Source organism: Dongshaea marina (assembly GCF_003072645.1).
In the GTDB taxonomy this organism is placed as follows: domain Bacteria; phylum Pseudomonadota; class Gammaproteobacteria; order Enterobacterales; family Aeromonadaceae; genus Dongshaea; species Dongshaea marina.
The window spans coordinates 3,700,493-3,931,178 of record NZ_CP028897.1; the positions used below are offsets into that span (position 1 = coordinate 3,700,493).

At 50.8% G+C, this 230,686-nt stretch carries 192 protein-coding genes, 1 tRNA gene, 3 rRNA genes and 12 pseudogenes (1 of these 208 only partly in view); 69 read left to right on the forward strand and 139 right to left on the reverse strand.

Annotated features, from left to right (window positions below; all coding sequences use genetic code 11):
- From DB847_RS17320 to DB847_RS17330, 3 genes are all read right to left on the reverse strand, one after another.
- A protein-coding gene (locus DB847_RS17320) for a glycoside hydrolase family 1 protein (protein ID WP_108651830.1) crosses the window boundary here: on the reverse strand, positions 1-138 show its beginning. It extends 1,248 nt beyond the left edge of the window; 138 of the gene's 1,386 nt are visible here — the first part of the coding sequence; it begins with the start codon at positions 136-138; its stop codon lies beyond the left edge, outside the window.
- 38 nt (positions 139-176) lie between these two features.
- Entirely contained in the window at positions 177-1,574 is a 1,398-nt protein-coding gene (locus tag DB847_RS17325; protein WP_234418423.1) for a PTS sugar transporter subunit IIC, read from the reverse strand.
- Between the two features lie 238 nt (positions 1,575-1,812).
- Positions 1,813-2,124, reverse strand: a complete 312-nt coding sequence (locus DB847_RS17330) for a PTS sugar transporter subunit IIB (RefSeq protein ID WP_108651832.1) — start codon at positions 2,122-2,124, stop codon at positions 1,813-1,815.
- A gap of 347 nt (positions 2,125-2,471) precedes the next feature.
- On the opposite strand from DB847_RS17330, the gene DB847_RS17335 reads away from it, so the two are divergent.
- The 8 genes from DB847_RS17335 to DB847_RS17370 all read left to right on the forward strand — a co-directional run bounded on the left by DB847_RS17335 (position 2,472) and on the right by DB847_RS17370 (position 13,817).
- Positions 2,472-3,455, forward strand: coding sequence for a LacI family DNA-binding transcriptional regulator (locus DB847_RS17335; protein WP_108651833.1), 984 nt, complete (start codon positions 2,472-2,474; stop codon positions 3,453-3,455).
- Positions 3,456-3,658: 203 nt separating this feature from the next.
- Positions 3,659-4,000, forward strand: coding sequence for a PTS lactose/cellobiose transporter subunit IIA (locus tag DB847_RS17340; protein ID WP_159084712.1), 342 nt, complete (start codon positions 3,659-3,661; stop codon positions 3,998-4,000).
- 165 nt (positions 4,001-4,165) lie between these two features.
- Positions 4,166-5,836 (forward strand): hydroxylamine reductase, encoded by a 1,671-nt coding sequence (gene hcp, locus DB847_RS17345; protein ID WP_108651835.1) that lies wholly within the window; start codon positions 4,166-4,168, stop codon positions 5,834-5,836.
- Positions 5,837-5,893: 57 nt separating this feature from the next.
- Positions 5,894-6,898, forward strand: coding sequence for an iron-sulfur cluster-binding domain-containing protein (locus tag DB847_RS17350; protein ID WP_108651836.1), 1,005 nt, complete (start codon positions 5,894-5,896; stop codon positions 6,896-6,898).
- A 126-nt stretch (positions 6,899-7,024) separates the two neighbouring features.
- Complete coding sequence (locus DB847_RS17355) at positions 7,025-9,859, forward strand: AMP-binding protein (protein ID WP_108651837.1); 2,835 nt, start codon at positions 7,025-7,027, stop codon at positions 9,857-9,859.
- Complete coding sequence (locus tag DB847_RS17360; RefSeq protein ID WP_108651838.1) at positions 9,856-11,175, forward strand: MFS transporter; 1,320 nt, start codon at positions 9,856-9,858, stop codon at positions 11,173-11,175. The genes DB847_RS17355 and DB847_RS17360 overlap by 4 nt, the downstream gene beginning before the upstream one ends.
- 544 nt (positions 11,176-11,719) lie before the next feature.
- Positions 11,720-13,105 (forward strand): tryptophanase, encoded by a 1,386-nt coding sequence (locus tag DB847_RS17365; RefSeq protein ID WP_108651839.1) that lies wholly within the window; start codon positions 11,720-11,722, stop codon positions 13,103-13,105.
- A 73-nt stretch (positions 13,106-13,178) separates the two neighbouring features.
- Positions 13,179-13,817, forward strand: coding sequence for a MarC family protein (locus DB847_RS17370; RefSeq protein WP_108651840.1), 639 nt, complete (start codon positions 13,179-13,181; stop codon positions 13,815-13,817).
- A gap of 31 nt (positions 13,818-13,848) precedes the next feature.
- On the opposite strand, the gene DB847_RS17375 is transcribed toward DB847_RS17370, so the two are convergent.
- Together DB847_RS17375 and DB847_RS17380 are read right to left on the reverse strand one after the other, a co-directional pair.
- Entirely contained in the window at positions 13,849-14,973 is a 1,125-nt protein-coding gene (locus DB847_RS17375) for a hypothetical protein (RefSeq protein WP_108651841.1), read from the reverse strand.
- A 550-nt stretch (positions 14,974-15,523) separates the two neighbouring features.
- Entirely contained in the window at positions 15,524-15,820 is a 297-nt protein-coding gene (locus tag DB847_RS17380; RefSeq protein ID WP_108651842.1) for a response regulator, read from the reverse strand.
- Positions 15,821-16,287: 467 nt separating this feature from the next.
- On the opposite strand from DB847_RS17380, the gene DB847_RS17385 reads away from it, so the two are divergent.
- Complete coding sequence (locus DB847_RS17385; protein ID WP_407644425.1) at positions 16,288-17,601, forward strand: HAAAP family serine/threonine permease; 1,314 nt, start codon at positions 16,288-16,290, stop codon at positions 17,599-17,601.
- Positions 17,602-17,696: 95 nt separating this feature from the next.
- On the opposite strand, the gene DB847_RS17390 is transcribed toward DB847_RS17385, so the two are convergent.
- The 3 genes from DB847_RS17390 to DB847_RS17400 all read right to left on the reverse strand — a co-directional run bounded on the left by DB847_RS17390 (position 17,697) and on the right by DB847_RS17400 (position 20,705).
- On the reverse strand, positions 17,697-18,359 hold the full coding sequence (locus DB847_RS17390) for a DUF1521 domain-containing protein (RefSeq protein ID WP_108651844.1): 663 nt from the start codon (positions 18,357-18,359) through the stop codon (positions 17,697-17,699).
- Positions 18,341-18,772: a hypothetical protein gene (locus tag DB847_RS17395; RefSeq protein WP_108651845.1), complete on the reverse strand. Its 432-nt coding sequence runs from the start codon at positions 18,770-18,772 to the stop codon at positions 18,341-18,343. Before DB847_RS17395 ends, DB847_RS17390 begins: the two co-directional genes overlap by 19 nt.
- A gap of 610 nt (positions 18,773-19,382) precedes the next feature.
- The gene (locus tag DB847_RS17400; RefSeq protein WP_108651846.1) at positions 19,383-20,705 is read right to left on the reverse strand and encodes a 6-phospho-alpha-glucosidase; all 1,323 of its coding nucleotides are present in this window, start codon (positions 20,703-20,705) and stop codon (positions 19,383-19,385) included.
- A 291-nt stretch (positions 20,706-20,996) separates the two neighbouring features.
- On the opposite strand from DB847_RS17400, the gene DB847_RS17405 reads away from it, so the two are divergent.
- Positions 20,997-21,716: a GntR family transcriptional regulator gene (locus DB847_RS17405; protein WP_108651847.1), complete on the forward strand. Its 720-nt coding sequence runs from the start codon at positions 20,997-20,999 to the stop codon at positions 21,714-21,716.
- 25 nt (positions 21,717-21,741) lie between these two features.
- Here the strand turns inward: DB847_RS17405 and DB847_RS17410 are convergent, their stop codons facing one another.
- Both DB847_RS17410 and DB847_RS17415 read right to left on the reverse strand, forming a co-directional pair.
- Positions 21,742-21,942, reverse strand: coding sequence for a hypothetical protein (locus DB847_RS17410; protein WP_108651848.1), 201 nt, complete (start codon positions 21,940-21,942; stop codon positions 21,742-21,744).
- Positions 21,943-22,085: 143 nt separating this feature from the next.
- Positions 22,086-22,409 carry a hypothetical protein gene (locus tag DB847_RS17415; protein ID WP_108651849.1) on the reverse strand — a complete coding sequence of 108 codons (324 nt, stop codon included), beginning with the start codon at positions 22,407-22,409 and terminating at the stop codon, positions 22,086-22,088.
- Between the two features lie 661 nt (positions 22,410-23,070).
- Between DB847_RS17415 and DB847_RS17420 the strand changes: the two genes are divergently transcribed.
- Entirely contained in the window at positions 23,071-23,877 is an 807-nt protein-coding gene (locus DB847_RS17420) for a TIGR03899 family protein (protein WP_108651850.1), read from the forward strand.
- 42 nt (positions 23,878-23,919) lie between these two features.
- On the opposite strand, the gene DB847_RS17425 is transcribed toward DB847_RS17420, so the two are convergent.
- On the reverse strand, positions 23,920-24,384 hold the full coding sequence (locus DB847_RS17425) for a hypothetical protein (protein WP_108651851.1): 465 nt from the start codon (positions 24,382-24,384) through the stop codon (positions 23,920-23,922).
- Between the two features lie 226 nt (positions 24,385-24,610).
- Here DB847_RS17425 and proB point away from each other — a divergent pair, with 226 nt between their 5' ends.
- The 5 genes from proB to DB847_RS17450 all read left to right on the forward strand — a co-directional run bounded on the left by proB (position 24,611) and on the right by DB847_RS17450 (position 30,322).
- A complete protein-coding gene (gene proB, locus DB847_RS17430; protein ID WP_108651852.1) occupies positions 24,611-25,714 on the forward strand; it encodes a glutamate 5-kinase in 1,104 nt (367 codons plus the stop codon).
- Between the two features lie 10 nt (positions 25,715-25,724).
- Positions 25,725-26,981 carry a glutamate-5-semialdehyde dehydrogenase gene (locus DB847_RS17435; RefSeq protein ID WP_108651853.1) on the forward strand — a complete coding sequence of 419 codons (1,257 nt, stop codon included), beginning with the start codon at positions 25,725-25,727 and terminating at the stop codon, positions 26,979-26,981.
- Between the two features lie 398 nt (positions 26,982-27,379).
- Complete coding sequence (locus tag DB847_RS17440) at positions 27,380-28,534, forward strand: ABC transporter substrate-binding protein (protein ID WP_108651854.1); 1,155 nt, start codon at positions 27,380-27,382, stop codon at positions 28,532-28,534.
- A complete protein-coding gene (locus DB847_RS17445) occupies positions 28,531-29,586 on the forward strand; it encodes a FecCD family ABC transporter permease (protein ID WP_108651855.1) in 1,056 nt (351 codons plus the stop codon). Before DB847_RS17440 ends, DB847_RS17445 begins: the two co-directional genes overlap by 4 nt.
- On the forward strand, positions 29,576-30,322 hold the full coding sequence (locus DB847_RS17450; RefSeq protein ID WP_108651856.1) for an ABC transporter ATP-binding protein: 747 nt from the start codon (positions 29,576-29,578) through the stop codon (positions 30,320-30,322). Before DB847_RS17445 ends, DB847_RS17450 begins: the two co-directional genes overlap by 11 nt.
- A 34-nt stretch (positions 30,323-30,356) precedes the next feature.
- Here the strand turns inward: DB847_RS17450 and DB847_RS17455 are convergent, their stop codons facing one another.
- On the reverse strand, positions 30,357-31,289 hold the full coding sequence (locus tag DB847_RS17455) for an AraC family transcriptional regulator (protein ID WP_108651857.1): 933 nt from the start codon (positions 31,287-31,289) through the stop codon (positions 30,357-30,359).
- A 195-nt stretch (positions 31,290-31,484) separates the two neighbouring features.
- On the opposite strand from DB847_RS17455, the gene DB847_RS17460 reads away from it, so the two are divergent.
- Together DB847_RS17460 and DB847_RS17465 are read left to right on the forward strand one after the other, a co-directional pair.
- On the forward strand, positions 31,485-32,633 hold the full coding sequence (locus DB847_RS17460) for an iron-containing alcohol dehydrogenase (RefSeq protein ID WP_108651858.1): 1,149 nt from the start codon (positions 31,485-31,487) through the stop codon (positions 32,631-32,633).
- A 115-nt stretch (positions 32,634-32,748) separates the two neighbouring features.
- A complete protein-coding gene (locus DB847_RS17465; RefSeq protein WP_159084713.1) occupies positions 32,749-33,975 on the forward strand; it encodes a multidrug effflux MFS transporter in 1,227 nt (408 codons plus the stop codon).
- 1,286 nt (positions 33,976-35,261) lie between these two features.
- Here DB847_RS17465 and DB847_RS17470 read toward each other — a convergent pair.
- From DB847_RS17470 to DB847_RS17495, 6 genes are all read right to left on the reverse strand, one after another.
- Positions 35,262-36,398: an ABC transporter permease gene (locus DB847_RS17470; protein ID WP_108651860.1), complete on the reverse strand. Its 1,137-nt coding sequence runs from the start codon at positions 36,396-36,398 to the stop codon at positions 35,262-35,264.
- On the reverse strand, positions 36,395-37,318 hold the full coding sequence (locus DB847_RS17475) for an ABC transporter ATP-binding protein (RefSeq protein WP_108651861.1): 924 nt from the start codon (positions 37,316-37,318) through the stop codon (positions 36,395-36,397). Before DB847_RS17475 ends, DB847_RS17470 begins: the two co-directional genes overlap by 4 nt.
- Positions 37,299-38,267, reverse strand: coding sequence for an HlyD family secretion protein (locus DB847_RS17480; RefSeq protein WP_108651862.1), 969 nt, complete (start codon positions 38,265-38,267; stop codon positions 37,299-37,301). Before DB847_RS17480 ends, DB847_RS17475 begins: the two co-directional genes overlap by 20 nt.
- 227 nt (positions 38,268-38,494) lie before the next feature.
- Positions 38,495-39,145: a cytochrome b/b6 domain-containing protein gene (locus DB847_RS17485; protein ID WP_108651863.1), complete on the reverse strand. Its 651-nt coding sequence runs from the start codon at positions 39,143-39,145 to the stop codon at positions 38,495-38,497.
- 76 nt (positions 39,146-39,221) lie between these two features.
- Complete coding sequence (locus DB847_RS17490; RefSeq protein ID WP_108651864.1) at positions 39,222-39,488, reverse strand: hypothetical protein; 267 nt, start codon at positions 39,486-39,488, stop codon at positions 39,222-39,224.
- 125 nt (positions 39,489-39,613) lie between these two features.
- A complete protein-coding gene (locus DB847_RS17495; RefSeq protein WP_108651865.1) occupies positions 39,614-40,195 on the reverse strand; it encodes a sugar O-acetyltransferase in 582 nt (193 codons plus the stop codon).
- A gap of 100 nt (positions 40,196-40,295) precedes the next feature.
- Here DB847_RS17495 and recN point away from each other — a divergent pair, with 100 nt between their 5' ends.
- The 3 genes from recN to DB847_RS17510 all read left to right on the forward strand — a co-directional run bounded on the left by recN (position 40,296) and on the right by DB847_RS17510 (position 44,985).
- Positions 40,296-41,969, forward strand: a complete 1,674-nt coding sequence (gene recN / locus DB847_RS17500; RefSeq protein WP_108651866.1) for a DNA repair protein RecN — start codon at positions 40,296-40,298, stop codon at positions 41,967-41,969.
- Positions 41,970-42,134: 165 nt separating this feature from the next.
- Positions 42,135-44,213 carry a S9 family peptidase gene (locus DB847_RS17505; protein ID WP_199911880.1) on the forward strand — a complete coding sequence of 693 codons (2,079 nt, stop codon included), beginning with the start codon at positions 42,135-42,137 and terminating at the stop codon, positions 44,211-44,213.
- Positions 44,214-44,265: 52 nt separating this feature from the next.
- Entirely contained in the window at positions 44,266-44,985 is a 720-nt protein-coding gene (locus tag DB847_RS17510) for an AraC family transcriptional regulator (RefSeq protein WP_108651868.1), read from the forward strand.
- On the opposite strand, the gene DB847_RS17515 is transcribed toward DB847_RS17510, so the two are convergent.
- The 4 genes from DB847_RS17515 to pomA all read right to left on the reverse strand — a co-directional run bounded on the left by DB847_RS17515 (position 44,982) and on the right by pomA (position 48,762).
- Entirely contained in the window at positions 44,982-45,374 is a 393-nt protein-coding gene (locus DB847_RS17515) for a nuclear transport factor 2 family protein (protein ID WP_108651869.1), read from the reverse strand. The genes DB847_RS17510 and DB847_RS17515 overlap by 4 nt on opposite strands.
- Before the next feature lie 172 nt (positions 45,375-45,546).
- A complete protein-coding gene (gene thiI, locus DB847_RS17520; RefSeq protein WP_108651870.1) occupies positions 45,547-47,001 on the reverse strand; it encodes a tRNA uracil 4-sulfurtransferase ThiI in 1,455 nt (484 codons plus the stop codon).
- A 102-nt stretch (positions 47,002-47,103) separates the two neighbouring features.
- Positions 47,104-47,991 carry a flagellar motor protein MotB gene (locus tag DB847_RS17525; RefSeq protein WP_108651871.1) on the reverse strand — a complete coding sequence of 296 codons (888 nt, stop codon included), beginning with the start codon at positions 47,989-47,991 and terminating at the stop codon, positions 47,104-47,106.
- 9 nt (positions 47,992-48,000) lie between these two features.
- Positions 48,001-48,762 carry a flagellar motor protein PomA gene (gene pomA, locus DB847_RS17530; protein ID WP_108651872.1) on the reverse strand — a complete coding sequence of 254 codons (762 nt, stop codon included), beginning with the start codon at positions 48,760-48,762 and terminating at the stop codon, positions 48,001-48,003.
- Positions 48,763-48,991: 229 nt separating this feature from the next.
- Between pomA and DB847_RS17535 the strand changes: the two genes are divergently transcribed.
- From DB847_RS17535 to dxs, 3 genes are read left to right on the forward strand one after another with little or no spacing between them, the layout of a single operon-like run.
- Positions 48,992-49,225, forward strand: a complete 234-nt coding sequence (locus DB847_RS17535) for an exodeoxyribonuclease VII small subunit (protein ID WP_108651873.1) — start codon at positions 48,992-48,994, stop codon at positions 49,223-49,225.
- A gap of 2 nt (positions 49,226-49,227) precedes the next feature.
- On the forward strand, positions 49,228-50,118 hold the full coding sequence (gene ispA, locus DB847_RS17540; protein ID WP_234418424.1) for a (2E,6E)-farnesyl diphosphate synthase: 891 nt from the start codon (positions 49,228-49,230) through the stop codon (positions 50,116-50,118).
- Between the two features lie 14 nt (positions 50,119-50,132).
- Complete coding sequence (gene dxs, locus DB847_RS17545; RefSeq protein ID WP_108651875.1) at positions 50,133-51,995, forward strand: 1-deoxy-D-xylulose-5-phosphate synthase; 1,863 nt, start codon at positions 50,133-50,135, stop codon at positions 51,993-51,995.
- Between the two features lie 67 nt (positions 51,996-52,062).
- On the opposite strand, the gene DB847_RS17550 is transcribed toward dxs, so the two are convergent.
- The 7 genes and pseudogenes from DB847_RS17550 to DB847_RS25145 all read right to left on the reverse strand — a co-directional run bounded on the left by DB847_RS17550 (position 52,063) and on the right by DB847_RS25145 (position 57,987).
- Complete coding sequence (locus DB847_RS17550; RefSeq protein ID WP_108651876.1) at positions 52,063-53,040, reverse strand: ABC transporter substrate-binding protein; 978 nt, start codon at positions 53,038-53,040, stop codon at positions 52,063-52,065.
- Between the two features lie 45 nt (positions 53,041-53,085).
- Entirely contained in the window at positions 53,086-53,337 is a 252-nt protein-coding gene (locus DB847_RS17555) for a hypothetical protein (protein ID WP_108651877.1), read from the reverse strand.
- A complete protein-coding gene (locus tag DB847_RS17560; protein WP_108651878.1) occupies positions 53,337-54,206 on the reverse strand; it encodes an ABC transporter substrate-binding protein in 870 nt (289 codons plus the stop codon). The genes DB847_RS17555 and DB847_RS17560 overlap by 1 nt, the downstream gene beginning before the upstream one ends.
- A gap of 515 nt (positions 54,207-54,721) precedes the next feature.
- Positions 54,722-55,494: pseudogene (locus DB847_RS17565) on the reverse strand (ABC transporter permease).
- A pseudogene (locus DB847_RS17570) lies at positions 55,495-56,411 on the reverse strand (ABC transporter ATP-binding protein).
- A gap of 114 nt (positions 56,412-56,525) precedes the next feature.
- Positions 56,526-57,536: a cobyric acid synthase gene (locus DB847_RS17575; protein ID WP_199911609.1), complete on the reverse strand. Its 1,011-nt coding sequence runs from the start codon at positions 57,534-57,536 to the stop codon at positions 56,526-56,528.
- Between the two features lie 229 nt (positions 57,537-57,765).
- Positions 57,766-57,987: a nucleotide-binding protein gene (locus DB847_RS25145; protein ID WP_199911610.1), complete on the reverse strand. Its 222-nt coding sequence runs from the start codon at positions 57,985-57,987 to the stop codon at positions 57,766-57,768.
- Positions 57,988-58,289: 302 nt separating this feature from the next.
- Between DB847_RS25145 and DB847_RS17580 the strand changes: the two genes are divergently transcribed.
- Entirely contained in the window at positions 58,290-59,108 is an 819-nt protein-coding gene (locus DB847_RS17580) for a substrate-binding periplasmic protein (protein WP_108651879.1), read from the forward strand.
- A 494-nt stretch (positions 59,109-59,602) separates the two neighbouring features.
- Here the strand turns inward: DB847_RS17580 and hpt are convergent, their stop codons facing one another.
- Together hpt and mpl are read right to left on the reverse strand one after the other, a co-directional pair.
- A complete protein-coding gene (gene hpt, locus DB847_RS17585) occupies positions 59,603-60,133 on the reverse strand; it encodes a hypoxanthine phosphoribosyltransferase (RefSeq protein WP_108651880.1) in 531 nt (176 codons plus the stop codon).
- 92 nt (positions 60,134-60,225) lie between these two features.
- A pseudogene (gene mpl, locus DB847_RS17590) lies at positions 60,226-61,574 on the reverse strand (UDP-N-acetylmuramate:L-alanyl-gamma-D-glutamyl-meso-diaminopimelate ligase).
- 162 nt (positions 61,575-61,736) lie between these two features.
- On the opposite strand from mpl, the pseudogene ppa reads away from it, so the two are divergent.
- Positions 61,737-62,254 (forward strand): annotated as a pseudogene (gene ppa, locus DB847_RS17595) (inorganic diphosphatase).
- A gap of 207 nt (positions 62,255-62,461) precedes the next feature.
- On the opposite strand, the gene lldD reads toward ppa, so the two are convergent.
- The 4 genes from lldD to DB847_RS17615 all read right to left on the reverse strand — a co-directional run bounded on the left by lldD (position 62,462) and on the right by DB847_RS17615 (position 68,176).
- Positions 62,462-63,619 carry an FMN-dependent L-lactate dehydrogenase LldD gene (lldD, locus tag DB847_RS17600; RefSeq protein WP_108653009.1) on the reverse strand — a complete coding sequence of 386 codons (1,158 nt, stop codon included), beginning with the start codon at positions 63,617-63,619 and terminating at the stop codon, positions 62,462-62,464.
- Between the two features lie 274 nt (positions 63,620-63,893).
- Positions 63,894-64,550, reverse strand: a complete 657-nt coding sequence (locus tag DB847_RS17605; RefSeq protein WP_108651881.1) for a GAF domain-containing protein — start codon at positions 64,548-64,550, stop codon at positions 63,894-63,896.
- A gap of 235 nt (positions 64,551-64,785) precedes the next feature.
- Positions 64,786-66,339: a carbohydrate porin gene (locus DB847_RS17610; protein ID WP_108651882.1), complete on the reverse strand. Its 1,554-nt coding sequence runs from the start codon at positions 66,337-66,339 to the stop codon at positions 64,786-64,788.
- 340 nt (positions 66,340-66,679) lie between these two features.
- On the reverse strand, positions 66,680-68,176 hold the full coding sequence (locus tag DB847_RS17615) for an MFS transporter (RefSeq protein WP_108651883.1): 1,497 nt from the start codon (positions 68,174-68,176) through the stop codon (positions 66,680-66,682).
- A gap of 1,020 nt (positions 68,177-69,196) precedes the next feature.
- Between DB847_RS17615 and DB847_RS17620 the strand changes: the two genes are divergently transcribed.
- Positions 69,197-71,041, forward strand: coding sequence for an alpha-amylase family glycosyl hydrolase (locus DB847_RS17620; protein ID WP_199911611.1), 1,845 nt, complete (start codon positions 69,197-69,199; stop codon positions 71,039-71,041).
- Positions 71,042-71,138: 97 nt separating this feature from the next.
- Here the strand turns inward: DB847_RS17620 and DB847_RS25735 are convergent, their stop codons facing one another.
- Both DB847_RS25735 and DB847_RS26730 read right to left on the reverse strand, forming a co-directional pair.
- Positions 71,139-71,825, reverse strand: a complete 687-nt coding sequence (locus DB847_RS25735; protein ID WP_108651884.1) for a substrate binding domain-containing protein — start codon at positions 71,823-71,825, stop codon at positions 71,139-71,141.
- Positions 71,826-71,911: 86 nt separating this feature from the next.
- A pseudogene (locus DB847_RS26730) lies at positions 71,912-72,040 on the reverse strand (helix-turn-helix domain-containing protein); the annotation flags it as partial.
- A gap of 114 nt (positions 72,041-72,154) precedes the next feature.
- Between DB847_RS26730 and DB847_RS17635 the strand changes: the two are divergent.
- Positions 72,155-73,024, forward strand: coding sequence for a fumarylacetoacetate hydrolase family protein (locus tag DB847_RS17635; RefSeq protein WP_159084716.1), 870 nt, complete (start codon positions 72,155-72,157; stop codon positions 73,022-73,024).
- A gap of 83 nt (positions 73,025-73,107) precedes the next feature.
- On the opposite strand, the gene DB847_RS17640 is transcribed toward DB847_RS17635, so the two are convergent.
- The 10 genes from DB847_RS17640 to DB847_RS17685 all read right to left on the reverse strand — a co-directional run bounded on the left by DB847_RS17640 (position 73,108) and on the right by DB847_RS17685 (position 81,343).
- Positions 73,108-73,518, reverse strand: a complete 411-nt coding sequence (locus DB847_RS17640) for a hypothetical protein (protein ID WP_108651886.1) — start codon at positions 73,516-73,518, stop codon at positions 73,108-73,110.
- Positions 73,519-73,528: 10 nt separating this feature from the next.
- A complete protein-coding gene (locus DB847_RS17645; RefSeq protein WP_108651887.1) occupies positions 73,529-75,364 on the reverse strand; it encodes a hypothetical protein in 1,836 nt (611 codons plus the stop codon).
- 325 nt (positions 75,365-75,689) lie between these two features.
- Positions 75,690-76,778, reverse strand: a complete 1,089-nt coding sequence (locus DB847_RS17650) for a hypothetical protein (RefSeq protein WP_108651888.1) — start codon at positions 76,776-76,778, stop codon at positions 75,690-75,692.
- 57 nt (positions 76,779-76,835) lie between these two features.
- Positions 76,836-77,279 (reverse strand): InvB/SpaK family type III secretion system chaperone, encoded by a 444-nt coding sequence (locus DB847_RS17655; protein ID WP_108651889.1) that lies wholly within the window; start codon positions 77,277-77,279, stop codon positions 76,836-76,838.
- A 16-nt stretch (positions 77,280-77,295) separates the two neighbouring features.
- Positions 77,296-77,742, reverse strand: a complete 447-nt coding sequence (locus tag DB847_RS17660) for a hypothetical protein (protein ID WP_108651890.1) — start codon at positions 77,740-77,742, stop codon at positions 77,296-77,298.
- Positions 77,743-77,782: 40 nt separating this feature from the next.
- Positions 77,783-78,445: a hypothetical protein gene (locus tag DB847_RS17665; RefSeq protein ID WP_108651891.1), complete on the reverse strand. Its 663-nt coding sequence runs from the start codon at positions 78,443-78,445 to the stop codon at positions 77,783-77,785.
- Positions 78,446-78,464: 19 nt separating this feature from the next.
- Positions 78,465-79,949, reverse strand: coding sequence for a type III secretion system translocon subunit SctE (gene sctE, locus DB847_RS17670; protein WP_108651892.1), 1,485 nt, complete (start codon positions 79,947-79,949; stop codon positions 78,465-78,467).
- Between the two features lies 1 nt (position 79,950).
- Entirely contained in the window at positions 79,951-80,409 is a 459-nt protein-coding gene (locus DB847_RS17675; RefSeq protein WP_108651893.1) for a SycD/LcrH family type III secretion system chaperone, read from the reverse strand.
- An 8-nt stretch (positions 80,410-80,417) separates the two neighbouring features.
- On the reverse strand, positions 80,418-80,981 hold the full coding sequence (locus DB847_RS17680; RefSeq protein WP_108651894.1) for a hypothetical protein: 564 nt from the start codon (positions 80,979-80,981) through the stop codon (positions 80,418-80,420).
- 50 nt (positions 80,982-81,031) lie between these two features.
- Complete coding sequence (locus tag DB847_RS17685) at positions 81,032-81,343, reverse strand: hypothetical protein (protein ID WP_108651895.1); 312 nt, start codon at positions 81,341-81,343, stop codon at positions 81,032-81,034.
- Between the two features lie 261 nt (positions 81,344-81,604).
- Here DB847_RS17685 and DB847_RS17690 point away from each other — a divergent pair, with 261 nt between their 5' ends.
- A complete protein-coding gene (locus DB847_RS17690) occupies positions 81,605-82,108 on the forward strand; it encodes a GNAT family N-acetyltransferase (RefSeq protein WP_108651896.1) in 504 nt (167 codons plus the stop codon).
- 3 nt (positions 82,109-82,111) lie between these two features.
- Here the strand turns inward: DB847_RS17690 and DB847_RS25740 are convergent.
- From DB847_RS25740 to DB847_RS24510, 22 genes and pseudogenes are all read right to left on the reverse strand, one after another.
- Positions 82,112-83,160 (reverse strand): annotated as a pseudogene (locus tag DB847_RS25740) (EscU/YscU/HrcU family type III secretion system export apparatus switch protein).
- A gap of 2 nt (positions 83,161-83,162) precedes the next feature.
- A complete protein-coding gene (gene sctT, locus DB847_RS17700; protein ID WP_108651897.1) occupies positions 83,163-83,945 on the reverse strand; it encodes a type III secretion system export apparatus subunit SctT in 783 nt (260 codons plus the stop codon).
- Positions 83,942-84,214, reverse strand: coding sequence for a type III secretion system export apparatus subunit SctS (gene sctS, locus DB847_RS17705; protein WP_108651898.1), 273 nt, complete (start codon positions 84,212-84,214; stop codon positions 83,942-83,944). Before sctS ends, sctT begins: the two co-directional genes overlap by 4 nt.
- Complete coding sequence (gene sctR, locus DB847_RS17710) at positions 84,211-84,861, reverse strand: type III secretion system export apparatus subunit SctR (protein ID WP_108651899.1); 651 nt, start codon at positions 84,859-84,861, stop codon at positions 84,211-84,213. The genes sctS and sctR overlap by 4 nt, the downstream gene beginning before the upstream one ends.
- A gap of 86 nt (positions 84,862-84,947) precedes the next feature.
- The gene (gene sctQ, locus DB847_RS17715) at positions 84,948-85,919 is read right to left on the reverse strand and encodes a type III secretion system cytoplasmic ring protein SctQ (RefSeq protein WP_159084719.1); all 972 of its coding nucleotides are present in this window, start codon (positions 85,917-85,919) and stop codon (positions 84,948-84,950) included.
- 52 nt (positions 85,920-85,971) lie between these two features.
- Positions 85,972-86,475 carry a hypothetical protein gene (locus DB847_RS17720; RefSeq protein ID WP_108651901.1) on the reverse strand — a complete coding sequence of 168 codons (504 nt, stop codon included), beginning with the start codon at positions 86,473-86,475 and terminating at the stop codon, positions 85,972-85,974.
- Complete coding sequence (locus DB847_RS17725) at positions 86,459-86,845, reverse strand: hypothetical protein (RefSeq protein ID WP_108651902.1); 387 nt, start codon at positions 86,843-86,845, stop codon at positions 86,459-86,461. Before DB847_RS17725 ends, DB847_RS17720 begins: the two co-directional genes overlap by 17 nt.
- Complete coding sequence (locus tag DB847_RS17730) at positions 86,820-88,172, reverse strand: EscN/YscN/HrcN family type III secretion system ATPase (RefSeq protein ID WP_108651903.1); 1,353 nt, start codon at positions 88,170-88,172, stop codon at positions 86,820-86,822. Before DB847_RS17730 ends, DB847_RS17725 begins: the two co-directional genes overlap by 26 nt.
- Positions 88,159-90,210, reverse strand: coding sequence for an EscV/YscV/HrcV family type III secretion system export apparatus protein (locus DB847_RS17735; protein WP_108651904.1), 2,052 nt, complete (start codon positions 90,208-90,210; stop codon positions 88,159-88,161). The genes DB847_RS17730 and DB847_RS17735 overlap by 14 nt, the downstream gene beginning before the upstream one ends.
- The gene (locus DB847_RS17740) at positions 90,207-90,578 is read right to left on the reverse strand and encodes a type III secretion system chaperone family protein (protein WP_108651905.1); all 372 of its coding nucleotides are present in this window, start codon (positions 90,576-90,578) and stop codon (positions 90,207-90,209) included. The genes DB847_RS17735 and DB847_RS17740 overlap by 4 nt, the downstream gene beginning before the upstream one ends.
- A 333-nt stretch (positions 90,579-90,911) precedes the next feature.
- Entirely contained in the window at positions 90,912-91,991 is a 1,080-nt protein-coding gene (locus tag DB847_RS17745) for a TyeA family type III secretion system gatekeeper subunit (protein ID WP_108651906.1), read from the reverse strand.
- A 33-nt stretch (positions 91,992-92,024) separates the two neighbouring features.
- Positions 92,025-92,687: a hypothetical protein gene (locus DB847_RS17750; RefSeq protein ID WP_159084720.1), complete on the reverse strand. Its 663-nt coding sequence runs from the start codon at positions 92,685-92,687 to the stop codon at positions 92,025-92,027.
- On the reverse strand, positions 92,684-93,286 hold the full coding sequence (locus tag DB847_RS17755) for a type III secretion system domain-containing protein (protein WP_108651908.1): 603 nt from the start codon (positions 93,284-93,286) through the stop codon (positions 92,684-92,686). The genes DB847_RS17750 and DB847_RS17755 overlap by 4 nt, the downstream gene beginning before the upstream one ends.
- Before the next feature lie 2 nt (positions 93,287-93,288).
- The gene (gene sctJ / locus DB847_RS17760; protein WP_199911613.1) at positions 93,289-94,011 is read right to left on the reverse strand and encodes a type III secretion system inner membrane ring lipoprotein SctJ; all 723 of its coding nucleotides are present in this window, start codon (positions 94,009-94,011) and stop codon (positions 93,289-93,291) included.
- A complete protein-coding gene (sctI, locus tag DB847_RS17765) occupies positions 94,008-94,349 on the reverse strand; it encodes a type III secretion system inner rod subunit SctI (protein ID WP_108651909.1) in 342 nt (113 codons plus the stop codon). Before sctI ends, sctJ begins: the two co-directional genes overlap by 4 nt.
- A gap of 10 nt (positions 94,350-94,359) precedes the next feature.
- Entirely contained in the window at positions 94,360-94,665 is a 306-nt protein-coding gene (locus DB847_RS17770) for a DUF1039 domain-containing protein (protein WP_159084721.1), read from the reverse strand.
- Positions 94,666-94,682: 17 nt separating this feature from the next.
- On the reverse strand, positions 94,683-94,898 hold the full coding sequence (sctF, locus tag DB847_RS17775; RefSeq protein ID WP_108651911.1) for a type III secretion system needle filament subunit SctF: 216 nt from the start codon (positions 94,896-94,898) through the stop codon (positions 94,683-94,685).
- 30 nt (positions 94,899-94,928) lie between these two features.
- Positions 94,929-95,633, reverse strand: a complete 705-nt coding sequence (locus tag DB847_RS17780) for a helix-turn-helix transcriptional regulator (protein WP_108651912.1) — start codon at positions 95,631-95,633, stop codon at positions 94,929-94,931.
- A 125-nt stretch (positions 95,634-95,758) separates the two neighbouring features.
- Positions 95,759-95,992, reverse strand: a complete 234-nt coding sequence (locus DB847_RS17785; RefSeq protein WP_108651913.1) for an EscE/YscE/SsaE family type III secretion system needle protein co-chaperone — start codon at positions 95,990-95,992, stop codon at positions 95,759-95,761.
- Positions 95,993-96,001: 9 nt separating this feature from the next.
- Entirely contained in the window at positions 96,002-97,228 is a 1,227-nt protein-coding gene (sctD, locus tag DB847_RS17790) for a type III secretion system inner membrane ring subunit SctD (protein ID WP_108651914.1), read from the reverse strand.
- 10 nt (positions 97,229-97,238) lie between these two features.
- Positions 97,239-98,714 (reverse strand): EscC/YscC/HrcC family type III secretion system outer membrane ring protein, encoded by a 1,476-nt coding sequence (locus tag DB847_RS17795; RefSeq protein WP_108651915.1) that lies wholly within the window; start codon positions 98,712-98,714, stop codon positions 97,239-97,241.
- Between the two features lie 11 nt (positions 98,715-98,725).
- Positions 98,726-98,917: a hypothetical protein gene (locus DB847_RS24510; RefSeq protein WP_159084722.1), complete on the reverse strand. Its 192-nt coding sequence runs from the start codon at positions 98,915-98,917 to the stop codon at positions 98,726-98,728.
- Between the two features lie 162 nt (positions 98,918-99,079).
- On the opposite strand from DB847_RS24510, the gene DB847_RS17805 reads away from it, so the two are divergent.
- A complete protein-coding gene (locus tag DB847_RS17805) occupies positions 99,080-101,167 on the forward strand; it encodes an ATP-binding protein (protein WP_159084723.1) in 2,088 nt (695 codons plus the stop codon).
- Between the two features lie 38 nt (positions 101,168-101,205).
- Here the strand turns inward: DB847_RS17805 and DB847_RS17810 are convergent, their stop codons facing one another.
- Complete coding sequence (locus DB847_RS17810) at positions 101,206-103,992, reverse strand: two component system sensor kinase (protein ID WP_159084724.1); 2,787 nt, start codon at positions 103,990-103,992, stop codon at positions 101,206-101,208.
- A gap of 385 nt (positions 103,993-104,377) precedes the next feature.
- Complete coding sequence (locus DB847_RS17815; RefSeq protein ID WP_108651919.1) at positions 104,378-105,022, reverse strand: two component system response regulator; 645 nt, start codon at positions 105,020-105,022, stop codon at positions 104,378-104,380.
- A gap of 915 nt (positions 105,023-105,937) precedes the next feature.
- On the opposite strand from DB847_RS17815, the gene leuA reads away from it, so the two are divergent.
- The 4 genes from leuA to leuD are packed head-to-tail and all read left to right on the forward strand — an operon-like array spanning position 105,938 to position 110,584.
- On the forward strand, positions 105,938-107,503 hold the full coding sequence (gene leuA, locus DB847_RS17820) for a 2-isopropylmalate synthase (protein ID WP_108651920.1): 1,566 nt from the start codon (positions 105,938-105,940) through the stop codon (positions 107,501-107,503).
- Positions 107,500-108,594 carry a 3-isopropylmalate dehydrogenase gene (leuB, locus tag DB847_RS17825; RefSeq protein ID WP_108651921.1) on the forward strand — a complete coding sequence of 365 codons (1,095 nt, stop codon included), beginning with the start codon at positions 107,500-107,502 and terminating at the stop codon, positions 108,592-108,594. Before leuA ends, leuB begins: the two co-directional genes overlap by 4 nt.
- Complete coding sequence (gene leuC, locus DB847_RS17830; RefSeq protein WP_108651922.1) at positions 108,585-109,994, forward strand: 3-isopropylmalate dehydratase large subunit; 1,410 nt, start codon at positions 108,585-108,587, stop codon at positions 109,992-109,994. The genes leuB and leuC overlap by 10 nt, the downstream gene beginning before the upstream one ends.
- Positions 109,991-110,584 (forward strand): 3-isopropylmalate dehydratase small subunit, encoded by a 594-nt coding sequence (leuD, locus tag DB847_RS17835; RefSeq protein ID WP_108651923.1) that lies wholly within the window; start codon positions 109,991-109,993, stop codon positions 110,582-110,584. Before leuC ends, leuD begins: the two co-directional genes overlap by 4 nt.
- Positions 110,585-110,660: 76 nt before the next feature.
- On the opposite strand, the gene tsgA (DB847_RS17840) is transcribed toward leuD, so the two are convergent.
- From tsgA (DB847_RS17840) to gmhB, 7 genes are all read right to left on the reverse strand, one after another.
- Positions 110,661-111,860, reverse strand: a complete 1,200-nt coding sequence (gene tsgA, locus DB847_RS17840; protein WP_108651924.1) for an MFS transporter TsgA — start codon at positions 111,858-111,860, stop codon at positions 110,661-110,663.
- A gap of 401 nt (positions 111,861-112,261) precedes the next feature.
- On the reverse strand, positions 112,262-113,458 hold the full coding sequence (gene tsgA / locus DB847_RS17845) for an MFS transporter TsgA (protein ID WP_108651925.1): 1,197 nt from the start codon (positions 113,456-113,458) through the stop codon (positions 112,262-112,264).
- Positions 113,459-113,919: 461 nt separating this feature from the next.
- Positions 113,920-114,034, reverse strand: a 5S ribosomal RNA gene (rrf, locus tag DB847_RS17850).
- Positions 114,035-114,106: 72 nt separating this feature from the next.
- A 23S ribosomal RNA gene (locus tag DB847_RS17855) occupies positions 114,107-116,998 on the reverse strand.
- 183 nt (positions 116,999-117,181) lie between these two features.
- Positions 117,182-117,257, reverse strand: a tRNA-Glu gene (locus DB847_RS17860).
- A 63-nt stretch (positions 117,258-117,320) separates the two neighbouring features.
- A 16S ribosomal RNA gene (locus DB847_RS17865) occupies positions 117,321-118,860 on the reverse strand.
- The 16S, 23S and 5S rRNA genes sit together here with 1 tRNA gene alongside, the layout of an rRNA operon.
- A 354-nt stretch (positions 118,861-119,214) precedes the next feature.
- Complete coding sequence (gene gmhB, locus DB847_RS17870; protein ID WP_108651926.1) at positions 119,215-119,775, reverse strand: D-glycero-beta-D-manno-heptose 1,7-bisphosphate 7-phosphatase; 561 nt, start codon at positions 119,773-119,775, stop codon at positions 119,215-119,217.
- A gap of 157 nt (positions 119,776-119,932) precedes the next feature.
- Between gmhB and rfaH the strand changes: the two genes are divergently transcribed.
- Positions 119,933-120,457 carry a transcription/translation regulatory transformer protein RfaH gene (gene rfaH, locus DB847_RS17875; protein WP_108653011.1) on the forward strand — a complete coding sequence of 175 codons (525 nt, stop codon included), beginning with the start codon at positions 119,933-119,935 and terminating at the stop codon, positions 120,455-120,457.
- Between the two features lie 2 nt (positions 120,458-120,459).
- Here rfaH and DB847_RS17880 read toward each other — a convergent pair whose 3' ends face one another.
- Positions 120,460-121,038, reverse strand: a complete 579-nt coding sequence (locus tag DB847_RS17880) for a UbiX family flavin prenyltransferase (RefSeq protein WP_108651927.1) — start codon at positions 121,036-121,038, stop codon at positions 120,460-120,462.
- Between the two features lie 106 nt (positions 121,039-121,144).
- Between DB847_RS17880 and DB847_RS17890 the strand changes: the two genes are divergently transcribed.
- Positions 121,145-121,633 carry a PNPOx family protein gene (locus tag DB847_RS17890; protein WP_159084725.1) on the forward strand — a complete coding sequence of 163 codons (489 nt, stop codon included), beginning with the start codon at positions 121,145-121,147 and terminating at the stop codon, positions 121,631-121,633.
- An 11-nt stretch (positions 121,634-121,644) separates the two neighbouring features.
- On the opposite strand, the gene DB847_RS17895 is transcribed toward DB847_RS17890, so the two are convergent.
- From DB847_RS17895 to DB847_RS17940, 10 genes and pseudogenes are all read right to left on the reverse strand, one after another.
- Positions 121,645-125,238, reverse strand: a complete 3,594-nt coding sequence (locus DB847_RS17895; protein ID WP_159084726.1) for an ATP-binding protein — start codon at positions 125,236-125,238, stop codon at positions 121,645-121,647.
- Between the two features lie 107 nt (positions 125,239-125,345).
- The gene (locus tag DB847_RS17900) at positions 125,346-125,558 is read right to left on the reverse strand and encodes a hypothetical protein (protein ID WP_108651931.1); all 213 of its coding nucleotides are present in this window, start codon (positions 125,556-125,558) and stop codon (positions 125,346-125,348) included.
- Between the two features lie 13 nt (positions 125,559-125,571).
- Positions 125,572-126,309: a hypothetical protein gene (locus tag DB847_RS25745; RefSeq protein WP_234418425.1), complete on the reverse strand. Its 738-nt coding sequence runs from the start codon at positions 126,307-126,309 to the stop codon at positions 125,572-125,574.
- A 2-nt stretch (positions 126,310-126,311) separates the two neighbouring features.
- The gene (dgt, locus tag DB847_RS25750) at positions 126,312-126,983 is read right to left on the reverse strand and encodes a dGTP triphosphohydrolase (protein WP_234418426.1); all 672 of its coding nucleotides are present in this window, start codon (positions 126,981-126,983) and stop codon (positions 126,312-126,314) included.
- A 512-nt stretch (positions 126,984-127,495) separates the two neighbouring features.
- Positions 127,496-127,828, reverse strand: coding sequence for an antibiotic biosynthesis monooxygenase family protein (locus DB847_RS17915; protein WP_108651933.1), 333 nt, complete (start codon positions 127,826-127,828; stop codon positions 127,496-127,498).
- A gap of 41 nt (positions 127,829-127,869) precedes the next feature.
- Positions 127,870-130,169: pseudogene (gene arcB / locus DB847_RS17920) on the reverse strand (aerobic respiration two-component sensor histidine kinase ArcB).
- Between the two features lie 121 nt (positions 130,170-130,290).
- Positions 130,291-131,229, reverse strand: a complete 939-nt coding sequence (locus tag DB847_RS17925; protein ID WP_108651934.1) for a TIGR01212 family radical SAM protein — start codon at positions 131,227-131,229, stop codon at positions 130,291-130,293.
- A 158-nt stretch (positions 131,230-131,387) separates the two neighbouring features.
- Positions 131,388-131,573 (reverse strand): type 2 periplasmic-binding domain-containing protein, encoded by a 186-nt coding sequence (locus DB847_RS17930; protein WP_108651935.1) that lies wholly within the window; start codon positions 131,571-131,573, stop codon positions 131,388-131,390.
- Positions 131,570-132,175: a substrate-binding periplasmic protein gene (locus DB847_RS17935; protein ID WP_108651936.1), complete on the reverse strand. Its 606-nt coding sequence runs from the start codon at positions 132,173-132,175 to the stop codon at positions 131,570-131,572. The genes DB847_RS17930 and DB847_RS17935 overlap by 4 nt, the downstream gene beginning before the upstream one ends.
- 46 nt (positions 132,176-132,221) lie before the next feature.
- On the reverse strand, positions 132,222-133,004 hold the full coding sequence (locus tag DB847_RS17940) for a substrate-binding periplasmic protein (protein WP_108651937.1): 783 nt from the start codon (positions 133,002-133,004) through the stop codon (positions 132,222-132,224).
- A 417-nt stretch (positions 133,005-133,421) separates the two neighbouring features.
- Between DB847_RS17940 and mtnN the strand changes: the two genes are divergently transcribed.
- The 6 genes from mtnN (at position 133,422) to DB847_RS17970 (ending at position 138,731) form a co-directional block, all read left to right on the forward strand.
- A complete protein-coding gene (gene mtnN / locus DB847_RS17945; RefSeq protein WP_108651938.1) occupies positions 133,422-134,123 on the forward strand; it encodes a 5'-methylthioadenosine/S-adenosylhomocysteine nucleosidase in 702 nt (233 codons plus the stop codon).
- Entirely contained in the window at positions 134,120-135,079 is a 960-nt protein-coding gene (locus DB847_RS17950; RefSeq protein ID WP_108651939.1) for a cobalamin biosynthesis protein CobD/CbiB, read from the forward strand. The genes mtnN and DB847_RS17950 overlap by 4 nt, the downstream gene beginning before the upstream one ends.
- Positions 135,080-135,116: 37 nt before the next feature.
- On the forward strand, positions 135,117-135,896 hold the full coding sequence (locus DB847_RS17955; protein WP_234418427.1) for a cobalamin-binding protein: 780 nt from the start codon (positions 135,117-135,119) through the stop codon (positions 135,894-135,896).
- A gap of 207 nt (positions 135,897-136,103) precedes the next feature.
- The gene (locus tag DB847_RS17960) at positions 136,104-136,724 is read left to right on the forward strand and encodes a trimeric intracellular cation channel family protein (RefSeq protein ID WP_108653013.1); all 621 of its coding nucleotides are present in this window, start codon (positions 136,104-136,106) and stop codon (positions 136,722-136,724) included.
- A 100-nt stretch (positions 136,725-136,824) separates the two neighbouring features.
- Positions 136,825-137,511, forward strand: coding sequence for a DUF2461 domain-containing protein (locus tag DB847_RS17965; RefSeq protein ID WP_108651940.1), 687 nt, complete (start codon positions 136,825-136,827; stop codon positions 137,509-137,511).
- A gap of 473 nt (positions 137,512-137,984) precedes the next feature.
- Positions 137,985-138,731, forward strand: coding sequence for a substrate-binding periplasmic protein (locus DB847_RS17970; protein ID WP_159084727.1), 747 nt, complete (start codon positions 137,985-137,987; stop codon positions 138,729-138,731).
- Positions 138,732-138,780: 49 nt separating this feature from the next.
- Here the strand turns inward: DB847_RS17970 and DB847_RS17975 are convergent, their stop codons facing one another.
- Positions 138,781-139,356: a nucleoside deaminase gene (locus tag DB847_RS17975; RefSeq protein WP_108651942.1), complete on the reverse strand. Its 576-nt coding sequence runs from the start codon at positions 139,354-139,356 to the stop codon at positions 138,781-138,783.
- 81 nt (positions 139,357-139,437) lie between these two features.
- Positions 139,438-140,643: a tyrosine--tRNA ligase gene (gene tyrS, locus DB847_RS17980; protein ID WP_108651943.1), complete on the reverse strand. Its 1,206-nt coding sequence runs from the start codon at positions 140,641-140,643 to the stop codon at positions 139,438-139,440.
- Between the two features lie 171 nt (positions 140,644-140,814).
- Between tyrS and DB847_RS17985 the strand changes: the two genes are divergently transcribed.
- Both DB847_RS17985 and DB847_RS17990 read left to right on the forward strand, forming a co-directional pair.
- Complete coding sequence (locus DB847_RS17985; protein WP_108653014.1) at positions 140,815-142,059, forward strand: peptidoglycan DD-metalloendopeptidase family protein; 1,245 nt, start codon at positions 140,815-140,817, stop codon at positions 142,057-142,059.
- A 371-nt stretch (positions 142,060-142,430) separates the two neighbouring features.
- The gene (locus DB847_RS17990) at positions 142,431-142,703 is read left to right on the forward strand and encodes a hypothetical protein (RefSeq protein WP_108651944.1); all 273 of its coding nucleotides are present in this window, start codon (positions 142,431-142,433) and stop codon (positions 142,701-142,703) included.
- Here DB847_RS17990 and DB847_RS17995 read toward each other — a convergent pair.
- From DB847_RS17995 to clcA, 13 genes and pseudogenes are all read right to left on the reverse strand, one after another.
- A complete protein-coding gene (locus DB847_RS17995; RefSeq protein ID WP_325049092.1) occupies positions 142,694-145,276 on the reverse strand; it encodes an efflux RND transporter permease subunit in 2,583 nt (860 codons plus the stop codon). The two genes, DB847_RS17990 and DB847_RS17995, sit on opposite strands and share 10 nt — an antisense overlap.
- Positions 145,186-145,806, reverse strand: a complete 621-nt coding sequence (locus DB847_RS26435) for an efflux RND transporter permease subunit (RefSeq protein WP_325049093.1) — start codon at positions 145,804-145,806, stop codon at positions 145,186-145,188. The genes DB847_RS17995 and DB847_RS26435 overlap by 91 nt, the downstream gene beginning before the upstream one ends.
- Positions 145,787-146,575 carry an efflux RND transporter periplasmic adaptor subunit gene (locus DB847_RS18000; protein WP_159084728.1) on the reverse strand — a complete coding sequence of 263 codons (789 nt, stop codon included), beginning with the start codon at positions 146,573-146,575 and terminating at the stop codon, positions 145,787-145,789. Before DB847_RS18000 ends, DB847_RS26435 begins: the two co-directional genes overlap by 20 nt.
- The gene (locus DB847_RS18005; RefSeq protein ID WP_108651946.1) at positions 146,563-146,892 is read right to left on the reverse strand and encodes a hypothetical protein; all 330 of its coding nucleotides are present in this window, start codon (positions 146,890-146,892) and stop codon (positions 146,563-146,565) included. The genes DB847_RS18000 and DB847_RS18005 overlap by 13 nt, the downstream gene beginning before the upstream one ends.
- Positions 146,893-147,695: 803 nt before the next feature.
- Entirely contained in the window at positions 147,696-149,156 is a 1,461-nt protein-coding gene (locus tag DB847_RS18010; protein WP_108651947.1) for a uracil-xanthine permease family protein, read from the reverse strand.
- A 351-nt stretch (positions 149,157-149,507) separates the two neighbouring features.
- Positions 149,508-150,536, reverse strand: a complete 1,029-nt coding sequence (locus DB847_RS18015) for a hypothetical protein (RefSeq protein WP_108651948.1) — start codon at positions 150,534-150,536, stop codon at positions 149,508-149,510.
- Positions 150,533-150,751 (reverse strand): hypothetical protein, encoded by a 219-nt coding sequence (locus DB847_RS18020; protein WP_159084729.1) that lies wholly within the window; start codon positions 150,749-150,751, stop codon positions 150,533-150,535. The genes DB847_RS18015 and DB847_RS18020 overlap by 4 nt, the downstream gene beginning before the upstream one ends.
- A 128-nt stretch (positions 150,752-150,879) precedes the next feature.
- Positions 150,880-152,157: a hypothetical protein gene (locus DB847_RS18025; protein WP_108651950.1), complete on the reverse strand. Its 1,278-nt coding sequence runs from the start codon at positions 152,155-152,157 to the stop codon at positions 150,880-150,882.
- Positions 152,158-152,312: 155 nt separating this feature from the next.
- On the reverse strand, positions 152,313-153,467 hold the full coding sequence (locus tag DB847_RS24515) for a COG1361 family protein (RefSeq protein ID WP_159084730.1): 1,155 nt from the start codon (positions 153,465-153,467) through the stop codon (positions 152,313-152,315).
- The gene (locus DB847_RS18035) at positions 153,461-155,050 is read right to left on the reverse strand and encodes a glycosyl hydrolase family 18 protein (RefSeq protein WP_108651952.1); all 1,590 of its coding nucleotides are present in this window, start codon (positions 155,048-155,050) and stop codon (positions 153,461-153,463) included. Before DB847_RS18035 ends, DB847_RS24515 begins: the two co-directional genes overlap by 7 nt.
- A gap of 631 nt (positions 155,051-155,681) precedes the next feature.
- A complete protein-coding gene (locus tag DB847_RS18040) occupies positions 155,682-156,071 on the reverse strand; it encodes a helix-turn-helix domain-containing protein (RefSeq protein ID WP_159084731.1) in 390 nt (129 codons plus the stop codon).
- A 666-nt stretch (positions 156,072-156,737) separates the two neighbouring features.
- Positions 156,738-157,088 (reverse strand): iron-sulfur cluster insertion protein ErpA, encoded by a 351-nt coding sequence (gene erpA / locus DB847_RS18045; protein ID WP_108651954.1) that lies wholly within the window; start codon positions 157,086-157,088, stop codon positions 156,738-156,740.
- A 55-nt stretch (positions 157,089-157,143) separates the two neighbouring features.
- Positions 157,144-158,575: pseudogene (clcA, locus tag DB847_RS18050) on the reverse strand (H(+)/Cl(-) exchange transporter ClcA).
- 189 nt (positions 158,576-158,764) lie between these two features.
- Between clcA and hemL the strand changes: the two are divergent.
- Together hemL and DB847_RS18060 are read left to right on the forward strand one after the other, a co-directional pair.
- The gene (hemL, locus tag DB847_RS18055) at positions 158,765-160,045 is read left to right on the forward strand and encodes a glutamate-1-semialdehyde 2,1-aminomutase (RefSeq protein WP_108651955.1); all 1,281 of its coding nucleotides are present in this window, start codon (positions 158,765-158,767) and stop codon (positions 160,043-160,045) included.
- Positions 160,046-160,178: 133 nt separating this feature from the next.
- Positions 160,179-162,098 carry a hybrid-cluster NAD(P)-dependent oxidoreductase gene (locus DB847_RS18060; RefSeq protein ID WP_108651956.1) on the forward strand — a complete coding sequence of 640 codons (1,920 nt, stop codon included), beginning with the start codon at positions 160,179-160,181 and terminating at the stop codon, positions 162,096-162,098.
- A 61-nt stretch (positions 162,099-162,159) separates the two neighbouring features.
- Here the strand turns inward: DB847_RS18060 and DB847_RS18065 are convergent, their stop codons facing one another.
- Entirely contained in the window at positions 162,160-162,579 is a 420-nt protein-coding gene (locus DB847_RS18065; protein ID WP_108651957.1) for a hypothetical protein, read from the reverse strand.
- 395 nt (positions 162,580-162,974) lie between these two features.
- Between DB847_RS18065 and istA (DB847_RS18070) the strand changes: the two genes are divergently transcribed.
- The gene (gene istA, locus DB847_RS18070) at positions 162,975-164,522 is read left to right on the forward strand and encodes an IS21 family transposase (RefSeq protein WP_108649425.1); all 1,548 of its coding nucleotides are present in this window, start codon (positions 162,975-162,977) and stop codon (positions 164,520-164,522) included.
- 9 nt (positions 164,523-164,531) lie between these two features.
- A complete protein-coding gene (gene istB, locus DB847_RS18075; RefSeq protein WP_108649424.1) occupies positions 164,532-165,287 on the forward strand; it encodes an IS21-like element helper ATPase IstB in 756 nt (251 codons plus the stop codon).
- Positions 165,288-166,215: 928 nt separating this feature from the next.
- On the opposite strand, the gene DB847_RS18085 is transcribed toward istB (DB847_RS18075), so the two are convergent.
- The 3 genes from DB847_RS18085 to DB847_RS18095 form a co-directional block, all read right to left on the reverse strand.
- Positions 166,216-166,641, reverse strand: coding sequence for a GFA family protein (locus DB847_RS18085; RefSeq protein WP_108651959.1), 426 nt, complete (start codon positions 166,639-166,641; stop codon positions 166,216-166,218).
- A gap of 26 nt (positions 166,642-166,667) precedes the next feature.
- Positions 166,668-167,315, reverse strand: coding sequence for a hypothetical protein (locus DB847_RS18090; RefSeq protein WP_199911615.1), 648 nt, complete (start codon positions 167,313-167,315; stop codon positions 166,668-166,670).
- Positions 167,316-167,577: 262 nt separating this feature from the next.
- Positions 167,578-168,234 (reverse strand): esterase/lipase family protein, encoded by a 657-nt coding sequence (locus DB847_RS18095; RefSeq protein WP_199911616.1) that lies wholly within the window; start codon positions 168,232-168,234, stop codon positions 167,578-167,580.
- A 50-nt stretch (positions 168,235-168,284) separates the two neighbouring features.
- Here DB847_RS18095 and DB847_RS18100 point away from each other — a divergent pair, with 50 nt between their 5' ends.
- Complete coding sequence (locus tag DB847_RS18100; protein ID WP_108651961.1) at positions 168,285-169,040, forward strand: substrate-binding periplasmic protein; 756 nt, start codon at positions 168,285-168,287, stop codon at positions 169,038-169,040.
- A gap of 81 nt (positions 169,041-169,121) precedes the next feature.
- Complete coding sequence (locus tag DB847_RS18105) at positions 169,122-169,877, forward strand: substrate-binding periplasmic protein (protein WP_108651962.1); 756 nt, start codon at positions 169,122-169,124, stop codon at positions 169,875-169,877.
- A gap of 759 nt (positions 169,878-170,636) precedes the next feature.
- Here DB847_RS18105 and DB847_RS18110 read toward each other — a convergent pair.
- Both DB847_RS18110 and DB847_RS18115 read right to left on the reverse strand, forming a co-directional pair.
- A complete protein-coding gene (locus DB847_RS18110) occupies positions 170,637-171,407 on the reverse strand; it encodes a substrate-binding periplasmic protein (RefSeq protein WP_159084732.1) in 771 nt (256 codons plus the stop codon).
- Between the two features lie 59 nt (positions 171,408-171,466).
- Positions 171,467-172,270: a substrate-binding periplasmic protein gene (locus DB847_RS18115; protein ID WP_108651964.1), complete on the reverse strand. Its 804-nt coding sequence runs from the start codon at positions 172,268-172,270 to the stop codon at positions 171,467-171,469.
- Between the two features lie 128 nt (positions 172,271-172,398).
- On the opposite strand from DB847_RS18115, the gene DB847_RS25755 reads away from it, so the two are divergent.
- From DB847_RS25755 to DB847_RS18130, 3 genes are all read left to right on the forward strand, one after another.
- Entirely contained in the window at positions 172,399-173,130 is a 732-nt protein-coding gene (locus DB847_RS25755) for a UPF0149 family protein (protein ID WP_108651965.1), read from the forward strand.
- Positions 173,127-174,101: a class I SAM-dependent methyltransferase gene (locus DB847_RS18125; protein WP_234418428.1), complete on the forward strand. Its 975-nt coding sequence runs from the start codon at positions 173,127-173,129 to the stop codon at positions 174,099-174,101. Before DB847_RS25755 ends, DB847_RS18125 begins: the two co-directional genes overlap by 4 nt.
- 653 nt (positions 174,102-174,754) lie before the next feature.
- On the forward strand, positions 174,755-176,485 hold the full coding sequence (locus DB847_RS18130) for an alpha/beta hydrolase (protein ID WP_108651966.1): 1,731 nt from the start codon (positions 174,755-174,757) through the stop codon (positions 176,483-176,485).
- Between the two features lie 55 nt (positions 176,486-176,540).
- On the opposite strand, the pseudogene emrD reads toward DB847_RS18130, so the two are convergent.
- The 3 genes and pseudogenes from emrD to istA (DB847_RS18145) form a co-directional block, all read right to left on the reverse strand.
- A pseudogene (gene emrD, locus DB847_RS18135) lies at positions 176,541-177,739 on the reverse strand (multidrug efflux MFS transporter EmrD).
- 753 nt (positions 177,740-178,492) lie between these two features.
- Positions 178,493-179,248, reverse strand: coding sequence for an IS21-like element helper ATPase IstB (gene istB / locus DB847_RS18140; protein WP_108649424.1), 756 nt, complete (start codon positions 179,246-179,248; stop codon positions 178,493-178,495).
- Between the two features lie 9 nt (positions 179,249-179,257).
- Entirely contained in the window at positions 179,258-180,805 is a 1,548-nt protein-coding gene (istA, locus tag DB847_RS18145; RefSeq protein WP_108649425.1) for an IS21 family transposase, read from the reverse strand.
- 709 nt (positions 180,806-181,514) lie between these two features.
- Here istA (DB847_RS18145) and DB847_RS18150 point away from each other — a divergent pair.
- Entirely contained in the window at positions 181,515-181,757 is a 243-nt protein-coding gene (locus DB847_RS18150) for a hypothetical protein (RefSeq protein ID WP_108651967.1), read from the forward strand.
- A gap of 8 nt (positions 181,758-181,765) precedes the next feature.
- Here the strand turns inward: DB847_RS18150 and DB847_RS18155 are convergent, their stop codons facing one another.
- The 5 genes from DB847_RS18155 to DB847_RS18180 all read right to left on the reverse strand — a co-directional run bounded on the left by DB847_RS18155 (position 181,766) and on the right by DB847_RS18180 (position 188,860).
- Entirely contained in the window at positions 181,766-184,723 is a 2,958-nt protein-coding gene (locus tag DB847_RS18155; protein WP_108651968.1) for a DUF2339 domain-containing protein, read from the reverse strand.
- A gap of 70 nt (positions 184,724-184,793) precedes the next feature.
- A complete protein-coding gene (locus DB847_RS18160) occupies positions 184,794-185,489 on the reverse strand; it encodes an SIR2 family NAD-dependent protein deacylase (RefSeq protein ID WP_108651969.1) in 696 nt (231 codons plus the stop codon).
- A gap of 849 nt (positions 185,490-186,338) precedes the next feature.
- Complete coding sequence (locus DB847_RS18170) at positions 186,339-186,686, reverse strand: hypothetical protein (RefSeq protein ID WP_108651971.1); 348 nt, start codon at positions 186,684-186,686, stop codon at positions 186,339-186,341.
- 126 nt (positions 186,687-186,812) lie between these two features.
- On the reverse strand, positions 186,813-187,697 hold the full coding sequence (locus tag DB847_RS18175) for an IS982 family transposase (protein WP_108649992.1): 885 nt from the start codon (positions 187,695-187,697) through the stop codon (positions 186,813-186,815).
- Between the two features lie 92 nt (positions 187,698-187,789).
- Complete coding sequence (locus DB847_RS18180; protein ID WP_159084733.1) at positions 187,790-188,860, reverse strand: TRAP transporter substrate-binding protein; 1,071 nt, start codon at positions 188,858-188,860, stop codon at positions 187,790-187,792.
- 291 nt (positions 188,861-189,151) lie between these two features.
- Here DB847_RS18180 and DB847_RS18185 point away from each other — a divergent pair, with 291 nt between their 5' ends.
- Complete coding sequence (locus tag DB847_RS18185) at positions 189,152-189,775, forward strand: DsbA family protein (protein WP_108651973.1); 624 nt, start codon at positions 189,152-189,154, stop codon at positions 189,773-189,775.
- Between the two features lie 8 nt (positions 189,776-189,783).
- Here the strand turns inward: DB847_RS18185 and DB847_RS18190 are convergent, their stop codons facing one another.
- Together DB847_RS18190 and DB847_RS18195 are read right to left on the reverse strand one after the other, a co-directional pair.
- Positions 189,784-191,862 carry an alpha-amylase family glycosyl hydrolase gene (locus tag DB847_RS18190; RefSeq protein ID WP_108651974.1) on the reverse strand — a complete coding sequence of 693 codons (2,079 nt, stop codon included), beginning with the start codon at positions 191,860-191,862 and terminating at the stop codon, positions 189,784-189,786.
- 951 nt (positions 191,863-192,813) lie between these two features.
- A complete protein-coding gene (locus tag DB847_RS18195; protein WP_108651975.1) occupies positions 192,814-193,608 on the reverse strand; it encodes a sulfite exporter TauE/SafE family protein in 795 nt (264 codons plus the stop codon).
- A gap of 363 nt (positions 193,609-193,971) precedes the next feature.
- Between DB847_RS18195 and DB847_RS18200 the strand changes: the two genes are divergently transcribed.
- From DB847_RS18200 to DB847_RS18215, 3 genes and pseudogenes are all read left to right on the forward strand, one after another.
- The gene (locus DB847_RS18200; RefSeq protein WP_108651976.1) at positions 193,972-194,298 is read left to right on the forward strand and encodes an AraC family ligand binding domain-containing protein; all 327 of its coding nucleotides are present in this window, start codon (positions 193,972-193,974) and stop codon (positions 194,296-194,298) included.
- Complete coding sequence (locus DB847_RS18205) at positions 194,298-194,768, forward strand: helix-turn-helix domain-containing protein (protein WP_159084734.1); 471 nt, start codon at positions 194,298-194,300, stop codon at positions 194,766-194,768. The genes DB847_RS18200 and DB847_RS18205 overlap by 1 nt, the downstream gene beginning before the upstream one ends.
- Before the next feature lie 1,043 nt (positions 194,769-195,811).
- A pseudogene (locus tag DB847_RS18215) lies at positions 195,812-197,127 on the forward strand (MFS transporter).
- A 580-nt stretch (positions 197,128-197,707) separates the two neighbouring features.
- Here DB847_RS18215 and DB847_RS18220 read toward each other — a convergent pair.
- The 5 genes and pseudogenes from DB847_RS18220 to DB847_RS18235 all read right to left on the reverse strand — a co-directional run bounded on the left by DB847_RS18220 (position 197,708) and on the right by DB847_RS18235 (position 202,326).
- Positions 197,708-197,989 (reverse strand): hypothetical protein, encoded by a 282-nt coding sequence (locus DB847_RS18220; RefSeq protein WP_159084735.1) that lies wholly within the window; start codon positions 197,987-197,989, stop codon positions 197,708-197,710.
- A 28-nt stretch (positions 197,990-198,017) separates the two neighbouring features.
- Positions 198,018-200,453 (reverse strand): TM0106 family RecB-like putative nuclease, encoded by a 2,436-nt coding sequence (locus tag DB847_RS26145; protein WP_325049176.1) that lies wholly within the window; start codon positions 200,451-200,453, stop codon positions 198,018-198,020.
- Between the two features lie 59 nt (positions 200,454-200,512).
- Positions 200,513-201,451 (reverse strand): annotated as a pseudogene (locus tag DB847_RS26150) (hypothetical protein); the annotation flags it as partial.
- Positions 201,452-201,454: 3 nt separating this feature from the next.
- Complete coding sequence (locus DB847_RS18230; protein WP_108651981.1) at positions 201,455-201,733, reverse strand: hypothetical protein; 279 nt, start codon at positions 201,731-201,733, stop codon at positions 201,455-201,457.
- Entirely contained in the window at positions 201,733-202,326 is a 594-nt protein-coding gene (locus DB847_RS18235; RefSeq protein ID WP_108651982.1) for a hypothetical protein, read from the reverse strand. The genes DB847_RS18230 and DB847_RS18235 overlap by 1 nt, the downstream gene beginning before the upstream one ends.
- Before the next feature lie 269 nt (positions 202,327-202,595).
- Between DB847_RS18235 and DB847_RS18240 the strand changes: the two genes are divergently transcribed.
- The 4 genes from DB847_RS18240 to DB847_RS25165 all read left to right on the forward strand — a co-directional run bounded on the left by DB847_RS18240 (position 202,596) and on the right by DB847_RS25165 (position 208,171).
- Complete coding sequence (locus tag DB847_RS18240; RefSeq protein ID WP_108651983.1) at positions 202,596-203,489, forward strand: WYL domain-containing protein; 894 nt, start codon at positions 202,596-202,598, stop codon at positions 203,487-203,489.
- Positions 203,490-203,728: 239 nt separating this feature from the next.
- Positions 203,729-206,110: an AAA family ATPase gene (locus tag DB847_RS18245; protein WP_108651984.1), complete on the forward strand. Its 2,382-nt coding sequence runs from the start codon at positions 203,729-203,731 to the stop codon at positions 206,108-206,110.
- The gene (locus DB847_RS18250) at positions 206,110-207,426 is read left to right on the forward strand and encodes an McrC family protein (RefSeq protein WP_199911619.1); all 1,317 of its coding nucleotides are present in this window, start codon (positions 206,110-206,112) and stop codon (positions 207,424-207,426) included. The genes DB847_RS18245 and DB847_RS18250 overlap by 1 nt, the downstream gene beginning before the upstream one ends.
- Positions 207,427-207,463: 37 nt before the next feature.
- A complete protein-coding gene (locus DB847_RS25165; protein WP_199911620.1) occupies positions 207,464-208,171 on the forward strand; it encodes a GIY-YIG nuclease family protein in 708 nt (235 codons plus the stop codon).
- A gap of 107 nt (positions 208,172-208,278) precedes the next feature.
- On the opposite strand, the gene DB847_RS18260 is transcribed toward DB847_RS25165, so the two are convergent.
- The 4 genes from DB847_RS18260 to DB847_RS18275 all read right to left on the reverse strand — a co-directional run bounded on the left by DB847_RS18260 (position 208,279) and on the right by DB847_RS18275 (position 211,068).
- Positions 208,279-208,995, reverse strand: a complete 717-nt coding sequence (locus DB847_RS18260; protein WP_108651985.1) for an outer membrane protein — start codon at positions 208,993-208,995, stop codon at positions 208,279-208,281.
- 128 nt (positions 208,996-209,123) lie between these two features.
- Positions 209,124-209,972: a hypothetical protein gene (locus tag DB847_RS18265; RefSeq protein WP_159084736.1), complete on the reverse strand. Its 849-nt coding sequence runs from the start codon at positions 209,970-209,972 to the stop codon at positions 209,124-209,126.
- Positions 209,973-210,240: 268 nt separating this feature from the next.
- Positions 210,241-210,726 (reverse strand): hypothetical protein, encoded by a 486-nt coding sequence (locus tag DB847_RS18270; protein WP_108651987.1) that lies wholly within the window; start codon positions 210,724-210,726, stop codon positions 210,241-210,243.
- Between the two features lie 72 nt (positions 210,727-210,798).
- Positions 210,799-211,068 (reverse strand): hypothetical protein, encoded by a 270-nt coding sequence (locus tag DB847_RS18275; protein ID WP_108651988.1) that lies wholly within the window; start codon positions 211,066-211,068, stop codon positions 210,799-210,801.
- A 424-nt stretch (positions 211,069-211,492) separates the two neighbouring features.
- On the opposite strand from DB847_RS18275, the gene DB847_RS18280 reads away from it, so the two are divergent.
- Positions 211,493-212,347: a helix-turn-helix transcriptional regulator gene (locus DB847_RS18280; RefSeq protein WP_108651989.1), complete on the forward strand. Its 855-nt coding sequence runs from the start codon at positions 211,493-211,495 to the stop codon at positions 212,345-212,347.
- A 76-nt stretch (positions 212,348-212,423) separates the two neighbouring features.
- Here the strand turns inward: DB847_RS18280 and DB847_RS18285 are convergent, their stop codons facing one another.
- Together DB847_RS18285 and DB847_RS18290 are read right to left on the reverse strand one after the other, a co-directional pair.
- Positions 212,424-212,837 carry a hypothetical protein gene (locus DB847_RS18285; protein ID WP_108651990.1) on the reverse strand — a complete coding sequence of 138 codons (414 nt, stop codon included), beginning with the start codon at positions 212,835-212,837 and terminating at the stop codon, positions 212,424-212,426.
- Positions 212,838-212,966: 129 nt separating this feature from the next.
- Positions 212,967-213,227 carry a hypothetical protein gene (locus DB847_RS18290; protein ID WP_108651991.1) on the reverse strand — a complete coding sequence of 87 codons (261 nt, stop codon included), beginning with the start codon at positions 213,225-213,227 and terminating at the stop codon, positions 212,967-212,969.
- Positions 213,228-213,839: 612 nt separating this feature from the next.
- Here DB847_RS18290 and DB847_RS18295 point away from each other — a divergent pair.
- From DB847_RS18295 to DB847_RS18305, 3 genes are all read left to right on the forward strand, one after another.
- Positions 213,840-214,667: a head GIN domain-containing protein gene (locus tag DB847_RS18295; protein ID WP_108651992.1), complete on the forward strand. Its 828-nt coding sequence runs from the start codon at positions 213,840-213,842 to the stop codon at positions 214,665-214,667.
- Positions 214,668-214,832: 165 nt separating this feature from the next.
- The gene (locus DB847_RS18300) at positions 214,833-216,071 is read left to right on the forward strand and encodes an MFS transporter (protein ID WP_108651993.1); all 1,239 of its coding nucleotides are present in this window, start codon (positions 214,833-214,835) and stop codon (positions 216,069-216,071) included.
- Between the two features lie 396 nt (positions 216,072-216,467).
- The gene (locus DB847_RS18305) at positions 216,468-217,937 is read left to right on the forward strand and encodes a peptide MFS transporter (RefSeq protein ID WP_108651994.1); all 1,470 of its coding nucleotides are present in this window, start codon (positions 216,468-216,470) and stop codon (positions 217,935-217,937) included.
- Positions 217,938-218,578: 641 nt separating this feature from the next.
- Here the strand turns inward: DB847_RS18305 and DB847_RS24520 are convergent.
- The gene (locus DB847_RS24520) at positions 218,579-218,731 is read right to left on the reverse strand and encodes a hypothetical protein (protein ID WP_159084737.1); all 153 of its coding nucleotides are present in this window, start codon (positions 218,729-218,731) and stop codon (positions 218,579-218,581) included.
- A gap of 458 nt (positions 218,732-219,189) precedes the next feature.
- On the opposite strand from DB847_RS24520, the gene DB847_RS18310 reads away from it, so the two are divergent.
- Complete coding sequence (locus tag DB847_RS18310; protein ID WP_108651995.1) at positions 219,190-219,894, forward strand: O-methyltransferase; 705 nt, start codon at positions 219,190-219,192, stop codon at positions 219,892-219,894.
- Between the two features lie 658 nt (positions 219,895-220,552).
- Here DB847_RS18310 and DB847_RS18315 read toward each other — a convergent pair.
- The 7 genes and pseudogenes from DB847_RS18315 to DB847_RS18345 form a co-directional block, all read right to left on the reverse strand.
- Positions 220,553-221,160: pseudogene (locus DB847_RS18315) on the reverse strand (ATP-binding cassette domain-containing protein).
- On the reverse strand, positions 221,154-221,948 hold the full coding sequence (locus DB847_RS18320) for an ATP-binding cassette domain-containing protein (protein WP_108653017.1): 795 nt from the start codon (positions 221,946-221,948) through the stop codon (positions 221,154-221,156). The pseudogene DB847_RS18315 and the gene DB847_RS18320 overlap by 7 nt, the downstream one beginning before the upstream one ends.
- Complete coding sequence (locus DB847_RS18325; protein WP_108651996.1) at positions 221,948-222,754, reverse strand: ABC transporter permease; 807 nt, start codon at positions 222,752-222,754, stop codon at positions 221,948-221,950. The genes DB847_RS18320 and DB847_RS18325 overlap by 1 nt, the downstream gene beginning before the upstream one ends.
- Positions 222,751-223,719, reverse strand: coding sequence for an ABC transporter permease (locus DB847_RS18330; RefSeq protein WP_108651997.1), 969 nt, complete (start codon positions 223,717-223,719; stop codon positions 222,751-222,753). The genes DB847_RS18325 and DB847_RS18330 overlap by 4 nt, the downstream gene beginning before the upstream one ends.
- Positions 223,719-225,311 carry an ABC transporter substrate-binding protein gene (locus DB847_RS18335; protein WP_199911622.1) on the reverse strand — a complete coding sequence of 531 codons (1,593 nt, stop codon included), beginning with the start codon at positions 225,309-225,311 and terminating at the stop codon, positions 223,719-223,721. Before DB847_RS18335 ends, DB847_RS18330 begins: the two co-directional genes overlap by 1 nt.
- 944 nt (positions 225,312-226,255) lie before the next feature.
- Positions 226,256-227,071, reverse strand: coding sequence for an alpha/beta fold hydrolase (locus DB847_RS18340; protein ID WP_108651998.1), 816 nt, complete (start codon positions 227,069-227,071; stop codon positions 226,256-226,258).
- 922 nt (positions 227,072-227,993) lie between these two features.
- Positions 227,994-228,515 (reverse strand): 2'-5' RNA ligase family protein, encoded by a 522-nt coding sequence (locus DB847_RS18345; RefSeq protein ID WP_108651999.1) that lies wholly within the window; start codon positions 228,513-228,515, stop codon positions 227,994-227,996.
- A 258-nt stretch (positions 228,516-228,773) separates the two neighbouring features.
- Here DB847_RS18345 and DB847_RS18350 point away from each other — a divergent pair, with 258 nt between their 5' ends.
- The gene (locus DB847_RS18350; protein ID WP_108652000.1) at positions 228,774-229,361 is read left to right on the forward strand and encodes a TetR/AcrR family transcriptional regulator; all 588 of its coding nucleotides are present in this window, start codon (positions 228,774-228,776) and stop codon (positions 229,359-229,361) included.
- Positions 229,362-229,462: 101 nt separating this feature from the next.
- Positions 229,463-230,512: an NADP-dependent oxidoreductase gene (locus tag DB847_RS18355; RefSeq protein WP_108652001.1), complete on the forward strand. Its 1,050-nt coding sequence runs from the start codon at positions 229,463-229,465 to the stop codon at positions 230,510-230,512.
- The last annotated feature ends 174 nt before the right edge of the window (positions 230,513-230,686 follow it).

The following is a 230,686-nucleotide window of genomic DNA, read 5'->3' on the forward strand; positions in this document are numbered from 1 at the left end:
AAAAAAGCGGTTGGGCTGCTGACTAAACCAGTGATCCCAGATATTAGGGCCTTTGCCGCCTTCGCTGGCAGCGCCTTCGAACTGGGTTGCAGACGCTGCACTGCCCCACCAGAACCCCTCAGGAAATTGATGTTTCATATAACTGCCTCATCAGGGCCGCGCACTGCGGCCGTACATTAACAACGCGACTCAGCCAGTTCAGCCACTTCTTCTACTGCTTCCCGCGCCTCACTCTTAACCAGGGTATGCTCGTAAGCTTTCACAAAGGGGTAATAAAGAATTGCCGAGATGCACAGACAAACCAGGCACAGGATCACCGGACTCAATGCCCAGTTCGCCGCCCAGGCTGCACCAATAGGGGCCGGTGCCGTCCAGGGCGTCAGAGAAACGACCCGGGCCACGATATCCAGTTTCAACATGAAATACGCCAGGGTTGCATTGAGCATGGGAACCAGCAAAAAGGGCAGGAAGAATACCGGATTCATGATGATCGGAGCACCAAACAGGATCGGCTCATTAATATTAAAAAATCCCGGAACCACCCCCATCTTACCGACGGCCCTTAGCTGCACCGACTTGGAGAACAACAGTAAAAATGCCAGGGGCAGGGTCGAACCTACTCCGCCAATCAGCAGGTAGTGATCCCAGAACCCCTGCAAAAAGATATGGGGCAAAGGCTCACCAAGGGCCAACGCGTGCTGATTCGCAGCCAGGTTGGTCAACCAGAAGGGGTAGAGAATTCCGGTGACAATCGAGGCACCGTGAATTCCGGCAAACCAAAGCACCTGACACAGCAGAACCGCAAGCAGAATTGCTGGTAGTGAGTCGGAGGCTGCAACCAGGGGCTTGAGGAGCTGCATGATGGCTCCGGGGATCGGAAGCCCACTGTAATGGATCACGATAAGATTGATGATCTCAAGACTGACCACTATCGCGATCACCGGGATCAGAGCCTCAAAAGAACGAGCAACTCCAACCGGAACCTCTTCAGGCATTCGGATGGTGATATTTTTTCGCTTAAGGAAGTAATAGAGCTCGGTGGAATAGATGGCAACAATCAGTGCAGTAAAGACTCCGGGACCACCGAAGTAGGTGGTTGAAATAGCGCCATCTTTAAAGGTCGCAGCCACAATCAAAAAACCGGCTAATGCCAGCAGCCCCGCTGTTACCGGCTCTAATCCATAACGGCGAGCCAAGCTTGCTGCCGTTCCAAAACAGACAAAGATACTCATGATCCCCATCGTCAGGTTATAGGGGAGCATCAGCTGGTCATGGTATCTATGGGCAAACTCAAGCCATAGCTGACCGAAATAAAACTTGGTCTTGGGATCAAAGGGAGGAAAGGCAAAGACCAGGGTGAAACTTCCGACAATGATAAAAGGCAGCGCAATGACGAATCCATCACGAATGCACTGGACATATTTCTGCTGGCCTATCTTACCTGCCAGCGGAGTGATCTGATTCTCAATCAACTCCAAAAACTTGGAAAACACAGAAGACATAATTCCTCCGAAATACTCGCGACGAGCCAGTACTACATAGCTCAAATACTTTGACCACTTATCTGTATCCATTAACTCCCTGAGCCATGGATGGCGAACCACCTAGCCCAATGGAGGGACTCATCGCGCGAAGTAAGGTCTTGCCTACTCTTGACGATCCAAAAGTAGGACGCAGTCGGCAACTAATGCCATCCATGACTATCTCTGCATTCGGGCATCCATGCTCATCGGCGCCCCCAACAGGATTTGCTGCGGTGCGGCAAACCAAAATCATCAGCATAAGCGGTAAGGATAATAGCGCTTGGCTGCGCTAGGCTGTTTCAAGCAGACTCAGAGCTTCCTTCAGGATCTTTTCACCCTTTTGCATGCCGTAATCCATCGGGTTGATCGCTGCCACCGCGATGCCAAGTGCCTCTCCCTTCTTCTGAAAATCTTTGAGCATATATTTGATTTGGGGTCCCAATAGCACCACATCATAATGAGGTGCGCGCTCATCAAACTCTGATGCGCCGAAGGCTTCTATCTCGGTTTCTATCCCCATTGCATCGGCGGCCTTTTTCATCTTTTTCATCACCAGACTGGTTGACATCCCTGCAGAGCAGCACAGCATGATCTTTTTCATGAAATCTCCTTGGCTAATTTCGATTAAAATCGCACCTACTATAGCGAGCCCCCCAAAATACGGAAACCGCTTTCCATTTTCAATTTTCTAAATCGCGATAGGGATCACGAAACACTTTCCCCCCGATGACGCGTTCAGGAATATACATGGACGAAATCAAGATAATAAACTGTTTATATTCAATGTGTTATGATTACACCGTGAGACTAAAAAGTCTGAATTACCCAGACTCAAGCACAGATGAAGTTAAAAATATTCCCTCCTGGATATGGATTAATTTGAAAACGGTTACCCTCTTTGACTTATAATGGCGCCATCATTGAAATGACTTTTCATCCCGGAGGAACATGGCAACCATTACCGAAGTATCCAGGCTTGCAAAGGTATCTAAAGCTTCGGTTTCCCGGGTACTCAGTGGCCGTCGCGGCGTCAAGGAGCAAACCCGTCAGGCTGTTCTCAGGGCCGTAGAGGAGCTGAACTACCGCCCCAATCAACTGGCTCAATCACTGGCAACAAGAGTTTCGAATGGCATTGGGATCTTCACCCTTGGAATGAATGATCTGCAGCTCGGACGTACCCTGCGCCAGTTAGAGGCGGCGCTGGCGCAGTATCACAGATACCCGATCCTGGCCATTGATGCTGACGACCAAAACACCTTTATCCATAAACTACAATCTCTGGCAGCACGCTCCTGTGATGCCATAGTGCTTATTGGCCAGGCAATCCCTCCTGAGTGGGCCAGGGCCCTGCGTGATCTTAACTTGCCCCCGATTATTGGCCTCAACCAACCCCTGGACGATCCGGCTCTTTGTGTCAACTTTGACTTTGAGGATGCCTGTGAGGTGCTGTGTAACTATCTTTTCAGCCAGGGACACACTCAGATCGCCTGCATCTATGAAGAGAATTTCCAGGGAAAAGCGCTGCTGGCCGGTTACCGCAGTGCCCTGGAGCTAAGAGCGCTTCCATTCAATCGTCAACTGTTGATCACACCGGAGCAACCGATCCGCATCATCACCCAGCTCCTCAAACTTCCTCACCCCTACACGGCTCTCATCTGCAGGGATCAGTTTGAAGCAGAGGCGATCAGAGAGGCTGCAAAGCAGTTCAACCTCAACATCCCGCAACAGCTGTCTCTGGTCAGTGCCTGTAGTTTTCAGCAGCCACCCCCCTCTTTCATCACAGGGATCACGCTTCCCGAGCAGGAGATTACCGCGGCTTTAATGGACAGGGTCGATGAGGCCGTGCTTTGCCAGAGCCATGAGCTCCAGGAGAGTCACCTGTTCCAGGGGACGCTGAGTCTCGCAGAGAGTGTCAGCTCCCCCAAGGGTTGACCCCTCCTCCCAAGCCAGGCAGCTCAAAGCGTGATTCACTTCATGCTTCTTAGGAAATAAAACGGAAACCGGTTGCCGTTATAATTCATGTTTCGCTAGATTAGTCCCATCAACACCGCCGTGGTTAGATCTCATATCAGTTGCCTGTATTCAAGATGTGAAACACCACCACAGCTTTACTCTCATCCAAGCGGAGAATGGATATGATCACAGATACCCCCACTTGCGAATTTGATCTCGAAGAGACAGTAATGGGCCTGATTGTAAATGCGGGAATTGCCCGCAGCCTGGCCTTTGAAGCCCTGCAAGCCGCAAAACAACAAAAGTGGCAACAGGCTGAACAAAAGATGGGTGAAGCAGATACGGCCTTCAGAGAGGCTCATCGGGTACAAACCCAGCTTATTGAGCAGGATGAGGGCACAGGTCAGATCCCTATGACTCTTATTCTGGTGCATGCCCAGGATCACTTGATGACTGGCATGCTCCTCAAGGAGATGGTCACCGAGATGATTGAGCTCCACCAAAAGATCGCACAACTTGGCTAAATTGATCCAGATCAATCAATTGTCATTTTGACAATCATCTCCTTGCGAGCGGGATCCTAAGTGCTAGAATAGCCCTCATTAAGCTGTGTCTATTTGACACCTTTACGATTCAGGCGTCAGAGCGACTTCGCCTGAGGACCGATTCCCAGCATAAAGGATAACGCTATGTTTTGTGTTCAGTGTGAGCAAACGATCCGTACCCCAAATGGAAATGGCTGTAGTTACGCCAAGGGGATGTGCGGTAAAACCGCCCAGACCTCAGATCTTCAGGATGTACTGGTCTATCTTCTCCAGGGTCTCAGTGCCACGGCTCATCAGGCCCGAGCCTACGAGATCGACTATCGGGAGCTTGCCGTTGACAACTTCGTCCCTAAGGCACTGTTTGCCACACTGACCAACGTCAATTTTGATGATGATCGCATTGTCGATTATGCCCGGACCACCGAGCAGCTTCGCCAGCAGCTCCTGCAAAAGATAACAGCCTATTGCGAGGCTCAGGGCCTTGAGCTCCCCCAGTTAGCCGCACCGGTAAACTATACGCTTGCTGAAAGCATCGAAGGGATCCTTGAGGCGGCAGCCCAGACACTTCCAAACCGCGGCAAAGAAACCCTTCACGAAGATATCATAGGTCTGCGTCTTCTGTGCCTGTATGGCCTCAAGGGAGTTGCAGCCTATATGGAGCATGCCCAGGTTCTGGAGCAGACTGATGATGAAGTGTATGCCGAGTTCCACCGGATCATGGCTGAACTTGGTAGCGATCCTGAGGATGCAAACCTGTTGTTGGGTGCGGCGATGGCGATCGGTCAGCTGAACTTCAAGGTGATGGCGATGCTCGATGAGGGAGCTACCTGCCACTTTGGCCACCCGGTACCCACCCAGGTCAACACCAAGGCTGTTGCCGGTAAATGTATTCTGGTTTCCGGCCACGACCTGATAGATCTCGAGGAGCTGTTAAAGCAGACCGAGGGAAGTGGGATCAAGGTGTATACCCATGGTGAGATGCTCCCGGCCCACGGCTATCCGGAGCTTAAAAAGTACTCCCACCTGGCGGGTAACTTCGGTACTGCCTGGCAAAATCAGCAAACCGAGTTTGCCAGATTCCCGGGACCTATCCTGATGACCTCGAACTGCATCATCGACCCTTCAATCGGCCAATACAGTGACAGGATCTTTACCCGCTCTATCGTCGGCTGGCCAGGTGTGACACACCTTGAGGGAATGGACTTTGCTCCTCTCATCAACAAGGCTCAGCAACTTGCAGGCTTCCCATACGATGAGATCCCTCATGAGATCACCGTAGGCTTTGGGCGTAACACCCTGATGGGAGCAGCTCCGGCAGTCATAGATGCAGTCAAGAGCGGTCAGGTTCGCCACTTTTTCCTGATTGGTGGCTGTGACGGTGATAAGGCAGAGCGCAGCTACTACACAGAGTTCGCTCAGAAGATGCCACAGGACTGTATCGCCCTCACCCTGGGCTGTGGTAAGTACAAGGTAAATCAGCTGGATCTGGGAACCGTTGCCGGTCTGCCACGCCTGTTGGATATCGGACAGTGTAACGATGCCTACTCAGCCATCCAGCTGGCCCTTGCCCTGGCCGAGGCCTTTGAGTGCGGCGTCAATGAGCTGCCATTAACCCTGGTACTGAGCTGGTTTGAGCAAAAAGCGATCGTGATCCTGCTGACCCTGCTCTCCCTTGGGGTTAAAAACATTATCGCAGGCCCAACGGCTCCGGCTTTCCTGACCGACAATCTGATCGCCACCTTGCAACAGGAGTTTGGACTGCAGATCCCCTCCACTGTTGACGCCGATATGCAGCGGGCACTCAACGCCGCATAATCTGTTTAATCTCTTCAAGAGCAGCTCATTGAGCTGCTCTTTTTGCAGGTATACCCCATGCAAAGGTTTGAACTCACTTGCCTGAACCGCACCCAGCTTACGCCAGATCTCTTTTCACTCGAATTTGAAAGCAATGCGCCTGTCTCTTTTGCTGCCGGCCAGGCCCTGATGCTTAAAGTCCCAACATCTCAGGGAGAGGCCATGCGCTGTTACAGTCCCTCCTGTGCAGCGGATAACGGCTCCAGGCTCAGCTTGACCATTAAAGCCATCGAAGGGGGACTGGTTTCCAACTGGTTAAGATCTGAGCTTGCCATCGGCCAAACTCTTGAGGCGCAGGGCCCTTTTGGAGACTTTATGCTTTCAGAGCCCCCGGGAGCAAAAGTACTGCTGCTATCCGCCGGTTCGGGGATTGCCCCGATTCACTCTATCTATCAAACCCTGATTAACAAATATCCCATGGTAGATATAGTGCTGTGCCATAGTGCGCGCCGAGCAGCAGAGCGCCCCTTTATTGAGGAGCTCGAACAGGCTTGTGAAGAGGGCCTGCTGACACTCTATTGGGCACTAAGCCAGGAAGCCCCAAGATTCCATCATTGGATCGAGGGACGCATTGATGCACCAAAGCTACATCAGCGGATCCCCGACCTGCTCACCCGTCAGATCTACCTGTGTGGACCGGATGGATACCTTGATGATCTCAGATCCGGATTATTGGCATCAGGGGTTCACCCGGATGCCATCTTTCTTGAGTCCTTCACCCCACAGCAAGCTCCTAAGCTCTTTGCAGAACAAAGTGAGACAGCCTTTGAGATAACTCTCAGCCCACAGGGGATCAAGTTGCCGATGGTTGCCGGGCAAACGGTACTGGAGGCGATGGAAGCTGCAGAGTACCCCATCATGGCAGCCTGTCGCAGCGGGGTTTGCGGTAGCTGTAAAATAAGCAGGAGTCAGGGAGAGATTGAGCAAAGCAGTACCTCCACCCTTACCGAGTCTGAATTAGCAGAGGGAGCACTCCTCGCCTGCAGCTGCAGGGTAAAGAGCGATCTTAAAATTGAGATCTAGCTGCTCCCGAACCGCCAAAGAGTGACTCATTCAGAGCTAAAGGTGTTTAATCCCTCTATACTTTAACTACACTGCTAACAGCACTTATAAAAGTTAAAATCGCCGTATGTTCAGGGAGACGAACTCATGCCGCTCGATGTCAGGAGGCCCTCCGAACTTGACCCCAAACAAAGCGCGCAAAGGCTGCTGAATACGGTCCAAAAGCTGATGCTCGATCTGCGACAGGGGCAGGTTCATCTGCCTCCTCCACAGCTTGACAGCGACTTTGACCGTGATCTTGGGCTGGATAGCCTTGCCCGTAGCGAGCTACTGCAGCGAGTTGAGCAAGAGTTCGGAATCACTCTTTCGGAGCAAATACTGGCGGATATGGAGACTCCAAGAGATCTATTGCGCCAGCTTCTGTGTGCCGGTGGACAAGACTCGGCTCAAGGCTCGGAGCAGGAGATACAACAGATCCAGCTGCCGCACACCGACGCCTCTCCCTCCCATGCCCAGACCCTGCAACAGGTGCTCGACTGGCACCTGGAGTCTCATCCACTGCGACCCCATCTCTATGTCTACGAAAGCGCCGGGCAGCTGCTGGAGGTCAGTCATCAATCCCTGAAACAGCAAGCCGAGCAGATAGCCGCCGGTCTTATTGAGCTTGGGCTGGAGCCGGGACAATCGGTTGCGATCATGCTACCGACCAGCTGTGATTACTTTTACAGCTTTTTCGCGGTTCTTCTTGCCCGGGGTATCCCGGTCCCCATCTACCCACCAGCCAGATTGTCACAGATTGAAGATCATATGCTGCGCCACGCAAAAATCCTGCAAAACTCCCAGGTGCGCATTCTTATCACAGTGCAAAAAGCGAAGGGGCTATGCCGGCTCCTTAAACTTCAGCTGCCTTTGCTAAAGAAGATCATGACAGCTTCTGAACTCAGATTAACCGGGCATCCAGTCTCGGCTGGCCCGGCCCAAAGTTCAGAAATAGCCCTTTTGCAATACACCTCGGGTAGCACGGGCAACCCCAAGGGAGTGATGCTGACCCATGCCAACCTTCTGGCCAACGTACGGGGCATAGGACGCTCTGTCCAGGCCAGCTCCGCTGATATCACGGTGAGCTGGTTGCCGGTTTATCACGATATGGGATTAATCGGAGCCTGGTTAGGCAGCCTCTACCATGGGATCCCCCTAGTGATCATGTCGCCGTTGCAGTTCCTGTCAAAGCCCCAAAGCTGGCTCTGGGCCATTCATCGACACCGGGGGACACTCTCCCCCGCCCCTAACTTTGCCTATGAGCTGTGTCTGAATAAAATCAATGACGCCGATCTACAGGGGCTGGATCTCAGTTGCTGGCGCCAGGCATGGAACGGAGCTGAACCGGTCGCCGCCAATACCATCCGCCGCTTTAGCGAGCGGTTCGCCCAGTACGGGTTTCGTCCCGAGGCAATGGCCCCCAGCTATGGCCTGGCAGAGTGTTCGGTGGGACTGACCTTCCCGCCACTGGGACGTTTGCCGCGGATTGAACGGATCCAGCGGGAACCACTGGAGCGCACCGGTAAAGCCTTACCTGCGGCGGGTGATGACAAAGATGTGATCCAAATGGTGGGGCTTGGCCAGCCTTTGCCCGGTCACCAGATCCGAATTATTGATAGCTTTGGCAGGGAGCTCCCTGAACGTGAAGAGGGAGTTCTGGAGTTCCAGGGCCCTTCGGCAACCTGTGGCTATTATCAGGATCCGGAGAAGACCCGGCAGCTGCTTCATGATCAATGGTTAGCAACCGGAGATCGGGGGTACCTGGCCGGCGGCGAGCTGTTTCTGACCGGTCGAGTCAAAGACATTATTATCCGCGCCGGACGAAATATATACCCCCATGAACTGGAAGAAGCGATCGCTACAGTCCCGGGGATCCGTAAGGGCTGTATCGCGGTCTTTGCCGCATCCGATCGTCGCAGTGCAACTGAAAAGTTGATCGTACTTGCAGAAACTCGTGAACAACTTGAAAGTCAGAAGCAGCAGCTTAAGCTCAGGATCATTAAGCTTGCCGTCGACCTGCTGGGGACGGCCCCCGACGAGATACTGCTGGCCCCACCCCATACGATCCCCAAAACCTCCAGCGGCAAGATCCGCAGAGCCGCGAGCCGGGAGCTCTATCAGCGCGGTGAACTGGCGACCCGGCAACGTGCGGTATGGTGGCAGCTATTACGGCTGTCACTGGCAGGTATCAAATCCTGGCTGAAAAACATTCGCCGCACGGCTTCGGACCTCCTGTATGCAGCTTATGTATGGCTGGTCACGGCGATTATCGCTCCACTGGTCTGGTGTCTGACCGCTTTACTGCCCAATCGACGCATCTGTCGGAGTATTGCCAGGGGCGGTGCCCGGTTACTAATGGCCCTGACAGGAACCTCCCTGACGATCAAAGGCAGAGAAAACCTGCCTCAAAAGACCCCCTGTATTCTGGTATCAAACCACACCAGTTATCTTGATGGCCTGCTGATGATCTGTGCAGTCCCCATCGATTATTGTTTCGTCGCCAAGGCGGAGCTTAAGCAAAATCTGTTTGCGCGTATTTTTCTTTCCAGGCTGGGCTGTGAGTTCGTCGAACGCTTCGACACCCGCAAGGGGCTCGCCGACGCCAGACGCATTACAGCTGATGCCAAAAATAGCCGCTCATTTTTCTTTTTCCCGGAGGGCACCCTGTATCGCATGCCAGGCCTGCATAAATTTCACCTGGGGGCTTTCATCGCTGCGGTTGATGCAAAGCTGCCGGTGATCCCGATTACCATCCACGGAGCCCGCTCAAAGCTTCGCGATATCTCCTGGTTTCCAAGGCGGGGGGGGCTCGAGGTCACCATAGATACGCCTCTGGAGCCACAGGGCACAGATTGGAGCGCGGCCCTGAAACTCAGAGATCGCGCAAGGGCGGTGATCCTGAGCCGATGCAAAGAACCGGATCTCACGGAGTCAATGCAATGATCAATCAACAGCAGCATGGAACACAACAGCGCAGTGCCCCGGCGGGTCGCCGGGAGCTGTTTTCCTGGGCGATGTTCGACTTCGCCAATTCGGGTTATACCACGGTCGTGATGACCGCCATCTTCAACGCCTATTTTGTCGGGGTGATCGCGGCCTCAACCCAGGGCGCCGCAACCTTTCTGTGGACCATAGCTGTGGGCCTGTCGAATTTGATCGTCCTCATCAGTGCACCGGCTCTGGGGGCGATCGCCGATCAGCTGGCGATTAAAAAAAGGCTGCTGCTGGCAACCGCCCTTGGCTGCATCCTGTTTACCGCCCTGCTCTTTTTTACCGGCCCGGGCGATGTTCTGCTGGCGATGACCCTGGTGATTTTAGCCAACGTTATGTTTGCCAGCGGGGAAAATCTGATTGCCGCTTTCCTGCCGGAGATCTGCGATAAGAAAATGATGGGCAAGGTCTCAGGCTATGGCTGGGGATTGGGCTATTTTGGGGGGCTACTGACCCTTGGGATCTGCCTGGGTTATATCGCCTGGGCCGAGCAGCATGGTCTGACGGCCGAGCAGTTCGTCCCGGGGTGCATGTTGATTGTTGCCCTGCTGTTTGCCCTATCGGTGATCCCAACCTTTTTATGGTTGCGCGAGCGCGCCCAGCCATCTCCGGGACATATCGGGGTTTCCCTGTTCATGGAAAGCCTGGGGCGGCTCAGGCAGACCCTGCATGAAGCGGCTCACTTCAAAGACTTGTTTCGCTTTCTGATCACCCTGGTTATCTACCAGTGCGGGATCAGCACGGTGATCGTATTGGCGGCCATCTATGCCCAGGAGGTGGTGGGGTTAAACTCACAGGAGATTATTATCCTGATCATGGTGGTGAATGTCACAGCCGCCATTGGCGCATTTTTCTTTGGCTTTATTCAGGATCGCCTGGGATCGGTTCGAACTCTATCCATCACTCTGCTGCTCTGGTGTCTGGCGGTGCTGATTATCTACCTTTCCAAACAAGCGATCGCCGTCTGGGTCGCGGGGAATTTGATTGGCCTGGCAATGGGAGCAAGCCAATCTGCCGGTCGTGCCCTGATTGGACTCTTTACCCCGGTCTCAAGAACCGCTGAGTTCTTCGGTCTCTGGGGAGCCTCCGCCAGGTTAGCTGCCATCATTGGCCCCCTGAGTTATGGCTTTATCAACTATATGACAGATGGCGATCATCAACTATCGATTCTCTCAACCCTGTTATTTTTTATGCTCGGCCTTGTCCTGCTATTCACGATCAATGAAAAGCGTGGGATGGAAGCCGCGAAATCAGCCGAAACAAAGTGAGCCCCGGAAGTTATGCTAAGCCTAGGGATAACTTGAGCGCCACTCCAGAGCGCCTATGGTGGGGTTGAGCCTGCACAGGATTTTTCTGGCAGGAGAGCTATCCGCATCTTTATTCAAATCAGCACAGATCGTCGCTGTTTAGTTCCCTCGGCGCACAAAATTCCCCCTCTGTGTTCGGATTGTGAAACCTCTCACACATCCAGACTCAAAAGAGCAGTATCCTCATCGGGTCTTTAGTTGAAACCTCTTTCGGAGATTCAATGATGTCCAAAGGACTTGGATTTTACTTCACCTGCCCCTTGATGGTGGCTTGCTGGTACAACATAGATTTTCGCCTGTCACACGACTTCCCTTCTGCCTGATTCCAGGACGTTTTTTCCTGCGCTGTTGATCCATTGAACCTCACTGCGAGGTGGCTTTTGCTGAGCGCTGATCAACCCGGGCAGTGAAAAGACTCCGCTCTATCCCTTTCATACAAATTTGTTAAATAGCCACGCCCGGAATTCACCGGGACAGGCAAGATCTATCTTTACGGAGAATGATTATGCAGCGTATACCTGAGCCTTTTCGCATCAAAATGGTTGAGCCCATCAAAATGATCAGTGCAGAGCAACGCCGGCAGGCACTTGAGCGCGCGGGTTACAACCCCTTTTTGCTTCGAAGTGACGAAGTGTTTATCGATCTTCTGACCGACTCAGGCACGGGCTCGATGAGTGATAAACAGTGGGCAGGACTCATGATGGGCGATGAGTCCTATGCAGGCAGTCGCAACTATTATCACCTGCAGGAGACGGTACAGGAGATCTTCAACTATCGTTATGTTCTGCCGACTCACCAGGGCCGTGGTGCAGAGCAGATCCTGTTTCCGGCGATCATAGAGCAACGGGGCTGCCAAAATCCGGTCTTTATCTCAAACTATCACTTCGATACCACTGCCGCTCATGTTGAGCTCAACGGTGCCCAGGCGATCAATGTTGCAACCCCTCAGGCCTATGACACCACCTCTCCCTATGACTGGAAGGGCAACTTCGATCTTGGCAAGCTGGAGGCAACCATCACTGAACATGGCGCCGCAAATGTCGCAGCCATCATCACCACAGTGACCTGTAACAGTACCGGGGGGCAACCTGTCTCGATGGAAAATATGCGCGCCGTTTACCAGATCGCACAGCGCCATGGGATCCCTGTGGTTATCGACTCCGCCCGTTACTGTGAAAACGCCTGGTTTATCAAGCAGCGTGAATCCGGCTATCAGGATCGGAGCGTGGCTGAGATTATCAGTGAGATGTACCAATATGGTGACATGCTCACCATGTCCGCTAAGAAAGATCCCATGGTCAATATCGGTGGCCTATGTTGTATCCGTAGCGATGAAGAGTTGTTCCGCCAGGTCCAGGTTCGCTGTATTCCTCAGGAGGGGTTTGTCACCTATGGCGGACTGGCAGGCCGGGATATGGAAGCTCTGGCGGTTGGGCTGCGAGAGGGAATGGATGAGGATCACCTGAGCTACCGGATCGGTCAGGTTAAATACCTGGGAGATCTACTGCTTGAGGCGGGAGTTCCCATCCAATATCCAACAGGTGGGCATGCGGTCTTCGTGGATGCCAGAATCTTGCTTGCGCATATCCCGGGCGATAAGTTCCCAGCCCAGGCACTAGCCAACGCGCTCTATCTGGAGGGTGGGATCCGTGGGGTTGAGATAGGCTCTTTGTTGCTCGGGCGCGACCCGGCGACCGGCCTGCAAAAGGAATCGCCTCTTGAGCTACTGCGTCTGACCATTCCACGCAGGGTCTACACCAACAACCATATGGAGTATGTCGCAAGCTGCCTGGCAGCCGTTAAACGCAGGGCTGAAAGTATCCGGGGCCTGAGTTTTAGCTATGAGCCACCACTACTTCGCCACTTTACCGCACGTTTTCATAGCTCCTAACCTCTGAAATCCTCGCAGAGGCTTCCGCAGCCTTTGCGAGGAGATTGCTCCAAGCCCAGATAGGAATGCTGCCATGCACCAGTTTCTGCTCATTACCCTCACCTCCTTTCTCAGCCTGTTTGCCATTGTGAACCCCTTGTCGACTCTGCCGCTGTTCGTCGGGTTGACCGCCGAGATGCCAGCCCGAGTACAGAAAAAGGTTGCCATTCAATCTGCCATCACCGGCTTTTTGATTGTTGCGACCTTCTGCATCCTGGGGAAACTGCTTTTTTTGGCCTTTGGCCTCTCCCTGCCGGCCCTTAGAATCGTTGGCGGTAGCCTCATCGCCTATTGTGGGCTGCAACTCCTCTATAGCAAAACCAGCAGCGACGAACTGCAGAGTAATCCGGAGCATGCGAGTAAAATCACTTTGTTTCCGCTGGCAACCCCTGCCATTGGCGGGCCAGGGGTGATTGCAGCCGCCATGAGTTATACCGCACAAGGATTCAGCGGGGTCAGTGCAGCCATCAGTGCCTTTGCCCTGGTCTGCATCATTACCGGATTGGTCTTTGTATTTAGCGGCCAGCTAATGAAACTGATCGGCCGTGATGCCATTCGATTTATCAGCCGGATCATGGGGCTGATTATGGCGGTGATGGGAGTCCAGATGCTGATCATCGGGATCAATGGGGCTATAAACCTGATGCAGTTTACCGGCGTGTGCCCCCGTTAACAGGAGCACACTGCGGCCAACTCAGCTCTGGCTATTGATATTGCGTAATTAGCTGATAGCGATCCAACTCAGCTCGGGTCATATAGTGCATGCCATCTGCTGGCGCTGCTTTTATGGTGAAGAGATAGAAAGGCACACCCTTATCACCCAGCATCCGCTTGAAGTAGGTCGCCTGAGGGCTATGGGCAGGATGGTTTAACGGATAATCTGTTGCCTGTTTTTTATCATCCTCATCGTCCCAGGAGTGAACTCCAAATCGTTGATTGTCAGCGATCGAAAAACCATTCTTCTTTAGAGTTACACTGCGCTCCACTCCGGCAGAGAAGAGATCAACCCCTCCGGAAGCCACTGATCCTTTGGCTGATAGACGGGTCTTCACCTCATATTCACGCAGCATCAGGCCGGTGTACATATTGATATCATCATCAACTGAGCCACCAACAAAGTTATCAAATTCCAAAGTAATATTTTGGTTTATCCCTTTGCTTTCCAGGATCTGCGCAATATCAAGGTAGGAGCTAACCCCAAGAGTCGTAAACTCCACGTTTTGCTTAGCAAAAGGATTGCTAGAGCGGATCAAATAAACACCTGTACTATCACCTGTTACAGTGAAACGAGCTGAGCCAATTCCAGTCAGATCCTTGTGAAAAGGTAAACTTATCGCATAACCCAAACCGCCAGAGTCTGGAACATTGATAAAATCTATGGATTCACCATCCATAGATGAGGTGCGCTCTATCGAACAATCAAACACCCGGCGCTGATCGTCTGAATCTCCCTCATTCCATAAGTAACATTCACTTTTTTCATCTGGCTGCATCGGAACTTGCATGACAAGAGCCGAGGCCTCTGGATCCTGCTCCTGCTTAAACATGAGTAGGGCCTGCCCTTTCCAAGCCTCCATCCCATATTTGATCTGATATTTTTTAATGCTCTTCCCAGGTACCTTATAATCCAAGGTCGCACTATTGAGAAACTCTCTCCTTTCCCTGAGTAAATCATCCAACTTTTCCTGAGTGAAGGCATAGTTCGTATCAGGTACCAGAACAGAACTCTTTGCTGTTATATTATTATTGGATGTATCCCCACTACCATTACAACCAGAAATAAGAAGGATTACCGGGAACAGTACAACTGACCAGTATTTATATTTCATACTTTTTAAACCTAAACTTGATAGATAAGATTTCCATCTCTCTTAGTGTATATATTTATGCTCAATTTGATTACGGTACTTTGTATATATCGATATTCTTTTGGTGATTAATTTATCCAGACAGTAGGCCTCAGCATCAATATCTCTATCCTGCTTTCGCGGCAGATGATTTTTATGATATTGATGTCCATGGTGTTGCTCCCCCTCTCTTTCCGCTCTCTGGCAAGCTGAAAGAGATAATAATAAAGTCACACATAAGAAAAACTTAAGCTTCATGGTTTCGGCCTGAGCATATGCCTTAAATGATAATACTTACTTTTCATTATTTTTATCGCTTCTAATCACTCTACTGAAAATATATCACTACCTGAAATTAATCTTCACTCAACAGTATGCAGCATATCGAAGGTCTGTCAGTTTCTCTGTAGGTAATATGTTGTGTATTTATGACGATTTATGACATGAAGCAAAGTAACGCCGTTTAATCACTCGCAGCGTCGTATAAAGGCCTTAATCCGCGCTAGCAGGACTTCCGGGTTAACCGGCTTTTTCAGGTAATCATCTGCTCCCTGCTCCAGGCTTTCGACTTGATAGAGCCAGTTTTGAGTATGAGCCACCACCATGATCCCCCTCTATACTGACTGCGGATTGACCGGCAGAGCCTCAGACTATCCCTCCCTTTGAGGCTGGTATCTAAAACAACCAGATCCGGATGATGATGGATAATCTCCTGCTCTATCTGTTTCGAACCATGATAAAGAAGCAATCGATATCCCAACTCGGTTAATGGATTGTTAACCAGCTCAAAAAGATAACGACTGTCTTCCACAAATAATATTTTAGGCATCACTCTCTCCCTATGATGAGCTCAATTGGAGCTACCCTGTTTATCTGCAGAGTTCTGAATAAGCACATGAAATCATGGAGACCAATCTGATTATTTTCTCATCGATTCATTTAAGTCTTATTCCGCATGACTATACGCACACTTTTTCAGGTATCGCATACTTATAATTGAATTAAAACGTGATCAGAATCACAAGTCTACAAAGGCTTATCCCCCTGTCACAAACCGTCATAAAACACATACACAACTCATACAATACACCCTGGCTATTTGACTATTCTTGCCTCGTCCAATGGCAAAAAAATATGTAACCGGATGGTTTGAAATGTAAACATATTGATTTTAAAAGTCCTGTTTTCAGTCTTAAACCCACGCTTGCGGATTAATTTATCTGCCACCAATAACAAAATAATAATGAAACTCAGTTTAACCGTGAAACAGCAACACAAACTCAAGAGGTAATCGCTGTGTCAATAGAACATCAATCAGCCGCCAACGTGGCTGAAACCCAGGTTGAAGTCGCTACTACGCATAGTAAGAACTGGCAAAAACAGGATACAACCTGGATGCTGGGACTTTATGGCACAGCAATTGGAGCAGGCGTTCTATTCCTGCCGATAAATGCCGGTATTGGTGGATTATGGCCGCTGCTGGTGATGCTGGTTTTAGCTTTTCCTATGACCTACTATTCTCACCGGGCTCTGTGTCGCTTTGTTTTATCAGGCTCGTCAAAGAAAGATGATATTACCGAAGTGGTTGAGGAGCACTTTGGCCGGGTCTCAGGTCAGGTGATCACCCTTCTCTACTTCCTGGCTATCTGGCCTATCCTGCTGATGTATTCTGTGGCTATCACTAACACCACCGAAAGCTTCATGGTACACCAACTGGGGATGACTGCGCCTCCGAGGATCATTCTCTCCCTGGTGCTGATCCTGGCACTGATGGGAGTCGTCCGCTTCGGCCAACAGATGATCGTCAAGGCGATGAGCATCCTGGTTTATCCCTTTGTGGCGGTGCTGATGCTGCTGGCGCTGTATCTTATCCCAAACTGGAGCACTGAGCTTTTCACTCAGGCAAGTTTAACCGGCAGTGCAGCCGGAGAAGATGGGTTCTGGATGAGTATGTGGCTTATCATCCCTGTGATGGTGTTCTCTTTTAACCACTCCCCTATCATCTCCTCCTTCGCCGTGGATCAAAAACAACGCTATGGCAAGGGCGCCGATAACAAGAGCTCTCGCATCCTCAAGTACAGCCACATCATGATGCTGGCAACCGTGATGTTCTTTGTGTTTAGCTGCGTTCTGAGCCTCAACCCTGCAGATCTTGCCGAGGCCAAGGCACAAAATATCAGTATCCTCTCGTACCTTGCCAACCACTTCTCAACCCCGGTACTGGCCTATGCTGCCCCTATCGTGGCTTTCATCGCTATCTCCAAGTCCTTCCTCGGGCACTACCTTGGAGCCAGCGAGGGTTTACACGGGATCATAGTGAAGCACCTGCGTAATTCGAAGAAGACGGTTAAAGAGAAAAACCTGCAGCGTTTCGTTGTGCTATTCATGTTGCTAAGCTGCTGGATCGTCGCCACCATCAACCCAAGTATTTTGGGAATGATTGAAACCCTGGGCGGCCCTGTCATCGCTATGATCCTGTTTATCATGCCTATGTATGCCATTCACCGCATCCCGGCACTTAAGTCCTATAAAGGCAAGCTGAGCAATGTGTTCATCACCCTGATGGGTCTGGTTGCCATCTCTGCGATTATCTACGGCTTGTTTGCTTAATCCTCACAGAGCTGAGGAACGAGAAGAGGAGCCTGTCCAGGCTCCTCTTTTTATTTGGGCGGGTAACTTTTTACTGAGCGGTTAGTCAGCGACTGTTAACGAACGATTCCAATAATATCTTTCAGGGTATCTATCAATTTACTCAGTACCGCTGAAATATTTTTCTGAATATTCCCAAGGTTCTGCACATTTTGTGAGAGCATCGTCTGCTGATTCTGCCCTACCTGGTTTGCATCGGATGCCGCCTGATTCAGATAGCCATTCAGCTCAACCAGGTCAGCCTTCTTCAGGTAGTCTCCTGATTTACCATCAAGCCAAGACTGAGGATCCTCACCATTGAGTTTCACTCCCTGCTCTTTTAGTGTATCGATAATTCCCTGGACCTCTGATTTGGGAACATAGGTGCTATTTGCATCATACTTTTTCCACTCGCTGGTGTTGCTCCCCATCTGATAGATGTCCCCATCTTTAGTATTGGCATCATCATTAAAGCCATTGAGGGTGACATCACCAATATTTAAGGTTTGATTAGGGTTGCTCTTACTATGCCCATGATTTACTCCAGAAACCTTAACAGATTGATTTCCTTTGGTGATCGTCAGATTAGCAGATAAATAGTGCCCCTTTTCCCATGAATTTTCAGACTCCTCTAGCCCAACTGTAATTTTCGTACCATCTTTTAGTACAAAGGTCGACTGATGATAAAATTCGAAATCAGCATTTCCATCCTCATTGGTATCTACGTGAGGATCCCCCAAATGGTAACCGTCTTACCATCTGGCCCATGGATCTGCCACTGGCTATTGCCACTTTGCTCTCCCTTATCAAAGGTGATGCTATAGCCACCATCCAGATGGATAGTGTTATCAGCCTTATCCACTGACCAGGTTGGCTTATCGACAATAGCTCCCCCCCACTTACCCTCGGTGAGCCCCTGGACGGCACTGGCCTCATTCTGAATATCGCTTGCCGCCTTGTTATTTGCCTGAACAGTCGCCATCAACCCCTGGATAGATCGAGCTGCATTATCCCGAGTCTCCATCAGGGTACGAACAACAAACTGAAGAACATTATCAATGGACATTGAGTTCATATCCAAGCTTCCTGAGGAGGCTGCTTGTGAGGAATATGCCTGCTGAACCGGATTATTGGTGTGTTGTATACTTTGCATGTTGCACTCTCTTATATATTTAAGAGTCATTGCATTCATTTAAAACAATGGATGACCAGCTAATAAAAAATGAATGCGATAACTTGCAGATAAAATAAGAAATCAGATTAGAGCTTTCTGTACTCTGATAAAGATAATCTACCAATCCGCAGGGACTAAAACTCCTAAAAAGATGTCGTCACTACTAAATTTCCAAGAGATGAGTGACCCCCTGGTAAGATGGCACTCTGATGAGTCCATTTTTGTCGGCATGATGTATGCTTTGCTGATTTAAATCTGTTGGTTTCAAAAGCACAGTTCAGGAAAAGAATCTCATGCAAAAGATACAGAATTACAGGGTGCTGGTGATGGCTGAACCCAGGACTCACAACCGATAACAGACACTTATAGAATTTTTGGTTTAATCCGGGTAGCTATTCGCGCCGCTCAAGTTCAAGTGCTGCTTTGAGCTTTGTTAAGCTGACCTTCTGCAGCAAGGGTGGAGTTGCAATGCAACGTAGCGAGAAGCAGGGAGGCTGAACTGGAAAAGATTATCTAGGGAAACGCTCTGGCATAAGCAGAGCATCCTGGCTCGCGATCCAGGATGCTCTGAGATCAGATCTGACTTCTATCAGTTAAGCTCAGGCCAATAGTCACGGTTGACTTGCTGCAGCTCATCGACAATACACTTAGCGACTGTCGCACTGGGTACTGTCTTGGATAGGGACACCGCCTGCCACAGCTTCTGGTAAGAACCCTCAATCCAGGCATCAACCACCAACTTCTCAACCGCCACCTGCTGCCCCATCATCCCCTTCTGAAAATTGGGAATATCACCTATCTGCAGGGGCTCGGGTCCCCCGGAGCCTACCAGGCAAGGGATCTCAACCATGGCATCGGGATCAAAATTATGGATAGCCCCTTTGTTGGGCACGATCAGCAGCATCCGCTCCTTGGTATTGAGTGCAATGGCCCGGGCCAGATCCACTATGTATGAGGCATGCTCATCCACCTCAAGTTCAGCGTCCTGCGCGCTGCCCCGCTCAATGATCTGCCGGCACTGACCAAACACCTGCTTTTCACGACCATCGATCACCTCATTGGCCCGGGTATAGTGGGGATCTGAATGCTCAACCACCTCATCGGGAAACAGGTAATACTTCAGGTAGGTATTAGGAAGGGTTTCGGGATCCAGAGCATAGATATCCCTGGCTTTGCCAAAGGTTTCACACCAGCTGGCCTCGTGATGGGCAGCTTCGGTCATCGGAATATAGCCATGCTCGGCAACATGAGCCCTGAGCCTTGGCATCAGATCATTGCCCTGGTGGTCACGAATCGCTCTCCACCAGCCAAAATGATTGAGGCCATAGTAGCTCACCTCCATCTCCTTACGCGACTCAAGGCCCAGGATCTGCGCCATCCTGCCCTCAATGCCTATCGGCATATCACAGATATTTAGGATCCTGGCGTTCGGACAAAGCCGGCGCGTTGCCTCGGCGACAATCGCTGCCGGATTCGAGTAGTTGAGCATCCAGGCATCGGGTGAGTATCTCTCCATATAGTCGACCAGCTCGAGTACCCCTCCTATCGAGCGCATCCCGTAAGCGATCCCTCCCGGGCCACAAGTCTCCTGGCCTACCACTCCATATTTCAGGGGGATCTTCTCATCCAGCTCACGCATCGGATATTTGCCCACCCGAATATGCGCCATCACAAAGTCCACATCACTAAAGGCGATTTGTGGATCTGTGGTGTAACAAAACTCAATCTGCGGAGCCCGCTCCCTGAGCAGGATTTTGCAAGCCTCACCGATCACTTCCTGGCGTGCTCCGTCATTATCATAAAACTTAAGAGTCCTGATGGGAAAACGCTCCAGGTTATCCAAAAGCATCATCACAATCCCTGGAGTAAAGGTACTGCCTCCACCTGCAATCACCACCGAAAACTGTTTCATAGCCGCTCCTTAAGTGCTGTCGATCCCCGCGTCTCTTTGGTCATATTTCGCGAGAAGTTGCAGGCAGCTTAAGAAATTCCCTCCCCCACCCCCTTTGGCTGAACCACAGAACGTGATCTGAATCACGGAAGGTTTCCACTCAAAGTGGTCTATTTATTGGCAGATTATTAGATCTATTTTGATCTCCATTTAATAATTTGAGATACGAACTTATAACTATATGAATACTATGATTAAATTTTTATAATTCCGGCTCAATTTCACAAGAATTCAGTTCATTTAGGTATAAAAGTGATCTACCAACAGCTTGCCCGTAAACTCAGGATGCGGATTAATTCCGATCACTACCGGATCGGAGATGCCCTGCCCAGTGAAAAATCTCTGGCCAACCACTACCAGGTTTCCCGAATGACCCTGAGGCGAGCGATTAGCCTGTTGGTTGAGGAGGGACTGCTGGAGCGCAGACAGGGCAGTGGTACCTATATCCTGAAAAAAGATGTGCAACACACGATTCACGGACTCAATAGCTTTGCCGAGCACATGCAGTTGATTGGAAAAAAAACCGAAAACAGGGTCACTCAGTTTTCAGTTATTCCGGCTCCGCTCAGCATCGCCGCCAAACTACATCTGGAGCCTGGAGAGAAGATTTATTACATCCAGCGGATCCGTTTTGTGGAGGATAAACCCCGCCAGGTTGAAGATAGTTATATGCCTGCTAAGCTGTTTCCAACCCTGAGCCTGGCTCATATGCAGGGCTCAAAGTTTCGATTTATTGAAGAGGAAGCGGGTCTGATTATCGAAGGTCATCATGAATCCTTTGCCCCGATCCTAGCCGAGCCAGAGATGGCCAGGATGCTGGAGATCCCGGATCAGGACCCCCTGCTACAGATCACCTCGACCTCCTATTCATCTGAGGGAAAGGTGGTTGATCTCTCAGTTATTGCGGTGAACGTCCGAGTCTATCAATCCACTTACTACTTCCCGCGAAATCGACTGGATAAACAGAAGTGATCCCTTTGCTTAGAAGCCCCCCGACCTATTTATAGGAGGAGCGTTTTGCTTTGAGGTGCTCTGTCACCGCCTCGACATAACCGCAAATAAAACGCATTTTATCTGAGTCAGTCATCTCATTGAGTTGATGGGTTGCTCGAATATCGAGTAGATCGTCAAAGGCTTTTTCATATACCCGGCCGACACTTTCCAGTGACTCCTGAATCAAATCCCCTGTATCTTTCATGTTTAATCTTCTGCCTGATTGAGCCTTAGTCACTTTTTAACACAATGGATCTTTTTTGAAAGATGTCAGATCTGACAACTTGCTGATTTCGGAATCATTCATCTATAAATCCGGGTATTGTAAGTCATCCCTGAAAGCTCAATTCAAACACAAGCTAACAGCTTAAGTTCAAGTTTATTAATTAACTCCTCGGCAATGGTTACTGGATCCGGATCATCCCGAGTAATATGTACCATCCCCGAGACAAAGCAGCTAAAGCTCGTTACTGCCACTCTTCCTATCGGGTAATAGATCCTTTTCTCGTCGATAGCCAGTCCATTCGCCGCTACTGTGACTTTCAGAGGGTGAGTATGCAGCTCAATCACTCCCTCATCGGTTATATGCAGATTAACGGCTTCTCTTTTATCCCAGATCGCACTCTGAACCGCTTCCGCTATTTTAAATTTCGCTTCATAGAGCCAGTCCATCTCACTTTCCTTGTCGCTCTCAGAGGTGGACATACTGCTACATTTTAATCCAGACAAAAACTGTCACATCTGACACCCATAGCCTGACGAACCGGGTCCTGCTCTTAGCCTGTGACCTTGCACAATTAATTCGGTTTGACCTGCGGCCGGCGGGAAAAGGGTATTGCTTGTCCAGTACCCTCTTCACTCCCAAGGACACCCCGGAATTTGCTTCATCCTCATGATTCATCAGATTCACTAACGGACAGACGGAACATCCATGTCCCGGCTATCCTTCAATCGCGGTTATCATCCTGATAATCGCCGAGCCACGCAGGTCGATGGAGGACCCATCGTGCGGAGTGAGCTTTTGATTACTTTTGGCGGTACAAAAGTAATGTGCTGCCGGCACCCCGGCAAATACAGCGTAGCTGTAATTAGCTATCCGCAGGATGGGTCATCCTGGCTCGCTGTCGGGCGACCCCGACATTCATGTAGTTAAGCTGCAAATCCACCGTTCCCAGGATAAAAATGAATTCAGTGAAGAGTGAATCGGAACTCCCCTGTTAGCCGGTGCATCTCACAGCACCATCAGAAAATTGAAAAACCCTTAGCTTTCATCTGGATGCTTCGCAGATTTGCATAATAATTAAGCAAGGAAGATCATTTATCCGGTGTCGATATGAGCAAGACCCCAGCCAGAACAGAGCATCATCTACTCACCGCCAAGGAAAAAGTGACAGAAATCGCTCGCAGGCGGGGAATCGATGCCGAGATCACAGGTCGGACTCAGATCTCGCTGGAGGAGCGAACCCAGTATCGCCTGCAACTGGAAGCAAGAGCCAGCCAGCAAAACCTGGAGCTGATCATGGCTCAGGCAGCTCGCCAGAGCGATGATAACTCAGCCAATGAGATAGATCCCGACTGGCTCACCTGCTTTCTGTCACTGGTTGAAAAGGTTGCAGCCCCGACCATGCAGCAGCTTTGGGGACGAATTCTGGCAAAAGAGATCGCAACCCCGGGGAGTTTTTCGGTGAAGAGTATGAAGGTATTACAACAGATGACTCTCAGGGAAGCCCGTACCTTTCAACGAGCCCGCCAGCTAAGTAGCCATTACGGAGGCGATCAGGGATTAAAACTGATGCAGGGCTATCATCAGGACTCCGGATTTTTGCAACGCATGGAAACCCACAAACTCACCCTGGGGAAATATCGGCTCCCTTTCAATTCACTGCTGCAACTTGCCGATCTTGGGCTGATTCATGCCAGCGAGCTCGAGTCCGGAGAAGTCAATTCACAGGGAGTGAAGCTGGTCTACCAGAAAACCAGCTGGTTGCTGCGCCCTAAGCATAAAAAGATCAGATTGATCTACTATCGCTTTACTCCCATAGGCAACGAGCTGGCACTGCTGATCCCAAACGATACGCATCAGGAGTATGCCGATGATCTTGAGGCACTGCTACTTAAGGGGTTTATTCTGGAAGAATAGCAGGGCAACCGAGGGGAACTGGCCACCCCGCCATCCAGGTCGTTAAATCTGTTGATAGCGCTTATCGACGCAGCGACGACAGACTGCAGCATCTTCGAGACGCTCAAGATACTCTTTCGGTAGGGTTTGCCCGCAGCCACTACAGCGCAGGTAATGACGGCCTCGACTATCCAAAGCCTGCTTCACCAGCAATTGTAGCTGTTGCAGCTCCCCCTCTGCCACGCTGACGCCTCCCTGGAGCTCAAGCTGCAGGTGAATGTTGTGTGACTCATCTTTTCTGAAATTCGAGGTGTAAACCGCAACCAACTCCGGCTCAAAGCGGATAACCACCCGTGCCGGCTCCCCAATATAAAGAAGCTGTTCATTTTTAAGAGTGCCGGAAAAGCGTAGGCAAAGCTTGTCACGCCAGTCGATCAATTGAGGGGGTAGCAGAGCTTTTTCTGAATCATTCCATGCCTCAGGGCAAGCATCCATTTGCTCTGCAGATAAGAGCTCCATTTCGTTCATCTGCCTCTCCATCAGTCCATATTTAACAGGCTCAAAAGCCTCATCCGAACACCAATCTATCAAATTGGAAAAAAATGTAAACCTCCACTTAATGGGACTCAGCCCTGCTGTGACAAGGGTGAAAAGCTTTTCAAAAAAACCATCAATTGCACAAAAAATGATTGCACTTGGTCTTTTTTAGCGGTAAAAGGGAGGGTCAGTCACAAATTTTATATTTGAGAGCGTGATGCAGCGTAAAACCATCATAGTAAAGTTGGGAACCAGCGTACTCACGGGTGGTACTCAGAGCCTTGACCGGGCACACATGGTTGAACTGGTTCGCCAGTGTGCAGCACTCCATAACGAAGGGCATCAGCTGATCCTTGTCAGCTCCGGCGCGATCGCTGCCGGACGCGAGCATCTTGGATTCAAACCCCTGCCCTCCACCATCTCAAACAAGCAGATGCTGGCCGCCGTGGGCCAGAGCCAGCTGATGTTAACCTGGCAGAATCTCTTTAACCTTTACGGATTGCATATTGGACAGATGTTGCTGACCCGTGCCGATCTTGAGGATAGAGAGCGCTTTCTCAATGCCAGAGATACCCTGCAAACCCTGATCCGTCACCGTATCATTCCGGTCATCAATGAAAATGATGCGGTTGCCACTACCGAAATCAAGGTCGGAGATAATGACAATCTGTCGGCACGGGCCGCCATATTGGCTGATGCCGACCTGCTGATCCTGCTCACCGATCAGCCAGGCCTGTTCACCGCCGATCCCAGACAGGATCCGAACGCCACCCTGATTCAGGAAGTACAGACCATAGACGACACCCTGCGCGCTCTGGCCGGTGACAGTGTCAGTGGCCTGGGCACCGGAGGCATGTCAACCAAGCTCCAGGCTGCCGATCTCGCTCGTCGCTCCGGTATCGATGTGGTGATAGCCAGTGGTCAGTCTCCGGAAGTGATCCTGCGCCTTGCCCGGGAGCAAAGGGTTGGCACCCGATTTTTTGCTGAGCAGACCCCTCTTGAGAGCCGCAAGAGCTGGATTCTTGCGGGACCACCACCGAGTGGTGAGATCCATGTTGATACCGGCGCGGTCAGTGCCGTGAAACATAGTGGAAGCAGCCTGCTTCCCAAGGGGATAGTAAACATTGAAGGACTCTTCCATCGGGGCGATGCCGTCAAGGTGATCACTCCCTGTGGCCAGGAGCTGGCACGGGGGATCACCCGTTATTCCAGCCATGAGCTGGGACAGATCAAAGGCAACCACTCGACGGAGATTGAGTCATTACTCGGCTATGGATTTGGATCCGTTGCGATCCACCGGGATGATCTCGTTTTACTCTAAAGGATGACGCATGAACCTTGAACAGCAGGCGCAAGCCGCCCAACAGGCGAGCTTCCAGCTGGCTACCCTGAGTAGTGCCCAGAAAAACCGGGCACTCATGGCAATCGCCGATGAGCTGGCGATCGCAAAACACGAAATATTAACCGCTAATGCGAAGGATATGAGTGCAGCCCGCGCCGCTGGCACCAATGAGGCAATGCTGGACCGCCTGCTCCTGACGGAGGAGCGACTGCGTGGAATCATTGAAGATGTTCGCAAAGTGGTTTCGCTGGCCGACCCGGTTGGCAGCAGCATAGACTCCCGAACCCTGGAAAACGGCATGCGCCTCACCCGCCGCCGGGTGCCCCTGGGCGTGATTGGAGTGATCTATGAGGCGCGTCCAAACGTCACCATAGATATTGCGACCCTGTGCCTTAAAACCGGTAATGCCTGTATCCTACGTGGCGGGAAAGAGACCCTTCACTCCAACCTTGAGCTGGTACGGGTGATCAAACAGGCCCTGCGTAGTACCGGGCTGCCCGAAGATGCGGTGCAGTATATCGAGAACCCGGATCGCGCCCTGATCAGCGAGCTGCTCAAGGCTGACCGCTATGTGGACATGATCATCCCTCGCGGTGGTCAACACCTGCAGCAACTGTGTAAAGAGCAGAGTACCATTCCGGTGATCATCGGCGGCTTTGGAATAAGCCACGGCTTTGTCGATGCCAGCGCCGATCAAAAGCGGGCCCTGCCGGTGATCAAAAATGCCAAACTGCACCGTCCCGCGGCCTGTAATGCCCTGGATACCCTGTTGGTGCACCAGGAGATCGCCCCTGAATTTCTCCCTAAGCTTGCAGCCTTCCTGGAGGACTCTGAGCTTGAGCTGATTGCTGAGCCCAAGGCCCATGCCCTGTTGGAGGGATATTATCCAAGGCTTGCAGCCGCCGTCGAAGGGGATTTTGATCGGGAGTGGCTCGGCCCTCAACTTGGGGTCAAGCTGGTTGCGGATGTCGATGAAGCCCTGATGCACCTGCGTGAGCATAATGCATCACACTCGGATACCATATTGACCAACGACCTTGGCAACGCCGAACGCTTTATCAATGGTGCCGGCTCTGCAGCCGTTTATGTCAACGCCTCGACCCGCTTCACCGATGGTGCCCAGTTTGGTTTAGGCGCCGAAGTGGCCGTTTCAACCCAAAAACTCCACGCCCGTGGCCCCATGGGACTGGAAGCCCTGACCAGCTATAAGTGGGTCGGCGAAGCGAATTACCTGAGCCGGGATTAAATATCGCTCTTAGGGACGTGCCCCACGAATCAGGGGCACGACCGGGCCTGCTTGCCGCCCCGGCAACATATTTGTACCCTCAACCCCGGAGCACTCCACTTCTCAACAGCCAAAATAGGTGGTGTTTGACATCAGTTGCTGATGTTTGGATTCAGCCATCACCGGCACGCTGTAAATCCATCCCTGGAATCTCTACTGCCGCTTCCCTGCGGCAGAAGGCCTGTGATGCGGAAACCAATGCCTCTTAAATACAAACAACCGAGCTGAAACATAACCCCCAGATAAAACCGCACAATGATTGATATTGATAATCAATCTCATTTTCATTACCATTCGCAGTCATATCCTTTGCACCAGCGCTGCTGGTCTAACCCTGATCGAATGGAATAAAAGACTCAATGAAGCCCTTAGTAAAAATCCTGATCCTGTTAAGTGTTCTGGTTTCCCTGCCCTCCTTTGCCGGGTATTACCCGATTACAGTCACAGATGTGGCAGGCCGTAAGGTCACCATTGAGCATCAGCCCCAGCACATAGCGCTATCGACGGGCAGGGTCTTTCCACTGCTGGAGATGATCTATCAGCAAGATGCCGCCAAGCACCTGGCGGCATGGCGCGATGATATGCGGATCTCTGCACCCAGCATGTATGCCTACTATGTGAAAAAGTATCCCGAGCTGAAAAAGATCCCGCAAATTGGCCTCATCAAGTCCGGTGAGTTTGATGCCGAGCGCTTTATCAACCTGAAGCCAAGGCCGGATCTCTTTATCGTGGATCTCTCCAATATCAAGCTTGCCCGTGATCAGGGGCTGCTGAAGACTCTGGATAAAGCCGGAGTTAAGGTGATTGCGATCGATTTTCGCGAGCAACCGGTCAAAAATACCCTGGACTCAGTGATGACAATTGCCAAGGCGGTCAATCGGGTTAAGCAAGGTCAGGCATTTGCCAGCTATTACCAATCCCACCTCGATGCACTGCTGACAACCATTAACAAGCTTCCGGACTCTCAAAAGCACCAGAAAGTATTTATTGAGCGTGCCGCTGGCTACACCGAGTCCTGCTGCAACACCTTTGGCAACAGCAACATGGGAGGCTATATCCCCCTGCTGAGTGCAACCAATGTGGCCGATCAATATCTTGGGAAAGCCCAGGGCGGTCAGCTCTCTCCCGAGACAGTGATCACCAGCCAACCGGATCTCTACATCATGCAAACCACGGGGTGGATCGATGAAAAGGGCCGAGCCAGTAACGGTATTCCCCTGGGGTATGCGCCCACCCATCCTGCCATGATCCGCCAGGCGACCGAGAAGCTGATGGACCGTCCATGGCTCAAGGTTGGCAAAGACTATTCGGATAAGCGCATCTACTCCATCTACATGCCCTTTTACAACTCCCCCTATAACCTGGTCGCCATTGAGTTCTTTGCCAAGTGGATCTATCCCCAGGCATTCAAAAACTTAGATCCAGACCAAACCTTCTCTGAGATGAACAGGCTGCTGGCGGGCACGGATGTCTCGGGCACCTTTGGCATCAATAACTTCAAGGCTGTTCAATGAGTAGCATAGATATCGAACTGGCCTGTTACCGGGCCAGAACCATCAACAAGCGCCTGTTACTGCTGGGAATGATCCTCGCCGGAATCGTCTGCCTGATTGCCGACATCCTGATCGGCTCCCAGGGACTCACATTGTCGCAGGTTCTGCTGGCGATATTTGCCCCCGATCAGGCAAGTGAAACCAGCCGGATCATCGTCTGGGATATCCGGATGCCGATGTCACTGATGGCGCCTCTGGTCGGAGGAGCCCTGGCCCTGGCCGGTGCCCAGATGCAGACTACCTTGAATAATCCCCTGGCCGATCCCTACACCTTTGGGGTCTCTGCGGCCGCTGGATTTGGGGCCTCTTTGGTGATTACCAACCTGGTAGCCCTGCCGATTATCCCGGTGGAGTATCAGGTTCCCGTGTTAGCATTTTTAATGTGCCTGCTAACCACCTTTTTTATTGCCAGTGTCTCCTCTCTCAAACGGATCTCCATTGAAGGGGTGATGCTGCTTGGGATCGCTATCATGTTTGCCTATGACAGCCTGCTGATCATGATGCATTACATCGCAAGCGAGACTCAGTTACAGACCCTGGTATTCTGGCAGATGGGTTCGCTCTCGCGGGGAAGCTGGGACAAAATCGCCATTCTGGCCGTCGTACTTCCCATCATTTTCTGCATCATGCTTAAAGATGCCTGGAAGCTGTCGGCCCTGACCATTGGCGATGCACGTGCCGAGTCGATGGGAGTCAATATTCGGCTGCTGCGAAATAAGACCCTGGTACTGGTCTCGATCATCGCCTCTTTGTCTGTTTCTTTCGTCGGAGCGATCGGCTTTGTTGGCCTGGTTGCCCCGCATATTGCCCGGATGATCCTGGGTGAGGATCAGCGCTATTTTCTGCCCGCTTCCTTTTTGATTGGTGCTGTCCTGCTGGAGCTTGCCTCGATCGCCAGTAAATCAATCATGCCGGGTACCATATTGCCTTTGACAGTGATGATGTCGATGGTTGGGATCCCATTTTTCATCTACCTCATCCTGAAAGGAAAGGGGAGCTTCCATGGCGCTTAATATTCAGGATCTCACGGTCCGCTTTGGTCTGAAAAAGGTACTCAATCGTCTGAGCCTGCCACAGATTGAACCCGGTGAGCTGGTCTCTGTGATCGGAAAAAACGGCACCGGAAAATCGACCCTGCTCAAGGAGATCACCAAGCGGGATCGGCGTAAAAACTTTATCATCACCCTCGATGACCAGCCATTAGCACACAGGGATATTGGTTATCTTCCCCAGGATCACCGGATCTTTAGCAGCACAACCGTGGTTGAAATGCTGATCTCAGTGCTCAACATCAATGCGACGACCCTTTTCTCCAAGCCCGAGAGTGCCAACAAGGCACTGCAGCTCCTGTCCGAGATGGGTATTTTGCATCTTGCCAGTAAGAACTGCATGCAGCTTTCAGGAGGTGAAAGCCAGATGGTCGGCCTGGCCGTGGCACTGATCAACAAACCCAGGGTGCTGATCCTGGATGAGCCCACCTCGGCTCTTGATCTCAATAACCAACTCAAACTGCTCGAATATGTCAAACGCTATACCAGGGAGCAGCAGATCTATACCCTGATGGTGATCCATGATCTTAACCTGGCCATCCAGTATTCAGATAAGGTAGCAGCCCTGCACAAGGGTCAGCTCCATGTCTATGGGAAGCCCAAAGAAGTGATTGACCGCCCCATGCTCAAGCGGGTCTTTGAGGTGAACTCCCGGATCATTCAGCTGGAAAACCATCCTCTGGTGGTGGCCCAGGCTTAGATGGGACAGAGGACACTGTTCAGCACAGCTGATATCACCAGTTCGGTGTATGCTCAGCGTCCTTCCCCAAAAAAGTGTCATCGCCTCTTTTTAACTGGCTTGGAGGGATACCAAATAACCCCTTGAAGTCCCGGCTGAATTGGGCCGGGCTCTTATAACCCACCCGTAGCGCAGCCATATTCGCCCGCACCGACTCATACTCAATCATCTCCTTGGCCTTGTTGAGGCGGATCTTTTTGATGTATTGCAGTGGTGATTCAAAGGTGACCTGCTTGAAAGCCCGGTGAAACGATGAGCTACTCATATGCGCCTTAGAAGCCAGCTCATCCACCAGCAGAGGATCCTGGTAGTGGCTATGGATATGGTTGATCACTCCTACCAGTCGCGAATAGGGGCCCTGCTGCTCTGCCAGCGCCGCCAACACAGCTCCTTTCTGACCGGTCGCCACCCGGTAGATCACCTCATCGCGCAGCGATTCTCCCAGGAGCTGGCAATCACGGGAATTTCCAAGGCAATCGAGCAGACGCAGCACCGAGCCCCTAAGTTGCGGGTCCAGTGCCACCGCAGCAACGCCGGGCAACAGAGTCTGATCGAAAAAGGGCATGTCCCCTGCATAATCCTGCAACTGGCGCACTACTCTCTGCACCGAGGCCAATGGAAAGTCGATATAGAGGCCCAGCAGAGGTTCATCTTTCGAGGCATGAGTTTCGCACTCAAAAGGGATCGGCATCCCCAATACCAGATAATGTTCCCTGTCATAGTGAAATACCTGATCGCCCAGATAACCCACCTTATGCCCCTGGGCAATGATCACCAACCCCGACTGGTATACCAGAGGCCTGCGTGGGATCGACTGCTCTAATTTGAGTAAGCGCACCCCGGGTAGCTCGGTCTCAACCTGAGCATTACCGCCCTCACCACTAAGCTTCTCCAGAAGCTGGATTATCTTATTCCTAATCTCACTCATAATCGAACCTTAGTACTTTTAAGCAAGATAATGTCCTAATAAAGTCAAAAAAAAAAGCTATAAAGCAGAAACAGGCAAGCTTTTGCGACTGATGTGTATGGGAAGATAGCGGTGACTTTACTAGTATAGTTAGCGAAATTGGCCGCCGCTGCGATAGCAAGGCGAGACACAAAACATAAAAAGGTGTGAGGTCATATGCAATTCAATTACGTAAACCCAACCCGGATCCTGTTTGGCGAAGGCGAAATTAGTCAACTTGGTAAAGAGCTTCCCCAAGATGCTCGCGTTCTGGTGATCTACGGTGGCGGATCTATCAAGCGTAACGGTGTCTATGAGCAGCTTCAGAGTGCGCTGAGTGAGCACCAGTGGTTTGAGTTCTCCGGTGTCGAGCCCAACCCGACCGTAGAGACCCTGGACAAGGCGGTCGCTAAAGTTCGCGAGCATGAGATTAACTATATTCTGGCGGTAGGCGGAGGTTCCGTTATCGATGGCTCCAAATATGTCGCCGCGGCAGCGCCCTATACCGGCAATGGCTGGGATATTCTTGAAGGAAAACACACGGTCGATCAGGCGGTTCCTCTGGCTGCCGTACTGACTCTGCCAGCAACCGGCTCCGAGTCCAACGCCGGCGCCGTCATCACCCGGGCCAGTACCCATGAAAAGCGAGTGTTTCATACCCCATTAGTTCAGCCTAAATTTGCGGTGCTGGATTCAAGCGTAATGGCCACCCTGCCGGAGCGCCAGCTGATCAACGGCATAGTCGATGCCTTCGTCCATGTCTGTGAGCAGTATATTACCTATCCAACCCAGGCTTGGGTACAGGATGGTTATGCCGAGGCCCTGTTGAAGAACCTGCTGCGCCTGGGTCATGAGTATGATCAACGTGCCACCCGCGAATGGCAGGATAATCTGATGTGGAGTGCCAACCAGGCGCTGAACGGACTGATCGGTGCCGGTGTTCCTCACGACTGGGCAACCCACATGATCGGCCATGAGCTAACCGCCCTGTATGGACTGGATCATGCGCGCACATTGGCAGTCGTTCAACCTGCCCTGCTGCGCCAGATGATCCATGATAAGCGGGAAAAACTCGCCCAGTGTGGCCAGAATGTATTTGGCTTAACGCCAGGTGACGATCTCGCAGAGCGCACCATAGATGCCATCGAGGACTTCTATCACCAACTGGGAGTTGCCACCACCCTTAAAGGCAACGAGATTGAGGATCCAGAGGCAAAGAATAAAATCCTCGCCGCTTTGGAAAAGCATGGCTTAACCGCCCTGGGCGAACGCCAAAAGATCACCCTGGAGCAAAGCGCCTACATTATCGATGGTTTTATAAGCTAATTTCGCATGCTATGCTGCCTCCCTGATGATAGCCGGAGGCAGCCTCTTTCTGCCAGTTCTTCACAGACCACTCCTTGACCGGCATCATATCCATTCTCAGTGTGAAGGAGACGTGATGAGCTCACCTGAATCCTCTGTTAAAAACAGCCCATGGCTGCTATTTATCATTCTGCTGCTAACCCCGATCTCCGGGATAGGGGTAGATATATCGGTTCCCTCTTTACCATTTATTACCCAGCTCTTTGGTAGCACCAATGTCCTGGTTGGGATGTCTGTCTCTGTGTATATTCTGGGGAATGGATTGAGCCAGGTTTTCTATGGGATGCTGTCGGATGTTGTTGGGAGACGTCCGGTTATTTTATGGGCCACCGCAGCTTTTATCCTGGTCACCCTGGCGATCCCGTTAAGTCAGTCGATCGAGATGATGCTGGCACTCAGGTTTATCCAGGGGCTTAGCATAGGTGCCTCAGCCGCTATTTCGAGGGCCATTGTCACCGACAGCTATAGCTTTGAAGGGCGCAAGCGAGTGGCCAATTATCTGACGATCACCTGGGGAATCGGCCCCATAGTGGCGCCTCTCATCGGCGGCTACTTCCAGGAGATGTTTAACTGGAAATACTCATACTACTTCCTGGCGCTCTATGGTCTGCTGTGTGTGCTGGCAGTACTAATCTTGCTCCCCGAAACCAATCGTCACCGTCATAGCAATTTCTCGATCTCCACCCGCAGTGTCTTGCATATTCTGAAGAATCCCGAGTTTACCACCTCGGCTCTACTGGCAGGGCTGTGTATCTCAACCCTGTATATCTTTAATATCTTCAGCTCCTTTATCATCATCGATGATCTCGGCTACTCCCCTATCACCTATGGACGAATTTTGCTGCTGGTTGGTTCGGCCTGGATCATCGGAGGCCTGGCCAACCGGTTATTCCTGCATCGCTTTGACTTTAATCCTGCGGTCAATGGGGCACTCATCGGTGCTTTAGTGGTAAGCCTTGGGACTTTCTTACTACCTGCAGCGATCCTCAACAATATCTATCTCTACTGCGGCGTCTCATTTTTGGTGATCCTGGCATCCAATATCATCTTCACTCGTTGTCTTGGTGTCTGCCTGAGTCTTTTCCCCAAGATGGCCGGTACTGCCGGGGCCCTGACCGGGACCATCTTTATCGTGTTTGGTGCCTTCTGGACCTTCTCCTCCGGGTTTATCGACTTAAGCTCGGTACGCCATATCTTCGAGACCCTGACCGGGATCCTGATCTGCATGTTACTGTTGCGACTGCTGAGCTACCGCACCACCCGTAACGCCAAGGCTGATGATGTGATCCTGGGATCAGAGTAGCTGCATCCACTTTATCCTGCGGGTGGCCTTTTTGCAGCTGCGCTGCATTATTGCCGGGGTGCCGGCAGCACATTACTTTTGTACCGCCAAAAGTAATCAAAAGCTCCCTTCGCGTGATGGGTCCCTCCATCAAGCTCCGGTGCTCGGCATCCTGCCTCGAAAACAAAAATAGCGGGTTTATAGTTCGCCTCGGCACTCGCTCACGGGTACTTAGGGCCCCGTCTATTTGCAGCGAATGGTTCATTGTTGATGAACGTATCAATCATATGGGCGTAATTGCGCAGCAATGAAGCGAGAAGCAGGGATGCTGAACCGGAAAGGGTTATCAGGATGATAACCGCGATTGAAGGATAGCCGGGACATGGATGTTCCGTCTGTCCGTTAGTGAATCTGATGAATCATGAGGATGAAGCAAATTTCGGGGTGTCCTTGGGAGTGAAGAGGGTATTGGACAAGCAATACCCTTTTCCCGCCGCCGCTCGGCAGCTATTACTATCCCTGATGATCGCTGCATTCGTATATCCTATACATCGCAGCGGCAATGTGCCGAAGGCACAAAACTACTGACAGCAAGTCAAATATCACAAGTTAACTTTGTACCAAGAATAACCCCTTTATATATCCTGCGGATGGCTACTTGCCACTGCGTGACAATTGCCGGTCTCGCCCGACTGGCTAGTCACTTTTCTATCAAGAAAAGTAACCAAAAGTTCGCTCCGCGCTGCGAATCCCTCCGCAGAGCTGCGCCCCTCGGCATCCTGCCTCGAAACCAAACAACAACCCTATACCATTCGCCGTATGACTCGCTCATGAGGTTTAATTTCCCCTTTGATTCGGGCTGAAAAATCATAAAGTGATTTGAAGTTGAGCAGCATGGGTGAAGCTTCAATATTTGAAGCGGAACGAGAGGCAGGGATGTCGAACTGGAAAAGTTTATCAAGGATGATAAACGCTGCGAGTGCGCAGCCAGTATAGGGGCATACTGTCTGCGCTGTACTTCAAAGCACTATGATTTGAGGAGAGATGCGAATCGGGAGGTTCCCTCGGGGTTGTTAGGGGACTAGGTGAGCAGTCCCCTTAACCCGCTGTTCGCGGTCGAACACCTGTGCCGAAAGCACAAATTCAGCTGGCTGCAAGCCAAATAACAAAAATATCAGGGTGTCCTTGGGAGTGAAGAGGGTATTGGACAAGCATATCCTGTCATACAGGATGTATTAATGCCGTGGAAGGCAGGACGCCTGAGAACGGCCTCTTCCCGTCACCGCTCGGCAGCGGCAAATGACCAACTAATCGAGGGTCCGCCGATAGCGCAGCAACGCAAAGAACAGGGCCACCAGCATAAACAGCAAAATCGGCCAGATCTCGGGCCACACCAGGGGAAGAGTGTTGCCCTTGAGCATGATCCCTCGGACAATCCGCACGAAGTGGGTCAGAGGCAGAACTTCCCCAAGCATCTGCGCCCATTCGGGCATTCCGCGAAACGGAAACATAAAGCCGGATAACAAGAGTGACGGCAGAAAGAAGAAAAACGCCATCTGCATCGCCTGCAGCTGGTTTCGCGCCACCGAAGAAAACATCATCCCAACCGCCAGGTTGGCAATCACAAAGGGCAGCACACACAGTAGCAGCAAGCCAACGCTGCCCCGCACCGGCACATCAAACAGGAAATAGGCAAACACCAGCACCAACAGGACCTGAGCATAGCCCAGGATCACATAGGGCAGGATCTTACCCAGCATCACCTCAAGCGGGCGGACGGGGGTCACCAGCAAATGCTCCATGGTGCCGCGTTCACGCTCCCGGGTCAGGGCCTGAGAGGTCACAATCACCAGGGTCATGGTCAGGATCACCCCAATCAAGCCCGGCACTATGTTGTATTGGGAGTAAAGCTCAGGATTATATCTGTTATGGATAATCAGCTGAACCGGGTTCTCCCCCGGCTTAAGATAGGAGAGCGATCCTGGAAGATCGTCACTAAACACCTCACTGGCAACCGCATCAAAGGCACTGGAAGCATAACTGACCGCCACCGGATCGGTGGCATCCGTGGTCATCAAAATTTTGGGGCGCTGACCCTTAATAAGCTTTTTAGAAAAGTCTTTTTCAAAGCGGATCACAAACATCACCCGCCCCTCATCCAGCCAGCGCTGCGCCTGCTGAAGACTGTGGGCGGGCTGAGACAACTCAAAGTAGCGACTGGCCTGCAATCTGGCGACAAACTCACTGATAAGAGGCGACTTTTCCTGGATCACCACAGTTGCCGGAAGGTGTTTGGGGTTGGTATTAATGGCATAGCCAAATAGGATCAGTTGCAGAACCGGGATCCCCAGGATGATCGCAAAGGTCATGCGGTCCCGGCGCATCTGGATAAACTCTTTGATCATCATCGCCCACAGCCGGGATATCGAGAAGAATCGGTTCATGAGAAGTTATCCCTGGCCTGGCTCATCAGATAGATAAAGAGATCTTCTGCCGAAGGTGGCAGCTCACTGAGTTTAAACTCCTTGCGATACCCCTTAAGGCTATGCTCAATCACCCCGGCATCGGTGCCGATCACATGGATGGTCTGCCCAAAAGAGACCACCTGCTCAATCCCTGGCAGTAGCCTGAGCTCAGGCGCCAGCCGCTGGACCCGATTTCCGCGGATCTCCCAGCTTCGAAGCCCGGTCTCTTTGCAAATCGACTCCAGGGTACCATCGGCCATGATCCGACCCCAGGCGATAAAAGCCAGTCGCTCACAACGCTCCGCCTCATCCATATAGTGGGTACTGACCAGGGTGGTGACCTTCTCCTCCTCTGACAGACGATGGATCTCATCCCAGAACTCCCTTCTTGCTTTGGGATCGACGCCCGCCGTTGGCTCATCGAGCAGCAATACCCTGGGTTTGTGGATCATAGAGCAGGCCAACGCCAGCCGCTGTTTCCATCCGCCGGAGAGCTGGCCAGCTAACTGATTGGCGCGCTTTCTTGAAAACCCAAGCTGCTCCAAGGTCTGATTTACCCGCTGACGCCGCTGGTCAATCCCATAGATGCGGGCGGTGAAATCAAGATTCTCGCGAATGCTGAGATCTTCATAGAGACTGAATCTCTGGGTCATATAGCCAACCCGCTTCCTGAGCTGCTCTGTCTGGGTGCAAATATCCAATCCCAGACAGTAGCCACTGCCGGCATCCGGGCTTAGCAGGCCACACAGCATCCGCATGGTGGTGGTTTTCCCGCTACCGTTGGGGCCCAGAAAACCATAGATCTGCCCTGTCTCTATCTGCAGATTCAGCCCGCTGACAACCTCCTGGCCATCAAAACGCTTGGTCAGCCCGGTAACATTAATTGCAGGCGCCTGCATCACATAGCTCCACACTCACGGGTTGTCCCAGATTCAGGCCTGATTCTAAAGGTTTATTCGGTGTGACCTCGACTCGATAGACCATCTCCTGCATCCGCTTTTCACTGTAGATAACCGGCGGCGTATACTCTGCCTCGGGCGAGATAAAGCTCACCAGCCCGGTCGTTAGCCGCTTGTGGGTCATGCTGTCACTCAGCAGCACTTTTTGCTCAGGCTTTATCGAAGAAAGCTGTCGGGTGGGAACAAAAAAATCAACTCTCAGTTGGTCCGGATCCAGCAGTGACAACACCGGCTGATTGGCCGGAACCTGTTCCCCGACCCGGTAATAGGTATCAAAGATGCGCCCCTTGGCGGGGGCATGCAGCGTTTTTTGAGCCAAAGCCCAGCGCGCCTTGATCAGGAGTGCCTGCTGAGATTCGAGTTGAGCCCTGGCCGCCTCCACCTGATCCTCACGGGCCGGCAATTCGGCAATCACCAAATTCTGCTGCAGGTTTGCCCGCTGATGGGTAAGCTGCTCAACCTCGGAGCGAGACTCGTCAACCTGCTCCTGCTGGATCAAACCACTCTTGATAAGGGTTTGGTAACGCTTGAAGGTTTTCTGTGCTAACTCCAGTTTGGCATCCAACTCGCGGATCTGCTGCTTGATCCCCTCGATGTAGGGCTCACGCTTTCCCTTCTCCAGATCGTAGAGCTCAAAGCGCAGTTGCTGCATGGTCGCATAAGCTTGCTTGAGCTCGGTTTGCTGTGGATCCTTATCCAGTTCAAACAACAACTCACCCTTGGCGACCGGGGTGCCACGACTCACGGGTAACCGGGTCAACTCCCCACTTTGAGAAGAGCTGATATAGGTTAAATCTGAACTGACATATCCCTGAAATAGGTGATCAGAGCTTTGTGGTTGGCAGGCGCTAAGCAGCACGACCAAAGCACTGAATACAAGCAGTCGCATGGAACGCTCCGAATGTATCCCTGTTATCGATAAGCATAACAAGGAACTTTTAAAATGTAGATGCTTAACTTTGACAAAGCCAACAGGGCGCACAGATAGCTTTTATTTCGCCATTTCAGGCAAGCGGTTCAAACCCAAGATAGAGTGATTTAAAGAAGGGAGAATATTCAGGGGCATAATCACAGCATCTGATAATGCCCCTACTTCAATACAAGATAAACTATAACCTAGCCGTTGGCGTGGGAGTCATCCTCGACCAGAAAATGCACCACCGCAAGACAGACATGGCCAATCACATAGATCCACACGAAGGTTGTCATAAACTCATGACACTCTTTGACAAAGTGAACCAGATCGGGAGCAAACCCCATCTGACGCAGCAGTAACCAACTAGCTCCCGTCAGTGCCGTTCCCACCGCAGCCAAAAAGCCAAGGCCATGAACCAGGCCCGCCAGCCCGCCACAACGATGGGCCGGTTGCATCTTGCGTTGGCAGAAAATCTGCCGCAGATCGGCCATGATATCCGCACGCCCCTGGCGCCCCCATGGATAGAGGTGTGCCCGGGCCGCTTCAGACAGATTCAGCAGAAAATAACACACCAGGACAAACAGGGTCAGGCAGCCGGCTATCAGGTGAAAATAGAAAAAGAAGGCAGAAAAATCACTGACGACACGCCCCGGTTTCCAGGGACTATGCATCAGATCACTGCTCAGAAGCTGCAAGATGATCAGGCTGGCAAAACTGATATGCAGAGTTTTATTCAGAGTGGTCCAGGAATGCACCGGACGAGTCGAGGAGTCATCAATGGTCACCACCCTTCTCAATACTCCCGATATTTTTTGGACCCAGGACCTAGCCTTTAGCTGCGCCAACGCCATATTTACTCTCCTTTAAAAAGCTCAGGCCGAACCTGAGAATGAATCAACCACTCAATAGCACAGGGTTCAGATAGAATTATTCATCCACATAGTGGTAGGGATCCCCCTGTACCGGAATCGCCGAGGCAAATGCCCTTTCATCTTCAAACTCATAGTCAGGCACCTCCCCATCCATTTCATAGACCACATATTGCGCCTCTCGTTCCTTAGGACACAAGACTATTCTTGCCTGCTGTTGGTGGCTGAGTCGCTCCGTGGCATAGATAACTGCAGCATCTTTAGGAGAGTCGGCGGTCACCTCACACTTGAAATAACCTTTGCCGCAAAAAATTGCATATTTCATGGGGCCTCCTTGGCACTGGCATCATTGAGACATCTCCTGTCTCACCCCGAAAATAGTTCTGCTCTGTTTGATTCATCAACTCGATTTAAGAATGAGCCAGGAACTGCCTGTCGGCAACTCCATCATCACAGTGATGCCTGAAGTTCATGCTGATTGAGCTTCCTGATCACCCGGGCAGGATTTCCGGCAACCACGCAGTCATCGGGAACATCCCGGGTCACTACGGCTCCGGCCCCAACCACTGAGCGCTCACCTATGGTAACTCCCGGACAGATCACCGCTCCTCCACCAATCCAGGCGTGCCGTTTTAGAGTGACGGGCTTGGCGATGACTTCCCAGTCCAAGCGCTTACTGTGATCCAGGGAGTGGGTTGCCGTATAAATATGAACATTAGGAGCAATCATCACATGATCCTCAATGCTCACCCTGTGCAGATCCAAAATGGTCACATTAAAATTGATATAGCACTTTTCCCCAATCTCGATGAACTGCCCCAACTCACAGGTAAATGGTGAGCAAACAATGCTCCCTTTGCCAAAATGACCGAAAAGCTGCTCGCACAACTCCCGGCGCTCTGTATCGGCTGTAAACTCACTTTGATTAAATTTTGAGAGCCATCTCTGTCCCCGGATGCGGATCTCATGGATCTCGGGATCCCCTGCCCGGCTGATCTCTCCACTCAACATTTTCTCCAACTCGGTTTTCATCCTGGCTACCTCCTCATGATCTCAATTGATTATTCCACTCACAGATAAGTCAAGCTATACTGTTCACATATACAGTAATGTTGATTTATACAGGTGCTCTATGCTGACCCAGCTCACTATTGCCAACTTTGCGATCGTCAGATACCAGGAATTAGAGTTTCAACCAGGGATGACCTGTATCACGGGTGAGACCGGGGCTGGAAAATCGATCGCCCTTGACGCTCTGAACCTCTGTCTCGGAGGCAGAGCAGAGAGCCGTATCGTTCGTAAGGGTGCTCCTCGCGCCGAGCTGTGTGCCCACTTCGAACTTTCGGAGCACCCTCAGGCTCAACTATGGCTCGAAGAGCAGCAACTTCTCGATGGCAAGGAGTGTATTCTTCGCCGGACCATTACCGCGGAGGGACGCTCCCGGGCCTATATCAATGGCAACATGGTGCCCTTAAGCCAGCTCAAGGCCCTGGGCGATAAATTGATCAATATCCATGGTCAACATGCCCATCACCAGCTGTTACGCAGCGACCAGCAGCGTAACATTATTGATGCCTTTGCAGAGCACCCCACCCTGCTCGAAAAAACCCGCAACTGCGCCATCCAATACCAACAATTGACTCAGCAACTCCAGGAGCTAAAACAGCAACAGGAAAAGCGCCATGCCCGTCAGCAGCTGCTCCAGTACCAAACCGAAGAGCTCAATGAGCTAGCCCTGGCCGAAGGTGAATATCTGGAGCTGGAGCAGCAGCATCAGCAGCTCTCCCACTTTTCTCAGCTCCAGCAAACCAGTTATGAGTGCCTTGAACGCCTCGGGGGAGATACCTCTGAAAATGTCATCAGCCTGCTCCAGGGCATAGTCTCACCGCTGGAGGAGATCAAAGAGCTGGATCAACAGCTGGCCAATCCGCTACAGCTGGTTCAGGAAGCTTTGATCAGTCTTGAGGAGAGCCGGGATGAACTGCAACATTATCAGCAGCATCTGGAGTTTGACCCCGAGCAGTTTGAGCAGATCGAGTACCGAATGACCCGGGTGCTGAACCTGGCGCGCAAACACCAGGTCAGCCCTGAGCAATTGGCAGCACACCACCGGAGCTTGCTCGATGAACTTGAGCAGCTCGAAGGCAACGACCAGCAACAGCTTGAGCTCAAAGAGGAGATCGCCAGCGTTGAGCAATGCTATCTGGAGATCGCCAATAAGCTGAGCGCCAGTCGCAACAAGGCGGCTAAGCGATTGAGCCGCGACATTGAGAAGGGGATCCACGAGCTGAATATGGAAAAGGGTCGCTTCAGCATAGAGATCCAACCCAAGGCTAAGGCTGCGCCCTCCGTCGATGGCATTGATGACGTCGCCTTCCTGGTTTCTCTTAATCCGGGTCAGGATCTCTACCCGCTCTCCCAGGTTGCCTCCGGCGGAGAGCTCTCAAGGATCAGCCTGGTGATCGAAACCATCATTGCCAAAAAGATGGCCACCCCGACCCTTATTTTTGATGAGGTTGATGTCGGGATCAGTGGTCCGACCGCCGCAAGAGTTGGCCAACAGCTACGCCAGCTTGCCTCGGCGACTCAGGTCCTGGTGGTTACCCACCTGCCGCAGGTTGCAGGTCAAGGGCACCAACACCTGTTTGTTTCCAAACAAAATGATGGTGACACCACCGAAAGTACCATGGAGCACCTTGATCCGAACCGGCGTATTGAGGAGCTGGCTCGTTTGCTGGGAGGCGATCAGATTACAGATGCAACCCTGGCTAACGCCAGGCAGCTGCTGTTTGATGAGGCCTGTTAGACTAAGCACCTGTGGCACATGATTGTATGTGACTAAATGCCGCGTGTAGCCCCATGGCTCGGCTCAATTTGGAGGCAATGATCCAAGCCGGCTCCCTACTCCAGCAGCCATCCTCCGGCTTAGCTTCATTGTGAAGCGAAGCCGGGTTGGTTAGTATCAGGAAAAATCACTGACAATTCAGGGCATCCCTTGCACGACACTAAGCTGACTCCACCCATAGCAGCAAAACATCCCTATACCCACGAGAACCATGGCCACCACAGACAGGATGATTACTTCTGGCTGCGAGATGATGAACGCAAAGCCTGCGAGGTGCTGGACTACCTGCACCAGGAAAACAGCTATACCGAACAGGCTCTGAAGCCTCTGGCACCGCTCCAACAGGAGCTCTATCGGGAAATGGTAGCTCGCCAGGAGCCAGAGCTTGAGTCTGTGCCTTACTTCAAAAAAGGCTATTGGTATCAATCCCGATTCACCGAAGGTGAGGATTACCGGGCTTATTATCGCCACAAAGGGGAGCTGGCGGCACCAGAGGAGCTAATCATCGACTGTAATCAGCGAGCCCAGGGCCATGATTACTACCAGCTGGGCGATCTGACCCTGTCTGCCAATTCTCTGATTCTGGCCTACTCGGAGGACACAATCGGCCGCCGCCAGTACAAGCTGCGCTTTAAAAATCTGCAAACCGGCGAAGCGCTGCCTGATGAAATAGAGAATATCTCAGAGTGTGTGTGGGCCAATGACAATCAACATATCTTCTATGTCCGCAAGCACCCGCAAACCCTCTTACCCTACCAGGTCTACCTGCATTGCCTTGGGAGCTGCATTGAGGATGATCTACTGGTCTATGAGGAGCTCAACGATACCTTTTACACCTCTATCTATAAGACTCGTTCGGAGCAATACCTGGTCATCGCGATAGAAAGCACCACCACCTCGGAGGTCAGATTGATCCCATTGGACAGAATAGAGTCTTCCCCAGAGGTGTTCCTGCCGCGCAGCCCCGGGCATGAATACCGCCTGGATCACTTCAGGGGCAAGTTTTATATACTCAGTAACCAACCGGGCAAGAACTTCGCCCTGCTTAACACCACAGGGAACCGTCACCAAGACACCAAAGAGTGGACAACCCTGATCGAGGCTCGCCAGGAGATACTCCTGGAGCATTTTGAGCTGATGCAAGATTGGCTGATTGTAGAGGAGCGCTCTGAGGGATTGCCTCGCATGCGCCAGATCCACCTGACAAGCGGTGAGGAGCGAAACTTTGAGTTTAATGATCCCACTTACAACCTGCTTGCTCATTACAATCCGGTCGCCGATACCAATAAGTTTCGCTACCAGTATGTCAGCATGACGACCCCTTCGAGCATCTACGAGCTGGATCTCGACAGTGGCGAACGCCAGCTGCTTAAGCAAAGCAAGGTGATGGGAAATTTCGACAGCTCAAACTATAAAAGTGAGCGCCTTTGGATCTCCGTCCGGGATAACACCCGGGTACCCGTCTCCCTAGTCTATCACAAGAATAAATTTAACCATCAAAATCCGCTGCTCCTCTATGGCTATGGCGCATACGGCCACAGCCTTGATGCCGATTTCAGTAGTGCCAACCTGAGCCTGCTCGACCGGGGCTTTGTCTATGCCATCGCCCATGTCCGCGGAGGTGAAGAGCTCGGCCGCAACTGGTACGACAAGGGCCGCCTGCTGCATAAGCAAAACAGCTTTAATGACTTTATCGATGTCAGCCGTGGCCTGGTTGACAAAGGCTATGCCGCCGCCAATAAGCTGATGGCCATGGGCGGTAGCGCCGGCGGTCTGCTGATGGGAGCTGTCATCAACCAGGCACCTGAGCTTTATAAGGCGGTGATCGCCGCGGTGCCCTTTGTCGATGTAGTCTCAACCATGCTGGATGAATCAATTCCATTAACCACGGGAGAGTATGATGAGTGGGGTAATCCCAACTATGAGCAGGATTATCACAATATGCTGTCATACAGCCCCTACGACCAGGTGAAGGCTCAGAATTATCCACACCTTTTGGTCTCCACAGGGCTACATGACTCGCAGGTGCAATACTGGGAGCCCGCCAAGTGGGTTGCTAAGCTCCGGGAGCTTAAAACAGATGATAACCAGTTGCTGCTGTATACGGATATGGATGCCGGGCACAGTGGAAAGTCCGGACGCTTCAAGCACTTTGAAGATACGGCGCGGGAGTTTGCATTTTTGCTCCATCACGCGGAGCATTGAAGCAACCCGATCCACATAAAGATGTGAGTCTTATGTTTTTCAGGAGAGAGTCGTGATCTCAGAGCCATTGAAGCTCAGGCATAGAGAGTACCAGTGTGGAGAGAGCACCACCGGCCACCAGCATCCGCATCCTCAGTTGGTCTATATCCACCGGGGATGCGGGATCCTGGGAACCGCGATTGGTACTCAGCTGGTGACCAATGGTGAGCTAATATGGGTTCCGGGGAAAACCGAGCATAGCTTTGAGGTCCTGAAAAATAGCCGCGCTTCTTTGATTTACATCTTGCAGTCACCTGCCAGCATGCCCGATGCCATTATTAAGCTTGAGGTCACACCTGTGATGATCGGCCTAATCGACGCCCTGGGCCATCGCCTCGATGACAATGGCTCGCTGAAACACTCCTATCAGCAGGTATTCCTTGATCAGCTTGGCCAGCTAACACAGCTGGACGAACCATCCCTGCCCCTGCTGGACAGGCGCCTGCTACCGATTATTGGGGCTCTGAGCACCGAGCCCGGGATCAACCTCTCCCTCAGGGAGCTCAGCAAACGTTATGGCCCCTCGGAGCGAACGCTCAATCGCTTGTTCTCTCAGACTTTTGGCTGCAGCTTTCGCTTCTACCGCAACCAACTGGTGATGAGTAAGGCCCGCCAATGGCTGGCCGAGGGGCGATCTATGACCCGGATCGCCCTGGATCTAGGCTACCAAAGCCTGCCCGCATTCTCCTCGGCCTACCACAGCTACCTCAGACAAAGGGAGGGTAACTCCTAAGTACGAGATCCAAGATCCCTGTCCGCCTCACTTCCTTCGATGAGGTAGGTCATCTCGTCGCAGCTGGTGAGTTGTCCTTGCGGGTTAAAGCTAAAAAGCCCGATCACCTTGGCCTTGACCCGGCCACCATCTTTTTTCACGGCATCGACATAGTGGGTGGAGTGCAACTCATTGCCCTCAACAATCAGCTTTCTAAACTCAAACTCACAACTCTCAAGGGACGCTTTTAAAGCCCGCATGTGCTGGATAAAGTCGTCCAGATCCAGCTCTTTACCATCAACCCATTGATGATAATCGGGGGCAAAGTGCTGGCGGATCACTGCCTCATCGAAGCGAACATCTCCCAAAACCTTCTCAAAAGTCTGTTTAAAGCGTAATTTGTAATCCATAGCGAACTCCTTTTACTCGCATTGGTGAATGACCTAAGCATCATCTCAGAGGGCCGGCTAGCATACTTATGGCTTCCCGCCAAACGGTTATGAATTCTCGCCAAGTTCCGGCTCTGAAACTAAAAAACCAGCCCTGAGGACTGGTTTCATAGCGGTGAGCTTTGAGAGAGGGTTAGCCGCGATAGATTCGCACATTGGTGTGGCCCTGCTCCTGCAGGTAAAGTGCCTGCAGCTTACTCATTACCCCCCGCTCACAGTAAAGCAGGTAGTTTTTCGAGCTATCCAACTCAGAAAAGCGGCTGCCAAGCTTATAGAAGGGAACATGGATCACCTCAATGCCTTCGACCTGCAAGGGCTGCTCCTCCACCTCATCTATGGTACGGATATCCAGAATCACATCCTTAGCGGTAAATTCGGTGGCGGTCTCCACCTCCTGAACGCTTTGATTCGACTCCTCCATCACGTCACGAATATCCTGAACCTTGGCCTCGTTGACCACCTTCTCAATCAGTGACATATCAAACTTGCGCTCTTCGGCATCCACCACGGCGCGATCGGCCTTCACCGTGGGTCGTTGAGAGATCACCCCGCAATACTCGGGCATGGTCTCGGCAAAGGCTGCAGTGCCGATTTTGCGGGCGGTGTCGATAATGTCCTGCTTATCGGTTGCGATCAGGGGGCGCAAAATGAGGGTCTTGGTCACTTCATCGATAACCGACAGGTTAACCAGGGTCTGGCTGGAAACCTGCCCCAGGCTCTCACCCGTGACCAGGGCCGGGATATTAAAGCGCTCTGCGACGATGGACGCAGCACGCATCATCATCCGCTTGAGCACTACACCCATCACGGAATGATCCACCTTCTCCAGGATCTCTCCAACAATCGGCTCAAAAGGAACCGAAATGAAGCGAACCCTGTGAGAGGAACCATAGCGGTTCCACAGATAGGTGGTCACCTCTTTCACGCCGATCTCATGGGCGGCGCCACCCAGATTAAAGAAGCAGTAGTGAACCCGGCTACCCCGATTGATCAGCTGGAATGAGGAGACTCCCGAGTCAAAACCACCGGACATCAGGCTCAACACATGATCCTGGGTTGCCAGCGGATAACCACACAGGCCCTTGTAGTTATCACAAACCAGATAGAGCTTGTCATCCTCTATCTCCAGCAGTACCTCGGTATCAGGATTTTTAAGCTTCACCCCACCGGTTGAGCAGTTCTGATTAAGGTGCCCCCCCACATAACGCTCAACATCCAGGGAGTTAAATTCGTGTTTACCGCGGCGACGGGCCCGCACACAGAAGCTCTTGCCAGCAAGCTGCGACTCTTTAAGCTCGCGAACCTGGCGAGCGATATCATCCAGATCGGTATAACTTGACACCCTAACCTCAGAGAAGCTCTGGATCCCGGGAATACACTTGAGGGCATCGATCAGGCGTTCGCGATTTTCAGGGCTGTCATCCTTGCTGCTGACAACCATCTTGTCCCAATCATTGCGGACCGTGATCGTCTCATCATAGCGCCTCAGGACATTGCGAATGTTGCCCTGAAGGATCTTACTCATATGTTTGCGAACCGATTTACTCTTGATAGCAATTTCGGGAAAAAGCTTAACGATAAATTTCATGACGACTGCCAGCAGGATCTAATTTCAATAAAGCCGGCAATTATACACGCCCCGGGCAGGGCAGATGAAGGCCTGGCGTAAAATTAATCGTGCGCCACAAGCTTATGGCTGGCTGCTAGCCTCAATAGGAGCCGAATATTTGGGTTTACCCTGCATGATGGAGATCTCAACCCGGCGATTACGACGCCGATTTGACTCTGTATTGTGAGGAACCAGGGGCGCGGTGTCGGCCATCCCCCGAACGATCAGGCGATCCTCCTGAAACCCCCTCACCTTTAACATTTCGTGGGCCACAGCGACGGCACGCTGTGAAGAGAGATCCCAGTTGGAGGAGTAAAGCTCGGAGTCGACCCGACGATTATCTGTGTTTCCCGAGATGGTGATGATCCCGGGAACATCCTTGAGTAGGCTGGCGACCTTGCGGATGATCGGCCGAAACTTAGGTTGCAGGAACGCTGAGCCGGAAGGAAACGCACCTTTCTCGCGCACCCGGATCACGATCTGCTGCCCAAGTGCCTCTATCTCGATAGAGCCTTCCTTGATCTGCTTCTCCATCTTAGAAGCCACAGCCCGGGCTAGCTGCTGCACTGAGCGCGATGGAGTCTTACCTCCGGTCTGTTTCCCCGCTTCTTTCTTTTGCCCCGAGGCCCTATCTGACTCCCCCTCCTGAAAATCAAGAGTGGCTTCGGTGATATCTATGGTTTGCTGCATCACGGTATCGATCGGGGTGGGCTCCGGGCGCCCCGGGCGAAATTCCTGTGCAATCACAGAGGTCCCCTTGGGAATATCCTTTACCTCAATCACACTCTGAACCCCGAAGGCATTACGCATGGAACCAGCAATCTGCTTAAATTTGAGGACATCCATCTCGGAGAAAGCAAGCAGCAGCACAAAGAAGCACATCAGCAGCGACATCAGATCTGCAAAGGTCGACATCCATCCCGGGGCTCCCGGGGGCGGACATTTACACTCTTCCTGTTCGTCAGACATGCTTAATCCTTACTCGGTCTCGGCGACCTTACGTTTGGATTCGTTGAGATAGTTCTTGAGCATGGTTTCGATCACCCGCGGGTTCTGCCCATCCTGGATCCCCAAAATGGCATCCATGATCAAGGTCCGGTTGAGTTTCTCCTCATTCATTCTAAGACCCAGTTTATCGGCAATGGGTAGCGCCAGCATATTGGCGAGCATCGCCCCGTAGAGGGTGGTTAACAAGGCAACCGCCATTGCCGGACCGATCGCCTTGGGATCGTCCATGTTTGAGAGCATGGCTACCAGCCCCACCAGGGTACCAATCATCCCCATGGCCGGAGCCACATCTCCGAGGTTTTTAAAGATCCCCACCCCGGTATCATGACGCTCAGAGGTCAGGGCGATATCCTTTTGCATGGTCGCGCGCACCACTTCGGCGTCATGACCATCCACCAGCATATCGATCCCTTTTTGCATAAAATTATTTGTGACTTCAGCTTCTTCAAGTGCCAAAAAGCCGCCCTTACGGGCCGCATCGGCAAGCTCTACCGCTCGCTCGATCAAATCCTCTGGTTTATCCAGCTTAAACATGAATGCCTTGGCCGCAATTTTGGCCGAGCCGAGAAACTGGCCCATGTTGTATTTCATCAAAACCACAAACAGGGAGCCGCCAAACACGATCAGAACCGAGGGGATATCGACGTAGATGGCAATACTGCCACCCATCATCATCGCCATCACCACAAACCCCAGCGCTCCAACAAATCCTAATAGCGTCGCGAGATCCACATTTACTCCCCTCTGCCCTGAGCTTGAGCGCCGAATGGCCTCAAATAAACACTAGCAAGTTTATTGCCAATGTGTCAGGAAATAACCACATCAACATGCGGCTCTTTGTAGATGAAAGTTTAGTCCATCTTTGGATATTTCGGGCCCGCTAACATCGAATTTCATTGTGTGCGCTAAACAGTGATAGAATCCCTCTTTTCGTGGGCAAGGCAACTCTGGACAACGAGCGATGGCAGCAAAAAAACCAGAAAATATGAGCTTTGAAGCTTCTCTTGGGGAGCTTGAGCAGATTGTGTCGCAGCTGGAAAAAGGTGAGATTGCACTTGAAGATGCATTGAAGCTGTTTGAGCGGGGAATCGGCTTGGTTCGCTCAAGTCAGCAAAAGCTGGATCAGGCCGAGCAAAAAGTACAGCTATTGAACGAGCAGGGACAACTGGTTCCCTTCACCAGCAACGGAGAATGAGCGTGCAACTGGAATGCAAAGTCAGTGACTACAAAGAGCGTATTGATCGTGTCCTGCACGCTCAGCTTCAGGGGCAACCCAAACTGGCTCCCGTTTTGCTGCTAGCGATGGAGCATGGTTTGCTGCTTGGTGGCAAGCGGCTGCGTCCGGTATTGGTCTATGTGACAGGGGAGATGTTAGGCGCAACTGCGGATGAGCTCGATTATGCCGCGGCAGCCATCGAGTGTATCCACGCCTACTCCCTGATCCATGACGACCTTCCCGCCATGGACGATGATGACTTGCGCCGTAACCAGCCCACCGTCCACAAGGCGTTCGACGAAGCCAGTGCGATTTTAGCCGGTGATGCTCTGCAAACCCTGGCGTTCTCCATTATTGCCGATGCCCCCGCGACGTTGCTGAGCCCGGCGGTTAAGGTGACTCTGATCTCGACCCTGGCTCAGGCATCCGGTTATCAGGGAATGTGTGGTGGCCAGGCCCTGGATCTGGCAGCCGAGGATCACCAGCTATCTCTGGATGAGCTTGAAACCATTCATCGTCATAAGACGGGCGCTCTGATCCGCTGTGCCGTGTTACTGGGAGCGCAGACCGCCCAATGCGATGATCCGGGACAGCTGGAGGCCCTGGCCGAATATGCACAAAGGATCGGCCTGGCTTTCCAGGTGCAGGATGACATTTTGGACCTGACCTCAGATACCCAAACCCTCGGAAAGCCCCAGGGATCCGACGTCCGTCAGCATAAAAGCACCTACCCCGCGCTACTCGGGCTCGACAAGGCGCGTGACATGGCTCTCGCTCTTGAACGCCAGGCCTTACAGTCTCTCGATAATCTACCTTACAATACCGAGATCCTTGAGGCGTTTGCCCATCTCATCGTTTCGCGCAACCGCTAGAATTTGGTTTGTTTATGACAGTTGATATTGCAGATTTCCCATTGCTGGCGCTTGCCAATACTCCCGAAGAGTTGCGAGAGCTTCCCAAAGATGCCCTGCCTGAGCTCTGTAGTGAGCTTAGGGAGTTCCTGCTGCGCTCCGTTAGTCGCAGTAGTGGCCACCTGGCATCAGGCCTTGGAGCCGTGGAGCTCACGGTGGCTCTTCACTATGTATATAACACCCCGGTCGATCGTCTGGTGTGGGATGTTGGGCACCAGGCCTACCCCCATAAGATCCTCACCGGACGCCGCCAGCAGATGCATACGATCCGCCAGCTGGATGGACTGCACCCCTTTCCCTGGCGGGAAGAGAGCCCTTACGACACCCTGAACGTCGGCCACTCCAGTACCTCGATCGGTGCAGCCCTTGGGATGGCGATCGCCGCAGAGAAAGAGGGAGCCGGCAGAAAGGTGGCCGCCGTGATTGGTGATGGGGCCATGACCGCCGGAATGGCCTTTGAGGCGCTCAATCACGCCGGTGGACTGCACCCGGATATGCTGGTTGTACTCAACGATAACGACATGTCGATCTCCGAGAATGTCGGTGCCCTTAATCGCTACCTGTCACAACTGATGTCCGGGCGTTTTTACTCCTCAATCCGCGAAGGCGGTAAGAAGGTTCTCTCCTCTATGCCATCGGTTCGTGAGCTGGCCCGGCGCGCCGAGGAGCACCTCAAGGGGATGGTTGTCCCTGGAACCCTGTTTGAAGAGTTTGGCTTTAACTACATAGGGCCGATCGATGGTCACGACGTCGATGGTCTGATCGAAACTCTCAAAAACATGCGCCAGCTCAAGGGACCTCAGCTGCTGCATGTGATCACCCGCAAGGGGAAAGGCTACAAGCCCGCAGAAAAGGATCCCATCGGATACCATGGTGTCCCTTGCTTTGATCCCGACGAGGCGGAGCTTCCGAAATCAAGTGGAAAATCGGTCACCTTCTCCAGCGTGTTTGGCGACTGGCTGTGCGACATGGCGGCACAGGACCCCAAATTAGCCGCCATTACCCCTGCGATGCGTGAAGGCTCAGGAATGGTTCGCTTCTCCAAGGAGTATCCTGAGCAGTATTTTGACGTGGCCATCGCCGAACAGCACGCTGTCACCTTTGCTGCGGGGCTTGCGATCGAGAGCTATCACCCTGTGGTCGCCATCTATTCAAGCTTCCTGCAGCGTGCATATGATCAGTTGATCCATGATGTTGCTCTGCAAAACCTGCCTGTGCTGTTTGCCATCGACCGCGCAGGAATTGTCGGTGCCGATGGCCCGACCCACCAGGGAGCCTTTGACTTAGGCTTTTTGCGTACCGTCCCTAATATGGTGGTGATGACCCCCTCCGATGAGAACGAGTGCCGCCAGATGCTTTACACCGGATACCAGCTGCAGGGGCCGGTTGCCGTGCGTTACCCGCGGGGACAGGGCAATGGCCAGCCCTGTGAACCCCAGATGCAGAGCATAGAATTAGGCAAGGGGATTATTCGCCATCAGGGGAGTAAGGTTGCCATTCTGTGCTTCGGTACCCTGCTACAGCAGGCAGAGCCGGTTGCCAAAGAGGCCGGGTATACCCTGGTGGATATGCGCTTTGTGAAGCCTCTGGATGAGGCATTGCTCAAGGAGCTGGCCCAAACCCACGACTACCTGGTCACCCTTGAGGAAAATGCGATCATGGGTGGTGCAGGCTCAGCGGTGAATGAAGTTCTATTCCAGCAGGGCCAGGTCAAACCTGTGCTCAACTTAGGATTGCCGGATCGCTTTATTGAGCAGGGGTCTCAACAGCAGATCCTGGAGCGACTGGGGCTGGATAGCCAGGGGATCACCCAGAGTATCGAAGAGTTTATTCGTTAAGCTCTTCCTGGCCCGGTTGCCGTTTCAGACTAACAAACGTCATCCGGGTCTAACAAACCTGCCGTTACTACTCAACAAAACTGGATACCTGGGCAATACCGACGGGTAATTCAACACCCCACTTTTTCATCTGGGTCTTACTAAACAGGTAGTAACCTTTCTGTGCAACTCTGGGTCGAATCGACGCGGCGGTAGCCCCTCGTAAAATTTCGCGAGCGATAATCCCCGCCTCGCGTCCCTGCTCATAGCCCGATAAAACCAGGCCGCCCATCGCCTTATCCGGACCGACCGAAATATCCCAAAAGCCGAACAGGGGAACCGGGGTATGAGCCGAGGTCCACCTCAGAACTTTATCGGATGGAATATGCAACCCCTCATCGGACACCGAGGTATAGATGCCGATCACAATGAGATCGTAGTGACTTGCGGCACTGAGCACAGTTTCCTGCCACTGCTCCCAGTTACCGATGAGCTTTAGAGTAATTGAAACCCCTCTGTCGCTGAGCTCACTCTCATCACCAAAGTAACTTTTCACCGAAATCCTGGAGGTTACGCTGTTATCAAACAAGATGAGAAATCGCTTCGCCCCGGGATCGATGCGAAACAGGCTGACCATGGAACGCTTGATCAGGGGACGCTCCAATACCCCTGTGATATTTCGTCCAAGGGGGACATAATCTCTGGGGTTGTTATTGATCCCCAAAAAGACCACCGGGGTGTTGGTTGCTAAAAAGCGCTTTCCCAAAAGGCGCAGGGCATTATCATCTCCCAGGATCACCAGTTCCGGCTTCAGCTCCTGATACCTTTGCCATGCCAGCTCCGCCCGCCGCTGATAATCTGCCTCAGGTAGCCGTTTCGAATCGAGCTCAAAATAGCTTAGCTGATTCTCCTGCCCCAGGATGGCCTCCAGCCCCTGCTTATACTCCTGATCCCAGGCAAGTGTTCCATGATAGCTCTCGATGACCAGCACTGTACTTTTGGCAAAACTGACCGGGCCCAGGAATACCCCAAAGAGCACAATGCCAATTAGTAGTACCTTATTCATAGCAGTCCCTTGGGATCTGGCGCTCGACGATTCGAGCGACTTGCCTTAAAAGCTTTCATCGACCTGCGGTTTCACTTCGGGAAACTGGGCCAGTACCGCATCCAATCCGAAATCATACTGCTTAATATTGGGATTAAGCACCTTAGAGAACTTCCGAAAATCGATCTGCTGCCACTGCTGCCTGCCAAAGATCTGGATGTATTTATCCACGTTACTGCGATCAATCGGATACATCCTGGATTTTACCGGATCGTCGATAAAGTCCTTGCCGTGATGGTAATCATAGAGCATCACCATCACCCAGCCCCATCCATGAAGTGCCCACCCACAGTGGTCAGCATAGTCCCGAAGCTAACCATTTTTATTGCAGGAGGGTACCAACCACAGCCGGCAAACAGGATATCCTTACCCAGAGTCTTATTACGCTGCTGTGCCTGCTCCATCGCCCCAAAAGCCGTGGTATCGTTCGCGCCCCAAAATGCCTGGATATCGTCGCCATAGTGGCTAAAGATCGAGCCGGCTATGTTATAAGCCCTGCTTTGGGTCCAGTTCCCGGAAGTAAGCTCCAATAGCCTAACCTGGTCTCTGTGCTCCGAAATAGCCTTCATCAACCCCTTGACCCGCTCCGTGGAGGCATGGGTCTTATCTGCACCGGCAATGGCAGCAAGATGAACCTTACCATCTTTGGCATATAACCCTTTATCAAGGGCTGCCTGAATAAGTGCCGCTCCCATCTGATAACCTGCGGAGAAGTTATCGGGGATAAACTCACCTATCCAGTTTTTATAGCGATCCCTGGGTTTAATCGCCTTACGAGAAACGAAGCCGTTATTAAACAGAAATACCTTCACCCCGGCCCGATCGGAGATGCGGATGATCTCACCGGCGATACTTTTTTCATTACCTGTGATCAGGTAATCCGGCGGGTCATCACGTTGAACCACCTCCCGGGCCTGGCGGATCGTCAGGTGATAATTTCTGTTGGAGTTGAGCACTTCGAGCTCCATCCCAAGATCATCGGCCGAAGCCTGCATGAAATCTATGATCATCTCCCAAAACCAGTGATCGCCCTGAGGATTAAGCAAAACCACGCGAATAGGATCGGCTGCGACTCCGCGCACGGAGCCAAGTAGGATACACAGGGTTAACAGCAGGGATCTGAACATCAAAGGATAGCCTGTGAAGCTTTACCTTTAGAGAGTATAGCCCTCTGGCTATGGCCTCTCTAACTGATGGGACTTTGGAAACTTAACCGTCTAAATCGCTTGAAGTTCACGAAACGAAGGAAGAGAGAAGATAGCTTGGAGCTCATAAGAGTTTTTGATGAATCGGGAGCTTTCTCTTGGCTGAAAGCTCCCTTATCCTGGTAGATCGTTTCAATTGGTTTGCCGCGGCCTGAATATCATTTGAGGCCACGCAGTGAATCCGAATCTCCTCCATGAGATTCTGTTCCAGCTCGGCATCCTACCTCGCGTGCGTTACTTTGGAAGCAACTTACCCCTGTATGCTCGACGCCAGCGGCTACCATCCTGGTAGCCTCTTCCCATTCGCAGTCCATTGCTCTCGCTACGTTGCTAAGCAACTACGTCCATGCTGGCAACGGGCCTAAATGATATTTCAGACACCCGTGAAGCGATCGTTAAACAACATAGGTCAAATGCTCTGAAATGAAGTACTAAGCTCAGGAGCGAAGGCCGATCCCCTTTTGGATGAGAAACCACACCAGGGCATAGAGGGCGACTATCACCGCCAGAATAATCCCGATCGCCATCGAAACCGGGACATCACTTACCCCGAGAAAACCATAGCGAAAAGCGTTGATCATATAGATGATCGGGTTAAATTTTGAGACATGCTGCCAAAAGGGCGGCAGCAGCGAGATAGAGTAAAAGATCCCGCCAAGGTAGGTCAGCGGAGTCAGCACAAAGGTTGGAATAATGCTGATGTCGTCAAAGCTCTTGGCAAAAATGGCATTCACCAAGCCCCCAGAGAAAACAGCACCGAGGTCAAAAAGACCGTGGTGATGATGATCCCGAAGTGATGGATCTGCAGTGGCACAAACAGCTGAGAGACCAGGGTCACAATGAGCCCGACCAACAACCCCCGGGTCACCCCGCCTCCTACAAAACCTGCGATGATAATGTAGTTGGGCACCGGAGCCACCAGCAGCTCCTCGACGTTGCGCTGGAACTTGGCACTATAGAAAGAGGATGCCACATTGGAATAGGAGTTGGTGATCACCGACATCATGATGAGGCCCGGCACGATGAACTGCATATAGCTAAAGCCATCCATGGTACCGATACGCGAGCCGATGAGATTACCAAAAATCACGAAATACAGAGACATGGTGATCGCGGGTGGCACCAGGGTCTGCACCCAGATCCGGGTAAAGCGGGAGATCTCTTTGATCAAAATACTCTTGAAAGCGATATAGTAACTAACCCAATCCATCTAGCCTCTCCCCTGTTCTACGAGCTTCACAAACAGCTCTTCGAGACGATTACTCTTGTTACGCAGGCTCAACACCTCAACCCCCTGGTGATTGAGCTGAGCAAACAAAGGACCCAGCCCCTGCTCTTTTCGAACCTCGACCATCAGGGTCTTGGGATCGGCCATCTGCCAGGGATATCCTTCAAGCTGCATCGGGGTTTGCGGGGTACTTCCCAGATCAAGCAGAAAGGTTTCTGCACTCAGCTTTGCCAGCAGCCGCTTCATGCTGGTATTTTCTACCAGGGTTCCCTTATCGATGATCCCGATATTCCGGCACAGCATCTCGGCCTCTTCCAGATAATGAGTGGTCAGTATGATGGTGATCCCGGAGCGGTTGATCTCCTGCAAAAAGGTCCACATCGAGCGACGGATCTCGATATCTACCCTGCGGTAGGCTCATCTAAGATCAACAAGCGTGGCTCATGCATCAGGGCTCTTGCGATCATCAGCCGCCGCTTCATTCCCCCGGACAGGGATTTTGCCTGCTCATCCCGTTTATCCCACAGATCCAGCTGTTTAAGGTATTTCTCGGCGCGTATTTTTGCCTCATGACGGGGTACTCCGTAATAACCCGCCTGATTCACCACAATCTGCCGCACCTTTTCAAACTGGTTGAAATTAAACTCCTGTGGAACCAGCCCGATCTGCTTCTTGGCCTTCTCAAGATCCCGGTCAATATCATAGCCATGGACTTTGACCGTGCCCGAGCTCTTGTTCACCAGGGAGCTGATGATCCCGATCGTGGTGGACTTTCCCGCACCATTGGGCCCCAGCAGTGCAAAGAAATCCCCCTCAGCGACCGTAAGATCGATCCCCTTGAGAGCCTCCACACCATTACTATAAGTTTTTCGCAACTGAGATATCTCTAGCGCATTCATCTCTCGTCACCCATCTATTTATAACTGCACCGTATGCTACAGTATTTCGAAAAATATGGAAATTAAAATTTCATGAGGACTTTTCAATCATTCAGGCTCTGGAGCTGAAGAGATCTAAGAAGGCTTTTGATACTCACGCATCAACTGATAAATTTTCGGTATATTGAGGTGCTGACGCATACAGTCCGCCAGTTGATCAAACTGCTGCTGACGAAACTCCTGATAGCAGAAACCCTCTTTATCCAGGGGTTCCATTCCCCGGCGCTGGCGCAACCCATTGAGCAGGGCCCGGGTCATGAGATCATTATCAAACACCCCGTGCAGATAGGTTCCGGCAACCGTACCCTGAGGGTTGATAGCTCCCTCGCACTCCTCTATCGCCTGACCATTACCCCGCTCTAAATAGCTAAAAGCTTGGGCTGCGGGCCCGCAACGGGTCTGGCCCATATGGATTTCATAACCCATCACCGCCAACTCCCGGCACCCGCTGAAAAGACCCGTCAGCTGAGGGCTCAGGGTACCGATGACACGGGTCGTGGTTTTTTCACTGGCAAAGCGGGTTTCACAGTCAAGTAATCCCAACCCATCCATCCGGGATACCGAGGATTCAACCCCATCGATAATATGCCGCCCCAGCATCTGAAATCCCCCGCAGATCCCAAATATCGGTGTCCCCCGGCCGTGGCATGCCAGGATCTCTTCAGCAAGACCGCACTCGTACAGGTAACTCAGATCCCCCAGGGTATTTTTGCTGCCCGGCAGGATCAGCAGATCCGGTTCCCCCAACGCATCCCTGTGGCTGACGTAACGTAACCGAACATCCGGCTGTACCTCCAGGGGGTTAAAATCGGTAAAGTTGGAGATATGTGGCAGTTGGATCACCGCGATATCCAAAAGTTTGTGCGGATATGCAGCGCTTTTTCTACTTTGCAGAGCGACCCCGTCCTCATCATCAAGCGCCAGCTCCATCCAGGGGATCACCCCAAGCACAGGGACACTGGTGAGCGCCTCAATCTGGCGAAGCCCCGGCTCCAGCAGTGCCAGGGTGCCATAGATACTGGCAAACACACCACCACGATCGATATCAGCCACCAGCAACACAGGGGCATCGGCGAGCTTCGCCATTCCCATGTTAACAATATCGCGATCGCGCAGGTTGATCTCGGCCGGACTTCCCGCCCCTCCAGAACCATGATCTCGAACTCACCGGCCAGCTCCTGATACGCCTGCTGGATCTGCCGCTGTAGCTTGGGCTTGAATTCGTGATAACTCGCAGGCTCCATCTGGCTGACGACCCTTCCCATCCATACCACCTGGGCACCACTGCGACCGGTCGGCTTAAGCAAAATCGGATTCATTCGCACATCGGGCTCAATGCCTGCGGCCTCAGCCTGGAGGAGCTGTGCCCGGCCCATCTCCTCCCCCGGGCGGTGATCCCGGAATTAAGAGCCATATTCTGCGACTTGAAGGGAGCACAGGCGTAGCCATCCTGATGAAATATCCGGCACAATCCGGCACACAGGATACTTTTACCCACATCGGATGCCGTCCCCTGAAGCATCACTGATAACCCCATACCACCTCCATGACCACCTCAAAAATGTAAAACCAGCTCACCAAGCCATCGCCCTACTCAGCTCAGCCTCACCGATCATATCGGAGAAAAGGCTATCATCCTATCCATAACAGGGCTGGCCCCGGTTAATCCAGAAAATTGTTACTTTCCTGAGCTGCTAACGATTCATTCTCAGACAATAATTCTGTATCAGCGATACCTGATCTCCCCTCATGAATGAATTGATGACGCCTGCTGGACAGCATCTTTGTTAACTGCTTGGATAGTGATATGAAAAACAACCTTGAGATGTAATTTTGAACATGTTTTTCCGGTTGGGGATACTGTTCATCTCTTTGCTGGGGTGTATCACCCCGGCCTCTGGTGCACAAATCGGCTCGCAGCCTGGCGAGGAACCCATCGCGATTTATTACTACGATCGAGTCCCATATCGGATCTTTATCTCAAAAAATGATGCATCTGGTATTTTGGTGGATATAACCAAGCAGGCATTAAAGTCCGCCGGCATCGATTATCAATTCAGGATCAGGCCCTTTCGAAGAATCATGAGAGAGCTACTCTCTCCTGAGGTGCACGGGTGTGTTCCCGGTATTTATAAAACAACGAAACGAGAGAAGCTCTATCTATACAGCAGCCATCCCCTTCTGGTGGAAAAACCTATGGCCATTGTGATCAATATTCACAAGGCCAGCCGACTGCCGCAAACCCCGGGGATCAAGGCGCTGTTCACCTCCGGGCTCACCATGGGTGTATATAATGGCTTTTCATATGGGAAATGGTACGACGATAAGATGACTGAATATAGTGTGAAATCGCACATCTTAAACTTCGTCAAAGGTGAAGAGGTTACAAGGACGGCACACATGGCGAAGATGGTGGCAATTAATCGGGTCGATTACACATTGATGGCTCCAATTGAAGCAAGGTGGATACTGAAACACAATAAAAATATCAGAGATCAGGTCAAGATCCTTACCATCCGTGATGCTCCAAAGACAAATGACAGATATCTGGTTTGCAGCAAGGCTGTTGGCCTTAATAATATGAATAAAATCAATACAGCTCTTAGTCAACTATTAGCTTCTGCAACATATCAACAGATATTAAGTGAGTATTATTAATCCTATTGTGAATAATGAAGTGGATTCGATTATCTCGCTGAACACTGACCAGTTAAAGATGAGCTGTAATCTAAATAACTGTTCCAAATAGTAGATCACTTGAGCCAGCTATTGAATTGTGAATGAGCAGACCCTCTGCGTCATGGGTGACGCGGTGGAGCTTCCATGGATGGATTCATAGCCTGTCTGCCAGCACACATCAATAGATGTAGCAGTAATAGGATCAGCTATTTAGCAGATCGTTTCAATTGGGTCTATCGGTGCCTGAATATCACTTAAGTCCGCCCAGTAAATACCTCCCTGTAAGCTCGATGCCGGTGCCTCTGCGGGTTCAGGCACCCGTGAAGCCCTCGTTAAGCAACTGTGGTCAAGTGCTCTGAAATGATGCACCAGGCTCTCAAATGAGAAAGGCCAGACTCCCCGGAGCCTGGCCCTTTCATCACAAACTTTCCCCAAGGTTGAGAGCCGCTCTTGCTACGCTCTCATCTCGGCGCTTAATCCAGAGGGATCACCTTGCCGATATAGGGAAGGTTGCGGTACTTTTGCGCATAGTCGATGCCATAACCCACCACGAACTCATCCGGAATGGTGAAACCAACCCAGTCGACCGGAACTTGGGTCTCACGGCGGCTTGGCTTATCCAGCAGGGTGGTGATAGTCACAGACTTTGGCTCACGGAGCAGTAACATCTCCCGAACCTTGTCCAGGGTAAAGCCGGTATCGATAATATCTTCAACGATCAGCAGATCCTTACCCTTGATATCGTCATCCAAATCCTTGAGGACACGAACATCCCGAGAGCTTTCCATGCTGTTTCCGTAACTGGACACCGTCATAAAATCGAGTGTCACCGGCAGCTCCAGCTGACGACAAAGATCGGAAAGAAAGACACATGAACCACGCAGCAGACCGATCATTACCAGGTTTTCAGTATCCTGGTAACGCTCCTGGATCTCACGACCCAGCTCAGCAACACGCGCCTCAATCTCGGACTGAGGGATCATCACCTCAAGTTTATGCTTCATTTTACTCTCCAGGTTTTGACCTGAACCAAATAAGGGGGAAACGGCGATTATAACACCCTCACCGGAGAAATTCGCTCCCCAAATGTCACTTGCTAACCGGCCAGCCCCAAGACAATCCGCTCGGGCATATTGGCAAAACCGCCATTGCTCATCACCACGATGCGATCCCCCGGACGGGCATTCTCCAGCACCGCCTGCAACAGTTGCTGGTGATCATTAAATACCCGGGCACAGGATAGATGGTTGGCTACCTCCTGCTGCAGATCCCAGCTCATCCCATCGGGCTGAAACAGATAGACCTCATCGGCCTGAGCCAAAGAGCCAGCCAGCGTATCTCTATGGCTGCCCTGGCGCATGGTGTTTGAGCGGGGCTCCAGCACCGCAATCGTTCTCCCCTCTGGAGATTTGAGCGCATCCAGGGTCGCGGCAATCGCCGTTGGATGGTGAGCGAAATCATCAAAGACCAAGATATTGTTATGCTCACCACGCAGTTCCAGCCGCCGCTTTGGTGCCTGAAACTCACACAATGCCTCTATTGCATGCTGAGGGAGCACTCCCACATGGCGCGCCGCGGCGATCGCCATCAAGGCGTTATGGGCATTGTGTCGCCCGAGTATTCCCCAGGAGACGGTTCCAAGCTTCTCACCATCCAGCCAGACAGAAAACTCCCGGCCGTCTGGACGATCCAGTGTCAGCTGCCAGCGGGCACTATCGCCATCGACTTTCTCAACCTGAGTCCAGCAGCCCATCTCCAGGACCTCTTGCAGCGCGCTGTCGGCATCGGCGCACAGGATCTGCCCCTGGCCGGGCACTGTGCGAATAAGATGATGAAACTGGCGCTGAATCGCCCCAAGATCATCAAAGATATCCGCATGATCAAACTCAAGATTATTCAGGACCAGGGTACGGGGGTGGTAGTGGACAAACTTAGAACGCTTATCAAAAAAGGCACTGTCGTATTCGTCGGCCTCTATCACAAAAATGGGGTCTGGCCAAGCTCAGCCGAGCTCTCCAGTTGCTCGGATACACCGCCAATCAAAAATCCGGGCGCCATACCGGCAAACTTAAGGATCCAGGTGAGCATGGTTGCTGTGGTAGTTTTGCCATGGGTGCCAGCCACTCCCAGCACCCAGCGCTGCTGAAGCACATTGGTGGAGAGCCACTCGGGACCTGAGCAATAGGGCAGGTTGCGGTTGAGGACCGCCTCCACACATGGGTTCCCACGACTCATCGCATTGCCGATGATCACCAGCTCTGGTCCATCATCCAGCTGCGCCGGATCAAACCCTTCGATGATCCCGATCCCCTGCTGCGCGAGAAAGGTGCTCATGGGCGGATAAACATTGGCATCACATCCCGTCACCTGGTGACCCAGCTGCCTTGCCAGTACCGCAACGCCCCCCATGAAAGTGCCACAAATTCCAAGTATATGAATACGCATAATTGTTCCTAAAACCTTAACCCCGGGTGAAACCGCTGCCCTGTTTTGCTACAAAAAGCGGAGTATAATGACTCCTCGTCGTGCCGCAAAGACACCATCCGCCAATTCGCTCGGGAGTCAGGCATCGACACGAAACACAATAGCATCTGACAAGGAGAGATCATGAGCTTGAATCAGGTTCCGGCCGGACAAAAACTTCCCGAAGACATCAATGTTATCATCGAAATTCCGCAAAATGCGGATCCTATCAAATATGAGGTCGATAAAGACAGCGGTGCCCTGGTGGTTGATCGCTTCATGGCGACCCCTATGTTTTACCCTTGTAACTATGGTTACATCAACCAGACCCTCTCACCCGATGGGGATGCCGTCGATGTGCTGGTTCCGACCCCCTACCCCTGCAACCGGGGTCGGTCATTCGCGCTCGCCCGATTGGAATGTTGAAGATGACGGATGAGTCGGGAGAGGACGCCAAGATCATCGCAGTGCCTCACGACAAGCTGACCCAGCTGTATAGCCATATTCAGGATATCCAGGATCTGCCAGAGCTCCTCAAGTCACAGATCAGCCATTTCTTTGAGCGCTATAAAGAGCTGGAAAAAGGCAAGTGGGTCAAGGTCGAGGGCTGGGCAGACAGGCAGGCCGCCGAAGCCGAGATCATGGCCTGCTATAAAGGCTAAATCCCGGAGTTTCTGGTATCCATAAGTGACCGGTGCAGATGCATGGATCATTGGTAATGATGGATCTCCGGAGTTCGCCTTCGCCATAGCCACTCATTCAGTGACCAGAAGCAGGCTCAACCCAATGTTGTAGTCTTACATCTTGGGCTTGAGCCTTAAGTTCAACAGCTGCAATCTGATAGAAAGGAACCAATAGCTGTTATGAACCTATTCACCTGAGAACTCTCGCTCAATCAGATCCAGGTTGGCGCGACTGATCTCGCTCGGTGATTTAACTCCAGACATTGTCATCGCCACGACCATATCTGCCGCAAATAGCTCTAACAGATTAGATACTGCGGCCTGACCTCCTGCCGCCAAAGCATATATATAAGCACGCCCTAGCAGCACTCCCTTGGCTCCCAGGGCCAACATGCGTACAACATCAAGGCCAGACCGGATGCCTGAGTCCGACAATATGGTCAATTCATCACCAACAGCATCCGCGATAGCAGGCAGAGCCATAGCCGTAGAGATCGCACCATCAAGCTGTCGTCCCCCATGGTTAGATACTATGATGCCATCGGCGCCAAACCGAACCGCTTCACGGGCATCTTCCACGTCCAATAAGCCCTTTAAAATTAATTGACCTTTCCACTCATCGCGAATCCATTGCAGATCAGACCAGCCAATCGAAGGATCAAAGTTGGCCCCAAGAAAACCCATGTAGTCATCCATACTCATTCTATGGCCGGTATAGGCTTCGATATTACCGAAGGATAACGGTCGGCCCATTAATCCAACATCAAGGGCCCAGCTCGGATGGCTTAAAGCTTGCAAATATTGACGCATTGTTGCCCAGGGGCCAGACATACCGGAATGTCGATCACGGTAACGCGATCCGGGAATGGGCATATCAACGGTAAAAACAAGGGTACGCATCCCTGCGTTCCAAGCTCGCTCGAGGGAATTTCGCATATAACCGCGATCTTTGATGACATAAAGTTGCGACCATTGCTCACCGCCGGCTCCCTTAGCAACTTCTTCAATCGAGCAGACAGACACGGTGGATAAGGTGTATGGGATTTTCTTTTCTGCAGCGGCACGTGCCGCTTGAACTTCTCCACGGCGGGCATACATACCCGTTGCTCCGACTGGACCAAGAGCTATGGGCAATCCCCATCGACTCCCGAGAATCTCGCACTCCAAGGAGGGTACACCAACACTGGCAAGCACTCGCTGACGCAGGAAGACATCTTGCAAACTGCGTACGTTATTGTTCATCGTGCCTTCAGTGCCAGCACCACCATCAATGTAATCAAACAAAAAACCAGGGAGACGGCGATGGGCCGCTTCCCTATAATCCATGGGGCTTGAAATAATCATCTTGTAACCTATTTGAAGACCTGTCCGAAAGCCTGGCCCGGGTAACGAAACGTTCCGAGTCAGCCCGCTTTGGTTTGCAAGGCTACTGAGTTCACCGGGAAGCATCTATCAAAAAAATACAGGTTAGATACACTGGTGCATATAAAGCCAGTGTCCTCAAATAAGCGCTGATCTGGTAATCCCCCAACTCACGGGGCTGACTCCCTTAAAATCAGATGCAGTTATTTCATCCCCAACCGCTTGGCTAAGCGATGCAGGTTTCCGGGATCCACTCCTAAGCGACCAGCGGCAACAGACCAGGTCCCCCGGCGTCTTCCAGCGCCAGGGTCAGTAAGCGCCGTTGAAAAGCATCGGTCGCATCGCGTAACGAGAGCTTGTTGAACTGCTTCCACAGGTCATCGGCACACTCACTGGCCTTTTGCTCCAGCTCACTCATGTGCAGCGCCAGATGCAGCGCTGCCGCTCCAACCTCACTGACCGATTCAAGCTGGGTATCGGCCACCGAATCGAAACAACCTGCGGTGATCGAATCCATGGTCAGGGCTCCCAACAGCTTGCCCTCTTTGCGAAGCGGGATCCCCATGCAATCATGGATATTGGGTAGATTATCAAAGCCAGCCACCAGCTTGTCGTAGGGGTCCGGCAAGGATGAGCTGGCATCAAAGCGGGTCGGCGATTCATTTTCGGCGATGATGGCCAACCGCGGGTGCTCGGTTACCGCGAAGCACTTCTCAAGAGTTTGTGGGACCAGGCCCGCAATCGCCAAGGGGTAGAATATACCATCCTGATAACGCAGCAGGGCTGCTGCATCGCAGGGAATGGTCTCCCGTACCTGGGCCAGCAAGCGTTCAAACCGATCTTCTGCAGGAAGACTTTCGACCATCCCCAGGATCAATTCCAGTTTATCGCTCGCCAGTGATTGCAGTTCCATATTCTCCCCCGGAGTGTGCTCAATTACAGGCTCTGTTGGCGTTTCTAAATGTGAGACATCAACAGAGCTTAATATTCAGATGAAGCTTTTTCTCGTCAATTCTTAGCATTATACCCCGCATCCAAAGGGCTGGACAGCACAGGGCTCCAGCCTTAATTGAGCCAGATCAAATCCTCCACGCTTTTACTAAAAAGCCTGCCGTTTCGCGGCAGGCTCATCCATAAGTTGCAACAGATTACCAGGAGGAGGTGATCTGTACCCCGGCATTCAAGCCCGAGTTATCATCACCATAAGCGTCTCCCCCTCCGGTCACAGGAGAAGGGCTCTTATAGGCATCAGACCACATCGCATAGGTCAGGTAGGTGCGAAGCTGGGTATTGGTTCCCAGCTGAATAAATGGCATAACCGTCAGTTTACCCAGGGTTCCACTGCGCTTATCGGCCTGACTCAGGTTCTGATCCGTGTTGACATAATCCGCCCCTGCTTCAAACGACAAACCATAAGTTGGGTTAAACATATAGGTTGGGCGAACGCCAAAAGAGAACCAGTCCCGGGTATGTCCCTGCCCCTGGCTGATATTGCCATTGCGATCATGCTGATAGATACCGACCGTGGTCAGGGTCCACTGCTTACTGAGCGGTACAGTAAAGAAGTTGAGGGCTCGGACTGCATAAGCCTTACCGAGATCATAGTTCTGAAGATTAGTCCCTGTACTCAGAGTTAACTGATCGGTGCCCGCCTTAAAGTTTGCCGATGACCCCTGGCCATACAGGAGTGCGAAGGTATTTTTGCCACCGAAGAAATCGTCCTTATAGTTGATCAGGCCAACACCAAAGCCACTGGCAGCCTGAGTCTCATAGGTTCCGGAAGCTCCGGTATTTGTGTTATAAGAGGTTGCCGAGCCCCCTGGCGCATAGGAGAGGTTCATCCACAGGGTACTGTGGGTGTCCCCCATCTTGATGTCATTGATTTTGAAATCAAGGTTACTCTTGGAGAGATTACCGTGATCGGTCCCCAGATACTCACTGGTCGCATCGGCCGGAATATCCGGTCCCCCAATAAAGGCCACATCCAGGTTACCAAAGTCCCCGAGCTTAATGTTCTCAACCCCGGCACCCACACCACTCATATCCAGGAAGTAGAAATCGTTGATCTGGGACTGATCCAGACGATAGAAACGCTGACCTCCCCAGAAAGAGGCTCCGGGATCACCGGTCAGCACATTATCTGCCGACACATAGGCTTCGGCGATCCACAGGTTGCTGGTGTCCTCTTTATGCTGCACCGAAGAGGTCGGAGTATAGGCATAGGCAAGGCGCACCCTGGCTTTCCAGTCGGGCTTTCCGGTTTCAGGCTTGGTGAGGCTGTTATAACCCAGAACCAGCTCCCCATAGGTATCCGGCTCATTTCCCAGACGATACTTGGTTGGGGCATCCGGGTTTTGGAAGGCCGACATGCTATTCCCATACTGGTTCACCCCGTAACCTGAGCGGAAGTAACCCCCATAGGCAAAATGCTTGAGGGTATCAAGCACCTGAGAATCTGAACTTGCAGCTGCTTTAGCTGGCTGGGGAGTGCTTTGAGCCGCCTTCTTCTGCTCAGACTCTTTGATCTGTTGGCTGATCTTATCTATCTGCTGCTGATAGTTTTTCTGCATCAGTGCCATATCATTTTTTATTTGTTGTAACTGTGCCTGATAATCTGGCGCAGCAGGCTCCTGACTTAAAGCAGCCGTCGAAAATGTCATTAGGGCAGCAGAGATCATGCATGATAAATATTTTTTATTCATTTCAAATCCTTATTAAAAGACACTAACTATCTCAAATGATTAGAATTGACTTCCCGGTAACATCCTTTGATTTGACATAAGTGCCCCCTCTCCTCTCTTTTGAGTCGAGAATAGTTCCTTTATAAGGGCATTATTTGTATCGCTCAGACAGGCTAATCGACTACCATCCTGGTCGAACAGAATATACGCCGAGCTTATTTTTATTATTAAGAAACAAACAACCTATAATCTGCTCTCCTTAATAAATCAAAAACCTATAGATTAAAGTTGTAATAAGAAACGTTACAAACCATCCGTCAAAGCCCACCACTTAAATAAATAGAGATGGGCCAGCCTGTTATTATTGCTCCCCAGCCATCCCAGAGGAATTTATAGCCTTATCTTGTTTGACAGCCAAGGTCTGAGCTACAGACTTTTTATCTGAAACCAGGGTCCAGGCCAGCGCTGAAACAGCCAAGGCCGCGGCACTTATCTGAAAAACCACACCCTTATCGGCAACCCGGCTTATGAACAGGCCAATCCCCAGGCTTACCAGTAGTTGAGGAAGAACCACCGACAGGTTAAACAGTCCCATATAGAGCCCCATCCGCGACTGCTCGACCTTCTCAGACATGATGGCAAATGGCAGGCTGATAATTGCGGACCAACCAATGCCGAGTACTGCCATCAGGGCATATAAGACATAGAGATGACTACCAAACAGACTCACCAGCAGATAACCAACCGCCATGCTTGCAATACAGAAGGTATGTACCCTGGCCCGGCCCACCCGATTTGCCAAAGGCTCCAGGATCAGAGCCGGAAGAACCGCCGCGACAGCGCTCAGGATCAGGAAGCTTATCGCGATAATACGCCCCAGCTCTTCACTTCCAGCTCCCGGCATCTTGTCCTGAAGAAATGCGATGATGAATACAAACATGGTCTGCACACCGATCCAGCTAAAGGAGTGGGCTGCGAGTACCTTACGAAAGCCGATGATCCCTGCCTCGACCGGGCTCTTATTCTTTTCACTGGCAAACAGGGTTCGAGCCACAAAATAGATGATGAGCACCAGGGCGATCAGCTCAGCCCAGTAGTGATCCGTCTTGATCCCCGACAGGTGCAAGCCAATCGCATAGATATCGTAAAGAATAAATCCCCACAATGGCTTGATATTTAAAAGAATTGTTTTGAATGATGCGTGATCTTTTTTGACAGCTTCAGGCTCAGGCTTCTCTGTTGCCAGATCTCTTGGCTCTTTGACAAACAGGGCCGGAAGAATTGACAGCACCAGTACTAAACCGGCACCAAAATAGATGAGGGCATGATTTCCCCAGATGGCTCCGATAGCATAAGCCAGTACACCAAAGGTACCGGATACGGTCTGCATCCAGGTATAACCCTTGGTTCTTTTCTCTCCTTCCGGAGTCACATCGGCAATGATGGCCCGAGTCGGGTTAAAACTGACGTTAATAGACAGATCCAGGGTCAGGGCGATGGCAATGGCTATCCCCATTAGCCCGGTGATCCCAAGGGAGGATGAGACCACGTCGATATTGGGCAAAGCCAATAACATCATAGAGGCAAGCACCCCGCCGATGATAATAAAGGGACGACGGCGGCCGTTCCAAAACCAGACATTATCACTGATGATCCCAACGATCACCTGCCCCAGAATACCGGCGATCGGACCTGCGGCCCACACTAGGCCAACCTGATGAATATCCAGTCCATATTGAGTCGTCAGAATCCAGCTTAACGCAGATATCTGTACCGACAAGGCAAAACCCATCGCCGTTGCCGGCATGCTCAGCAAAATAAAGAACGTATTACTCAAATTACGTTGCATCTTAAACATTATCAGCCACCACCACTGTGTGCATGTTCAGTAAAGCTTCTCTATATCAAACTCAGATTCGGCCACACCAAGTTAACCGCTTAACATTCCCATACAAGACGATCGAATTTCAATCGATTTATAGTTTTTACACCGAATCCTTGAGCCATATCACACTATTTATCGAGGCCATCAGACTTAATTCGCAACGCATAATTTCAATCTCAACCAATTACTTCGATTTAATTACAATCTTATTGAGATCCCGATCACACTTATAGATTATAAAGATTTACCACTCTCTGAAAGATAAAGCTCAACACAGCAGGGAGATGATACAAATGAGTTGACTTTTAATATTGCAATACCTTAGGTTGTAAATCCAAACCATGGTTTGAAGAAGAGCTTTAATTAGTCACGACTCTAGTGGAGATTAATAAGGGATTAAATAAAAGCAGTTGCTATTGTGAAGCTGCTTATAGCTTGTTTATGGGGAAAGTCTGGGGATTAATGTATTCGCTTTAAATTAGTCTGCCGGATTTTAGCTGGATAGCCACGTCATCAGGTATGAAATGACTATCTCATAAAAACTATGCAAGGAAAACAATCAATGAAAATATCGCCTCTCCCTCTTCTGGGAGTTTTGTTTCTCTGTTCTCCGGCAATGACTGACTGGCATTTCAGAGGAACGGCTAATCAATGGAGTAGTACCCCACTCCAAAAAGTTTCAGCTGATGAGTATCAGACATGCCAAAGCTTTCAAAACGGTGATGCCGGGGGAGCGCCTCGCTTTAAAATTGACCGATTCGGCGACTGGAGTGAAAGCTATCCAGGCAGTGACTACCAGGTAACCCCTATAAGAGTTACCTGATCGATTTTAACAGCGCCGCCCATACCATCAAGGCCACCGAGGTTGTACACTGCCAGCAAGATGCAGTTCAAACCCTTGGTGCCGTTTACACCAAAGACAAAACCACCTTTTCACTCTGGTCTCCCGATTATGCGGATGTGCAGGTACGGGTCAATGGCAAAGAGTACCCCATGCACAAGGTGGCTGACTTTAACGGCTACCAGGATATCTATCAAACCCAGGTTTCTAATCTTGCTGCACTGTCGGAATACACCTTCCTGGTCAACGGGATAGAGGTTCGTGATCCCTACGGCAAGATGGCTAAACCCGGCAGTGGTGATCGAGCAGTCAATATTGTGATGGATATGTCCCGCACCGAACCCGAAGGGGGCTGGGCTCCACGACCAGCCCTTACAAAACGCGAAGATGCCATCATCTATGAGGCCCATGTTCGGGATTTTACCATTGACCCAAGCTCCGGAGTCAGTGCGAACAACCGTGGGAAATTCATGGGGATGGTGGAACAGGGGACCCGCTACCAGGGAGTAAAAACCGGCCTGGATCACCTCAAAGAGCTGGGAGTCACCCATGTTCAGCTCCTCCCGGTATTTGATTTTGCCACCTGTGATGGCCTGCCTGATTCTGATCCCTGCTATAACTGGGGATACGATCCCAGAAACTTTAATGTTCCCGAAGATCGCTACTCAAAAGTACCCACGGATTATGAAGCCCGGGCCCGTGAATTTAAGACCATGGTCAACGAATTTCACAAAGCAGGGATCCGGGTGATCATGGATGTGGTTTACAACCACACCTTTAGCAAGAGCATGTTTGAAAACATCAGCCCCAGTTACTATACCCCGACCGATCTTTCCGGAACCGGCAACTCTATAGATGCGGATGTTCCCATGGTGAGCCGGATGATCCAGGACTCGCTGCAGTACTGGGTTGAAGAGTATGGGATCGATGGATTTCGCTTTGACCTCATCGGTATTTTCTCCACCAATCAGGTTGCCAAGTGGGGGCACTACCTGAACGCTAAATTCCCGGAGCGCAAGCTGCTGCTCTATGGAGAGCCCTGGAACGGCTATGCCTATGATGAGAAGGAAGCTCAGCGAGTACGCTATGGCACTACCCATCAACTGGCGGATGCCCATGTTGGGGTATTTAATGGGGCCTACCGTGAGGCGCTAAAAGGCTCTAACGATGATACACGCAAGGCTTACATGTTCAATCAGCTCAACGCCTCAGAGCCCGGCTGGCCTATCTATGATGGTTTTCGAGGTTCAGCCTATAACCCCAACGATAGCCGCAACAGCACCTGGTTTCGAAACTTCGCCGCCGATCCGGAACAGAGCATCAACTACATCTCGGCACACGACAACTTTGGCCTGTGGGATAAGGTCTACCTCAGCCTGTCATCAAATGTGCAGCAAAATAAGCACCATCAGGTGCTCTCGTTAACCCCTCCCGCCGATCTGGGCTACGCCAAGCGGGTGGTCAACTTCGGGATGGGAATGGTACTCACCAGCCAGGGGATCCCCTTTATCCACGCCGGGGATGAGTTCCTGCGCAGTAAAACCAAGCTGGGAGAGCAGTGGAACGCCTCAGCCTGGAACTATGGGCAATATGGAGGAACTCACAACACTTATAATGCCCCGGATAGCTTCAATGCGATCCGCTGGAAAGATAAGGCGCTCAACGCCAGCACCTTCAACTACTTCAAGACCTTAATTGAGCTGCGCCGCTCTCATCCTGGCCTTAGGATGAACAGTAATCAGCAGATCGCTCAGTACCTCAATGTATCTCGTCCCGATAGCTATGGCGGGCAGGTAATCACAGGCACAATCACATCTCCGTCAGACCAAAGTAACCTGTTTGTGGTCTACAATAGCGGCAGTAACCGCTCTATTGAGTTGCCCCCTGGAAGCTGGACCGAGATTGCCAATGCCAACGGTCAGGCTCAGCAATCGGGATTATCTGGTACCGCCCCCATTGAGGGAACCACTGTCACCGTGTTTGCACAGCCAAGGTAAAACTGACCACCTCCACTCTACCCGAACAGCCTCACAACTGGCTGTTCGGGAGCCCCGCAAAGAGTGCCCTGAGTTCTAACGGACGGCAGTTCAGCGCTTACTCACCCAGATGTTTGATCAGTTGCTCCACCACGACTCGCACTCTTGGCTCCTGAGTTTTTCCTTTGGCGTACACCAGAAAAAGAGATGCCCCCTGATGATAGGGAGCGCAGCGGTAATCCTGAAATAAACGCTGCATCTGCCCTAGTTGGACATGCCTTTCGAGCAGCTCACGGGATAGCATCACAATACCAGCACCGTTCAGGGCTGCCTGCTGTAGTGAGATCGAGGTGTTACTACTGAGCCAACCCCTGGAGGTATCGATGTGCTGACACTGGTCATCCGCATCAAAAAAGTGCCAGCCGCTATACCCCTTAGGAGCACTCTGCTTGAGAAGCTGATGTGACGAAAGCTCATCTGGCAGTAAAGGAGTTCCGAACTTCTCAATATAGCCGTTGCTGGCACAGAGCCAATACTCGACCGATTCAAGTGGCCGTGCAACCAGGGATGAATCCTTAGGGTCAGTGATCTGCACATAGAGATCATATTCCTCGAGGTAGGGATCGACCGCCTCAATATTGTAATCGAGCTGCAGGGATAACTCAGGCCACTTGTGTTTGAGCTCGGGTAACCGCGGGGCAATACGGTGGGAGCCAAACCATAGGGGCGCCGTGATCCGAACCAGCCCCTCACCTCCTGTGTACGCCTTGCCACCTGTTCTCCCAGCCCATCGATGCGTGAACAGATATCCTGTCCCTGCTCATAGACCAGTCGTCCGGTCTCGGTGAGACTCAGAGTGCGGGTATGTCGTGTTAGTAGCGGAGCCTTCAGCTCCTGCTCCAATAGCTGCACATAACGAGATACTGAGGAGACCGCAAGATTAAGCCGCCGGGCCGCCCCGGAAAAGCTCCCCTCATCAACCACGGCTAAAAAGCAGCGCAAGGATTCAATCGATCGCATAGCTTTCTAATAATTAGAAAAGAGATTTCGATTATTGCTCATTTTATTAAGCATGCCCAGCCCTTAGGATGAATGAGTGTTCAAAATACAATCGTGTTCGATAAGGAGAAAACTATGAAGCTATTTCGCTATGGCCCCAAAGGGCAGGAAAAAATGGGGTGTGTAGCTCCTGATGGGGCCCATTATGATCTGAGCGGCATTATCAGGGATCACAACATCTGTAATCTGCAACGCCAGCTACCTGAGCTCCTGGGAATGGATCTGGCAACCTTGCCAGCTATCCATGATTGGCAAAGCCTGCGTATTGCTCCCAGTACAATGGATCCGGGTAAGTTTATCTGTGTGGGCGCCAACTCAAGGAGTCATAACAAGGAGATGGGGATCACCATTGATGAACCCATCTTCTTCTTTAAACCCCAGTCGGCCCTGAGTGGCGCCTTTGATCCCATCCCCTACACCCAAATGAACCAACAGCTGGATTGGGAGGGAGAGCTTGCGATCGTGATTGGAAAGGAGGGAAAAAACATTCCACACAAGCAGGCGATGGAGCACCTCTTTGGTTACTGCTGCTTTAACGATCTCTCCGATCGCTACTGGCAGTATAAAAACGGTGGTGTTGAAGTTGGCGGGCAAACCAGCATCGCCAAATGTTTCGATGGCTTCGCCCCCATCGGTCCATACCTGGTAACCGCCGATGAGATCGAAAATCCGGGTAACCTTAAGATGGAGCTCAGGGTCAATGGTGAAGTCCGCCAGTCTCTAAACACTTCAGATTACCTGTTCGGGGTGGCCGAGTGCATCAGCCTGCTGAGTCAGTTCATGACCCTCAATCCGGGAGATATGATCGCCGTGGGATCGGGCCCTGGGAATGCTAAAAGCTGGGGTGATAAATACCTTAAACCTGGAGATGAAGTGAGCTTTGAGATAGAGGGGCTAGGAAGGCAAAATCAAATAGTAAAAGAGGTATCTCAAGTAAGTCTGTGATCCCCTCAATATCTTTATCTCCCTTACATAAAACCATTTTAGCTGCCTTCCATTTGAATGGCCTGGCAGCTAAGAAGAAGGGACTAAATAGATAGTTTAACTTGACCTAGGGCAATAACATCACAGATCCAGGAATGGGTTTCTTTGAATAGATTAACTTTACTTTCAAAGTCATTACCATGCATTTGGGGTGAATCCATATCAATTTTACTCACATAGTGAAGAGTTTTGGATTCTGAGTCAAAGCAGATAGATCCTCTGGATTCAAATGCAAGTGTTGAATTTATATCCAGGCAATGTAATAAAACATCTTTCTCACTAATATCAATTGTATCAATGGAGCAGACCAAAAAACATGCATCATCAGTTACAAGAGTGCTGATTAGTGTTTCATTGACCAAAATGCTGCCAACTTGGGTCGATTGTGAGGCCATTTCACCAAACACCCGGTTAATCAGATCAATATTTTGATTCGCCTCAATACTAATATCCATGAACTATTCCTTATGCTTTTTGAAAAAATCGAGATCTTTCAGAAACTCCAGTTGGCATCTCCTGATACGCCCGGTTTCCAGAGTCAACAACTCTTTTGAAACCAACCGGAGAAGCCCCCTGAGCCAGGTTTTGTGGTGACGATGCTCCGATCAAAAACATATTTGCACCCTGCATTTTTATATCGGAGAACTTTTGCAGCATACGCAAGCATAATCCAGCACAGTTTACCGAAGCCGCGCGCCACTCACCATTCACTCTCTCAGTTGAAATACCCTTAATATCACCTCTAACATTATTAGCATTGCGTTCAATTACACGACTTCTTTTTTTAGTGAACCGTTCTTGGTCATCAGTTTTCCCTATATAACCATCCATTTTTGAGACATTTAATCTAAAAAGCTCTAATCTAATCTTTTCAAGCTTCTCTGCCTTTTCTTTAATCTCCATATTTTTTAATGCTTCTTCAGGAATACACGACTTACCATCTATAAATAATCTTTCAGTTGTTATATCTGACTTTTCAACAAAGATAAACCCATCGGATTCAGAGTCTGACTTCATACAAGATGGAAAGTATGATGCTAGTTCTGAAGCATGCTGTATATATTGATCCATGGTATTCTTGAAATCAATTTTAGAAATTTTGTTATCTGCTTGCTCCCTTAAAGCTCTAAAATAATACTTCATTGGTTCTATTTCTTTATTTGAACAATCAACTTCTGATTTCAATAAATCCATAAGCTTTTGGAAGTCCGTCGGCTTAGTTAAAGATACAATGTGTCTTTTTATATTATTAATAGCATTAACAAGACGTGCAATTACCTCTGAGTTACCTTTCATCCCTTCAATTTTTAGATTAATCTCATCTAATTCTTTTTTTAATTCTTTAATATCACTTATAGTTTTACAGTTGTTAATTCCTTCTGATAATTTTTCTAAACTCGGGCTTACTAATTTCTCTATATTATTCAACTCTATATCCGAGCTATCTCGTAAGGCCTCTAATTCACTTCTAGTACTTTCCCCCTCAAGCATCTGGTATATTGGAAGTCCAGCTTTAGTATCCTTTATATGCTTATCTCCCATTAAATAATCAGTCATCTTGCTTATTTCGGCAATAGGAAGTTCAATTGTAATGAAATCATTACCACTGAGTAGCTGCCGATCTGCATAAGTTACAGCTTCAGTTACTGAGCCCTGAACATTACAGAAATCACCTGTGTCTGCATTGAAAATAGACTCTTTTACGTCTAACTGTGCTGTTCTGGTCTGATTTTTAAAAAACTCTGTTGTCGGATTAAAATCTGTGGGATTTCCTGTTGGAAAAGCGATGCCGAATGTTGAATGTATTAAGCTATGGCGATTCCAATTTCCATCTTGCTGTTTACTCGAAGTTTCAATAAACATATCAGCATGCTTGGAGCCAACTTTATTAGATATATGAACTAACCCATATCCCTCTCGAATAGGTTGACTACAATACCTGGAATGCACAACATCATCCGTTGATTTCTCATAAGGCTTTCTAAGCATTTCAGGGCCGGGCATATGCTTTAAAGCTTTGGCCTGTAATTCAGATAAAACTTTTTTATCTACTTTCCTTTGCCCAGATTCGATAGCATCTAAAATTGACTTAGAATCGGATTTAAAACTGTTAATCTTATTTTTAATTTTCTGATCTCCAGCTTTTGAGCCATCTCCATCAAAATATGCTTTTATAAAGGCTTCCTGTACACTAGCCCGTTCCTGCTTAAGATTTAATTTATCTTTCTTATCAGTCAGAGGTTCATTTGACACACGCGCATATAGCTGTTGTAGTTGAGAGAAATTATTCTGTATTGGCATGGTACATCCTAAGTTGCATATTAAACTAAGTATTTCCAGAAATTAAAAATACAGATGAGTTTACTTTTTATATAGATGCTAACGCAATAAAACAACAATTCATATCACGAGCATTTAAATATAGTTCCTTATAAGGATAAAAATAAATATCTTAATAGCTAATTCAAAATACCTATCAATATCCATTTCGAATATTATTAAGTATTCATCCTGCCATTATGTATAGAGTATTCTCTCTATATCTACTTAAAATTAGCTAGTTTATGAATCATCAAGTAATTATCATTCTTGTAATCATCCGTATAACATATGCTACATTTAGATATTATGATTTAAACTCTCTCTTTGCTGATGATGATCTAACCTCTGAGATTGAGCTATTAATACCTCTCATTTGATGTTCTTCTCTTAAGGTCATCCCTTTGCCATGATATCCAGTTACTTGAGCACCAGAAAAACCTTCGCTAGCAAGCGCTTTACTAAGTGATTGAGCAAAAGGCTCTCTAATTACTTCTGGCTTTCTATTCAAAAATGTCCGGGAAAGCCAGTTCGGGCTAGAGAACTCTGTCTTTGATGCATCATCCATTTCATCTGGCTGAAAACTTTTAACATCTCTTGACTCAGCACTATGACAAGCTGTCACCCTAAAATCTACAAACCTATCACTTAGCCCGCCACTTTTAAACTGCTTAGCAACATCCTTCGATGATACCATTCCTTGAGAACATTTTTCATCTGCAGCAAGAATATCAACACCGGAGGCACCATGGCCTGTAATATATATTTTTGATGAATCAGGATCTAGTCTCGATAGTTCAGCATTATTTGAGTTGCTCTTTACCTCAATCTTTGATAACACATCATAGAATAATTGATTTTTCCTATCACCTTCTAGCATTTTATCTAAAAAATCTTTTCCTATTTTTTCCTTAAAAACATCCAAAGTTCCATTAGTGGTGTGGATTGCAACTAAGCTAGGATCTTGACGGCTTAGTAGTTGATCCCCGATCAATACTCTGTATTGATATTGCGAACAATTTGACGTACCCTGACTTATCAGTCTTGCACCTTCGGTGGATTCTCTTTTATATTCAGTCAACTTATTATTTCTAATCTGTTCAAATAATAGCTTTTCCGCATCAGAACCAACGATTACAGGACGAAGTGGTTTACCACTTGCGTATCTACTCAAATTTTTTCCTAAGCATTGTTCAACTATGTCATCACTTACAAATGGAGCGTATATAACTCCTTTTTTTTCAATAGGGTGAGATGACGAAGATGGATTCAGATGACTATTGCTCACCTTATCAATTGATTCACCTATTTGAGGTTCTTGCACAGTCGTAGCTTGAGACTGACAGGGGATTGACTGTTGAACCTGAAATTGTTTATTTGATGTTACGTTATCCATAATATTCTACATACCGAAAAAATATTTTTGATTAATATTGATATCTAATTATCTCAATTAACGATGCAACACATCTCTTACAAGCCCATCAAGACAATAAAAAAAACTTTCTAATACACTTATAAGGTTACATTTGTTTTCTAAGCATGATGGATCAACGAGTGCCTTTAACTCAAATCCATTTTCTCCGTAACCTAAGACTAATTGACCAGTTTCAACATAGGGTATTTTTTCCTGCAAAAGGAACACTATTTTCGCACAATTATTCATTACACACTCGCTATCTAAGTCACTTAATAAACTCCATATCCAAAGCCTCTCATTTGAAATGGAAATATTGATAGCTGGAAGATTTTCTATATTAATACTTATAGTCGAGAAACCATCAAAGTATGATAATTTATCTTCTGAGCACCCTAACTCTTTAAGTGATGCATGAACCATCTCTTTTATGTTTCTAACACTATGCTCTTTTATCACTATTGGATTTATAAAACCCATGCTAACCCCTTAATTCTCAAGTAATATAGGTGTCTTGATTTACCCCTGAGGTGTTACTATCCTTCAATTGATATATTATTATTTTTTTCCCATTCACCTCTTCATAATAAGCACCTTGCGCTAGATATGCCTCCTGTAATCTTCTTAGTTTTTTCTGTTCCTGATAATCTCCTAAGTCATCAAGGACCATGCCTCTGACTTTTGTTAATCCAAGATCTAATTTTTCGATCGTATGGATAAGCTTAAAAAGGTTCTGTACCGCTCCAGCAAGACCATCTGATTGCCCCATGGCTGTGATTTGACTAATCACTAAAGTATCGTCTTCTACGCTATAAATCAGATCGAGATCATTGAGTTGGACCTGCATCCCACTAATAAAGTCACTTCCATAATAACGGTGAGGTTGTGGAGTGTAGCCATTGCTTTTTAGATAGCGAGTCAGGGGATCGTTTTGAGTAATCATGACCAAGTCCTCTTGAGGGGCATAATGCCCCTCAGCCTAATTATTGTTGCGCCAGGCTATAGTTTAATTGCCCAACGGACTGTCGCAGCTGATCATTAATGGAGGAGAGTTGCCCCTGCATCTCATTTAGACGCTGACCTGTCTGACCAATCTGTTTTTCAAGGGTCTCAATCACTTTATTTTGCAGCTGAACATCGGCACTCTTATCTTTAGCATCACGAGATATCTCTGCAGAGCCACGGTCTACCCCAAACTTGGTCATTCCCGCTGCACCATCCAGAATACCCTTGGAGACACCACTGACGATCTTGCTGGTTACACTACCACCGACTTCGGCACCCACCCCAAGACCGCCTCCAAGCATAGAGGCGATTCCTTTGGCAAAATCACCCCATGAGGCGGTATAAGCCGCATCTCTCTCTTTCTCATTGGCTTGATGCTGCATCTTATTATTATCGACAGCCTGATTTAGAACCAACATCATCCCTTTCGCCTGAGAGTTACTCAGAGCATCACGCCACTCCTGAATCGACTCTCTAATGATCTGCAGAGCTTTATTAACCAGCACCATCAGAGATTTTAAGTCATCAATCATATTATCGATAAATTTTTTAACATCCCCTGATTTAGCAGCGCCTTGAGTTAAATCGGAGTTGATGCCACTTGCTGCAGCTGTACTGTTTGTATTGGTTACATTTTCCATCACTATATTCCTTATCTGCTTACACTTTACCCATCATATTCGCCATCATCCCGCTGGCATTTGATAGATTTTCGATGTTACTTTGGGTGGTATTTTGACCATCAGAGATCATTTTTAGAGTTTCTTTAACTCGAGATCTCTGCTTATCCATCATCTGATTAAGCACCTCAAGGAAGGAGTCCATCATCTGCTGATCGGCTAGAAGATCTGAAATCTCTTTTTGCAGATCCGCCATTTCACGCTTCATCGCAAAGTTATAAAAGGATGATATTCCGCCTGATACAAAATCCGTCGCGGCACGAGCCGCTGATGTAACTATCGCTTTAGTGAGACTCTTGATGCCATCTTTAACCTCTTGCTTGACAGTTGTTGCAATGGTTTCTGCCGCAGCTTTTGCGGCTGCCTCTAATCCTTCTTTAGCAAACACTTTTGAGGCTTCTTTTGCAGCCTGCTCAACCGCCTGTTGTGCCGCTTTCTTCAGAAGCTCTTTTGCAGCCTCCTCAGTAATTCCCTTGGCAACATCCTTGGTCGCAGTTTGAATTAGCTCTTGAGCGAGCTCTTTACCAATTTTTTCAAGAATTACCTTTGACTCAGCCTCAGTGATCTTTCCTGCTGCTTGGGCAACAACTGTCTTGGTCACCTTCTCACCAATATCGCCAGCAGTTGAAGCGACTTTAGCTGCATTGGCAGCCTTTGTTGCAGCCATAGTTGCTCTTGCAGTCTGGGTGATATCAAGGGCTGCAGCGACAATTCCAAGCCCCATCTGCACATAGCCAACAATATTTGCAGCTTCTCTGAGTTTTTGGGCTTTTTCAGGATCAGATTGGCACAGAGCCGCAGTTTCCAGGGCAGCTTTTACAAAACCGGTTAATCCGGCACCAATCTCAGCGACTCCACCCGCAATGCCAACCGGATTACAAGTCACAACGGCTGCTGCAAGCTTAATCGCGCCTAACACAACCTCTACCGCAGACATGACCCAATCGAGAATAGCGGTAAATATATTATTTTTTTGTGCTTTATGGGCTTGCTCTACATTCTTATTGATTGCCTCAATTTGATCTTTGAGCTTGGCAGAGCTTTCCAGTTTTTGCCTGTCATGCAATGCATCCAACGCTTTAACAAGATCTTTTGCCCGGGCGTTAAATCCATCTGTCACTAGTAGTGATATATAGAGTGATAAGGAGTCAACCGACATTGATGAGATCTGATTTGTCGAGGATCCCTTGGGTACCTTATCAGGCGAAGCTTGAAGTTGGCCGAACAACGTTTTCAGTGCCCGATCTGTATGTTCACGAGTTGTATACTGCCTGTTTTTAGGTTCAGGCAGGTGAATTCCAAGTTTCTCCTGATCCATCCTTGAGTGACGATCCGACACCCAACGACTCGGCTCTAAATTAAACTCTGAAACTTTATATTTATTTTCATTCCCAGAAGCTGAATGCAGAATCGAATCGGTGAGACCTGTTCTGAAAATATCATTGCCAATTATGTTTTGATTCATTTTAAATCTCCAGCATTGTACGCGCCAAGGCAGCTGAAACTTTTGGTTTTAAGTCCTGGTATTCAGGTTTATCGCTGCACCATCGAACAGATGCATCAAAAGCTTTTTTTGCATATTCGGCATTACCCAACTGCTGATAGCTTAAACCTGCATAGTAAGATGATCGTGGATCAGAGATCTCTCTTTGACCTGAGCGACTAAAACAATAAAGAGCCTGTTCATGCTCACCTAAACGCTGATAACAGATACCGAGAGCTAATAAATAATCAAAGTTCCACTGATCCATATTAGACAGAAAGTAAAATAGTCGCTGAGCTTCGCTTATCTGCCCACTTTCAAATATCTGATATGCATAGTTATAGATAGTGTTGAGTGCTGACTCATCCATCTCGCAGAGGATCTTCATCGATCCTCCACGCGCCAAGAAGTCATCAAGCAACTTTTGGTCTTTATGATTCATAACAGTTCCTAGCGGATGATACCGATAATATCCTTGAGGATATCGATCAGCTTACTCAGCACTGCGGAGATATTCTTCTGAATATTACCTAAGTTCTGTACATTCTGAGAAAGCATGGTTTGCTGGTTTTGCCCAACCTGGTTTGCATCAGAAGCAGCTTGGTTAAGATAGCCATTTAACTCAACTAATTCTGATTTCTTTAGCGGATCTCCCTTTCCGTCTAGCCATTTTTGGGCATCTTGACCATTAAGCTTAACGCCTTCTTTTTCAAGATCATTTATGATTTTTTGAACGTCCGATTTTTTTACTGTATCGGTATCTTTACCCGGAATGAGCCCTTGAACAGCAGACGCTTTGTTTTGAATGTCACTTGCTGTACTATTGTTTGATTGCACAGAAGCCATCAACCCCTGGATAGATTTTGCAGCATTATCACGAGTTTGCATCAGGGTTAAAACTACATACTGAAGAATATTATCAATGGACATGGAGCTCATGTCCAAGCTACCAAGTCCTGAGTCTTGTGATGCATAGGTTTGATTAACCAGCTTATTACCACTTATAGATTCCATAGTTAACTCTCTCTACTTGTGTTGTTTGTACGATTAGAAATGAAAAGTCATCAAATGAATTTTCGTACCTTGCACTTTTTCTTCTCTTTGTGTTCCTGAGGTGTACCATTTAGCTCAATCGGAACTTTTAAGTCTTGCTGAGCTTTTAGCGACTGTGATTTGAGCTCTGAAAAAGCGCTTTTTATCATCTCACCATTGGGCCCTATGTTCGATTCAAGCACCTTCTGAACTTGCATGAGCTTCTCAGAGGCGATAGGATCAGTTTGGGCCTTATCTTGCAACTTGCTAATTTCGCCTCGCATTGACTCAAACTCTTTGATCAACTTGTCGAGAGCAGTTTGCTGCCGAACTAAGTCTGCCATTGATTTCTCTGTGGATGTCGCTGAATTCATGAGTCACCTCTTATCTATACTGTTTCTTGATGATAAATTCAGATTACACAATATAACTTTGCAATTCTTTCAAAAAGCCAGAGAATAGATCATCAACTGGTCTGACCTAAAATAACAAATGCTTCAAGAAAATTATAAGAGACTGACCCCATTTTTTTATAAGATAACTTTTTAAGAAATTCTTTTGAGACAGTAATAGTCCACATCTAACGAGAAAACTTAAGCTAATATATGTATGAAATCATTGAGTTTGATTCAAGATATATTAATCTTTTTTATGAATCTTTTCGCAGCATAGTTCATGAACACCGCTTCTATATTATTACACAAGCACCTAGCTATGAATGTGTTAAGCAGTGGTGTGAGCGGAATGTTCAGGAAAAATCTTTACACCTTATTGCATTAGGCATGGAGCGACTGATTGGCTCTGCCGATATCTATTCCAGGCAGCATGAAGGTGCGTCTCATATTGGGGTACTGGCCATGTTTGTGATACAGGAATATCGCGGCCATGGCGTTGCAACGCAACTGATGGAATCCATTATCGGCGCCGCTCGGCTAAGGGGCTTTGAGAAGCTAGAACTTGAAGTACTTGCCAGCAATCGAGCCGCGATTACTCTTTATCACAAGTTTGGCTTCTTTGAGGAGGGAGTACGCAGTAAGGCAAAAAAAGTAGCGGATGGTCACTATATCGATGTCATTCTCATGGCTAAGAATTTGGATGATTGTCGGTAAATTTTATTCACCCTCATCATACTCAAGATCCATTACCACCCTCAGAAGTTCCGCAACAGGTTCAAACAGTGATTCCGGAATGTAGTGATCATTTTCAACATCACGCATCAATGCCCTAGCCAGAGGTATATTCTCTACCACAGGGACGTTAAACTTTTCAGCAAGTTTGACCATGTGCAGCGCCATCTCACCCTGCCCCTTGTCCAGAACTTTTGGCAATGGCGTTTCCCCTTCCCGGTAGTAAAGGCAGACGGCAAGATGGGTCGGATTTCTCACCATCACAGATGACTTTTTAACATTGGCGGCCAGACTACCACTTTGGATCTCTTTGTGGGTCTCTTTACGCTTTTGTTTGATCTCAGGATTACCCTCGGAATCCTTATGCTCCTGCTTAATATCCTCTTTCGACATCTTGAGCTGTTTCATCATGGTATGGTGCTGAAACGCGAAATCTGCAGCTCCAAAGACGACATAAAAGATGATGAGTGTTCCCCATAGCCAGCCACAGAGTGTCGCCGTCACCGACAGGCCACAAGCCAGCCCACATAGGGGGAGAAACTGAAGTGAGCTGCTGTATTTATTGAGGATATAGGCAAAAATCAATGAGAGCAGCCCGACTTTCAGGCAGGACTTAAACAGCTCAAAAAGGCTTTTCATCGAAAAGATATTTTTAAAGTTGCTCAGGGACTTATCTTCTCCCCTTTGGGCTGAATCGACTCAGGGGCAAATAGTGGCCCCACCTGGGCGATAATCGTCAGTAGTGTGATAAATATCAGTAACAGAGCCAGTGCAACGCCAAACCTCAAGGTAAAATGCATGAAGGCCCCCAGAATATTGCCAAAGGCACGTTCCAGGGGAAGGTTAATCGCCAAGAGAGTTACGCTGATGATCTCCTGCATTCCGCTCACCAGGGCATGGCCCTGGAAATAAAAGAACAGCAAAATAGCGGTCAATTGAACGCCTGTTGTGACCTCATTACTTTTAGCAACCTGCCCTTTCTTGCGAGCATCCTTAATCTTTTTTTGAGTTGGCTTTTCCGTTTTTTCTGACATCGCTAAGATCCCCGCATCAGGATCAGAAGATCCTGAATCTGGTATTCAAAGAGATTCATCCGCTGCAGATAGTGGGTAAAAGAAAAGTTGAGACTCAGCAGGATCAATAGCAATGCCATTGCTGTCTTAATTGGCATCGACAGGAAGAAAACATTAAGCTGCTGAGCCGAGCGATTGATAAGACCAAGCGCCAGATCGACCATCAGCATGATCACCATGGCGGGAAGAGCAAAGCTAATCCCAAGCTCAAACATCAGATGCCATTCATGATTCAGGAACTGTAAAAAGCCCTGGCTAAACATCACATCCTGGCCCATGGGCAAACTGTTATAGGAGCTGTAGATCCCCTCCAGCAATTTATTAAAGCCCCCGGTAACCAGGAACAGAACGGTGAGCACCTGGCTGAACAGGATCCCAAATACCGAAGCTTGCGTCCCAAGGAGTGGGTTGTATACAGTCGACATAGAGGCCCCACGCATGGTATCTATGATGAAGCCCGCCATGTCGATGGCCCAAAATGGGATCGCAGCAGAGAAGCCGATACACAGGCCGATGATCAATTCACGCAGCATCAACTCCATCATGGGAACCAGATCTGCTTCACTGAGCAGGGGGAGATCATGATACACAGGGAGGATCGGCAGAGCGATCAGGATCACCAGTGCATTGCGGATCAACACGCCTCCCAGTGACTTTTGGGAAAACAGAGGGAGCATTAGCATGACTCCCAAAGGACGGAGCATGCAGACACCAAGGGTTGGTACCCAGGCCATCAGCTCAGTCATCGCACCCCCATGTGGCTTATCTGATCAAATGCCATATTGGCATAGTTCAATAGGGTGCCCCCCATCCAGTGATAGCTCACCACCAGGGTGATACTTACCGCAACCAGCTTGATCAAAAACTGAACTGTTTGATCCTGCACCTGAGTCAAGGCCTGGATCAGGCTGATCAAAACTCCAACCACAGAGGCGACGATCACAACCGGTAAAGAGAGCAGCAGGATCAGCCATAACAGCTCAGAGGTAAGATTGATGATGATGGCCTGGCTCATGAGTATGACAACATCAGTTGGGTGAGAAGCTTCTCCCAGCCTCCCATCAGAACAAAAATAAGTAACTTAAATGGTAATGATATCGTCATGGGAGAAACCATCATCATCCCCATCGCCAGCAAGATATTGGAAACAATCAGATCGATCGCAACAAAGGGCAAAAAGAGTAACAGACCTATCTTGAATGCCTCGATCAACTGGCTCACGGTAAATGCCGGGATCATCACCAGCAACGACTCCTGGTCCAGTTTGCTTTGGTATTGCTCCGGCCAAAGCTTATGGCCAATTTCACTAAAGAAACGGACTTGCCTGGGATCGGTATGCTTGGATATAAATGCCCGATAGGGTTCCAAGGCCCCTGTATCAAGCTGCTGATAAAACTGCTCAGACTTAAAGTCGATGGGATGTTGCCTGAGATTATCCTCTATCTTTAGCCCAACCGGAGCCATCACGAAAACCGTTAGAATAAGCGCCAGTCCATAAATTGCCATGTTGGGAGGGATCTGCTGGATCCCCAGGGCATTACGCAGCAGAGAAAATACCACGGACAACTTTAAAAAAGAGGTTGCCATTACAGCGAACAGAGGCAAGACAGATAGTGCAAATAGCACCATGATCAACTGTAGGGGGTGATCCAGCAACGACATAACTACTCCGGTTTGCCTATAAAATCACCTCCATTTTCAATCTTTGTACCTGGGATGCCTATACGTGAAACACCTGAGGTATTGTGCTAATTGATTAACTGCTGGATGCGGATCCCCAGGCGATCATCAAGCTGAATCAACTCTCCCCACCCAACGATCTTACCGTTGACCCTGAGCCTGACACTTGGGCAGACTGAAAACTCGGTTTCAATCACCTGTCCGCTCCTCAAAGATGCCAGCTCATTAAGCGGTAATTGAAGATGACCCACCTCCACCACCATTGTCATCGGTAGCTCGTCCAGGTTTCTTGGTTGCTCAGATGAGGACAATCCGGGGAAACCCTCTTCATCTGACAGATCAAATAGTTCGTCGAATTCACTCATCATATTCTCCACGACAAATGTTGTTTTATCTTGACGCCTCAGCACACATACAGGATCACCTTGTACCAGAAGGATCTCCCCGCTTTGTAGATCACACCACCATTTAAGAAGGACGCAATCCCCTCGTTTAAGCTGACGATATTGGCTTAAAGAGAGTTTAGAAAAACCCGCACAACAGGCAACTGGATATCGAATAACCGGCGTTGAGTGCACCTGTGGGGACATGTTAGAAACCAGGCTCTCCAGCAGGGAGAACGGCCAATCCACCAGAGCCAGAGGTAATCCTTTTGAGCCCTCCTCCGGCTTTGTAAGTCGCAGCAGCCCTGCCATAGAGGGACAGATTTTTCCTGCTTTTTCCACCCGGCCAACTTCAGGAAGTGCGATTTTCTGCTTTTGCATCCAGTCATTGAACCCCTCCAAAGTCCAACAGGACAATGGCTGAAGTAACTCCGGAGGAATATGCTCAAATGAATCAATGGGTAACAGTGTCTCAATCCAGCGCAACCAATGAGACTCCTCACACCAGAGTTCAAAAGTACAGCCTTCAAGCCGTAAGGGGATCTTTAACCAGGAACCCTCCATCTGTGAGCATTCAGGTAAGTGAAGTTGAATATCTATTCCATCGGCTCCCCGGGCCGAATATCCTGAGCCTATCAGTTGACTGTTTCGTTTCACAGCTGCTGACCATCGAGGGAACGCAGATGACTCCCGGGGTAATAGAACCTCCTTATCCACCCGTAACCTCCAGCATGATTGTGCGCCTTGTCTGCTGATTCACTCTCTTTTGAATTCCTTCCAGACAGCGCTGCAATGCATCATGCTGCCTCTTATCTGCGGCCTTAAGCTTGACCTGAATTCCAGCGACCTGCAGGCAAGCCTGGATCTCCAGCCCTGCCAATGGCCCATTAGTTAGACGCATCGACAGTGTACCTGTTTGAGTTCGCTCAAGGATGCCCTGGGCGGTTTGATAAACACCTCCAGCTTGATTGAGAGTCTGTACCTTCAGGGCCTTTTCTGACTTCCCTGTCCCCTGAGTCTTTGCCTGACCACCCTCCAGTAGCTGCCAGGGCTGAGCTAAGTACATAGGCTGAAAGGGCTCCTGCTTCTGCCCCGGAGCTTTACGCCTAAGTTTTTCAGAAAACTGACGGGAACGGCTCTCATCCGGATTTGACTGATCCTTTTGTGTCATCGTTTCCTGGTAAAACCGCTCACTATTAGGCTGAATTTGCATTCGTCTCATCCTCCAGCAGATACTTCAGCTTCTCCTGCTCAATCCTGTTTTTATTCAGAGAGGAAGATAGTTCTATACGCTGTTTTTCTAACTTTTGTTGCTGCTGATTCAATTGCTCAGTCTCTTCACCCATCTGCAGATCCCGACGATAGAGATCGGCCATTGCGGCTTTGAAATTCACCAGTTTCTCATAATCAAGGATCCCTGATTCATTGCAGCGTTGCCGCCAGGACTCCCATAATTTAAGTCGGGTATTTTTCAAAGCGACTTGTTGCTGAATTAACTCTCGCTGCTTGTAATCAAGCAGGGCTATTCTTCCCCGAATCCCGCGCTCCTTGTGTTTTTTAACTTTTAAGAGTTGTTCTAACATGCCCCCCCACAGAGCAAGCCATTTCATGTTGCACCTGCTCAAAATCAAATAACTCTTGCGTTTGCTGACAGAGAAAACGCTGAATATCCTGATGACGATCTAGGGCCTCATCAGCCTCGGCATCTTGTCCCCTTTGATACTCACCGACCCGAACTAATAACTCGATATCCCGATAACTGGCTAATAAGCGCCGAAGTTTCCCCGCACACTTTAGCTGCTCGGGCGTACTGATTTGATTCATGACCCGGCTAACACTTGCCAAAACATCGATCGCCGGGTAATGGTTCGCCTCTGCCAGACGCCGTGACAAAACAATATGCCCATCCAGAATTGAACGAACCTCATCCGCGACCGGCTCATTCATATTGTCTCCCTCAACCAGAACTGTATAGATCCCAGTGATGCTACCAACCGCAGCCGGCCCCGCGCGTTCTAATAGTCTTGGGAGCTGAGCAAACATACTGGGAGGAAAGCCCCCAGCTGCCGGAGGCTCTCCAGCGGCTAAGCCAATTTCGCGAGATGCCCGGGCAAATCGGGTTAACGAGTCAACCATCAGCAACACATTTTTCCCCTGATCACGAAAATATTCAGCAATAGTGGTTGCGGTAAAGGCTGCCTTAAGGCGCTCCAGAGCAGGCCGATCTGAGGTGGCAACCACAGTCACAGTTTTTTTTCGCGCCTGGGGACCTAAGATCTGATCCAAAAACTCCCGAACCTCCCGTCCCCGCTCTCCCACCAGAGCAAGCACCACGACATCTGCCTGACAGCCAGCAGTCATCATCCCAAGCAGGGTACTTTTTCCTCCACCAGCGGCCGCAAAGATGCCGATTCGCTGACCCTTTCCACAGGTTAGCAGGCCATCAATCGAACGGATCCCAAGAGGCAACACCTCATTTATTAGCCCCCTGGTCAAAGGAGGAGGCGCCTCAGCCATTAAGGGACGATGCTCCTGGATCAGGACGGGTTTATCCCCAGCTTCAATCAACTGCCCCAATCCGTCAACAACCGAGCCAATCAAATAATTGCCCAAGGGAACCTGATGTCCCTGCCCCAGGGGCCAGACCGGTTGGCCACAACTCACCCCAACAGGCTCAGCAAATGGGGAGAGCAAAGCCTCATCGCCCTGAAGGCCAACAACCTCGGCACTCAGATCTTCACCGACCAGGCATAACTCTCCCAGCCCGACTCCCGGGAGATGGGCTCGAAGCAAAGTCTGCCCGACTGAGTTCACTCGTCCGGCTCTGCGAACCCCATCATTAGACCAATGCTGCTGGCTCAAATTACTGTATAACTCATCCATCACTCGATTTAATTCAGGCCGCCGCATCACTGAGCTCCTCGCCAATCAGGTCGATACTTCCCAGAACCTTGAGTTCCACCTCATCTCCCAGCTCCTGAAAAGAGAGCACCGGCAGTGCATAAAGATCTCTTTCAATAATTTTTCTCAGATAGCGCCGCACATCAATTGCGGTCAATAGGACACTCTCATGCTCCGGATCTGATAGATGACTTTTAATCTGTTGTAAAATGGCAGCATTTTGTTGAGGGCTCAGTGCCGAGTATCCCCCGGCAGAGGTTTGGCGAATCGATTCCCGGATGAGATTTTCTATTCCCTCTCCGATCAGGAAACAGCTAATCCTGGATTCTCCTTTCTGAAAGCGGCCGACTATATGTCGCCTCAGGGCAACCCGCACATACTCGGTCAATAGCACCACATCTTTCTCTTTTTGAGACCACTCCAACAGAGCTTCAAAGACGCTCCTCAGATCCCGAATCGAGATCCCCTCAGCGACCAAGCGTTGGAGTATCTCTGCCACCTTGCCAGTTGGTAATTGCCGTTGCAGCTCTTTCACCAGCTCAGAATATTTACCCTCCATACCATCCATCAGGAAGCGACACTCCTGCACTCCCACAAACTCACCCGCATAGCGACTCAAAACTCTGCTGAGTAAAGCCATAATCTGCTCTTCACCATGAAATACCTGGCTGCCCATGGCTGCTATCGACTCTCCTTGAGCCATCTCCACCCAACATAAAGGCTCTCCGCCAAAAGGGAGTGGCTGTTCAATGGCATTTACAAAAGACTCGGCTCTCCCTGCCACCAGCACCTGTCCTTCGGGCAGACTTAGGGTCAGGACCGGCTCCTGATATAACAGGATCTGTAGGGTTCTGGCGGGAAGCGTTCTGTCCTGATGAAGATTAATTTCAGGCAGGGGCACTCCCAGTTGCTCAAACTTTTGCCAGCGCAACTCATCGATCGATTTCAGTAGACCAGTGCCTTTTGCCAACTCTGGTGAGAGTCGCAGCATCAGTGGCACTGCACCCGGCTGAACACTTCCCGGACTATATTCATCACTGGCCATTGCCGAAGAGCTGGCTCCTGTCGTCTGATTTTTGCCTCGACGCATCAATAGCAAAGCCCCGCCAAGTAACATGACGGCCAAGGTCAAAAACACCAAAAACGGGAAGCCTGGGATGATCGCGAATATCACCAAGACTCCAACGGCTATGAGCAGGGCTTGAGGCTGATGGCCGATCTGGCTGGTCAGATCCTTTGCCAAATTCTGTTTTTCCTCCCCCGGAACCCGGGTCACAATAATCCCTGCGGTGATCGAGATCAGCAATGCCGGGATCTGGGCGATGAGTCCATCACCGACCGAAAGAATGGCATAAGTAGATGCTGCATCTGACGCGCTCATGCCATGCTGCATCACTCCAACGGTTATCCCTCCTAAAATATTGACCAAAATAACGATCATTCCCGCGATCGCGTCACCCTTCACAAACTTCATTGCCCCATCCATGGCTCCGTAAAGCTGACTCTCTTTCTGAACCAGGGTTCTCTGACGCTTGGCTTCTGCAGCATCGATGATTCCGGCACGCATATCCCCATCGATACTCATCTGCTTACCCGGCATTCCATCCAGAGAGAAGCGGGCTCCGACCTCTGCAACCCGCTCAGAGCCCTTGGTGATGACGATAAACTGGACAATCGTGATAATGGCAAAGATGATCATGCCGACCACCAGATTGCCGCCGACAACAAAATTACCAAAGGTATAAACGATCTCTCCTGCATCGTGCTGGAGCAAAATTAATCGACTGGTACTTATGGTCAGCGAAAGCCTGAAAAGAGTCGTAATTAATAGTACGGAAGGGAAGACTGAAAATTCGAGTGGCTCTCTGATATAAACGGCAATCATCAGGAGTATGATTGAAAACGTCAGATTAATTGCAATCAGGAGATCCACAAGCGCCGTCGGCAGAGGCAATATCATCATGAAGATGGCAACCATCAACATGATGATCAAAATAACATCTTGTCTGCCAGCAGCCATCGATAGAATCTGAGTTAGGCGCTTCATGGATAACTCCTTAAGCTTTTCTGAAGCAGACGGCTTAATAGCTGATAGAGAGAGAAAAGCTTATCGCCATTAAATTGCTCAACCGGGATCCCGACTGAACAAACTAATTGCTTTCCAAGTTGATAGCAGCGAGTAGGAAGACCTAGAGTCCTCTGAGGAGGCAAACGCTCCAGCATCCAACGTTGGGCTCGATAGAGAGATTGAAGATCCATATCCATAGCTATCGAGAATAGTAATCGGCTCTGTTTCACTTCGAAGAATAGCCGCTCAGAGCCACGAGTCAGCTCCAGATGCTCATCCGGACGAATACCCGATACTCCCAGAAGTTCCAAAAATCGGTCCAGATTTCTCTGTGTTTTCAAGTCCATAAATCATACACCCAACTCCACTCTGTAAGTATCATCTCTGTTATTGTCAGCTTTCACTATCGGGTGAACACCTTAGACCGATCTTAGAAACTCTGAGCTCAGCCTTACAGGACTAGCCTATGATGTATCAATTAAATCCTTTAGCTATCAACTAGATTAATAACCGTAAAACCACTATGAGTTCACTGATATAACAGCAATAGCATTCCAATTGTTTTTTTTACTCGGTCATGTTAAGAGTAATTAAAAAACCTGACACTCTATTAATCTTCTCAAACCACAGGAGACAATGCTGGCTAATAATTTATAATCAAAAAACATATCACAGTTCAGTTATTCTGAATCAGCATAGTTTTCTAATAACTCTGAAAGTGTATCTAAAATCTGCTCCCGCTGATCTTCATCTGAAAAGCAGGGCTCAGGCATAAACTTGATCACCTCATGACAATGTCGGCAATAAGAAAGACGCAACCCGATGCTCTCTAGCTCAAGCTGATTGATTCTGGATTCAATCCAATCCGGATACACCCAGGACTGTTCAATCAACAGCACTAACTCTTCGAGGATCTCCAGACCGGATAATTGTGCGCCCTGTGCAGTAAGGTGCACTGCTATCTGATCACACTGGGTATCTAATCCAAAAAAAAGTAACAAGCGTCTTAGATCATTGACCACTGTAGCCAACTTACTCCCCTGAGCCACCTCCCCTTCGGAGGAGAGCTCAAAGGCCAGTCCTCGGATCAGCGCTTTTACTTTTTTATTTCGCTGAGGAAGATCTTTGAGTTGATGAAATAATTCCGGGAGCTGCAAGCCAGAGTCACATGCTTTTTGGTAAATTTTTTCTAGCTGAGCCATCACCTTGGGAGTCGCTGCACCAAACTCAAGATAAGCAAACAACTCGACCCCCAGAGCCTGCTCCTCCTGCAAAAGGCTATCCAATGCTTGCTGCAAACGCTTACGCTGACTACGACTTAAACCCTGATCGGCTAACAGAAACCCCAAGACCAGTGCAATCTCTGCGGCACAGGCTCCGGCTTGCCTGAGAAACATCAGAGGATCTGCTGCTTCAGATACTCCTGGATATTTGGCAGCCAGCAAAGATAACTGACTCAGATCAACACCTGCTATCTGCTGGATCAGTCGCTGTAGCAGCTCTTTGCTTTTATCGAGTTCACTCTTAGGGGCATCTTTTCCCCTCTTCAGATCCTTGAGCTTTCCTCCTAAAGCAAGGCTCGCCTCCTCCATGGTCTCTTCGAGCGCTCCCTCCCGTATATCGACAAGGGCCGCCTGGACAGACTCTTGAATGGATTGACCGGGAAAATTCTGACGAAATCCTTGTTGCTCCTGACCCTCCTCTACGGGCTCATAATCAAGAACCGGAGTAAAAAAAGTATTTCTAACCTGATTATCCATCAGAGATCCCCCTTTGGGCCATTTTAATCCAGGTTAACCACAAGCCACTGCTTTCGACTCACCAAGAAGGTGTTCAATGATTAACTCCAGATGACGATCCAAGTCCAGCTCCATACGAACGAGGGATGTCTCAATAACCGCCTGACTCTCACTAAGCCCCTCATCTGTCCGATATACAAGCTCGTCACCCTCCCCAAGCTCTTTTCTGATATATTTCAGCTGATTCGGATTCACTATCAGGCTCACCCGATTATGCTTTAACTGCTCATCAACCATCTTGCTGATGCGACGGATCAATAACTCAGTTGTGTCCTGTTCACCCGCAAACTCACGGATCGCAAAAGCCACGAGGGAGCGTACCTTCTGCTCCATCTCACAAGCGATCGCCCGCTCTAAGGATTGCTCATCGACCAGCCATTGAATCGCATCTGCTATGGCCTGGCTTTGCGCACTCTCAGCCAGCTCTCTGGCATGATTTGTTGCCTGAAGATGAGCCTGCTCCTGCATCAATGCGATCTCTTGCCGGGCTTGTGCTAATTGCTCCTGTGCCTGCTCAATAATTTGTGAAGCTTCTATACGAGCTTGTTGCATCAGGTATTCAGCTTGCTGCATCTTCTCAAATGTCTCAGAGCCTATGACATCTCCGGTCATTGGTATCCCTGAGATCTGAGAGATCGCAATAGAAAATGGGTTCACAAAAACCTCCTGATCCGCTTCCACCATTGAATAAGCTGCCGATGGGATTGGTTATCTATCGGGGTTGTCACAAAATCGGCAGGGAAGAGAATTGATAAAGCTCTCCACACAGTGGTATTGCGATAAAGACCCGCCCAGCCCAGATAAAAAGCGAGCTCGGGTAATTTTGTCTCTGATATAGGCTCTATCGCTACCTGAATTCCCTGATCTATCTGCTGCTCTTGAGGGAAAATGCCATGCAGTTGCCAGAAAACCTCCTCTCCTAAACAGCTAATGAGCGGCTTTCTATAATTACCCAGAAGAAAGTAATCAAATTTTGCGATTCGAATCAAACCAAGGGCGGTCAGCAATACCGGAAGACGCCTGAAATCCTGTAGCAACTCGGTCTCAAACTCATCGTCGGGGATGACGAGTCCATGCTCAGGAAATCCACGACGCAAACGGATCAGCGAGTCCAGCTCTCTTCTGTAATGGGGATAGTCCTGATAGCTTCTTTGCCAGCCTTGTAAGCCTAAGTGACGCCACCAATCCAACCCCATCCACTGTCCGGGAGCGTATGCCAGCTGATGTAATGAAGTAACCGAATCGTGCCATTCCATATCTATAGCGCCTTTCGCCTGAAGATTAGCACCATAAAACCAATCAGAGATGAAATAATCCCGGCAATCCCCGCAATAAATAAAATCTGATTACGCTGGGTCACATCACTCTTTGTGACCCCAGGTAAGACCGCATTTGAACTATAGCGAAAGGTAGCTGGCATAAGTAAAATGCTAATCTTGTCGTAGCTGATTCCCGGAATACTGTCACGTATCAGTCCCTTGATCTGATCCTGATAGCGACTCATATTCACCTCGGGAGAATACTTTATAAGAACTGCGGCTGAAGGAGGGGTCTTCTGTCTCCCTGTATCATCAATTTTATCTGCTGCAATTGAGACACTGCTCTCAATAACACCATCCATCTCACTGAGCATATCCTCCAACTGCTGTTCTTTCAGGTAGTTCATCTTAGCTTTCTCCTGCTCAGGAGAGGTAACCAGCTGACCCGAAGGAAAAATATCCTTCATATCAAAGCGCTTTCGCTTGGGGAAACCATTCTGCCTTAAGATTTCGACGGCATTGATAAATTGTTTCTTATCGACAAGCAAGGTCACATCACCACCTTTGCCCACCTCTTTCTTTGCCGGGATCTTATTGAGCATCAACAGAGCCAACATTTGATTTGCTTCCTGCTCTGGCAGATTGTTATATAGGTTGACCTTACAGCCAGTCAAAAAGAGCAAGACTAGCAGTAGCCCCCAGCGCAGTGTCAGAAACATCATTGCATACTCACCAATTTATTAACCGATTGAGAGGCTGAGCCAGCTGTTTTCGCGACCAGCTCCACCTCAACGACCGCCTTAACAATATTGAGCTGAGAGCTGAGAATCTTCTCGGGAGAAACCTGATCAAATGAATCCATATGAAGCTTTGTAAAATTGGAGTCAATTTGCAAACTCTTGTCTCGAATCGCCTGAACCATGGACTGATCCATATCCCGGGTTTCAGGGGATTTCAGCATCTGGGTAAACTTCTCGATCTGCTGAGGCTCTGGAGTCACAGGCTCTGCCTTGATGGTATTTGTCGCTTCAGTTATCGCTTTTACAGTATTTAGGTCCATCAACATTCTCCTATCTATCAGACAACAAACGAATCAACTCGACTGCGGGCTCCTGCTCCTGATAATCATCCGGATTAATATCAACACTCTGACCTAAAAGGGCCTCAACAGCTCTTGCCTCTATCAGAGGGCTCGACTCTAACAACTTTATGGCCTGTGCATCCTTTTTCATTCCAAATAGGATGACCGCTTGGCAGATCATCAACATAGAAGAATCGAGTTCACAATCCGGTAACCGTGAATACAAGATTTCAGCCTGACGAAACAAGTTATTATTGACTGCTGCAAATGCACACTCTACCAATAACTTTGACAACTCATTATCCAAGGTTCTCATATCTTCTGTATAATTCCGCTTAGCATATCTTTAATTGTCTTGATTATTGCACTTTCATAATTCACAAATGTCGAGTACTGTTGAACACTGAACTGAGCCTGAAGCATCTTATCCGGGTTTGTTAGATCTCCCGCTGTCATTTTGCTCTGCACATTTTGCGCGGCCTGCCCAGCAAGTTTTGATAACTGATCTGTTAATTGCTGTAATTCCATTTTTCACTCCTCAGCCAATGAAAAATACTATTAACTAACATGGGCAGTCTCTCTAAGGTATGTAGGCGAATATCCATAATGTTTTTTAAAACAGTCTGAGAAGTGTGCATGATTGCTGAATCCACACTCCATCGCTATATCAGATATTCTCACCTGACTTCCAAGAAGCATCTGTCTTCCATGCTCGAGCCGCCGTTTAATCAACCAGTGTTTTGCTGAAATCCCAAATTTCTCATAAAAAATAATATTCAGCTTACGAACGGTTATCCCAAGCTCATCGGCATAGCGAGCAACAGGCCAGGGATTTAGATATGTCTCATCTAGATACTCAAAAAAGCCTTTATTTGTATCGACTAGTGAGTGAAGCAGATCTGAAAAATATTTTTTCTCCATTCCTAGACAGTATGCATAGACAAACTGGAGTAAGGTTTTGCGGTTTATCTCACCTAATCCCTGAGAAACTCTAATGAAGTCACTATCGATAGGTAACCGATATACGTTATCCTGATGCCTATGAAATGAATACACTGGCTCGACGATATCAAAGAGATCCCGGTAAACACACTGGAAGTCACCAATATAGAAAAGATAGTTTACCCAATGATCTCGGCTCTCGGCCGAGATCACAGCTGAATCATCAGTTACAACTAAGCTATTCTCACCAAAAGACATGGACTTCCCATTAACCAATAACTCAATTGGCCCTTTGCAGAAGATGAACTGGACTGTCTTCATTGGATAACTCCATGGTTGAAAAAAGTTTTTCCTTTAAACATATCTTGCATAATGAATTTTTCCTTTTCGATACTCCATACGGTCAACACCTTAGATCAATTCTCCAGCTGAGTTAGAGCTGGTGATTAACTGTGTGAACGCTTATGGTAGCGCCCCCATAAGGTGCGGATAATGACTCTACCGGCAGCGCATGCTTCAATTTGATGGTTGATCTTTTGATAGTCTTCGGGCTTACATGCCCCACGCCTTAACCCACTCAGTGCCTCAAGTTGCTCATCTATTTTGTGTATCAGCTCACTCAAGAAAATACCATCCTGATCATCTTTTAGCCTATCTTCTAACTGAGTTATGCTTGGCATACTTTACTCCTACAAATTCAGTGGGATATGAAGCAGTTGTCCATCTTTAGTTAACTCAATACCAGACTCCCCAAGCTCGGAAACCTCGTATCCGCTAGGTAGCCTTGTACCCTCTTGTACACGCATTCCATTATTCAAAATTAGATACGGACTATGATTATTCCCGCCAAAGCTAATGATCGGAGCAGGAAGTAGCCCAAGCATTGATTTACCAATAGGAATATTCTGATAGATAATCCTTAAAACATTTGGATGTTCAATAGCAAACTGATCTAATGCCTCTTTCAATACCCTTTCAGCATCATTGTCTAATGTACCTGTGATGACTATCATGGTGCCACTTCGTGAAACACTCAGTTTACCAAGAAGATTTTTGCTTCTTAGCATTTCAACTAATAATCGTAGCCCGTCATCATGCTGGCTCTTCACTTCCCATGATTTTAAGCCCCTAACTCTGGATATGGTTTGACTGACCTTCTCCCACTGTTTATCAGCGTATATTGCTCCCGAAATAATAACTGTACCGAGTTTGTTTCCAGAAAGAACAGAAACATGGGAGTATCCATTTTGCTGCAAGATAAAGGCTACATTGTTCACTATATCCTGTTGGCAAACCGCTTGGTTTCGGTAATGAATGCCTAACATTACCAACTTATCAAGTAGATCCTGATATGCAGAGCCATCCTGGCAATAACCTCGAACCGTTAATAATCCATCATTGGTCCAAAAAAGTTTCAGTGCTTTATAAGCTGGTTTTTCTGATTGCTCAGCAACCCAGGCTTTAGGATTAAACTCAGGAACTGCTGGTTTTTCTAACCCTCTCCATCCCAGGTACAGAATCCCTCCACTTAGTAGCAGGAATAAACCAAATGCATAAGGATATATTCGACTACCGATACGAGGTGTTCTTGTCACTCTTCGAGAGGGGATCTCCTCAATATTCAGTTCCTGGTCGGATCGACCAACAACGAAACACAAGCCTGCCAGATCAATCACTGATCCCGGAATAAATTCATCTGACTCTTGCTGTGGTATACCATCGAACCATAATGGCACCCCTGTCTCGGCTAGCCGAACTCCCTGTTCATTTACCTGGAGGGTAGCACTCTGATCCCCCTCCAGGGCAACGGCAATATCCGAGTCATCTGAACCAATTGATATCTCTCCTTCCGGGAGCTTTAACTCTCTTCCTCGAAGAGGGCCATTGATAATTTTTAGCTTCCATTGTGATTGCACAGGATAGCCCTCACCCTAAATAGATTGGTGAGGCTTTGATCAAAAACAGCCGGATCACACTGCGCTGAGTATGTGCGGAGCTTCTGAACAAGTAGCCGAGGACAGGAATATCTCCAAGCAGTGGGATCTTACGCTTAACCTCAGTATCTTCATCCTGGACAAAACCACCCAGTAATAAGCTCTGACCCGGCTTGAGAGTCGCCTGCGTCGCTATCTCTGAGTTTTGAACCTGGGGTAACTCACTTGTTTTCTTAGGCAACTGACGCCCGTCCTGAATATTCAAAGTGAGTAGAATTTTTTTACTTTTATTTTCATCGACCAACCGGGGAGTGACCCTAAGCAGAGAGCCAGTGGTCACCGACTCCAGGTTGGCAACCTTTTCACCAGAAACCTTGGTATAGAAAGTGATGTTACGATCCAAAATGGCCTGGACATTATTCAGGGTTACAACGGAGGGCCTGGAAAGTACTTTCGCCTTGGAGTGTTGCTCAAGAGCGCTCAGTTTTACCATAAAGCTACCGGTGTCATTGACCAGTGTAGAAAAGCCACCATCTTCAGGGCTTAGCCCCGCATTAAAGTCAACCCGACCTCCCCCCAATTTTGCGGAAGCGGACCAGTCAATGCCAAGGTTATTCAGATCACCGGCATCCACATCAATAATTTCAACTGACACCTGGATCTGGACCTGTCTTTTGTCCAGCTGGGCAATCAGATCTCTGTACAGAGGCATATTGGCCCTGCGATCTCTGACGACTACAGCATTTTGTCTGGGATCTGCAGAAAAAATGGGCAGTGCTGCCCCTGATGATACAGGCCCTCCCTTTTTGCCACTAATGGGCAGAGAATGTCCCTGTCCCATCTGTTGCAACACACTCACGACCCCCGGGACCTTAACCTCCTGAGAGCGGTAATGATAAATATTATCTGCCGCAGAAGCATACTTCAGAGGAAAGACCCGAATTGTCTCTTTACTTTGAGCCTGATCTAAAACCTTATCATCCAAGCCTACGGCGAGCTGGTATATTCTCTCCACACAGACAGGAACACCTGACACCTCTAAAGCATTGACCTGTGGAACACGATTGAGAGAACAGTAGCGTGGCGCAAGTAATCCCATTTTTGATATATAGCCTTCAATCTGACGAGAGGAGATAAATTGAGGGCTTATGACTCGACTCTCGATCTGACTACTCTTATATACGTATAGAGACTCACCATCGAAATACCATGCCAGGTGATATAGATGTGAAAACTCCTCAAGTACTTGTTCAGGCTTTTTATTCTTGATCGTTCCAACATACACATCATCAACCTGTGGGCTAACTATCATTGGCACACCATAGTTTGCACCAAACTCTTCCAATAATGAGGAGAGCTTCATCCCCCTGGTAATCATAAAAAATGGCTTACCTTGCCATTGAATAGGTGCCGCATTTGAGACTGTACTTATCAAAAACCATGACAGTGAAAAAACCAGCCACTTCATATCCAGACTCCTTAAGCCAGTTTTATAATTTCTAAAGCACCGCTACCAGAGATAACCAACTCACCGTTTAACCCTGAGGAAAGATAGTTTGTCAGGGTTAACTGAGATTCAACAGCTGAGGACAACTCAGCGTCTGTTAAAGATTCAGAGTAGCGTTGCCAAAGCATCCAGCTGTTAGCTTCATATCCAATACAGTGATCCAAAGTGAGCTCACTGGCTGCGAGCAATAGGGTTGCACGGTTAATTAACCCCGGTTCCGGGTTACCCCAGCTCAGTGAAAGCCCGATACACAGCCCGAACTCTCCCTGATAAGCTCTCCCTGGGTATCCTGAGACATCAAGCTTTGCATTGTCTTTTCGACACGAGTGAAGTACCACCAAAGAACACTGCTGAAGCTTTCTCCAGGATTTTGCCTGAGTCATCCAAACTCTCCGCTTTCACATCATGTCGCCATTGTCGAAAACTTGCCATTATCCGGCCATCAGGTGTTCACCTTAGATGGTGTGAGCTGCATAAATCTAAAAGCCGGGGCTCTTGCCAATCTGACAAAATTTGCTGACTGTGTACTGGCTCACTGGATCGTCTCAATGAACAAATTTCCAAAGCGGAGTAGATTCATCTATCTTCTTTTAGTTATATTTTTCATTATTGATCTACTGGGCGTCTTTCAGTACAAACCCAAAAGTAAAGATAACCATAGCACTGAGCAGCAAATTGTAATACCTGATGTCGCGACTCCATATATGTTTGCCTTTCAGGAACATCCTAAGGAGCATATTACGAGAATGATCATTTTGATTGTTCTTATCCTGATTCTTTTCATTCCACTTGAAAAGCATACCCAAAAACAAATCGATGAAAGACTCAAGTCTGACTTGAAAAGTAAGCGAAAAAGTGAACACATGACAACAATAAGTCATGAAATAAGAACACCGTTAAATGGCATCATTGGGGCTTTGGAGTTGCTGAGACGCTCAGATCTGAATTCATCACAAAAAGAGCTACTTGAGCTTGCTATGCAGTGTTCCGATGGACTTTTAGAGATTATTCATAATATTTTAGATTTTTCTAGAATTGAGTCGGGGCAGATGCAGTTGACCTTAAAAAAAACCGATCTTCTTTCTATTCTAGATCAGGCTATGTTAACCATATCTCATAAAGCCTCTGATAAAAATATTCAACTCAAAATGCTGGTTACAAATAATTTTCCTTTAAAAGCCAATATTGACCCTGTTCGGCTCAAGCAGGTTCTGGTAAACCTTTTAGGAAACTCGGTTAAATTCACCGATTCCGGCTATATACTCCTTTATGCCGATGCTTGCGAGCAACAATTGAAGATTGTAGTCGAGGATTCAGGACCAGGTATCCCCCAGCATCTGCATCAACAGATCTTCCAGCCCTACCATCAAGCTACCACAGATGCCGAAGGCTCAGGTTTAGGACTGGCTATCACCCAAACACTCGTCAAGTTGATGGCCGGGACTATTGAGCTCGTCAGTGACACTGGTGAAGGTGCAAGATTTACTATTACTCTCCCAACTCCGGATGAGATTGAGCAGATCTCTCTTCCTCCCATGGAAGTTAGAGCCCCGGATCAACTTCACCCTCAGCTTGCGCTATGGGGGCTACAACCGATATCTGATAATGAGAGTGATCTGCATCGCTCAGACTACCTGTATCTTTCCGGTCGCTTGTTTACATCACTCAAGGAGAAATCTTTCAAGCCACTTGATAAGCACTGTCTTTTTCAGCCTTCAAGCTTCCAGTGGCAATTAAAAATATTGGTGGTCGATGATATTCAAACCAACTGCCAAATCATGCAGAAAATGATTGAGGAGCTGGGTCATCAGGTCTTTACGGCCACCAGTGGTTCTATGGCACTGAGTCTGGCCAAAAGGCATATTTTTGATCTGGTTTTGATGGATATTCGAATGCCGGGTCTGAGCGGACTGGAAGCTGTCCGAAGATGGAGAGAAGGGCCTGATATCCTGGATTCCGAATGTTACATATCAGCAGTCACGGCTAATACCCATCCAAGTGAACAACAACAGATTAAGCAGGCCGGATTTGATGGCTATCTCACAAAGCCCCTATCTTTGTCACAATTGGAAATACAGATCAGGAATGCCACTGAGGAACAACTGGAGCGAGGAATCGAATTAGTCCCCTTTCCTGCCTTAGAGAAAACCCTTTTGGACTTAAACCATCCCGAGATCAGCGAAAGATTACAGCAAGATCTTCTGTGTCAGCTAGGCATGGCTCTTGAGTGTCTTGACAGGCAACAGAAACAGGAGCTCATGGATCACCTGCACACTATTAAAGGGTCGGCTGCACTCGGAGGCCTAAACCTTGTTTCAGAGGCTACGGAGCAACTGGAGCAACAACAACTCAAAGGGAGCCCTCTCACACAGAATGATCTACTTACTTTGAAGCGACTGATTCAGAGTGTTTAATTGTCACAGTGCTCCGTTGCTCCCTTCACGCTGCGGAGTTAGTCTGAGATATCATTGAGCATGGACTCCAAGAGTTCAAGTTCGGTTACCGAAAAGATATCGCCCACCTGAAGCTGACGCTCCAGTATCTCAATATACTCCTGGACCTCCGTATATCCACCCTGCCCTGCACATCCCTTCATCGCATGGAGCGTATGTCGACACTCATCCCAATCAGCTGACTCCAGAGCCTGGCTTAACTCCAGAAGAAGCATCAGCAACTGCTTGCGCGCGCGAGCTATCAATGCAGGCATGTTTAATAAAGGTTGCTCCAGTTTCTCATTAGGCAGCAGCTCTACACCTCGCTCCTGTTGAAAATCAATGACCTGAGCTAAAATCTGCGATAACTTGCTCATATTGACCGGCTTGGTGACATAATCAAAAAAACCCGCCTGAGCAATTCGATTTTGCTCCTCAGGCAGTGTATTAGCTGTAAGAGCAATGATTGGACACTCAGGGTCCAACACCTGGCTATCCTCGTTTGTCCATTTGAGAAATGCCTCCACACCGTCCATACCTTCCATTCGAATATCCATCAAAACCAGATCAAAGATATGTTTATTTCCGGCTTCCAGTGCGGCCTCACCACTGGAAGCAATCACAACTTGATTGCCAAATGATTCCAACATCTGGCCGATAATCTCACGGTTACTCTCAACATCATCAACCAATAATATTTTTAATGACCAGGGCTGAAGAGGTATTCCATGAAAATCATCCTCCTTTTCGATATCACCCTGCAGGAGTTGTTGTAGCCGCTTCCATAAGACACCTGGTAGATAACGATACTCGGGAGCAGCAAGAGGAGAGTCCTCAAGATTGCTCTGTTCACATTCAAAACCCCAGATGCAAAGCTGTTTATGTAGAAAGTGAGGCGCATTAATTTTTCCGGAAAACAGTGTTGGATACTGCGCCTGTGAAACTGGAAGTTTAAGGGTAAAGGTAGATCCAACTCCCAGTTTACTTTGAGCCTCAATCTCTCCTTTCATCAAATGAGCAAGAGTGCGGGATATGGGTAGCCCAAGCCCGGTACCGACTCGGTCGGAATGCTCGCGTACAAAAGGCTCAAAAATATGAGACAGAGATTCACTCGTGATACCAATTCCCGTATCTTGAAGACTGAATCTTAGCCACTCCTGCTCAAAAGAGACCCTAAGGAATATTCGTCCCTCATCGGTGAACTTAAGCGCATTTGCTAATAGATTAACCAGTATCTGGCGAACTCTTAATGAGTCCAGCATCAGGCTATGGGGAACCTCCTTTTCAATCAGCACATCAAACTCCAGCTTTTTGTGCTGCAATCTGGGAAGAATCATCAGAGCGACCTGATCAATTAAAGATAATAGTGTGCATTGACTCAAAGTGAGTTGCATCTGCCCTTCTTCAATTCGCCTAAAATCCAATAGGTTATTGATCATCTCGAGCAGTGACTGGGAGCACCTCTGAGCCGTTTGAACCAATCTCATATTATCCTGGTAAGGGTTACTCTCCATAAGATCCAGGGCCCCAATGATACCATTGAGTGGGGTCCGGACCTCATGACTGATCATGGTCAAATGTTCACTCTTGAGTTCATTTGCCTTCTCTGCTGCAATCCTTGCATGCCTGAGCTCCTCGGTCCTGAGCTCTACCTGGGCCTCCAGGTTCTGATAATTGTATTCGATTGTCGACAACAATTGATTGTAGGCCTTAGCAATCATCCCGAGCTCGTCCCGACGATTGTATGGCAGCCTGAATTTGAAATCCTCCGGCCCCGTCGCCTTGATAATTCCTACAAATTTTCTAAGTGGCTTGGCCAGGCTATATTGTAAAGTTAATAATAATATAATCGCTAATATAGCCAGGGATATAATCCCAAATGGAAGATAAGCATAAAAGTGCTCAACTTCTCTGGACTTTATATCTGATATTGAGTCAAGGCGTACCAGCTTCCACGGGGGTCCGTAGTAGCTAGCTTGAGAGATAAGGTAGTTGTCAGTTCTCCAGTAACTATCCTCTGGTTCATCATGATGACGTAATAACTCATCATATTTTTTCTGATTGAGTGATGAGTTAAGAAGGGTTAAGATTTTCCCTTTTTGATTTGTAATTACATTGGTAATGCTACTTCTTGGCGTTGTATGCTTATCGATAAAGTCGCTCAGCGATAATGTAAAGCCAATTAATATTTTATGCCCGTCCTGATCCGGAAGCTCTCTGGCGACAGGAACAGACCAGGTTTTAAGATCCTGATTATATGAAGGATTACCCCAAATAAATCCTTGAGAATTGGGCTGGCTCTTTACCAGCTTATAGATGCTTGCCCGGCGCTGGGACAGATACTTCCCATCATCGTGAAGAAAAGAGTAAATCGTCACCCATTCATCTTTTCTCCAGATAAAACCATCCAGATAACCATTGGGAGAGGTTAAACCGATTAATTGAAGAGCCTTGGCACCATTCGACATCATAGAGCTGGGATTTTTTGCAAATTTATCCGGATAAATATGCATCGACCCGGGTTTGATATCTGGTAACTGGAACTGACGATTTTTCCTTAGATCCTGCCATATACTAGCTACATAACGAATATCAATCTGAGCATTTTTAAAACTAATACTCTCTCTTTCGGCCTGAAGCAGGGTTACTTTCAGGTTGTATCTTTCCAATTGATCCCATTTAAACCCATAAATATTGTAATAGCTATAGATGGCCGTAAACTGGCCTATGCACCACAAAATACCGATGATAATCATCAAACGAAGTGTCAGGCGGGTAACAAAGGAGGCTTTCCAGGAAAGTTTCATCACTATCTCAATCTGCTCAAATTCAGATTCAACCAAGGCATGAAGCTATCTCTCAGTCGGAAATAGTATGGGATTAGCTTCATTCTTACGCTCAGCACTCCCTTGTAGTATAAACCCACTCCATCGAAATTCAGTCTATCCAGACAAACTCTGAAGCTTCGACTCGTGACCGCCTCGACATTTCCGATCTATATCTATATAACCGGCATCATCGACCCTGGGTGTAAACCCTAATCTCAATCGGTTCTCAGGCTTACTAAGTAACGCCTTCACAGGAGAGCGATCACTTCGCTCCAGCAGCAGAAGCTAGCTTGCAACTTTTAAGTAGATCAAACATGGCATGCGAATTTTTCCATCGCAACTTCTGTGTACAGTCAAAGGAGCCTCATACACCGATTCGCCGCGCCCAATGAACCAGCTCTGCAGCATTGTGCGCTTCAAGCTTTCGCATTAAGTTCAGCCTGTGGGTTTCAACGGTTTTTAGGCTGATCACTAAGGTCTCTGCGATCTCACGGTTTTTTAGTCCCTCACTGATAAGCTTGAGTATCTGGGTTTCCCGTGGAGTCAGAGCCGGAGAGAGACCACGCTCTTCTGAGGTTGAAGAGGTGACTAAATCGATATTTAGTGAGGGGTCGATAAACTCCTGGCCCTTCGCAACAGTTTCAATAGCCGCAAGTAACGTTTGCTGTGTGCTCTTTTTTAGCACATAGCCTTTAGCGCCCGCCTCTAAAGCCTCTCTTACCTTAATCTCTTCCGTTGTCGCCGTAATACAGAGTATTAGCATTTCTGGCCAGCGCTGAATAATACGACGAATCGCATCAACGCCACGCATTCCGGGAAGATTCAGATCCATCAAAATAAGGTCGGGTTCCAGCTCTCGGCAAGCTGCATAGGCATCTAAACCATTTTCAACCTGACCAACCACCTCAACTCCGGAGTAGGGTGCGATTAAATTTTTGATCCCATCAGCAATCAGCGCATGATCATCAACCACAAGCAGGTTTAGGCTCTTGCGACGATTCATATTCATAATCACTCCCCCACATGACAGCAGATATCAATTGTTTTATCTGAGACAAGATCCATGTGTTTCAGAAGTATTACGGAAAATGCGATGCCAGACTCATCTTTTTATGTAAAGCAACTCTATTGATACGGTAATAAAAATAACAAGTTGCTATAAAAATGAAGTCAAATAAGTCCACCATTCAAAGTGACATCATTAATTACAACACCCTCTGCCACAGAGGTTGTTCACAGCTTTCGAAGCCAGGAAATCGCTACAGAATAGTGTCAGTTTAGGTAGCTTAAATCTAAAGTACAACCGCTACGCCCCCTTTGACGTCAGATTCTGTCGCTAGATATTCTAATCTCAAACTGATGGATTCGAGTGATGCCACAGCTGTTTAAAGCTCATTTTATCCACTTCTGATCCCAGGGGGATGTAGGTGTTTTGTATACGTTTTATGACAGTCTGTGACGACATATATAAGACTTAACTTCACTTATTTGTTAGGACTAACCTTACGGCTGATTTCCATCAACTCAGGATCAAAAGGTCTTAACTATTCAGATCCCATACCTAAATAAAATTTCAGATAACTCATTAGTGAAGCCGGGACAAGATTTACTTTGAAATTCGACAAAGATCCAAATAAAAAACACTAACTGGCGAGTGGAGCAGACCATTATTCAAAGGCCGTTTATGTATCCTCACATCCAGAGATTGACAGGCAGAGGCTAAATATCTGATAGTAAATATGTCTTGTTATCTCAGAGCTTTATAAACCATGTTTAATACTATTTCACTCCTAGCACTCCTACTTATCGCGGCCATCGCGCGGAGTGTCTGTAGCTGAGTGAAATAGCCAAAGCAAGAGACCAAACCCGCGCTAAGACGCGGGTTTTTTTATGCCCGCACATAGCAGCCAATAAGGAGTGGAGCATGTCCGAACGGGTCATCATTTTTGATACCAGCTTAAGAGATGGAGAGCAGGCTTTGGCCGCCAGCCTCTCGGTCAGAGAGAAACTGCAGATCGCCAGGGGGCTGGAGCGACTGGGTGTGGATGTGATGGAGGTTGGCTTTCCGGTCTCCTCTCCCGGGGACTTTGAATCGGTACAAACCATCGCCCGGGAGATCAAAAATAGCCGGGTCTGTGCCCTGTCCCGTGCTCTGCCCCATGATATCGATGTTGCCGCACAGGCGCTGAGCCCGGCCGAGCAGTTTCGCATTCATACCTTTATCTCCACCAGTACCATCCATGTTGAAAGCAAATTGCGCCGCAGCTTTGAAGATGTATTGGAGATGGGTGTCAAAGCGGTTAAACATGCCCGTCGCTATACCGATGATGTGGAATTCTCCTGTGAAGATGCGGGCCGTACCCCCATCGATCAGCTGTGCCGCATGGTAGAGGCGGCGATTGATGCCGGGGCCACCACGGTCAATATTCCGGATACCGTGGGCTATACCCTGACGGATGAGTTTTCAGCCATCATCTCCAGCCTGTTTAACCGGGTCCCCAATATCGATCGCAGTATCATCTCGGTGCACTGCCATAACGATCTGGGGATGTCGGTTGCCAACTCTATCGCCGCCGTGACCCAGGGAGCGAGGCAGATCGAGTGTACCATCAATGGCATTGGTGAACGGGCCGGTAACTGCTCTTTGGAAGAGGCCGCGATGATCATCCATACCCGCTCCAAGCGGCTGGGTGTTCATACCGGGATCAACCATCAGGAGATCGCCCGGACCAGCAAACTGGTCAGCCAGCTGTGTAACATGCCGGTACAGCCCAACAAGGCGATCGTCGGTGCCAATGCCTTCTCCCACAGCTCGGGGATCCACCAGGATGGCATGCTCAAGTCGCAAAACACCTATGAGATCATGACCCCTGAATCCATTGGCCTGACCCGGGAGAAACTCAACCTCACCTCCCGCTCCGGCCGCCATGTGATCAAAGATCGGATGCAGCAGCTGGGGTACTCAGAGACCGATTATGATCTGGACAAGCTTTACCAGGCCTTCCTGGATCTGGCCGACAAGAAGGGTCAGGTGTTTGATTACGACCTCGAAGCCCTATTGTTCTTCAACAACCTTGCCGATGAGCCTCAGCACTATCAGATCCAACAGTTGGGGGTTCAGTCAGGCAGCGAAATCGCCACCGCAACCGTCAAAATGCAGCTGGGCCAGCAAGAGATCACTGAAGCGGCAACCGGTAATGGCCCGGTCGATGCTATCTATCAGTGTATCACCCGGATCACAGGTTATGAGCTCACCATAGAGAAGTACAGCATCACCAGCCAGGGTGAAGGCCGGGATGCCCTCGGACAGGTGGATATCGAAGCCCGTTGGGGAAGTCAGGTCTTTCATGGAATGGGCCTTGCCACCGATATCATCCAGGCATCGGCCGATGCCCTGGTTCATGTCATCAATAGCATCTACTACGCAGAGCAGATCAACCAGAAAAAACAAAACACCAGCCAACCCACCATGGAGGAGCAAGTCTCATGAGTCAAAGTTATCGTATCGCCCTGTTACCCGGAGATGGGATCGGCCCCGAGGTGATGGAGCAGGCCCTGGGGGTGCTGGATGCCATTGAGCAAAAATTTGGCTTTAAGCTTGAGTGCCAACAGTATGCGGTCGGTGGTGCAGCGATCGATCAACACGGAACTCCCCTGCCACAGGAAACAATTGCCGGATGTGAAGCCGCCGATGCGATCCTGTTTGGATCGGTGGGTGGCCCCAAGTGGCAGCACCTGCCCCCAGAGGAGCAGCCGGAGCGTGGAGCCCTGCTGCCTCTTCGCAAACACTTTGAGCTCTTCTGTAACCTACGCCCAGCCCGGATCTATTCAGGTTTAGAGAGCTTCTCCCCGTTGAGGGCCGATATCTCAGGCACAGGTTTTGACATGTTGGTGGTCCGAGAGCTCACCGGCGGGATCTATTTTGCCGAGCCCAAGGGGCGCGATGGTGATCAGGCCTTTGATACCGAGCGCTACTACCGCTATGAGATAGAACGCATCGCCCATGTCGCCTTTGGGGCGGCGCAAAAACGTCGCGGCAAGGTGACATCGGTCGATAAGGCAAACGTGTTGGCCTCCTCAATCCTATGGCGGGAAGTCGTCTGCGATATCGCCACTCAATACCCGGATGTGACCCTTGAGCATATTTATATCGATAACGCTACCATGCAGCTCATCCGTGAGCCCTCCCAGTTTGATGTGCTGCTCTGCTCCAATATTTTTGGGGACATCATCTCCGATGAGGCGGCCATGATCACCGGCTCCATGGGAATGCTTCCCTCTGCCAGTCTTAACCAGCAGGGCTTTGGTCTCTATGAGCCCGCCGGGGGCTCTGCTCCCGATATCGCGGGCCAGGGGATCGCCAACCCGGTTGCACAGATCCTCTCTGCGGCCATGATGCTGCGCCATAGCCTGGATCAACAGGGTGCAGCCAGATGCATCGAGCAGGCCGTCAGCCAAACCCTGAGTCAGGGCTATCGCAGCGCCGATCTTCAATCTGCAGATAGTAACACTAGTCCCCTGAGTACCCGGCAGATGGGCGATCAAATCATCAAGGCGATTAAGGAGTCATCATGGGCATAACCCTGTACGAGAAAATCTATAATCAGCACCTGGTCCATGCCGAGCCGGGAGAAACCCCGCTGCTGTATATCGATCGCCACCTGTTGCATGAAGTGACATCACCTCAGGCATTCGATGGACTCAGGGCCCATAACCGCCCACTGCGTCGTCCCGACCGGACCTGGGCCACCATGGATCACAACACCTCGACTCAAAGCCCGGAGCTTAGTGCCTGCTCTAAGACCGCGCAGCACCAGCTCAGGGCCCTGGCGATTAACTGTAAGGAGTTCAAGGTTCCGCTATACGGACTGGGGCATCCCAACCAGGGAATCGTGCATGTAATAGGTCCCGAGTTAGGGCTCACTCTGCCCGGGAGCACCATAGTTTGCGGCGACTCCCATACCGCAACCCACGGCGCCTTTGGAGCCCTAGCATTTGGCATAGGCACTTCAGAGGTCGAGCACGTGATGGCCTCTCAAACACTCAAGCAGGCCAGAGCCAAAACCATGCAGATTGTGGTCAGCGGACAGCGCACTGAGCATTTTTCAGCCAAGGATATTATTTTGGCGATTGCCGCTCGTGTCGGACATGCGGGAGCCACCGGCCATGTCATCGAGTTTTGTGGCCCTGTTATTGAAGATCTCTCTATTGAGGGTCGAATGACTCTGTGCAACATGGCAATTGAGCTCGGCGCCAAAGCGGGCCTTATCGCGCCTGATCAAACCACTTTTGAATATCTCAAAGGGCGCGAATTTGCTCCTGCGGGTGAGCAGTGGCAGCAGGCCGTTGAACAGTGGAAAGCCCTTTACTCGGATCCCGATGCCCGGTTTGACTGCTCAGTGACGATAGATATCAGTGGGTGTGCGCCCCAGCTCACCTGGGGAACCAACCCAGGTCAGGTGATAGGTGTCAACGAGCCGGTTCCTCACCCTGAGAGCTTTAAAAATGAGACCGAGCGGCGTAGTGCCGAAAAAGCCCTCGATTATATGGGGCTCAAGCCAGGTCAGCGCCCATCAGAGCTCAAGCTGGACGCCGTTTTTATCGGATCATGTACCAACAGCCGCATTGAGGATCTGCGCGCTGCCGCCAACATCGCCCGAGGCCAACAGGTTGCCCAGGGGATGAGAGCCCTGGTGGTTCCGGGCTCGCAAAAGGTCAGGGCCCAGGCCGAAGCCGAAGGGCTGGATCAGATCTTTAGGGATGCAGGCTTTGAGTGGCGCCTGCCTGGCTGCTCCATGTGTCTTGCTATGAATGATGATCGCCTTGAAGCGGGCCAGCGCTGCGCCTCAACCAGTAACCGCAACTTTGAGGGACGCCAGGGACGTGGTGCAAGGACCCATCTGGTCAGCCCGGCAATGGCCGCCGCCGCAGCCATCCGCGGTCATTTTGTTGATACCCGAACTTTCAAGGAACATGCATGAGAGCTTTTACCCAACACCGGGGGATTGCAGCCCCACTGAATATCGCCAATATAGATACAGATCAGCTGATCCCGAAACAGTTTTTACAGAAAACCACCCGCAGTGGCTTTGGCCAACACCTGTTTCACGACTGGCGTTTTGAAGATGATGCAGGGGAGCAGGAAAACCCGAATTTTATCCTCAATCAGGGAGAGTACCGTAATGCCAGTATCCTCCTGGCTGGTGAAAACTTTGGCTGTGGCTCAAGCCGTGAACACGCGCCATGGGCCCTGAGCGATTATGGGTTTCGCGCCATCATAGCCCCAAGCTTTGCCGACATTTTCTATGGCAATGCCATCAACAATGGCCTGCTGCCGATCCGCCTTGCTGAGGATACGGTCAGTCAGTTGATGGACAGAGCAAGTCAGGGAGAGAGCATAGAAATCTGTCTTGAGCAGTGCCGGGTCGAAAGCCGCGATGAGCAATACTCTTTTGAGATCGACAGCTTCCATCGCCACCGCCTGCTGCATGGACTGGATAGTATCGGGATGACCCTGGAGCATGCTGGTAAGATTGAAGACTATGAAAAAGAGCAACCAGCCTGGCTCTGATCCAGCAGTCCATTAATAATCTGGAGAAAAAAAGGGGACCCATGGGTCCCCTAAATCAATCTTGAATATGTCGCTATTAATGAGCCGCGGCAGCTCCCGCCTTGGCGTTCACCTTGTGCTTGGTGCAAAAGCCCAATACCACACAGGCGATGAAGACCACACCATATAGAGCATCTGCAGTGACTAGTGCCGCATGAGCGCCTGCAGCCTCAACAATCGGGCTGGAAACCACAAACGTCAGCATGGTACCAACGGTACCGCAGGTTAGAACAAAGTTAACCAGCTTAGGCGATGCCACCTTGGTCTGCTGAGAACCCAGGGTGATCAATGTGGTGTAGATAGCGCTGGATACAAAACCCAGAGCGATGATCCAGTAACCCAGGTGGGCCACAACGGTGGCAGTGTTGAACATATACATGAATGCGGAGGCTAGCAGAGCCAGAACCAGTACCAGTTTATGCATATCCACAAAGCGCAGAACCAGGGTCAGTACCCACATGCCGATCATGTAAGACATCCAGAAACGGCCGACCATGATCCCTGACTCCTCAACACTCATGTGGAAGGTGTTCTGTACATACTGAGGAACCCAGGAGATGAAGACCAGCTGACCCAGGATGTAGCACAGGGCCGCAATCGCCAGCACATAAACCCCCATACCCCATTTTTCAGAGCTGGTATTCTGAGCTTTGCCCTTGGCTGCTTTTTTGCTGAGTTCAGGGAACTCAGAGATCTGAGTCAGGATGAAGATCGCAACATAGATGAGGCCAATCACCGCATAGACCCAATACCATGCGAGGTGCTTGCCCAACATGTAGCCCGCGATCACCGGCAGGATCATGCTGGCCATGCTGAAGAAGGAGTCGGTAAACAGCAGGCGCGAACCACGCTGACGGCCATCATACAGGCGAGTGATCAGGAAGGTACCGATCGACATGGTGATCCCGCCCATTACACCAAGTACAAACATGCACAGGGAGAACAGGGTCAGGCTATGGGTCATCATCAGGCCAATAACCATCAGGATCATCAGTACAAAACCGAAGTTCAACTGACGCTTAAGAGGAACAATCTCCATCAACCAGGCGTTGAGAAAGATAGCAATCAACATTCCCGCATTAAGAAAAGTAAAGGTATTACTCATATGAGAAACAGGAATGCCAAAGAAGTTGGCAACCGGCTCCATCACAATGCCTGTTACGGCAACCAGTGCCCCCACTAACCCATAAGAAAGAAAGCTGATCCAGGTCAGCTGAATTCGATTCCGATCATTCATTTAGACACCCGTAGAGTTAAATAAAGTAGATTTATTGCACCGAGAGTTGCCATTTGGCTATTTCCATGGCCAAGGCTGTTTTAATTCCAGGACTCTTTATTATGATTGGAGCTTAATTACTCCTAGTGATCCGGGAAGCGGGAGATTCTACTGGAAGGGCACGTGACAGAATGTGATAGACATCGCAGTTTGATTAAAAAAACGGAGTAATTCTACAATCGAGGTCACATATTTATAGTTACTGTCGTTTCTCTGTTCAGTAAATTAGGGTTAATCGTAATAAAGGGCTCAATCGAAGCCTCTCCTTTACTCTCCCTGGTATTGAAGTGCCAGGCTTTAAAGCCCGCTAGCCAGGATAAAAAAGGGGCCATTCAGGCCCCTTCGAAGGTGAGTTAATATGCTTACTGAGCCGCAGCTAACTCACGGGCATTTTGTTTATGCTTACTACAAAAACCGACCGCCACACAGATCACAAACACTGCGGCGTACAGGCCATTGGCGACCACAAGAGCCGAGTGTGGGCCAAACATCTTCACCACAGGGCTGGAAACCACAAAGGTCAACATACAGCCCACGGTACCACAGGTCAGGATCCCGTTAATCAGCTTAGGAGACGCAGTCTTGATCTGCTGAGATGCCAGGGTGATGAGTGAGGTATAGATGGCACTGGATACAAAGCCCAGGGCAAAGATGAGATACCCCAAATGCCCGGCCTGAGCCGTGTGGTTAAACATAAACATGAAGACGACAGAGAGCAGGGACAGGCCGACCAGCAGCTTGTGCAGATCTGTATAGCGCAGCACCAGGCTGAAGATCCACATGCCGATCATGTAAGACATCCAGAAGCGCCCCACAACGGTTCCGGCTTGCTCAACACTCAGCTTAAAGGTCTGCTCCACGTACTGAGGCACCCAGGAGATAAACACCAGCTGTCCGAGGATATAGAACATGGCTGCTAAGCCAAGAATATAGACCGCCAGATTCCACTTTTCTTTGTGAGCTGGCTGCTCGCCCTTCGCCGCAGCCTTGTTACCAAGCTCAGGGAAATCAGAGGGGATAGTCAGCAGGAAGATGGCCACAAAGAACAGGCCGATCACGGCATAGACCCAGTACCAGGGGATATGCTTGCCCAGCATGAAGCCGGTCACCACTGGCAGGATCATGCTCGCCATGCTGAAGAAAGAGTCTGTAAACAGCATCTGGGCACCACGCTTGGTCCCATCATAGAGGCAGGTAATCAGGGTCGCCGCAACTGAAGTCGCAATCCCCGCCAGTATCCCGAGGATAAACATGCAGGCCGAGAACATCACCAGGCTGTGACTGAACATCAGTCCCAGCACACACAGCACCATGAGCACAAAGCTAAATACCAGCTGGCGCTTAATGGAGATGAGCTCCATCAACCAGGCATTGAAAATTAGGGCGATCAAGATCCCGACATTCAAAAAGGTAAAGGTATTGCTCATGCTTGACAGGGGAATATCAAAAAACTGGGCAACAGGGGCCATAACCATACCGGTTACAGCAACGGTTGCTCCCGTCAGAGCAAAACAGAGATAACTAATCCAGGTAAGGCGAATTTTATTCAGATTGTTCATGTACACACTCGTAGTGTTAAATAAAAACATGACGATAACGTCACGGCGCCAGAGCTAAGTAACAAATCAACCTCATAGGGATACGATAAAAGCTGACCTCTCAATAAAGAGGTCAGCTTTATCTATTCTATTTTGTTTTATTTATTACTTTTTAACACTTAATTAGGACGCAGGGCGCAAGCATTAGATACTAACTCCCATTCACATCCTGGTGGGCAAACATATCACTATGTAAGCTCGACAATCCCTGGCAGGTACGAGCTAATTAAGGGTAAACCTAAAATTTGTTATTAAAGAGTCGTTTTAACTCTTATCTTTAATAACAAATCTTGAATGTTGGTTATTTATATAAATGTCTTAATTTTATAGTTCGCAGATTACAAAAAACCCCGGCTCAATTGAACCGGGGTTTTTCTAACTTTTTGCCTTCAGATTTTTCTAAATCTGAAAACGAAATACAAGCCTGGCGATGACCTACTCTCACATGGGAACCCCCACACTACCATCGGCGCTACGGCGTTTCACTTCTGAGTTCGGAATGGGATCAGGTGGGGCCACCGCGCTATGGTCGCCAGACAAAAAACATTAAATCCAGAAAGTGATTAATTCGTTCTCAAGACACACAAGCGTCTCTCACTTGGGTGTTGTATGGTTAAGCCTCTCGGGTCATTAGTACAGGTTAGCTCAACGCCTCACAACGCTTACACACCCTGCCTATCAACGTCCTAGTCTCGGACGGCCCTTCAGAAGACTTATAGTCTTAGGGATGACTCATCTTGAGGCCTGCTTCCCGCTTAGATGCTTTCAGCGGTTATCAGTTCCACACGTAGCTACCGGGCAATGCCACTGGCGTGACAACCCGAACACCAGAGGTGTGTTCACTCCGGTCCTCTCGTACTAGGAGCAACTCCTCTCAATCATCCAACGCCCACGGCAGATAGGGACCGAACTGTCTCACGACGTTCTGAACCCAGCTCGCGTACCACTTTAAATGGCGAACAGCCATACCCTTGGGACCTGCTCCAGCCCCAGGATGTGATGAGCCGACATCGAGGTGCCAAACACCGCCGTCGATATGAACTCTTGGGCGGTATCAGCCTGTTATCCCCGGAGTACCTTTTATCCGTTGAGCGATGGCCCTTCCATTCAGAACCACCGGATCACTATGACCTACTTTCGTACCTGCTCGACGTGTCTGTCTCGCAGTTAAGCGGGCTTATGCCATTGCACTAACCGTACGATGTCCGACCGTACTTAGCCCACCTTCGTGCTCCTCCGTTACTCTTTGGGAGGAGACCGCCCCAGTCAAACTACCCACCAGACACTGTCCCTAATCCAGATAATGGACCGAGGTTAGAACATCAAACATGCAAGGGTGGTATTTCAAGGATGGCTCCACGATAACTGGCGTTACCGCTTCGAAGCCTCCCACCTATCCTGCACATGCAGGCTCAATGTTCAGTGCCAAGCTGTAGTAAAGGTTCACGGGGTCTTTCCGTCTAGCCGCGGGTACACTGCATCTTCACAGCGATTTCAATTTCACTGAGTCTCGGGTGGAGACAGCGTGGCCATGGTTACACCATTCGTGCAGGTCGGAACTTACCCGACAAGGAATTTCGCTACCTTAGGACCGTTATAGTTACGGCCGCCGTTTACCGGGGCTTCGATCAACCGCTTCTCCCGAGGGATAACGACATCAATTAACCTTCCGGCACCGGGCAGGTGTCACACCGTATACGTCCTCTTTCGAGTTTGCACAGTGCTGTGTTTTTGATAAACAGTCCCAGCCACCTGGTCACTGCGACCACCGACAGCTCCATCCGCAAGGGACTTCACCATCAGCGGCGTACCTTCTCCCGAAGTTACGGTACTATTTTGCCTAGTTCCTTCACCCGAGTTCTCTCAAGCGCCTTGGTATTCTCTACCCGACCACCTGTGTCGGTTTGGGGTACGATTCTCTGTAATCTGAAGCTTAGAAGCTTTTCCCGGAAGCAGGGTATCAATGGCTTCCATCCCGTAGGATGTTCGTCTCGTGTCTCAGCCTAATGAGCGTCCGGATTTACCTAAACACTCAGCCTACGCACTTTCACCAGGACAACCAACGCCTGGCCCACCTAACCTTCTCCGTCCCTCCATCGCAATTACAGCGAGTACAGGAATATTAACCTGTTTCCCATCGACTACGCCTTTCGGCCTCGCCTTAGGGGTCGACTCACCCTGCCCCGATTAACGTTGGACAGGAACCCTTGGTCTTTCGGCGTGGAGGTTTTTCACCCCCATTATCGTTACTCATGTCAGCATTCGCACTTCTGATACCTCCAGCAGACTTCTCAATCCACCTTCACAGGCTTACAGAACGCTCCCCTACCCAGCATAACTAGTATGCTGCCGCAGCTTCGGTGTATCACTTAGCCCCGTTACATCTTCCGCGCAGGCCGACTCGACCAGTGAGCTATTACGCTTTCTTTAAATGATGGCTGCTTCTAAGCCAACATCCTGGCTGTCTGGGCCTTCCCACATCGTTTCCCACTTAGTGATAACTTTGGGACCTTAGCTGGCGGTCTGGGTTGTTTCCCTCTCCACAACGAACGTTAGCACCCGCTGTGTGTCTCCCGGATAGTACTTATTGGTATTCGGAGTTTGCATCGGGTTGGTAAGTCGGGATGACCCCCTAGCCGAAACAGTGCTCTACCCCCAATAGTATTCGTCCGAGGCGCTACCTAAATAGCTTTCGGGGAGAACCAGCTATCTCCCGGTTTGATTGGCCTTTCACCCCCAGCCACAGGTCATCCCCTAACTTTGCAACGTTAGTGGGTTCGGTCCTCCAGTTGATGTTACTCAACCTTCAACCTGCCCATGGCTAGATCACCGGGTTTCGGGTCTACTCCCAGCGACTATTCGCCCAGTTAAGACTCGGTTTCCCTACGGCTCCCCTATTCGGTTAACCTCGCCACTGAAAGTAACTCGCTGACCCATTATACAAAAGGTACGCAGTCACACCCCGAAGGATGCTCCCACTGCTTGTACGTACACGGTTTCAGGTTCTATTTCACTCCCCTCACAGGGGTTCTTTTCGCCTTTCCCTCACGGTACTGGTTCACTATCGGTCAATCAGGAGTATTTAGCCTTGGAGGATGGTCCCCCCATGTTCAGTCAAGATACCACGTGTCCCGACCTACTCGATTTCATTCAATATTCGCTTACGTGTACGGGGCTATCACCCTCTATCGCCGGACTTTCCAGACCGTTCCACTTGCTCATATCAAACTTAAGGGCTAATCCCCGTTCGCTCGCCGCTACTTAGGGAATCTCGGTTGATTTCTTTTCCTCCGGGTACTTAGATGTTTCAGTTCCCCGGGTTCGCCTCTACATGCCTATGTATTCAGCATGAGATACTCACTAAAGTGAGTGGGTTTCCCCATTCGGACATGGTTGGCTATAACGCTTCTTACCAGCTCACCAACCCTTTTCGCAGGTTAGCACGTCCTTCATCGCCTCTGATTGCCAAGGCATCCACCGTGTACGCTTAGTCACTTAACCATACAACCCCAAATGAACTCAGGGTCATAAAGCAACTAATGTATTAGTTGTTTTCCGCCTCAAGTTTCCAAGACACTTGTTATGTCTAAAGAACTTTGAATTTAATCAGCTTTCCAGATTTTTAAAGAGCTATGGTCATAAAAAACCACTTTGGAAATACACTTAACAAATGCATTTTCAAAGTGGCGTCCCCTAGGGGATTCGAACCCCTGTTACCGCCGTGAAAGGGCGGTGTCCTAGGCCTCTAGACGAAGGGGACACAAGTCTCTTAAATTTCGAACAGTACAATCTGTGTGGACACTAGCATGATAAAGCGTATAGGTAAGGAGGTGATCCAACCCCAGGTTCCCCTAGGGTTACCTTGTTACGACTTCACCCCAGTCATGAATCACAAAGTGGTAAGCGCCCTCCCGAAGGTTAAGCTACCTACTTCTTTTGCAACCCACTCCCATGGTGTGACGGGCGGTGTGTACAAGGCCCGGGAACGTATTCACCGTGACATTCTGATTCACGATTACTAGCGATTCCGACTTCATGGAGTCGAGTTGCAGACTCCAATCCGGACTACGACGGACTTTATGGGATTCGCTTACCCTCGCGAGTTCGCTGCCCTTTGTATCCGCCATTGTAGCACGTGTGTAGCCCACCCCGTAAGGGCCATGATGACTTGACGTCGTCCCCACCTTCCTCCGGTTTATCACCGGCAGTCTCCACAGAGTCCCCAACTTAATGATGGTAACTGTGAACAAGGGTTGCGCTCGTTGCGGGACTTAACCCAACATCTCACGACACGAGCTGACGACAGCCATGCAGCACCTGTATCTGAGTTCCCGAAGGCACTAATCCATCTCTGGAAAATTCTCAGTATGTCAAGGGGTGGTAAGGTTCTTCGCGTTGCATCGAATTAAACCACATGCTCCACCGCTTGTGCGGGCCCCCGTCAATTCATTTGAGTTTTAACCTTGCGGCCGTACTCCCCAGGCGGTCAACTTAACGCGTTAGCTCCGAAACCCACAACTTATAGTCACAAGCTTCAAGTTGACATCGTTTACAGCGTGGACTACCAGGGTATCTAATCCTGTTTGCTCCCCACGCTTTCGCATCTGAGTGTCAGTCTCTGACCAGGGGGCCGCCTTCGCCACTGGTATTCCTTCCGATCTCTACGCATTTCACCGCTACACCGGAAATTCTACCCCCCTCTCCAGGACTCTAGTCTGCCAGTTCCAAATGCTATTCCGGGGTTGAGCCCCGGGCTTTCACATCTGGCTTAACAAACCACCTGCATGCGCTTTACGCCCAGTAATTCCGATTAACGCTTGCACCCTCCGTATTACCGCGGCTGCTGGCACGGAGTTAGCCGGTGCTTCTTCTGCGAGTAACGTCACAGATGCGTAGTATTAATACGCACCCTTTCCTCCTCGCTGAAAGTGCTTTACAACCCGAAGGCCTTCTTCACACACGCGGCATGGCTGCATCAGGGTTTCCCCCATTGTGCAATATTCCCCACTGCTGCCTCCCGTAGGAGTCTGGGCCGTGTCTCAGTCCCAGTGTGGCTGATCATCCTCTCAAACCAGCTAGAGATCGTCGCCTTGGTGAGCCCTTACCTCACCAACTAGCTAATCTCACATAGACTCATCCAATCGCAAGAGGCCCGAAGGTCCCCTCTTTCCCCCGAAGGGCTTATGCGGTATTAGCCACCGTTTCCAGTGGTTATCCCCCTCAACTGGGCAGATTTCTATGCATTACTCACCCGTCCGCCGCTCGACGCCGAAGTAGCAAGCTACTTCTCGTTTCCGCTCGACTTGCATGTGTTAGGCCTGCCGCCAGCGTTCAATCTGAGCCATGATCAAACTCTTCAATTTAAATCATTGCTCTCTTTAATCACTGAATTAACTTATATAGTCACTCAACAATATAAAGAGATAAAATATGTTTTATCGCTTTAACTCATTGCGAGTGCCCACACAGATTGCCTGTTCTAATTTTTAAAGAGCGTTGCTTCTTCTCGAAGCAGGACGAGCATTCTACCCGTTCCGAATTTTGAGTCAAGCCGTTTGTTTCAACTTTTTGACCTCGTCGCCAGTGCGCTTGGCGCTGCCTGACAACGGAAGCGAATTATAGAGATCTCCCGCCGTCATGCAAGGCTTTTTTGTGAAAAAGATCGGGTTATTTCACTTTCCGCTCAAAAGCGCCATGAAATCACATTTTTGAAAGCCTCAACCCTGTGACGGAAGCGACTTTGCAAATGCCATCAGATCCGTATAGACCTCGTCTGCCTTGGCTATGCCACTCTCTGTGAGTGGTTTTCCGGTTTTTACCAGCACCTTGTGGCCAAAGCCAGCATTTATAGCAGCATCCAGATCGCTCTCCTTATCCCCCACCAAATAGCAGGATGCCGGATCCAGCTTAAGCTCTTTCAGCCCCTCGAGCAGCATCCCGGGCGCAGGCTTTCGACACTGACATGCCTGAAGATACTCGCCCTTTCCCTCGGTCGGGTGATGGGGGCAGTAGTAGATCCCATCCAGATCCACTCCCCGGTCCGCCAGGGACCAGTCCATCCACTCCGTCAGGGTCAGAAACTGATCTTCGGTATAGTAGCCGCGCGCAATCCCGGATTGATTGGTCACAACCACCAGCTGATAGCCCTTTTTCTTGAGGAGCTGCATCGCCTCGATCGCCCCCTCCAGGAAATGAAAGTCATCCACCTCGGCGACATACCCTGTGTCCCGGTTAATCACTCCGTCACGATCCAGAAAAACTGCAGCACCAGATGCCATACTTCAACCTTACTCTTAAATTTATGACCCGCGAAGCGGGATGAATTAGCCGCGATTGCACCGCTTAATCCTGTGAATGTCAATCTTTTAAAGACCCGAGGGATTCGCTACCATGAACAGATTGTCCATATTTATGACCCGATGGCATCAAACTCATATGCTTAACCCACAATACCAAGGCAAGCAGTGGTATCTGGCCTACTGCAAACCCAAAGAGGAACAACGCGCAAAGATCCACCTGGATAATCAGGGGATAGAGAGTTACTACCCTTCGGTGGTTGTCGAAAAAATGCGCAGGGGTAAGCGGGTCTCGGTGGAAGAGCCGCTGTTTCCCGGCTATCTGTTTGTTCAGGCCGATCTGGAGCAGATCAGCCCGGTCACTCTCTCTTCGACCCGGGGGATCAGTAAGTTCATCGGCTCAGGACGTAATCACTGGTATGTGATCCCACAGGCCCTGATCATTAACATGATCCGCCATGAAGACAGTGATGAGGCGCGTGAACTGCTGAATCAACAACCCAAACCGGGCCAAAAAGTTGAGATCACCGAGGGACCGTTCCAGGGCATAGATGCCATCTACCTGGAAGCCGATGGGGAAACCCGCTCTATGCTGTTTATCAATATGCTGGAGAAACAGACCCCGGTATCGGTCGATAACCAGTCTCTGAGCTTTAAGAGCTGAGCTCAGCTCGAAGCTCCGCCATCCCAGCGCCGGCTCAAAGAGTCGGCTTCAATCCCCATCAGATCCAACACCCGCAGCAGCAGGTGATCCACTAACTCCTCGATTGAACTCGGGTGGTGATAAAAGCCGGGAGCCGCCGGCATTACAATTCCCCCGGCATCGGTCACCTGCTGCATCAGCCTCAAATGCCCCGAATGAAGTGGAGTCTCTCTCAACAGTAGCAATAATCTACGCCGTTCCTTGAGAGTGACATCGGCGGCCCGGCTAATGAGATTATCATTGTTACAGCAAGCAACGGCCGACAGGGTTCGTATCGAGCAGGGAGTGATCACCATACCCATGGTTTTAAAGGAGCCCGATGCGATCGCTGCTCCCACATCCTGGCAGGGATAATAGACATCTGCCAGCGCGATCACCTGGGATTCGCTAAGCCCCATCTCCTCCTGCAGGGTTCTGCAGGCTCCCGGACTCACCACCAGATGAGTCTCGATCTCAGACTGCGATTGTAAAAACTGCAGTAACCGAACTCCGTAGATGGCACCACTACTACCCGTTATCGCGATGACTAACCGTTGCTTCATCTAAGGCTCACTTATCGATTTGGCATATCTCAATTATGGCGCTCAAGTTTACATGACAGGATAAATTGAGCCACAATCGATGATTATTTTTTGCCGGTAACCTCATGTGACACCATCCGTTTCCCAGCAGATCCTGGACTTTATCGATAACCATCACCAGTTGGTGCTTGCCATCGTCGACCAGGATGGCCCATGGAGCATCCCGCTCTTCTACGTTCGCCATCAGGATAGACTCGGGTTTCTCTCCTCTCCAAGGAGTCGCCATGGCAGACTTGAATTGCCAACTCAGGTTGCCTTTAGCATTGCCAGCGATCATCAGGAATGGAAAACGATCCGGGGCCTCCAGGGAGCAGGAGAGCTCATCCGGTTACAAGGAGAGGAGCAGCAGCTGATGCTGAGCCGTTATCGCCAGGATTTTGCCTTTCTCAATAAGCCCACCGAGCTCCTGGCCCGGGCCCTTGAGCGTACCCGCTGCTATGGGATCCGCATCCAGCACCTCAGTTGGACGGACAACCGCTATGGATTTGGCAAACGTCGGGAGTTTAACCTTGCCGACGATCCTGAGCTCAACGCCCTGCTGCAACGGGCTCGATAAGGGCTGCTGACTCAAACAGATAAATTTTGGGCGATCTCTGTCAACCTTTGGTTAAAGCGTTGATGGAGCACTTCCAGCCTGCTGAGACTTTGAGTTACCGCCAGCTTATGGCGGCTCTTACCCTGCTCCTCCAACTCACGGGCATGTTTTACCAAAGGGGTAAAACCACTCATCTGGGCAGCCCCCTTATAACGATGGGCTGCCTCGGCAAGCTCGGGCCAGTGCTCAGTCTCCAGGGCTTGCTGCATCTGCCGGAGATCCGCCTCACTACAACTTAAGTACTCCTCTATCATCTCCCTGAGCATGGACTCATCCCCAAAGAGCTCAAGGAGCCGCTGCTTCTCGGGAAGCGTTTCATCGTCCTTTTCATCCGGCTCACAACAGGAGCCTGTTTCCTCATTTTTCCGAAAAGAGCCGTTGACACCCAGACTCGTTAGTTTCTGTGCGAGCAGCTCGGCGCTGAAAGGACGGGTTACCAGCTCATCCATTCCCGCCTCAAGACATTGCTGACGTAACTGCTCAGTCGCATCGGCGCTCATCCCAAGGATCGGCTTTCGGCATTCACCCCCTTCAAGCTCCCGTATCGCGCGGGTTAGAGTAAAGCCATCCATCTCAGGCATTCTGCAATCGGTCAGTAGCAGGGAATAACTGTTTTTCTGCCAAAGCTCCAGGGCCTGGGAGCCATTTTCGGCACAATCACAACTCATGGAGAGACTCTCAAGTTGACGTTTCACCAGAGTTCGATTGAGAGGGTGATCATCCACCACCAGAATGTGTCCGGACAGTTTGGGCAAAGATGAGGATTTCTGTTCACCATCAAGCTGAGCCTGCAGATTATCAAGTTCATGAAACAGCAGATCCGGGTAGAGAGGATGATTATCCAGCTGACGAATGCGCGGCTGATTTGGTAAGGCTGCAACCATAGGTTTTTCCGTCAATACCAACAGCGCCAGTTTAGTCCGCTGGTTGAGGCGATGAAGCCACTGCCCTTCACTGTTATTTTCCAGCCAGTGGGAGGTGACGACAAAGATCCCCTGCTCCGGAAGCCGGTCCGTCAGGCTTGCGTTCGCTCCCCAGTGTTCAAGCTCAGGTAGCATAGAGCTCAGGGATGACAAGAGCGACAGCCTCATCCCCTTGAGCGGTTGCTTCATCTGGGCACAGGGATTGAGAGGAAGGGAGAGTTCAGCCAAGGTTCCCTTACCAGGGGTGCTGTGCAGGACGAGCTCTCCCCCCATCTGCTCCACCAGCTGTTTACTGATGGAAAGTCCAAGCCCGGTGCCCCCATAACGGCGGGAAATGCTGTTTTCTGCCTGCTCGAATGGGCTGAATAACTGCTTGAGCCTCTGGGAATCAATACCTATCCCAGTATCACGAATTTGAAAGCTCACCCCCAGCTCTTGTGGCTGAAGGTAACAACTGACCGCGCCCGACTCGGTAAACTTGATCGCATTATGCAGCAGGTTTGACAGGATCTGGCCCAACCGAAGGGGATCGACCCGATAACAGGAGGCGATCTCTCCCTGCCAACTAAAGTCAAATTCAAGCCCCTTTCGGTGAGCCGCTGCCGCATGGTTTCGCAACACACCACCTATGGTTTTCCAGAGGCTGATATCCTGTACTTCGAGCTGCAACTGGCCCGCTTTGAGCTTTGAAAAGTCCAGAATATCATTGACCAGATAGAGCAGGGTGTTTGCAGATTCATCCAGGTGAGAGATGAGCTGCGCCTGAGTATGGGACAGTGGAAGTAGCTGCAACTGCTCCACCAGGCCAATCAAGCCACTGATGGGAGTCCTCAACTCATGGCTCATGGTTGCTAAAAAGCGGCTGCGCGCCTCCACCGCAGATTCTGCGCTCAGTTTAGCCTCTATCAGGGCCTGCTCCTGCTCTTTGAGATCTGAGATATCAAAGGCTGCACCATACCAGCTAACCGAATCTTCAGGGCCTATGTGTGGCAAGGCCATTACTCGGATCCAGCGCGGGGCCCTGGCTCTACGCACTCTAAATTTTAGCTCCAGGGGCTTGGGCTCCACACTCTTAAAAGCCTCCTCTAGTTTTGCTCGTACCAGGGCCTGATCCCGCAGATCCACAAGCTCGGTTAAAGGCTCTAACGAATGAAGGAGTTCAGATGCCTTGATCCCGAAAAGAGATTCTATTCCCTTGCTGACAAAGATAAGTAGCGGAGCATCCCCTTTGATATCAACCTGGAACACCACTCCGGGAATACTGTCCGTCAGGTGTTGTAAACGCGCCTTGGCTTCATGGGCCTGACTTTCTGCCTGCTTTCGCTGCCATACTTGTCGGCGCAACGTCAGATTCCATATCCAGAAAAACACAGCCGCTCCAGTAAACAGGGCTATCGCAGCCACCCCGTAGCGCACCACCTGTTGTGGGTTAAGCCCCTCAACCACATCCAGGGTTAACCAACGATTCTTAAGATATGCCTTCTCTTCAGAGCTGAGCTCACCCAGAGCCTTATTGAGAATGCTCTGCAACATCGGCAGATCGGCGCGAATCGCGATCTGCAGTGGCACCTCTAATCTCGGGCTTCCATAAACCACCACCAGCTTACCGGCATAGCCCCCCTGCAAAGCACGCCCTACCAATGCCTGAGCCGCCAGGCCATACTCCGCATCCCCCTGCTCCACCGCCTGCAGGACCGACTGCTCATTGGCCACCTTTATCCAGCGGATCCCCAGCACCTGGGCCAACCATTGCGGATATTGGTACCCCCGGACGATAGCGATCCGCTTCCCCGACAGCTCAGAGAGCCGAGTGATCCAACCGGAGCCCATCTTACCGACCAATAGCCAACCCATGCTGTAATAGGGATGAGAAAGACGGGCAATCTTGCCCCACTGAGCTGTCGCCACCGGGGCTATATCCACCATGCCCGACTTCAGGGCTTGTTCCGAATCTTTGAGGGTGTTCATCGGCATCTGCTCAAACCGAAGTCCGGTCTTAGTCGATAGCAGGGCCAGCAGATCGGCTGCATAACCGACAAATTTACCGTTACTGTCTGTGTAGGACATGGGGGGCCAGTAGCTTGGACGTGCGACCCGGATCAAAGGATGCTTGCTGAGCCATTGCCTCTCCGCCGGGGTCAGGAGGGTATCGAACTGACGCTCTGAGTCCTGCTCGGATACATCGGCAACACTCCAGGCAGCCATCTTCAGTTTTTCAGCCGGAGATAACCAGGCGATCCCCTTATCCAGTAGTTGCTGCAACTGTGACTCGCTGGCCGCAGTTACAAAATAAAGCCTTTCAGAGGGCAGAGAATTGGAGTGAAAGATCCTGAGCTTGGGCGAACTAAAGTGCCGGCGAGCCTTCTCAGCAGCCAGCAGATCCATCACAGCACCATTGGCATGACCATATTCGATATTGAACAGGGCCTCATCCAGAGAGTCGACGCTCCTGAGCTGGCGAACTCCCATCGCCGCAAGTCGCTCACAGCTTGAGCTCCCCTCAAGGCACACCAGGTCTAGCTGCTGCAAGGCTGACTGCGGCTGCAGCCGCCCCAATCCAGCCCGATATAAAATCACATTCGGCATCTCTATCAGGGCATGAGTCTGGAGGACGACTCCGGGCTGGATCTGAGACTGATGCACCAGCAAGGTATCCAGAGCCCCCTGATGCAATGCCAGATAGGCACGCGCCTGGGAGGAGAAAAACCTAAACTGAAACCTGACATCCAGGGAACGCTCAAGAAAGCGAGTCAGATCGTTATACAGAGGGGGGTTTGTGCCTGACTCTGCTGAGGAAGACTCCAGGCCGGACCTATCACTCCTACCTTGATCTCCCGCTGGTGCTCTTTGAGCCAGCTCTGTTCGCTGGCATTCACCCCCGAAATCGCGAAAGCCTTAAACACAGTCAAAAGGAGCACACAACTCAAAACGGCCAGCCAGCTCAGGCGAGCTCTTTGCCTCATTCTCTCCTCCTCGCTAGATAGCGGCAAGCTGCTGATATTCATCCAATACAAAGGGGTCTGTCATGCCACTGATAAAATCGATCACCAATCGAACCCGGTAATACCACTCCTGCTCCCTGGTACAGAGAAAACCGCAACAAGATGAAGCGATGGCGCGACGATAGCAAGCAAGATAACGCGCCGGCAGACGATGAAACAGCCTTTCAACTAAAAAGGGTGATCCACAACCCGGTTGATTCAATAGCTGAGAAAACTCTTCGGCGGACAACTCTAACAGCGGGCGGTAGATCTCAAGCAGCCCCTTCATCGCCGTATAACCACGCAACTCCAGAGTCTCGACCTCCCGATGACAAAACAGGTGTTGCTGAGCCACCCGCTTACATACTCCAAGCACCTGAGCCGGCCCACAAGGAGCACTGAGTAATGGCTGGTTATAGTCTCCGGCAAAGACCGCCGGATGATGTTTAAGGTAGAGAACTGCACTCTGCTGACAGAGATCTTCCCATAGGCGTTCACGAAACCTTTGAAAAAAGTCGCTTTCGGAGGGAGCATGATGCAGTAAACGCTGACACAGCTCAGGAAGATACTCGCCCTCACAACTTTGATGCCACTCCTCTTCCAGCAGCTGAGCCAGCTCCTTAAGGCTCAGGATCCCTTTATCCACCCCATCTTCGAGATCGGCGATGCAATACGCAATATCATCGGCCGCTTCTACGATATAGTTCAGGGCAAAGCGCCTCGCGGGAGTCATCTTTAACCCCTGCCACATCTTCTCAACCAGGTCGCGTTCGCTCCAGTAATACCCGGATTTTCCATACAGGTAGCCAAGGGCTGGCTCAAGCTCCTCTCGCTTCTCAAAGGCCCCCGCGGATATTTTATCAGGGCCGCCAGCTGGCTATAGGTCAGGTTGAGTTGCTGCAGGCTATGGACAATTCGAAGGGCCTGGGCATTGCCCTCGAAGTGACACAGGTCTTCGACCAAAAGCGACCACTGCTCACTCCTGGAGGTCAATCCAGCCAGTTGGCTGAGGCTCTCAAGATTTGACGCCAGCCACTCCTTAATCGCCAGCTCTCCAAAATGACCAAAGGGAGGATTTCCCAGATCATGGATGAGGCAAGCCATCTCCACCAGATTAACAAAGGTTTCATCCAGAGCGGCAAAAGCTGGATCCTGGGCCTTGAGCTCAGCCACTATCCGCCGCGCAATATTTCGTCCACACTGCTGCACTTCAAGGGAGTGAGTCAGGCGACTACGCACTGCAGAGCGGACCTCTAACGGAAACACCTGGGTTTTTTGCTGCAGACGGCGAATTGCCGATGAATGGATAATGCTTTCACGATCCCACTCGCTGCCTTGCAACAAAGAGCCATCAGCAGGAGAGCGGGAAAGATAGCGTTGTGAAGTGATCAGGTTGTGATAATCCATCTTGACGACTCATTCCCTGAGAGATGCAGCTTTCAGATTAGCACAACCTGTTGATATTCCTAGGGCTGAGCTTTAATTGCAGCCTGCGGTCAGGCTCGCTGTTGGTTCAATAGTGTACTTAAGCTATTTGTCCTTCGGACTGATTATTTGTGCCTATGGCACATTGCCGCTGCCGAGCGGCGACGGGAAGAAGGTATTGCTTGTCCAATACCCTCTTCACTCCCAAGGACACCCCGATATTTGCTGTATCCTCAAGTTTCAAACTCACAGAGGCACAGACAAACAGTACCTCCATGTACTGATTGCCTTTTCGCGGCATCCATACCGCTCACCCTCTACTCCTTTTTGAAACTTTCAGCACAAATAAACGGGGCCTTAAATCCCCGTGAGCGAGTATCAAGGCTAATTGTAGAGAGTTATTATTTTCTCGAGGCAGGATGCCGAGCACCGTACCCAGATGGAGAGGTGATGTTGCTCCTGTACAACATCACTCGAGTTCGGAGAAAAGCTACCTACACACCGACCAACAGATCATCTTTAATCTCCATACATATTTCAGGAAATTTACGTGATTGATCAACGCATTTTTTTATCTCAGTAATGGCATGACGGATATTTTCCGGAAGCATCTGCGATGGCTCATCATCACTTGGCCATGACTTATCACGTGTTTCTTGATCAGTCCACCTGGAATAAACCAGCCAGTAGCCCTCTTGTGTCTTATGCAGAGATGAACCAATAGCTCCTCTGTACTCAACAAAATAGTTAGCTATGGTTTTCCACAACTGCATGTAGTGGTTTTCTTTCTCTGGCTCAACATAAGATCGGTATATCACTGCGATCATTGTTCTGCTCCATGCTTCCTGTGGGGTCGGTTGCTCAGCGATTACTGTTCCAGCCACTGGCGTAATTGCGCCAGGTCTTTGGGATATTCATGCTTGAGTTTATCCACCCAATCCGGCACGTTCTCCCACCAGGCGGGGAGATCCGGTGATTGGATCTGCTGCGCCAGATCCCGCATTCGCTTGAGGCCGATCGATCCCAAAGCCCCCTTGATCTTGTGGCCTTCGGAAACAATTCCATCCTGGTGCTTAGCCATCAGGTTTGACTCAAGTACGGCCATATAGGCGGGCATCGCCTGCTCAAACAGTTCAACACTGCTTAAGAGCAGCTCTTTGCCAACGGTTTCGGCGTAATCGTTGAGAAACTCCAGATCCAGACATCCCTGCTCCGGCTCATGATGACGGGTCTCGACAGGAGCTTCATGCATTAAAAACAGCTCTCCCAGAACTGCCTTGAGACGCTTGGAGCTCAAGGGCTTACTCAGGGCCGCATCCATTCCCTGCTCGTGATATTCCGACTGATCCCGAACAGAGTTTGCGGTCAGGGCAACCAAAGGCGGAGTATCCTCGCCATAGCGATCACGCAGATGGGCAGCAACCTCAAAGCCACTCATATCCGGCAGCTGGATATCCAACAAGATCAGCTCAAAGCTGTGATCTGCAGCTTGCTGCAGCGCCTCGGCCCCATCACGAGCCACAGTGACTCTGTGTCCCATCTTTTCCAGTACCGCCGTTGCCACCGTAATATTGAGCTCAACATCCTCAACCAGCAGGATCTCAAGCTGTTGATCCACGGGCTCATCACGCACCGGAGGATCGCATTCGGTCACGGTCAGCTCAGCGGTAAAGCAGGAGCCATCTCCCGGCTCACTTTTGAGCTTGATATCCCCCCCATCGCTTCCATCAGCTGATGGGAGATTGCCAGTCCAATCCCGGTTCCGGTTGCATGTATCCGGCCCTCTACCTGATAGTACATGGCAAAGATCTTCTGCTGCTGCTCCTTGGGAATGCCGATTCCGGTATCCTTCACCCAGATCCGGATCTGTACCCTGTTATCCGCTAAGGTCTTAGCCTGGCAACCGATAGAGACATAACCACGCTCGGTAAATTTGACCGCATTGCCAATGAGATTCCACATCACCTGGCGCAACCGGGTGCCATCTCCTTCGATCCAGGTGGGTACGGAACCATGCTGCTCAAAGTGAAGCTCTAATCCTTTCTGCTCCGCCAGGAGCCGGCCTAAGCTCGCCAGGTCGGTCAAAAAGCCCTGAAAATCGATCGGTTGCTTAACGATCGCCAGACGCCGCCTGTCCAGCTTATCCAGATCGATGATGTCATTAAAAATATGCCCCAGGGTCATGGCACTGACATGGATGGTCTTCAGGTGCTGGTGTTGCTCGGCATTCAGGTGGGAATCAAGCAAAATCCGGCTCAGGCCAACAATGCCGTTGAGGGGAGTTCTCAGCTCATGACTAATGGTCGAGATAAAGGTCGTTTTATCCCGGCTCGCCTTCTCCAGATCTTCCTGATAGCGTTTACGCTCGGTGATATCCCGCCCAAAGCCCAGCAGTCCGAGGCGACGCCCCTTGCGATCAAAAAAGGGTACCTTACGCAGTTCAAAGCAGATCTTGCGCCCATCATGGTGTTCCAGCCACTGCTCATAGGTCTGGGCCTGGTTATAGGCAAACACCTCTTCATCGGTCTTGATAATTTTTGCGGCAATATCCGCCGGATAGATCTCAAACGGAGTCAGGCCGATGAGCTCCTGTTCGGTTTTGCCAATCAGGTTCTCCATCGCCCGGTTACAACCCGAGAAGCGAGCTCGTTCATCACGAAAGTAAACAAGATCCGGGGAGTTATCCGCATAGGCACGCAGCAGGGCGCTATGCTCTTCAAGCTCCAGCTGGGCTTTCTCACGCTGATAGACCTCAGCCTCAAGATCCTCAATCGCCTGCTGTCTCGCCTGCTCAGCTTTACGGGTCTCCTCGATCTGCAGATTAAGCTCAGCGATCTTTTCCTCAAGAGTGTTGTTGAGCTGACGGTCCCGCTCTCGCATCTCCCTGAGCTTGGTCACCAGCTCACTGAGACGCCGCCTGGACTCCTCAAGTTGGTCAACCACCCCACTGAGAAAGTACACCGCCCAGGGAGTGATCAGGAGTCCAAACAACACCGAGCGTAACAGCTCCAAAGCGTTGATCTGATTATGCAAAACCAGGGTAAACAGAAACTGGATCGCCAGCGCCAGGATGATCAAGCCAGATGCGAGTAACAAGCTAAAACGAAGTAAACCCAGCCTCGTCATCAAACCCACATAATAGCGGGCTAACCCTTTCATCTGCTTCATCCGTTTTTCCATGCTTGCTTATCCAGCCGGTTCAATTCAAGGAGCTCACAGTGACAAAAGCCAGAGCAAGATTCAAGACAAGTGAGTAACATAGTGCATCAACTGCTTAACATCCATGCACTTAGTCACAATCGTGAGGAAACACGAAGGGATCTCCGATCGCCGAGCCCTGTGCCCCGCTCTGCGCCAGAGCCTGGCCTATCCCCACCATGGCTCTCCAGCGATCGGCACACCAAAGTGGAGCCAGCAGGGTTGGCTGGCGCGCCATTGCTGAAACCCGGTGATAGACGATCCGTGACGGCGTATGTTGAATAAGAGAGGTAGCAGCCTCAATATAGGATTGCGCATCCATCGCCTGCAGACGTCCCGCCTGCCAGGCCTGCGCCATCTTGCTGCCAGTGACTATATGCAGGGGATGTAGCTTGATGCCATGACAACCAGGCTGCTCAACCACTCTGGCGAGGGTATCCTGATAATCGGTCATCCCTTCTCCGGGCAGCCCAACAATCAAATGGGTACAGACTTTGAGTCCATAACGGTGGGCCCGCTCAACCGCGTTCTGATAAGCGGCGAAATCATGACCCCGGTTGATCCGCTGCAAGGTTTTATCCTGGGCAGTCTGTAACCCCAGCTCCAACCAGATCTCGTAGCCCTGCATCTGATAACCGGCCAGCAGCTGCAACACCTCATCAGGCACACAGTCTGGCCGGGTCCCCACGCACAAGCCTGCAATATCGGCCACCGAGAGGGCCTGTTGATACATGTTGCGTAACTGCTCAACTTCCGCATAGGTATTGGTATAAGCCTGGAAGTAAGCCAGGTATCGCTTGGCTCTATGGATATTTTGCCTTTGATGGTCTAGCTGCTCCTGGATGCTTTTATGCTGCATCGCCTCCTCAGAGAAAGATGCAACATTGCAGAAGGTACAGCCTCCCCGCCCCAGGGTTCCATCGCGATTTGGACAGCTAAAGGCACCATGCAGGGTCAGTTTATGGACTCGCTCGCCAAGACGGCGCTTAAGATCCTGGCCGAACAGATTAACGTAGTGATGAAGCTGCATAGGTGACTCATGATTCTAATGGGGCGGCCATTTTACAGAGACGGGATAAAAAAGTGCAGGGCTTGATCAATAAACCGGGGAATAAAGCGCTCCCGAGCAACTTTCATTGAGGCTGTGCATCATGGTGAAAACATGAGTTGCTGGACCAACTTTAGTGATTAGTTCTTTTCTGAGATCAGGCTGGGAAGCAGGTAATGCTCCATGATCTTCTCCTCTATCCCCTTTTCCCGGATGCGTTTAATCCCCTGATTAAAAAGGTTTCTGAGCTCTTCTGCCCTGGGATTTTTTTGGCTGAATAGCATATATTGATCCACCCTGATAACCGGAAGCGCGATGTTGCTCACCCTGTCTCTGGATTCGGGGGGAGCTTAGAGAGCAGGTAATAGCCCACCTGAAAGTTTATGGGAAAGAGATCGATGCGCCCGCGCAGGAGTTTTTTGAAGTTCAGCTCATCGGATTTAGCTCGCTGCAGGCCAAATTTCTCATCAAACTCTTCAAGGAGTGGCCCATAGTAATAGCCTATGGTTCCGCCAATTTTATAGGGGCTGAGGTTTTCAATGTTCAGCTCAGTAGAGAGCTTAGGAAAACTCCGGTTTTTCAGGTGAAAAAATACCGAGTAGTCGCTTATCACCGGCTCAGAGAAATAGAAGATCTTCTGACGCTCTGCGCTTCGACTCCAGGGAAAGCTGGTATCATAGACTCCCTCTCGAGTCAGGGAGAATGAGCGCGCCCAGGGAAAGCATTCAAAGCTTGCCGACACCGCGACTTCGGCATAGGCGGCCCGCACCACATCGATTAACACCCCATGGGCCCCGGAATCGCAATAGATATAGGGAGGCCACTCGCCAACCGCCGCACTTACTTCACGTACTCTTGCCTCTGTCGAAAAAACGATGAGCTGAAAAAACAAAGTGAACACCCACAACGGGAAACTTCGACTAAGCATAGGAATATCCAGGCCAGGGCTGTTTCTGTGAGTATAGATGAGCCCTTCAAGGGGTATCGGGCAGGGTATACTTCTCAAGGAGCTTCTGCTTTACTCCTTTGGCCCGCGCCATGGTCAATCCCCGGATGAACAGCTTACTTATCTCCTGTCGCCTGGGATGTTTATGGCTCACGATGAGATAAAGCTTCTCTGTAGAGATAGGCAGAGGCAAATTGGTGATCAATTCACGAAAAGGAGGCTCCAAGAGAGAGACTTCGTAGTAGCCAACGATGAAGCTTTCCACGAACAGGTCGATCCGCCCCCGGATTAATTTCTTAAAGTTAAGGTTTGCTGTTTTCCCAAGAGATAGGCCATATTTCCCATCGTATTCATCAATCAACTCCCCATAGCGATAACCTATAGTGCCGCCAATCTTGTATGGTTTGAGATCTTCTACTGTAAGCTCCCCCTCTTTATCCATCAGATCTGAAAATGATCGACTCTTGAGGTGGAAAAACACCTCTTTGATCGCCAGCATGGGGGCCACATAGTGGAAATCCTGCTCTCTGTCCTGATTGCGCAGGTAGGGAAAGGTCAAGTCAACCGCCGACTCCCGGGCAAGATTATAGACTCGTCCCCAAGGGTAACATTTAAACTCAACCCGAATTCCAACCTCCTGATATGCGGTCTCAACCAGCTCCACCGCCATCCCGCGTATTGGCTTATCATCACAAAAGATATAGGGCGGAAAATGGCCGACGGCGGCCGTTAGCTGACTCAATTTGGCCTGGGCCCCGGATATCAGGGACAAGCTAACCAGCACAAAGATGATTTGATAGAGCCTTGCCATTTGCAGCCCTTTCAGCCATTCCTGAATTGAGTATAGCCCCCGTCAGGGCCCTAACCTTTATTTCGTAAATCACCAATCAGAGCAACTGAGGACGGGAGGAGTCGACTCTGACACCTGGTAAACCGGTCTTTGGTGAAAAGATCACTCTTTCGGATTGATTTGAAAGTCAAGGTGAGACTTTACTCAACTGATATTTGCCAACAGAGACACCAAACCGAACGATAACTAAAGGCTGTAGTCGCAGATGCCACACTCCCACTCTCAGCACAGCGATAACCAGTCTACAAGTTAATTACAATTTTCAGGAAGGCTGATAACTTCCACCACGAGCGCCTCACTCCTGTGGCGGGATGACTGGGTGTTTGCTCTGCCATCCGTTATCATGGAAGTCTTTGTCACTACAAAAGAGATAACAGGATGAAAATTGGTATTATCGGCGCAATGGATCAGGAAGTTGAACTGCTGAAACAACAGATGCAGCTTCAGGACACCTTTAGTATTGCTGGCTGCGAATTTTATCACGGCACCCTGGATGGAGTTGAGGTGATCCTGACCCGCTCAGGGATTGGTAAAGTCGCCGCCAGTATCGCAACCACACTGCTGGCCGAAAAATATGCCCCTGATTATGTGATCAATACCGGCTCTGCCGGTGGCTTTGATCCTGAGCTCAATGTCGGAGATATCGTCATCTCCTCCGAGCTGCGCCACCATGATGTGGATCTGACAGGATTTGGCTACGAGATGGGACAGTGTGCCCGGATGCCTGCAGCCTACCCGGCAGATGCTAAACTGGTAAGCATCGCACATAGCTGTATCGATGCGATGGGTGATGTGCAGACCAAAGAGGGACTGATCTGTACCGGCGATCAATTTATGTGTGATCCCGAACGTATCGCGGCAGCTCGCGGCCACTTCCCTGACATGCTGGCCGTTGAGATGGAAGGTGCAGCGATTGCCCAGGTTTGTTATCAGTTTGGGATCCCCTTTGTGGTAATCCGCTCTTTGTCTGATATTGCAGGGAAGGAATCTCCGGATTCTTTTGAGGCTTACCTTGAGAAGGCCGCCAAACATTCATCAAAGATGGTGATGGCAATTTTGAATGGAATCAAAACAATGTGAATAGCTTTTTGCTCAATCAAGTCATCGCTTCCCCCGCCGTCAGCTTGCTGGTCGCGGTGTTGATGGAAGCATGGCTGCCTCTGCCAAGGCGCCTTAAACCCTTCCACCAGGCGCGTTGGCTGATGGAGCTGGCTGGCCGGGTCAACAAACCCGGCTATCCCGTTGAGCAACAAAGACTCGCCGGAACTTTACTACCCATTTTAATGCTGGCACTGCTGCTGGTGTTTCTGATCGCCCTGTCCAACCTGATTATCTATCCACAAATTTTTGAAATTCTGATTCTCTACTGGGTGATGGAGTCTAACTGGCTCAGGCGTTCGGCCCGCACAATTGAGCAGCTTTTGAATAAAAATGAACTGCAAAGTGCGCGCTTTATTCTGGACGAACTCAGCCTGAGGAATAAGGGAGAGCTGGACCGTCCCCACCTGGTCATGGCAACCATAGAATCGGTCAGCCTTCGCCTGTTCAACCACTGGTTTGCAGTCGCCTTCTGGTACCTCCTAACTGGCATCTATGGAGCCCTCTCCTGGGCCCTGCTGCTGTCGATGAGCGAGAGCTGGAACCGCAAGCTGGTTCACTATCACCACTTTGGTAAGCTGGTCAGCACCCTGGTTCGAGCTCTGCAATTCCCTCCTCTGGTGCTGCTGATGATCTCCCTAACCTTGTACCGGGGAGGCGTTCGGGGATTCACCATTGCCCTAAAACAGTTTCGAATGTGGCCCTCACCCGCCAGCGGGCTGCTGCTGGGGATCCTGGCGGGCAGTTTCGGGATCCGCCTGGGTGGCCTGCGCCATTACCAAAAACGCCGGGCCAACTGGCCGACCCTGGGTACTGATACCCTCCCACAGCCTCAATATATCGGATGGGTAACCGGACGCTTGATCATCGCTGGATGGCTCTGGTATATAGTGCCCCTGCTTCTTTATATTCTCTACCTACTGGCACTTTATGAATAAACTTGGCCTGTTGTTGGCAGCAATAATGATGAGCTGCATGGCTCAAGCCGCGCCTGAGCGGATCATCAGCCTCACTCCGCATATTACCGAGCTGCTCTATGACGTCGGAGCGGGTAAGCAGCTCATCGCTGTCGATAGCGCATCAGATTACCCACCTCAGGTTAAATCTTTGCCTAAGGTCGCCAATTATCAGAGCATCAATGTTGAAAAGATCCTTGCCCTTAACCCCGATCTAATTGTCGCCTGGAAGCCTGCTCAGCAGCGACTGCTTGAGCCCCTGAAAGCCTTTCATATCCCGATTATCTACTCTGACCCAACCACTCTTGACTCCCTTGGGAGTGAGCTTAAAAAGCTGGGCAAGCAAACCGGCCATCCAAGGCAGGGTGAGCTTGCTGCAAACCGTTACCAGCAACAGCTTTCGGCACTGCGTGCTAGCTATCAGCATCGAACTGCGGTTCAAGCTCTGTACCTGATGGAGGGAGTTCCACTCACAACGGTTGCAGCAGATAGCTGGATTTCTCAGGAGCTCAAACTTTGTGGCGCAGATAATATCTTTAAAGACGCCATCACCCCTTACCCGCAGATCTCCGAAGAGCAGGTGCTGCAGCGTAATCCCAAGATGATCATAGTGGGAAGTCACAGCTCAAAATCCCTTGCTTTATGGAAGCAGTGGCCCGAAATCGCCGCGGTAAAAGCAGGACAGCTCTACCGGGTCGATCCCGATCTTCTGAGCCGCCTGACTCCCCGCTCCCTCAAGGGGATAGAAGCCCTGTGCCTGGATATCCAAAAGGCACGTCGTCACTATCAGATTCATTAACGGGATACACCCGGGACAATAAGCAGGCAGCGGGAGATTACGGGTCACTCAGGAGGCAGAAAACTTGACTTCAGGCTCTCACTTTTTCTCTATTTACCTTGAGATAGCACAGCGAGCTGAATAGAGTATGGAGTCAAAGACCCTCCCCTGACTGTTGTTGTGAGATTAGCCTTGAACATTCTGACCGATCCTGTATTTACTCAGCAGATGGTTCGCTTTTGCGATCTGTTTGGCACCGCCGTTTTTGCGATCTCCGGGGTCCTGGTGGCGGGCCGCCTGCGAATGGATATTTTTGGTGTTGCGGTCCTGGCAACCGTCACCGCGATTGGCGGGGGAACAATTCGCGACTCCATTTTGGGAGCCACCCCGGTATTCTGGGTTCATGATGTGGCCTACCTATGGGATATTTTGATCACTGTCTTCCTGTGTGTCTGGATCCTGTGGCTGGTCAAGATCCCAGGCCGCCTCCCCTGGTACCTGTTACCCCTGGCAGATGCCCTGGGGTTGGCCGTCTTTACTGTCATAGGGATTCAGAAGGCACTGCACTTTGGCAGCTCTGAGCTGGTCGCGATCATCATGGGGGTGATCACAGGAGTGGGTGGTGGCATGATCCGCGATGTTCTCGCCAGACAGATCCCCATGATTCTGCAAAAAGAGATCTACGCCACCGCCTGTATTCTCGGCGGGATCGTCTACTTTATCTGTCTTAAGGCGGGCTTATCCGAGGTGCTCACGATCTGGATCAGCATCTTTGGCACCCTGGGGATCCGGGTCGCCGCTATTTTCTGGCATCTTTCTCTGCCTGCTTTCACCATGCAAAGGCGCTAAAAGCTTGCTGATGAGCCTGGAGTTGTATAAACACAGGCCTCCCCCGGGTGTGCTAGAATCAACAGGTTTTCAGCTTGATATTGCTTGCAAAGGAGCCGGAATGCCAGATTTTCAGGGATTTGAGAAAACATTAACCTTTCTCCAGGACCTATCCTTCAACAATAAAAGAGAATGGTTTCAAAGCCAAAAGCCTCGCTACGAAAGCGACTTCATCACCCCAGCCCTGTCATTTATCGAAAGCATGACTCCCCATATTCATGCCATCTCCCCGCACTTTACGGCCATAGCCAAAAAACAGGGGGGCTCACTGATGCGCATCTACCGTGACACGCGTTTTTCTAAGAACCGAGCGCCCTATAAGCTCAATGTGGGGATCCACTTTCGCCATGATCAGGGCAAGGATATCCATGCCCCCGGTCTGTATGTGCATATCCAGCCCGGCAACAGCTTTGTGGGGGCCGGGATCTGGCGACCCGAGCCTAAGACACTTCGAAAGATTCGTGATTTTATCGTCGATAACCCCAGAAGCTACAAGCATGCGATCCAAAATAAAGCCTTTAGTGAATCATTTCACATGAGTGGTGACAGTTTGATCCGTCCTCCCAGAGGTTTTGATCCCGAACACGCACTGATCGAGGAGCTAAAAAGAAAGGATTTCATCGCCATCTGTCATCTTAGCGATGCAGAAGTCACAAAGAGCTCACTCCCCGAGCTTGCTTACCAGAAACTTAAAGTCACTGAGCCACTTATCGGCTACCTGTGTACAGCCATCGAAGCCAATTACTAAACCCTAGCTGACAGCGGAGTGACAGGATAGCCTGACTAGGCTCTGTTGACGTTTCAGATTTGATTCTGCAGTTGGCAATTTTTTCATCCAGCAAGGCAGAAGATGTGTGGTGTAGTTGCTCTACATGAGCATCTGATAACGCTGCTGGGAGGAAAAATAGCCACTGCCCTTCGGGTTGCGCCTGAAAAAGCCCTGTTCATTGTTGCTCATCACTCATTTAGAACAACTAAACCTCATGACTCGCGCCGCGAACAGAACATTTTCAGGGGCAACAGGTTCAAAATTGGAAATGTCAACAGAGCCTAGACCCTCCTTATTCAGGCTTAAGCTACTCCCGGATACCTCTGAAGACCTATAGGCCCCAAATTTCCGGTATCAGCCCTTCTATGCCGCACTTGGTGAAGCATACAGATCACTCAGTCAAAGCTATACTTTGGCTGAATACAATACTTGGAGATAAAAGGAGTTATCCCATGAAAAAGTTATCTATTGCTATCGGCATAGCCATCGCATCCTGCTTTAGCGGTGCGGCCGTGAGCGCAACCATCTCATTTGCCACCCAGGAGTTCCCGCCCTTTAACTACAAGGGAGGTTCGGGTGTCGCAGGTCCCGGGGTCGATATCATCAATGCGGTCACCAAGTCGATGGGTGACAGTGCAACCTTTAAGATCTACCCCTGGTCCAGGGCCCAGGATCTGGTGAAAAAGGGCAAAGTTGATGGCCTGTTTCTGCTGGGCAAGAATAAAAAACGCATGGAGTGGCTCTACTACACACCTCCTATCATCACAACCGAGTACGGCTTCTTTGTACAAACCTCTGCCCCACTACAGTATAAGGCCCCATCCGACATCAAGGGGATGAAGGTCGGGGTGTTTGGCCCATCCAATACCTCTAACTCACTGAATAAACTGGCCAAGCAGGTCGATATCAAGGTAGACATGACCAATAAGAACGAGGCTGTGTTTAAAAAGCTCTCCTCGGGGCGGGTAGATGCGGTCTACTCCAACCGGGATGTGGGCAACAGCATTATCAAGAAGCTTGGGATCACCAACCTCAGGTATGCCGGAGCACAAAAGCCGGTGACCTACTATATTGCCTTCTCCAAGGAAGGATTTGCGGAAGGGACGGTGAAATCCTTTAACGAGCATTACCTCAAGCTTAAGGCCAGCGGTGAGATCGGTAAGATTGTCAGCGGTTACAATATGACTCTGGCTGACTAGCCTTTGCCTACTTTAAGGGCGGCCCCTGATGGGGCCGTTTTTCTATGGATCACTTCAGGGGGATAGCACTTGCGGTTTTGTCTTGCTGATATGCATCTGAAAGCTCGGCATAAACACGATAAAGACTGTCTAACCTCCCCTGCAGTCCTGCTTCTTTCTCACTGGTTTCCAATAGCTGAGCCAGCTTAGTCGCCCGGTAAAAATTGTTACTGCGGGTTGGAGCCCGGCAACCAAACAACTCATCCATTATTTTGAGATCGTGGGGAATATGAAACGCATCCCGGGTATCTTCAAAATCAAAAAGATAGTAGAGCTCATTAAAGCCTCCCCAACAGATCGCTGAGATACACATAGAGCAGGGATCATGGGTCGACAGAAAGATGCACTCCTCGGGACCTGGTCGCTCTGCCAGCTCATAGAACTTCTTGATTGCATGGATCTCACCATGCCAGAGGGGACACTCCATTTCGGCATTCGTCGCAGCGACAACTAAGGAAAGATCGGCTTTGCGTAAAATCGCCGCACCGAACACCTTATTGCCAGACGCAACCCCCTTCCGGGTCAGGGGAAGAACATCACCCTCAATCACAGCCAGCATTCGCCCCAAGAGTTCATGATTATCCATTCATCGGCTCCCAGTCCTGGATCAAAAACGGCGCGATAGCTGTCGCTATCGCGCCGTCATTATCAACGGATACTCGCCGGATTACTGTGCGCTCAGTGTCACTCTGGCAAATTTACGCTTGCCCACCTGGTACACCTTACAACCCTCTTCAGCCAGCTGCTTGGTGTCTTCAACCTTCTGACCATCGATCTTGACTGCACCCTGGCGGATCATCCGGATCGCTTCTGAGGTCGAGCCCACCAGCCCCGCATCTTTGAGAAGGTTGCCCAGTGCCAGTCCTTCTGAGTTACACTGCATCTCGAACTCTGGCATCTCATCGGGGATCGCATTTTTCTGGAACTTCTGCACAAAGTCATTGTGTGCCCGCTCAGCAGACTCTGCATCGTGATAGCGAGCGATCAGCTCCTTCGCCAGCAGGATCTTGATATCCCGTGGGTTGGCCTGACTCGCCTCAACATCGCTCTTAAAGCCTGCAATCTCTTCGAGTGAGCGCTCGGACAACAGCTCATAGAAGCGCCACATCAGCTCATCTGAAACCGACATGATCTTACCAAACATCTCGTTTGGTGCCTCATCGATCCCAATGTAATTATTGGCCGACTTCGACATCTTCTTCACGCCATCCAGACCTTCCAGCAGTGGCATCATCAATACACACTGAGGCTTTTGTCCCGCGTCTTTTTGCAGCTCGCGTCCCATCAGCAGGTTAAACTTCTGATCGGTGCCACCCAGCTCCAGATCGGACTCCAGCGCAACCGAATCATAGCCCTGCAGCAGAGGGTAAAGAAACTCGTGAATTGAGATGGATTGTCCCTGGCTATAGCGCTTTTTAAAATCGTCTCGCTCCAGCATCCGGGCTACAGTCTGCTTGGCAGCCAGCTTGATCATCCCTACCGCGCCCAGCTCAGCCAGCCATTCGGAATTATAGACGATGCGGGTCTTCTCCAGATCCAGGATCTTAAATGCCTGATCGGCATAGGTCTTGGCATTCTCCAGCACCTGCTCTTCAGAAAGAGGCGGGCGGGTTGCGTTCTTACCGGTCGGATCGCCAACCTGTGCGGTAAAATCACCAAACAGCAGGATCACCTCATGGCCCAGCTTCTGGAATTGACGCAATTTATTAAGAACCACGGTGTGGCCCAGATGGATATCTGGCGCTGTCGGGTCCATACCAAACTTGATCCGAAGGGGACGCTCCTCTTTGAGCTTCTCGATCAACTCCTCTTCAACCAGGATCTCCTCCGATCCTCGTTTGATCTCTGCAAGAGCTTCTTCCAACCGGGACATAAATCTCTCTCTGTATCTCAAATTCGCAAACTGTCAAGGGATCACATCTTACTGGAATGGCGGGCTAAATGGAAAGATTGTAAACTAACCAATAGGGAGTTCCTTTAAAAAGAAGCGCTTGTGACACTTTTAAACCGGATCCGTCGCCTTCCAAGGCTGCATAAAACCCTGATGCTATTTTTTGGCATCCTGCTGGTCGTCATCGCTCTCCACCCTTCGGCCCAGACCCTGGTGCGCCAGGAGCTTGATGGCAGCCCGAATAAAGCGCTCCCCGGTGTCAGTTATTCACTCCTCCTGGATCTCAAAGAAGCGCCGCTTCCAAAGCTTGCATCTGAGCTTCATCATCAGCTGTATCGGGTTCAACCCGGAGACTCCCTGACCCGGATCTGGCAAAAGATGAATCTTCCCCTCAAAGAGCTCTATACCCTTGAAAAAGGACCTCTGGTTAAAAAGTCTCTGCGCCAGCTAAAACCCGGAGATAAACTGCAGTTTATCCTGGATCAGCAGCACGGCTTTCACTCACTCCAATACCCCATGGGTGATGAAAAAGTTCTGACCCTCTCTAAGCAGGGAGACACTCTCAAGGCCAGGGTTGTAGAAGCCCCCCTGAGTTCCCGAGTCCGTTTTGCCCAAGGGAAGATCCAAAGCAACTTCTGGAATGCAGCCATAGAGGCAGGCCTGAGTGAGAACACTCTGATGGAGCTTGCCGGGATCTTTAGCTGGGATATCGACTTTGCTAATGATCTACGCCCGGGAGATAGGTTCAGTGTGCTCTACAGTGATCAGTACCGGGATGGCAAATTTGTTAAAGCCGGAGATATTCTGGCCGCCGAGTTTATCAATCAGGGCGAACGCTTCACTGCTATCCGTAATAGCGATGGTCGCTACTATACCCCGGATGGTAAGGCTATGCGCAAGAGCTTCCTGCGTGCTCCGGTCAACTTCCGCTATATCTCCTCCAACTTTAATCCAAGGCGGCTGCACCCGGTGACCGGCAGGGTGAGACCTCACAACGGTATCGACTATGTCGCACCGATCGGAACACCGATTCTGGCAGCCGGTGATGGCATCGTCACTCGCTCCTCCAGAAATAGCCTCAACGGTAACTATGTGTTTATCCGGCATAACTCCCGTTATACCACCAAATACCTGCACCTCAATCGCCGCTATGTCAAAACCGGCGCCCGGGTCAAACAGAGCCAGGTGATCGGCACCCTTGGCAAAACCGGACGGGTCACAGGTGCTCATCTTCACTATGAGTTCGTGGTCAATGGGGTACACCGCAACCCACGCACGGTAAAACTGCCCCAGGCAAGCTCTCTCAAGGGCTCTAAGCTGGCAGCTTTCAAGCTCATTGCCCACCAGGAGCTCGGGCAACTGCAACAGATCCAAAACGTCATGCTGGCGATGCGTTAATGCCGCGACGCTGCATTAACGCCAGGGGACATGCTGCTCCCAAATAGGATTACCAGCTGCACTGTGGTGGGTACCTGAAGTCATAGGAGAGCTCATACCTATCATGAAAGAAAGGTGATCAGTTTGTTCTGATAATCCATGAGTCATTTACGCCACGCAGCAAGTACATCCTGTATGCTCGATGCCAGCATCCATGCTGGCAACGGGCTAAATGACTCACAGACTATCCAAATTGGAGTTAGCTATAACCTGATCACTCAACCATCGGGATTGGTATTATTAGCACACTGGCTTTTCCAAGCCCTACTGCTGGCCGATAATAAAGACGGGGCTATGCGGGAGAAATGCTATGTTGGAGTCCTCTTCTCTGGATGTTCATCGCCCCCGGCTGCAAGGCACAGGATATCAGGTTCGATTCAGGCGCAGGCGACCATAAGGTGTGGCTGAGCTCGGACAACCACCAGTTCCGTTACCTGGTCGCCATCTCAGATCAGGATCAACAAAAATTCAGTGGTAAGATTAAGGAGGTCGCGGCAGGATTTAACTTTCAAAATGCTCCTCCGCCAAGGTCTCTGCCCATCCAGTATATTGGTAACATTATTAAATTTGAGGCCAAACATATCATGACGATCGTTCAGCCCTGAACTTGTCGATTACAATAATCTATCCTTGCCTCCCGCCGGTTCAACCGCAGCAGACAGGGCGTCATCACCAGAGTCAGCAAAGTGGCAAACGCCAGGCCTCCGGCCACCACGGTCGCAAGCTGAGACCACCATTGCATGGAGGGGCCTCCGAACTCAATACTTCGGTCAATGAGATTGAGGTTGATCTCAAGCACCATGGGCAGCAGGCCCAGGATGGTGGTCACCGAGGTGAGCATCACAGGGCGCAGGCGCTGGGCTCCGGTGGTTAGAATCGCATCTATCTGACTCAACCCCTGACGACGCAATCGATTATAGGTATCGATCAAAACAATGTTGTTATTGACCACAATCCCGACCAGAGCGATCACACCGATCCCGGACATCACCACCCCAAAGGGTTTTTGGGCGATCATCAATCCCAGCAGTACCCCAACCGTGCTAAATAAAACCGCAGTTAAGATCAAAAATGCCTGGTAAAACGAATTGAACTGAGTAACCAGAATAATCGCCATCACAAACAGGGCCAAGGCAAACGCCTTGCTCAGGAAGGCGGATGATTCCTCCTGCTCCTCATTCTCTCCACGCACATTCAGGAGCACGGATTCCGGCAACAGTTTCTGCTCCCTGATCTGCTCAAGAAGTTTAGGCAGCTCCAGGCTAAGCAGGTATCCCTGCTGCATGTCAGCGCTCAGGGTCAGGGTCTGTAGGGTATCTACCTTGCTGATGACTGAAACCCTGGGCTTGGGCTCCAGGGTCACAAAGTTACGGATCGGGACTGTCCCCAGGGCGGTTTGCACCCGCAAGCTCTGGAGCCTTTGCAGGTTACGCTGCTCTTTAGGAAAGCGCACCCGGATTTCCACCTCATCATCCACATCATCGGGACGATACTCTCCTACACGCAGGCCGTTGGTGACCAACTGCACCGTATTACCCAGCAGGGTTGCATCCGCCCCGAAACGGGCGGCCTTGCTGCGGTCGACTGCCAGCCGCCATTCAATCCCGGCCCTGGGTGCAGTGTCATCCACATTCAAAAACGCAGGATTTTCCTCCACAATTTTCCTGAGCTGTTTAATCAACCCAGGGAGCTCTTCAGGGTTTTGTGAGCTTAGCTCCAAAACCAGATCCTTACCCACAGGCGGACCATCTTTATCGGGTTGGATCTCAACCTCCACTCCCGCAAGAATCGATAATCGCTGCTCAATCTCTCGGGAGATCTGTTTATGATCGGGACGATACTGCCAGTCGATGAGATTTAGCCTTAATCTGCCAAGCTCCTCTTCACCCCCCACCCGCACATACAGAGACTCTAATCCGGAAACATCAATTAACCGCTCTGAGGCCTGTCGCACCAACAGATCTTTCTCATCCAAAGAGAGGTCGCCATCGGAGCGCAGGGTTACAGTGATCCCCTCAGGCTCAACCTCAGGGAAAAATTCGCTTCCAAGCCCGGAACGGCCATATCCCCAGAACACCAGGAGCGCCAATGCCGATGCCAGCAGAACTATCTTCCAGGGATGTTCCAGAGCCAGGCGCAGCAGCTTTATATAACTGGCTGTCCAGCCGGTGAGTCCGCTGAGATCTCCTTTTTCCATCCCCAGATAGCGCTGACGGATCTCTGGTGTTACCGGCCTGGGCCCTCCCCACCAGCTTCCCAATACGGGAACAAATATTAATGCCATCACCAAAGAGGCACTCAGGGTGGCGATCAGGGTGATCGGCAGATATTTCATAAATTCACCGACAATCCCGGGCCAGAACAACAATGGGGCAAAAGCCGCCAAGGTGGTGGCGGTCGATGCGATGATCGGCATCGCCATGCGCCGAGCAGCCAGGGCATAGGCCTGCTGCCTGTGTTGTCCCTCGCTCATGGCTCGATCCGCATACTCTGTCACCACGATCGCCCCATCAACCAAGAGGCCAACAGCCATAATCAGCGAGAACAGCACCACCATGTTGATGGTATAGCCAAACACGGCCAGCACCAGGATCCCGGTCAGGAACGAGCCAGGTATCGAAATCCCCACCAACGCCGCCGTTCTGAGACCCAGCAGAGCAACAATCACGATCACCACCAGGATCACCGCAATCAGCACGCTATTTTGCAGATCGCTCAACATCATCTCGACATGCTCCGAAGCATCCCAGGTATAGAGCACGCTAACCGAAGCTGGCCATTGGGAACGTTTAGCATCGATTTGGCTTTTGATCCCCTCCACCAGCGCGATCAGGTTTTCTCCCGGACGCTTCTTGATCTCAAGGGAAATTGCAGGAGCACCGTTGAGATAGGCGTAGGAGACTGGGTCTTTAAAGGAGCGGCGGATGGTCGCGACCTGGCCAAAGGTGATCACCCGATCGCCCCTTGCTTTGATTGGCTGCTCCAGAATATCGGTGATCGACTGGTAGACCGAAGGAACCTTGACCGGGAAACGTCCCTTGCCGGTATCCAGGCTGCCCGCCGCTACCAGTCGATTATTGCGCGAGATCAACGGGAAAATATCACTCTGATCCAGCTGGTAGCTCTCAACCAGTAACGGATCCACCAGAACCTCAAGCATATCTTCCCGCTCACCCACCACATCCACCTCGAGAATGGCGGGATTGCTCTCCAGGCCCCCTTCATCTGGCGAGCCAGTTTCAATAGCGTTCTCAAAGGGGCCTTGCCGGATAGGATCACCGTCAATACCGGGTGCTCAGAGGCCATGGTGATCTCTTTGACCTCCGGCTCATCACTATCGGCCGGCAACTCAACCTTGGCCAGATCCACCTTCTCCCGTACATCATTGAGCGCCTGCCCCGGATCAAGCCCTGCCTCAAATTTTAAAAACAGCGAGGCGCCCCCCTCCCGGGCAGTAGCATACAGGGTCCGGATCCCCTCAATGCCTCGCAGCTCCTGCTCCAGAGGACGGATCAGCAGCCGCTCGGCGTCCTGGGGTGAGATCCCCTGATGATTGACCGAGATGATCATGTAGGGAATCGTGATATCCGGAGTGGACTCCTTGGGGATGGTGACATAGATAAAGCCGCCGGCAACCAGCAACAGCACGAGAACCATCACCACAGTACGGGTGCGATAGATAGCCTGCTCAATCAGTTTTCGGCTCATCTGCTTTTCCTGTAGAGATAACCTCCACCTGCTCCCCGGGTAACACGAACCCCTGACCGACGGTGATCACCTCCAGGGTGCCATGCATACCGCTGACCCAAACTCCATCGGCATCGGCCTGGACTAATGAAACCGGGGTAAACTTAACCAGCCCACTCTCAACGCTCATGACGCCTATCTCTCCATCATCGGCCAGAGCCAGCAGTGCGGGAGAGATATGAATGGCATCCAGGGTGTTCAGGGGTAGCTTGACTTCGGCGCTCATCCCGGCACGATATCGCCAGTCTCGGTTATCTATAGCCACCTCGATTCGAAACAGATGGGTACTGACATCGGCGCTACCAGAGATATAACGAACTTTTCCCTGAGTGTGACTGCCATCGGCAAAGCGGATCTCTGCGACCTCCCCCAGCTTGATCTGTGCCATCTCCAGCTCAGGAACATCGGCCCGGATCACCAGGGGATTAAGCTCAATAAATTCTCCAAGCCGCCCTCCTGGTTGCACCAGGGAGCCAAGCTCCACGGAGCGGCTCTGTAGCATCCCGGGATAGGGAGCACGGATCAGCGTATGCTCAATCTCCAGCTCCCATCGGGCGACCTGAGCCTGAGCCTCTTTCAAAGCCGCTTTGGCAGTCGCCAGCTGCACCTTTCCCTGATAGCCCTTCTTAGCAAGATGCTCGGCACCGATAAACTCAAGCTGTTTCTGAGCGAGCAGGGCTCTGGCCTGTGCCAGCAGCTCCTCCCGTGTGTCCATGCTCAGTCGGAACAAGGGCTCCCCCCCTTGACCTTAACCCCTTTTTCCTTAAGTAATGCCTCTATCTCCCCGCTGATCTGGGCTCTTAGCACCGTCTGTCGGGCTGGCTCTGTCATCCCATAAAGAGTCAATCGCTTCACGGTTGGTTCGGCTTTAAACATTTGAGTCTGGACCCGAACCGGGGATGTTTGCACGCTGGAATCCTGGATTCTGGCTGGCTTTTCCCGGGGTTGACCTATGCCGGAGGCAAACCATAACAGCAGAGCAATCACCAGGATCAGGGCGATCAGGTAAGGGCGCCTGGAAAGGCTTGATTGTAGCTGTGCCAGCATAGTGCAATCCCTTGCAAATCAGCTGCCTGAGGCAGAACAATATCCGTTACTCTTTTAAGTGTAGCTGCAGGCGCAGGGGGCGTTTTATCCTGCACATAAGATGCATTGCATGCAGCTTGATTGTGGCTACCGCAACAGGAGTGTCGGGGGCGCCCGACAGCGCCCTACTTTTGTATCGTCAAAAGTAGGCAAAATCTCGCTACGCGCTGCGAGTCCCTCCGCAGAGCTTCGCAGTTCGGCGTCCTGCCTCTAAAACCTAAAATATGCAGATGATCTCAATACACCCTCATTTAGAAATCGAAGAAAGGAAGTTTCCCCCCATGAACGAGTGCCGAGGCGAGCCGTAGAGGATTGAAGTCGAGAAACAGGATGTTTCGAGAGAACAGTCAGTATAGGGATATGCTGTCTGTTCGGTGCTTGAATCCTTAGGTGAGACGAAGGGTTTAGCGAGATAAGGGGCGTCCCGGGAGATGCAAGAGGGTGCGGACGAGCGCACCTTCTTGCCCGCTGTCGGGCGGCCCCGACGCTTGCGTGGCGAAGCCACATATCCTGCCATCTGCAGGATATAAGAAATCCTTTCCTGCCGCAGGTAGCTATCGTCGATTACCATCCCTGATAATCTCTCCCTGCTCGGTATCCTTACCTCACGTTACGTTACTCCGAGAGTAACTACACCCATGACTATCGCAACATTCACACCTCCATGTGCAGCATCCGCGGCCGGACAACGGTGCCGCAGGCATAAATTTGCTGACCGCAGGTCAAACAAGCCAGTCCCCCGGACTTTCCGGGAGACGAACAACTCACACATGGTCATCATGATGCCGCCACTTAGGTAAAGTGATCACCGCCTGTTTACGCTTGACTGCTGACTTACTCCCGGGAAAGAGGATCAAATTAAGAAGCATCGCCGCAATACCGCCGGTCGCAACCCCAAAAGAGAGCACACTGCGAATTAGGGGTGGCAGGTGCACCAGCAGATTTGGAACCTGAGAGACTCCGAGTCCCAACCCCAAAGAGACGGTCAGGATCAGCAGGGCCCGGCGATCCAACTCCTGCTTGGCGATGATCCGGATCCCCGCCGCGGCTATGGTGCCAAACATGATAATGGTGGCTCCTCCCAGCACCGGCTGGGGAATATTCTGGATGAGAAAAGCCACAGAAGGCAGAAAGCCCAGCAGGATCAGCATAAGTGCAGCTATGATTCCAACTCTGCGACTGGCGACACCGGTTAGCTGGATCACCCCGTTGTTCTGGGCAAAATTAGACAGAGGGAAAGTCCCCGTCAGCGCCGCCAGAGCAGAGTTGAGCCCTGAAGCCAGCACTCCTCCCCCAATTCGTCGCATATAGAGTGGGCCATCAACCGGCTCCCGGGAGATATCTGAGGTTGCTGTGATATCTCCAATCGCCTCAAAGCAGGTCACAATCGCAATGATGGCTAATGGAATAAACAACGCAAAGCTGAAATGAAAGCCGTACGGTAAAAAAGCAGGCAGGGTAAACAGGCTCTCATGGGCCGGAGCCTGATAGTGGACCACTCCCAGCCACCAGGCAGATAGATAGCCAATGACCATGGCGATTACGATCGCGGACAAACGCAAAAAGGAGCAGTTGACCAGGTTGCAGATCACTATGATTAAAAATACCAGGGCTGATAGCCCAAGGTTGGTCAGGGAGCCAAAACTGCCATCTTGCATCGCCCCATAGCCGCCCCCCATGCTCACCACTCCCTCCTTGATCAGGGTCAGGCCTATCAGAAGTACAATAATCCCGGTCACCAATGGAGTGATCACCCGCCGTAACCAATGAAGGCAGCGGCTGACCAGAACCATCACCAGGGCAGAGATAAACAGGGTCCCAAACAGGGTACCCAACATGGTTTGGGTGTCCACGCCCGCATGCTGCAGTGCAAGACCTGCGACAATGATCGGGCTGACGAAATTAAAGCTGGTTCCCTGAACCGCGAGCAACCCACATCCCACCCGACCCAGGCGCTTGGTCTGGATCAGGGTGCCTACTCCGGACATGATGAGTGACAGGGAGACAATATATTGAATATCTGCAGCCGGTAATTTCAGGGCACTACCGATAATCAACGGCGGGGTAATGATGCCCACAAACATCGCCAGCATATGCTGCAAGGCTGCAAATATAGCTTGCAATATGGGTGGTTTATCATTAATTCCATAAACCAGATCCTGGGGTGGAACGGACTTAACTGAGTGTTCAGCCCTGACTTGCTGCTCTGCCATCTCGCTCTCCATCGTTTTTCAACCATGGCAATATGAGCCGCACTGCACCACCTCGCTCAGTGAAGGGCATATTGTCTTAGAAGCAACAGTTTAGGGTGAAAATCGATATGAAAAACATGACCTGCCGCAAACTTGAGCTCATGCATTTAATTTTTTTGATTTTATACAGGCTATAAATCAATTTTTTTATCAAAAGAATGAGTCATCCCTTCACTCATCACCAGCTAAGTTGCGCTTAGCAGGCCAGATAAAAAAGCCCCGCACCAGGTGCGGGACTCAAAATGAGATCACGAGCCGGGCTCACACCAGAGAGCCCGGTTTATCACAGAAGCTATAGGCCAGTCGGCGATTGCTCATACTGCATCACTTTATTTTTAAGCCAGCCACTATCTGAGCCATTGGTTGGGCCGTTGCCAACACTGGTTGCGGTGCCGCCGCCCCACAAGATAGCAAACACATGGGCATCCCTGGCCTGCTCCATGTGACTAATCCCCAGTTATAGTGATTCAGAGCAAGATACTGATCGATAGTGCAGGTTTGTGCATGATCCCCACAACTATAATCCCCGCCAGTTAAAGGCGTTTGCTGAATATACCCCTGAAGGTTGGACATATCCGGCAGGATATTGCTATCCCCAAAGAAGTAATCCGGCGCCGTGGATGCATGAGTGCCCCGGGTATCCACATCGCCCATTAGCTGCAGATGTCCTCCGGGGAGTTGCCAAAGCATCACAGGAATATTTTCTAACCCGGAGCTCATCTGACTGACATAGGTCATATAGTTATTCCAATCACGACCGTTCCACAGCCAACCCGCTGCCACAAAGTCTGGGATCACATCGCGCTCATACTTATCAAACACCAGGAAGTCGGGTTTATAGGTCCCGCTATAAACCCCAAGCTCCTTGAGCAATGCCAGGGTCGGTGTCGACATTTTAGACTGTACATCAGCCTGGGCATAATCATTGTGTACCCAATGGGCACTCCCCGCATTCCAGACATTCTCCTGCCAGCCATAGGTAACGTCTGGACCCGCATCTTTTATCGCCCAGTTGGTGGCCTGGATCCATCCCTTAAAGTCATCGGCAAATTGAGGGAGTTCAACCTGATAGTTCGCCGGATATTGCTCAATAATATCCAGAGCCTCACTCTCAAAGGCCGACTTCATATCCCAGGGGCTATAAACATTCTGCGCATGGAAATCACCATGACTCACCGCATCGAATAATTGCTTTGGTGTACCGGTAAAATCGATATGTTTTCCATTGCTCAAATCAAGGCTCCACTGATGAGAGGTATGGATAAACCAGTAGGCCTCCTTGAGGGCTCGATTGACCTCTATGTTCCTATCTTTGAGCTTGCCATCAACATAAAGATCCTGCTGTTGAATCATCCCAGCAGATCCGGGTTAAGTACAATTGAGCCCGAGCTCGCACTGTTACCTTGATTTTCAAGGGTATTGGAGACCAGCATCAGGTTGATAAAATGCTTCATCAGATTGTCATATTCAAAGTCCGTATAAGCCACACCACCACTCATCTGTGCCGTATAAACCACCATCACGGGTTTTACCTGGTGATGATTCGCAGCCGTGGTTTTCTCCGCCACCCCCATGATATTTTGGCTATAGACAGGATAAACTATCTTGCCAGGATCACCGGTTCCCCCATCTCCTGCGTAGCGGAAGATTGCATCTATCTTTGAATCATTCAGAGCAGGGTCTTGCGTCCCGATATTCAGTGCCCCTGAGCGATATAATCCGGCCAGCCCGTCACGACGGGTGCGACAGCGGATGCAACATAGCTCAGGTGAGCACTGTTGCTTCCAGCGGCACTCACCTCAAAAGAGACCGGTTGCGCCCTATAAAGGGAGTCACCACTACGGATCGTGGCACCGGCCAGGGTAAAGTGGCCCGCTTCGGTATTGAACTGCTGCCGTCCGTTACCCACCGGGGTATCAATCACCTTATGACCCTGTGTATCTGTGATGCTAACTTCAGCCTGCTGAGTCGCAGTCGGCAAACCGGTCACCCGAATCGTCACAGGGTAGGAGTCAAACTTGCTCGATTTGGCTTTGACCTTGATGTTGTAGTTATCTTTATCTGCCGAGGGCGTCAGGGTCGCTGGCTTAAATGAGATGGCGTACTTGTGCCCCACCCCGAGAACATCCGGTGCAGAAAAGCTGTATTGATCGCCCGCTTTAAGGTTGGTCAACTGAGCCGGAACATTGCCCCAGGGCAAAGAGACATGGCTCTGCTCACCCGTGGTGTTATCCGTCACGACAACATCAATATTGACCGCATTATTGGGCTGTTTATGAGTCGCAGTGAAGGTAAAGCGGCCATTATAGATGTGATAATCCAGGGCTATCCTGGCCGGGTTATCTTTGGTGATCGTCAACTGTGACGGAATCGCGGCGATCTTATCTGTGCCATTCATCGCATTGATGATGTAGCTTCCCACTGCGACCTGCTGGGCCGCCCCGCTTTTGATATCTTTCCAGCTAAAACTATAGCCATTTCCCGATGTATCTGCGCTGGGAAGAAGTGCTACCAGAGCCGTATCCGGGATAGTGGAGCTACCGGACTCCTGGGAAAAGCTCACACTGCTATACACAATGGGGGCAGGAGGCTGCACCATAAAATTTGAGATCTGATAATCCGCGCTATATGGCCAGAATTTCACAGTTATCGCTTGGCCGGCTTTGGCAATAAAGTCCTCCCCAGTCGAATCAAGAGGCGCGGTACGAAACTCAACGTGGGTATCAGAAACCATCGCCGTCATTGAGGCAGCCCATGGCTCATACTGTGGGGTGCCATTGAGCTTAATCGGCTGATCTGTATCAAATTGGATCAGGTTAGTCGTCAGATCCGTATCCTGATCACAGGTAAATGTCAGGGTACTGCCGGACATACTGGGATTAGAGCTATTGAGAGTACAGGCTGCAAAAGCAGGATGCAGCGAAACCAGGGGTAAAATGGCGAGCGAAGAGAGAATTCGCTTACTCGATAGCATGATATATATCCTTATATTCGATGCATAGTCAAAATGCCTTTGAACACTGCTTTGCAGTTCATCGGCTATTTCTATGACAAAGATGCCTGGCACAGTGCAGGCATCTCTCATCAGTAGCTTTTAACCCGGATAGGGACATCCCTGAGTGGAGGTATTCAAATCAGACCACAGGTAATTCCAGGGAGCGGATTTCTGCTGCTCTGGTGTCCGCTCTTTTGGAGCCTGGCCATCGACATATTGACGAGCCTGGTAGAGCTTACCGTTATACACTGCCTGGTCCCCGCCTGATAGACAACATTCGCGCTCCAATCAAACAGCATGTCTGCAGGCTTTACCAGCTCCCATGGGCTGCCACCAGACTGGTTACTTCCCTGGCCCGGAGCCATTCCCTTATCGGCATACCACTTAGTTCGCCAGATAAAATGCTTGTAGCTCACCTTGACCCCTGCCTGGTAGGTAATGCCCGAGTCATAAGCCGGGTAGCTGGATGCATTTGGATCGGTGCAGCTTGCGGCATCCTGAATACTGTAGTTGATGCTCAGGATCGGATCTCCTCCCTGATTATCCGCCACCACATCCGTCAGGGTTTGTGAACCGCTACTGACCTGAGCATCCCGATTAGGGTTGAGAGTTATTGTCACGCTACAGCTTTCGTTAGCCGCCAGCGGAGCTTGCAAGCACTGTGCATTACTAAAAGCTGCCGCCAGAGGTAATTGCAGAGCACTGAGATTACTCAGGGCCGCCGGGGCCTCCCCGGTATTGACCAGTTTAACCAGGTAGTCCTGGCTGGCTGACGGTGTCGTGCTGGTATCCAGGCTGGTAATCACCTGATTTTGGCTATTCTCAAACACCACATGGGGCTGAGGTGCCGCCTGAACGCTGTAATTAATCGTCAGGCTCGGATCACCACTTTGATTATTGGCCACCGTATCGATCAGAGTTTGGGACCCCGAACCCACCTGTGCCTGCTTGTTACTATTGAGATTGAGATCCAGTGTACAAGCCTGGTTTGGCTGCAAAGCAGAAGATGCACACTGGGGATCATCAAAGCTGGCCCCTAATGGCAGCTGCAAACCACTTAGCTCTCCCAGGGTTGCGGGTGCATTACCGGTATTGACCAGCTGGACCTGGGATTGAGTGGCCTCCCCTACCATGGTAGTCATACTCAGAGCCGAGATTTGGCTATTATTCATATCCTCAAACACCACATTGGCCTGAGTGACGGGAGGATTGTCTGAGTTATATCCTTCGGCAAAGTTATAGATAAGGGAGTTCTGGGTATCTGTGTAGGGTGCATCCGAGTTCACCATCCAGAAGATGGCTCCCCCGAGCCCTTGTCTTTCGCATACTCACCGTAGGATTTTGCATCCTTGCCCGACAGGTAGGCGAGGAAGATGTTCCCCTGGGTTGGATAATTCGTGACCCGACTCTTCAAGGCCGGACTGGAATCCTCAGCCCATTTCAGAGTGCTGGTGACCGGCGACCAGCTATTTTGACTATAAGCAGTACTTCCTATGTAGTAGGTCTTTCCGGATGCCGGGTCTTTATAGGTCCAGTCTTTGGTGGTAAAGCCAGAAGTAAACACATCTTTGAGAAGATAGTTATAGCTGAACATGCCACCACAGGTGCTGGTTGCGACATTAAATGGAGCCGAGCCGATCGTACAGGAGGTGGTATCCATATCTCCCGGTAGCACCTGAGAGCTGGGTGAGAATGGTTGGAACAAGCCTCCCGCATCATGCCCCTGATTATCTTTGCCCTGTTGAATATTCGAAATACTGGCCCGTGAATAGGCGGGCAGCCCGATATTCACCTTGGCCAACTGATCTTTGGTTAACCCACCCTGGGTCAGGGCTTCAACCGCGGCATCCACAGAAAAATTACTGGAGGTGCCGGCAAATGGATTGGTCATTCCGGTTGGCGCCGGGAACAAGCTCGAGTTAAACCCGGTATAAGCGGTCCCACCGGCATCAAAGGCGCCATGCAGATCATAGGTCATCAGGCTCAGGTGATCGAGCCCCTGAGAGAACATGCTCTGCAGATCCTTGATAAAGGTCGCATCACCTAGCATGGATGGGGTTGCCTGGAGGGTAACAGCTAAATTAAGGCCCAGCGCTTTGATCTGCTGCACCAGCTGATCATTAGCCAGTGATTTAATGAGAAGGCTATTTTTCCAATCCTTAGGTACATTGGAAAACTCGATATCCAGGTCAACGCCTTCAACACCCTGTGCTTTAAGAACCTTGAGACTATCCAAGAAGTTCTGCTTATTTTGAGCAGAGCTAACCAAACGATCCATAATGGCGTCCCGATAGGTCCAGCCCCCTATTGCAATATAGTGCTGCAAGTTACCGGCACTGTTATTTAACTTAAGAAAGGCATCAAAAACCCCGTAGTGCACATAATCATATATTGTGTGACTGCCAGACACGGTAAAATTGCGCATCCCCAGCTTTTCACCTTCGCTGCCATCGGCCAAAAAACCACCGGATGAGACATCTTGCTGGCTCAAATCAGACCAGGGGTCATTAAATACCACTGCTCCATCTTCTGTGGGCAGCATGAAGGCATAAGCCAGGGCTGATAAGCCATTGACCTTATCCTGGAGATCCGTGTTATTGGTTGATTGCTGTGCTACAACCGGATTGTTGTTATCCATGACCGGATATCCAAATTTAACCCCGGGAATGGTATAGCTGGCTGAAGGAATCACGCGGCCGGCACTACTGGTTTCTTTAGACACATAGTTTGCATTTGAATAGCCGGCGTAGTTTGCAAAATAGGACATCAAAAATGGCTGTTTTGCCTGAACGGGGTGAGCCAACATGGCACAGAGGAGAAAGGCACTGGATACTGAAACAGACTTGCATCGATCTTTGCTGAAAACTTTCACAATCACACTCCATATGAATGAAAGAATCACTAATGAGACAAGGTCATACAAAACCTAGAATTTAAATCTGCACACTGTGGATTTTCTCTAAATCGCTACATCAACCTCCTGAATATTGGTTTGTTAATCAATTCGCTCCGATGACAACAAGGCAGAAGCAGCTCTCACATCAGAAAGAACGGAATAAATATTTACAAAATACACGATTTATTTAATTTTTATTCAGATTATCTTCATTAAATTTCTGAATGGAATTTCTGAAAGCTAAATCCGCTTCGAACTTACCAAGAATAATGGACCCATTCAACACCCTTCTTGGTATTTTTTCATGCTGCAAAGCAAGTGGGATAGATCACCCGATTAAACATACAGGAAATAATTGATAATTGAGGGTTAACAAAATTAATTTGTTTCAGAATATCGATGCAAGGCTATGCGAGTCATGGCGTGCATGTCACGCAACTTAATTGTTCTACCCAAGGAGTATGGAGTCTGATAAACAATAAATTATTTAATCTCCACTTAGAGAAAATAGACCCGGCTTACACCGAACTGCAATAGATTAAACCTGTCAAAATATGACAATTTCAAGCCGCAGAAAAGCCGGGCAGTACCTAGATAGGTTTAAAGATCAGGACTTATTAAGTAACCAACCATGCTGGCGAAGTAGCTGGCTGACCCGGGAACGGCTGAACTTCACACCACAGGCCCCCTCAATAGCTTGTGCCAGTGTCAGAGTCGTCCATTTTGCTCCATCACAGCCCCACTCCTGAGGAGAGGAGTTTTGCAGTCGGGTTAAAATTTCAGTCAGCTTATCCGCCGCCAGGCGTGGCTTTCGTCCGGTGTGGCTACGGGTTTTTAACCCCTGCTCACCATCTTCAGTCACACGTTGACACCACTGACTCACACATCCCTGGGAAACACCGATCAGCTTGGCAACTTCACTCTGTGTATATCCCTTTTCTTTACACAGCTGCACCGCGAGGTGCCTGCGATACTCTTTGGCATTACTCGAAAACATTTGAACATCCATGTGAACATTTGAGTCAGAGATGTTATTAAAAAAAAACACAAATATCAGTATTGTGCAGTGCGCCCAAAAAACACTCAAAGCCTGCTCTTTGAGTTATTTGTTTCCCCTCTATCTTATTGTTCAGGCCGCGATAGAGCTTTCAACAAACTTCTTAACTAAAGCTGAATCAAAACCAACATTTACTAAATAAACATTTGAAATAAAAAAGGATCTTATAAAATATGAAAGTGACCCAATTCCATCAAAACTTGTAAACTTTCGCTTCACTGAAAACTAAGTGGACTGACCCTCCTCCTCCTGGGATCAAAATCTATCCGGAGTGTATCGATTAGCTTTTGTTCAGATGTTCATCCCTTGATGCGTCAGCATGTGTCACAAGCCAAACACCAACGCCTCAATTTGGGACCCATTCGGGTTCATCAACCTGTTAGAACACATATGGTTTATAAACTTGAATAGAGCCGTTCTGCTGTCGCGCTGAGCTGTTTTTTTGGCCCTATTGCCATATGGGTAAATGATCCGCGGAGCCATTGAGGATTGGGATATGGATATCGCGCTTGAGCGGGCGTTCAGGAGGATAAGCTGGGTAATCTGGAGTTTATGCAAAGGAAAACAGGACGGGATGCCCTGTGCAGAGCATCCCGGGATGGGGTATTAAACCGAAAAAGAAGATCCGCAGCCACAGGTGGTGGTCGCGTTGGGGTTATTGACCAGAAAGCGTGAGCCCTCCAGCCCTTCGGTATAGTCCACTGTACCACCGACCAGGTACTGAAGGCTCATGGGATCCACAACGATCTGCACACCGTTTTTATCGATCACCATATCCCCTTCGTTGATCTTCTCATCAAAGGTGAACCCGTACTGAAACCCGGAGCAGCCTCCACCTGTGATGTAGACTCTCAGTTTCAGCTCGTGATTCTGTTCCTCTTCGAGCAGTGCCTTGACCTTGTTTGCCGCGGCATCGGTTACCTGAAGGGGCAATGTCATCTCTGCCTCTGTACTCATTGCAGTACCTCTTAACTATAAAACGGGTCGATTATCCAATACCTGACAAATGAGTTCAACTATTAGTCGCCTGGAGTTTGTCCATCGCCTTCTCCTTGGCATCCTCTTTCTTCTTACGCATCGAATTCAGCAGGGTCCGGTGCAGGATCTGAGAATAGATTGGTTTGCCACCCAACAGCTGCGCAACCACGGTTGCCCCCAGGGTCGTCAGCATCATCGGCAGGATCAGCTGGTAGTTATCCGTCATCTCGGTCACCAGCACGATCCCTGTGATCGGCGCCCGTACCGTCGCAGCAAACAGGGCACCCATTCCGGCAATCGCGAAAGTTCCGGCCTCAATATGCAGGTGGGGGAACAGCTCCATGAAACTATGGCCAAAAAAGATCCCAAACAGAGTGCCCAGCGCCAGCATGGGAGCAAAGATCCCCCCGGGGCTCCGGAGCTAAAACAGAGCACGGTTGCGATGAGACGCATCACAAACAGCCCCAGGATCACGCTAAAGGCCATGCCCGTTTCGGTAAAGGTTGGAATCAGCTTGATCCCGCCTGTGGTGAGCTCAGGCACCGCAAAGGTCAGCAGACCAAACACACCACCGAGCACAACCCCGATGATCACAAAGCGGCTGCGCTTGTTTTTATGGATCGCCTGGTAGCCATCCTGGGCCGACAGCACAAACTTGTTGAAGAAAAAGCCCAGGAAACCGAAGCAGCAACCCATGGCAAGATACAGCCACAGGGTGTTGAGCGGCGGAGCCAGGTAACGGGGCAGCTCAATGATCGCCTGCTGGCCACGGTTTAATTGCAGCACTATGGTCGAAAGAATCGCCGACAGAGCGACCGCCTTGATGGCGATAAAGGAGTAGCGAAACTGGGGACGCATCTCCTCGATGACGAATAGGATCCCGGCAAGGGGAGCGTTGAAGGCGGCCGCCAGACCACCCGCTGCACCCGCAGCCAACAGAGCATGGGAGTGATCTCTGTCCAGCTTGAAGATGTCACTGAGCATCTTACCGACATTCCCCCCATCTGCACCGAGGGTCCTTCACGCCCAAGCACCATACCGCTTCCCAGGGTACAAAGGCCTCCAAAAAACTTCACCGGCAACACCCGATACCAGCGAACCGGCCTGAGCTCATCCAAGGCCCCCTCAATCTCAGGGATCCCGGAACCACCCGCCTCAGGCGCAAACTTATGGGTCAGGTAGTAGCCTATTCCCCCCATGATACCGCTAATCACAAAGGCCGCGACAAGCAGGGTCCAGCCACTATGGGCTCCCAGATAGAGATGGCGAAGTTCGATAATCTTATCGACCCCGATCTCAAACCAGGTACAGAGCTGACCGGCAATAATCCCGGTGAGTCCGGCCAGGACCAAAACCAGGGCGGGAGTCTTGTCGAAATCTTTAGAAAGAATACGGCGTACTATGCTTGGGGATTGAGCGTCGGACCGGGACTTGGTTCCGACTATTTCGTCATTAAGATCTACCATTGTTGCTGTTTCAGTTTATCCACTCAGGAGAGTTATCCATACCACATCCCGCAGACAGCTGTTCCCAGGCGATATAGCATCGCAAGCCAGCCGGTTCGGGATACCCAGGTCGTTATATTTTTGTTATATTCGGGGGCTTTTCACTGCCATGGCACAGCCCATTGCGATCAGGAAATCCAGGAGCCTGTAATGTCCAGATCTGAGCAACTATTTGACAAAGCTCGTCAATCAATCCCCGGCGGGGTAAATTCTCCCGTGCGGGCATTCAAAGGGGTGGGTGGTACCCCTTGCTTTATTAACCGGGCCAATGGCGTACATCTGTACGATGCGGATGGCCACAGTTATATCGACTATGTCGGTTCCTGGGGGCCGATGATTCTTGGTCACAATCACCCCAGGGTCAAACAGGCTGTGCAAGCAGCAGTTGAAAATGGCCTCAGCTATGGCGCCCCCACCGAAATTGAGGTGCTGATGGCCGAAAAGATCCGCAGCATTGTACCATCAATTGAACAGGTTCGCATGGTAAATTCCGGCACAGAGGCAACCATGAGTGCGGTACGCCTTGCCCGGGGCTATACCGGGCGCAGCAAGATCATCAAGTTTGAGGGCTGCTATCACGGCCATGTGGATTCGCTGCTGGTCAAGGCCGGTTCGGGAGCCCTGACCCTGGGAATGCCTAGCTCACCGGGGATCCCCGAGGGAACCACCCGGGATACTCTGACCTGTGACTACAATGATCTGGAGTCGGTTGCCCAGGCGTTTGCCAAGCATGGGGATGATATCGCCGCAATTATCGTCGAGCCGGTGGCGGGAAACATGAACTGTATTCCTCCCCAGCCCGGATTTCTCGAAGGCTTGCGTGAGCTGTGCGATCAGCACAAGGCGCTGCTTATTTTTGATGAGGTGATGACAGGCTTTCGGGTCGCCCACGGCGGCGCCCAGCAACATTATGGGATCACCCCGGATCTGACGACCCTGGGTAAGATCATCGGTGGCGGGATGCCGGTCGGGGCCTTTGGTGGCCGCCGCGAGATCATGCAGGCGATCGCCCCCTCCGGCCCTGTCTACCAGGCAGGGACTCTCTCAGGAAACCCAATCGCCATGGCTGCAGGCCTGGCCACCCTGGAGGAGATCAGCAAGCCCGGAGTCTATGAGCAGCTCAACGAGCAAACTCAATACCTGGTCGATGGCATCGCTGCCGCCGCAAAAAAAGCTGGGATCCCCCTTGCCACCAACCGGGTCGGCGCCATGTTTGGCCTGTTCTTTACCGACGAGCCTGAGGTCAGCAATTATCAGCAAGCCTGTGCCTGCGATCAGGAGCGTTTTACCCGCTTCTTTCATGGCATGCTGGAAAAGGGAGTCTACCTGGCCCCCTCCGCCTTCGAGGCTGGCTTTGTCTCCCTGGCCCATGACAAGGCAGCCCTGGATACCACCATTTCCAAAGCCTCCGAGGTGTTTGCCAGCCTATAGTTCTGACTCCGGCCCGCTGTAAATGGGAGGGGCCCCCCTCCCGCTGTGAGATGCCTGCAGGGTGTCACCCTCATCATCTACTGTTCCTACCTGTACCTTACCGGTATACTCGCCCAAAAAGCGAGGAGCCAAGATGTCTGTGACGCCGATTCTCAGTGATTGCTTTATCTATCCGATTAAATCGGTCCGGGGAGTGTCTCTCTCCCAAAGCTGGGTCGAAGAGCGGGGCCTTAGTTTTGATCGCCGTTACCTGCTGGTACGCCCCGGCGGGGAGTTCATTACCGCCCGAAGCCATCACAAGCTATGCCTGGTGCGCGCCAGCCTGCATCCGGATGGGATAAATATCAGTGCTCCCATGATGAAGCGGCATCTTGAGATCCGCCCGGAAAAATTCAGCCATATCTACCGTGAGGTCAGGGTGTGGGGCAGCACCATTGAGGGACGCCATTGTCACCCGGATTATGATGCCTGGTTTAGCGCATTCTTAGGCGAGCCCTGTCAGCTCTATTTCATGGACAAGCATAGCCATCGCCCCCTGAAACGCCATCCGGAGCGGGAGCTAAGCTTTGCCGATGGAGCCCCGGTGTTGCTCACCAGCCAAAGCTCACTCGATGCCCTCAACCTGCGATGTACCGAAACCATAGAGATGCGCCAGTTTCGCCCCAACCTGGTGGTGAGTGGCTCTTTCCCCTTTGCCGAGGATAGCTGGAAGAAAATTCGTATCGGCGAGGTGAAGTTCGAGGCGATGAAGCCCTCGGTGCGCTGTAACTTTACCACTTTGAATCCGCAGACAGCCGAGCCCAGTGCCGCCAATGAGCCACTTCAGACCCTGCTGGAGTTCAGAAAAGTTCAGGGTAAAAATGAGGTGGTGTTTGGGATCAACTTTCGCCCCCTCAACTCGGGGCAGATCCAATCGGGCGATGCTATCGAGATCCTTGAGTTACGTGAACCAGAATCGTATCCGGATCACAGCCATCCACTGCCGGCGCTACCTGTGCCAGCAGAGCTCCCCTCCTGGCCTGCAGGGCAAGCCCTGGAGTTACGCTGTATCGGCATTGAGCAGCTGACCCCGACCACCCGAAGCTTTCACCTGCGACCCGAGCTGCCCTTAGCCCCGCACTACCTGCCGGGGCAGTATCTGACCCTGGAGCTGGAGATCGAAGGTCAGCGGGTCAATCGCTGTTATACCCTCTCCTCCTCGCCGTCCCGCCCGTTGGATCTCACCATCACGGTAAAGCAGGTCCCGGGCGGCCTGGTCTCCAACTATCTACATCAGAACTTGAAGATTGGCTCGACTCTCAGGGCCCTTGCCCCCGCCGGAGAGTTTCATATCAGGCGGGCCCGTCGCAACAAGCTTGCGTTACTCAGCGCCGGGAGCGGGATCACCCCAATGCTCAGCATGGCCCGCTGGCTCACCGATACCCAGGCACAGCTGGATATCGAGTTTATTTATAGCGCCAGTAACCGCCAGGAGCTTATCGCCGCCGATGAGCTGCGGCTGCTGGCCCGTAAAAACCTCTACCTGAAACTGCATTTTATTCTGAGCCGCCCCAATGCCTCTGACGCCTGGAGTGGCCTGCGAGGCAGGCTCGATCAGCGCAAACTAGAGATGTTGGTGCCGGATCTGGGCGAGCGTAGCCTGTTTGTCTGTGGATCAGAAGATTTTATGACGATGGCCAGTGAAGCCTGCCAGCAACTGGGACTGGAGCCGGAGCACTATCTGAGTGAAAGCTTTGGGACTCCACCGGAAACAACCAAGTCCTCTGAATGTCAAAGCACAGCGCCGGTGACTCTGGAGTTCAGCTCCTGGGATCAAACCGTTCGGGGCTCAACAGGGGAAACCCTGCTTCTGCAAGCGGAGCAAGCCGGCGTTGAGATCGATTCAGGGTGCCGCAGCGGTGTCTGTGGCATCTGCCGGATCAAGCTACTGCATGGCGAGGTGCACACCATGCGAACAGGCCCCCTGACCGCCGATGAGCTAAACCAGGGGCAGGTGCTCGCCTGCTCCTGCAAGCCACTGTCGGATCTCGTCATTGAAAAGATAGAAAGTTAACTCACACCTTACAAAGATGTTGGGCCTTTTTCATACAAAGGCCCATATTAGCTGATGTAGATTATTGGCAGGTATGATTAAAGATGTAGTAGCGACTATGACTGGCACCATCCAGCACCTGGTCATAGAGGGTCCCTGTCTGTAATACGCACAGGGTATCGCCGGCCTTTAGGTATTGAGCCTGTCCACTGTGAATAGAAGCGTTAGCAAATTGAGTTGCCTGATGATGATGGTATTCAATCTTCTTTTCTAAATAGTGGCGAACATCTGCTTCCTGGCTAAAGCCTATCCGCTCTTTACTGAGGGTCCAGCGATGGGTTGCGTCACACTGTGACAGATCATGGGTCTCGAAATCTGACGTTGGATGCAGCTTAGCTTGTCCCAACTGTTGATTAGCATCCGGAAAAAATTGCCACTGGGCAGTGGCAGCACCTGCGTACATCACAGATAACGCCAGGAACATATTCGTAATAAGCTTCATCGCTCACACTCCCTGTGTTTATTCGGTAAATGCTAAGCCATCATCCTGACGGCTGCTGAAAATAGGTCGGTAATACAGGCAACTCTATTTTGTTGATTGCATTTTATACAGCGCAAAAAGCGCAGCGTCAATCTGGTCACAATGGTAGTTACCAATACCGGTGCGTTTTTTGGTCCATCGCGATCACCCAATAAGATCGATAGCGATCACTGAATAATATCGATCGCGATCGCTCAATAATATCGATGGCGATCACTTTTGAGTTTTATATTATTGGGTGATCGGCATGAATATTATGCAGTCCCGACCGAAATGTTATTCATTTCAACTCCCGTTTCGCAGGTGTTTTTTTAACCGGCTATGCTCTCTGTTTGACCTCGAGCGGAGAGCCAGCCATGCCAACGGTGCATATCACCATGCGAAAACTCAAAGAGATCCTCAGACTCAAGTACCAAGGCGGCCTGAGTCACCGCCAGATCGCAAGCAGCCTGTCTGTGTCTCCGTCGACTGTGTCCAATTACTGCAAAAGGGCCCAACAGATGGGGCTATGCCAATGGCCTCTGCCTGCTGAGTGGGATGAAGAGCGGCTGCGCCGTGAGTTCCTTGAGACCCGGATCACGGTTCGTCAGACACCTCCTCTGCCGGATTGGGCCGTGGCCCATCAGGAGCTCAGACGCAAAGGGATGACGCTACAACTCCTGTGGGAGGAGTATGCTGAGCGACATCCCAAGAACCACTACAGCTATAACCATTACTGCATGCGTTATCGTGAGTGGCGTAAATGCCAGTCTCCCTCAATGCGTCAGAGCCATAAAGCCGGTGAAAAACTGTTTGTTGATTACTGCGGTCCAACCGTGCCCATCGTGGATCCGAGGACTGGGGAGGAGCGTCGGGCTCAGATCTTTGTCGCTGTGATGGGTGCATCCAGCTACACCTACGCCGATGCAACCTTGAGTCAGGGGCTGGAAGACTGGGTGATGAGCCATAAACGGGCCTTCGAATTTCTGGGGGGAGTACCAGAGATGATCGTTCCGGATAATCTCAAAAGCGGAGTCAGTAGAGCGTGTCGCTACGAGCCAGATCTCAATCCTACCTATCAGCAGCTGGCTGCACACTATGGTGTTGCAGTGCTTCCTGCCCGTCCTTACAAGCCCAAAGATAAAGCCAAGGCTGAGGTGGGCGTGCAGATCGTTGAGCGCTGGATCCTGGCAAAACTGCGCCATGAGACCTTCTTCAGTCTGGCTCAGCTAAACCAGCGGATCGGGGCTCTGCTCACCGAGTTGAACAATCGCCCGTTCAAGAAGCTGCCGGGAAGCCGTAAATCACAGTTTGAATTGCTAGACAAACCGGTGCTCAAATCGCTGCCTCAAAACCCCTATCAGTTCACCCGGGTGAAGGCGGTTCGGGTTCATATCGACTATCACATCGAGCTCGACAAGCACTACTACTCGGTTCCCTATACCCTGCTCAAACGCAAGCTTGAAGCGCATATCTGCGACAACCTGGTACGGATCTATCATGGTGGTCGCTGTGTCGCGACACATCCACGCAGCTATCAGCAGGGAGGGCAAACCACCCACCCCGATCATATGCCGGTCGCACACCAAAAGCAGATGCAATGGACCCCGGGACGCTTTCTGAACTGGGCTCAGGAGATAGGCCCCTCCACGCTTGCGGTGATCAAACAGCTGCTCTACCGAAAGTCCCACCCGGAGCTTGGATATCGGGCCAGCCTTGGGATCCTCAACCTGGAAAAGCGATATGGACGCCCCCGCTTAGAAGCGGCCTGCCAGCGAGCAGACCGAACGGGCGTTTACTATCAGAAAGGGATCCGCTCCATCCTGGAAAAGGGGCTGGATGGCCAGCCACTGCCCGAAACTCAGCCGGATCGTCTGGCGGAGCTCACTCACCTCAATATCCGTGGCTCAGGCTACTATCACTAAGGATCAAAGATGACAGAACAACTCAAACAGCAACTTCGGGAGCTGAAACTAAGTGGTATCCGGGATGCCCTGGAAAGGCAACATCAGCAACCCGGGCACTACCAGGAACTCGGGTTCGAAGAGCGACTCAGCCTGCTGCTGGAGCAGGAGCTGACGGATCGGTCTCAGCGGCGGATCGAGCGCCTTATCAAGCAGGCCCGATTCCGGCTGCAGGCAAATCTGGAGCAACTGGATTATCGAAGTGATCGCGGCTTGCATAGAGCCCAGATCCGCTCACTGGCAGAGGGATACTGGCTTAGCCTGGGGCAGACTCTGATCCTGACCGGGGCGACCGGGTGCGGGAAAACCTATCTGGCCTGCGCCCTGGGCCATCACTTCTGTCTGCAGGGACTCGGGGTTCGCTACTTCCGGTTTAAAGAGCTGCTGGAGCAACTGCAGCTGGCTCAGGCTGATGGCAGCTATCGAAAGCTGATGGTTCAGTTGAGAAACACGCCGCTTCTGATCCTCGATGACTGGGGACTGGAGTCGCTGAATGCGCTTCAGCGTAGCGATCTACTGGAGTTAATCGATGCTCGCCATGGTCACGGAGCCACACTGATCGGCAGCCAGCTTCCGCTGGAGCACTGGCACACAATGATCGGTGAATCAACCCATGCGGATGCGATCCTGGATCGTCTGGTTCATGGAGCGATCCGTGTAGAATTATGCGGAGAATCGATGAGAAAAATCACCGCAGAGTTGACGGATGCCGATCACTCAGGGTAAAAAATAACCCAGTCTGTGAGACGGGATGTTGAGGTGATCGACATCATATTATTCGGTGATCGCCATCGCGATAATACGCAACCGAGTGGCAACGGGTCAGGGGGACTGCTCACCCAGTCCCCCTAACAACCCCGAGGGTGTCCCCCGATTCGCGATCATCCTCAGAGTCACTGGTTTTTGAGATACACAGAAACGAGCCATCCATGGCTCGGCCCTGCTTTCAGGATATCCATATCCTTCAATCTCAAACTCCAGCGTGACTCTTCGGTGCGAATCAAAGGGGAAATTACCCCCCGTCAGCGAGCGCCGAGGCGAACCGTAGAGAACTCAGGTTGAGCGGCAAGGGTGACGTTTCTCCCAGAGAAACAGAACGAGAGGCAGGATGCCGAACTGGGAGGGCTTATCATGGATGATAAGCAGCGTGAGAATGCAGTCAAAACAGGGACGTTTTGTCTGCATGCTACCTTAATTTTCAGGAAAGCCGAGGGTTCAGCGAGGTCCGGGGCGTCCCGGGAGATGCACACCGTTAACGCCCTCCATGGCTAACACGGCATTCAGACTTCCTTGTCTATCAGAGAAAGCGGACGAGTGTATCCCTGCCATACATGGATGTATTAATGCCGTGGAAGGCAGGATGCCTGAGAACGGCTTCTTGCCTGCCGCCAGCCAGCGCTGGCATTACTCTGTGCCTCAGGCACAAATCCAGCCGGCTGCAAGCCACGCAACCAAAATACCCGGGTATCCCTGGGAGTACAGAGGGGTTGGACAAGCAACCCCCTCTGGCTGCTGTCGGCAGTCCGGCAATTGTGCCTCTGGCACAAAGTAGCTGTTCGCAGGTCAAACAGCACCAGTTTATCCTATGGATAGCGAAGTTGTGTCTAGCCACTCAGCTATCAGGCCCTGGCATCAGGGCCATAAAACATAGAGGCTACCCCGTGCCACCTAACCTGGGTGGCAGGATCTCAAATCTGGGCACTCCCTCAGGGAAAACGGCCCAGCTGGGAGCGTGAGCCGTATAGATCAGCATCTGGGGGGAAAAGCCCTCGCTATCATCCAGGGTTGATGCGCCGACCGAATAGAAGTTGCCAATCTCTACCCTGATCGCAACCGTGGTCCCACAGTCCGCGCAAAAAAGATGCTCCATCTTCTTGCCCGAATCTCCCAGCCGGGTGTATACGCTGGGAGCTCCCCGGGTAAAACTAAAGTTTTCCAGGGGCACCCACAAACCAAACCACTTATCCGAACCTGAGTGCCTCTGGCAGCTATGGCAGTAACAAAATACCTGATTAACAGGCTCTCCCTCAAATTGATACTCAAGCTTGCCACAGCCACAACGCCCCAGATGTTTATCCATATTGGTTCATTCCTTCGAAGTTATGTTTAAGATGGGTCACACTTGATCTGCCCATACTCCTTACGGCAATTGTAACCACACTGAATATCATCCAGAAACTGCATGCAGCTCATATCTGGCTTGGGAGCACACACCCAACGATTGGTAAACTCTTTGCAGTCATAGCCACAACTCTTGTGGCCAAAGGGATCGCTATGACACTCATATTTATGATGGGGCCGGCGGGGCTTTTCACTCTGACACTGGATCTGCCCAAACTCCTCTTTACAGCTATAACCACACTTAATGTCATTCATATTCTGCAGGCACTGCATATTCGGCTTGTCGGCACAGGTCCAGTTTCCGGCAAAGCTCTTGCAGTGATATCCACACACCTGCTTACCAAAGGAGTCATGGCAGCTATAGGGAACCTTGGGTGTATCACCTCCCTGGTGCCTGAGCCCAAACTGATAGCCCTGCCGGTAACGCTTATTGAGCTTATGCTGATGTTTAACACACCCCTTGGCATAGTCTTCGAGCATATCCCGATTATGCCTGCCATCATTCATCCCGGCCGCATAGGCCGCATCCAGATGGCAATATTGCGGTTGTGCAGCACTGGCCATGCCACTCCCCCACAAGCTGGCTAGTAGCAATAAGACCAGCCCGACGAACCCACGCATAACAAGCCTCATAAAAAGATCCCTCGACGAGCTCCAGAGGTTACCATGCCTCAGGTGAAGGACCAATCATCCTCCCCCCTTCGCAAGGGACTCACATGACAGTTTTTCTTTCTCAGTTTCATCCACATTCACCTTGAGTGAGCTGTGGATAAGCCTGTGAAAAGCGAGCAATCACAAGTGTTGCAGAGGCAGAGTGAAAAGTGGGCGCATTCAGATTTGTGAACCAGCTCACACTTGAAGATCCTGCCTGTTGGCGCAGGGAGCTCGCTTGCTGTCAGCCCTTTCTCTCAAAGCAGCCATGGCGCAAAAAATAGATCGCCTGACGGATCACCTGAGGGTTATTCATCATGCTGGTGTGGTTAACGGCTAACACCAGATGATCCATCTGGCCTGCCACAGCTGTGCTGGCAACGCTGACCTTGCCATCATTCACTCCGGGGATCATCAGTGACAAAAATGGATTGATACTTGTTGACCCGGCGATCACCCCGAGTTGAAAACCACAGGGTCCCAGCATCCTGGGTATTGAATCACTCTGGGTTCCAAGCTGTAATCCGGCTGGCCCGTTATACCAGGCAAATCCGGGCACCCCAGCCAATCGGTCGACCACTTCACTCCCCTGGTTCGGCGGCCCCAGCATCACTACCCGCCCCAGCCTGGATTCGTGATGATGACAGAAGTAATAGCGTACCAGGATCCCTCCCAGCGAGTGGGTGACAAAGTGAATAACTGCCTGGGGTGGGCAGGATTTAAGAGCCTTTGGTATGACACTTTGTGCCAGGACCTCGACCGGTTGCTCCCGGGAGGGGTAATTGAGGTTCACCACCCCGAACCCCTCCAGGCTTAAAGCCCTCTCAAGGCGTTTCATCGAGCGTGCGGTCCTTGCCAGCCCATGTAGCAAGATCACATACTGCTCCTGCTTTGCAGCCATCGATTCCCCCATCCATACTGATATGGAGTCAATTGTTTCGTGGAGATACTATGCGGCTTTTTTCACTAGTGATCATGCTTCTGGGCCTTATCAGTTTTTCCAGCCTGGCAGCAAAGATCTCTGATCTCGAATTTATCACCGAACAGTACGCTCCCTTTAATTATCAGGACAGCATGGGAAAACGCCAGGGGTTTGCCATTGAGATCCTGGCTCAGGTCTGGAAAAAACTGGGCGTGGCTCCCCAACCGATTCGCATGCTCCCCTGGGCCCGGGGCTATGCCCTGACCCTTCAAAAAAACAACACAGTACTGTTCTCAACCACCCGGATCCACTCCCGGGAAAAACTGTTCAAATGGGCCTGTCCTATCAGCTATATCCGGGTCTCCCTGATGGGCCGGAGTGACTCCAAGATAAAGATCAACTCCCTTGAGGATGCTAAAAAATACAAGATAGTGGCAATTCGCTCCGATGTAGGTGAGCAGCTGCTCCTGGAAAATAACTTTGATGAAGATAATATTCACCTCTCCAACCACCTGGACAGTGCCCTGCGGATGGTGATGCGAGGGAGGGTCGACCTCATCTCCAGTGCTGACATAACCGCCTATCAAAAGCTGATCGCTATGGGAGAGGATCCTGAGCTATTCAAAACGCAATGGGTGCTTGAGTCTAATCCTCTATGCTTTGCCTTTAACCGCAATGTTGACGACGCCCTGGTTGAGAAGTTCAGTCGTGCTCTGAGCGATATTCAGGGGGATCACCAATTTATCTACCAGCTGGAGAAGAAATACCGGATGGTTCATGACTGATAGCAAAGCGTCGGAGCTATTTGTCTAATTCAGACCAAGGCACAATACTCAAGGTGAATCTTTCCTATCAGCGGAGGCCAGATGCGCCTGCTTCAGCTTGTGATTGCCAGTCTTGTGATTTTCTCTCTTCCCCTGATGGCCGCTAAACTCTCTGAACTTGAATACATCACCGAGGATTATGCTCCCTTTAACTTCGATGATACGACCGGCAAGCGGATTGGTTTCGCCGTCGAGTTGCTGGAGCGGGTCTGGCAAGATCTGAACATTCCCCCGCAACCGATCCGGATCCTGCCCTGGGCTCGTGGCTACGCATTGTCGATGCATCAAAAAAATGCGGTGCTCTTCTCTACTCTACGCCTGGATTCCCGGGAGAAACTGTTTAAATGGGCCTGTCCGATCTTCTACCACCGCATCGTCCTGATGGCACGCCGCGACTCCAATATCGATCTTAAAGAGCTCAGGGATGCCAACCAATACTCGATCGTCGCCATTCGCTCCGATGCCGGAGAGCAGCTGCTGATCGAGAACAACCTGGCTTTAGATAAACTATATCTGGCCAAAAACCTGGAAAATGCCCTGAGAATGGTCATTCGCAAACGGGTAGATCTGATCTCGGTCGGAGATATCACCGCCAGCCAGATGCTCCTCAAGATGGGCTATGATCCTCACGAGCTGGAGGTAAAGTGGGTTCTTGAATCAAACCCCCTGTGCTTTGCCTTTAATCTTGAGGTCAATGATAAGCTTATTCGCCAATTCCAAAGGGCCCTGAATAAAGCCCATGGGGATCGCCCCTTTATCTATAAGCTTGAAAAAAAGTACCAACTGATTCAAAACTAAATCGCGGCTTCAACCAGAGTTGCCGGAGCCTGTCATAGGTTTTCAGAGTGAACTCGGATGATCTACTCTGTGTGATCTGCCAGGTTAGAGCATTTTTGGTTTAATCAGGAGCGCTATTCGCCCCTTAAAATTCAAGTGCAGCTTTGAGCTTTGTTAAGCTGACCTTCTGCAGCAAGGGTGAAGTTGCAATGCAACGTAGCGAGAAGCAGGGAGGCTGAACTGGAAAAGATTATCAGGGAAGATAATCGATGCAGCAGAGCAACATGGATGTGACTTGCGTGTCAGCGTTCAAAGTCGAAGCAACTTTTATGAGAGTGCACCTATTTATCCGGAAAATGCTCTAAATCTGAGGTCGCAGGAGTCTGGGGTGAAACAGCAGACGGGCTTCGGACCGTGACTCTCAAAGAGAGTGACAGATATCTGACAGAATAAGGAGGCTCAAGTTAAGCCCAGGCACCCCAGCTTAAGAGAAACAGGGTCAAACTCAATAACCAGCCGGTCACCCAGCTAATGGCCGGCCACCACTTCAGTTGTTGTTGAGTATCCATGCTTCGATTCCTCTTATGTTTGGCTTGAGAGCAATGATAATTGTTTCAGGCTCTCTCTGATCGTTATGATGCATAATCCAAGCCAAATCTTAAGATCTATGAATATTTTCAATTGCGTCCCCTGTACAAAACTCCCCTCACATAGCTTCAGCTGTACTGCATCCTCCATAGACAATCATCAGCTAGCCGCTTCATCTCTCCCCATTCAGAATCAAGGTTGCTTGATGTAGCGTTGAATAATCTCCTGATACTGAGGTGTTTGTTTCACCCTGTCTATCGCCTGCTGTAGGCTCTGCACCAGCGAATCCGGAGTTTGGCGATTCAGGGCATAATAGACTGTGTTGTCCGCCAGGCGGAAAACCTGCTCAAAATCCTCGGGTGAAGCCTTGATGCTACGGAGCACCTCTTTGGCAGAATCTGGCTCAAAGGCCCAAAGGTCGACACGCTTTTGTGAGAGCTGTAGCGCCAATAGCCTGGGGTTTTTATTGCGAACCAGCTGCTGGGGAGCCACTCCAGCCTGAATTAACAACTCATCGGCAACATCACCACGGATCACCGCGATCCGGTACTTTTTGATCTCAGCAAGGGAGTTAATTTGAATCTGGCTATCTTTATGGGCTATGAGCCCCACTGAAAATCCCGATTGGATTGGCCCGGCCCACTTAAAAAGAGCTTCACGCTCGGGAGTTCGGGTGGTGGAAAAGACCACATACCCGGGAACCTTGAGCGCCATTCGGTAGGAGCGGGCCCAGGCATTGAGCTGGATCTGTGAACGTTTGATCGAGTAACCCGCTTCATTGGCCGCCGCCAGCAGCAGATCAACCCCAATTCCCTTGAGTTCACCCTCCTCTAAAAAGTTTCCCGGTGGGTAGTCCTCGGTGACATAGATAAGTTTACTGAAATCCCTCTCCCCCTGGACTAAAATCTGGGCCATCACCTCCTGGCTTTGTCCCGGCAACAGCATGCTCAATAGCCCAAACATCCAACTCAGTCTAAGAGCTTTGCTGCTTAACCTCGTCATCCCTGACTCTCTCCTCTTACTCACTGCATCTCCCAGCCGTACCTGAGCAGGATCTGCCGATACTCATCTGTGGTTTTAACCCCATCAAGTGCCCGTTGCAGGCTCTGGACCAGTGACCTGGGTGTATCCTTATGGAATGCGTAATACACCACATTATCCCCCAAGCGGTACACCTGCTCGACACCCGGGTTATGGATCTTCATCTTCTCGAGAACCTCACGTGCAGAGCTTGGCTCAAAGGCCCACAGGTCGACCCTGCCGCGCAGCAGCATCTTGGCCAGCAGCTGAGGCTCATTGCTTAGAACCATCTGCAAGGAAGAGACCCCAAGCTTCTTGAGAAGCTGCTCATTGACGTCACCACGCAGCACCCCGAACCGATACTTCTTGAGCTGCTCTTTGGAGTCGATCACTATCTTCCTTGACTTGAGCGCCATCAGTCCGGCCTGAGAGGTGTTGATGATCGGACCGGCCCATTGAAACAGGTGCTCTCGCTCAGGGGTCCGGCTGGTTGAAAACACCACATAACCGGGAATATTCAACGCCAACCGGTAAGAACGTGCCCAGCTGTAGACTTCGATGTGGCCCCTATCCATCTCAAACCCGGCAAAGCGTGCCGCAGCAAGCAGCAGATCGACGGCGATCCCTTTAAGTTCGCCGCCCTCAACATAGTTCCCCGGTGGATAATCCTCGGTGACATAGGTTAGCTTGGTAAAGTCTTGGTAAAGGGCTTCCTTATGCTGCGCAACCGCAGGAGAGAAACTTCCAAAAAGAAGTAGTAAAAGGATCCACAGACGCTTGATTAAGACTGTAATGCTGGCGTTCATGACATTCCCTGTCTTTGATCTCACTCTTCAAGTTTAGCGAACTTATCGCACCTCGCCCGTTCCCCCCATTCCTGGCTCGTGATGAGCCGTGGTATCCTATCTGCTTTGGACAGATACTTGAGCACCCTATGAAGGATTTACCCGAAGAGCTGGTCCCATTAGCCCCTGAGCAGATAGAAAGCTGCCTGCGCGGCTATTTTGACTCTGATAAATGCCCGGAGCAGACCCTTGGCTATGATGAGATGATCGGTTTTTTCACCCTGATCGCGACCTCATTTTATGAGGAGTTTCCCGGAAACTGGATGGCAGAGGTACTGGCGGGTGATCCAAACCTGGAGCAACTCGATGATGAGCAGGCCAGCGAAGTACTCACCGCGCTCATCAGCGCCTGGAATCAGCTAAATCAGGCGATCCTTGATGAGGATCTCTCACTCTTTTCCGGCTACCACTCCAATGCCCTCGGAGATGAAGGCTTCGCGCGGATTGAGAGGTTCAGCCGGGGGTTTGTCAAGGCGAGTCAGCTGGCCAATGATGGGTGGGATGAAAGAATCAAGCAGCTCAATAACCCTGAGGTCACCAAGGCTTACCACCTGGATCTCTTCAACCTGACCCTGTGGGCCGACCTGGAGGGTACCCGCAGCTACCTGGAGCAGGAGAAAGATGAGCCGGTCGATGACAGCATGTTTGTCCAACTGCTTGGTGGCTTTAACCACTCCCTGCAACAGAGAATCCAGCTGTTTAACCAGCTGGACGCCCAGCCCCAAAACACACAACCGGTACGGACCGATAAGGTCGGTCGTAACGATCCCTGCCCCTGTGGCAGCGGAAAAAAGTATAAGAAGTGTTGCATGCCATCATGAGAGAACTAACCCCTGATTTTTCACTAGCTGCCATCAGCAGCCTGTTGGATGGGATGAAACAGCTCCCCGAAGACCCATCCTGCGTCATCCGCCTGTTTCATGGACGAGGCCGCACCTTTCCCGGGTTGGATCAGGTCTGCGTCGACTACCTGGGTGGGCAACTACTAATCGCCCTGTTCAAAGAGCCCCCGGCCGAGTGGCTTGAGGCTTTTCAGCAGGCACTGGAAAAAGAGCTGAACCAGAGCAACTGGCTTACCGGGCAAAACATCCAGAGCCTGCTTCTACAGCACAGATCGCGCCCCGGCTCCCCCACCGAGCTGATCTGGGGAGCTCTCAAATCCCCCTGGGTCGTTGATGAAAACGGCCTTAAGTTCGGCCTCACCCTGGGACGCAACCAGAATCATGGACTCTTTCTGGACATGGCTAATGGCCGAAAATGGGTACGGGATAATGCCAGGCATAAACGGGTTCTCAATCTCTTTGCCTATACCTGTGGCTTCTCGGTGGCGGCCATCGCTGGCGGCGCCGATCATGTTGTGAACCTGGATATGGCCAGGGGCGCCTTGGCCCAGGGACGAGAAAATCACAAGCTCAACCAGCATAACCTCAATCAGGTCACGTTTTTGGGCCACGAGTTGTTTCGCTCCTGGGGCAAGGTCAAGCGCCTGGGGCCCTATGAGGTGGTAATCATCGACCCCCCCTCATTCCAAAAGGGCAGCTTTGCGATCAAGGACTACCCCAAGATCCTGCGCCGCCTTCCTGAGTTGGTCAATGAGGGAGGTGAGGTACTGGCCTGTGTCAATGACCCGGCCCAGCCACCCGAGGTGCTGATTGAGCAGATGGCCGAACTTGCCCCCGAGTTTCGCTTTGTTGAAAGGCTGGAAAACCCCGAGAGCTTTCCCGAACTCGAGCCGGAGCGCAGCCTGAAGGTGATGCGCTTTGTAAAAGAGAGCAAAGCCGACGCTCAATAAGCTGCAGGAGAACTGCTTCACCGATCTTATATCACATCTGGTAAAGGTCGGTGAGATTCAGCCTATCTCCAAATAACATGCTGAATCACTCAGGTGAAGACCCTGAAAATAATCCAACAGTGATTGACCATGTGTCAATTCAGTTGTGGGTAGTGTTTCACATCTGTTGTTGATGTCTGATTTCATGTCTCACCAACACGGTGTGTATCCTTCCATGGAACCTCTGCTGCCGCGACTACCATCCCTAATAGCCCATCCCAGCTCGGTATCCATACCTCGCGTTCAATGACTCAGTGAGCCATTTCACCCCTGCGGCAGAAGGTTGGTGACCTTGAAATCAGTACACCTTTGTATGAGCAACGGATCTGAGACATAACCCAGTTGTGCATATTGAAGAGGTCCTGCTATTTAAGCAACATATATCAAATACTTCCCCGTGATTAATCATCACAGGCTCAATGTTTCAATTCCTGCGATTAAAACAGCCTGTATTGATTCTTAAAATCGTATGACTTACTTTGAGCATCCCCCGAACTAAATAGATCTCTGTTTTTAAATTAAAAACAGTTCATGATCCCTTGGAAGATTAAAATAGCGCCAGGATTAAATATCACTCATTACTATCAGGGGGGACTCATATAAAAGGAATTCATATGCGACTCAAAAATATCTCCTATCGATTAACAGCCTGTCTCGGCACCCTATTTTCAACCCGGCAAAACAGCTTATTTAGCCTAGTGCCACTGGCGGGATTATTACTCATCTCCCCCCATGCTCACGCAGGACACGCACCACAGGATACAAGCCCAAGTTTTATTCCGGTTGCCTGCTCAGATATAGGGATATCTGATAGCTTCTACCGGGAGCACTATCAAAGTAATATCATCCCGACTTGTGGCAAGCTTAAGGTCCCGGCGGATTATCAGCAGCCCCAGGGTAAAAGATTAACCCTGGATGTTGCCATTGTTAAAAGTAGTCATCCTCAGCTCAACCCGCTGCTTTATTTAGAGGGAGGGCCGGGAGGAAATGGGTTAATTCCCTATGACAAGAATATTCTCTCCATGGCTAAATACCGTGACCTGGTCCTGATAAGTCAGCGTGGAACGGGTGTCTATAGGAAACACGGCGAGCTCACATCGGATTTAAGCTTTTGTGAAGATATAAATATGTTTGGCATCCTCACCAAAGATCAGGTCCTTGCATGCCGTGAGGATGGCGTCAACTCCCAGGTTAGCCGCCAGGAGCTCTCTTATTATACAGTCGAGAATAGCGCCCGGGATATTCACTTGCTCTACCTTGCCCTGAAAAGGCACTTTAGTTCACAGCCTGGGTACCGGAAGGTCGATCTTTACGGCGTATCCTATGGCACCTCTCTGGCACTAGAGATCATGCGAAATCCCCAGGCAAAAGATTGGGTAAACAGGGTCATTCTCGACTCAACCCTGGCCGCGGAGCGGGTGATTCAAAAATCCTTTAGCCAGACATTTTCCAAGAAGCTAGCTTCGAATAGCATCGCGGTGCTGGATACTCCGGGATTTTATACCCAGCAGGCAATCCACAAACTAGCCGATGACTATGGGAGAGAAACGGGCACCTCAGCCAAAACAGTTGTTGAGCACTTCAGGCAGTTGATTAAAAAACTCACGGGCCAGGGCCCACTCAACCTTGAACTCAATGGAAAAACTAAATCATTGGATGTGAGTACCCTGCTGGTGAGTATCAATGGTAACTATCAGTTGACTCCCTGGCTCCCCAAACTGGTTGACTATCTGAGCTCTCAGCCTGACGACTCTTTCGGTACCCACCAACCTCCAATCGTGCCGGCTGCTGAGTATGAAGCGCCTCTGTCCGGCATGCTCTCCGGAGGGCTGCTTCCCAACCAACTCAACGCCTCTAACTTCTGGTCGGTAGCCTGCCAGGGGTTTATGTCTTTTAATAATGCTGCGGCTCAGAAGACCATCTACACCCAGCTGAATAAGCCAAAATCTGCTGCGGAGGCCTCCTCACTACATGGGCTACTTTACGGATTTTTCAAGGACAATGCTATTGGCAACATCGAGGGATGCCAGGTTTGGCTGGAAGGCGATATACAGCGCGATCCCGGGATCAGGACTCCCTTTCGCAGCTCAATCCCGACCCTGGTCCTGGCCGGGGAGTATGATAATGCTTTTAATGGCACTCCGGCCAGCTGGGGACAAGCCACCGCGCAGATGCTGGGTAATAAGGCAAGGTTTGTTGAGTTCCCCCGCACCGGACATGTTGTGTTTTCCGCAGGTCAGCCTGTGGAACGGCTGGCAGAGCAGTTCTTAGCTAAGGGAAGAGTCACTCACAGTGAAATAGCGAAAGCGCAACAAGCGGTTCGTCAGTATCAGCACTTTCAATAACCTGTAAACCATGCGCCACACAAGGGATGCCGGGCATCCCTTGAACTGTGCCAAGTTACCCCTGAGGAACCGTCTCATCACTGATGGCATGGCGCTTGATCATCTTGAGGCTCAAGCCAACCAGGATCGTCATCGCCAGCATGGCGCCCCCCAGGGTGAGTTGCCCCTTCATTGGAAGCAGGGCTACCACCAGGGTTACCAGCCCGGAGCCTAAGTTCTGCATTCCCCCGAGAATGGCTCCGGCAGTCCCGGCCTGCTGGGGAAAGGGCTCCACCGCCCCGTGGTTGCGGTCGGAAACAGGATCCCCGAGCCGATAAAAAACAAAATGGCCCCCCCAATCAAAGAGATCGCTTGCACCTTACCCATTAATCCCGGGATCACGATCGTCAGGGAGCCCAGCAGCAAAAACAAAATCCCAAGGTTGAGTAGGTTCTGATGGGTCAGCCGCCCCGCTAATCGCCCGGTCAGCCAGGAGCCGAGCAAAAATCCGGGAAGTGGCACCACGAACAGCCAGCTAACGGTTTCGCTGTCATAACCCAGAACATGGCCCAGCAGCACCCCGGCCGCAGATTCAAACACCACCAACCCGGTACCCACGGCCACCATACACAGCAGGTATCCCTGAAAACGGGTATTACCCAGCACATAACGGTAACTGGCAATTACACAGTCATTGCCACGCTTCTCCCGGGGCAGAGTTTCCGGATAGAAAAAGCTCATCAGGAGCAGGGCGATCGCGCTAAACAGGAACAAGAACCAATAGCTGGCCCGCCAATCGAAGGTGACCGTCAGCCAGCCACCGATTACCGGGGCCAGCAGGGGACAAAAGATGATCCCCATGCTCATCAGGCTGTTGGCCTTTTGCAGCTCCACTCCCACAAAACGATCGCGCATCGCTGTGCGGGCCATCACTCCGCCACAACCGCTGCCAAGGCCCTGGATAAAGCTTCCCAGCAACAAGGCCGACAGGGAGCCGGCGATCAGGGTCACCCCGCTTCCCACCAGGTAGATGGTGACTCCAATCAGTACCACAGGGCGACGGCCCATACGGTCAGACAAGGGACCATAGATAAACTGGGAGAAGCCATAGGTGATAAGGTATACCGCCATCACGGATTGTAATTTTCCGGGCTGAACCAGAAGATCCTTTGCGATTTCACTGATCGCCGGAACATACATGGTCTGAGTCATCTGACCGATAGCCACCAAAATCACAATCAACAATAGTAGCGAATACACACCTGTCTGCCGCACTGCAAGGGCCTCCTTTGAAAATGAGTCTCAATAATGGATTCGGGACAGCTCATGTTAAAAGAAACAGGCCATTCAGTAAACAAGATAAATATAAAAATTAAATTCGCAAAATTAGACTAAACTAGGAACAAAATACACACAAACTTATAATAGTGATTTTTTATACAGATTCGATAAATACGAAAGCTTCGCGGATACGCGCAATAACCGGGAGGGAAAGAAAACAATTCTCACTCTCTTTTATCAGTTTTAACCCAGGAGGTCACGTACTTTTACACGGCCGGCGTGACCGGCCATCATCCTGCTCAGGAAGCATCTATCCTTCGGATAGCTAATTTTGTGGCTACCGCCACAGATGTCGGGGCGCCGACAGCGCCCTACTTTTGTATCGTCAAAAGTAGGCAAAATCTCGCTACGCACGATGGGTCCAACCATCGACCTTCGCAGCTCGCCATCCATGGCTCGAAAAGAAGTAGCACCACCGCGGCCTCGGCGCTCGCTAACGGGGTTTTAAGCTCTCCCCTTTGATTCGCACCGATGAATCATGAGGTGGTTTGAAGTTGAGCAGCAAGGACGCTGCGAGTGCGCAGCCAGTATAGGGAAATACTGTCTGGGCTGAACTTCAAAGAGCTATGATTCTGAGGATGATTGCGAATCGAGGGGCACCCTGGGGTGCGTATTATCGCGATGGCGATCACCGAATAATATGATGTCGATCACCTCAACATCCCGTCTCACAGACTGGGTTATTTTTTACCCTGAGTGATCGGCATCCGTCAACTCTGCGGTGATTTTTCTCATCGATTCTCCGCATAATTCTACACGGATCGCTCCATGAACCAGACGATCCAGGATCGCATCCGCATGGGTTGATTCACCGATCATTGTGTGCCAGTGCTCCAGCGGAAGCTGGCTGCCGATCAGTGTGGCTCCGTGACCATGGCGAGCATCGATTAACTCCAGTAGATCGCTACGCTGAAGCGCATTCAGCGACTCCAGTCCCCAGTCATCGAGGATCAGAAGCGGCGTGTTTCTCAACTGAACCATCAGCTTTCGATAGCTGCCATCAGCCTGAGCCAGCTGCAGTTGCTCCAGCAGCTCTTTAAACCGGAAGTAGCGAACCCCGAGTCCCTGCAGACAGAAGTGATGGCCCAGGGCGCAGGCCAGATAGGTTTTCCCGCACCCGGTCGCCCCGGTCAGGATCAGAGTCTGCCCCAGGCTAAGCCAGTATCCCTCTGCCAGTGAGCGGATCTGGGCTCTATGCAAGCCGCGATCACTTCGATAATCCAGTTGCTCCAGATTTGCCTGCAGCCGGAATCGGGCCTGCTTGATAAGGCGCTCGATCCGCCGCTGAGACCGATCCGTCAGCTCCTGCTCCAGCAGCAGGCTGAGTCGCTCTTCGAACCCGAGTTCCTGGTAGTGCCCGGGTTGCTGATGTTGCCTTTCCAGGGCATCCCGGATACCACTTAGTTTCAGCTCCCGAAGTTGCTGTTTGAGTTGTTCTGTCATCTTTGATCCTTAGTGATAGTAGCCTGAGCCACGGATATTGAGGTGAGTGAGCTCCGCCAGACGATCCGGCTGAGTTTCGGGCAGTGGCTGGCCATCCAGCCCCTTTTCCAGGATGGAGCGGATCCCTTTCTGATAGTAAACGCCCGTTCGGTCTGCTCGCTGGCAGGCCGCTTCTAAGCGGGGGCGTCCATATCGCTTTTCCAGGTTGAGGATCCCAAGGCTGGCCCGATATCCAAGCTCCGGGTGGGACTTTCGGTAGAGCAGCTGTTTGATCACCGCAAGCGTGGAGGGGCCTATCTCCTGAGCCCAGTTCAGAAAGCGTCCCGGGGTCCATTGCATCTGCTTTTGGTGTGCGACCGGCATATGATCGGGGTGGGTGGTTTGCCCTCCCTGCTGATAGCTGCGTGGATGTGTCGCGACACAGCGACCACCATGATAGATCCGTACCAGGTTGTCGCAGATATGCGCTTCAAGCTTGCGTTTGAGCAGGGTATAGGGAACCGAGTAGTAGTGCTTGTCGAGCTCGATGTGATAGTCGATATGAACCCGAACCGCCTTCACCCGGGTGAACTGATAGGGGTTTTGAGGCAGCGATTTGAGCACCGGTTTGTCTAGCAATTCAAACTGTGATTTACGGCTTCCCGGCAGCTTCTTGAACGGGCGATTGTTCAACTCGGTGAGCAGAGCCCCGATCCGCTGGTTTAGCTGAGCCAGACTGAAGAAGGTCTCATGGCGCAGTTTTGCCAGGATCCAGCGCTCAACGATCTGCACGCCCACCTCAGCCTTGGCTTTATCTTTGGGCTTGTAAGGACGGGCAGGAAGCACTGCAACACCATAGTGTGCAGCCAGCTGCTGATAGGTAGGATTGAGATCTGGCTCGTAGCGACACGCTCTACTGACTCCGCTTTTGAGATTATCCGGAACGATCATCTCTGGTACTCCCCCCAGAAATTCGAAGGCCCGTTTATGGCTCATCACCCAGTCTTCCAGCCCCTGACTCAAGGTTGCATCGGCGTAGGTGTAGCTGGATGCACCCATCACAGCGACAAAGATCTGAGCCCGACGCTCCTCCCCAGTCCTCGGATCCACGATGGGCACGGTTGGACCGCAGTAATCAACAAACAGTTTTTCACCGGCTTTATGGCTCTGACGCATTGAGGGAGACTGGCATTTACGCCACTCACGATAACGCATGCAGTAATGGTTATAGCTGTAGTGGTTCTTGGGATGTCGCTCAGCATACTCCTCCCACAGGAGTTGTAGCGTCATCCCTTTGCGTCTGAGCTCCTGATGGGCCACGGCCCAATCCGGCAGAGGAGGTGTCTGACGAACCGTGATCCGGGTCTCAAGGAACTCACGGCGCAGCCGCTCTTCATCCCACTCAGCAGGCAGAGGCCATTGGCATAGCCCCATCTGTTGGGCCCTTTTGCAGTAATTGGACACAGTCGACGGAGACACAGACAGGCTGCTTGCGATCTGGCGGTGACTCAGGCCGCCTTGGTACTTGAGTCTGAGGATCTCTTTGAGTTTTCGCATGGTGATATGCACCGTTGGCATGGCTGGCTCTCCGCTCGAGGTCAAACAGAGAGCATAGCCGGTTAAAAAAACACCTGCGAAACGGGAGTTGAAATGAATAACATTTCGGTCGGGACTGCATAATATTCATGCCGATCACCCAATAATATAAAACTCAAAAGTGATCGCCATCGATATTATTGAGCGATCGCGATCGATATTATTCAGTGATCGCTATCGATCTTATTGGGTGATCGCGATGGACCAAAAAACGCACCCTGGGGGTCGTTAGGGGGACTGGGTGCGCAATCCCCCTGACCTGCCGCCGGTCAGCACCGGCAATTATGCCGAAGGCATGAACTTGCTGCCCACAGGGCTAAGTGCAAAAGTACCGGGGTGTCCTTGGGAATTCCGAGGGTATTGGACAAGCATGTACCTGCTATACAGGGATGTATTAATGCCGTGGAGGGGGCGTAGTTGCATCGCAACCTAGCGAGAGACAGGATGCCGAACTGGAAAGGGCTATCAGGATGGTAGCCGCCTGGGAACGGCCTAACCCGTTGCTACTCGGCAGTGGCATGCATGCAGCGCAGTGGCAACGTCCTATTTCACGAGTCAAAGCCTGACATAGAATGACTTAATGGCTGCTAAGCTGGCTTAATTCCTGCTGGTTTTTGAAATCATTCAAAAAATTGTCAATCCGGATCGCCTACACTGAACAATTATCCGCTTCTTCACCTAAGGACAGGTTATGGCTTATAAACCAGCTCAACAAACGGAAATGCGAGTCATTCGGGTACCAACCTCCCTGGTGATGCGCCACAAACGCCTGTGCTATGAAAAGCACATGAACCTCCCCCTGGGAGAGTTTATGATTGAGGCGGCACTGTTTCTCCTCGAAGATATAGAGCAGCATTACGGCATCAGCTACGAAACAGAGCAAGACCCCGAGCAGGAGTCAGAATCTGAACAAGCTGACACCGCCGATCCTTAACCCTGGAGTCAGGTATCCCGGATGGCCTGACGACTCTTCAGCCGCATATATTGGTAGGAAATCACCAGTAACAGGGCACCTATCACCATAAACACTATGATCTTCTGCAGAATGTCGAAAGAGCTCAAATCAAGCAGTAGGATCTTGCCACAGGCCAGCACAAAAAATCCCAGGGCCAGCTTTGCCATCCCGGCTAACCTGTCCTTCAGACTCAAAAACAATAATCCACAGCCGTGACATACCAGCAAGATGGAGCTTAAGGGCGCTGCTCCCCACAGGGGCAACTGATAGCTCCAGATGAAATATCCCACCGCCAGCCCTAAATTCCAGCCGAATAGCTGCCAGGGATAACTTAGGAATACACGATCTAGCCTATGGTAGGGCCGAGCCCTATACAGCAGCATGCCACTCATCCCCAACACGATCAGATCGGCCAGCATCGGCAAAAACCATCCCGGCCGGGCACTCACCAACGACATGAGGTGCCAGCCAAGGGTCGCTACAGAAAAGAGCAGCGCCAGGCCATAGTTGAGATAGAGACTCCCGCGCAACGCAAGCGGCCTTGGCCGGATATTCAGAATAAGCCAGAAATAGCCCGCAACCAGGGCAAGTCCGAGGCTCCAGCTCCCCAACACTCCGTAAACCAACACCAGGATCACCAAGGCAAAGAAGTAGTAGCTCTGCCGAAAATGATGGGAGAGCGTAGGCCATAGATGATAACCCGGCAGATTTCCCGGCACCTTCTCCTCAAGACGATTCAAGCCAATCAAGCTAGCATAGAAAAGCAGGGCGATCAGCAGTGCCAACACTCCGTAGCCAGACATCTCCCAGCAACTGATGGCAATCACCAGCATCATCAGGTAGGAGAGCAGGGTTGATTCAAGTCGTAGCAGCTTATGCCTGGAGATCTGGCTGAACAGTAAAGAAAGCCCGGTTGAAAGACACAGGGCAAGGGGCAATAGCTCAGGCCAGCTGCGAATCATCTTGGGGAGATACAGCAGAGGTACCAGCAGATAAAATGCGATCCTCAATGCCTCGGCATGGGGTTTAAACCAGGAGCCGGGGTAAAGACGCCGGTAAAACTCACAGCTCAAAAACATCAGGGCCAACAGCTCCACCAGGGCGATCTGTCCCAGCAGCAGCTGCTCACTAAAGCGCAGACTGTCCGTTGCATTCACACTGTAAGCGATACCCGCCACCAGCACCAGCAGCTGAAACCAGCCCGCAAGCTCGACGATTCTAAGGCGATACCTGACGCTGTGCCAGAGTAGCAAAGCCATCGCCAGCGGCGCCAGGTTCAAGGCATAATCACCGAGAAGCTGCATCCCTACCAGGTACAAGAGCCCCACCTCGAGAAAACCGATCGCCTCACACAGCAGGGTTTTGACAAAGGCTTCGAATCGATCCCATTTAAGGGAGGAGCGCAGCAACAGTTCACGGGCGATAATCCAGATAAAAGTGGTGACCAAAAGTGCGATAAGCGCGCTCTCAGGATGAAAGCCCAGCCCATAAAAGGGGGCATACATCAGCCATTTTCCAATGGCCACCAGGGTCGCGCCCAGCCCTATCACCAGCAATAGATACGCCTCACTGCGGATACTATACAGGCGCTGCTCCAGCCCTATCCATAACAGCAACACTCCCTCAAGCCCCCAAACGATCCCCTGCAGATAGGGGTCAAGGAGTAGCAGGGCGGCAAAGGCGATGAGGCTGCCCCCAAACACCAGGCTAAACTGGCGCAGCAGCTTATTGCTAAACACCAGAGTCAGAATGAAGGGCACACTCGCTTTCGGGGTGAAGCTGAGCAGCACGAATAAACCGGCCCACAGCAAGCCATTGATCGCCAGAATGACTCCGGCCCCTTCACTAATCTGGATCACCAGCAGAATAAAGAAGGTGATGAGGGTAGCCAGTAGCGGCAACTGGATCTTCTGCTGGCAAGAGAGGGTATACAGGATATAGGCATAAAACAGCAGGTGCAGGCTCAGCATCACCCCGTAACCACCGTCAAAGCGTGACACATAGACCAGAGACTCAAGCACAGCGATCTGCAGGGCCGCCGCGATCACCATGAACAGCGGCCAACCCTGCTTATGGCTCACCCCAATCGACAAAATCGCTAACAGCAGCAGGTAGGGGAGATAGAGGTTAAAGTACACCAGCTCGGTGCCAAGCAGCAGGGGAGCCAGGGTCCCGCCCACCAGGGCGATCATCGCCACAATCTTGGTATTGAGTCGGTACGCCAGGCCATAGCCCGCTAGGGTGATCAGGGCCTGCAGCCCCAGGGTCACCGCGGGAGAGAGTAGCTGATAATAGTTCGCCCCCACATAGCAGGCCAGATAGTTGATGACGATCCCAAGTCCCACCAGGGCCGAGCCATACTCCTGCTGCCTGGGTCTTCGGGCTACTATGCTAACCCCGATCCCCAGAATGAGATTAGCAAGCACAAAGCCCACCGCCAACCGACTGATATCCGACAACAGGTGGTTATAGCTGTACTGCAGCAGGTAACCAACTCCCACTGTCATGGTGATGAGGCCTGCTACCATCAGCAGAAACACATGCCCCATGCCACGGCGCTGGTAGGAGTCATAAAACTCCCTGGTCATCCCCCACAATTGGGAGAAAGGCCCGATGAGCTGAGCAATAACTAGCTCAAACAGCCTTGAGCCCAACCAGGGAGCCTGTTGCTGTAGCGAATCATCCCCTTGCATCTCCTGAGCAGCAGGGGTTGGAGCCACTGAAACTGGCTGCTGAGTCAGGCCTATTGATTCAGCCTCGGCCACAGCTACCGGCTCCGACGGCCGCTCTGGGGGAGCCTTTTGGGCTTGAGGAGCGACACTCCCCTCGCCCCTCTCAAGGCAGGCGAGCCGCTCCCGGAGCGCCTCAATCTCGCGGCCAAACTGCTCTTTGGCACTCTGCAGTCTCGCCAGCTCCTCTTTTAACTCAGCAAATTCCCTGCTCACAGCTCTCCCCTCTTACAATCTGGCTCTCTGGCCCGCAGCAAATATTGGCGCAACTCCCCCGGGAGCCTCACTAGGCGTTTTTATCCACCAGCCACTGGCTGACCAGCTGGGGTACCTTCTCGCTGGCCCGCTCGCGATACAGCTGATAATCATGGGGAGTCGCTTCGACATCCAGGCTGACAATCACCTTCTCGGCCTCACCGGGAGCCTCATGCACCAGGGCCGCAACCGGAAATACCGACAACGAAGTCCCCACCACCAGTACCCGGGAGGCACTCTGGATATGGTAGAGACTCTCTTCGAGCTCGAATACCTCCTCACCGAACCAGACGATGTGTGGCCTGAGCTGACTGCCCCTGTCACAGAGATCGCCCATTTTGATATCCCGGTAACCCAGCTCATAGATAAGACTCGGATCCTCACTGCTACGGGCCCTGGTGATCTCACCATGGACATGCAGCACCTGTGTCGAGCCAGCCCTCTCATGAAGATCGTCGATATTCTGGGTGATCACCACCACCTGGAACTGACTCTCAAGCTCGGCGATCGCCCGGTGAGCCGCGTTAGGTTCGGCATCGGCCACATTGCGTCGCCGCTGGTTGTAAAAATCCAGCACCCGCTCGGGGTTGTCCTGCCAGGCCTCGGGAGTACAGACCTCGCTCACCTTGTAGTTGTGCCACAGGCCGCCACTGTCACGAAAGGTTTGCAGGCCACTCTCGGCACTGATCCCGGCACCACTGAAGATCACGATCTTGTTTTTATCCATCAAAGTTATGCTCCCGGCAAAATCTAAGCCTCTTAGGAAAAGATACAGGATGACTCGGATGATGCCCATGTTCGATGCATCATCCGAGTCATCCCACCTGAAGAATCGCGACTTAACGCCGCAATTTGTTGACCTGCAGTCAGCTATTTTGTGCCTATGGCACGAGTGTCCGGCCGCGGACTTCGGGTTAGGGGGACTGCTCACCCAGTCCCCCTAATAACCCCGAGGGTGCCCAGATCCTTGCCTGTTTGACCTGCGGTCAGCAAATTTATGCCTGCGGCACAGTTGTCCGGCCGCGGACGGCGGGAAGAGGGTATTGCTTGTCCAATACCCTCTTCACTCCCAAGGACACCCCGGTATTTGCTTTCCCCTCATGCTTCATCAGATTCACTAACGAACAGACGGAACGTCCCTGTTCCGGCTGCCCTTCAACTACTTCCATGTAGTTGATACGTTCATCAACAATGAAGCCTTCGGCGCAAATAGACGGGGCCCAAAACCCCCGTAAGCGAGCGCCGAGGTGGACTGAAGGGAATTGCTGTTTCTTTTCGAGGCAGGACGCCGATATGCGGAGCTCTGCGGAGGGACTCGCAGCGCGGAGCGAGCTTTTGATTACTTTTGGCGGTACAAAAGTAATGTGCTGCCGGCACCTCGGCAAATGCAGCGTAGCTGCAAGACGACTATCCGCAGGATAGATGCAAACTTCTTCTGCCGCCAGCCAGCGCTGGCATCCCTGTGGCGAAGCCACAAATAAGAGAGTTATCCGCTGGATAATAAAAAGGAGAGCTGTCATGCTCTCCTGAGAGAAATGGACAGGGGGCTTGCCCCCTTATCACACTGTAATAGTCTTTATTTGTTAGCCTGCTCTGCAACGGTTGGCAGGATCTCAAAGATCATCTCCGCCTTGAGGCGGGCCAGGTCGAAATCACCATAGGTCTTATTCAGCTCAACGATCAGCTCATCGAAGATCTCCTCCATCATCTCCTCTTCGAGCTCTCCCTCCATATCATCAAGCTTTTCTCCCTTGTGCTGTTCAATCAGTCCGGACAGCACCTTCATATCAGCCTCAAACACGTCCCGGCTGGGGAATGCCTTGTTGATCTGCATATCACGCTCTGACATCTGGCGTACGGCTGGCTTCTTGCCCTTGTTTTTCTTTTTACGGTTAGCAACTTTCTGGGCGCGTTTTTGTGACATGAGGGTTTCCTTTAAATCGAATTTTAACCCGATGATTGTAAGCTATTCAGCCCAATGATACGAGATAGAAGAGTGGTGAAGGATGATTGAGATCTGCTTGCGGCAACAAGGCAAGTTATTTTAACCTCAGATCTGCATAAGCGCTTCCTTTTCAAGCCGAGACATTCGGATGCTCGGCTTCTTTTCCTGGAAGGTATATGCAATGAGGCCAGCAAGGAGATTCACCATAAAGCTGACGCAGCTACGATGCCGTGAGTGTTCTATCTGAGAGATGTTCTTCAGCTGATCAAAGACGGTTTCAATGATGAAGCGTTTGCGAAGCATCAGCTTATCCCATAGCCGCATCAACTTTGGTTTCATATTCTTCCTGATGCTGGTAATTAATGTGACCCCTTGGTCTGCCAGCTCTTCTGCAAGTGGTCCTGAAATATAGCCTTTATCTCCATAGAGTGAACCCCAGAGCTGCTCGCACATTTCAGGAAGAGGAGTTCTGTCATCAACATTGGCTGGGGTTAATTTGACCGAGATAACACCACCTTGATCATTGATAATAAGGTGCAATTTAAATCCATAAAACCACCCCATGGTTCCTTTGCCACGCTTGGCTGCACCTTCAAATACTTGATGCCGAGGGATGCGAAGGTTATGGCAAACCTGAAGTTTTGTTGAGTCGACGAATGCAATCCCAGTAGGTTTTGCTTGTCTGTGGGTGAGATAGGAGCACAAAGGGATCAGGGTCGCTTGCATCAATTTCAACATCCGACTGTAACTCACCAGGCCGGGGAACTCACTTTTCCAGTACTTACAGACAAACTGAAGATAATAGGATTTAAAGTCTCGGAAGCCCAAGCGATGAAATGCGATGACGATGGTCATCACTTCACTGACAGCCAGGCGAGAAGGTCTGTTCCGCTGCTTCACACCTAAGGAGATCTGCTGTTTTTGCCAAGCGGGTAGAAAGACCTGACAGAAATCATCGACATCAACGAAAATAGCTTCTAAATTGATCATGCCCAAGCTCCTTGGCGATTGATGGTTCTGGACAAACGATCAGATCGCAGCTTGGGCTTTTAGTTCCCCTCTTATGCGCAGCTCAGGTTATTTTAGGGTGCTGACTGACGGGTGATTTGCAAAACCTGGTTGATCAAAGCCTTACCCTTTTTTGGATCGCCATAACCTATGTAAGGGTAATACTGCTTCCACAGCGGCCGGCTGGCCTCTATCCAACGCTCTTTATCCTCCAACTCATCAATGCTCATTCCCCGCTCCAGCAAAATTTTTTTGAATTGATCATTTTGCTCTACTATCCAGCGCCACTGATATTCAGCTGCCTCACTCGCCGCCCGTTCGAGCAGTGCCCGATTGCGTTTCGAGAGACTCTGGTAAAACGGCTCGTGGATCAATATGGGACCAACCCATAAAAATGGCCCATTATTGGTCACAAAGCGCTGGCCCGCTTCCCAAAACTTAGAGTCAACAATCACGCTATAAGGGTTCTCCTGACCATCCACCTGGTTGGATTTTAATGCCTCAAACGTATCCGCCCAGTTGATGGGTTTAGGGGTAGCACCGAATGACTTGTAGGTATCACGCATGATCCTGCTTCTGGGGGTTCGAATAATCAGACCCCGGATATGCTCAAGCCGGGTGATATGTCGCCGGGAGTTCGTCAGGTGACGAAAGCCGCCAATCAACCAGCCAAGGGCCCGCACATTGTGTTTGGTTGCGATGATCTCATTGAGCTCTTTGCGCATCAATTCACTTCTGAACAGCCGCTGCGCCGAGTTCATATCCGGGAAGATATAGGGCAACATCAAAAATTCCAGGGCCCTGGCCTTTAAAGAGGCATTCCCTGCCGCAATCACGGTCACATGCAGGGGGATCCCCTTGTCAGAGACAAACCCGCCCATCACCATATTCATGTTGGCCTCCTCCCCACCCATAGCTGGCAGGTTGGAATTGCCCCGGTAATGGACCCGAAGCTGCAATTCACCACTGGAGGTGTGGTTAAGAAGCTCCGAAAACTTCTCAAGGGCCAACACATGCAAGGAGCCTTTCGGATTATCGGTACTGGCGATGATATGGATGGTCTGAGCAAAACTTGCTGGCGACAGCAGCACCTGGAGCAACAAAGCCCCGGCCATACCTAACTGTGAACACCATCTTCTGACCATCGCCATCCCCTGGTTTGTTGTCGCATACGAGAGCAACAAAGGTTTCAACGGCAGGCCTCAGGTTGGGCCTCTTACTAACAACTTAGCTCAAAACAGCTCGCCCTATACTCGGCATGGGTGTTTTCAGCTGTGCCGGGGTCGCACCCTCCCCTCAAGCTAAGAAAACAACGCCTCCCCCGCTCAGCTTCTCTCCCGCAATCGGATACCTGAACCTCAGCCACCTCAGCGAGCGACTTAGCCTCACAAACCCGGTAAGCTTGTTAAGTCATAACCTGGTTTTTGGAGATTTTCATGGATGTAATGAGCCGATTAATCTACGTACATGACCCCATGTGTAGCTGGTGCTGGGGCCATAGGCCCGAGTGGGATAAACTGCAGAGCGCATTAGCCGGCCAGCTCAGGATTGACTATTGTGTAGGCGGGCTGGCCCCCGACTCGGACCAGCCGATGCCCGATGAGCTGCGCCAAACCATCCGGGGCTATTGGCAGAAAATCCATGAACTACTCGGCACCGAGTTTAACTTTGATTTTTGGACAGAGAACACCCCGCGCCGCTCCACCTACCCGGCGTGCCGCGCCACCCTGGCCGCTCGCAGCCAGGATGCCGAGCCCGAGATGATCGATGCCCTGCAGCGGGCCTACTATCTCAGGGCCCTCAATCCCTCGGATACCCAAACCCACCTAAAGCTCGCCGCCGAACTAGGGCTGGATCTCGCGCGTTTTGAGAAGGAGCTTACCAGCGATGCGCTCAACAAACGCATGCTTCGGGAGATTAAGCTTGCCCATAGCCTGCCAATTCGCGGTTTTCCCTCCATGGTGTTGCTTCACCAGGGAAAGAGCCACCCCATTGAGCTTAATTACCAGGATCACAGTGGAGCACTGCAACAGATCCAATCCCTGCTGCAGCCTGGCTAGCCGCCTAATTACAGCTGATAGAGCACGGTCACCGCGGTGCCCTGGGCATCCACCTTCGAGCCCACCGTATCCGTGTTGCCATCACGGTAGGGCGCGCCGTCACGCATCGCGTAGTACCACTGGCCATCGCCTAACAGCTTCTGCTTATCGTATTGGCGGTTGCCTCCCGAGTTATAGATCACCAGGATATTTTTCCAGCTATCACCCACGGCTGCCCCATTGAGCCTGCTAATGATCACTCCGCCACTTTGCTCGCTGGTATTGAGGTTATCCGCTATCTGCTGGTAGCTGGTCATGCGAAACGCCGGGTGCAGCTTTCGCATCCGGATCAGCTGCTGATAGAAGCCCACCACATCACTATTGCTCTGGGCGAGCTGCCAATTGATCTGATTGACCGAATCCGGTGACTGGTAACTGTTGTGATCGCCCCCCTTGCTGCGCAGCATCTCGACCCCTTCATGAATCAGGGGCACTCCCTGGGAGGTAAAGAGGATGGCAGCGGCAAACTCATCTATCCGCTTAAGATAGCCTGAATCGCCACTGCGCCCATTGAGCCCGGCCCAGGTGTTGATCTTATCCCACAGATCCAGGTTATCGTGGCAGGTGATATAGGTAATGGTTTCGGCCGGGTTATTGGCGAACTTGGGATCCCAGGTATTCTGCAATCCCTGGGGCTTATCCTGGTACTGGTCACGGGCCGCTCCCTTCACTCCGGCGGCTATCTTCTCCAAGTCCTGATCCGAGGTCTGATTAAAGATGTAGCCTCCCCCGTAGCCATCATCGGCCCCACCACGTAGCGCGTCGCGAAACGGTCCGTTGAAGATCCCACTCTGTTCCCAGGGCTGATGAGTGACGGTCGCCGAGCCATCGCTCTTATCCTCATATTCGGTCAGCGAGATGGTGTTGGGACGGATCTTCTGCCCCTGCTGGTAATTGTTATCTGCCGCCCAGGGCTCACCATAGAACAACAGGTGACGATCCGGGAAGGCAGCATTGAGCTGATGGCGCCACTTTCGCACCATCTGGTAATCAAAGGATCCCATCAGATCAAAGCGGAACCCATCAATATGGTATTCGCTCACCCAATACTTAAGGGAATCCAACACCATCTTGCTCACCATGGGCTCAGAGGCGTTGAGGGTATTGCCGGTGCCCGTGATATCGATATAGTGACCGGCACCATCGGTCAGGTAATATTTTTTGCTGATCGGGCCCAGCACCTTATCGGCACTGGCGGTGTGGTTATACACCACATCCATCACCACCCGCATGCCGTTTTTATGCAGCTCGTTGACCATCGACTGAACCTCACGGATCCGCTCGATATAGTGGGGCTTGCTGCCCGGCAGCCCGTTCACATTGTATTTGGAGTAGCGCCATTCGGGCACGTTGTAGTTTTGGGGATCATAACCCCAGTTGTAGCAATCGGGATTTTGTGCGACATCCTCAATCGAGCAGGAGGCGAAGTTAAACATCGGCATCAGCTGCAGCGTATTCACCCCCAGCTGTTTAAGATGGGCCAGGCCGGTGGGGGTTGAGGTACCGGACAGCTGAGCATTAGGGTACACCAGGCCGCTAAAGGTGCCCCGCTCAGCTGCGGGCACCCCGGAGTTGGGGTCTATGCTATAGTCGCGCAGATCCAGCTCATCAATCACCGCATCCTCGGGATTATTGAGCTTGGGCGAGGCCACAAAATCAGATGCAGCCATGGTCTTGGAAAGGTCGATGACGATATCGTTCTGCTGGTAATTGCTCTCGCTGCGGTTGAGATCCACCATCCGCGCATAGGGATCGTGAGCCGGTTTACCATTGATCACAAAATGATAGGGGCTGAGGTTATAGTTGTGGGGCAGCTTGATGCCATAGACGTTGCCATCATCCCCGCTCTGGCGCTCGAGAGAGTAGAGCTTACCTGCCAGCCATAGCTGAACATTGGAGCTATCGGGGGACCAGATCGCAAAACTGGTGCTATCACCCTGCACCGTCGCCCCCAGGGGTAAAGTTGAAGCCGCTGCGGCTCCGGCACAATAAAATCCCAGCAGTAAACCGGCGGCAGCCGCCCCCGGTATGAATGATTTCCTTATCATTGTTGATTCCTGATTGTGAGTGCCCGGCAACCCGTGAAGATTACGAATACAACCGAAGCCCTGCTGCGATGACGGGATCCTGAAGATCTTGCCGGACGATGTTAATCGGTTAACAGAGCCCAATTACTCTCTATGATCAAGCTCCGCTGAATCAAGGGAGTTGGGGTAAAAGTGTGAATACATTCACACTCCAGGCAAAGGTAGGACTCGTGTGCACTGAAACTTGTTTGACCTGCGGTCAGCAAATTTATGCCTGCGGCACAGTTGTCCGGCCGCGGACTTCGGGCCAGGGGGATTGCTCACCCAGCCCCCTAACGACCCCAAGGGGGCCCCCGATTCGCGATCATCCTCAGAGTCCCTGGTTTTTGAGATACGCAAAAACGAGCCATCCATGGCTCGGCCCTGCTTTTAGGATATCCATATCCTTCAATCTCAAATTCCAGCGTGACTCTTCGGTGCGAATCAAAGGGGAAGTTACCCCCCGTCAGCGAGCGCCGAGGTGAGCCTTTGATTATTGCTACTTCTTTTGAGGCAGGACGCCGAACCGCGTAGCTCTGCGAATGGACACGCAGCGCGCAGCGAGTTTTTGCCTACTTTTGACGATACAAAAGTAGGGCGCTGTCGGCGCCCCCGACATCAGTGCCATAGGCACAAATAGCAAGCTGCAAGTCAAGCTATTATGATTTACTGCCGATGCTCGGCAGCTATAACCATCCCTGGTGATCGCTGCATTCGTATATCCTATACATCGCACCGGCAATTATGCCGAAGGCATGAACTGGCTGCCCGCAGGGCTAATTCCAAAAATATATGGGTGTCCTTGGGAGTGAAGAGGGTATTAGACAAGCATATCCTGCCATACAGGGATGTATTAATGTCGAGAAAGGCTGGATGCCTGGGAGCGACCTCCTCCCGGCAGAGCCTCTGTATCAGGCTCAGCTGATATGCTGATTAGCTAATCAGCATATCGCAAATCACATAGAGCAAGAGCAGTCGAAACACCCACAGAGAAATGCCCTCAGGGCAGATCTTGACGATTTTTACTCCTATGGGAGTCCCAATCACGGAGCCTAACAGCAAACCGAAAAAAGCAGGCAGATAGAGGTAGCCCAAACTGTAAGCGGGTAACCCAGCTACATGATAGCTGGAAACCAGCATGGTAATGGTCGCAAACAGCCCGACCGGAACTGCTGTTGCCGCTGACATCGCCGCGCAATTTTTCATCGGGAAATTATAGTGTTTCATATAGGGGTTCACTATGCTCGAACCTCCAATACCCACAATGCTCGACAGGACGCCGGTTAGAGCGCCAAAAGAGGCGCACGAAGTAGCTGAGGGAAGAATAGACTGAGCTCCGGTTCCGGCCTGCTTGCTGACCCAAAACGTTTTAATCAGGCTGACCAGTAATACCGCAGCAAACAGGAACTCGATACCATTTTCTGACATCATCTTGCCTATAAATGTGCCGACGATAGCGCCGATCAATAATGCCGGCATGGCTTTTTTTAAAATATCTATAATCAGGTGGCCATGCTTATGATGCTTGTAGGCCACATAAAAGGCATTGACCATAATAAAACCAAGGGATGTTGCTACAGCAAGGTGAATAGCGATTGCACCGGGTATCCCCTGATATTTGCACACCAATAAGATTAAGGGAATGATAATGGCTCCTCCCCCTGCACCAACCCAGGAGGATAGAATCCCACATAACACACCACCAGTAAGGTATATCAATAAAACCATATGAACTCCCTCGGGATCATAAATAACAAAAACAATGAATAGAAAATAAAACTTACCTTAAATAAAGAGTCTTACAGCTCCCGCACCGAAATCATTTAAATAACATTTATTATGTGTTTATTTTTAAAGCCAGGTTAATATTATTTGCCAGTCGACTTTGGACTCTATAGATTCGATTAATACAAATATTAAAGCCATCTCAGAATGGTTTAATTCAATAATGATTGATGGATTAAATAATGCTATTCATATTGAATTATCCAATATAATAATGCCGTAAAACTTGTATCTATAGACAATTTAATGCGATGTAAATAGACTATACGTCCGTTAGCCTGGTTTCTATCTCAAACAGGATATTTTATGTCGAAAACGGGCCACACTCCCCCAGATCATGACACCAAGCTCCCCCGTCCCCTCGTGGCACGTGTCGAACAGTGGCAACGCTCTGGCCATTATTGGCGCTCTGGCTGGCACAGCCATCCCTGGGGTCAGTGGTCCTATGCAACCCAGGGCACACTGCTGGTTAAGACCCCCGACAGCTGTTACTTTGCCTTTCCTAAATTGGCAATCTGGATCCCGCCCCATGTGAAGCACCTGCTCCAATCCACCAGCCCCAAGGGCACAATCAAAAGCCTGTATGTTGCCAATGAGCGGCTACCAGAGCCCGCTGGCAATCGGTTCATGTGATGAGCGTCAGCCCTTTGATGAGGGAGCTGACTGTTGAGTTTTGTCACTTTGAAACTGAATATGATGAGATGGCTCATGAGGGGAGGCTTGTCGCCGTACTTCTCGATCAACTTAACTTTCTACAAGAGATCCCGGCCTCCTTACCCTTGCCCCGGGATAAACGCCTGCTCGCCCTCTGCGAGTTTATCCAGCAAAACCTTGAGAGCAATTTGAGCAAGGAAGAGCTTGGCAGTATGTTTGGACTCTCCGGCAGGAGTGTGAGCCGCCTGTTTCAGGAGCAGACGGGCATATCCTTTGTAAAATGGCGCCAGAGATCGCGGATGATCGAGGCCATTGAGCGGTTAGAAAAAGGACTCTCGGTGACCGAAGTCGCCTCTGCCTGTGGTTATGAATCGTTATCAGCATTTGTCGCTATCTTTAAGCGAATCCTAGGGATCACCCCGGGCCACTACCTTGCCCGGCACGACTAATCCTCCAGCGGCTCCCAGCTAAACTTCAGTCGGGCTCGCCGATGAGCATGGATGCTCGAATACAGCGAGAGCCATGGATGGCATTAGGTGCCGACAGCGAGTAAAGGCCAGTTCTATCCTGTGGATAGCTTATTTCGCAGCTGCGCTGTATGGATGTCGGGGTCGCCCGACGGCAAGAATTAATATTGGTTTGACCTGCGGTCAGCTATTTGTACCAGAGGCACAGAAATGCCGGTGCTGACCGGCGGCAGGCAAGAAGGGGCGCTCGTCCGCCCCCTCTTGCATCTCCCGGGACGCCCCGAACCTCGCTGAATCCTCGCCCCACCTGACATTTGAAGTACCACGTAGACAGGCCCTCCATGGCCTGACTACGCTTTCGCAACGTCCTGTTGCTCAACTTCAAATATCTATGGTTCACCTCAGCGCTCGCTCACGGGGAGAGTAAATCCACTCTTCGATTTAGTACAGTGAATCGAATTGAGTAATTTATTCTTATTTCGAGCCAGGGATGGCGAGCCGCGCAGCTCGATGGAGGGAATCATCGCGCGGAGCGAGCCTTTGGTTACTTTGAGCGATACCAAAGTAACTCGACCGCCGGGCGAATACGGCTATATGGCGAAGCCATGAATCAGCTGACCGCAGGTCAAACAGGCAAAGATATGGGCACCCTCGGGGTTGTTAGGAGGACTGGGTGCGCATTCCCCCTGACCTGCCGCCGGTCAGCACCGGCAATTATGCCGAAGGCATGAACTGGCTGCCTGCAGGGCTAATTGCAAAAGTATCGGGGTGTCCTTGGGAGTCCAGAGGGGGTTGGACAAGCAATACCTTCTTTCCGAAGTCCGGGGCCGGACACCTGTGCCATAGGCACAAATAGCTGACTGCAGGTCAAGCAAGCAGGATTTCCTGCTACATCCCGCTGCCAACACCCGAAAATTCAGGGTTTTCCCTTATCTATTCCCGCTAAGCGAAATGCTAGGCTTTCCCCCGGAAACAACACGCTTTCCAATCATCATAGAGACAGTTCATCATAAGGAAGTGAATGGATGCAAAAAACCAGTCGTGTCATCATCTTTTCCAGCCTCGGCGGAGTCCTGGAGTTTTATGACTTTATTATCTACGCCCTGCTGGCAAGCTACCTGGCCCACAACTTTTTTCCGACCCACGACACCCGGCTATCGCTGCTCCTCACCCTGGCGACCTTTGCCATCGGCTATATTGTGCGCCCCCTGGGTGGGATTATTTTTGGTCACCAGGGAGATCGTCACGGTCGCAAGAAACCTTTTACCCTGACAGTTATCATGATGGCGATCTCAACCCTGCTGATCGGCTTTTTGCCAACCTACCAGCAGGTTGGCCTGATCGCTCCGGTGGCTCTGATTATCTTGCGGATCCTGCAGGGTTTTTCGGTGGGCGGTGAGATCCCGGGGGGATCACCTACCTGGCTGAGCTCGCTCCCTCGCGGCGGGGCACCGTCTGCTCATTGCTGTTCCTGTGCCTGATTGGTGGGATAGTGCTGGGGCTGGCAACCAGCCTGGCACTGCATCACTACTACACAACAGAGCAGATCATCGAGTTCGGCTGGCGGATCCCATTTGTGGCTGGAGGATTAGTGGGACTGCTGAGCTTTGTGGTGCGCCGCCAACTGATCGAGTCTCCTGTCTATCGCCAGATGCTCGATGAAAAACAGCAGCTTGAGCATAAACTGCCACTCAAGACCCTGTTCACCCGCTACCCAAGGCAGCTGCTGGGAGGCTTTTTGCTGACCGGGGCCGGCGCCAGCGCCATCATGATCTTCTTCCTGTTTCTGCCTACCTATCTTGGCAAGGTACTGCACTACCCGATCCAGGATGTGCTTGAGAGTACCACCCTCAGCCTGCTCGCTGGCTGCGTACTGATCCTCTGCTGCGGCCTGGTGATCGATAAGCTGGCCAAACGCCTCAATCTCTGGTTGTCTCTGGCCCTTATCATCAGCATGGCGCTGGTGCTCATCAGCTACTCCCTCTACCAGAGCCATGCACCACTGCTGCTCCCCATGCTACTGAGCGCCCTGGCGATCGGCATGATCTGGTCCCTCACCTCGACCCTGCTGTCGCTACTATTCCCGGTTCCGGTGCGCTATTCGGGGATCGGCCTGGTGTATAACATCGCCTTTGCCACCATCGGCGGGCTGGCTCCGGCCATCGCCCTGAGCCTCATCGACCTGACCGGCTCAACACTGGCACCGGCCTACTACCATGTTGGCGCCTCGGCTCTTGGCTTAATCGGCCTGGGATTGCTGGGGAGTATTCGCCTGCCACGACGAGTAAATCCTGAGGCTGCAGGTGAGGAGAGTGCTGTCGCTCCCCATCCCCTGAGCTGATCGATGGCCCCAGTGATGGGGCTAGTTGAGGTGCATTGCATGCAGATTGGTTGTGGCTTCGCCACAGAGTTGCCAGCGCTGGCTGGCGACAGTAAAGGATGACCTATCCTGCGGATGGCGTTTTGCAGCTGCGCTGCATACATGCCGCTGCCGAGCGGCGGCGGGTTAGGGGGACTGCTCACCCAGTCCCCCTAACAACCCCGAGGGTGCCCCCCGATTCGCATAACTCCTCAGAATAACTGGATTTTTGAGAGAACAGACAAACGGGACATCCCTATCCCGGTTGTCTTCTCACGACGTCCTGTCGCTCGCCCTCAAAAATTTGCGTTATTCTTCGGTGCGAATCAAAGGGGATGTTTAACCCCCCGTCAGCGAACGCCGTGGTGAACCGTAGAGAATTGCTGTTTCTTTTCGAGGCATGGATGCCGAGCCGCGTAGCTCTGCGAATGGACACGCAGCGCGCAGCGAGTTTTTGCCTACTTTTGGCGATACAAAAGTAGGGCGCTGTCGGGCGCCCCCGGCACTGTTTGCAGCACAGCTGCAAACAAATTGCATTCGGATAACCGTTATATGATAACGATTAACTGGACGACTCAGTTTCAAGCATCTTCTTGCGAGAGTTGTACAAAGCTTCCCTGGCATGCTTTCTGAGAAAAGGCCGAACACCTGCCCACCAAACTATGTGTCGCCAAAAGTAACCAAACACATTCGGCTGAGGGCTCTGATAGAGATCTAAAAAGAAGGCTCCATTGGCGATCCACAGCTTAAGATCTCCCTTTTTCAGGGTATAACCATTAGTGACCTTCCACTCCCCGGCTCTGAGCTGGCGGATCATCGACAGCGCAAACTCTTTATTACTCAAAACTACAAACCTCATCAAAAAATATGAATCAAACACCAACAGATCCCGGGCTCCGGGTATATTGCAGCAATCTCGCCAGTACATTGACCTTCTTCATCTGCTCCAGCGAGTTCACCGAGTTGGAAAAAAGCTGTGGGTTACCCACCACCACTACCAGTGCCTGAGCTCTGGAGATGGCGACATTGATCCTGTGTTTATCAAACAGAAAATCGACTCCCCGGGGCGACTCTGCCGCATCACTGGCGCACAGGCTAAAGAACACTATGGGTGCCTCCTGCCCCTGGAACTTATCAACACTCCCGACTCTGGCCTGCTCACCCAGGGCTTGCTTAAGCTTGGTTACCTGATGGTTATAGGGCGCCACGAACAGCATATCCTCCCAACTTATGATTCGCTGCTCACCACTCTTGCTGGTAAAACGACGCCCCAACAGCTGATTGGCAAGCCGCTTTATCTCAGCAACCTCTTCATCACTCGCCTGGGTATTGCCCTCATGCTCCAGTGGAACAAACTGCACACCCGCCTCACAGCAAAGAACTCCGGCATACCCCTCCGGGGCCTCAATGGACTGAAACTCATTCCCCGATGCCGCATCCAGCTCACCATCATAGATGGCGTCACTGATAAAACGGTTTACCTCAGGATGCATCCGATAAGTGGTTCCCAAAAAGACTCCCATATCCGGCGCAATGATCGGTGAGTCATACAGCAGATAATCCAGAATCGACAAACCACTGTCTGCCGGGTGTGAGCCCTGAGAGGGTTGACCCAGCTGCATCTGATCGCCCATCAACACCAGATTGCTGGCTGAGCGGCTCATCCCGATGAGATTGGCCACCGAAACCTGCCCAGCCTCATCGATAAACAGATAATCAAACTGCTCACTGAGCTCATCCCGGCAAAAACCCCAGGCCGTGGTGCCGACGACACAGGCATCCTTGAGTTTGTCTGCGATAATATTGTTCTTAACAATCTCAATACCTGCCTCAGTCAGCTCATCGCCGGTCTTATTAGTGCAGTAACAGTGTGCCTCGATCCCCTGCTGCTGACAGAATTGAGCGACTCCCAGTAGCAGGTTATTGATCGCCTTATGACTATTGCTGGCTATCCCGATCCGCTTGCCCTGCTTTAACAGCTCGGCGATGATCTGCTTGCCGGTATAGGTTTTACCAGCCCCCGGAGGCCCCTGAATGGTCAGGTAGCTGTTATTAAGTTGAGTCACCGCATTGATAATCTCTTTAAGCCGCTCATCAGATGACTGGCTGCTGACAATGGATCCACCGGAGTGCCCTTTGATTCTGGGTTTACTCCGCAGTAAAAAATCTCTAATAGCAGATTCCCCCAGAGCACCCTGCTCATGGCGGCTCACCACATCAGCAATCGCCTCAGGGATTGGTTTGGGATTCACATATTCATTTGGGATGAGTGAAATGAGCTGTTCAGGCTCCTGTTTGGCCTTCACCACCAACCGGCCACGCTCAAAGTCACACTCATCCAAATCCAGAGTTATTTTTTGCCTATCCTCCCCAAGGAGATACATCCCCTCATTTCTTGGGATTTTAAATTCCTGTTCGGCTGGAAATTGGTACTCATAAGCAAGGAGTCTTGCTCTGGGTTTAGGCTTGTAAGGCTCCAGCCCGGTTCGTTCGCAACACGCCAGACAGTCGATATCGTCGGTGAGCTCATGGTGACTCATCCCCAGACGGTCAAAGAGTCGCCAGAACACAGGTTTTGCCTCGCGCCGATGAAACTCCAAAGTCCAGGCAAGATTCTCATCGAGCAGTGTTTGCTGTGACGAGCCATCTTCGCTGCGCGCCAATAATCGATCGCGAAGCAGGGTTCGCTCGGTGACCTCTTCAGGAATCTCGGGCTCCTCGACCTCCGTCTTGCCCAGATAGCTGATGCCATGCTCGGCTTGCTGTGCTCGCAGCCACTCGACCAGCTCCTGAGTCGAGTTACAGTCATCGATGTTGTAGTCACGGATATCTTTAAGTGTCTTCGAGGTTTGCCAGCTGTCTCCCTCTTCACCCAGGGCATTTAGTTCATGCCAGTTTTCATACACCACCACTGAGTCACTACCATTACCGACCTCTGTGTCACGCTGGCCACGGTAGAGGTGCTCTACATTCTTGATGGAGTAGCGGGGCTCACCGATGAGAAGCCCACCTTTGACAACCTTATAGAGATCGACAAATACCTCATTGCGCAATAGCTGATCCAGCTCATATTCACAGCAGCCATAGCGCCCCATCAGCTTGCGACAAGCAGCAATCTCATAATTGGCATAGTGGTAGATATGCATATTCGGATCACGCTGCCAACGCTGATACACCCAGCGAATGAAGTCGGTAAAGGCCTGCTTCTCCTGCTCACGATTGTGCGCCCAAAAATCGATAAATTGGCGCTTACCTTGCTCATCAAAATAGGAGTTGCCCCACAGATACTCCAGCCCGCCCTCATCCAGGGGAACCCCTCAATATCAAAGAACACATCCAGATCCGAGTGCGGAGGCAACAACGCGAGCCCCATCTTTTTACCCTGCTCCAGCGGTTTGACCTTAAATAGTGGTGGGATCTGCCCTGCACTGGCTTTTTGGATCCCGGCCTGAGCCCTGAGGGTTTTGAGTGTTTGCTGATTCAGGCCCGGGATATAAGATGGCTCAATGTCCAGTAACTGCTGGCAGCTGTGGATCCCGGCCTTATTGAGCTTTTTCACCTGTGATCGGGTGATGTTAGCAATCAGCGACAGGTGGTCCCGCTCTTCAAGCAAAGTTGCGGCAAAATCACTCCAGCATCCATGGCTTTTGGAGTCGGCAGGATCGGGCATCTTATTCGGATCAAACTCAGCCTGCTCCCCCAGGAATCGGGCCTTGAGTGCCAGGTAGTAGTAATAATAATCTTCTGTCTTAAGTGTTTCCTGCTCACCACTGCCCAGTGCCACCACCAGATGTTTGGGTTTTACACCCTGCAGCCGCTCCAGCATTTCGGCATAACAGCAAAGCTGCACTACAAAATAGGGTTTTACTTTAGAGGCAAGCTTGGTATCCCACACCTCATAGTGATAATCCCCCAGCTTGCTTGCTCCTGGTACCTTGAGCAGAAAATCGGAATAGCCTCGAAATGGCGCAAGCTCTAAAGCTCCCTGAAAAATCACCTCCGCTCCGCATTGCATCGCCTCCAGGGTCAGCTGATGGCGCCAGGCAAAGCTCAGTTTTTGCCCATCAAGCTCCTCGGGGATCTCAACCACATCCAGGCCTTTTGCCCGGAATTCAGCCAGCAGATTATCTTCATGCTGATAGCCTCGCTGCTGCAGCAATTTATTCAGTTCATCCTCATCATCATGAGCCGGTGCCTGCTGTGGGCACTGCTTCGATAACCGCTCCATCCATGAGGCAAAGGAGCTATCCAGAAACACCGTCAGATCGGAGGGGGAATAAACAAGCTGTTGATCTTCAAAATACATGGTTTAACTCTCTTTGGATTGGCTTAACTTTGCCAGCCATGAAAATAGGGCCAGAAACACGATGAGTTGCAGTATGAGAACTCCCAGCCAGGCCCAGAAAGAGCCCAGCGAAAGATCAGACTCCCACAGCAACCAGGTCCCGCCCACCGCACAGATAGAGGAGAGCGTGGGTACCGGGTCACGGCAAAGCGACTCCAGCAGTTTGCAGCTATCAGTGATGATTGAAGAGATCATCATCAACGGCAGGATGATGATCAGGACTATCACAATAAAAATCAGCATTACTGAGCTGTTTTACGGGTATTGCGCTCTATCGCCATCAGCACCAGTAAGATTGACATCAGGGAGATAAAGAATAGGAATCCGGCCATAACGCCCCATAACACATAACGCTTAGAAGCCTGCTCAGCATTCCAGAGGTTACTACGCTGAATCTCAGACAACTTAATCTCTTTATATTTGTTAATCGATCCTGTGACATCCAGGTGCTGTTTTTCTGCCGAAGAGATCACTTCAGACAAATTATCGATGAAATCCTGTTTCTGATCCTCTGAGGAGAGTGAATCCAGCCAACCGTCCAGGACATGTCTGTTATTACCTGTAAAGTAAGCATTGATATTATTGGGTAGATCCAATCCAGCTTCCGGGTTAACTTGAACATTGGAGCCACTACTAGCACTGTCCTGGCGCTCAGCGGAATAAACAAACTTTCCATCTTTAAGAGTGACTGAAGTATCGATATGAGTTGGAATCATCTCAATTGCGATAATCACCACAGCCAAAATACCAGCCGCCGCTCCAAAAATAGAGAGTCCTCGAGTGAATGAAAATAATATCCGCTCAAAAAAAGTAACGGTTTTGTTCTGTTTACTCATGAAAATGACACCTTAAAAATAATGACTATGGCTCGTCTCGGCCGACAGCAGGACAACCACGACAGAAATAATCGCGTATTGTTCTAAATTCACTCAGCGTGGAACAGCATAATACTGCGAAATTTTCGCAGATCAAGCCTGGTGGATAAAATTCCCACAAAAACCATGCAAAGAGGATGGCTTTGTAACAATTGATCTCATGATGTTGAGAGTAGCTCTCATGCTTGTTATGATACTGCGAAAATTTACCAGTATTAAAAGCGTGCATCATGGCCAAGAAAAACCCCAAGTCTCTGGATGATCTTTCCGCTCCTCAGCGCGAGCGGCTGTGGCTGATCGACTTTCTGGCTCAGTTCAAAGGTGAGTTAACCCGTAATGATGTGGTGAAGCGCTTTGGGGTGACACTCTCTAATGCCACCATAGATCTGGCGCTGTACCGCAAGCTGGCTCCGGAGAATATCCACTACGATGCACGTAGTAAGACTTACCAACGCACTCAAAGCTTTGTGCCACTATTTGACTATGAGCCACTAAAGACCCTCTCGACTCTGAGTGAAGGTGTTTCAGAGGGCTTTCACAGTGGCCCCACTCCGGTCTCTATCAGTCCCAGCCATCACCTAAACCAACCAGACCTTGAGATCCTGGCCAGTGTCTGCCGCGCCATCCATTTCAGACAGGCCCTGCGAGCCAGCTATATCTCCCTCACCAGTGGTGAAACCGAGCGGGAGCTGGTTCCCCACTCTCTGGTCGACACCGGGCAGCGCTGGCATGTCCGCGCCTATTGCCGCAAGCGTCAGGAGTTTCGTGACTTTGTACTAACTCGCTTTACTCAGATCTGCAGCGAAGGATTAACCATTGACTCTGAGCAGGAGTCCGTTGAGTGCGATAACGACTGGAATGCAAAAGTCACGCTCACCCTGATCCCACACCCGGGGGTGAGCTTTCCTGAAGCGATAGAGCGTGACTATGGAATGCAAAATGGCACACTGGAAGTCACCGGACTCCCTGCAGCAACAATAGGCTATCTGCTTAGACTGTGGAGTGTTGACTGTTCAGCTGATCACAGGCTAAGTGCCGCCGAGTATCAGCTGGCGCTGGCAAACCCAGCAGACCTTCACTCTGCAGGTAATTTTGCGATTGCGCCAGGCGCACAACTGAGCTGATCTCCCAAATGGCAGAGCCACCATCGGCTCTGCCTTCAATTTCAAGCATCTGCCCGATTTATTTTCCCCACCTATTCGATTATTTTTCACTCACTTCAAAAAACAAGACCGACAGCTCCCGAAAAGATCGCAAAAACTGTCGCATCTTGCTTGATTTATAACCTCGACGGGCCTATCATACTGCGAAATTTTCGCATATCCAATTTAATATGCTCAATCACCAGTAGTAGAGCCCCCTGATGTTTAAACGTTTAGAAGAGATTAGCTGTTATCTAAATAATGATGAAGGTGTTGTTGTTTCTGAAGAGCTAAAACGCCGCACTAACCTTGAGAAGATGCCTGAGGCGTTCCGAGAGTGCTTTAATCAAGATGTGCTCCCCATTCTTAAGGCACTTCGTGACAACGCTCATACACCATACTTTACAACACGAAATGACAGTCGCCTCAAGTTCTACTTAGAGAATGGAATGTGGTTATTTACGATAGAACCACTACAAAATTGCCAGTTCAATATAAGGTTTTCTATACGCCAGCAGATTAGAAACGAATTCTATGAGCTCAATTACTTTAAAAATTTATATGAAGCGAGAAATATAGACGATACCTACGCTCCCTATCAGTATCGCTTCACTGCCGAAGATATTGATGGAATGAGAGAGGCTTGTCAGCTATTCAAAAGCCTCCTAGCAAAGAGCTTAACAGAAGACAGAACCATTGTTACGGGTACGATCAACTCAACTCATAACTCTCCCGATGGTCTGGCGATTAACTTCAGGAAAAAAGATAAAGAACTCCTGCCTCTCAATTCAAATGATGTGCAGCCCATACAGCTGGAGCTCAATGGTAAATCCTACCAAGCCAAAATCCATCATCCTGATAAGGGTGGTGTCTGGGTATCTCCTGTCTGCTATTTTGAAGAGGAAAAGATCACCCTATCAAGCATCCTTCTTCCTTGTGGCTTCCGAGCAAAAGATAAAATCCAGATCGCGTTTAACGGTACTCACGGCATAGTTCTAAATACCCAACAAAACAGTAATACTCAGCAAGAAGCCCAAGAGAAAAATATGAGCCATATCCCTCTCAATACCATATTGTTTGGCCCTCCCGGAACCGGCAAGACTTACCACACAACTGAGCATGCGGTGAAGATAGCTGATCCCGAATGGTTTGCTGAACAGTCCGATCTTCTTAGCGATGATGAACTACGCAAAGCATTAAAGCATCGTTACGATGAGCTGCTTGAGCAGAAGCGCATCGTGTTTACCACCTTCCACCAAAGTTTTGCCTATGAGGATTTTATCGAGGGGATCCGCGCAACCACAGATGAAGATAGTGGTGCTCTGAAGTATGAGATCCAGGATGGGATCTTCAAGCAGCTCTGTGATAAGGCCTGCTCCAGAGATGCCATCCTCTCTGAAGAGAGTATTGATCTCAGCGGACGCCGGTTCTGGAAGATGTCACTGGGTAACACCAAGCTGGAAGATGATGATTACATTTACCAAGAGTGCCTTGAGAACAACTACGTACTTTTGGGCTGGGGTGGGAACATTGATTTCAGTGGCTGCAATAACAAGGACTCTATCAAAGAAAAGTTCGAGCAGGAACATGGAGAAGTACACGACTTTGCCCTTGCCTCTGTCCATCGTTTCAAAAATGAAATTCAAAAGGGTGATCTAATTGTAATATCTGATGGCAACCGTAAATTCCGGGCCATTGCTGAGATCACTGGCGAATATATGCATCAGCCAGAAGATGATAGAGATGACTATCATCAGGCTCGTAGCGTAAAATGGCTTCGCCGTTATGAGCCCAGTCAGCCAGTTGAAGCTCTATTCAACAAAAATCTAACCCAAAAAACACTATATGAGTTGAAGGGTGAAACCATCGTTCTGAAGCGGATGGCTGAGCTTCTCGCTCCAACCGGGACTACAGAGCAGGCCCTGAAGCCCCATGTCATAGTGATTGACGAGATTAACCGCGGCAATATCTCGCGGATCTTTGGTGAGCTGATCACCCTGCTGGAACCCAGCAAGCGCAAAGGTGAGGATGAAGGACACTCAGTGACCCTACCCTACTCGAAGACTCCGTTTACTATCCCCAACAACCTCTATGTCGTTGGCACCATGAATACCGCCGATAAGTCTCTGGCCCAGCTGGATCTGGCGTTGCGGCGGCGCTTCAGCTTCATCGAGATGTTACCCAATCCGAAGCTGCTTCAAGGGATAGAGGTGTTTGGAGTCGAAATCGACGAACTACTGAGCACCATCAACCAACGGATCGAGGTGCTGCTGGATCAGGATCATATGATTGGGCACAGCTACTTTATGCAGCTGCCATCTCTTGAATCTGAAGAGGATCGCCAGCAGGAGCTCAAACGAATTTTCAAAGAGAATATTTTACCTCTACTACAGGAGTACTTCTTTGATGACTTTGAGCGAATCGGCTGGGTATTGAACGATCCCAAGAAGTCAGACGAATGCCGCTTTATTACTCAGGGAGGCGATAACTCTATTGAGAAGCTATTTGGCGCCGAAGTTGCAGGACAGCTCAGTGATCGACGCTATCGCCTCAATGAGAGTGCCTTTGAAAATCCCGAAGCCTATCTGGGGATTATTGGGTAATGCCTGACATCATCCAAATACGCGAGTATGCTTCGATCACCTGCGATCAGAGTCAAACTCGAAGCCTCAACCTGGGAGTGGTCTCTCCGGCAACCTTTAACTGGTTGCTTGAGCTACAGGCTCGCTGGAAGGGACGAGCTCAGCTCTTAGAGATTGAGGGTAAACAGAGGCTTAAGATCTGTAGTTATGTTGGTTTTTTGCGAAGCCCGACGGGTGAAGAGATCGAGATCCTGCCTAAAACACAGCAGCATGAGTTTTCAGATCCCGGGGAGCTCGATGGCTGCCGGGGGCTGCTGTTCAATATGCTGTTGGTGGCGATGCACCTTAAGCCTCGGGAAGCAGAGTCCGCTCAGCTACGCCGAACAGACGCACCTGTGCATGAGTGGGTGATTCAGTGCTTTTTGGCTGAACTTAAGCAGCTGATTAACCGAGGGCTACGCTTTGACTACCAGGCTGTAGAAGAGGAGAGCCGCTTTATCCGGGGGCAGATCAATCTTGCCCGTCAGAGCCGACAAACACCGGATCGGGCAACCTGGTTTCATATCCAGCACAACATCTATAGTCCACAGCGCCGGGAAAATCGGCTCCTGAAAACGGCTTTGGATTATGCTCTCAAACTAACCAAGAGTTCAGATAACTGGCGCCTGGCCAATGAACTGGCACACCAGCTCATCACCATTGAAGCCTATCAGCAACCTATGCAGGAGTTACCTCGCTGGCAAAGTAGTAAGCTGATGAAAGGCTATGACGCGATCAAACCCTGGTGTGAACTGATTCTGGAACAACTCAATCCCAGCTTTCAACAGGGGCAGCATGAAGGTGTAGCGTTGCTATTTGCGATGGAGAGACTGTTTGAAGAGTATGTTTCCCACTGTCTACGAGGTTCGCTGCATAGCAGTGCTCGCCTGAAGACTCAGGCGGCCAGCAAGTATCTTCTGAGGCATCAGCCAAGAGAAACAGAGCAAGTGAGTAACTGGTTCCAACTCAAGCCAGATCTGTTATTAGAGACCAAACAGCAGTGCTCCGTGCTGGATACCAAGTGGAAGCTCCTTAACGACATGCACAACACCTCTGAGCACAAATATGGGATCAAGCAATCCGATATCTATCAGCTCTATGCCTATGGCCACAAGTACATGCAAGGCCAGGGAGATATGATGCTGATCTACCCGAGACACAGTGCATTCGATGAGCCTCTCCCGGTGTTTAGCTTTGATGAAAGACTCCACCTGTGGGCTGTTCCTTTTGATCTTAAAACTCAACAGCTGGTGCCTGGCGAATGGCAACAGGCATTCTCACAGATGCTTATCCAGTAATGCATAAGCCCACATAACCAGATAAATAGAGAATAATATGCTGAATAAAATTACTCAGATTGGCTTTAGAAAAGTCGGAGAGTGGTACCTTGATAACCAAAAGCCTCAATTGAATATTCATGAAGAGGCAGAATCATCAAACATCTTGTATAGCTTCGTTGTCGATGGGATCCCAAAATATATAGGGAAGACAACTCAGCCTCTCAAAAAGCGTATGTATGGTTACCTCAATCCGGGAGCGACACAGAGCACCAATATTCGCAACCATCAGAACATTCTGGATGCATTGACAACAAACTCCTCTATCGAGCTGTATGTACTCCCTGATCATGGGCTACTCCATTTTGGAGAGTTTCACCTCAATCTGGCAGCAGGATTGGAGGACTCTCTCATCGCTAAGCTCTCTCCAGCCTGGAATGGCGGAGAGCCAACAGAAACAATTAAGATCCAACTTGGCGATACCTACTACAACAAAGGATTCTTTAATATCCCTGTCGCATATCAGGAGCAATTTGGTGCTGATGGTGAAGAGATTGAGATATACCTTGGCTATTCAAAGACACGGGTTAAGGGCTATATAAACCGCACTGCGAATACCAATGAAACCCCAAGAATCATGGGTGGCAAAGAGATGACAAGCTGGTTGAATAACCACTTTGAGCAGGGTGACGTTATTTATATCGCGATAAAATCAAGTCATGCAATTCTGATCCGCAATAACAGTTCTCAGCTTCAGCCAGCGTAGCTCGAGGGTATTTGGATGATCCAGCTTCCAGGTTGTGAAGATATTCATACTGCTCCCTGATGGAGCTGCACTCAGCAAGGTGGCCAAATCCTTGGCCTCTTTAGCGATTAGAACTTAAACCGCACTCCCGCCAGGTAACTGGTGACCTTTCCGGTGGCATCAGAGTTGATCTCGCGCTGTGAGTTCACCAGATCATCTTTGCCGAAGTAGTGGTTCACAGTGAGGTTGAAGGCGATGTTCTGAGTCAGGTTATAGCCCACACCAAAGCCTGCCATTGGTACCCAGCTGTTATTGGTGTCGGACCACCCGGTTGATTCATGCTTTAACTTGGCATACTGATAGGAAGCACCGCCCTTAAAGAAGATGTCCCAGCTTTTGCTTGCATGGAACATGGCAACCATCGCTAGATCGATGGAGCGGTTGTTGAGATCATAGCCTTGGGCCTTGAGCTCATCGAGCTGGTTATAGGCAGCTTCACCGCCCAGCCCAAAGTCCGCATTCAGATTATGAATAAAACCGGCTGCCGCTGAATAGGCCAGGTGACTCCGGTCACTGGAGACGCCCAAAGCTTGCAGGCCATCATCAATATCTGTGATCAGGCTATTTTCTCCATAACCTGCCGACAAATTAATATAGGCATAGTCTTTAGCAGAAAAATCCATCGACTCATAGTGTGCAGGAGCGAGATGGCTCTCGGTCGAACTCAGCTGATTATTAAGATTTACCTGAGGTAATCCGGCAGTGGTTAGATTGTCGGTATTTGCCAATGCACTCTGGGCAGCCATTGCAGAGACAATGGCTAAGCTAATCATAGTTTTTTTCATTCGGGTTCCAATATAAACCGTTTAATCAAAAGACACATAAAGCATGGCAACTGGAAAGTCAGTTGCCGGAAAATAGGAAGTGACAAATATAAGTTCAGTGATCGCAGGTAAACAAATTTTTACAATAATCACTTAGGCTGCTGAACGGTCATCGTTACTTTCTGAACTGTTTTCATCTTGCTGGCAGGCTTAGGTTCTGCTGATTTTTCATTCTTTTCATTTACAGCTTTAATTATCATATTTGGTGAAACTTTTACCGGATAGTGCCAATTTTTGTAGCCGTCACGGACAACCTTAACATCAATCGTCACACCGTCTTTAAATGACCCAAAGCCATTACCCGTGGATACATAGGATCCATTCACTAAAACCATCGCATCAGGGGCAACCTGGAAAGTCACTTTGTCCATCTTAACTTCGGCCTTAGGCTTCACCGCACCAATCTTGTACTGGAATGTCTCATCACCAACCAGCTTTCCAGCGGCCTTACGCACCAGAGCCGTCCAGTAGCTTGAACTACCGCTTGCATAGGTATGGGTCACATCAAAGTTCTTTGAATATACCAGAGTACCTTTTGACACATCGAGCATTTTTATTTGAAGCTCCAGCTCTAAGTTAGCTTTATGCTCTGTAAAATTACTAAAGTGTACCGAACGATCAGTTGCTCTTGCATAGGTTATCTTTGGGATGACCAAGAACTTAGCACCAGCCATCTCCCCTGCACTTTGCATGCTTTCCTGTGATACCTTGCCCGTATGCTGGAATGCAAATTCCTGATCGATTTCATGCTGATTGTTACGATCAGCCAGAGTAATGTTTGGCAGGTTAACCAGATTCGACTCAAGTATCGAAACAATCGATGCAGGATTAATCTTAGCCTGAGTTAAATTCTCTGGCTGCTTAATAGCAATGGTTGTTGCTTTCGCAGATCCTATACCAGCTAGAACCAGCATCATAGTGAATATTGTTCTTTTCATATACATCTCTCGCTTAATTTTGAAATGAAGTTTTACCAAAAATTCAGTATTTATCTAACATTCGCACTTGATTTAAAAACCCATGCTTTTTCTCTACGAGACTTGCAGAAAAATATTGATATCCTTTGGGTCTGAGAATGACTCACAGATAATATTTTTGCGAACGGCATTCATGTTTGTAATTAATGCTTGTCGTAAGATTTGCTTTGATATCTACTACATACCTATACACCCAGCAACTCTGAAATCACTTATAAATTTTTATTTATTAGCTTTTCATTGGCTTGTTATTGTAGTCAATACGAACAGTAGCTTTACCGTCCTTATGATAAGTGGTTATCTTGTCAGCCTTTCCGCTCTTAAACCACTTAGGGTTACCCATCTCCGTAAACAGCTTTGTATAGCCATCTGTATCACGGTACTTTAGCCTAACTCCATCACTCTTATGCAGAGCCCCAGCAATACCGCCAACAGCTGCACCGGCACCAGCTCCAACCATCACCGCAACGTGATTATCACCAATCAGAGAACCAAGCCCCCCACCAATAAGAGCACCAATTCCTGCATCACCTTTGGTTCCTGTGTCATTTTTAATTTCGACCTTTTTTACCGACAAGATACGCACTGTTTGAATGCGAGATGTTGCATTCAGATCTGACATATTTACCTCGTCCGGATTCATCGTTTGAGCGCATCCAGTCAGGCCAAGCGCAGCAATAAGCCCACCAGTAATAACGGTGTTTTTAAACAGCATGATAAGTTCCTTAGTAAAACTACTTTGCCACTATAAATGAAAGTGTATAAAAAATAATTGTAAACTCTAGTATTATATTCCAGCTTTCTTGCAGGATGCTACTTTAGTTGTTACCCAGGTAAGAGTAAGTTTCTGATCATTAACAGAGCTATAATAATTAGCTATTTTATCAGACAATTTACACATATCTGAGTAATTATTATCTTTCTTCGCAGAAACAAAAGCCGTGATATTAAGCTTATTCTTTGCTTCCGGTGACATAATTGAGCTAAGACCAAACGCATTCGCATAGCCAGCAGTAAATATTAATGCAGCAGATATTGCGAAGATTACTTTTTTCATTTCAAATACCTAATTTAATTCTATGGGATATAATACCCGACTTTAACCCTTACCAATTCCCATAACTTCTCCTGAAATAGCGATATCTGAGTTGTTACAACTCAGATTTAAGCCACCTATATAAAAACTTTCCCTGAACTCTGGGAGCTATGAGGATTACCATAAAATACCGATGTTAAATGTCCCTGCCAGTACTCTGAATACATGCTGCATAATCAAGCAACATAGAGTGTGCCTACCCGAGCCAGGCAATAGCAGACGATGGTGATTTTATCAGCGTGCAGATAGTAATACTCTCGGTCATTTGCCCTATTTCCATGCGTAAAGTATGGAAAAGCGAGCACATGTTATGTAGGCTATGACGTCATGTCTATACTGTTTACATACACATGTCCTCTATTCAATCAGACTCAGGAGAGTCATTATGAACTGGCCGCTTCGCTGGGATCTGCTGCTGCGCTACCGCTTTATTGAGATTGTCGCCCTGTGGGAGGGACGACTAACCACCAATCACCTAATCAAGAGCTTTGGTATCGGTCGCCAGCAAGCATCCAAAGATATCAACACCTATATAAAGGAGCATGTTCCGGATAATCTGGTTTATGACAAGAGCCTTAAGGGATATACACCCACCCCGGGCTTTACCCCCAAGTTCACCACGGGTACGGCAGATGAATACCTGCACCTTTTGAGTCGCAATACAGATATTCGCAACACCTTTAGCGGTTTGGATCTGGGTCTGAACTGCTGTGAGGCATTGCAAATCCCGCTCCGCAATATCGAGCCCACCATCTTGCGTCCGCTGGTTCAGGCGGCCCGCAACCAAAAACGAGTCGAGTTAGACTACATATCGATGCATAGCCCGGAGGTCGAAACCCGGGTGATCGCCCCTCATACCCTGGTCTGTACCCCGCTACGCTGGCATTTGCGGGCCTATTGCGAGAAGAATCGTGACTACCGGGATTTCGTGCTGAGCCGCTTTCGCGGTGAGCCGGATATCATGGATGCCTCACCAAACCCCATGGCCGAGGATCAGCGCTGGATGACAGAGATCAGCATCATCTTGGAGCCGGACTCTAGACTTAATCCCGCTCAGCGGGCGATCATTGAGCATGATTACGGAATGCGAGACGGAAAGCTTGAGATCGCCACCCGGGGCGCCCTGGTTGGCTATACCCTACCGGCTTTGAATATCGACCCACACAAATGTGAGCAGCAACCCGAAGCCCAGCAGATCCAGATCGCGAACCGAAAAGCCCTTGAGCCTTATCTGTTCTAAGCGCTCAGCAGATTCTATTGAGGCTGGATCTCCAGCCTCAATAGAATCCCCCTGGTATCAGCTTGGTCGTGGTCAACTAAGTGTGGCCACGACCAAGCTGCTCTCGGCACCACTGTATGCCTTCATTCGCATCTTTAAAATATCTTGTTGTCAGGATATTCCCGGCGTGATTGACGTACTCTTTCGCCAAGCTGCCTTGAATATTGGTGTGGGAGATGACGGCTAAAAAGCGTTCGTTGCGGTTACCAAGATCTTCTGCCAACTGGTTAAATCGAGCCATTGCTTCAGGGGGGCACAGCCCCCATTGCGAGATATCGGCAACAAATCCCCAGGGAGCATGTTCAATGTGGCTGACAAAGTTTTCATTGAGCTCTTCACAAAAAGCCTCGGTCTGCTCCAGGTTCCATGAGTCGAAAGCCCGGATCATGATAAGGTTGGGGTCTACAAACTCCATGGTATAGAGACCATGCCTTTTCTTTTGCTCGCGCATCATCAACTCCGGTATCAGCCTCCCCTAAGTATAAAAGCTTACCCAGCCGACTGGAGCTAACACTTTCTGGTACGACTTTTTACAAAGAGTACTCACCTGTGGTTACCTGGTTGATCTTTCTTATTCATGTTATTGCCGATTATGGCAAAGCAGATCCAGATACTTAATGACAGCATCGATCAGTGACGAGAGCATCAGAGAAACAGCCACGATCAGCAGCACAAACCCAACATCATAAGCATAGCGTACCGGCTCAAAAGCAACCATCTCGTGATTCGGTACGCTTGCGAAGACCGAGTAAGCATCATGCAAAAACATGAATGATGTCGCCAAAGCAGCTAACCAGATAACAATCTTTAACTGACACAACCTGAAAATCAGTTTACGCATAACCCTTCCCCTACCGCGTGGCCTGTATCTATTTTTCAGGATAGTTGAAGCTCATTGAGGGAGATGCCCGCTGGATGAAAGAGATCTGCATCATCCTTAAGCCCGATTCCAGGCTTACTCCGGCCCTATCTCTTCTAGTGAACAGATACAGTGTACTGCCCGGGCTTCCTCCCTCGGCACTCGCTCACAGAGGTTAAACCTCCCCCGTGAGCGAGCGCTGAGGCGAACCGCAGAGGATTATGGTTGAGCGATAGGGATATCGCGAGAGCTTAGCCATCACATGGACGTGATGTCTAAGCGGCGCCTTAATCCTTAGGAGAGACGAGGATACAGTGAGATCCGGGGCGCGAGGGGATTGCAAAGGGGAAATGCGTTTGCCCCTTTGCCCGCTGTCGGGCGGCCCCGACATCCCTGTGCCGAAGCCACAAAAAATCGGACCACTGGTTAACCATCAGGTTTCTTTGTGGCGCAGCCCACTTCAAAGATACTAAGACTCAGGTTAACGCTAAAAAATAACCCGGGTATCTAATCCAACGCATCATCCTGCGGATAGGTGTAGGATAAGTTCTCTACTGCTCAATTGAATCCAATTACGATAAGAGGAAGACTTGGATGAAAAAACGATTGCTGCTGATAGGCTCGCTGATGGCGGCCGGCTCATTTCTCTGCACCCAAGCTATGGCCGAAACCGTGAGCCTCACCAAGGATATTCAGGGGTTTAGTAAAATCTCCCTGAACTCGGCCGGTGAGGTGATCCTCAAGCAGGGTGATAAAGACTCAGTCCGGGTAGAGATTGATAATACCCTGCTGCCTGAGCTGGAGGTTTCCAAGTCATGGAACACCCTCAACCTTGGCTTAAAGCACAGTGATGATTATCGGCAAGGCTCGGTAAAGTTCTATGTGACCATGAAAGATATCAGTGAGATCAGCTCCCGTAACTCGGGAACCATTGATGTGGTGACTGACATTAACACCAAGGATCTGGAACTCTCTTTGAAAAACAGTGGCTCGATTCATAGCAAGGATATCAATGCTAAAGGTGAGACAGAGATCGAGCTGGTGAACAGCGGAGATATCAGCCTGGGTCAGCTCAAGACCAATCAGCTCGAGCTTGAGCTTGCCAATAGCGGCAGCATAGATATTGATAAGCTTGTGGCAGATAGCCTTAAGTCCTCTCTGGAAAATAGCGGCTCCATCTCTATTTCGGGCGGCTCGGTCAACCACCAGGAGATCAGCCTGCGTAACTCCGGCAGCTATAAGGCGAAGGACCTTGAGTCGAACACGGCTAAAGTGGATCTCTCTGGCTCAGGAAGCATTTATGCCAATGTGAAAAATGAGATTTCGGTGGATATCTCGGGCAGCGGCGATCTCTACCTCTCAGGCAAGCCAAGTTTCAAATCTATTTCAACTTCGGGCTCTGGCAGTATCCACTCCATGTAACCCATCTCAGTAGACTGACCCCGGCACGGATGCGCCGGGGCTATGATTAGTTCTTCAGGACAGATCTTTTCAAGGAATCAATCGTGCAAAATCTTCCGCCGTCACCTGTGACCTTACCCCGGGGTGCGGCCTCCCCCCTCAGCCACATCATCCGGGGAATCGCTGATGAATAAGAAGTTAATCCCTGTCCTGCTAACAGGCTGGGTATTCGTGGTTTATGAATACGCCGTCAGGGTATCCGATAGCGTGATCCTCCCTCAGCTCTCTGCTCACCTGGGGTTAGACCCTGCGGCCCTTGGCTGGTTATCCTCGGCCTACTATTTCTCTTACGTCATCTTCATGATCCCGGCCGGGATCATGATTGACCGCTACGGCCTGTACCGGGTATGGCTGGTCGCCATCAGCCTGCTGATGCTTGGTTGTGGTCTGTTTGCGATGGCACCCAACCTCGGTCTGTTGATCCTGGCCAGAGTGCTGATGGGGATCGGATCCAACTTTGCGGTGATCGGGACCTTTGCCCTGGTGATGGGGAGTAAGCGTAAGGGGCTGCTAGTCGGGATCACCATGGCCTTTTGTATGCTGGGCGCCTTCCTTGGCCAAGGCCCCTGGATCTGGCTCACCCAGACCCTGGGGAGCTGGCAGCTTGTCTACTGGCTGGCCGGGGCCTTTGGCGCTCTGTTGCTGTGTGGTTGGGCCCTGATGCACAGCAAGGTGAGTCAGCTTAATATCCAGTGCGGGATACACGGCATCGCCAGCACCCTGAAGCAGCTTTTCACCTCTCCGGTGTTCCTGCTGGCTGCCGTTTATGTGGGCTGCCTGAGTAGTCCGCAAACCGCCTTCTCAGCACTGTGGGCACCAACCTTCCTTGAAAAGGCCTATCAGCTCCCAGCACAGAGCGCCGCCTTCCTCACCTCATTGATCGCCATCGGCGGCCTGTTTGGAGGCTTGGCTCTGGGACTGATTGGCGATCACTATAAACGTACCATTCCCCTGCTTTCCGGCTGTGGCGTGATCGCGGCGCTGACCATGGGGATCATCCTCCGCGGACAACTTCCCTACCCCGCACTGGTATTTTGCCTGTTTGCACTCGGTTTTATCACCAACGCCAGCGTGGTGGTGTTTGCCTTCATGGGAGCACGCTTTGCTGACTCCCCCCGGGCCACGGTACAGGCCTCGACCAATATGTTTAATATGGGAGGCGGCCCCATCTTGCAGATCCTGGTCGGCAGCCTCATCGTCGGCGCCGGCTCATCTGCGGCAGGTTCGCTGGCCCAGATCCCGGTCCACAGTATCACCCATGCCCTCTACCTGATGCCGCTACTTATCCTTATCAGTAGTGCCCTGATCCTACTGGTACAGTTTAAGCAAAAACCGCTAGCCAGGGATTCGGCCTCCAGAGCCTGAGTCAGAACCAGAACATCTAGGCAGACCCGTCACGATAGGGCTACGCGGCGGGGACTGTCCTCCAGGCGACAGCAGCTGTCTTAGAAAAACAGCGGGCAAGTGACACGAGATCGCAACCCGACGACTCCCGGCCCCGGCTGCTTAGCCTCAAAGCCTGCTCCAGGGGGCTCATCCCCCGGGAAAACAAAGTGAATGATTTCTTATAAAATATGCTTGTTTATGTATATCCCAGACCGTATAGTGAATGGCTCGGCAACAGGGCACAGGCAGGATTATTCACGACTAAATAGCATCATATTACGCCTGGTTGCCTCATATGTGTCCTTTATTTATTCATTTAGGTTATTCAATTATCTATATGTGACTCTTTCTATTTATCTGACGGGAATTTGATTTATGCATAATCAGTCTCAGCCAAGAGGTATGGTGTACGTTGTTGGCGTCCAGGCCTGGGAATACTTTAGTTACTATGGGATGCGCGCTCTGCTCATTCTGTATTTAACCCAAAAACTACTATTTACTGATCAGCACGCCTACGCCCTGTATGGTGCCTATACCTCGTTAGTGTATGTGACGCCTATCATAGGTGGATATATTGCCGATCGAATCCTTGGAAGTTATTGGTCGGTGATTATTGGCGCCCTGTTCATGGTGGCCGGACATACGGTATTAAGTATTCCCACCTCAGATAACCTTACCCTTTATACGGCATTGGCACTGATTATCGTTGGCTACGGTTTCTTTAAAACCAATTCCAGCTGCCTGCTCGGGGAGCTCTATAAAAAGAACGAGTCGGCCCGAGAATCCGGATTTTCACTCTCTTATATTGGCGGCAATATCGGTGCCTTTGTTGCCCCTCTTGCCTGTGGTTATGCCGCGCAAACCTATGGCTGGCACTACGGCTTTGGGATCGCCGGTATCGGTATGCTGCTTGGCCTGATCCTGTTTCTCACCGGGCGTAAGCACTTTCAGGACGTCGAGAAAATTCGAATCGATGTGATCAGGGCAAAAACCCTGGGGATCCCAAACGGTCCGCTACTGGTTGTGGGCATCCTGCTGAGCGTGGCATTTTTTAGCGTCATCCTGGCTCATCTGTGGGCCGGTTATATGCTGGCTATTGTCGGTGCCATCTCGCTGTTTCTGCTGGCGCAGATCTATATCAAGTGTGGCGAGGTTGGCCGCAAAAACCTGTGGGCCATCATCATCTTCATGCTGTTTGGCACCCTATTCTGGGCCTTCGATCAGCAGGGCGGCAGCTCGATTAACCTCTTCATTGAGCGCAATGTAAACAAGGAGCTGTTTGGCTGGACGATTCCGGCCTCCTTCTACCAGTCGATCAACCCCTTTGCGGTGATTATCGGTGGTGCCCTGGTCGCCTGGATCTGGCGCTTTCTGGCGGGACTTGGCTTTACCCCCAAGACACTGTCCAAGCTTGGCACCGGATTGTTCCTGCTGACCCTCGGATTCTTCCTGATCAACACCTCATCCCAGCTGGCGATGAGCACGGGGCACACCTCGATGCTTTGGGTTACGGTTGGCTTAGGTCTCATCGGTGTTGCTGAGCTGTTTGTCGATCCGGTGGCCCTGGCCGCCATCACCCGCCTCAACCCGGCCAACGCGACCGGGACCCTGGCCGGGATCTATATGCTGCTGAGCGGCGCGGTGGCCAACTACCTGGCGGCCTGGATCGCCACAGCGGCCTCCACCGAAACGGTACATGGCAAGGCCATTAGCCTGACCGATGCGGCGCAGAACTACCACCATGTGTTCCAGAGCATCTTCCTGATTGCCCTCACCGGCTTTGTGATCTCAATCGTGGTGAACTTCCTAACCCGCAACAAGCTGGCCCTGGACTCAGGCAAATAATCCCCCGCAGTTTCCATCTCACTCAAAGCTCAGCTTCTACAGAAGCTGAGCTTTTTACTTTCAGATCCCAATCCTTTCTTGGTCAAGTTTGGCTCCAGCTACTCCCCTGGATATCAAGCTCGCGCTACTGCCTCTTTGAAGCTTGGTTAACCACTAAGCGGCGGCCAGGGCATACCTTATCCTGGCTCATCAAGCAGACTCTGCGATAGCCCCAGTCCATTGCACATAGCTACAACAGATCTCCTGCTCCAGGCCCGGGAGAACCGGGCCAAAATCGGTAACCAAGGACAATGCTCCAGAGCGCACCTTTCAGCCGCGGGGTATACTGCAGGACACTTTACCCTTGCGGTTATCATGATGGCTGTCTCCCCCTATAGACAGGAATCTTACAGACTTATTCACGGGTCGGGATCATGCTCCCCTTGATCTCATTAACCTCTGAGTGATTCAGGTTTTCCCCCTCACAGAAGAGTATCCGGATGGCATTACTTATCTGCCATTCATTACCGATGGCCTGGTGAGCATTGTGCAATAGGCACAAGTTCAGCCATACAGAGGAAACGATTTTAGATCTTGGGGTTGGCCCCTCGAAGGTGCATCAGGCAGTTTGCACAAATCTCGGGGCCATGGGGGGAGCCGGTTTATTTGATGGGGCTAACCACATCAAACTGATTCTGTTTTTGATAAGGAGGATTCGGGTTTTGCGGGGTCTGTTTATAGCTGTGTAGCTGCACTCCCGCCAATGTCAGTACACATCCTGCAATTAATCCAATCAATACACTCTTCACGTCCATCCTTGAACCTCTCGAAGTTAATGTAGAAAATCGATAGCTTTTTTCGCAAAGTAAAATAATAAGCGAAGGGTATGGTCGCAACTGGCATGGGGAATAACTGTGATCGGAATCACTCTTTTTGAGTGAACTCGATTCAGCCAGGGTTCAAAAAAGTATAAATAGATCACAAAATTGTTACATGAGCCGTTGCAAAACCGGTTTTTGGCTTTTGTTAAACGCTCTCGGAAAGGGATTTTCAGGCGACTCTGAGGGGGAGCCTGTTCCTGTATTTATTGCATTTATCAAAAAAATGGCTAAGATGGGCCGTTCAAAGGCTGGCTCTACAACAGCTGGCATGTCGACAGGCATGCACGTGAGCGTTAACGTGATTCGACGCGCAATTGACTTTACTCCAAGGTCGATAGCGCTTGTCTTATGTTCGGCTCAGCGTATCGACCTTAAACCATAAGGTGATACCAATGAAAAACTCAGAAAACTTAACCTCAATATCCTCTTTCGAAGCACAACATCAGTCCCCCGCTCCTTTCGCAGGCCATGACACCAAGCCGGGTGCAGCATCGACTCAAAGCTCCCTCACAAGAACCCACTCCCTGCTGGCAAGGTTGCATCAGCAAGCTGAATGCTCCGAGTCGGAACCTGATCGAAGCCTTAAATATATGGCGATCTCTCCTGAGGCGGGCAAACTACTGTATATGCTGATCCGTAACTTAAAACCCGAGCAGGTATTTGAGTTTGGCACGTCGATGGGGGTCTCCGGACTCTACCTGGCAAGTGCTCTGGAAGATAATGGCCGGGGCCAGCTCATCAGTTGTGAGCTGGATAAGGGAAAGGTTGAAAAAGCCCGGAGCCATTTTTCCAAAGCCGGGCTAGATCATCGAATACAGCTCTGCCAGGGGGATGCTCTCCAGATGGTTTCCGGGCTGCCGGGGCCCATCGACTTTGTGTTTCTGGATGGACATAAGGAGCTTTACCTCCCCCTGCTAAAGGCTCTTGAGCCGAAACTTGCCGACAGCGCTCTGGTGGTGGCAGATGACACCCACAAGTTTGCCAATAAATTAGCAAGCTACCTTGATTACGTCAGGGAGCCTGGCAAAGGGTTCATCTCTTCGACTCCCCTCACCTGTGGTGATGGAATGGAGCTAAGCCTGTTTGCCAGAGGCTAAGCGGGAGTCCGGCCGCGGATGCTGCACATGGAGGTGCGAATGTAGCGATAGTCATGGGTGTAGTTACTCTCGGAGTAACGTAACGTGAGGTAAGGATACCGAGCAGGGAGAGATTATCAGAGATGGTAATCGACGATAGCTACCTGCGGGAAGAAGCCGTTCACTGACGTCCTGTCTTCCACGGCATTAATACATCCTTGTATGGCAGGGATGCTCACCCAGTCCCCCTAACGACCCCAAGGGCGCCCCCCAATTCGTGTGTCTCCTCAAAATCATAGTGCTTTGAAGCAAAGCGCAAACAGTACATCCTGTACTGGTTGCGCACTCGCTGCGTCCATGCAGCTCAACTTCAAATCACTCTATGATTCTTCGGCACGAATCAAAGGGGGAAATTTAAAACCCCGTGAGCGAGCGCTGAGGCGAACCGTTGAAAGTTGCTATTTCTCTTCGAGGCAGGCCGCTCTCAGGCTTCCTGCCTTTCACGGCATTCGCACATCCTGTGCAGCAGATGGCGAGCCGCGAAGGTCTGCGGAGGTACTCGCAGTGCGTAGCGAGATTTTGCCTACTTTTGACGATACAAAAGTAGGGTGCTGTCGGCGCCCCGACATGTCTGTGGCGAAGCCACACGCAATCTGGATGCAGCGCAGCGGTAAAAACGCTATCCGCTGGATAGGGGAAGCGCTGGCTCCCACACCCGGCCACATACCTTACTGAGCAGAGCCCGGCTATGGCTGAATACGATGAGAGAAAGCGGGCGTTGTCGGCACTCGACAAGCAACTCCTGCCAGATCTGGCGCTGCACCAGGGGATCGAGCTGGGCGGTGATCTCATCGGCAACCAGCACCCGGGTCCGGGGATCCAGGGCCCTGAGCAGCGCAATTCGTGCCAGCTCTCCCCCCGAGAGTTGATGGGGCCTGCGGCCTAGCCACTCCTTTTTGACCGCAAAACGCTCCAGCTGGAGAGGCTCCGGTTGCCAGGCATCACTAAGGGACTTGCCTGTGGTGCGATAGGGGCTAAAGGTCTGCTCCGGGTGCTGGGGTACCAGCTGCACCGGACAGTAACCTCGCTGTGGCAATGGCTCGTCATTCAGGGTAATACTCCCCCCTGTGGTTTTTGCCATCCGGCCAGCACCCGGCCCAAGGTCGTTTTACCATAACCACTGGGGGCTGAGATCCCAAAGATCTCCCCCGGAGCTAACTCCAGCGAGAAATCCCGCCACAGACTGCGCTCGGCCTGGATGATCTCCAGCTTGCTCACCTTCAACATTGCCCGCCCCTCTCCTGAGTGGATAGAAACCGCTGCTCGGGGAGCGCCTGCCAGTGAGCCTGCATCTGCGCACTTCCCCCGCCTTCGTGGAGCTCATCGCAGTGAATAACCTCCCGTACCCTGCCATTTTCCAGGGCGATAATCCGGTCGGCATAGCGGGATGCCAGAGCCAGATCATGGGTCACCCATAGCACTCCGCAACCCCCTTCGCACAGACAGCGCAGATGCTCCAGTAGCTGACAGGAGAGAGACTCATCCAGCCAGGCGGTGATCTCATCGGCCAGAATAAACCTGGGCTGGCATAGGGCGGCACTGCAGGCCAGGATCCGCTTAGCCATCCCTCCGGAAAGCTGGCGTGGATAGGCGTGACGTACCCCAGGCTGCAGGCGGTACTGGCTAAGCTGCTGCTCTATCCCATGGTCCCCGACCCTTTGGCCACTGAGCTGAACCGCCCGTGACAGCTGGCGCCCCACCGAAAGCAGGGGATTGAGGGCATTCACTCCCTGGGGAACATAACAGAGGGTATGGCCTCTCAGTTGCCGAAGCTGCTGCTCACTTTGGGGGTGACCATCAAGGCTTATCTCACCACGACAGCGCAGGTTCGACGGCAGCAGGGCCAGTGCCGTCTGCAGCAGCAGGCTTTTTCCCTCGCCGCTGCCCCCGACCAGGGCCAGGATCTCGCCGCTATGCAGTTCAAACGAAATATCCTCGAGTAGGGGTTGCCAGCTGCGACGTCCCAGCCAGGAGTAACGTGCACTCTCGATCCCTATCCGGTTAAATTCAAGAATCATTCAAACCTCAACCAGAGTTGCTGCAGGGAGCGAGCCAGCTGATCAAACAGCAAGACGGTCGCCAATAAAACTAACCCGGGAAACAGCGCCAGCCACCAGCTCCCCGTCGAAAGATAACGCAGGGCATCGGCTAACAGGATACCAAGAGAGGGCTCATGGGGCTGCAGCCCAAACCCGAGAAAACTCAGGGCCGCACTGTGCAACACGGCATGGGGAAACATCAGCAGAGTCCCGATGAGATACTGGGGAAGCACTGCGGGCAAAAAGTGGTGGCGCCAGCGATATAAGGCCCCGTTGCCGATCCGCTTGGCCAACATCAGGTAGTCGCAGCTTCGTACCCTGTGCATCTCTGCACGCAGCAGCAGGGCCAGCTTTGGCCAATGGGTCAGTGCGACCGCCACTATGACGCCCTGCTTGCCGCCTCCCAGGGTAAAGCAGAGCAGGATCAGCAACAGCAGGTGAGGCAATGCCAGCAGGGTATCGATCAGCATCCGCACCAGGCGATCCATAGTGGGATGTAACAGAGTCAAGCTCGCCAGCAGCAAGGCGATGCCACCACTACAAATAGCGGCTCCGACCCCAACCTGCAGGCTGGTGGTGACGCCCTGAAAGCAGCGCACCCAGAGATCCCGCCCCATATTATCTGTGCCAAACCAGTGCTGCCAGGAGGGAGCCTGGTGGCGCGCCAGTAGATCCAGAGGCAGAGACTGTGACAGCAGCTGCCAGCCATAAATGGCCAGGATGATCAGCAGCAGTGCACTCAGAATAAGACGCAGCAGCGCCGGTGCCGGATTATGCTTCATGCCGGACGATCCAGAGCCCGGTTCATTCGTCGCAATAACCAGGCAGAGATAGTATTTCCACAAAAGACCAGCAGGGTACTGAGCAACACGATTCCCATTAAAAGTGGAATATCCCCACGCAACCCGGCATCCACAGTCGCCTGGCCGAGCCCCGGGTAGGCAAACACCTTTTCGGCCAAAAGAGATCCACCAAGTAGCTCCCCTACTGAGGCAAACTGCAGGCAGATGGCCGGAGTAATCGCATGACGCAGCAGGTGAAAGTGCAGCAGTGGCCAGGGGCGCTCACCCTGGGCGCGGGCGTAGCGAACAAACTCGCTGGACATCAGTTCGGCTATTTTTCCCCGGGTATGCAGGGCGATATTCCCTACCCCGAGCAGGCTCAGGGCAAGCATAGGTAGGATCAGGTGACGCAGACGCTCGATGAGCGACGCGCTCTGGGCGGTACTACCCGGATCCCAGGCGCAACAGATAGGCAATACCGGCAGCTTGACCGCAAATAGCGCCAGCAGCAACAGCCCCAGCCAGAAAGTTGGCAGTGAACAGAGCAGGTAGCACAGCCGGGTGATCCCCTGATCCAGGACCGTCCCCAGGTAGCGCCCTGCAGTCAGCCCCAGTAACACCCCCAGGAATCCGGAAAGCAGCCAGGAGCCAGCCAACAGTACAAAGGAGGTGGCAAAGCGCTCGCCGATCACCTGGTCCACCGGCGCGTTATATAGCATGGAAAAGCCAAGATCGCCCTGCAATAACTGGCTCAACCAGTGCCAGAAACGCAGCCACAGGGGCTGATCCAACCCCCAGCGTGCGGCGATCAGCGGGTACTGCTCTGGCGGGACATGCAGCAGGTCGCTGCCGATATAGGCGCGGATCGGGTCGATCGGCGAAAAACTCAGCAGCACAAAAGTACCTGCCGAGACTAACAGCAGTAGTCCCAGCAGGCGCAGCAGTGTCAGCCCCACAGGCTTCATCAATGGCAGGTCCAACGCCATTGGGAGAGGCTGTTAAGCACAGACCAGCTGCCATGAAACTCGGGAGCCCCGCTGCCAAGTTTGATACAGGGGTTTGCCAGATAGGTGTGCTGCACATTCAGAAGCCAGGCCCAGGCGGCATCGCCGCGGATCCCAACACCTGTTGTACCGTCCCACTCCACCTGTTGCCAGTAGGGAACCGCCTGTTGCCAGCTCGGAGCATCCAATGCCTGCTGCAGATGCTGATCGACCCTGGCATTGTGATAATAGCCCGGGTTGTAATACTCCACCCCACCAGCCTTGCTGCTGTAATGATGAACCAGCTCCATCGGATCCAGGCTGCCCCAACCGAACAGGGTTGGATTGGCGTGCATGTGCTGCTCGACCACCTCCCAACTTCCGGAGCGCAGCGCCATCTTGATCCCTAAAGGCTCAACCATAGAACGTACCGCCTCGGCCAGATCGCGGCGGGTACTATCACCACTGGTGTACCAGAGGGTCAGGTTTGCCTTGAGCTTTCCTTTTTGCAAAACACCGTCGGGGCCTTTTTTCCAGCCTGCTTTGGTCAGGATCCCTTTGGCTTTTTCCAGATCGCCATCCTTAAAGGCTGAGTCCGGGTTATTCCAGGGCAGTCCCTGCACGGCACTAAAGGCCGGGATCGCGTGCCCCTCCATGACCGCAGAGGCCAGCAGCTCACGATTAATTGCATAGTTGATCGCCCGGCGGATCGCGACATCGGCGGTAACATCGTTGCCAATAGGGTACCCCTTTGCATCCTTCTTACCGGATGGGGTGGTCGGAAAAACAATACCACGGTTCTCGACACTCGGACGCACCCATAGCTTAAGCTTGCCGGAGGAGTGAATTGCCAGTGACGGCGGGATCCGCACCAGATCCAGCTGTCCACTCCGGGCCGCAGCATAGGCACTATCTTCATCCAGAAACACGAAAATCAGCTTATTGAAGTCGTTTTTATGGCCTGCGTAATAGGGGTTGGCTTCCACCACCAGCTGCTGACCGGGTTGGAAACTCACCAGCCGATAGGGACCCGCACCGATCGGTTTTTGGGCATAGGTTTTTGGGTTGTACTCCTTAGCAGAGACGATCCCAAGGGAGCCCAGTACATTGACAAAGGTACTCTGGGGAGCCTTAAGCTTGATGGTGAGCTCAAGAGGAGATACCTGTTTCGCTGAAATAAAGTTCCCCATATCAATCTTGCCGCCACTGCGAGCTGCCTGATTATAGGTAAATACAACATCCCTGGCGGTCAGGGAGCTCCCGTCAGAGAACTTGAGGTTTGGCTTAAGCTGGATGGTCCAGGTTTTACCATCGGTTGTTGAGCTGATCTTGCTGGCCAGGATATTACTCCAGCCTAGATCGGAGTTTTGCTTGATCAGCGGGCTGTGGAGCAGCAGGTAGCTGCCATGACTCCAACCCAGCAGGGGATCGAATCCCTCTGTTGGCTCGGGCCCTATCGCCAGGCGCATGGTGTGGCCCTGGGAGGGTGTAGCCAATGGCATCTTTGCATCCGCAAAAACAGCCGAACAAAACAGCAATGTCATAAGGCCCAACAACCGAGCTCGACGCAGCATGAAATCCCCTTAAATAGTATGGTGTTAACCGCGCGGGTATTGTATCGGGTTCAGCCTTGGGTTCAACCATAAGTGAATTTATGTAAATTTGTGGCTCCGCCACAGGGATGTAATAACTTTCTGTGCCTGCGGCACAAAAATGTCGGGGATGCCCGACAGCGAGCGAGTATGATCTATCCTGCGGATAGCATTTTTGCAGCTGCGCTGCATTTGCCGGGGTGCCGGCAGCACATTACTTTTGTGCCACCAAAAGTAATCAAAAGCTCACTCCGCACGATGGGTCCTCCATCGACCTGCGTGACTCGGCGTCCATGCCTCGAAAAGAAATAACTATTCTCTACGGCTCGCCTCGGCGCTCGCTAACGGGGTTTGAAACTCCCCCTTCGATTCGCACCGAAAAATTGCTGAGATTTTTTAGGGCGAACGACAGGACGTCGTGAGAAGACAACCGGGATAGGGATTTCCCGTTTGTCTGCTCCCTAAAAAACTCAGTTATTCTGAGGAGTTATGCGAATCGGGGGGCACCCTGGGGGTTGTTAGGGGGACTGGGTGAGCAATCCCCTTGACCCGTCGCCGCTCGGCAGCGGCAACTGTGCCGGAGGCACAAAATAGCTGACGGCAAGTCAAGCAAGTATGATTTCCCGTCGGCAGCGGCAATGTGCCTCTGCCACAAAATAGCCGGCTGCAGGCTAAACAGCACCTGCGCTCTGGGCAAATAGCCAAATAACTGATGTCAGAGATAGAAGAGGCAAACAAACAGGCAAAAGAGGATGACCAGAAACAGGGTGATGCTACCAGTGATGATGCAGTGTCGAAGATCCTTCCACAGTCTCTTATTCATCAGGGGCTCAAACCTGGATCACACAAAGATGGGGTATATAAAGGAGTATAGTCGCTACCAGGGCGCAGAGAGAGTCAGGCCGGAAGGCTCCGGCCTGGTAAATTTAGGCGTAGATCTTCCCGAGGAAGGTCATCAGTTCATCAGTGACAAACTGGGCCTGCTCGAGGTTACTGATGTGACCAGCATGAGGCACCAGTACATATTCACTACCTGCGATCGCATCATGCATCAATTGTGACTCTAGGGGGGGTCTTGGCATATCCTGAGCCCCGGTCATGATCAGGACCGGCATCGTTAGCTTTGCGGCCTCATCCATCAGATCGCGACGGCCAAAAATCATCCGTCCGATACGAGTCACCTCAACGACACGCTCACCTTTGAGTGAGGCCAGGTGATGACGAAAGTCAGCAACCAGATCCGGATTGGTATCGATCGCATCTTTGGCAAAAAACATTGGGGTGATGATATCCAGCAGTGGTTCTGGGATCGCCTTTGCCCCGGCAATGGCATCGAGCATTCCAAAGTACTTCTGGTGGGTAACCTCTGGCTCCAACCCGATAAAGGTATCCATCATGGTCAGGGATTTCATCCGTCCGGGAGCCTTCAGCGCCAGCTCAGCCCCCCACATGCCACCGACCGAAAGGCCGACGACAGAGAACTCCTCAACCTTGAGATGATCCAGCAGGGCCAAAATATTATCTGCATAGTCACTGAGGGAGCGGGTTTTCTCAGGGGCTATATCCGACTGTCCATGGGCCCAGAGGTCTGGCACGATACAGCGGTAGTGCTGGCTTAATAGCTCTAGCTGGGGCTCCCACATCGCACTGTCCCACAGATAACTGTGGCCAAACACGATAACAGGCCCCTGTCCCAAATCCAGATAACGCATCTTGCGATGCTCAATGGTAAATGTTTGCATCTTGTCCTTAATATCCTTTTGCGGGGGAACTACAGTATATTCAGCGCAGCCAGAGTAGCCAAGCCTCAGATGAGTCACCCCCCTTAACATCCTGAGCTTTCAGGGGATCCTGGTAGCTCAGGCTGGCACCTGAACAGCTGGATGCAGAGCAGGCCGCATCCACTTTATCAAGCGGATAACTCTCTCATTTGTGGCTTCGCCACAGGGATCTAATAACTTTGTGTGCCTGCGGCACAGTTGCCGCTGCCGAGCGGCGGCGGGCAAGTATGCTCTATCCTGCGGATAGCTTATTTTTGCAGCTACGCTGCATTTGCCGGGGTGCCGGCAGCACATTACTTTTGTACCGCCAAAAGTAATCAAAAGCTCACTCCGCACGATGGGTCCTCCATCGACCTTTGCGGCTCGCCATCTGCTGCACAGGATGTGCGAATGCCGTGAAAGGCAGGAAGCCTGAGAACGGCTTACCTCGAAAAGAAATAACTATCCTCTACGGCTCACCTCGGCGCTCGCTAACGGGGTTTGATACTCCCCCTTCGATTCGCACCGAAAAATTGCTGAAATTTTTGAGGGCGAACGACAGGACCTCGTGAGAAGACAACCGGGATAGGGGCGAAGTTACTTCTGAAGTGACGAAACGAGAGGCAGGATGCCGAGCTGGGAAAGCATATTATGGATGATATGTGTCCCGTTTGTCTGTTCCCTCAAAAACTCAGTTATTCTGAGGAGTTATGCGAATCGGGGGGCACCCTGGGGGTTGTTAGGGGGACTGGGTGAGCAGTCCCCCTAACCCGAAGTCCGCGGCCGGACACTCATGCCTCTGGCACAAAATAGCTGACCGCAGGTCAAACTGATCTTATTTGTCTCTTACTGGATAGCAGAAGATAAATGCCCTGAATTTATCCTGGCGACTTGGCTCGCTCAGTCACACTTTCACTCTACTCAAAGCTTTCCAGGTTGGAATGGATGAAAGCTCGGGAGCCAACGCACCACTAATGAGTCGATACTCATCAAAACGCAAACTGACTCCCCGAAAACGCCGCTCAAGCTCTGCCAGGGTTTGCGGGCTGAGGGTCCGGGGATCTGGATGGTAAGCCAGGCTCAGATGGGGGCGAAATCGGTAATCATCGGTTGGTGATGCCAACTCACATAGCTGCTGATGTAGCAAGTTCAGCTGCGGATTATTCTGCATATCCAGATACAGAAATTTAAAGATGAAATCCTCTCCCCTTGCCCCGAGACACAGGCTTTCGACCGCTGAAAATTGCTGAGCTAGCTGCTCGAAGCGATCGATGAGCTGTTGCTGGCTTTGGTTGGTTTCGGCAAGAGTCAGGGTGATATGGGGCTCAAAAGCCGGAAAGCCGTACTCTACAGCCAATTCATCAACGATCGTCTGCAACGCTTGTTGGCTGCTGGCCTCCGGCATTGCCCATACGGAAAAATTCATAGTTGCTCCATGGTGTTATACCAGGCCATAGTACAGGCTTCATTTGGCAAAGTCCTAAAACATCGCCCGACCTATGGGCTAAGGCTTATCAGGTAAGGAACTCCAACACTCCCGGGAAGTTGTTTGAGTCAGGAGTAGGAGAGCTAGCAGCTGAAACTGAGCTCAGGCATGAGTAGTTTTCTAGTCCACATGAGTCTGCCTCTAAGATTCCGCAAATAAAAACTAGACGACCGGTCTAATTGTTATTACTATCTCCCCATGAAGACAAAATACCAAGACACACAGCAACACCTGCTTGATACCGGCCAGGCTATTTTCGCCGCTAAGGGATTTAGTGGGGTTGGGCTGAGTCATATCCTGCAACAGGCGGGAGTCCCCAAGGGCTCTTTTTATCACTACTTTAAGTCAAAAGAGCATTTTGGCCAGTCGGTACTGGAGCACTACTTCAGCCACTACCTGAAAAGGCTCGCTCTGCTACTGGATGAGCCAGGAGTCACATCCCGCTCGCGCCTCATCAATTACCTGGAGCGATGGCGGCACAACTACTCATCCTCAGAGGGTGTCCAGGACTGCCTGGTGGTCAAACTCAGTGCCGAAGTGGCAGACTTGTCTGAAGCGATGCGCCTGGCCCTGCGAGATGGAACGGCAAGGATCATCCAGCGAATTGCCGTTTGCCTTGAAGCCGGAATAGCCGATGGCTCGATAACCTCTGATGAGCCGCAGCAAACAGCCTGCATCATCTATCAACAGTGGCTCGGAGCAAGCCTACTCACTAAACTGCACCGTGATGCGACCCATGTAGATCTTGCAATGCAGATGACTCAACAGTTGTTATCTGCAACTTAGAAGAGCCGCAACCCGTTGCGGTTTTTTTACCAAACAAAAATAGACGACCGGTCTAATATAAATTGTTCTTTATGCCAAAGAACATACAAGAGGAACAAGACATGCTACAGAGCACTACAGTAAACCGGCAGATCACCCTGGCCTCCCGTCCCGAGGGAGCCCCCCATCAGGACAACTTTAAGCTCCTGGATGGCCCGCTTCCGACAATCGGTGCCGGAGAGATCTTACTAAGAACCGTCTATCTCTCCCTTGACCCCTACATGCGAGGACGGATGAGCGCGGTAAAGTCCTATGCGGAACCTGTCGGGCTGGGTGAGGTGATGGTCGGAGGCACAGTAACCCAGGTGGTAGCATCCAATCATGATGGATTTCAGCCCGGGGACTGGGTGCTCAGTTACAGTGGCTGGCAGGACTATAGTGTTTCAGATGGCAGCGGACTGATAAAGCTTGATCCCGAGTCAGCCCCTCTATCCTATGCCCTTGGGATCCTGGGTATGCCTGGATTCACCGCCTATATGGGTCTCCTGGATATAGGCCAGCCGAAAGCCGGAGAAACTGTGGTAGTTGCGGCGGCAACGGGCCCGGTCGGGGCTACGGTTGCCCAGATCGCCAAGCTCAAAGGGTGCCGGGTTGTTGGAATCGCAGGCGGTGAAGATAAGTGTCAGTTCGCGGTCCGGAAGCTTGGGCTGGATGCCTGTATCAACCACAAGGATGAAGACTTTTCGGCCCAGCTTGAAAAGAGCTGTCCCCGGGGAATTGATGTCTATTTTGAAAATGTGGGGGGTAAGGTTTTTGAAGCCGTCCTGCCCCTGCTCAATACAGGGGCACGTATTCCTGTCTGTGGCTTAATCTCCCAATACAATGCGACCAGCCTGCCGGTTGGTGAGGATAAGCTTCCCCTGCTGATGCGTCATATCCTCACCAAGCGCCTGACGGTCAAGGGTTTCATCATCTTTGATGATTACGGCCATCGCTATGATGAGTTTGCCAGGGATATGAGCCAGTGGCTGGCCTCCGGAAAAATTCACTACCGGGAGCAGTTGATTGACGGCCTGGAGCAAGCCCCGCAATCCCTCATCGGGATGCTTGAAGGAAAGAACTTTGGCAAGGTGGTGATCCGGGTCGGTGATGAAACTCCAGCCCTTGGCTAGAGCTGTTCCCATCCGGATCATCTTTCGGTCTGAGTTCAATCGCAGCATTGACTCCAGTGAAGGAGAAAATGCTGCGATTCTATGCTGGCAAAGGCTCATGGGGTTTTGCCAGCATAAAGTGATGTTAATCAAAACAGCAAAGAGACGTCTTCTTTCAACCGAAGACTCCCCCGC

Excerpts from the sequence above, each read along its gene's own strand:
- DB847_RS17325 (WP_234418423.1), bottom strand. The coding sequence starts at position 1,574 with ATGGATACAGATAAGTGGTCAAAGTATTTGAGCTATGTAGTACTGGCT.
- DB847_RS17330 (WP_108651832.1), bottom strand. The coding sequence starts at position 2,124 with ATGAAAAAGATCATGCTGTGCTGCTCTGCAGGGATGTCAACCAGTCTG.
- DB847_RS17335 (WP_108651833.1), top strand. The coding sequence starts at position 2,472 with ATGGCAACCATTACCGAAGTATCCAGGCTTGCAAAGGTATCTAAAGCT.
- DB847_RS17340 (WP_159084712.1), top strand. The coding sequence starts at position 3,659 with ATGATCACAGATACCCCCACTTGCGAATTTGATCTCGAAGAGACAGTA.
- hcp (WP_108651835.1), top strand. The coding sequence starts at position 4,166 with ATGTTTTGTGTTCAGTGTGAGCAAACGATCCGTACCCCAAATGGAAAT.
- DB847_RS17350 (WP_108651836.1), top strand. The coding sequence starts at position 5,894 with ATGCAAAGGTTTGAACTCACTTGCCTGAACCGCACCCAGCTTACGCCA.
- DB847_RS17355 (WP_108651837.1), top strand. The coding sequence starts at position 7,025 with ATGCCGCTCGATGTCAGGAGGCCCTCCGAACTTGACCCCAAACAAAGC.
- DB847_RS17360 (WP_108651838.1), top strand. The coding sequence starts at position 9,856 with ATGATCAATCAACAGCAGCATGGAACACAACAGCGCAGTGCCCCGGCG.
- DB847_RS17365 (WP_108651839.1), top strand. The coding sequence starts at position 11,720 with ATGCAGCGTATACCTGAGCCTTTTCGCATCAAAATGGTTGAGCCCATC.
- DB847_RS17370 (WP_108651840.1), top strand. The coding sequence starts at position 13,179 with ATGCACCAGTTTCTGCTCATTACCCTCACCTCCTTTCTCAGCCTGTTT.
- DB847_RS17375 (WP_108651841.1), bottom strand. The coding sequence starts at position 14,973 with ATGAAATATAAATACTGGTCAGTTGTACTGTTCCCGGTAATCCTTCTT.
- DB847_RS17380 (WP_108651842.1), bottom strand. The coding sequence starts at position 15,820 with ATGCCTAAAATATTATTTGTGGAAGACAGTCGTTATCTTTTTGAGCTG.
- DB847_RS17395 (WP_108651845.1), bottom strand. The coding sequence starts at position 18,772 with ATGCAAAGTATACAACACACCAATAATCCGGTTCAGCAGGCATATTCC.
- DB847_RS17400 (WP_108651846.1), bottom strand. The coding sequence starts at position 20,705 with ATGAAACAGTTTTCGGTGGTGATTGCAGGTGGAGGCAGTACCTTTACT.
- DB847_RS17410 (WP_108651848.1), bottom strand. The coding sequence starts at position 21,942 with ATGAAAGATACAGGGGATTTGATTCAGGAGTCACTGGAAAGTGTCGGC.
- DB847_RS17415 (WP_108651849.1), bottom strand. The coding sequence starts at position 22,409 with ATGGACTGGCTCTATGAAGCGAAATTTAAAATAGCGGAAGCGGTTCAG.
- DB847_RS17420 (WP_108651850.1), top strand. The coding sequence starts at position 23,071 with ATGAGCAAGACCCCAGCCAGAACAGAGCATCATCTACTCACCGCCAAG.
- DB847_RS17425 (WP_108651851.1), bottom strand. The coding sequence starts at position 24,384 with ATGAACGAAATGGAGCTCTTATCTGCAGAGCAAATGGATGCTTGCCCT.
- proB (WP_108651852.1), top strand. The coding sequence starts at position 24,611 with ATGCAGCGTAAAACCATCATAGTAAAGTTGGGAACCAGCGTACTCACG.
- DB847_RS17435 (WP_108651853.1), top strand. The coding sequence starts at position 25,725 with ATGAACCTTGAACAGCAGGCGCAAGCCGCCCAACAGGCGAGCTTCCAG.
- DB847_RS17440 (WP_108651854.1), top strand. The coding sequence starts at position 27,380 with ATGAAGCCCTTAGTAAAAATCCTGATCCTGTTAAGTGTTCTGGTTTCC.
- DB847_RS17445 (WP_108651855.1), top strand. The coding sequence starts at position 28,531 with ATGAGTAGCATAGATATCGAACTGGCCTGTTACCGGGCCAGAACCATC.
- DB847_RS17450 (WP_108651856.1), top strand. The coding sequence starts at position 29,576 with ATGGCGCTTAATATTCAGGATCTCACGGTCCGCTTTGGTCTGAAAAAG.
- DB847_RS17455 (WP_108651857.1), bottom strand. The coding sequence starts at position 31,289 with ATGAGTGAGATTAGGAATAAGATAATCCAGCTTCTGGAGAAGCTTAGT.
- DB847_RS17460 (WP_108651858.1), top strand. The coding sequence starts at position 31,485 with ATGCAATTCAATTACGTAAACCCAACCCGGATCCTGTTTGGCGAAGGC.
- DB847_RS17465 (WP_159084713.1), top strand. The coding sequence starts at position 32,749 with ATGAGCTCACCTGAATCCTCTGTTAAAAACAGCCCATGGCTGCTATTT.
- DB847_RS17470 (WP_108651860.1), bottom strand. The coding sequence starts at position 36,398 with ATGAACCGATTCTTCTCGATATCCCGGCTGTGGGCGATGATGATCAAA.
- DB847_RS17475 (WP_108651861.1), bottom strand. The coding sequence starts at position 37,318 with ATGCAGGCGCCTGCAATTAATGTTACCGGGCTGACCAAGCGTTTTGAT.
- DB847_RS17480 (WP_108651862.1), bottom strand. The coding sequence starts at position 38,267 with ATGCGACTGCTTGTATTCAGTGCTTTGGTCGTGCTGCTTAGCGCCTGC.
- DB847_RS17485 (WP_108651863.1), bottom strand. The coding sequence starts at position 39,145 with ATGGCGTTGGCGCAGCTAAAGGCTAGGTCCTGGGTCCAAAAAATATCG.
- DB847_RS17490 (WP_108651864.1), bottom strand. The coding sequence starts at position 39,488 with ATGAAATATGCAATTTTTTGCGGCAAAGGTTATTTCAAGTGTGAGGTG.
- DB847_RS17495 (WP_108651865.1), bottom strand. The coding sequence starts at position 40,195 with ATGAAAACCGAGTTGGAGAAAATGTTGAGTGGAGAGATCAGCCGGGCA.
- recN (WP_108651866.1), top strand. The coding sequence starts at position 40,296 with ATGCTGACCCAGCTCACTATTGCCAACTTTGCGATCGTCAGATACCAG.
- DB847_RS17515 (WP_108651869.1), bottom strand. The coding sequence starts at position 45,374 with ATGGATTACAAATTACGCTTTAAACAGACTTTTGAGAAGGTTTTGGGA.
- thiI (WP_108651870.1), bottom strand. The coding sequence starts at position 47,001 with ATGAAATTTATCGTTAAGCTTTTTCCCGAAATTGCTATCAAGAGTAAA.
- DB847_RS17525 (WP_108651871.1), bottom strand. The coding sequence starts at position 47,991 with ATGTCTGACGAACAGGAAGAGTGTAAATGTCCGCCCCCGGGAGCCCCG.
- DB847_RS17535 (WP_108651873.1), top strand. The coding sequence starts at position 48,992 with ATGGCAGCAAAAAAACCAGAAAATATGAGCTTTGAAGCTTCTCTTGGG.
- dxs (WP_108651875.1), top strand. The coding sequence starts at position 50,133 with ATGACAGTTGATATTGCAGATTTCCCATTGCTGGCGCTTGCCAATACT.
- DB847_RS17550 (WP_108651876.1), bottom strand. The coding sequence starts at position 53,040 with ATGAATAAGGTACTACTAATTGGCATTGTGCTCTTTGGGGTATTCCTG.
- DB847_RS17555 (WP_108651877.1), bottom strand. The coding sequence starts at position 53,337 with ATGGTGATGCTCTATGATTACCATCACGGCAAGGACTTTATCGACGAT.
- DB847_RS17560 (WP_108651878.1), bottom strand. The coding sequence starts at position 54,206 with ATGTTCAGATCCCTGCTGTTAACCCTGTGTATCCTACTTGGCTCCGTG.
- DB847_RS17575 (WP_199911609.1), bottom strand. The coding sequence starts at position 57,536 with ATGGCGAAGCTCGCCGATGCCCCTGTGTTGCTGGTGGCTGATATCGAT.
- DB847_RS25145 (WP_199911610.1), bottom strand. The coding sequence starts at position 57,987 with ATGGGGTTATCAGTGATGCTTCAGGGGACGGCATCCGATGTGGGTAAA.
- DB847_RS17580 (WP_108651879.1), top strand. The coding sequence starts at position 58,290 with ATGTTTTTCCGGTTGGGGATACTGTTCATCTCTTTGCTGGGGTGTATC.
- hpt (WP_108651880.1), bottom strand. The coding sequence starts at position 60,133 with ATGAAGCATAAACTTGAGGTGATGATCCCTCAGTCCGAGATTGAGGCG.
- lldD (WP_108653009.1), bottom strand. The coding sequence starts at position 63,619 with ATGATTATTTCAAGCCCCATGGATTATAGGGAAGCGGCCCATCGCCGT.
- DB847_RS17605 (WP_108651881.1), bottom strand. The coding sequence starts at position 64,550 with ATGGAACTGCAATCACTGGCGAGCGATAAACTGGAATTGATCCTGGGG.
- DB847_RS17610 (WP_108651882.1), bottom strand. The coding sequence starts at position 66,339 with ATGAATAAAAAATATTTATCATGCATGATCTCTGCTGCCCTAATGACA.
- DB847_RS17615 (WP_108651883.1), bottom strand. The coding sequence starts at position 68,176 with ATGTTTAAGATGCAACGTAATTTGAGTAATACGTTCTTTATTTTGCTG.
- DB847_RS17620 (WP_199911611.1), top strand. The coding sequence starts at position 69,197 with ATGCACAAGGTGGCTGACTTTAACGGCTACCAGGATATCTATCAAACC.
- DB847_RS17635 (WP_159084716.1), top strand. The coding sequence starts at position 72,155 with ATGAAGCTATTTCGCTATGGCCCCAAAGGGCAGGAAAAAATGGGGTGT.
- DB847_RS17640 (WP_108651886.1), bottom strand. The coding sequence starts at position 73,518 with ATGGATATTAGTATTGAGGCGAATCAAAATATTGATCTGATTAACCGG.
- DB847_RS17645 (WP_108651887.1), bottom strand. The coding sequence starts at position 75,364 with ATGCCAATACAGAATAATTTCTCTCAACTACAACAGCTATATGCGCGT.
- DB847_RS17650 (WP_108651888.1), bottom strand. The coding sequence starts at position 76,778 with ATGGATAACGTAACATCAAATAAACAATTTCAGGTTCAACAGTCAATC.
- DB847_RS17655 (WP_108651889.1), bottom strand. The coding sequence starts at position 77,279 with ATGGGTTTTATAAATCCAATAGTGATAAAAGAGCATAGTGTTAGAAAC.
- DB847_RS17660 (WP_108651890.1), bottom strand. The coding sequence starts at position 77,742 with ATGATTACTCAAAACGATCCCCTGACTCGCTATCTAAAAAGCAATGGC.
- DB847_RS17665 (WP_108651891.1), bottom strand. The coding sequence starts at position 78,445 with ATGGAAAATGTAACCAATACAAACAGTACAGCTGCAGCAAGTGGCATC.
- sctE (WP_108651892.1), bottom strand. The coding sequence starts at position 79,949 with ATGAATCAAAACATAATTGGCAATGATATTTTCAGAACAGGTCTCACC.
- DB847_RS17675 (WP_108651893.1), bottom strand. The coding sequence starts at position 80,409 with ATGAATCATAAAGACCAAAAGTTGCTTGATGACTTCTTGGCGCGTGGA.
- DB847_RS17680 (WP_108651894.1), bottom strand. The coding sequence starts at position 80,981 with ATGGAATCTATAAGTGGTAATAAGCTGGTTAATCAAACCTATGCATCA.
- DB847_RS17685 (WP_108651895.1), bottom strand. The coding sequence starts at position 81,343 with ATGGCAGACTTAGTTCGGCAGCAAACTGCTCTCGACAAGTTGATCAAA.
- DB847_RS17690 (WP_108651896.1), top strand. The coding sequence starts at position 81,605 with ATGTATGAAATCATTGAGTTTGATTCAAGATATATTAATCTTTTTTAT.
- sctT (WP_108651897.1), bottom strand. The coding sequence starts at position 83,945 with ATGACTGAGCTGATGGCCTGGGTACCAACCCTTGGTGTCTGCATGCTC.
- sctS (WP_108651898.1), bottom strand. The coding sequence starts at position 84,214 with ATGAGCCAGGCCATCATCATCAATCTTACCTCTGAGCTGTTATGGCTG.
- sctR (WP_108651899.1), bottom strand. The coding sequence starts at position 84,861 with ATGTCGTTGCTGGATCACCCCCTACAGTTGATCATGGTGCTATTTGCA.
- DB847_RS17720 (WP_108651901.1), bottom strand. The coding sequence starts at position 86,475 with ATGCAAATTCAGCCTAATAGTGAGCGGTTTTACCAGGAAACGATGACA.
- DB847_RS17725 (WP_108651902.1), bottom strand. The coding sequence starts at position 86,845 with ATGTTAGAACAACTCTTAAAAGTTAAAAAACACAAGGAGCGCGGGATT.
- DB847_RS17730 (WP_108651903.1), bottom strand. The coding sequence starts at position 88,172 with ATGCGGCGGCCTGAATTAAATCGAGTGATGGATGAGTTATACAGTAAT.
- DB847_RS17735 (WP_108651904.1), bottom strand. The coding sequence starts at position 90,210 with ATGAAGCGCCTAACTCAGATTCTATCGATGGCTGCTGGCAGACAAGAT.
- DB847_RS17740 (WP_108651905.1), bottom strand. The coding sequence starts at position 90,578 with ATGGACTTGAAAACACAGAGAAATCTGGACCGATTTTTGGAACTTCTG.
- DB847_RS17745 (WP_108651906.1), bottom strand. The coding sequence starts at position 91,991 with ATGGATAATCAGGTTAGAAATACTTTTTTTACTCCGGTTCTTGATTAT.
- DB847_RS17755 (WP_108651908.1), bottom strand. The coding sequence starts at position 93,286 with ATGGAATGGCACGATTCGGTTACTTCATTACATCAGCTGGCATACGCT.
- sctJ (WP_199911613.1), bottom strand. The coding sequence starts at position 94,011 with ATGATGTTTCTGACACTGCGCTGGGGGCTACTGCTAGTCTTGCTCTTT.
- sctI (WP_108651909.1), bottom strand. The coding sequence starts at position 94,349 with ATGGACCTAAATACTGTAAAAGCGATAACTGAAGCGACAAATACCATC.
- sctF (WP_108651911.1), bottom strand. The coding sequence starts at position 94,898 with ATGGAATTACAGCAATTAACAGATCAGTTATCAAAACTTGCTGGGCAG.
- DB847_RS17780 (WP_108651912.1), bottom strand. The coding sequence starts at position 95,633 with ATGAAGACAGTCCAGTTCATCTTCTGCAAAGGGCCAATTGAGTTATTG.
- DB847_RS17785 (WP_108651913.1), bottom strand. The coding sequence starts at position 95,992 with ATGCCAAGCATAACTCAGTTAGAAGATAGGCTAAAAGATGATCAGGAT.
- DB847_RS17795 (WP_108651915.1), bottom strand. The coding sequence starts at position 98,714 with ATGAAGTGGCTGGTTTTTTCACTGTCATGGTTTTTGATAAGTACAGTC.
- DB847_RS17810 (WP_159084724.1), bottom strand. The coding sequence starts at position 103,992 with ATGAAACTTTCCTGGAAAGCCTCCTTTGTTACCCGCCTGACACTTCGT.
- DB847_RS17815 (WP_108651919.1), bottom strand. The coding sequence starts at position 105,022 with ATGAATATGAATCGTCGCAAGAGCCTAAACCTGCTTGTGGTTGATGAT.
- leuA (WP_108651920.1), top strand. The coding sequence starts at position 105,938 with ATGTCCGAACGGGTCATCATTTTTGATACCAGCTTAAGAGATGGAGAG.
- leuB (WP_108651921.1), top strand. The coding sequence starts at position 107,500 with ATGAGTCAAAGTTATCGTATCGCCCTGTTACCCGGAGATGGGATCGGC.
- leuC (WP_108651922.1), top strand. The coding sequence starts at position 108,585 with ATGGGCATAACCCTGTACGAGAAAATCTATAATCAGCACCTGGTCCAT.
- leuD (WP_108651923.1), top strand. The coding sequence starts at position 109,991 with ATGAGAGCTTTTACCCAACACCGGGGGATTGCAGCCCCACTGAATATC.
- tsgA (WP_108651924.1), bottom strand. The coding sequence starts at position 111,860 with ATGAATGATCGGAATCGAATTCAGCTGACCTGGATCAGCTTTCTTTCT.
- tsgA (WP_108651925.1), bottom strand. The coding sequence starts at position 113,458 with ATGAACAATCTGAATAAAATTCGCCTTACCTGGATTAGTTATCTCTGT.
- gmhB (WP_108651926.1), bottom strand. The coding sequence starts at position 119,775 with ATGGCATCTGGTGCTGCAGTTTTTCTGGATCGTGACGGAGTGATTAAC.
- rfaH (WP_108653011.1), top strand. The coding sequence starts at position 119,933 with ATGCTTAACCCACAATACCAAGGCAAGCAGTGGTATCTGGCCTACTGC.
- DB847_RS17880 (WP_108651927.1), bottom strand. The coding sequence starts at position 121,038 with ATGAAGCAACGGTTAGTCATCGCGATAACGGGTAGTAGTGGTGCCATC.
- DB847_RS17900 (WP_108651931.1), bottom strand. The coding sequence starts at position 125,558 with ATGAGGCAAAGAGCTCGCCTGAGCTGGCTGGCCGTTTTGAGTTGTGTG.
- DB847_RS25745 (WP_234418425.1), bottom strand. The coding sequence starts at position 126,309 with ATGACTCCCGCGAGGCGCTTTGCCCTGAACTATATCGTAGAAGCGGCC.
- dgt (WP_234418426.1), bottom strand. The coding sequence starts at position 126,983 with ATGGATTATCACAACCTGATCACTTCACAACGCTATCTTTCCCGCTCT.
- DB847_RS17915 (WP_108651933.1), bottom strand. The coding sequence starts at position 127,828 with ATGATCGCAGTGATATACCGATCTTATGTTGAGCCAGAGAAAGAAAAC.
- DB847_RS17925 (WP_108651934.1), bottom strand. The coding sequence starts at position 131,229 with ATGCAGCTTCATCACTACGTTAATCTGTTCGGCCAGGATCTTAAGCGC.
- DB847_RS17935 (WP_108651936.1), bottom strand. The coding sequence starts at position 132,175 with ATGCTTAGTCGAAGTTTCCCGTTGTGGGTGTTCACTTTGTTTTTTCAG.
- DB847_RS17940 (WP_108651937.1), bottom strand. The coding sequence starts at position 133,004 with ATGGCAAGGCTCTATCAAATCATCTTTGTGCTGGTTAGCTTGTCCCTG.
- mtnN (WP_108651938.1), top strand. The coding sequence starts at position 133,422 with ATGAAAATTGGTATTATCGGCGCAATGGATCAGGAAGTTGAACTGCTG.
- DB847_RS17955 (WP_234418427.1), top strand. The coding sequence starts at position 135,117 with ATGGCTCAAGCCGCGCCTGAGCGGATCATCAGCCTCACTCCGCATATT.
- DB847_RS17960 (WP_108653013.1), top strand. The coding sequence starts at position 136,104 with ATGGTTCGCTTTTGCGATCTGTTTGGCACCGCCGTTTTTGCGATCTCC.
- DB847_RS17965 (WP_108651940.1), top strand. The coding sequence starts at position 136,825 with ATGCCAGATTTTCAGGGATTTGAGAAAACATTAACCTTTCTCCAGGAC.
- DB847_RS17970 (WP_159084727.1), top strand. The coding sequence starts at position 137,985 with ATGAAAAAGTTATCTATTGCTATCGGCATAGCCATCGCATCCTGCTTT.
- DB847_RS17975 (WP_108651942.1), bottom strand. The coding sequence starts at position 139,356 with ATGGATAATCATGAACTCTTGGGGCGAATGCTGGCTGTGATTGAGGGT.
- tyrS (WP_108651943.1), bottom strand. The coding sequence starts at position 140,643 with ATGTCCCGGTTGGAAGAAGCTCTTGCAGAGATCAAACGAGGATCGGAG.
- DB847_RS17985 (WP_108653014.1), top strand. The coding sequence starts at position 140,815 with ATGCTATTTTTTGGCATCCTGCTGGTCGTCATCGCTCTCCACCCTTCG.
- DB847_RS17990 (WP_108651944.1), top strand. The coding sequence starts at position 142,431 with ATGTTCATCGCCCCCGGCTGCAAGGCACAGGATATCAGGTTCGATTCA.
- DB847_RS26435 (WP_325049093.1), bottom strand. The coding sequence starts at position 145,806 with ATGAGCCGAAAACTGATTGAGCAGGCTATCTATCGCACCCGTACTGTG.
- DB847_RS18005 (WP_108651946.1), bottom strand. The coding sequence starts at position 146,892 with ATGCTGGCACAGCTACAATCAAGCCTTTCCAGGCGCCCTTACCTGATC.
- DB847_RS18010 (WP_108651947.1), bottom strand. The coding sequence starts at position 149,156 with ATGGAGAGCGAGATGGCAGAGCAGCAAGTCAGGGCTGAACACTCAGTT.
- DB847_RS18015 (WP_108651948.1), bottom strand. The coding sequence starts at position 150,536 with ATGATTCAACAGCAGGATCTTTATGTTGATGGCAAGCTCAAAGATAGG.
- DB847_RS18025 (WP_108651950.1), bottom strand. The coding sequence starts at position 152,157 with ATGCTATCGAGTAAGCGAATTCTCTCTTCGCTCGCCATTTTACCCCTG.
- DB847_RS24515 (WP_159084730.1), bottom strand. The coding sequence starts at position 153,467 with ATGGTGAACTCGGATGCACCCTACACAGATACCCAGAACTCCCTTATC.
- DB847_RS18040 (WP_159084731.1), bottom strand. The coding sequence starts at position 156,071 with ATGTTTTCGAGTAATGCCAAAGAGTATCGCAGGCACCTCGCGGTGCAG.
- erpA (WP_108651954.1), bottom strand. The coding sequence starts at position 157,088 with ATGAGTACAGAGGCAGAGATGACATTGCCCCTTCAGGTAACCGATGCC.
- hemL (WP_108651955.1), top strand. The coding sequence starts at position 158,765 with ATGTCCAGATCTGAGCAACTATTTGACAAAGCTCGTCAATCAATCCCC.
- DB847_RS18060 (WP_108651956.1), top strand. The coding sequence starts at position 160,179 with ATGTCTGTGACGCCGATTCTCAGTGATTGCTTTATCTATCCGATTAAA.
- DB847_RS18065 (WP_108651957.1), bottom strand. The coding sequence starts at position 162,579 with ATGAAGCTTATTACGAATATGTTCCTGGCGTTATCTGTGATGTACGCA.
- istA (WP_108649425.1), top strand. The coding sequence starts at position 162,975 with ATGCCAACGGTGCATATCACCATGCGAAAACTCAAAGAGATCCTCAGA.
- istB (WP_108649424.1), top strand. The coding sequence starts at position 164,532 with ATGACAGAACAACTCAAACAGCAACTTCGGGAGCTGAAACTAAGTGGT.
- DB847_RS18085 (WP_108651959.1), bottom strand. The coding sequence starts at position 166,641 with ATGGATAAACATCTGGGGCGTTGTGGCTGTGGCAAGCTTGAGTATCAA.
- DB847_RS18090 (WP_199911615.1), bottom strand. The coding sequence starts at position 167,315 with ATGAGGCTTGTTATGCGTGGGTTCGTCGGGCTGGTCTTATTGCTACTA.
- DB847_RS18095 (WP_199911616.1), bottom strand. The coding sequence starts at position 168,234 with ATGGCTGCAAAGCAGGAGCAGTATGTGATCTTGCTACATGGGCTGGCA.
- DB847_RS18100 (WP_108651961.1), top strand. The coding sequence starts at position 168,285 with ATGCGGCTTTTTTCACTAGTGATCATGCTTCTGGGCCTTATCAGTTTT.
- DB847_RS18105 (WP_108651962.1), top strand. The coding sequence starts at position 169,122 with ATGCGCCTGCTTCAGCTTGTGATTGCCAGTCTTGTGATTTTCTCTCTT.
- DB847_RS18110 (WP_159084732.1), bottom strand. The coding sequence starts at position 171,407 with ATGTTTGGGCTATTGAGCATGCTGTTGCCGGGACAAAGCCAGGAGGTG.
- DB847_RS18115 (WP_108651964.1), bottom strand. The coding sequence starts at position 172,270 with ATGAACGCCAGCATTACAGTCTTAATCAAGCGTCTGTGGATCCTTTTA.
- DB847_RS25755 (WP_108651965.1), top strand. The coding sequence starts at position 172,399 with ATGAAGGATTTACCCGAAGAGCTGGTCCCATTAGCCCCTGAGCAGATA.
- DB847_RS18125 (WP_234418428.1), top strand. The coding sequence starts at position 173,127 with ATGAGAGAACTAACCCCTGATTTTTCACTAGCTGCCATCAGCAGCCTG.
- DB847_RS18130 (WP_108651966.1), top strand. The coding sequence starts at position 174,755 with ATGCGACTCAAAAATATCTCCTATCGATTAACAGCCTGTCTCGGCACC.
- istB (WP_108649424.1), bottom strand. The coding sequence starts at position 179,248 with ATGACAGAACAACTCAAACAGCAACTTCGGGAGCTGAAACTAAGTGGT.
- istA (WP_108649425.1), bottom strand. The coding sequence starts at position 180,805 with ATGCCAACGGTGCATATCACCATGCGAAAACTCAAAGAGATCCTCAGA.
- DB847_RS18150 (WP_108651967.1), top strand. The coding sequence starts at position 181,515 with ATGGCTTATAAACCAGCTCAACAAACGGAAATGCGAGTCATTCGGGTA.
- DB847_RS18160 (WP_108651969.1), bottom strand. The coding sequence starts at position 185,489 with ATGGATAAAAACAAGATCGTGATCTTCAGTGGTGCCGGGATCAGTGCC.
- DB847_RS18170 (WP_108651971.1), bottom strand. The coding sequence starts at position 186,686 with ATGTCACAAAAACGCGCCCAGAAAGTTGCTAACCGTAAAAAGAAAAAC.
- DB847_RS18175 (WP_108649992.1), bottom strand. The coding sequence starts at position 187,697 with ATGATCAATTTAGAAGCTATTTTCGTTGATGTCGATGATTTCTGTCAG.
- DB847_RS18180 (WP_159084733.1), bottom strand. The coding sequence starts at position 188,860 with ATGGTCAGAAGATGGTGTTCACAGTTAGGTATGGCCGGGGCTTTGTTG.
- DB847_RS18185 (WP_108651973.1), top strand. The coding sequence starts at position 189,152 with ATGGATGTAATGAGCCGATTAATCTACGTACATGACCCCATGTGTAGC.
- DB847_RS18190 (WP_108651974.1), bottom strand. The coding sequence starts at position 191,862 with ATGATAAGGAAATCATTCATACCGGGGGCGGCTGCCGCCGGTTTACTG.
- DB847_RS18195 (WP_108651975.1), bottom strand. The coding sequence starts at position 193,608 with ATGGTTTTATTGATATACCTTACTGGTGGTGTGTTATGTGGGATTCTA.
- DB847_RS18200 (WP_108651976.1), top strand. The coding sequence starts at position 193,972 with ATGTCGAAAACGGGCCACACTCCCCCAGATCATGACACCAAGCTCCCC.
- DB847_RS18205 (WP_159084734.1), top strand. The coding sequence starts at position 194,298 with ATGAGCGTCAGCCCTTTGATGAGGGAGCTGACTGTTGAGTTTTGTCAC.
- DB847_RS18230 (WP_108651981.1), bottom strand. The coding sequence starts at position 201,733 with ATGCTGATTTTTATTGTGATAGTCCTGATCATCATCCTGCCGTTGATG.
- DB847_RS18235 (WP_108651982.1), bottom strand. The coding sequence starts at position 202,326 with ATGAGTAAACAGAACAAAACCGTTACTTTTTTTGAGCGGATATTATTT.
- DB847_RS18240 (WP_108651983.1), top strand. The coding sequence starts at position 202,596 with ATGGCCAAGAAAAACCCCAAGTCTCTGGATGATCTTTCCGCTCCTCAG.
- DB847_RS18245 (WP_108651984.1), top strand. The coding sequence starts at position 203,729 with ATGTTTAAACGTTTAGAAGAGATTAGCTGTTATCTAAATAATGATGAA.
- DB847_RS18250 (WP_199911619.1), top strand. The coding sequence starts at position 206,110 with ATGCCTGACATCATCCAAATACGCGAGTATGCTTCGATCACCTGCGAT.
- DB847_RS25165 (WP_199911620.1), top strand. The coding sequence starts at position 207,464 with ATGCTGAATAAAATTACTCAGATTGGCTTTAGAAAAGTCGGAGAGTGG.
- DB847_RS18260 (WP_108651985.1), bottom strand. The coding sequence starts at position 208,995 with ATGAAAAAAACTATGATTAGCTTAGCCATTGTCTCTGCAATGGCTGCC.
- DB847_RS18265 (WP_159084736.1), bottom strand. The coding sequence starts at position 209,972 with ATGAAAAGAACAATATTCACTATGATGCTGGTTCTAGCTGGTATAGGA.
- DB847_RS18270 (WP_108651987.1), bottom strand. The coding sequence starts at position 210,726 with ATGCTGTTTAAAAACACCGTTATTACTGGTGGGCTTATTGCTGCGCTT.
- DB847_RS18275 (WP_108651988.1), bottom strand. The coding sequence starts at position 211,068 with ATGAAAAAAGTAATCTTCGCAATATCTGCTGCATTAATATTTACTGCT.
- DB847_RS18280 (WP_108651989.1), top strand. The coding sequence starts at position 211,493 with ATGAACTGGCCGCTTCGCTGGGATCTGCTGCTGCGCTACCGCTTTATT.
- DB847_RS18285 (WP_108651990.1), bottom strand. The coding sequence starts at position 212,837 with ATGCGCGAGCAAAAGAAAAGGCATGGTCTCTATACCATGGAGTTTGTA.
- DB847_RS18290 (WP_108651991.1), bottom strand. The coding sequence starts at position 213,227 with ATGCGTAAACTGATTTTCAGGTTGTGTCAGTTAAAGATTGTTATCTGG.
- DB847_RS18295 (WP_108651992.1), top strand. The coding sequence starts at position 213,840 with ATGAAAAAACGATTGCTGCTGATAGGCTCGCTGATGGCGGCCGGCTCA.
- DB847_RS18300 (WP_108651993.1), top strand. The coding sequence starts at position 214,833 with ATGAATAAGAAGTTAATCCCTGTCCTGCTAACAGGCTGGGTATTCGTG.
- DB847_RS18305 (WP_108651994.1), top strand. The coding sequence starts at position 216,468 with ATGCATAATCAGTCTCAGCCAAGAGGTATGGTGTACGTTGTTGGCGTC.
- DB847_RS24520 (WP_159084737.1), bottom strand. The coding sequence starts at position 218,731 with ATGGACGTGAAGAGTGTATTGATTGGATTAATTGCAGGATGTGTACTG.
- DB847_RS18310 (WP_108651995.1), top strand. The coding sequence starts at position 219,190 with ATGAAAAACTCAGAAAACTTAACCTCAATATCCTCTTTCGAAGCACAA.
- DB847_RS18325 (WP_108651996.1), bottom strand. The coding sequence starts at position 222,754 with ATGAAGCATAATCCGGCACCGGCGCTGCTGCGTCTTATTCTGAGTGCA.
- DB847_RS18330 (WP_108651997.1), bottom strand. The coding sequence starts at position 223,719 with ATGAAGCCTGTGGGGCTGACACTGCTGCGCCTGCTGGGACTACTGCTG.
- DB847_RS18335 (WP_199911622.1), bottom strand. The coding sequence starts at position 225,311 with ATGCTGCGTCGAGCTCGGTTGTTGGGCCTTATGACATTGCTGTTTTGT.
- DB847_RS18340 (WP_108651998.1), bottom strand. The coding sequence starts at position 227,071 with ATGCAAACATTTACCATTGAGCATCGCAAGATGCGTTATCTGGATTTG.
- DB847_RS18345 (WP_108651999.1), bottom strand. The coding sequence starts at position 228,515 with ATGAATTTTTCCGTATGGGCAATGCCGGAGGCCAGCAGCCAACAAGCG.
- DB847_RS18350 (WP_108652000.1), top strand. The coding sequence starts at position 228,774 with ATGAAGACAAAATACCAAGACACACAGCAACACCTGCTTGATACCGGC.
- DB847_RS18355 (WP_108652001.1), top strand. The coding sequence starts at position 229,463 with ATGCTACAGAGCACTACAGTAAACCGGCAGATCACCCTGGCCTCCCGT.